This is a genomic window from Sphingomonas sp. Leaf23 (genome assembly GCF_001421585.1).
Lineage (GTDB): Bacteria > Pseudomonadota > Alphaproteobacteria > Sphingomonadales > Sphingomonadaceae > Sphingomonas.
On the sequence record NZ_LMKR01000001.1, the window covers coordinates 225,679 to 451,073 of the forward strand.

Consider the following 225,395-nt stretch of genomic DNA (forward strand, 5'->3'; position numbering starts at 1 on the left):
CCACCGGTTTGCCGGTCGCGAACAGGCGGCGGGCGAGTTCGTTCTGTTCGCCGATCAGGTCGAGCTTCTGCCGGTCGCCCAGATGGTTGTCGGCCCAGGCTTCGCGGCTGAGCTGTTCGTTTTGGCCCAGCACCAGCAGGATCGTGTCGGCCTGCGCGGCCTTGCGCACGGCTTCCTCGATCAGCGGGGCGTTTTCGGCGGCCGGGACCAGTTCCACCTTGTCAGCGGCCCATTGGCGGCTGCGGGTCAGGCGGACGCCTTCGGCATAGTCGACCGAGAAGCGGCCCTGCGCGGCCTGCTGCATCCCTTCCAGCACGCTGACGACGTGCTTGGGTACATCCGAATAGCCCCCGATCGGGGTGTCGCGGGCATGGGTACCGACGACCAGCATCTTGCCCACCCTGGCCGGGTCGAGCGGCAGGAGGTTGTTGTGGTTCTTGAGCAGCACCATCGATCGCACGGCGGCTTCGCGAGCGAGGGCGATCGCGTCCGGCGTGGCGGTCTTCGCCTCGGCGGTGCGGGCGTCGGCATAGGGGTTTTCGAACAACCCCATCTGGAACTTCATGGTCAGGATACGGCGGACGGCATTGTCGACCTGCGCCTGCGGCACCTGACCCGACTTCACCATCGCGGCGAGCGTCGACCAGCCCTCCGCATCGGGCAGCTCCATGTCGACCCCGGCGTCGAGCGCGCGGCGGCCGGCGGCGGCCATGTCGGTGCCATAGAGATGGTGGCGGGTATTGAGTTCCTTGATCGCGAAATAGTCGCTGACCACCGACCCCTTATACCCCCATTCGCGGCGCAGCACGTCGTCGAGCAGCCATTTGTTGGCATGGCTGGGGATGCCGTCGATCTCGTTATACGACGCCATCACCGCCTGCACCGGCAGTTCCTTTACCGCGCGTTCGAATGGCGGGAAGAAATTCTCGCGCAGCGTCCGTTCGGAGATGTTGGCCGGGCCGACATTGGTGCCGTTTTCGGGCTGGCCATGGCCGGTCATGTGCTTGAGCGTGACCATGACCTTGTCCGCCTTCAGCGGCAGGGTCGTGCCCTGGAACCCGCGGATCGCCGCCAGCCCCATCTCGCCGACCAGATGCGGGTCCTCGCCATAGGTTTCCTCGATCCGGCCCCAGCGCGGGTCGCGGGCGACGTCGACGACGGGGGCGAGCGCGAGGTTGGCCCCACGCGCGCGCATCTCCCGCGCGGCCACGCCGAATACGCGCTCGACCAGTGCCGGGTCCCAGCTCGATGCCAGCGCGATCGACTGCGGAAAGCTGGTCGCACCGCGCGCGACATAGCCGTGCAGCGCCTCTTCATGCATGATCATCGGGATGCCCAGCCGGGTCTGCTCGACGGCCCAGCGCTGCGCGGCGTTGATATAGTCGGCGGTTTCCTGCGCGGTGCGGTTGACCGCATCCGCGGCGACACCGGCGGCATTGTTGCTGACGGTCACACCGCGCTTGTCCGACGGACGGGTGATCTGTCCCAGGCCGTTGGGAAAGGCGCGGGCGGCCTTTGCCGCCGAGAAATTGCCCTGTGCGTCCTGAATGTCGCCCTTCTTCTCCCAGATGCCGATCATCTGGGCGACCTTTTCCTCCAGCGTCATGCGGCGCAGCAGGTCCTCGACACGCGCCTGCACCGGCTGCGATGCGTCCTTGTAGAGCATCTTGTCGGCGGCAGCGGGACGGGCAGGGCGGTTCTGTGCGATGACGGTGCCGGTGGCAGCGGTCGCCAGCAGGCAGGCGAGCGCAAGGCGAACGGGCTTGGACGCAAGGGTCACGATCTCTCTCCCATGACATTCGGCGTCCGGCCATGCCGTCACCGTATTTGGTAGCGCTATCAGCTATCGAGCCGGCCGCGATGCGTCAACCGATGGTCGCGATTTGCAATCGGCACGGCCGCGCCATAATCAGCGTCATGAAGGAGCCAACACTTTTCATGGATAAACCCAGTCGCCGCAGCGGGGGCAGCATCACGATACAGGATGTTGCGCGAACCGCCGGAGTTTCGGCGATGACCGTATCCCGAGTCGTGAATGGCGGGGCGAATGTCCGCCCGTCGACGCGCGAGGCGGTGTTGGCCGCGATCGACCAGCTGAACTATTCGCCGAACAGCGCCGCGCGCAGCCTGGCGGCGGGGGAGGCCGCGCAGATCGGTCTGCTCTATGCCAATCCGTCGATGGCTTATCTCTCGCAATTCCTGATCGGTGCGCTGGAAGGCGCGCGCAAGGTCGGCTGCCATCTGGTCCTCGAACCCTGTGACGGCGATAGCCCGGAGGCGCAGGCGGAGGGGGCGCGGCGCTTTGCATCGACGCCGGTGCAGGGCGTGATCCTGCCGCCGCCGTTGTCGGATGCGGCGCTGGTGCAGGACGAACTGGACGCGGCGGGTACGCCGTCGGTCGCGGTCGCGGTCGGCATGGCGCAGCCGGGGCGGGCTTCGGTGCGGATCGACGATTATGCGGCGGCAAAGGCGATGACCGAGCACCTGATCGGACTTGGCCATCGCCGGATCGGTTTCGTGCGCGGGAATCCCAATAACGGGGCGAGCGGCGAGCGCTGGCGCGGCTTCGTCGCGGCGGTCGAGGGGGCCGGACTGTCGCTGGCCGACATGCCGGTCGAACAGGGGCTGTTCACCTATCGATCGGGCATCGATGCGGCCGAGGGGCTGATCGACCGGCCCGACCGGCCGACCGCGATCTTTGCCAGCAACGACGACATGGCGGCGGCGGCGATTAGCGTGGCGCATCGGCGCGGGTTGCACGTGCCCGAGGATCTGAGCATCGTCGGGTTCGACGACACGTCGCTTGCCACGACGACCTGGCCGGAGATCACGACGATCCGGCAACCAATCGCGACGATGGCCGAGGCGGCGGTCGAGATGTTGCTGGCGCGGATTCGCGACCGTCGCGCTGGCGTCGACGATGGCGAGAATGAGGATCGGGTGCTGGACCACGAGCTGGTCGTGCGCGAATCATCGGGGCCTGCGCCCCGCTAAGGATGGGCCACGCCCGCGCATCGTCGCAATCGACGCGACGGGTTGCTCGCGGCGCTTGCAATTATCATAATAATTCGCCACCGTTACCGCTAACACGCCGTCATGCGCGGCAGTGAGACTGGGAGTGGATGGGGATGACAGAGGCGAGCGGGGAGCGCGTGAACATCGCGCTTGTCATCGCCATCGTCGCGGTGGCGACGATTGGCGGTTTGCTGTTCGGATATGACAGCGGTGCGGTGAACGGGACCCAGGAAGGGCTGAAGACCGCCTTTGGCCTGAGCGAAGCGGGATTGGGCTTCACGGTCGGCTCGCTGCTGATCGGCTGCTTCGTCGGCGCGTTCCTGGCGGGGAAGCTGGCCGATGCGATGGGCCGCCGCAAGGTGATGATGCTCGCCGCCGTGCTGTTCCTGATCGGTGCGCTGGTGCAAGGGTTCAGCCATGTCCAGCTGCTGTTCGTCGTGGCGCGCTTCATGGGCGGCATGGCGGTCGGTGCGGCATCGGTGCTGTCGCCCGCCTATATCTCCGAAGTCGCCCCGGCGAACATTCGCGGGCGGATGACCACCATCCAGCAGATCATGATCATCACCGGCCTGACCGCCGCGTTCGTCGTGAACTATTACCTCGCCGCAGCGGCCGGTGCCTCCACCTCGATCTGGTGGGGCGGCTATGAGGCGTGGCGCTGGATGTACTGGATGCAGGCGATTCCGGCCGCCGTGTTCCTGGTTGCGCTGCTCTTCATTCCGGAAAGCCCACGCTATCTGGTGCAGAAGGGGCGGATCGACGAAGCGCGCATCGTGCTGACCCGGCTGTTCGGCCCGGCGGCGGCCGCTGCCAAGGTGCGCGACATCGAGGCGTCGTTCAGCAAGGACCACAAGCCGTCGCTGCGCGACATCATGGACCCGGTGAAGGGCGGCATTCGCCCGATCGTCTGGGCCGGCCTCGTGCTGGCGGTGTTCCAGCAGCTGGTCGGCATCAACGTCATTTTCTATTATGGCGCGACGCTGTGGCAGCTGGCAGGCTTTACCGAAGGCCAGTCGCTCCAGATCAATATATTGTCGGGCGTCGTGTCGATCGCGGCGTGCTTCGTCACCATCGCGCTGGTCGACAAGATCGGTCGCAAGCCGCTGTTGCTGATCGGGTCGGCGGGCATGGCGGTGACGCTGTGGGCGCTGGTCTATTGCTTCCACAACGGCACGCTGGATGCGGCGGGCAAGCTGCAGCTGTCGGCCGATCTCGGCACCGTCGCGCTGATCGCGGCCAATCTGTACGTCGTGTTCTTCAACGTCAGCTGGGGCCCGATCATGTGGGTCATGCTGGGCGAGATGTTCCCGAACCAGATGCGCGGTTCGGCGCTGGCGATCTGCGGCTTTGCCCAGTGGTTCGCCAACTATCTGATCGCGCAGAGCTTTCCGATCATGGCATCGGCGCTGGGCCTGACCGTCACCTACAGCTTCTATGGCGCCTGTGCCGTCATCAGCTTCTTCCTCGTCCAGAAGTTCATTCATGAGACGAAGGGCAAGGAGCTGGAGGACATGCAGGGCTGATCCCGGCCCCCGCCCGTTTCGCGACGGGCGGGGCTTTTTTCATCTGATCGAGTGGACATGATGACCCGCACTCCCGCCCGCCCGTTTCGTTCGCGCGAATGGTTCGCTGCGCCCGGCCGCCTCGACATGGCCGCGCTCTACCTCGAACGGTTCATGAACTACGGCATCACGCCCAAGGAACTGACCAGCGGGCGGCCAATCATCGGCATTGCCCAGTCGGGGTCGGACCTGACGCCGTGCAACCGCATCCACCTGGAGACGGTCAAGCGGGTGAAGGCCGGGATCGAGGCGGCGGGCGGTATTCCGATGGAATTCCCGACCCATCCGATCTTCGAGAATTGCCGCCGCCCGACCGCGGCGATCGACCGGAACCTCGCCTATCTCGGGCTGGTCGAAATTCTGAACGGCTATCCGATCGATGCCGTCGTGCTGACGACCGGTTGCGACAAGACTACGCCGTCGGCGCTGATGGCGGCGTCGACCGTCGATATTCCGGCGATCGTGCTGTCGGGTGGGCCGATGCTGGATGGCTGGCACGACAATGAACTCGTCGGGTCGGGCACGGTGATCTGGCGGTCGCGGCGCAAGCTGGCGGCGGGCGAGATCACCGAAGAGGAGTTTCTGGAGGCGGCGACCGCATCGGCACCGTCGGCCGGGCATTGCAACACGATGGGCACCGCGTCGACGATGAACGCCATCGCCGAGGGGCTGGGCATGTCGCTGCCCGGTTGTGCGGCGATCCCCGCACCGTACCGCGAGCGGGGCCAGATCGCGTACGAGACCGGCAAGCGTATCGTCGAGATGGCCTATGACGACCTGCGTCCGTCGAAAATCCTGACGCGCCAGTCGTTCCTCAACGCGATCGCGCTGATCACCGCGATCGGTGGGTCCTCGAACGCGCATCCGCATTTGCACGCCATGGCGCGTCATGCCGAGATCGAGCTGAAGCCGTCCGACTGGATGGAGTTCGGCTATGACCTGCCGTTGCTGGTCGATGTGCAGCCGGCCGGGCGGTTCCTCGGGGAACGCTTCCACCGCGCGGGCGGGGTGCCGGCGGTGCTGAGCGAGTTGATCGCGGCAGGGAAGGTCGACGGCAACGTCGCGACGGTGACCGGGAAGACGCTGGGCGAGAATGTCGCCAGCCGCGTCGTGACCGATCGCGAGGTCATCCGTCCCTATGATCAGCCGCTGAAGGAACAGGCCGGGTTCCTGGTCCTGTCGGGCAATTTGTTCGACGTGGCGATCATGAAGACCAGCGTGATCGGCCCCGATTTCCGCGCGCGCTATCTGTCGCAGCCGGGCAACGAAGGCTGTTTCGAGGGGCGGGCGATCGTGTTCGACGGGTCGGACGACTATCATCACCGCATCGACGATCCGGCGCTCGACATCGACGAGAACTGCATCCTCGTCATTCGCGGCGCGGGGGTGATCGGCTGGCCGGGGTCGGCCGAGGTCACCAACATGCAGCCGCCCGCGGCGTTGCTGCAGCGGGGCATCCAGAGCCTGCCGACGATCGGTGACGGGCGGCAGTCGGGGACGTCGGACAGCCCGTCGATCCTGAATGCCTCGCCCGAAAGCGCGGTCGGCGGGGGGCTGGCGTGGCTGCGCACCGGCGACACGATCCGCATCGACCTGAACCATGGTCGCTGCGACATGTTGGTGGACGATGCGGAAATCGCCCGGCGCAAGGGCGAGGGCATTCCGCCCGTGCCGCCCAGCCAGACGCCGTGGGAAGAAATCTACCGCGAGAAGGTCGGCCAGCTGGGTGACGGCGGCGTCCTCGATCTCGCGCTCAACTATCGCCGGACGTCGGAGACGACGCCGCGCCACAATCACTAAGGGGTGGAGGACATGAAGACCGAACATGCCGCGCGGATGCTGCCGGCGGATCACGACAGGGCGCTGCTGGTCGGCCGGATGCAACTGCCCGACGGGCCGACGCCGGTGGTGCTGAAGGGCGGCAAGGTCATCGACGTGTCGGCGCATGCCGCGACCGTCGCCGACCTGCTGGAACGCAGCGACGTGGCGACGCTCGACGGACCGGTCGTCTGCGATGTGGCGGCGCTGGCCGACCCGAATGGCGCGCATCCGCCGATCCTGTCGCCGATCGACCTGCAATGCGTGAAGGCGGCAGGCGTGACCTTCGCCGTGTCGGCGCTGGAACGTGTGATCGAGGAACGCGCGCGCGGCGATGCCGATGCGGCGCAGGGCATTCGCGGCGATCTGGAAGCGCGCATCGGTGGTGGCATTCGTTCGGTGAAGCCGGGATCGGCCGAAGCCGCCGAGCTGAAGGCCGCGCTGATCGAGGCGGGAATGTGGTCGCAATATCTGGAGGTCGCGATCGGCCCGGATGCGGAGGTGTTCACCAAGGCGCCGGTGCTGTCGACGATCGGCTGGGGTGGCGAGGTCGGCATCCGGTCGGATTCGTCGTGGAACAACCCCGAGCCGGAAATCGTCATCGTCGCCACTAGCGACGGCAAGGCGGTCGGCGCGACGCTCGGCAACGACGTCAACCTGCGCGATTTCGAAGGGCGTTCGGCGCTGCTGCTCGGCAAGGCGAAGGATAACAACGCCTCTACGGGCATCGGGCCGTTCATCCGCCTGTTTGATGGTGACTTCACCATGGACACGGTGCGCGATGCCGTGGTCGACCTGCGCATCGATGGTCCGGAAGGCTATGTCCTGACCGGCACCAGCACCATGCGCGAGATCAGCCGCGATCCGGAGGATCTGGTGCGCCAGGCGCTGTCCGAACATCAATATCCCGACGGCTTCGTCCTGTTCCTCGGCACGCTGTTCGCGCCGGTGCAGGATCGCGACGAACCCGGCCGTGGCTTTACCCACAAGCCGGGCGATGTGGTACGCATTTCCACCCCCTCGCTGGGTGAGCTGGCCAACACTGTTACCACGTCGAAGGCGGCCGAGCCCTGGGGCTTCGGCATTCGCGATTTGATGCGCAACCTTGCGCGCCGCGGCCTGATCGCCGCCTGAACCCTCTCTGCTGGAAACTCCCCATGTCGCCTGACGATTTCGCCTACCCCATCGCGCCGGAAGCCCGCGCCTCCTACCCGTCGCTCGCCGGCAAGCGCGTGCTCATCACCGGCGGCGGATCGGGGATCGGTGCGGGCGTGGTCGAGGGGTTCGTGCGGCAGGGCGCGCACGTCACCTTCTTCGACATAGCCGAGGCGGATTCGCTGGCGTTGATCGAGGAACTGGCCGGCGCCGGCCCGGTGCCGACGTTCAAGCGGGTCGACCTGACCGATATCGCGGCGCTGAAGGCGGCGATCGCCGAGGCGATTGCGGACGGTGGCACCTTCGACGTGCTGGTCAACAACGCCGCCAGCGACGACCGTCATTCGATCGAACAGGTCGACGAAGCCTATTGGGACAACCGCATGGGCGTGAACCTGCGCCACCTGTTTTTCGCGGCACAGGCGGTTATCCCGGGGATGAAGGCGGCCGGCAAGGGCGTGATCGTCAACATGGGATCGATCAGCTGGCACCTCGCGCTGGAGGAGTTGACGCTGTACCAGACCGCCAAGGCCGCGATCGAGGGGCTGACCCGCAGCTTCGCGCGTGAACTGGGCGGGGACGGCATCCGTTCGGTCTGCGTCATTCCGGGCAATGTCCGCACCCCGCGCCAGCTGAAATGGTACACGCCGGAGGGCGAGGCGGAGATCGTGAAGGCGCAGTGCCTGAACGGGCGGCTGGTCGCCGGCGACATCGCGGCGATGATCCTGTTCCTTGCCTCCGACGATGCGCGGCTGGTAACCGGGCATAGCTTCTTCGTGGATGCAGGGTGGCGATAACATGACGACAGTGCAGCGTTCGGAACCGGTCAGCGTTTGGGATTTGTCGGCGCCGTTGCTCGAAGGGCCGATCTGGGTCGATCGCGACCAGGCGCTATGGTTCGGCTGTATCAAGACGCCACGCGTCCACCGCTATGATCCGGCGACCGGCGAGCGGCGCAGCTGGGCCGCGCCGGGGCAGTGCGGGTTCGTGCTGCCCTCCGCCGACGGCAAGTTCATTGCCGGGTTGCAGACCGGGCTGCATCGGTTCGATCCGGTAACCGGCGGGTTTGAGCTGCTGGTCGATCCCGAACCGAACCTGCCGGGCAACCGGTTGAACGATGCGACGGTCGATCCGTCGGGGCGGCTGTGGTTCGGGACGATGGACGATGGCGAACGTGCCACGACCGGTGTGGTCTATCGCCTGGGCGCGGATGGCCGCGCGGTCGCTTCCGCGCCGGCGGTGCCGATCACCAACGGCCCGGCGGTCAGCCCGGACGGGCGGACATTGTACCATGTCGATACGCTGGGCGGGCATGTCTATGCCTGCACCGTTGCGGCGGACGGGGCGCTGACCGACCGGCGGCTGTTCGTGTCGATCCCGAACGACGAGGGCTATCCCGACGGACCGGCGGTCGATGCCGAGGGCTGCGTGTGGATCGGGCTGTATGCCGGTTGGGGCATCCGTCGCTATTCTCCGGCGGGCGAGTTGCTGGAGACGGTGCGGATGCCGGTCGATGCGATCACCAAGATCGCGTTCGGCGGGCCGGATCGGCGGACGGTGTTCGCCACGACCGCCAACAAGCATCACGACGCGGAACAGGCCGCCGCGCAACCGCTGGCAGGCAATCTGTTCCAGTTCGAGGTCGATGTGCCGGGGGTGGCGGGCACGGAGATTTCGGTTGGGATTTAGACCTTGATGACATAAAACCTGCCCGTTCGTGCTGAGTAGGGGCTGAGCGAAGTCGAAGACCCGTATCGAAGCACTTGGTCGGCAGTCCTTCGATGCGCCCCTTCGACAAGCTCAGTAGCACCTCAGGACAAACGAGTGAGCATGAAGTCATCATGCTAAAAGGTTTGACGACAAGGTTCGCCATATCGTCACCCCGGGCTAGACCCGGGGGGCCGCTTTTTACCGGCGTTGGAAGAAGAAGCGGGACACCGGGTCAAGCCCGGGGTGACGTGGTGGGGGGGGAACCCCTTCAACTCGACTTGCGGACCACCAGTTCGGGCGGGAGCAGGGCGGGGGCCGTGTCTCGCCGGTCGATGCGGCGGATCAGCATGTCGACCAGCAATTCCCCGGCGCGCGCATAATCCTGTCGGATCGTGGTCAGCGGCGGCTGGGCGAGCGAGGCGGCGGGGATATCGTCGAACCCGACGACTGCGACATCGCCCGGTACGCGCAACCCCGCTTCGCTGAGCGCGCGCATTGCCCCCAGCGCAATCATGTCCGACGCGGCGAAGATCGCATCGAATGCGATCCCCCGTGCGAGCAGACGGCTGGCGGCATCATATCCCGACGCCTCGCTCGACAGTGCATCGACCTGCAGCCCCGGATCGACCGGCAGGCCCGCCGCCTGCAGCGTGGCGGCGAGGCCGCGATAGCGGTCGCGGGATTCGGGATAATGGCTGGAAGCGTCGCCGAGAAAGGCGATGCTGCGGCGTCCGCGATCGATCAGATGCTGTCCGGCATCGCGCCCGCCGCCGAGATTGTCGCAGCCGATGACGGTACCCGGATGCGCCGGATCGGCCGATCCCCAGCGGACGAAATGCGTCCCCTGCGCCACCAATTGGTCAAGCCGCCGCGAATAATCGTCGAAATCGCCATAGCCGAGCAGGATCAGCCCATCGGCTTTCCGGCTGTCCTCGTAATCGACATGCCAGTCGGCGGACAACTGCTGGAACGAGGTGAGCAGGTCATAGCCGCGCGCGCCGCAGGTGTGGAGGATCGACCCCAGCATCGACAGGAAGAACGGGTTGATCCGCGACCCGTCGGGTGCCGGGTCCTCGAAGAACAGCAGCGCCAGCGTCGACGTGCTCCCGCGCCGCAGGGCGGAGGCGTTCTTGTCGACCTTGTAGTTCAGCTGGCGCGCGATCGCCTCGATCCGCAGGCGGGTGGCGGCGCTGACCGTCCGGTCTCCGCGCAGCGCCCGGCTGACGGTCGGTTGCGACACGCCCGCCAGTGCGGCGATGTCGAACGAGGTCGGCTTGTCGCCCGCCGCCATGCCGTATTGTCCTCTTCGATCCAGATTTCGGGCAGGTGTAGCGGCGACGCATCGGTACCGGCAAGAGTCGACTGAATACGTATGCTGTCCGCTTCTCAAGAACCCGCAATGGTTTCAATAGGACGGTACGGACGAACCGGGCGAAAGAGCCGGGGAATCAACCATCGTTGGGGAGGATTGGATCATGCGGTATTCATCGCAAGCGTCGACGTGCGCCAAATTGGCGCGGGGGTCGAGCATCACGGCATTGATGGTCGCAGGGCTGCTGGCAGGGGCCGGCACCGCATTCGCGCAGACCGCACCGGCGCAGACGGACGCAACCGATCCGACCGCGACCCCGGCGGCCGAAGAAGACGTCGATATCGTCGTCACCGGCTTCCGTGCCAGCCTGGAAAATGCCGTCGCCGAAAAGAAGAATCGCGACCAGGTCGTCGAATCGATTTCGGCCGAGGATATCGGCAAGCTGCCCGACGCATCGATCGCGGAATCGATCGCCCGCCTGCCGGGCCTGACGTCGCAGCGCGTTTCGGGCCGGTCGAACTCGATCTCGATCCGCGGTTTCGCGCCCGATTTCTCGACCACGCTGCTGAATGGCCGCGAACAGACGTCGACCGGCGACAACCGCGCCGTCGAATATGACCAGTATCCCGCCGAAATCATGAGCCAGGTGCTGGTCTACAAGACCGGTCAGGCGAACCTGGTCGGACAGGGCCTGTCGGGCACCGTCGACCTGCGCACCGTCCGCCCGCTGGAATATGGTCGCCAGGCGATCTCGATCGGCGCGCGCGGCACCTATGCCGATCTGGGTAAGCTGAACGCCGGGTCGCGTGACAAGGGCTACCGCGTCAGCGGCACGTACATCGACCAGTTTGCCGACGACAAGATCGGCGTCGCGCTGTCGGGCAACTATCTGGACGAGCCGTACCAGATTCAGGAATTCAACGCCTGGGGCTATGCCGGTTTCAACGGGCAGGGCGTGATCGGCGGATCGAAGTCGTACGTCACCTCGACCCGTCTGAAGCGCCTCGGCCTGTCGGGCACGCTGCAGTACCGGCCGGTGCCGAACCTGACCGTGACGGTCGACGGCTTCTATTCGGACTTCAACGACGACCAGATCAAGCGCGGCATCGAACTGCCGCTGGGCTATGGTCAGGATTTCAACAATCCGAACAATGCCAATGGCGTGAAGCTGACCGGCACCACCGCCAATAGCGACGGGTTCGTCACGTCGGGTACGTTCGGCAATGTCGAGGGCGTGGTCCGCAACGACGCGTTCGAGCGCAAGGCGAAGCTGTATTCGTTCGGCTACAACATGGCATGGCGCGGCGACGACGGCTGGAACGCGACGCTCGACGCCAGCTATTCGAAGACCGATCGTGAAGAGATCATCCTCGAAAGCTATGCCGGCACCGGATACGGCCAGAATGTCGGCGCGAAGGACACGATCTCCTTCACCAGCGGCAAGACCGGCACCGTGTTCAAGCCGACGCTGAACTATTCCGATCCGAACCTGATCCTGCTGACCGATCCGCTCGGCTGGGGTGGCACCAACCTGCAGGCCGGCTATTTCAACGACCGCATCGTCAAGGACCGGATCGCCCAGTATCGCTTCGAGGTCGAGAAAGAGCTGGACAGCTTCTTCAGCGCGGTGAAGGTCGGGCTTAACTATACCGATCGCGACAAATCGCTGACGCCTGACGAAGCGCTGCTGGCGTTGAGCGGTGGCCTGCGCCAGCTGCGCATTCCGGATCAGTATGTGAAGGAGCCGACGAGCCTCAGCTACCTGGGTCTCGGCCCGATGCTCAGCTACGATCCGCGCGACCTTCTGGCGGGCGGGATCTATCAGCTGAACCCGAACACCAGCCCCGACGTCCCGGCAAAGGCGTTCCGGATCGAAGAAGACCTGATGACGATGTACGCCCAGGCGGACATCAACCAGGATATCGGCGGGTCGGTGCTCACCGGCAACATCGGCGTGCAGGCAGTCGCGACCGAGCAGAAGTCGTCGGGTCTGATCGCCGCCAACGGGGCGCTGTCGCCGGTAACCCGCGGCGCGGATTATTGGGACCTCATGCCCAGCCTTAACCTGTCGCTGCGCATGCCCGGCGACTGGGTGATCCGTGCCGGTGCGGCGCGGCAGGTGCAGCGTCCGCGTCTGGACGACATGCGCGTCGCGCTGGGCTATGGCTATAATCCGAACGAACGGATTATTACGGGCGGCGGCGGCAATCCCTCGCTGCGTCCGATCCGATCGAATTCGTTCGACCTGACGCTGGAGAAGTATTTCGGGCGGTCGGGCTACATCGCGGCGCAGGGCTTCTACAAGGACCTGAAGTCCTACGTATATAACCAGACGCTGCCATTCGATTATTTCGCGTTCCCGACGCCGACCGGCACCCCCGCCGGAACGCCGACGCTGGGCCGCGTCGACCGGCCGATCAACGGCGAGGGTGGCAGCATCTATGGCGTCGAACTGGCTGCGACCCTGCCGCTCAGCACGTTCGCGTCGTTCCTCGACGGCTTCGGCGTGACCGGTGGCGGTTCGTGGACCAAGACGCAGATCAAGCCCGATCCCAACTCGCCGCCGGAAAACATCCCCGGCTATTCGAAGTGGGTCATCAACGGCACGGCGTATTTCGAGAAGTGGGGCTTCAGCGCCCGCGGATCGGCGCGCTACCGCTCGACCTTCGTCGGCGAACTGTCGGGCTTTGGCGGCAATCGCCAGCGCCGCCGCGCGCTGGACGAGACGATCATCGATGCGCAGGTCGGCTATGAGTTCCAGAAGGGCACCGCCCTCGAAGGACTGTCGATCTTCGTACAGGGGCAGAACCTGACCGACGAGCGCTTCTCGACCGTCGATCCGGGTTATGACCTCGCCGTGATCGACTATCAGAGCTATGGCCGGCGCTTCCTGGCCGGGGCATCGTTCCGGTTCTGATGCACTGCATCCGCCCGCCCTCGCACAGGGCGGGCGGGCCGAACGGATGGAGGCGGGGATGGCGATCGATCAGGAACCGGTACGGCGCGTCGCCATTATCGGGGGCGGATCGGCCGGATGGATGACGGCGGCGGCGCTGGCCCGCTTCCTGCCCGCCGGTACCGCCGTCACGCTGGTCGAATCCGATGCGATCGGAACGGTCGGCGTGGGCGAGGCGACCATCCCGCAGCTGCGCCTGTTCAACCATAACCTCGGCATCGACGAGGATGATTTCGTCGCCCGCACCGGCGGCAGTTTCAAGCTGGGCATCGAATTTGCCGGCTGGAACGGTGCCGACAGCCGCTACCTCCATGCATTCGGCACGGTCGGCCGCGCGGTCGGGCTGGTCCCGTTCCAGCATTACTGGCTGGCGGCGGGCGGCGGGGATCGGGCGCAGTCGCTTTGGTCGCACAGTGCCTGTGCGGTCGCGGCAGCACAGAACCGGTTCGACCGCGATCCCGGCAGCCCGCAGGCGCCGTCGGGTGTATCCTGGGCCTATCATTTCGACGCGGCACGCTACGCCGCCTATCTGCGCGAGCTGGCCGAGGCGGGGGGCGTCGTGCGGGTCGAGGGGCGCGTGGTCGATGTCGCGCAGGACGGCGAGACCGGGTTGATCGCCGGCGTCACGCTGGACGATGGTCGCCTGGTCGAGGCCGACTTTTTCATCGATTGTTCGGGGTTTGCCGCGCTGCTGATCGGGCGGATGGCGGGCGATCGCTGGGACGACTGGTCGGCGCTGTTGCCGTGCGACCGGGCGCTGGCGGTACCCTGCGCGTCGGTATCGCCGATCACGCCCTACACCCGCGCGAAGGCGCATGCGGCGGGCTGGCAATGGCGTATTCCGTTGCAGGAGCGGACCGGCAACGGGCTGGTCTATTCCAGCGCGCATTTGTCGGACGACGAAGCCGCCGCGACCTTGCTGGGCAATCTCGACGGGGCGGCGCTGGGCGACCTGCGACCATTGCGCTTTACCACCGGTCGGCGGCAGGCACCGTGGATCGGCAACTGCATCGCGCTGGGGCTGGCCGCCGGGTTCATGGAACCGCTCGAGTCCACCTCGATCCATCTGGTGCAGTCGGGCATTGCGCGGCTGTTGGCGCTGTGGCCGGCCGCTATCCCACGTGCCTCCGATATCGCCGAGTTCAACCGCCAGTCGGCGCGCGAATGGCTGAGCATCCGCGACTTCCTGATCGCGCATTACGCGCTGAACGGGCGGGACGAGCCATTCTGGCAGGAACGCCGCGCGACGCAACTTCCCGACAGCCTGGCCGAACGCATCGCCCTGTTCGAGCAATCCGGCCGGATCGTCCGCGACGAGCATGAGCTGTTCGCCGAAGTGGCGTGGCTACAACTGCTGATCGGGCAGGGGGTGGTGGCAAAGGGCTATCACCCGCTCGCCGACGCGCTGCCGGCCAACCGGCGCGACCAGTTCCTCGACATCTCGGCGCAACATGTCGCCGCCACGGTCGCGCGGATGCCGACCCATGATCAGTTCCTGCGCGCCCACTGCCCGGCGCCCGATCCAAAGGTTGCCGCGTGATCCGATCCCTACTCCTCGCCCTGACCCTGGGGGCCAGCGCACTGCCCGTTGCCGCCACCGCGCAGGATTTCCGCGCGCGCGCGCCGGAGGACGAGGTGATCTATTTCGTCCTGCCCGACCGGTTCGACAATGGTGACGCGGCGAACGACCGGGGCGGCATGACCGGCGACCGGCTGGTCACCGGTTTCGACCCGACGTCGAAGGGTTTCTATCATGGCGGCGACCTGAAAGGGCTGACGGCGCGGCTGCCCTATATCCAGTCGCTGGGCGCCACCGCGATCTGGGTTGGACCGATCTTCAAGAACAAGGCGGTGCAGGGCGGGGCGGGCAATGAGTCCGCCGGCTATCACGGCTATTGGATCACCGACTTTACCCAGGTCGATCCGCATCTGGGCACCAATGCCGAATTCAAGGCGCTGGTCGATGCGGCCCACGCACGGGGCATGAAGGTCTATATGGACATCATCGCCAACCACACCGCCGACGTGATCCAGTATCGCGAATGCGTGGGGCAGGCCGCGTGCGTCTATCGCAGCCGCGCCGATTATCCCTATGCCGCCAAGGGAAAGAACCGGAGTTTTGCCGGCGACGGCGTGCAGACGGCGGAGAACTTCGCGAAGCTGACCGATCCGTCCTTCGCCTACACCCCGTTCGTGCCGGCGGCGGAGCGGTCGGTGAAGGTGCCGGCATGGCTCAACGACCCGATCTACTACCATAATCGCGGTAGCACGACCTTCAGCAACGAAAGCTCGCAGATGGGCGACTTCGTCGGGCTGGACGACCTGATGACCGAAAACCCGCGCGTGGTGGCGGGGATGATCGATATCTTTGGCGGCTGGATCGACCGGTTCGGTATCGACGGCTATCGCATCGATACCGCGCGCCATGTGAACCCGGAATTCTGGGCAGCGTTCGTGCCCGCCATGCAGGCGCGGGCCAAGGCGCGGGGCATTCCCAACTTCCACGTCTTTGGCGAAGTCGCGCTGTCGTCGCTCGATGCGGGGGGCCTTGCCGCCTGGACCAGGACGGGCAAATTCCCGGCCGTGCTCGACTTCTCGTTCCGCGAAGCCGTGCTACAAAGCGTTGCGGGCACCAAGGGCACCGACGTGTTCGAAACGGTGTTCGACGGCGACGTCCTCTATGTCAATGGCGAGGCGACGGCGCGGCAACTGCCGACCTTTACCGGCAATCATGATAATGGCCGTTTCGCCTTCTATCTGCGGCAGGCGCGGCCGCAGGCGAGCGATGCCGAAATCCTGAAGCGCGTGATGCTGTCGAACGCGATGCTGCTGAGCCTGCGCGGCGTGCCGACCATCTATTCGGGGGACGAACAGGGCTTTGCCGGCGACGGCAACGACCAGGACGCGCGCGAGGACATGTTCGCCTCGCAGGTCGCGTCGTATAACGACAACAAGCTGATCGGTACCAAGGCGACCACCGCGACCGCGAACTTCACGCCGAGCCATCCGCTGTACCGGCAGATCGCCGAACTGGCGAAGATCAGGACGGCGACCCCGGCACTGACGCGCGGTCGCCAACTGCTGCGCGCACGGGAGGAAAAGCCCGGACTGCTCGCCATCTCGCGCTTCGATCCGACCAGCAATGCCGAAGTCCTGTTGCTGTTCAACACCGCCGATGCGCCGATCACCCGCAACGTGCAGGTCGACACCGCCTCTACCCGGTTCAGGGCGCTGGCCGGCCGCTGCGGCACCGTGACCGCCCCGGGCGCGATCCGCGTCGACCTTCCTGCCCTTGGCTATGCGGTATGTGCCGCGGAGACCCGATAATGACCGAAGCTGCCGTCCGGGCGATCGCCCCCGAACCCGCCGCCGCCCGCCCGTGGTGGCATGGTGCGACCATCTACCAGATATATCCGCGCAGCTTCGCCGACAGCAACGGCGACGGGATCGGCGACCTGCCCGGCATCACCGCGCATCTCGACTATGTCGCGGCGCTGGGTGTCGACGCGATCTGGCTGTCGCCGTTCTTCACATCGCCGATGAAGGATTTCGGCTATGACGTTGCGGATTATTGCGATGTCGACCCGATCTTCGGCACGCTGGCCGATTTCGAAGCGCTGATCGCCAAGGCGCATGCGCTGGGCCTGCGCATCATCATCGATCAGGTCTGGTCGCATACCAGCGACGAACACCCCTGGTTCGTCGAGAGCCGGTCGAGCCGCACCAACCCCAAGGCCGACTGGTATGTCTGGGCCGATGCCAAGCCGGACGGGTCGCCGCCCAGCAACTGGCAGTCGGTGTTCGGTGGCCCGGCATGGACGTGGGACGCGCGGCGCGGGCAATATTATCTGCACAATTTCCTGAAGGAACAGCCGCAGCTCCACGGCCACAATCCGGAGTTGCAGCAGGCGCTGCTCGACACCGCGCGCTTCTGGCTCGACCGGGGGGTCGACGGGTTCCGGCTGGATGCGATCAACTTCGCGATGCACGACCCCGATCTGCGCGACAATCCGCCGATGCCGAGCAACGGCAAGACACGCACCCGCCCGTTCGATTTCCAGTGCAAGCTGTATAATCAGGGGCATCCGGACATTCCGGCGTTCCTCGAACGGGTTCGTGCGCTGCTCGACAGCTATGGCGACCGCTTCACCGTCGCCGAAATCGGCGGCGACGATGCGACGCGCGAGATGAAGCTGTTCTGCGCGGGCGACCATCGGCTCAACACCGCCTATGGCTTCGATTTCCTCTACGCGCCCGAACTCAGCCCCCGGATCTTGCGCGATGCGCTCGACAATTGGGGAGAGGATGCGCCGTGGCCGAGCTGGGCGTTCGAGAACCACGATGCGCCGCGTGCCGTCTCGCGCTGGCTGACCGATCCCGCAAATGCTGGTGCATTCGGGCGGATCAAGATGCTGCTGCTTGCCTGCCTGCGCGGCAATATCTTCCTGTATAATGGCGAGGAGCTGGGCCTGCCGCAGGTGGAGATCGCGTTCGAGGACCTGCAGGACCCCGAAGCCATCGCCAACTGGCCGCTCACCCTGTCACGCGATGGTGCGCGCACGCCGATGCCATGGGCGGCCGATGCCGACAATCTCGGCTTCGGCGCGGGCAAACCGTGGCTGCCGACCGGCCCGGCGCACCGCGCGCTGGCGGTCGACCGGCAGGCGAACGATCCGCAGTCGCTGCTGGCCTTTACCCGGCGGGTGCTGGCGCTGCGCAACTCCCATCCGGCGCTGCGATCGGGCAGCATGACGATCATCGAGGCATCGGACGCGATCTTCGCGTTCGAGCGTGAACTGGACGGGCAGCGGCTGCTGTGCGTGTTCAACCTGTCCGACGCACCTGCGACCTTTGCCGGCGGCGAAGCCACGCGCGCGATCGAAACCATCGGCGACGTCGACGGGGACCGCTTCGGCCCGTTCGCGGCGCGCGTCGCGGTGCGCGACTGATACAAGATACAAGGGAGAAGGCGATGAGGATGATGAAACTGGCGCTGGCACTGGCCGGCGTGACTGCGATGGCCTCGCCTGCCTTTGCCGAAGTCGTCGCGCGGGCGGCCTCGCCCGATGGCAAGCTGACCGTGGCGGTCAGCCTCGATGGCGAAGGGCGGCCGAGCTATTCGATCGCCAAGGACGGTCGCGCCGTGCTGAACGACAGCAAGCTCGGCTTCCTGTTCACCGACGCGCCGAAGATCGAGCGCGGGCTGACGCTCGCGGGCACGAAGCGCGACCGCGCCGATACGAGCTGGACCCAGCCGTTCGGCGAATGGAAGATGATCCGCGACAACCACACCGAGTTGACGGTGACGTTCCGCGAAGCCAAGAACCTGAAGCGCGAAATGGCGGTGACCTTCCGCCTGTTCGACGATGGCGTCGGGTTTCGCTACACCCTGCCCAAGCAGGCCAATCTGACGACGGTGAACATCGCCGATGAGCTGACCCAGTTCGCCTTTGCCGAACCGGGCACCGCATGGTGGAAGCCGGCGTTCGAATGGAACCGCGAGGAATATCTCTATAACAAGACGCCGCTGGACGCGGTCGGCACCGCGCAGACGGTGATGACGGTGAAGCTTGCCAGCGGTCGCCACGTCGCGATCCATGAAGCGGCGCTGAGCGATTATTCGGCGATGAACCTGGCGCGGGCAGAGGGCACCACGTTCCGCGCGGTGCTGACCCCGGGATCGACTGGTCCCAAGGTATCGCGCGCCGCCGGCTTCTCGACGCCATGGCGGACGATCGCGATCGCCGACGATGCGCCGGGCCTCTATAACGCCAGCCGCATCGGGCTGAACCTGAACGAGCCGAACAAGCTGGGCGATACGTCGAGCTGGATTCAGCCGGGCAAGTTCGTCGGCGTGTGGTGGAACATGATCAAGGGCGAATGGAGCTGGGCGCGTGGGCTCAAGCACGGCGCCACCACCGCCAATGTCCGCCGCTACATCGACTTCGCCGCAGCCAATGGCATTCAGGGCGTGCTGGTCGAGGGATGGAATGTCGGCTGGGACGGCGACTGGTTCGGCAACGGCAACGACATGAACTTCAGCCAGCCGACCGAGGATTTCGACGCGGCCGGTCTTGCGGCCTATGCCAAGTCGAAGGGCGTTCGCCTGATCGGGCACCACGAGACCGGCGGGTCGGTCAGCAATTATGATCGGCAGCTCGACACCGCGTTCAAATGGGCGGCGGACCATGGTGAGCGGGTCGTGAAAACCGGCTATGTCACCGATGCGGGCCAGATCGAGCGCGTCGATGCCGACGGGTCGAAGCATCGCGAATGGCATGAGGGGCAGTGGATGGTGAACCACCATCAGCGCGTCCTGAACGCCGCGGCCCGGTACAAGGTGTCGATCGACAGCCACGAACCGGTCAAGGACACGGGGCTGCGCCGGACCTATCCCAACTGGCTGAGCCGCGAGGGTGGGCGCGGCATGGAATATAACGCATGGGGCGGCGGCAACAACAATCCGCCCGAGCATGAGTCGAACATGGTGTTCACCCAGTTCCTGGGCGGGCCGATGGACTTCACGCCGGGTGTGCTGAGCTTGACCGGCAGTCCCGGCGTGTTCCTGCAATCGACCATCGCCAAGCAGCTGGCGCTGTACGTCACGCTCTATTCGCCGGTGGTGATGGCGGCCGATACGCCGGAAAACTACGCACGCTATCCGGCCGCCTTCAAGTTCATCCGCGACGTGCCGACCGACTGGTCCGACACCCGCGTACTGAACGGCGAGGTCGGCGACTATGCGACGATCGCGCGCAAGGCGGCGGGCAGCAACGATTGGTTCCTGGGCGCGATCGGGGACGAGGAAGCGCGCAGCAGCACGGTGAAGCTCGACTTCCTCGATGCGGGCAAGACCTATACCGCCGAAATCTATCGCGACGGTCCGGGTGCTGACTATCGCACCGATGCGCGCCATTCGATCACCATCGAACAGCGGCAGGTGAAGAAGGGCGACACGCTGACGATCGCGCTGGCACCCGGCGGTGGCGAGGCGATCCGTTTCGTGGCACCGAAGAAGCGATAAACGATCCTCCCCGGCACGGGGAGGGGGACCGCCGCGGAAAGCGGTGGTGGAGGGGGGTGGCCCCGCAACGTGACGGTGGCGGGTGGGGCGATCCCCCTCCACCGTCCTGCGGACGGTCCCCCTCCCCGTGAACGGGGAGGATTTATGACGACCAACAGCCGCCCGACGCTCGGCTTTGCCCAGCTCTGGAATATCTCGTTCGGATTCTTCGGCATCCAGATCGGCTTTGCGCTGCAGAACGCGAACGCCAGCCGCATTTTCCAGTCGCTGGGCACGCCGATCGATCAGCTGGGGCTGATGTGGATCGCCGCCCCGCTGACCGGGTTGCTGGTCCAGCCGCTGATCGGCCATTACTCCGACCGCACCTGGGGGCGGCTGGGGCGCAGGCGACCCTATTTCCTGGTCGGTGCGATCCTGTGCACCTGCGCGCTGTTCTTCATGCCCAATTCGCCGACGATCCTGGCGGCGGCGATCACGCTATGGATTCTCGATGCGTCGCTAAACGTATCGATGGAGCCGTTCCGGGCGTTCGTCGGCGACATGCTGGCGCCGAAACAGCGACCGGCGGGCTATGCGTTCCAGACCTGGTTCATCGGTGCGGGGGCCGTCGTCGCTAGCATCGCGCCCTATGTGCTGGAGAATGTCTTCGGCGTCAGCAACATAGCACCGGCGGGGCAGGTGCCCGATGCAGTACGCTATGGCTTCTATTTCGGCGGGGCGATGCTGCTGGCGGCGGTACTGTGGACGGTGCTGAGCGTGCGCGAATACAGCCCGGCAGAGCTGGCGGCGTTCGGCGAGGAAACCGAGGAGCCGGTCGATACCGCCCCGCCGGTCGTGCCGGCGCGCGGGCCACTGTGGATCGTCGGTGGCGTGATCGTCGCCGCGCTGATCGCATGGGCGGAGGCGAGCGGCGCGCTGGAAAGCGGGCGCGAGGCGTATTTCGTCGCGGCCGGCATCGCGCTGTACGGCGTGGCGCAAATGGTGTCGGCGGCGCTGGTGCGGGCCGGGCGCGGAGACAATGTGCTCAGCCACATCATCGGCGACCTCGCCACCATGCCCGACACGATGCGGCGGCTGGCGCTGGTGCAGTTCTTCACCTGGGGCGCGCTCATCATCATGTGGGTCTATACGACGCCGGTCATCGCGCAGCAGGTGTGGGGCACGGTCGATCCGGCGTCGGACGGCTATAACCAGGCGGGTAGCTGGGTCGGCGTATTGTTCGCGATCTATTCGGGCGTGGCGGCGGTCGCGGCGTTTGCGCTGCCGCTGCTCGCGCGCAGCATCGGGGCGGCGCGGACGCATATGCTGTGCCTGATTATCGGGGCGGCGGCCTATATCGGCATCTACCTGACGCATGACCGGCTGGGCATGATCGTGCCGATGATCGGCATCGGCATCGTGTGGGCATCGGTGCTCACCATGCCCTATGTCCTGCTCGCCAACGCCCTGCCGCAGCGCAAGCTGGGCGTGTATATGGGCATCTTCAATTTCTTCATCGTACTGCCGCAGCTGATCGTCGCCACCGTCATGGGCGGGGTCATCAAGACGTGGTTCCCGACCCAGCCGGCCACGACGATGCTGGTCGCGGCGACCGTGATGGCGCTGGCGGCGGTGGCGATGCTGCGGGTGCGCGAGCCTATCGCAGCGTGACCGTCCGGGCGGGGCGATCCACCCGGATCGTCGCGCCCGGCAGGTGCAGTTCGAAGCCGGGGCAGTCGGGCGCTTCCCACGCTTCCGCCGTCATCGGTGCGCCATCGAGTGCCAGCCACGTTGCCTGCTGCGGCACATCGGTATCGAACACGGCGGGACGATCGCGCCGCCACGCAGCCAGCGTCGCGACATGCTCCTCCAGCGCCACGTCGCGCGCGCGCCAGTTGACCCAGCCGATCGCGTTGTCCTGCGCATAGGCGTTATTGTTGCCCCGCTGCGACCGGCCAAATTCGTCGCCGGCAGTCAGCTGGATATAGCCGCGCGTCGCGAACAAGGTGGCGAGCAGTGCGCGCAGATCGGCGGCGCGCGCGGCGATGACGGCAGGGTCGTCGCTTGGCCCCTCGACCCCATGGTTCCACGACAGGTTGTCGCCATGCCCGTCGCGATTATCCTCGCCATTGGCATGGTTGTGGCGATCGATGTGCGACACGAGATCGGCGAGGGTGAAGCCGTCATGCGCCGCAAGGAAATGGACGCTGCGGGTGACGGGGCCGAAGATATCGGCCGATCCCATCAGCCGCGTCGCCAAGTGCCCGACGCCGCCATCACCGCGCCAGAAGCGGCGTACATCGTCGCGGTAGCGGTCGTTCCATTCCAGCCAGTCGGCCGGAAAATTGCCCAGCTGATAGCCGCCGGGTCCGATATCCCACGGCTCGGCGATCATCACCTTGTGTTGCAGCAGCGGGTCGGCGGCGATGGCGGCAAAGATCGGGGCATGGCGATCGAAACCGGGCGAACGCGCGATGACCGGGGCGAGGTCGAAGCGGAATCCGTCGACGCCCAGCGCCGCGAAATGGCGCAGCGACGCAAGGATCATATCGCGCACCCCGGCATCGCCCGCGTCCAGCGTGTTGCCGGTACCGGTATCGTTGATGAGGCTGCCGTCGGGGGCATGCGCATAGCTGCGATCGTCCAACCCGCGCAGCGACAGGATCGGCCCGTCGCGGTCGCTTTCCCCGCTATGGTTGAACACCAGGTCGAGCACGACACCGATCCCGGCGGCGTGGAGCGCGGCGATCGTGTCGCGCAGTTCGGTGACGCCACCGGGGGCGAGACCGGGATCGATCGCCATCGGCACGACCGGGTTGTAGCCCCAGGCATTGCGCAAGCCCAGCGGGGGCAAATGGCGTTCGTCGATCCACGCGACGATCGGCATCAGTTCGACGGTGCCGACGCCGATCTTTTGCAGATGGGCGATGATGGCGGGATGGGCGAGGGCGGCGATCGTCCCGCGCTGTTCCTCGGGCACGTCGGGATGCTGCATCGTGAACGCCCGGACATTCAGTTCATAGATCGGCCGCGCCGGATCGATCAGCGGCCGCTCGACCGGGGCAGCCGCGGACAGCGCCGGAACGATCGTGCGGGGCACGATGGCAGCGGTGTCCACGCCAAACGCCGACAGGACCGGGTCGTAGGCGAAGCGGCGGTCGAGTTCGACGGCATAGGGATCGACCAGCAGCTTGGCTGGATCGAACCAGCGGCCCCGGTCGGGCGCCCATTCGCCATCGGCGCGGTAGCCATAGCATTGGCCGGGACCTACGCCGGCAACCTCCGCCACGAACCAGTCGCCGTCGCGTGCCATCGCCACGCGGCGTTCGGCATCGCCATCGAACAGGCACAACCAGACGCCGGCCGCTTCGCGCGCTCGAACGGCGAAGCGCGTGCCGCCGGGGATCGCACAGGCACCCGGCGTCATGCGGCCAACAGGCTCCGATAGAGTTCGGCGTAGCGTGCGCCGCTGCGCGTCCAGGAAAAGTCCGCGCGCATTCCCTGCTTCTGCAGGGTCGTCCAGCAATCGGGCCGGGCATAGAGCGCCATCGTTCGCCGAAGCGCCTGTGCCAGCCCGTCCGGCGTGACCGCCCCGAACTGGACCCCGGTCGCTACACCCGCTGCCACCGCCGCCTCGTTCGCGTCGATCACCGTGTCGGCCAGCCCGCCGGTGCGCGCGACGACGGGCACGCAGCCATAGGCCAGGCCGTAGAGTTGGGTCAGGCCGCAGGGTTCGAAGCGCGACGGGATCAGGATCGCATCGCCGCCGCCCTGCAACAGATGCGAGACGCCTTCGTCATAGCCGATCCGCACGCCGATCCGTCCGGCATGGCGGGCGGCCGCTGCGACGAACGCCTGTTCGAGCGCGGCATCACCCGAGCCGAGCAGCGCGAGCCGGCCCCCCATGGCGACCAGCGCGTCTAACTCGCCGGCCAGCACGTCCATGCCCTTTTGCCACGTCAGCCGGCTGACCACGACGAAGATCGGGCCGTCGCCGGGTTCAAGGCCAAACGCAGCCTCGACCGCGCGCTTGTTGGTGCGGCGGCGGGGCAGGGTGCGCGCGGTATAGCGGGCGGGCAGGGCGGCGTCGGTTTCCGGCGACCACACCGCCGGATCGATGCCGTTGACGATGCCCGACACCCGGTCGTGCCGCGCCTCGATCAATCCCTCCAGCCCCATGCCGAATTCGCCCCGCCGGATTTCCTCGGCATAGCTGGGCGACACGGTAGTGATGGCGTCGGCGGAGGCGAGGCCCGCTTTGAGCAGGCCAATCCCGCCATAATATTCGATGCCGTCGAGCGCGAAGGCGCTGTCGGGCAGACCCAAGCCGGCGAAGACGGCGGCGTCATAGCGCCCCTGAAACGCGATATTGTGGATCGTCAGGACGCTCGGCACGCGCGCGCCATCATAGCGCAGATAGGCCGGTGCCATCGCCCCCTGCCAGTCATGGGCATGGACCAGGTCGAACTGCGGCGCGAGGTCCGCCGCCGCCCGGCCGAGTGCTGCGAAGCGCCGCCAGTTATCGTCCCAGTCGCGGCCCGTCGCATCGCCATATGGGCCACCGTCGCGCGCGAACAGCGCTGGCGCGTCGAGCACGAGCAGCGGATGGCCGTCGATCTTTCCGCCCAGCAACCGGGCCGGGACCCCCAGCAGGTCGTCCCACCGGCGCACCGCCTTGGCTCGACCGAGCGACTTCACGACCGATGGGTATCCCGGCAGCAGCGTGGTCGTCGTGATCCGATGCGGGGCGAGCGCGGCGGGCAGGGCGCCAACGACATCGGCAAGGCCGCCGGTCTTGACCAGCGGATAGGCTTCGGAAGCGACGGAAAGAACGCGCATCTAAATCCTCCCGGGTATGGGGAGGGGGGACGTCCGCAGGACGGTGGAGGGGGATGTCCGCACACAAGACGCGCTGTGGAGCAGGCCAGCCCCCTCCACCATGCTGCGCATGGTCCCCCTCCCCGTGCCGGGGAGGATATGGATCGGCTGCATCAAACCTCCAGCCGGTCGATCATCGGTTGGGTAATCAGGCAGATGCCACGTTCCGTGCGGCGGAAGCGATGGCCGTCGAGCAGCGGGTCCTCGCCGATCACCAGCCCGTCGGGAATGGTGACGCCGGCATCGACCACGCAACGGGTCAGCCGCGCATTCCGCCCGATCCGGGTCATCGGCAGGATTACCGATTCGTCGATGCTGCTGAAGCTGTGCGCGCGGACCCCGGTGCTCAGCAGGCTGCGATGGACGGTCGATCCCGACACGATGCAGTCGCCCGCGACCAGGCTCGACACCGCGCTGCCGCGCCGTCCGTCGATATCATGGACGAACTTGGCCGGCGGGGTGATTTCCGAATAGGTCCAGAGCGGCCAGCTGCGGTCGTACAGGTCCAGTTGCGGTACGACATCGGTCAGATCGATGTTCGCTTCCCAATAGGCATCGACCGTGCCGACATCGCGCCAATAGGCACGCGGCTCTTCCGGGCTACGAACGCAGGAGGAAGAGAAACGGTGTGCCTGCGCATGGCCATGTTCGACCAGCCAGGGGATCAGGTCCTTGCCGAAATCGCGGCTCGACCCTTCCGCATCCGCATCGCGGCGGAGCTGATCGAACAGCAACTTGGTGCGGAAGACGTAGATGCCGAGGCTGGCGAGGGCCATGTCGGGATTGCCGGGGATCGCCGGCGGGTCTTTCGGTTTTTCGACGAAATCGATGATCCGGTCGTTCGCATCGACATGCATGACGCCGAACCCGACCGCCTCGGCACGCGGCACCTCCATGCAGGCGACGGTCACGTCGGCACCGGTGTCAACATGCTGCTGGAGCATGAGTTCATAGTCCATCTTGTAGATATGGTCCCCGGCTAGGATGACCATATACTCCGGACCATAGCTCTGGATGATGTCGATATTCTGGAACACCGCGTCGGCAGTGCCTTCATACCATTGGAACTCGCTGATCCGCTGGCTGGCGGGCAGAATATCGAAGCTCTCGTTGCGTTCGGGGCGCAGGAAGTTCCAGCCGCGCTGGAGGTGGCGGATCAGGCTGTGCGCCTTGTACTGCGTCGCCACGCCGATGCGGCGGATGCCCGAATTGATCGCATTCGACAGCGCGAAGTCGATGATCCGGCTCTTGCCCCCGAAATAGACCGCCGGCTTGGCACGGGTGTCGGTCATCTCGAACAGGCGGCTACCCCGGCCGCCCGCCAATACATAGGCCATGGCGTCACGCGCCAATGGTTGTCCTCGCCTCTCCACGCAGTACTCTCCCCCAAAAAACTTACGCGTTATATTCGAACCACATTGTCGCCAGCGGCGGCAGGGTCAGCGTAACCGTGCCGTCGGCAGCGGTAACCGCGCCCAGATTGCCGATGCCGCCACCGCCATAGACGGGCGCGTCGCTGTTCAGCACTTCGCGCCACGTTCCATTCGCCGACACCGGCACGCGGTATCCCTCGCGCACTACCGGCGTCAGGTTGCTGACGACCAGTACCGGCGCCTCGCCCGGTGCGCGGCGTTCCCATGCAAAGACCGAATTGGCCGCATCGTCGACTACCGCCCAGCAGAAGCCGTCGCCCTCGCAATCGCGCGCATGCAATGCCGGTGTATCGCGATACAGCCGGTTGAGATCGCGGATCAGCGTGGCGATACCGCGATGTGCGGGCGCCTCCATCAATTCCCAATCGAGCGCGCGCTCTTCCGACCATTCGCGGCGCTGGGCGAACTCCTGTCCCATGAACAGCAGCTTCTTGCCCGGATAGCCCCACATCAGCGCGTAATAGGCGCGCAGGTTGGCGAATTTCTGCCAATCGTCACCGGCCATCTTGGTCAGCAACGATCCCTTGCCATGCACCACTTCGTCATGGCTCAGCGGCAGGACGAAATTCTCGCTGAAGGCATAGGTAAGGCCGAAGGTGATTTCATCATGATGGTGCGCCCGGTGCACCGGCTCGCGCGCCATGTAGGCGAGCGTGTCGTGCATGAAGCCCATGTTCCATTTGAACCCGAAGCCCAGGCCGCCTTCATGGGCCGGTTTCGACACGCCGGGCCACGAGGTCGATTCCTCGGCAATGGTGAAGAAGCCGGGATGTTCGCGGTATACAGCGCGGTTGGTGTCGCGGAGGAACTCGACCGCTTCCCAATTCTCGCGCCCGCCATCGGCGTTCGGAATCCATTCGCCGGCTTTGCGCGAATAGTCGCGATATAGCATTGATGCGACCGCATCGACCCGCAGGCCATCGACATGATAGCGTTCGGCCCAGAACAGTGCGTTGTTCATCAGGAACTGCGACACCTCACGGCGACCGAAATTGTAGATCGCGGTGTTCCAGTCGGGATGAAAGCCCAGCCGCGGATCTTCATGTTCGTAGAGCGCGGTGCCGTCGAAGCGCGCCAGGCCATGCGCGTCGGTCGGAAAATGCGCCGGCACCCAGTCGAGCAGCACGCCGACCCCGGCCTTGTGCGCGCCATCGACGAACCGCGCGAACCCGGCCGGATCGCCGAACCGGGCGGACGGGGCGTAGAGGCCGGTCGTCTGATATCCCCATGATGGATCGTAGGGATGTTCGCTGACGGGTAAGAATTCGATATGGGTGAACCCCATTTCGACGACATAGGGGATCAGCCGGTCGGCCAGCTGGTCCCACGGCAGGAACCAGCCATCGTCGCCACGCTGCCAACTGCCGGCATGGACTTCGTAGATCGAGATCGGCACGCGGCGTGCATCGATCGATGCCCAGTGCTCGCGGTGCGCCGCGTCGCGCCAGTCATGGTCGAGCGGGGCGGCGGTGCGCGATGCGGTGGCCGGGCGCAGCTCGCTTTCGAAGGCGAACGGATCGGCCTTGTGTGGCAGGCGCTCGCCATCCGCACCGATGATCGCGAATTTATACGCCTGACCCGGCCCCACATCGGGCAGGAAGATTTCCCACACGCCGACATCGCTCCGCCGCCGCATCGGATGGCGCTTGGCATCCCACATATTCCAGTCGCCGACGACGCTGACGACCTGAGCATTGGGCGCCCAGACGGCGAAGTGCATGCCGTCCGCGCCCTCATGCCGGATCGGATGCGCGCCCAGCTTGTCGTGGAGGCGCAGATGCGTGCCTTCCGCCAGCAGGAAATCGTCCGTCGGCCCCAGCACCGGGCCGAATGAATAGGGGTCCTTCACCCACCATTCGCCGCCGCCGCCACGCGCGTAATACCAGAGCGGCTGGGGCGGCGCGTCGACCACCCCCTCGACGATACCGTCGCCGACGGGCTTGAGCTCGCCCAGCACCTTGCCCGACAGGTCGTGGGCCAGCACCTTCTGCGCACCGGGCAACCACGCACGCACGAACGTGCCCGCCGGCCCGGCATGGGGACCGAGCAGCGCAAATGGATCGGCATGACGCCCGCCGAGCAGCGCGGCGATGGCGTCGTCGCCGGGCGTCACATCACGTTCCAGATGTCACGCGCATATTCGCCGATCGTGCGGTCGGACGAGAACCAGCCGACCCCGCCGACATTGCGGATCGCGCTGGCATTCCACCCGGCGCGGTCGCTCCAGCGGGCGTCGATCTGTCGCTGCGCCTGCGCATAGCTGTCGAAGTCGGCACAGCACAGGAACCAGTCGCTATTCTCCAGCCCGTCGATCAGCCCGGCATAGCGGGTGGGGTCGTCATGGCTGAACACCCCGCCCTTGATCGCCGACAGCGCCTGTTGCAGCTCAGGCGAGGCGGCGATCGCCTCGCGCGGGTCGTAACCATTGCCACGCTTTTCGGCGACCTCGTCGGCGGTCAGGCCGAAGATGACGATGTCGTCGGCGCCGACATGGTCGCGGATTTCGACGTTCGCACCGTCCAGCGTGCCGATGGTCAGCGCGCCGTTCAGCGCCAGCTTCATGTTGCCGGTGCCCGATGCCTCCATCCCCGCGGTGCTGATCTGTTCGGACAGGTCGGCGGCGGGCATGATGAGTTCGGCCAGCGACACATTGTAGTTCGGCACGAACGCCACGCGCAGCAGCCCGCGCACCGCCGGATCGGCATTGACCCGTCGCGCGACGTCGTTCGCCAGTTTGATGATGAGCTTGGCATTGTGATAGCTCGACGCTGCCTTCCCCGCGAACAGTTTTACCCGCGGGGTCCAGTCCCGGTCGGGATGGCTGCGAATCTGGTCGTACAGCGCGACCGTCTCGAGGATGTTGAGCAGCTGGCGCTTATATTCGTGGATGCGCTTCACCTGCACGTCGAACATCGCGTCGGGGTCCAGCCGGACGCCCATTACCTCGCGCAGATGCTGCGACAGACGGACCTTGTTCGCCCGCTTCACCGCCTCGAACTTTTCGCGGAACGCCGCGTCGGCGGCGAAGGGCTTCAGGTCGGCGAGCTTGATCGCATCGTCGAGGAACGCCTCGCCGATCGCCTCGCGGATCAGCGACGTCAGCCCCGGATTGCTCTCGAACAGCCAGCGGCGCGGCGTGATGCCGTTGGTCTTGTTGTTGATCCGGTCTGGATAGAGGCGGTGCAGGTCGGCGAACACCGTCTGCTTCATCAGGTCGGTGTGCAGCGCGGCGACGCCGTTGACGCTGTGGCTGCCGGTGAACGCCAGGTTCGCCATGCGCACCCGCCGCTCGCCGCCCTCGTCGATCAGGCTGATCGCGGCGATCGCGCCATCGTCCTGCCCCTGTGCCCGTGCCTCGCGCAACACCTTCGCATTGATCGCATAGACGATCTGCATGTGGCGCGGCAGCAGCCGTTCGAACAGCGGCAGCGGCCAGCTTTCCAGCGCCTCGGGCAGCAGCGTGTGGTTGGTATAGCCGAACGTCGCCTTGGTAATCTCCCACGCGCCGTCGAAATCGAGTGCATGGTCGTCGATCAGGATGCGCATCAACTCGGCGACCGACACCGCGGGATGGGTATCGTTCAGCTGGATCGCGGCCTTGTCGGGCAGGGTGCGGATGTCGCCGAAATACTGGACGTGGCGGCGCACGATGTCCTGTATCGATGCCGAGGAGAAGAAATACTCCTGCCGCAGCCGCAACTCCTGTCCCGCCGGGGTAGAATCCGCCGGATACAGCACGCGGACCAGCGTATCGGCGCGGACCGACGCCGCCAGCGCGCCCTCATGGTCGCCGGCGTTGAACCGGTCGAGCCGGATCGGATCACGCGCCCGCGCGGTCCACAGGCGCAGGGTGTTTACTCGCGCCCCGCGCCACCCGATCACCGGCGTGTCGACCGCAACCGCCTCGACACTTTCGCCCGGCATCCAGTGGATGTCGCCATTCTCGTCGCCGACGACTTCACCGCCGAAGCCGATGCGATAGGCACTTTCGCGGCGTTCGAATTCCCACGGATTGCCGTGGCGCAGCCAGGTTTCGGGCAGTTCGACCTGCCAACCATTGTCGATCCGTTGGCGGAACATGCCGTTCACATAGCGGATGCCATAGCCATAGGCAGGCAGGTCGAGGCTCGCGAGGCTTTCCATGAAACACGCCGCCAACCGGCCGAGACCACCGTTGCCGAGCGCCGCGTCGGGTTCCTCGCCCTCCAGATCGGCGAGGTTGACGCCGAGCGAGGTCAGCGCCTCGCGCACTTCGTCGGTGCGCGACAGGTTCGCCATCGCATCACGCAGCAGCCGCCCGATCAGGAATTCGAGGCTTAGATAATAGACCCGCTTGGCACCGGCGGCATGGGCCTGCTTGCTCGACGCCATCCAGCGTTCGATGATGTCGTTGCGCACGGTCAGGATGGTCGCGGCCAGCCAGTCGTGCGGCAGCGCGGCCTGCGCATCCTTGCCGATCCGGTGGACCAGCGTTTCGAGGATGGCATCGGCAAGGGGCGGCGTGGTCGGAGCAACGGCGGCAAGGGCAGGCTGGGTCACGCGGATTCCTCGAAACGGGATACGAACGACAGTATCGAATGTCGAACGCTTGTCACGCGCAATACGTATGCGCGAACCGGGTCGTTCCGGTGACAGTCAAATCCTTATAAACCGTGTCGTCTGGCCCATTCGAGGAACAGGGCGGTCCATGGCGCGGCGCGGCCGTCGCGCAATACGCCGAAGCCATGCCCGCCCAGCTCCGGCAGATACGCCTCCGCGGCGACCTTCGACCGGCGCAGCGCGGCAAGCAGCGCGAGCGTATTGTCGACCGCGACGATGCCGTCGTCGATCGCATGGGTCAGGAAAGTGGGCGGACTGGCGGCGGTGATCCGCGCGTCGGTGCGGTAATAGGCGGCCTGTTCGGGCGGGGCGTTCGGGCCGAGCAGCTGGTCCTGTGATGCCCGATGGGTCCCGGCGGCCCCCATCAACGCGACCGGATACAGCAGGCAAGCGATCCGCGCGCGCAGCGGCTGCGCGTCGATGGGATCGGCGGCGCGGTAGGTCGCATCGATCCGATAGGCGAGCATCGCCGCAAGGTGCCCGCCCGCCGAAAATCCCATCACCCCGATCCGATCCCGGTCGACGCCGTTCGCTGTCGCCTCCGCTCGGATGACCCGCAACGCCCGCTGCGCGTCCTGAAGCGGCGTATCGGGCCCACCGGCCCAGGGATCGCTCGGCAGACGATATTTCAGCAGATAGGCGTGATAGCCGCGATCGGCGAAGAACTGCAGCATATCGCGTCCGTCGTGCCCCACCGCCACCCGCCGATAGCCGCCGCCGGGGATCAGCAGGATCGCCGCGCCATTCGGCCGCAACGGCACGGCATGGGCCAGCGCCGGGGTGCGGACATGGACGAAGGCAGTATCGTCCGCCGGGCCGGTCGCCGATCGTGGCACTTCCTGCTCGACGACATGCACCGCCGCGCTGCCCGGCGGGCCGCTCGGCCAGATCGGGCGGAAGCGCAGCGGCGCAGCGGCCCGCGCCGGCAGCGTCGCGGCGAGGCCCGCTGCGACACCTCCGCCGATCAGGGCGCGGCGGCCCAATAAAGTGCCCGTGCCGGTCGTCATTCGCGTTCTCTGCCCATCCCCGTGGCCGTTACGCGGGCAACATGGCGGGCCGATGACTATCCGTCGAGGCCCGTCACCACCGCTTGACGTGGTTCGGGCGCGGAGCGAGGGGAAGCGACGAAACGGCACCGCGCGGGCGCTGCGAATCTTCGGGAGACGTGCAATGAAATTCTGTCGCTATGGGGAACGGGGCGCGGAAAAGCCGGGCGTGGTCGATGCCGATGGCCGCGTCCGCGACCTGTCGGGCGTGATCGACGACATCACCGTCGACACGATCCGCGACCTGTCGGTCGATATCGCCAGCCTGGCCGTAGTCGACGGTGCGCCCCGCCATGGTGTGCCGATCAAGGGGATCGGCAAGATCGTGGCGATCGGCCTGAACTATGCCGACCATGCCGCCGAATCGAACCTGCCAGTGCCGAGCGAACCGATGATGTTCATGAAGGCGCTGTCGTCGCTGACCGGCCCGAACGACGAGGTGATGCTGCCGCGCGGATCGACCCATGCCGACTGGGAAGTCGAACTGGCCATCGTGATCGGCAAGACCGCACGCTATGTCAGCAAGGAGGACGCGCTTGCCCACGTCGCCGGCTACACCATCGCCAATGATGTGTCGGAACGCTTCAACCAGAAGCAGCGCGGCACGCAATGGTCGAAGGGGAAGGGGCATGACAGCTTTTGCCCGGTTGGCCCGTGGCTGGTGACCCCCGACGAGATTGCCGATCCGCAGGACCTCGCCATGTTCCTCGACGTGAACGGCGAACGGATGCAGACCGGGAACACTCGCACGATGATCTTCGACGTGGCCGAGCTGATTTCCTATGTCAGCGAATATATCACCCTCTATCCCGGCGACCTGATGATTACCGGCACCCCGCCGGGCGTGGGTGAGGGCAAGAAGCCGCAATCGATCTATCTGAAGGCCGGCGACACGATGACGCTCGGCATCGCCGGGCTGGGCGAACAGACGCAGCAGGTCGTCGAATGGCGCCATCTGGGCGACGCCGTTCTGGGGTGACGGGGCAGGGGCGCCGGTCGCGGGACCGGCGCCCTCTTTTTATTTCGGCAGCGCGTCGGTCTGGCGCAGCGCCTCGCCCAGCGCCAGTGCGGCGGCAGTGGCGAGATTCATCGAGCGGACCTCTGCCCGGATTGGCAGGCGCAGGCCGATGTCGCAGCGATCGGCGACGCCTTGCGGCACGCCCGCGCTTTCCTTGCCGAACAGCAGCACGTCGTCGGCCTCGAACCGGAAGTCATAGGCGGACCGCGTCGCCTTGGTCGTGAAGAGGATCAGCCGCGCGCCGGCCCGCGCCGCCTGGAACGCGGCGAAGTCGGCGTGGCGCGTTACCGACACATGGTCAATATAGTCCATGGCCGTCCGCCGCACGCGGCGATCGTCCCATGCAAAGCCCAGCGGCTCGATCAGGTCGACCGCGACGCCCAGACAGGCCCCCAGCCGCAGCACGGCCCCGACATTGCCCGCGATTTCGGGTTCATAAAGCGCGATACGCATCGCCGCTGCTTGGCGCGGACGAACGCGATGCGCAAGCGGCCCGTTGCAGGGCGGCGCGTGGTTCGGACTGTCAGGTAAGTGGCGGAGAGGGAGGGATTCGAACCCTCGGTACCCGTAAAGGCACGCCGCATTTCGAGTGCGGTACAATCGACCACTCTGCCACCTCTCCGCAGAGGTTTTCCGCTCATATGCCGTGTTTGACGCGGCACGTTGGTCAGCGAGGGAGGCCGGTTAGCCCAAGGATTCGGGATGTGCAAGCGCATCCTTGCTGCAAACGCACATCGACCCTAGATTATTTTGCATGAAGGCCATTTCTGCCCCGCTGCTCGACCTTGGTACCCCGTTGCCGCCGATCGCCCATGCCCGTTTCTCGATCGGGGAGGTCGTGCGTCACCGGCTGTTCGATTTTCGCGGGGTCGTGTTCGATATCGATCCGGTCTTTGCGAACAGCGAGGAATGGTATGAATCGATCCCCGCCGATGCGCGGCCGCGGAAGGACCAGCCCTTCTACCACCTGCTCGCCGAAAATGCCGAGGCGAGCTATGTCGCCTATGTCAGCCAGCAGAACCTGATCGTCGACGACAGCGAGGAGCCGGTCGACCATCCCGCGATCCGGGGGCTGTTCGACGATTACGCCGATGGCCGCTACCAGTTGCGCCACGAACACCGGCATTGAGGGGCGGCACCGTTCAATAGATATCCCGGCGATAGCGACCGTCGCCGAGCATCTCCTCCAGCAGCGATTCGCCGAGGATCGTGGCCAGCGCGGCATGGACGCCGGGCGCCATGCCCTGCACGCTGCCGCAGACATAGATCGCCCCGCCGGCATCGATCGCCGACCGAATCGCGTCCGCATGCGCCCCCACGGCATCCTGCACATAGCGATAGCCGCCCGGCCGGCGTGACCAGGCAATGTGCTGGTCGGCGAGGACACCCGCATCGCATAGCGCCTGTCGCTCGTCGGCGAGGAAGTCGTCCTGCGCAGGATGCCGCTCACCCCAATAGAGCGTCGCCGGAGCGCCTCCCAATGCCGCGCGGTGGCGCAGATGGGCGAGGAGGCCGGCAAGACCGGTCCCGTTGCCGATCACGATCAACGGGATGTTGTTGTCGGCGGGCGGGTGGAACGCCGGGTTCGATCGCACCCGCGCCTGCACGATACCGCCAAGCGGTGCGCCATGGCACAGCCAGCCCGATCCCAGCCCGTCAAAGCCGTCGCTCGCCGTGCAGCGCCGGACGATCAGCTCGACCCGGCCCGATTCGGCGATCGACGCGATCGAATATTCGCGGTGCCCGATCGGCTTGCGGGTGGCGACGTCGCCCGCACCGGTCGGCAGGATGCTGGTCATCAGCATCGCGCGATTGTCGGAGGTATCGGCCAGACCGGTCGCGGCCAGATAGGCATCGACCCTCCGCACATCCTGCTGCGGCAGGATTTCGATGATATCGCCGGGCATCCACTGGGCGGCGTTCGCGACCGGTGCCAGCGTAATCTGCCACGCCTCGCCCCCTAGGCTGCCGGAGTTCAGCAGGCGGCGGTCGACCAGCCGCCAGTCCTCCATCGCGGCGGGGGCCCAATCGGGCTGATCGGTACGCCCGCCAAGCCCGGCCAGCTGGTGCTGCCATTGGCGCTGCGCATCGTCATCGTTGCCGTCCGCCTCCACCGCGTCGAAGAGGCGGGTGGCGCCGTGGTCGTGCAGCCAGCGATCGACCCGGTGGCCGAAGGCGCAGAACTCGGCATATTCGCGGTCGCCGAGCGCCATGACGGCATAGTCGAGATGCGACAGGTCGGGCGCATCGCGCTCCATCGTCCGGGCAAACCCCCGCGCATTGTCGGGCGGCTCGCCCTCGCCATAGGTGCTGGCGACGACGAACAACCGGCTGGCGCGCGCCAGCGTGGCATGGTCGAGCGATGTGATCGGCAGCGCGGCGGCGTGGGGCAGGGCGTCGGCGGTCAGCCGGGCGATACGCTCGGCCGATCCGGTCTGGCTGGCATAGGCGACCAGCGTCGTTGCCTGTTCGACGGGCACGTCGGTGGCATCGGCGACGACCTGTGCCAGCGCCGCCTTGCGCCGGCGACGCGCGAAATAGAGCAGGAAGCCGGTGATGGTGAACAGCGGCATGGTCAGGCTGGCCAGCAGCATCGCGATCCGCCCGACGATCCCGAAATAGGCACCGCGATGGATTTCGAACACGCTGGTGACGATATCCTCGCCCAGCGGCCGGGTAGCATAGGGCTGATCGTCGATCACTGCGCCGGTTCTGCCGTCGATGGTCAGTTCGTCGCTTACCCGGTCGTGCCGCGCATCCGGCAGCTTGGCGCGGAACTGCACCTCGCCATAGTCGCGCACGCTCATCGTAATGCGATCATAGGAACGACCGCCGGTCGCGCGGACGAAGCCGTCCCATGCGCGCGCCAGATCGACCGGTGCGTCCTTTGGCCCGTCATGTTTTTCGGTCGGCGCTTCGGCGACCAGCAACGCACGGACGCCCTGTCGATACCAGTCGTACGACCACCACAGCCCGGTAAAGCCGCTGACGAGGTAGAAGAGCAGCACCCAGCCGCCGATGACGGCATGCAGCATCCGGTAAAGGTTGCGCCCGGTCTTGCGCAGGTCGAGTACGAACCAGTTGCGCCAGTCGAGCGGACGCTTGGGCCAGCGCAGATACAGGCCGGACAGCGCGAAATAGATCAGCGCGATCGCCGAAAAGCCGGTGATCTGCCGCCCGATCCCGTTGCCTTCGCCCGGTAGCGCCAGCCAGCGATGCAGGTGCTCGACGACCTCCAGCACCTCCGCCCCGCGCGGTTCGCCGAGCAGGGTGCCGGTAAACGGGTCGACCCGCTCGACCACGCGGTCCTTTGACGGGCCCCGCTGATAGGACACCGTGGTCATCTCGCGGGGCACGGTCGGAATGGTGAGGCGGCTGATCTTTGCGTTGGGACGCTGACGCTTAACCTGCGCGATCAATTGCGGCACCGTCAGGCGCTGCGCCGAGACCGCCGCCGGACGGTCGCGGTTCAGGGCTGCCAGGATTTCCGGCTCGAAACTCAGCGTCGCACCGGTCACGCCCATCACCGCCAGCACGAGGCCGGCGGTGATGCCGAGGAACCAGTGAATCTGAAACAGGATGTTCCGGGTCATGCGGCAGGCTCAAACAGACTTGATATTGATAATGGATCGCGTTAGCGGCGCGACAGTTCGGGGTCAATATTACGCAAGGGAAATGACAATGGGGTGGAACACGCGCCTGCCGTTGATGGCAAGTGTAGCGGGTCTGGCGCTGCTGGCGATACCAGCGATGGCGCAGGGCACCGACCCGGCGTCGCCCACCGCCGAAGCCCCGCCGGCCGACGAAGAGATCGTCGTTACCGCCGCGCGTACCATCCTGCCGCCCAATGCGCTGCCGCTGACCATCGACATCCTCGACAAGCAGGCGATTGACCAGCAGATCGCGATATCGGGCAGCATCACCGATGCCGTCGCGACACTGACCCCAAGCTTTTCGCCCACGCGCGGCAAATTGTCGGGCGCGGGGGAGACGCTGCGCGGACGCTCGCCACTCTATGCGATCAACGGCATTCCGCAGACGACCCCCTTGCGCGACGGCAGCCGCGACGGCTTCACCATCGATGGCTTCTTCATCGATCGGGTCGAGCTGATCTATGGATCGAACGCGTTGCAGGGCGTCGGCGGCACCGGCGGTATCGTCAACCAGGTGACGGTTGGCGCCCCGCGACAGGAGGGTGTCAGCGGTCGCGCGCTGGTGCAGGGCACGGCATCGGACGGGTTCGAGCGTGATGGCGTCGGTGGCAAGGTCGCCGGGCTGGTCCAATCGAAATCGGGCCGGTTCGATGCCACGATCGGGGCCAGCCATGAACGGCGCGGCGCGTTCTATGACGCGCAAGACCGGCGGGTCGGCATCAACCTGACGCAAGGCGAAACGCAGGGTTCGCGTGCGACCGATTATTTTGCGCGGCTGGGGATGGAGGTCGGCGCGACCGGGCGGCTCGACCTGATCGCCAACCGGTTCGAGTTGAAGGGCGATGGCGACTATCTCGCGATCGCCGGCAATCGCCGCACCGGCGTGCCGACCAGCGCGGTGCGCGGAACCCCGCCGGGGCGGCCCGCCGCCAACCGCGCGGAAGCGCTGTCGCTATCCTACACCGACAGCGACGTGCTGGGCGGGAACCTGGTCACGCAGCTGTTCTTCAACCGCACCCACGACACCTTCGGCGGGGAGGTCGCGATCCAGGCGACGTTTCAGGACCCGGCGATCGCGCCGGTCGGCACGCTGTTCGACCAGTCGGAAAACCGCTCGCGCAAGCTGGGCGCAAAGGCGAGCTATGAACGCGCCGTGCCGGGGTTCGAGGCACTGGTCGCGACCATCGGGTTCGACGCGCTGTTCGACAAGACCGAGCAGCGGCTGATCGCCACCAACCGCATCTGGGTGCCGCCCGCCGATTTCCGCAGCCTTGCGCCGTTCGTGCAAGGCAATCTGAAGCTTGCCGACGGGCTGGTCCGCGTGGCGGGCGGTGCCCGGTGGGAGAATGTGCAGGTCCGCATCGACGATTTCCGCACGCTGGCATCGACCACCTATGACGGCAGGAATGCGCGGACCTATGCCGGCGTCGCTGTGACCGGCGGCACGCCCAAATTCAGCGACGTGCTGTTCAATGGCGGGCTGATCGTCGAGCCGCTGACCGGGGTGCGCGCCTATGCCAGCTATGCGCAAGGCTTCACCATGGCCGATATCGGGCGCATCACCCGCGCGATTTCGACGCCGGGCGTCCGGCTGGACAGTTTCCTCGACATCCAGCCGGTCGTGTCGAACAATCGGGAGGTCGGCGTCGAGGTGAAGCGCGGGCCACTGGACGCCGGCGCGACCTATTTCTGGTCTTCGAGCGACCGGGGGCAATTGCTGGTCGCGCAGGGCAACGGCATCTTCGAGGTGCAGCGCCAGCGCGTCCAGATCGAGGGGCTGGAGGTGAACCTGGCGGTGCAGACGCCGCTGCCCGGCCTCCGCGTCTCGACCGGCTATGCCCATATCCTCGGCCGCTATGACAGCGACCGTAGCCCGGCGGATGGCGTGGTCGATACCGATCTGGACGGGACCAATATCTCCCCCGACCGGCTGAACCTTACCGCCGATCTGGCAACCGGGCCGGTGACGGCGCGGGTGCAGACGCAATTCTATCTGTCGCGCAACTTCCGGGGGAAGGCGAACCCCAGCCCCGACAACAACTTCGGTGGCTATGACGTCACCGACGCGTCGATCCGGTACCAGACGAAGTTCGGCGGGCTGTCGCTCAGCGCGCAGAACATCTTTAACCGCTTCTATATCGACTATAGCAGCGACACCCGCCTGCCGAACGACAATTTCGCGTTCTTCGCCGGGCGCGGGCGGACGTTCACGCTGGGCTGGGACATGCGGTTCTGAGTCGGGCTGGACAGCGGGGCGGGGCGGGGGCTAGGCGCGGCCCATGCCTGTTATTGCCACTATCATGAATTCGACCACCGGCCAGCCGATCCAGAAGATGACCTTTGGCCGGATGCCGAAGCCCTGGGCCTCGTTCAACCTCGAAACCGGCGAACTGGTCACCGCCGACCGGGTGGATGTGGGCAAGCCGGCACCGGGCAAGGTCGTGGTGCCCGTATCGGTGTGGGTCACGCCCAAGAAATAACCCCCTCCCGGCACGGGCCGGAAGGGGGCGTTTCGCTTAACCGCAGACGCGGCGGCCGTTGCGGATCACGTAGCGGCAGGGGCCACGATAATCGACGCCCATCGCGGCGGCCTCGCGCGACCAGCCGGGGACGACCCGTTCCCCGCGATAGCCGTAGCGGTCACCGCGACGTGCGTCCCACCGGCGACGCTCGTCCCAGCGGCGACGGTCGTTATACGCGCGACGGTTGTCCCAGCCGCGACGATTGTCCCAGTGGCGGCGATCGTCCCAGCGACGATCGTCGTGATGCGCGCGGGGACCGTGGTCGCGGTACCCGTGGCGGCCCGGCTGTGCGTCGGCAACGGCGGGAACGGCGGTCAAGCCGGCGATGGTCAGGCCGATGCCGGCAAAAATGTTCATCAACTTCTTCATGATGCTTCCTCTCTGCCGCTGTCTTGCCGGGATTCGCCTGAACCCCTGCTGGACAGGATTGACAGCAGTCAGAAAGACTCCATGCAGGTCGATGGTTCCCGATTCGCTGCGGCGATCAATAGGCGGGCTGCCACATCTGCTCCGCGATGGTGTCGCGATCGATCACCACGTCGGGGGCGGCCACGCCGTCCGCCACCGCCTGTGCCGCGACCACGACCGCGATGTCGAGCGCCACGTCGCGCAGCCGCTCGATCGGCGGCAGCAGCGTCGTATCGCCCCCCATCGCGCCCAGCGCACGGGCGGCGGCCATGAACATCGTGTCGGTGATCGTTCGCGCCTGTGCCGCCAGCGCGCCCAGCCCGACGCCCGGGAAGATATAGACGTTGTTCACCTGCGTCACATCGGCGATGCCGAATGGGCTACCGGTGCCGATCACCGCGCGTCCGGCGCTCCAGCGGGCAAGGTCGACCGGATGCGCCTCGGCGCGTGAGACCGGGTTGGAGAGCGGAAAGATCACCGGGCGCTCGACCGACTGGGCCATGGTGCGCACGACCGCTTCGCCGAACGCGCCATGCTGGCCCGAGGCACCGATCAGGACGGTTGGATGGATATTGGCGACCGCATCGAACAGGTCGATCGCGCCGTGCGACGTGCGGGTCCAGTCCGCCACCTCTGCGGGATCGCGGGCATAGGTGCGCTGCCCGGTCGACAGATCATCCATGTCGGACAGGATCAGCCCGTCGCGGTCCACTGCCCAGATATGCGCGCGGGCCTGTTCGGCGGACAGGCCATCGGCCTGCAACGCCTGCACCAGCATGTCGGCGATGCCGCATCCGGCAGCCCCCGCGCCGAACAGCAGGATCCGCTGTTCGGACAGCGGAACGCCGGTACGCCCGATGGCCGACAGCAGCGTCCCGACCGCCGTCGCGGCGGTACCCTGGATATCGTCGTTGAAGCTCAGCAGCCGGTCGCGATACCGCTCCAGCAGACGGTACGCGTTGTGCCCGGCGAAATCCTCCCATTGCAGCAGTACGCCGGGGAAGCGGTCGGCGACGGCGCTGACGAAATCCTCGACGAACGCGTCATATTCGGCTCCCCGGATGCGCGGGTGACGCCAGCCGACATAGAGCGGGTCCTCGCGCCGCGCGGCATTGTCGGTCCCGACGTCGAGCAGGATCGGCAGCACCTCCGACGGATGGATGCCGGCACAGGCGGTGTAGAGCGCCAGCTTGCCGATCGGGATGCCCATGCCGCCCGCCCCCTGATCGCCCAGGCCCAGGATGCGTTCGCCGTCGCTGACGACGATCACCTTCACCCGGTCGAGAGCGGGATCGGCGAGGATTTCGGCGATGCGCTGGCGATTGGGCCATGACAGGAACAGCCCGCGCGGCCGCCGCCAGATATCGCTGAACCGCTCGCACCCTTCGCCGACGGTCGGGGTGTAGACCAGCGGCAGCATCGCCGGCAGGTCGCGCTGCACCATCGCGTGGAACAGGATTTCGTTCGAATCCTGCAATTCGCGCAGGAAGCTGTAGCGGTGGAAATCGTCGGGCATTCCGGCCAGCGCGCGCTGCCGCCGCTCGATCTGGCTGTCCAGCGTTCCGACATGCGGCGGGAGCAGGCCGTGCAGCCCCCATTGGTCGCGCTCCGCCTCGGTAAAGGCGGTGCCCTTGTTGGTCAGCGGATCGGCGAGCAGCGCGCGGGCGGCGGCGTGGGCGGCGGGGGACATGATCGGACCCTTCGATTCAAAAGACGAAAACGCCCCGGCGGAAGCCGCCGGGGCGAGAAGGTTGCTCAAGGAACTCAGAAGCGGAAGCTGATCCAGCCTGCAAGGAAGTCGGAGCTTTTGTAGTTCGCATCGGTCAGCGCCGGGCCGGCGATCAGATGCTCGTAGCGCGCGGTCAGGCTGACGCGCGGGCTGACGGCATAGATCGCCTGGAAGCGGATGGTATCGGCGACCTTGCGCGCATTGCCGAGCTGCGTGCCGGCAAAGGCCTGTCCGTTGGCGCGGTACACCGCGTCGTTCAGGCTGTCGCGCCACGACAGCTGATATTCGGTCGCGATGCGCAGCTTCGGCGTCGGCTGGAACTGGGCGCTCGGCGCAAAGGCGATCAGGTTCGTCGGCGTCGCATACAGCTGGTAGCTGTAGTAGATGTTGTTGCCGAACGGCGCGAGCGAGGTTTTCAGCGTACCGTTGCCATAGGCCCCGCCGCCGCTGGCATAATCGAAGTGGAAGCCGACGCGCGGTGCGGTCTTCGACTTGCCGACCTTGTACGTCTGCTGGAGCAGGACCAGCCATGCCGAGATCGGCCGGTTGTCGAACTCGCCGCCCTGATAGTTGACCGTCCAGTCGATGTTGACCGGGCCGCTATCGCCATAGAGGTGCAGGCCGTAGAATTTGCGCACTTCCTCGGTCGTGCGCGTGCCCCAGGTCGCGTTGCTGTTGCGCAGCCGCCAGAAGAACGGATCGAAATAGAGGTTCGACCCACCCAGCAGCGACTTCGGCAGGACGAATCCAGCGGTGCCACCCGAAAAGCGGCGATTGTCGTCGACGATGTCGTCGCCGGTGCCGCCGACGCCCAGCCGCGTCGTCTTGAAATCGAACACGTCGCCGCGAACCTTGTCGCCCTTCGCCCAGGCGCGCACGCCGTTATAGACGAAGAAGATCGTGTTGTTGTCGCGCGGCACGACCATCAGGTTCGGGCCGTCGGCAAAGGTCTGTCGCCCATAGCGCACGCCCAGGTCGACGCCGCCGACCGTGCCGGTCACGTCGACGAAGCTCTGCTGCACCACCAGGTCGTTGTGCAGCTGTCCCGCCTTCACGCCCAGGTTGCGGCCCGACATGCCGGCATGGGCCAGTTCGCCGTACAGGCGGACATGATCGCCCAGATGCAGGTCGGCACCGCCGACGATGCGGTTGATGTCCTGCCGCTGCCCCTCGCGGTCGCGCAGGTTGGGATTGGTGGTCAGGTTGACGCGGTAGCGGAACTCGCCCGACAGCGTCAGGTACACGTCGTCACCGGCGATCGGGATGTATTTCAGCCGGTCGAGCACGTCGTCGCGCTTCTTGGGATCGCGATACTTGGTCCAGTCCTCGGCCCAGCGCGACTGGTTGTAGCCGCCGGCGGTGATGCCGTCGCCGACCCCGGCGGTCGGATATTCCTGCGCGATCGGGCGGGCATTGCCGCGATCGGCGAGCTGGGTCGTGGCGGGGGCGGCGGGTTCGGCGGCACGGGCCGCGATGGGGGCGATCGCCGATGCGATCAGCGGGGTGGCGGCGCAGAGCCGCAAAAGGGTCTTCATCTCGGCATACCTTTGTCCGCCCTTTAAGGGCGCTGGTCGGCAGGGGCCGGTCCGGGGCTGTGCCCGAACCGGCCCTTACGGGAATTACTCGGCGGCAACCGCGCCTTCGGGCATCTGGTCGACGCGCACCGCACGACCGGCCAGCGCCTCGTCGAACTGGTGCTTGTCGAGCTTGCCTTCCCACTTTGCGACGACAACGGTTGCCACCGCGTTACCGATGAAGTTCGTCAGGCTGCGGCACTCGCTCATGAAGCGGTCGACACCCAGGATCAGCGCCATGCCGGCGACCGGCACCGAGGGGACGATCGATAGCGTGGCGGCCAGCGTGATGAAGCCCGCGCCGGTCACGCCCGCTGCGCCCTTCGACGACAGCATCGCGACGGCGAGCAGCAGGATCTGCTGGCTGAGCGTCAGGTCCACGTTGCACGCCTGGGCGATGAACAGCGCGGCCATGGTCATGTAGATGTTGGTGCCATCGAGGTTGAACGAATAGCCGGTCGGCACGACCAGGCCGACGATCGACTTCGGAATGCCGGCGCGCTCCATCTTTTCAATGAGCGAGGGCAGGGCGCTTTCCGACGACGAGGTGCCGAGCACCAGCAGCAGTTCGGCCTTCAGGTACGAGATCAGCTTGAAGATCGAGAAGCCGCAGAAATGCGCGACCGCACCCAGCACGATCGTGACGAACAGGAAGGCGGTGAGGTAGAAGGTGCCGACCAGCGCCGCCAGGCTGAACAGCGTGCCGATGCCGTATTTGCCGATGGTGAACGCCATCGCGCCGAATGCGCCGATCGGAGCGGCCTTCATGACGATCGCGACGACCTTGAAGAAGGCGATCGAGATGTCGTTCAGCGCGTCGAGCACGCGTTCGCCCTTGTCGCCGATCATGGCGAGGCCGATGCCGAACAGGATCGCGACGAACAGCGTCTGGAGGATGTTGCCCTCGGTCAGCGCCGACAGGAACGTGTCGGGGATGATTCCGGTCAGGAAGCCGGTGATCGTCGTGTCATGCGCCTTGGCGGCATATTCGGTGACCTTCGACGTATCGAGCGTCGCGGGATCGATGTTCAGCCCCGCGCCCGGCTGGACGACGTTGCCGACGATCATGCCGATGATGAGCGCGAGGGTCGAGAAGGTCAGGAAATAGGCGAACGCCTTGCCCGCCACGCGGCCGACGCTGGCAAGGTCGCGCATGCCGGCGATGCCGGTGACGATGGTCAGGAAGATGACCGGGGCGATAATCATCTTCACCAGCTTGATGAAGGCATCGCCGATCGGCTTAAGCGCTTCACCCGTCGACGGGTAGAAGTGACCCAGCAGCACGCCGGCGACGATCGCGATCAGCACCTGGGCATAAAGATGCCGGTACCATGGCTTCGCGGCGGGCGGCACGGGCGGGTGGGCGGCGTCGGTTGCAAATTTCATGCGGCGACCTTTCATCCTCTGTAAGCGCCCGGCCCGGCTCTTGCTGGCGGTCGGCGCGACAGGAATGGTTTAATCCGCTGCATCCCTCGTTGTCACAAACGCAATCGCTGTACCCATAGTACTGATATTGCAGAATAAAATATTTTGGGCGTGGCAAAAATAGCCAGTTTTTCGCCAGTTGCGGCGGCAAAGGTGCAAATTGTTGCACATGGCGGACGGCACACCTACAACCGCGTCATGCAGGGCGGGGCGCGGACATGGTGGATAGGGTGGATCCTTGGCGGTTTCCTGCTGAGCATCGCCGCCGCCGCGCTGGTCGGGCGCGTGGTCGAACGCCGGGCGCAGGCCGAGTCGCTCGCCGAGATCGAGAGCGATGCCCGGCTGCGGCAGGTGCTGCTGACCAGTGAGATTGCCCGGTTCCGCCTGTTGCCGCTGGCGCTGGCCGATGATCGCGACGTCGTTGCGGCGGTGCGCGGCGGCGACGCGGCACGGCGGGCGCTCGACCGGAAGCTGACCGCCCTCGCACGCTCGACCTCGGCCAGCGTCATCTATGTCGTCGGGCGCGACGGGCGGGCGATCGCGGCGAGCAACTGGGCGGAGCCGCAGAGCTTCGTCGGCAACGATTATAGCTTTCGCCGTTATTATCGCGACGCGGTGCGGACGGGGGCCGGGACCCAGTTCGCGCTCGGCACGGTCAGCCATCGTCCGGGCCTCTATCTCAGCCGCCGCACGCCCGAGGGGGGCGTGGTCGTCGTGAAGCTGGAATTCGACCGGATCGAGGGCGAATGGCGCGCGGCGGGCGGAATTACGTTCGTTACCGATGCCGCCGGGGTGGTGTTGATTTCCAGCGATCCGCGCTGGCGGTTCGCGACCACGCGGCAGATCGAACCATCGGTCGCCGCCGCGGTTCGCGCGGATAGCGGTGCCGCAGCGCTCAAGCAGCCGCCGTTCGCGATCATCGACGACGAACTGCGCCTCAATGGCCAGCGCCGGACGATGCAGCACGCGGTGACCGCGCCCGGCGACGAGGGGTGGCAGGTGCATCTGGCGATGCCGTTGCCACCGGCGATCGGCGGCGCGGCGCGGACCAGCGCGCTGGCGGCGGCGGCGGTCACGCTGGCGCTGGTCGGCGCGCTGTGGGGCCTGTGGGAGCGCTCGCGACGCCGGGCGCTGCGCACGGTCGAGCTGGAAGCGGCGGTTGCCGACCGGACCCGCGAACTGCGCGACGAGATCGAGGAGCGCACCGCCGCCGAAGCCCGCGCCGCCGAACTGCGCGAGGGGCTGCGACAGGCCAACCGGCTTGCCGCGCTGGGGCAGATCACCGCCAGCGTGGCGCATGAAACCGCGCAGCCCGTGGCCGCGATCCGCAACTATGTCGCGACCGCGCGCCAGCTGCTGACACGCGGCGATCATTCGGCGGTCGACGACAACCTCGGCGCGATCGCCCGGCTGACCGACCGGATCGGGCTGGTGACTGCCGAACTGCGTGGTTTTGCGCGCAAGGGCAGCGGGACGATCGGGCCGGTGCGCCTGATCGACGTGATCGACGGCGCGCGCCTGATCCTGAAGGAACGGCTGTCGGAGGTTGCCTTCATCCTCCCGCCGGTGCCCGACGACCTGCTGGTCGTCGCGGGCCGGGTGCGGTTGGAACAGGTGCTGGTGAACCTGCTCCAGAACGCGACCGAGGCACTGGGCGAAACCCCGGAACCGCGCATCGCCATCGAATTGGGGATCGAGCCGCAGGCCGTGTCGCTGATCGTCGCCGACAACGGGCCGGGGATCGATCCGGCCGTGGCGGAGCGGATGTTCACGCCCTTCGTCACCAGCCGCGCCGCCGGTCTGGGGCTGGGGCTGGTGATCGCGCAGGATATCATGACCGATCTGGGCGGCACGTTGCGGTCGTTGCCGTCGGAACAGGGAGCGCGGTTCGAAGTGACGTTGCGGCGCGTGGCATGAGCGGGTCGGACAACCCCCGTGGCGGCCGCGTCGCGCTGGTCGAGGATGACGAGGACCTGCGGATATCGACCGCGCAGCTGCTGACGCTGGCCGGGTTTGATGTCGTCGCCTTTCCCGCCGCACCCCCGGCCCTGCTAGCGATCGACGCCGATTTCGACGGGATCGTCGTCACCGATGTGCGGATGCCGCACATGTCGGGGATCGAGCTGTTCCGGATCTTGCGCGAACGCGACCCGACGCTGCCGGTCGTGCTGGTCACCGGCCATGCTGATGTCGAAACCGCCGTGGATGCGATCAAGGGCGGGGCATGGGACTTCCTGTCCAAGCCGTTCGATCCCGACGCGCTGATCGCGGCGGCGACCCGCGCGATGGCGGCCCGGTCGCTGGCGCTCGACAACCGGCGGTTGCGGGCCGAGGCGGCGAGCGGGGAGGACACGGCGCTGGTCGGCCGCTCCCCCGCGATCACCCGCCTGCGTGAGATGATCCCGGTCCTCGCCGATGCCGATATCGACCTGTTGATCGAGGGGGAAACCGGCACCGGCAAGGAATTGTTCGCCCGCGCGATCCACCGCGCCGGCCGCCGCGCGCGGCACCGGTTCCTGACCATCGCCTGCGCCGCGCTGCCCGGACAGGCGATCGAGGATGAACTCTTCGCGAGCGTCGGCGATCGCGGGATCGTCGGTGCGCAGCGCGGCACGCTGTTCCTCGACGATATCGATCAGGCGTCGCGCGGATTGCAGGGCCGCCTGACCCAGTTGATCGAGGATCGCGCGATCCGGGGGCCGCGCGATGCCGTGCCGGTCGATATCCGCGTCATCGCCACGGCGGCGGAGGAGGGGCAGCGCGGCCCCGATGCCATCGCACCGGCCCTGCTGTATCGCCTTGCCGCCGTCCGGCTGCGCATGCCCCCGTTACGCGAACGCCGCGACGACGTGCCGCTGCTGTTCGCGCATCTGGTCGACCTGTCGGCAAAGCGGTTGCGGCGTGAGGTGCCGGCATTGACGCATGCTGCCCGCGACCTGCTGGCGCGCCACGACTGGCCGGGCAATGTTCGCGAGCTTGCCCATTTCGCCGACCGGTTCGTGCTGGGGTTGGAGGGGACCGGCGCGGGAGAGGCTGGCACCGATGCGACGCGCCCGCTACCCGAACGGATCGCCGCGTTTGAACGGGAAGCGATCCTGTCGGCGATCGCCGCGACGGGCGGGGAAATCGGCGCGGCGATCGAACGCCTCGGCATCCCGCGCAAGACGTTTTATTACAAGGTCCAGCGGCTGGGCATCGACCTGCGCAGCCTGCGCGGCCAATAACCGGGGGTCAGTCCAGCCCGTCGTCCGAGACATAGGCGAGGCCGGCACGCGCCTCCAGCGCGGCACGGTCGCGCATCACGATCCGCCCGCGCGAACACCGCACCATATGTTCGCCCTCCAGGATATGGAGGCAATCGGTGACGGTCGCACGCCGCAGGTTCAGCGTGGACGCGATCGACGCATGGGTCACCGACATGGTGTCGCCATCGATCCGGTCGTCGATCATCAGCAGCAGCCGGGCGATGCGACGTTCGGGTATGTCGCGCAGCGCCGATGCCAGCGTCCGCGCCATCTGCATCGAAAAGCGCTGGGCAAAGGTCAGGATCGCCTTCAGCAGCGCATTATCCTCGTTCGCGGCCTCGACGACGGCGGTTGCGGGGATGACGATGGCGCTGCCCGGCTGGATATGCGCGCGGGCGGTGAACGGGGTGGGCTGATCGCTGAACAGGCGCGACCAGCCGACGACTCCGTCGCGTCCGATCATTCCGACATCCTGCGACGATCCGCCGGTCGACAGCGACAGCATCGCCGGCGCTCCCTCGGGGAACACCAGCCGGTCGATCGCCTCGCCGCTGCGCGTCAGGATCTCGCCGGGTTGCAACGCGACACGGTAGGCGACGCCCGCAAGTTTGCGCCGGGTGTCGGGGCGCATGGCACCCAACAGCCTGTTGTCCGTCGTGGGCAGGGTAGTACACACCTCGCCCACGCGATCGATATTCACTGCAAACGCCATTTCACGTCTTTTGCCTGCAAGATTTGACGCAATCCAGCCATCGAATGCACCCTGTACGGAACCGTACGTCCGTCATGCGTTATGGCTCGTTTGTCTTCTTCGGTTCGTTAGGTCGTCACAACGATCCAGGGAGAAGGTGTCATGGACGAGCAGATGTTGGTGACGCACGCGTTCGATGCGCGTGCGAAGCGGCGTGAGGAACGGCGCGATTTCTTCAAGATGCTGGGCGGTGCTGCTGCGGTTGGCGGCGCCGCTTTCGTCATGACACAGGCAAGTGACGCGCAGGCACAGACCGGGCCGACCGACGCGGACATCCTGAATTTCGCGCTGAACCTCGAATATCTCGAGGCGCAGTTCTATTATTTCGCGGCGTTCGGCAGCGGACTGCCCAATTCGATCCTGACGGGCACCGGCACGCAAGGGGCGGTCACGGGTGGTCGCCAGGTCAGCTTCTCCGATCCGCTGGTCGCGCAATATGCCCGCGAAATCGCCGCCGACGAACGCGCGCACGTCGAATTTCTCCGCACCGCGCTCGGCACCGCAGCGGTCTCCCAGCCCGCGATCGACATCAGCGCGTCGGCGACCGGCGCCTTCTCCTCCGCCGCGCGCGCAGCGGGCCTGATCGGTGCCGGCGCGACCTTCGATCCCTATGCCAGCGACGAGAATTTCCTGCTCGGCGCATTCATCTTCGAGGATGTCGGGGTGACGGCCTATAAGGGCGCCGCACCGCTGCTGAGCAGCAAGACGTTCCTTGAGGCTGCTGCCGGCATCCTTGCGGTCGAGGCCTATCACGCCGCGATCGTCCGCACGACGCTGTATGCCAAGGGGATTGCAACCCCATCGGCGCAGCTGATCCAGGCGACCGACGCGATTTCGAACGCGCGCGACAGCCTCGATGGCAGCACCGATCTCGATCAGGGCCTCTCGCCGCTGTCGAGCAATCCGAACGCCAGCAACATCGTGCCGCTCGACACCAACGGCATCGCGTACAGCCGGTCGGCCGGACAGACGCTTAACATCGTCTATCTCAACAACGCCCAGGTGAATGGCGGCGGTTTCTTCCCCAACGGGGTGAACGGCACCATCCGCGCCAGCGCTGCCAACTGAACCTGACGGAGAGACATCATGCATAACGATCCGATCCTGCAGGTCCTCGAAGCCTGCGACCAGCGGCGCAACGCGCGTCGCGACTTCATGCGCTATGCCGGTGGCGCGGCGATCGCCACGGCGGGTGCGACGGTGCTGTCGGCATGCAGCGACAGCGGCGGCGGCTTCATCACCCCCGGACCCACGCCGACCCCGACGCCGACCGCCACCACGGCGCTGACCGATGCGGACGTGCTGAACTTCGCGCTGAACCTCGAATATCTTGAGGCGCAATTCTACTCGTTCGCCGCAACCGGCGCGGGCCTGCCCAACAGCAGCCTGAGCGGGACGGGAACGCAGGGCACGGTGTCCGGCGGGCGGCAGGTGAACTTCACCGATCCGCTGGTCGCTCGCTACGCTCGTGAAATCGCCGCGGACGAAATCGCGCACGTCAACTTCCTGCGCAGTGCGTTGGGATCATCGGCGGTCGCGCAGCCGGCGATCGATATCGGCGTGACCGCGACCAGCGCCTTTTCGAACGCGGCACGCGCCGCCGGGTTGATCGGATCGGGTGCGGCGTTCGACGTCTATGCCACCGACGAGAACTTCCTGCTCGGCGCGTTCATCTTCGAGGACGTCGGCGTCACCGCCTATAAGGGCGCGGTTGGCTTCATCAGCAACAAGACGTTCCTCGAAGCGGCGGCCGGCATCCATGCGGCAGAAGCCTATCATGCCGGGCTGGTCCGGACGGTCCTGTATCGCAAGGGCGTGGCGACCCCGTCGCTGATCGATGCGACCGAAGCGATCTCGACGGCACGCGACAGCCTCGATGGCAGCAGCGATCTTGACCAGGGCGTCCGTGCGACCGGCAGCGGCAACGCCACCGCGTCGAACATCGTGCCGACCGATGGCAGCGGCATCGCGTTCAGCCGGACGCCGGGCCAAGTGCTGAACATCGTCTATCTCGACCGGACGGCCAAGACGGCGGGCGGGTTCTTCCCGAACGGCGTCAACGGGACGATCCGTTCGAGCGCGTCGAACTGACGGACAGGCGGCGTTCCGGTTTCCGGGGCGCCGCCTTTCCCCTTATGATGTCGGTGTGACGACCAGCCGCTGATAGGCCTCTTCGGGCGGGCCATAGGTCATCGCCGCCATTTCCAGCAATTTGTCGCGGTCGCGCACGATCACCCGTCCGCGTATCGACCGAATGGCGCGGGTTTCCTCCAGCTTGTGCAGCGCATCGGTGATACTGCTGCGCCGGACGGCCAGCATCAGGCGGAACTCCTCATGCGTCATCGAGATTTCGTCACCGCTGACCCGGTCGTGATAGAGCAGAATCCACCGCGCCAGCCGCCGTTCGACCGGATGCGACAGCGCCGAGACCACTGTGCGGCCCATCTGGATCAGGAACACCTGAATAAAGCGCAGCATCGCCGCGCGGAGCGTATCGCTCTGTTCCGTCGCCGCCAGCAATCGCGCCGCCGATATCCTCAGCGCCGTGCCCGGTTCGGCGCGCAGCACCACGTCGTGCGGCGAACGATCGTCGCCCAGCAGGATCGGCCAGCCGACATAGCCATCGGCTCCCAGCAGCCCGACGGCATGCTGCCGTTCGCCGTCGATCACCTCCAGTACGGCGGCGATGCCCCCTTCGAGGAAATAGACATGCTCGATCGGTTCGCCGACGCTGAGCAGCGTGTCGCCCACGACGACCGATACCCGCTCCATCGCCGGATCGAGGAGCGCCCGGTCCGCCGGGCTCAACGCAGCCAATAACCGGTTTTCGCCGGGGGCGGAGATTTCCGGGCGCCCGGCAGCGCCATTCGCTATGATCGTCATATGCCACGTGTTCCACGACGTCGATGACAAGGCAAATGCGAACCGACCTGTCGCGATCCCCCATTGCACCAAAGGGCGCGATCCGCATTGCCGTTTGCCTGCGCCTTGCATAGACAGGGCACGATCGTGCCCAGCCTTCACGCCCTTGCCAATCCACGCCGATTCCTTGCGATCGCCCGTCCGCTGACGCCGATATTGGTGTGGGCGGGGCTGGCGCTGTTCGCGTTCGGTTGCTGGGCCGGGCTGACGCAGACTCCGGCCGATTATCTGCAGGGGGACAGCGTCCGCATTCTCTATGTCCATGTGCCCGCCGCGTGGCTGGGGATGGGCGGATGGTCCAGCCTTGCCGTCGCCAGCATCGTCTATCTGGTGTGGCGGCACCCGTTGGCCGCCGTCGCCGCCCGCGCGATTGCGTTGCCCGGCGCGCTCTTCACCGCGCTGTGCCTGCTGACCGGATCGATCTGGGGGCGGCCGACCTGGGGAACGTGGTGGCAGTGGGATGGGCGGCTGACGTCGATGCTGCTGCTGTTCTTCGTCTACCTCGCCTATCTCGCGCTCGCCCGCGCCGATGCCGATCGCGACGGCGATGGCCGTATTCCGGCGCTGTTCGGGATCGCCGGCACCGCGTTGCTACCCGTCATCCGCTATTCGGTGCTGTGGTGGCGGACGCTGCACCAGGGGCCGAGCATCACCCTCACCAAATCGACGATCGATCCGGCGATCCTGTGGCCGCTGTTTTTCACCGCGGGCGGGGCCAGCCTGTTGTTCGGCGGCATCGTGCTGATGCGGATGCGCACCGATCTGGCGCGGATCAAGGCGGAGGCGCGGATGCGCCGGCGGGCGGCGGCATGAATCACTGGGCCTTCATCACCGCCGCCTATGTCGTCACGCTGGGTGGGATCGCGGCCATCACTCTCGCATCCTGGGTGGCGATGCGCCGCGCGGAGCGGGGATGAGTCCGAAGCGGCAACGCATGACGCTGGCGCTGCTGGCGGTGGTCGCGATCCTCGGCGCGGTGCTGCTCGCCATGTCGGCGCTGGGCGATGAGGCGGCGTTCTTCTACGCCCCCGCCGATGCCGCCGCCGCACCGATCGACAAGCCGGTGCGGCTGGGTGGCATGGTCGCTGCCGGCTCGGTCCGGCGGGCGAGCGATGGCGTGACGATCCGCTTCACCGTGACCGATGGCAAGGCGACGGTGCCCGTCCGCTTCGCCGGGATCGTCCCCGACCTGTTCCGCGAAGGCTCCGGCGTCGTGGCCGAGGGGCGCTTCGTGCAGGGCGGCGGGTTCGTCGCCGACAATCTGCTGGCCAAGCATGACGAGCGCTACATGCCGCCGCAGGTTGCCGGCAAGATGCACAAGAGCGAAAGTATCGAGCCGTGATCGCCGAAGCGGGTCTTGCCGCCCTGTGGCTGGCGGCGGCGATGGCGGTGCTGCAACTGGCGGTGGCCGCCATCGCACTGTCGTCGCGCGCGGCCGAGCCGCCGGCGATCGTGCGCGACCTGCTGGCGGCGGTGCGGCCGGTCGCGGTGGCGCAGGGGCTGCTGGCCGCCGGGGCGTTCGCCGCGTTGATCGCACTGTTCGCGCGTACCGACCTGTCGGTGCTGCTGGTCGCCGAAAACAGTCATTCGGCCAAGCCGCTGCTGTACAAGGTTGCCGCGACCTGGGGCAATCACGAAGGGTCGATGCTGCTGTGGGTCACCGTGCTGGCGCTGGCCGGGGCGGGGGTCGCGCTGTTCGAGCGGTCACTGGCGACGCGCACCCATGCCGCGACGCTGGCCGCGCAGGCGGCGATTGCCGCCGGCTTCTACGCGTTCCTGCTGTTCGCCTCCAATCCGTTTGCGCGCCTGTCGCCCGTGCCGCGCGACGGTCTGGGCCTCAATCCGCTGCTGCAGGACCCCGGCCTCGCCTTCCACCCGCCGACGTTGTACTTAGGCTATGTCGGGCTGTCGGTCGCCTTTTCCTTCGCGGTCGGGGCGCTGGTCACCCGCGACGTGGGGCGCGATTTCGCGCGGGCGATGCGGCCATGGGTGCTGGGGGCATGGATTTTCCTGACCATCGGTATCACCGCGGGCAGCTACTGGGCCTATTACGAACTTGGCTGGGGGGGCTGGTGGTTCTGGGACCCGGTGGAGAATGCCTCGCTGATGCCATGGCTGGCGGCGACCGCGCTGCTGCATTCGGTGACGGTGCTGGCCACCCGCGACGGTCTGCGCGCATGGACGATCATGCTGTCGGTCGTCGCCTTCTCCATGTCGATGGTCGGCACCTTCCTCGTTCGATCGGGCATCCTGACCAGCGTGCACGCCTTTGCGGTCGATCCGACGCGCGGCGGGTTCATCCTCGCGCTGCTGGTCCTCTATATCGGCGGTGCGCTGGCGCTGTTCGCGTTCCGGGTAGGCACCGTGCGACAGGGGGCGCTGTTCGAACCGGTCAGCCGCGAAGGCGGGCTGGTGCTCAACAACCTGCTGCTGTCGGTCATCCTCGGCATCGTCCTGATCGGCACGCTATATCCGCTGGTCGCGGAGGCGTTCGGCGTGCAGCTGTCGGTCGGGCCGCCGTTCTTCAATCGTGCCGCCGGGCCGATCGCGCTGTTGCTGGTCGCAGGGATGGCAATCGGGCCGCTGCTGCGCTGGCGGCGGGATCAGGGGACGGCGGTGCTGCGGCGGGTCGCGGTGCCGGGGGCGATCACGCTCGCCGTCTTCCTCGCGGCGATGCTGTGGGTCGATAGCGGTTGGCTCCCAAAGGCCGGGCTGGCGCTGGCCGCCGGGCTGGCGGTCGCCAGCGTGTTGCCGTTGGTCGGGCGCAGCCCGTGGCGCACGCCGCTGCCGATCTGGGGCATGGTCGTCGCACATCTGGGCATCGCGGTCAGTCTGGCGGGCATGGCCAGCGACAGCGCCTTTACGCAGGAACGGCTGGTCGCCGCCGCGCCCGGCGACCATCACACGGTCGGCCCGTTCGACGTGCGCTTCGACGGGATCAAGCCGGTGGTCGGCGATAACTGGTCGGCGGTGCAGGGGCATCTGACCGTTACGCTGCGTGCCGGCGGGCCGTTCGTGATGCGGCCCGAACAGCGTTTCTTCGCCAATCCGCCGACCGAAACCAGCGAGGCCGCGCTTGCGACCTATTGGAATGGCCAGCTCTATGCGGTGCTCGGCCGCGACGATGTGGGCGGGCGGCGGCAGTTGCGGCTGTGGTGGAAGCCGTTCGTCACGCTGATCTGGGCCGGCGGTGGGCTGATCGCGCTGGGCGGTGCGATCGCGTTGGTCGGGCGCGTGCGGCGGCGGCGGGCGCGATGAAGCGCCGCCTGCTCTGGATACCGCTGCTCGCCTTCGTCGCGATCGCCGGGCTGTTCGCGTGGATGTTGTCGCAGCCCAGCGATCGGCAGGTGCGCTCGCGCCTGGTCGGCAAGCCGCTGCCCGCGTTCAGCCTGCCGCCTGCCGCGCCGGGCAAGCCGGGTCTCGCCACCGCGACGTTCCGGGCCGGCAAGCCCCGGCTGCTCAATGTATTTGGCAGCTGGTGCGTGCCCTGCGCCGCCGAAGCGCCACAACTGGCCAAGCTGGCACAGGCCGGGGCGACGATCGACGCCATTGCGATCCGCGACACGCCGGCGGATGTCGCCCGCTTCCTGTCGACCAAAGGCGATCCCTTTGCCGCGATCGGCGACGACCGCAATAGCTCGGTCCAGCTCGCGCTCGGATCGTCGGGCGTGCCCGAAACCTTCGTCATCGACGGGCAGGGGCGGATCGCCCACCAGCATATCGGCGCAATTACCGATGGGGATGTGCCGGTGCTGCTCGACAAGCTGAAGGCCGCGCAATGAGGGTGCTGCTCACCCTTGCGCTGCTGATCGCCGCGCCGGCGTTCGGACAGTCGCGCGTGCCGCCACCGGCATTGGCCGACACGCAACTGGCCGATCCGGCGCAGGAGCGATCCGCCAAGGCATTGATGGAAACGCTGCGCTGCCTGGTCTGTCAGGGCCAGTCGATCGCCGACAGCGATGCCGACATGGCCGCCGACATGCGCGCGCTGGTGCGGCAGCGGATCGGGGCGGGGGAGCAGCCGGTCGCGGTGCGCAACTGGTTGATCGAACGCTATGGCGAATATGTCAGCTACGACCCACCGCTGTCGGGCGCGACGGGGCCGCTGTGGTTGGCGCCGCTCGTTCTGCTCGTCATCGGTGGACTGCTGGCGCGCCGCAGCCTGAAGGGACGGCGGCGATGAATGGTTGGCTGATCCTTGCCCTGTTGCTGCTCGCCGTCTTTGCGCTGCTGATCGCGATGCGGGTTGCGAAGCCGCTCTGGGGCTTCGTCGGTGCGGCATTGATGCTGGGCGCGGCGGGCTATGCGTGGCAGGGGCGGCCGACGCTGCCCGGCGTGCCGCGCGCCGCCGAACGGGTCGTCCAGGCGCCCGATATCGCCGCCGACGATCTGCGCGATGCGATCTGGGGGCGCTTTACCTACGACTATGCCTATGCCGTGGCTGCCGACGGGCTGGCGCGTGCCGGGGCGACGCAGGCGGCGGCGAATGCGGTGCTGGGTGGGCTACAGCGTGCGCCGGAAAGCGGGCGGTTATGGACCCGATTGGGCACCGCGATCCTTGCCCATGATGGCGGGCAGGTGCTGTCGCCCGCTGCCCGCGCCGCCTTTGCCCGTGGCATCGCCGCCGCGCCGGATCATCCCGGTCCCTATTTCTATTACGGGATGGCGCTGATCCAGACCGGCGACCTGCCCGGTGCCAAACGGGCATGGTTGGCGGCGCTCGCCCGCGCACCGCAGAAAGCATCGTACCGCGAGGATTTCGCGATGCGGCTGGTGTTGCTCGACCGGTTGATGGCGATGCGGCCGGCGGCACCTGCGCGGTAGGGCGGCACCTGCGCGGTAGGGCGGCAGCTGCCACCCGACCGCGCGATGGTTCAGGCACCGCGCCCGGTCTTGGCCTGTAATGCATCGATCGCCTTCGACGCATCGGCCTTGGTCAGTGAATCGTCGAACGGCTCGCCGGCTTCTTCGCTCAACGTCTTCAGATAGGACGCCTGCGCGCCGGTCATCTTTTCGTCGCCGGTGGTCCAGTCGTCCGGGTCCTTCTCGGCGTTGGAAAAGGGCTCGCTCTTGGGGTTCGGATGGTCGGTCACGGGTGAATTCCTTTCACCGCGACCAACCGATCTGTTCCCAATTCGTTCCGTCAGGTCACGGCGTTGCGCGCATGATATTTCGGATCGTCCCAGCGGCGATGGTCCAGCACATCCGCCAAGATATCGATCGCGCGCCACAGATCGGCAAACCCGATATAGAGCGGCGCGAAGCCCAGCCGCAGCGCGTCGGGCGCGCGGAAATCGCCGATGACTCCGCGATCGATCAGCGCCTGGCAGATCGCATAGGCCTGGGGATGGCGGAACGACACATGGCTGCCGCGCCGCGCCGCGTCGCGCGGGCTGATGAGCGTCAGTTCGGGGCATTGCGCCTCGACCAATGCGATACAGGCATCGCCCAGCGCGCGCGACTTCGCGATCAGCGCATCGCGATCGACGCCCTCGAACTGGGCGATGCCCTCTTCGAGGGCGGCGAGCGCCAGGATCGACGGCGTACCGCATTGAAAGCGCGAGATATCGGCTGCCGGCGCGTATTCGTCGGCGAAGTCGAACGGCGCGGCATGGCCCATCCAGCCGGACAAGGGTGACCGCAACGTCGCTTGATGCCGCTCCGCCACATACAGAAACGCCGGCGCGCCGGGGCCACCGTTCAGATATTTGTAGCCGCAACCGACCGCCAGATCGGCGTTGCAGCCATTCAGGTCGACCGGCACTGCGCCGACACTGTGGCTGAGATCCCATAGCACCAGCGCACCCCTCGCCTGCGCGGCGGCGGTGATGCGCGCCATGTCGAGCATCGCGCCGCTCTTGTAATGGACATGGGTCAGCAGCACGACCGCGACGTCATCGTCGATCGCCTCGACGATCTCGGCAACCGGCACCGTGCGCACGCGGGCGTCGCCGACGCTCCACGCTGCGCCATCAGCCATGTAGAGGTCGGTCGGGAAATTGCCGGGTTCCGACAGGATCGTCTTGCGATCCGGCCGGGCCTTCAACGCGGCGACCAGCAGCTTGTAGAGATTGGCCGAGGTCGAATCGGCCACCACCACCTCGTGTGCCCGCGCGCCGATGAACGGCGCGATGGCACCCCCGATCCGCCGCGCCGCGCCGATCCAGTCATGGGCGTTCCAGCTGCGGATCAGCCCTTCGCCCCACTCCCCGGTCGCCACCACCTGCAACCGCGCCGGCGTGGTGCGGGGCAGGGCGCCCAGCGAATTGCCGTCGAGATAGATCACCCCCTCGGGCAAGGCGAAACGGTCACGAAACCCACGCAGCGGATCGGCGGCGTCGAGCGCCTCTGCTTCAGCGAGCGACCTCACAACGCGACCCGCACGGCCAGCAATTCGGGAAAGAACACGTCGTCGATCACCTTCGCCAGATAGGGGACACCCGCCGTACCGCCGGTCCCGCGCTTGAAGCCGATGATCCGCTCGATCGTCTTCAGATGCCCGAACCGCCACAGCTGCACGCGATATTCGAGGTCGACGAGCTTTTCGGCCAGCTCATACAGGTCCCACCAGCGATCGGGGTCGCGGTATACCGCCTGCCACGCCGCCTCTACCGCGGGCGATGCGACATAGGCCTGGGTGAAGTCCCGCTCCAGCCGGTCGGCAGGAATGTCGAACCCGCGCCGGGCGAGCAGGCGCAGCGATTCGTCGTACAGGCTGGTGCGCGCCAGTGCGTCGGTCAGCACCGCCTGTGCCGACGCGTCGCCCTCATGCGCGGCCAGCATCCCGGCCTTCTTGGCACCCAGCATATATTCGAGCTGTCGGTACTGGACCGACTGGAAGCCCGAACTGCCGCCCAGCTTGCCGCGCATCGCCGAATAATCGGCCGGGGTGATCGTCGCCAGCACTTCCCAGCTCTGGATCAGCTGCTGCTGCACGCGGGCGACCCGCGCCATCATCTTGAACGCGCTGCCCAGCCGATCGGCGATCACCGCCTGCCGCGCCGCCTCCAACTCGTGCAGACACAGCTTGATCCACAGTTCGGATGCCTGGTGAATAACGATGAACAGCAGTTCGTCATGCGTGTCCGACAGCGGGGTCTGGCAATCCAGCAGCGTGTCGAGCTGCAGATAGCTGGTATAGGTCGGCCCGCGTTCCGGCGGCGCAGGCCGATCCGCCTCACGGCTCTCCATTATTGCGGCCCGCCCATGTCACGGAAGCTGTCGGGCGCATCGGTGCGCGGACGGCCCGAGGGGGTGGGCAACGGCTCGATGACCGGTGATTCGGGGGTATCGAACCCGCCCTCCCACTTCGCGATCACGCTGGCGGCGATGGCGTTGCCCACGACGTTGGTCGCGGTGCGGCCCATGTCGAGGAAATGGTCGATCGCCAGGATCAGCAGCAACCCGGCCTCGGGAATGTTGAACATGCCAAGCGTCGCGGCGATCACGACCAGGCTGGCGCGCGGCACGCCGGCAATCCCCTTCGAGGTGATCATCAGCACCAGCAGCATCAGGATCATCTGACCCCAGCTGAGGTCGATGCCGTACGCCTGCGCGATAAAGATCGACGCGAAGGTCATGTACATCATCGACCCGTCGAGGTTGAACGAATAGCCGAGCGGCAGCACGAAGCTGGCGATGCGCGGCGGCACGCCGAACCGGTCGAGCGCTTCGAGGGTGCGCGGATAGGCGGCCTCCGACGATGCGGTCGAAAAGCCCAGCAGGATCGGATCGCGCAGATAGCGCAGCAGCATCTTCACCCGCGGCCCGATGATGAGGAACGCGAGGCCGATCAGCACCGCCCAGAGCGTCGCGAGGCCAAGGTAGAAACTACCCATGAAATAGGCGAGGTCGCCGATGATCCCCGGCCCCCGCTCGGCCAGCGTCGCCGTCACCGCCGCGAACACCGCGAACGGGGCGAAGCGCATGACGTAATCGGTGACCTGCAACATGACGGCGACGAGGCCTTCGAGGCCGCGGACCAGCGGCTTGCCCTTGTCGCCCACGGCGGTCAGCGCGACGCCGATGAACAGCGAGAAGATGACGATCTGCAGGATCTCGTTGGTCGCCATCGCCTCGACGCCCGACGCGGGGAAGATGTGGCCGACGAACTTCACGAAATCGAACGCCGGCTTGGCAACGCCGGTATCGGCGGTGACCGGCGGCACCGGCAGGCCCAGCCCCACCCCCGGCTGCAACAGGTTGACCAGCAACAGGCCCAGCATCAGCGAGATGAAGCTCGCCATCACGAACCAGCCGAACGACCGCAGCCCGACGCGGCCGAGCGACGAACTGTCGCCCATGTGCGCGATGCCGACGACCAGTGTCGAAAACACCAACGGCGCGATAATCATCTTGATGAGCCGCAGGAACACGGTGGTCACGGCGGACAGGTAGTAGGCGATATTCTTGAGCAGTGCGGTGCCCGACCCGCCGCCATCGTCCAGCCCGGCGTTCAGCGCCCAGCCGAGCACGAGGCCCGATACCAGCGCGATGAGAATGAAAGTCGTGAGCCGCTTGGCCATGCGTCGTCCCTGTTCGTTTGCGCGCAAAGGGAGGGGAATGTTTCGTCCGGGTCAACCCCCGGTGCATTCGGGCATCTTGGCAAGTGGCGCGCTGCTGCGTATCGAGCCGATATGACCTCGACCAACGATGTTCGCCGCTCGTTCCTCGATTTTTTCGAGAAGGCCGGCCATGCCCGCGTCGCCTCCGCGCCGCTCGTTCCACAGAACGACCCGACGCTGATGTTCGTCAATGCGGGGATGGTGCCGTTCAAGAACGTGTTCACCGGCCTGGAAACGCGGCCGTATGTGACGGCCACGTCGTCGCAGAAATGCGTGCGTGCCGGGGGCAAGCATAACGACCTCGACAATGTGGGCTATACCGCGCGGCACCACACCTTCTTCGAAATGCTCGGCAATTTCTCGTTCGGCGACTATTTCAAGGAACAGGCGATCCTGAACGCCTGGACCCTGCTGACCCGCGACTGGGGTATCCCGGCGGACAAGCTGACCGCGACCGTCTATCACACCGACGACGAAGCGCTCGCGCTGTGGAAGAAGATCGCCGGCCTGCCCGATCACAAGATCATCCGCATCCCGACCAAGGACAATTTCTGGGCGATGGGCGACAGCGGCCCGTGCGGGCCCTGTTCGGAAATCTTTTACGATCACGGCGACCATATTCCCGGCGGCCCTCCCGGCAGCCCGGATGAGGATGGCGATCGCTTCGTCGAAATCTGGAATCTCGTGTTCATGCAGTTCGAGCAGGACGCGAACGAGATCGTCGGCGAACTGCCCAAGAAGTCGATCGACACCGGCATGGGGCTGGAGCGTATCGCCGCCGTCATGCAGGGCGTGTCGGACAATTACGACACCGACACGTTCAAGGCGCTGATCGCTGCATCGTGCGAGCTGACCTCGACCCGCGCCGAAGGGCCGACGCAGGCCAGCCACCGCGTCATCGCCGATCACCTGCGCGCATCGGGCTTCCTTGTCGCCGACGGCGTGCTGCCCGCCAATGAAGGGCGCGGCTATGTCCTGCGCCGCATCATGCGCCGCGCGATGCGCCACGCGCATCTGCTGGGCGCGAAGGAACCGTTGATGCACCGCCTCGTCGGGTCGCTGGTGTCCGAAATGGGCGCGGCGTACCCCGAACTGGTCCGCGCTCAGCCGCTGATCGAAGCGACGTTGCAACAGGAGGAAACCCAGTTCCGCCGCACGCTCGACAAGGGGCTGAAGCTCCTCGACGAAGCGACCGCCGATCTGGCGGATGGCGCGACGCTGGCCGGTGAGACCGCGTTCAAGCTCTATGACACCTTCGGCTTCCCCTACGACCTGACCGAAGACGCGCTGCGTGCGCAGGGCTATGGCGTCGACCGGGCAGGCTTCGACGCGGCGATGGCCGAGCAGAAGCGCGCCGCCCGCGCCGCATGGAAGGGCTCGGGGGCCAAGGCATCGGACGACGTCTGGTTCGACGTCCTCGAAACCGCCGGCGCCACCGAATTCATCGGCTATTCGGTCGAGGCGGGCGAGGGGCAGGTCGTCGCTATCGTCAAGGACGGCGCGCGCGTCGAATCGGCGGCGGCCGGCGACGAGGTGCTGGTGCTGACCAACCAGACGCCCTTTTACGCCGAGAGCGGCGGCCAAGTCGGCGATGCCGGCACCATGGCGACCGACGCGGGGCTGAAGGCGACTGTCACCGACACCGCCAAGCAGCTCGGCAAGCTCCACGCCCATGTCGTGACGATCGAGGCAGGCTCATTGAAGGTCGGCGACAGCGTCGCGCTGACCATCGATACCGTGCGCCGTGCCCAGATTCGCGCCAATCACTCGGCGACGCACCTGCTGCATGAGGCGCTGCGCGAACGGCTCGGCACCCATGTCGCGCAAAAGGGGTCGATGGTCGCACCTGAGCGCCTGCGCTTCGACTTTTCGCAGCCTTCGCCGATTGCCGCCGATGCGCTGGCGCTGGTCGAGGCGGACGTCAACGCGCAGGTGCGTGGCAACGGGGCGGTGACGACCCGGCTGATGACCCCCGACGATGCGATTGAAATGGGCGCGATGGCGCTGTTCGGCGAGAAATATGGCGACGAGGTGCGCGTCGTGTCGATGGGACAGGATGCAGAGAGCACCTATTCGATCGAATTGTGCGGCGGCACCCACGTCAACGCGCTGGGCGAGATCGGTCTGTTCAAGATCGTGTCCGAAGGGGCGGTGTCCTCGGGCATCCGCCGCGTCGAGGCACTGACCGGCGAGGCTGCGCGGCAGTGGCTCGGCAATCGCGACGCCAAGCTGCGCGAGGCGGCGGCGGCGTTGAAGGCCACCCCCGACGAAGTGCCCGCACGCGTGGCGCAGCTGGTCGAGGATCGTCGCCGGCTGGAGCGCGAATTGGCCGAGGCCAAGAAGGCGCTGGCGATGGGCGGCGGTGCCGGTGCGGCGCCGGCCGGTCCCGAACAGGTCGGCGATGTCGCGTTCCTGGGCCAGGTGATCGACGGCCTCGATGCGAAGGCTCTGCGCGGCACCATCGACGAAGCGCGCGCGCGCGTGCCGTCGGGCGTGGTCGCGCTGGTGGCGGTCAACGATGGCCGTGCCTCGGTCGGCGTCGGCGTGTCGAGCGACCTGACCGGCCGCATCAGCGCGGTCGATCTGGTCAAGGCAGCGGTCGCGGCGCTGGGCGGGCAGGGCGGCGGTGGTCGCCCGGACATGGCGCAGGGTGGCGGGCCCGATGGCAGCAAGGGCGACGACGCGCTTGCCGCGATTCGCGCGCTGCTGGCGGGCTGATCGACTCGCCACGCGTTTCGTCACCCCGGTACATGGCCGGGGTGACGTACGGCGTCCGGCAGGCGCCGAACGTACCAAAGGTCGCCGCCTTTTCTCTGAAAAGATGGCGTGCCGGAACGGAGGATGCTTCCGTTCATCTTCCATGCAGCCCTCACCATCCACCGTGGACGATTGCACAGCCATATTGCGCGTGCTAACGGCCCGGCCTTGAACCACTGGGACGCGGTCGACATGACCAAACTCGTTGCCTCCTTGGCGCGGTTCCCGCGCCCGTGATCTTCTCCCGAGAGGCTTCATCGGAAGCCACCGACCTGCCCGATACGGGCGCGGGCCATCATGGTCCGCGTCAGTCGCTCGCCAAGCTTTCGCTGGGTGCGCTCGGCATCGTGTACGGCGATATCGGCACCTCGCCGCTCTATGCGATGAAGGAGACGTTCGTCGGCCATCACCGGCTGCCGGTCGATCAGCTGAACATCTTCGGCGTGGTCAGTCTCGTCTTCTGGTCGCTGATGCTGATCGTGACGTTGAAATACGTCTTCATCATCATGCGCGCCGACAATAACGGCGAAGGCGGCAGCCTCGCGCTCCTCGCGCTGATCCAGCGCAAGAGCGGTGGCGGGCGCTGGACGTCCAGCCTCGTCATCCTCGGCGTACTGGCGACCGCGCTGTTCTTCGGCGACTGCATGATTACGCCGGCGGTGTCGGTGTTGTCGGCGGTGGAGGGGCTGGCGACGGTCAACCCCGGCTTCAACGCGTTCGTGATTCCCATCGCGGTGGTCATCATGATCGGGCTGTTCTGGCTGCAGGCGGTGGGCACGGCCAGCGTCGGGCGGCTGTTCGGGCCGATCATGATCGCCTATTTCGCGACGCTGACGTTCCTGGGCGTGCTCAACATCCTCGAACGCCCCGATATCTTTCAGGCGCTGAACCCGATCTGGGCGGTGCGATTCTTCGCGCAGGACGGGATCATGGCGTTCCTCGCGCTCGGCTCCGTCGTGCTGGCGGTGACCGGGGCCGAGGCGCTGTACGCCGATATGGGCCATTTCGGCCGCCGCCCGATCTCGGTCGCGTGGCTTTACGTCGTATTTCCCGCGCTGATGCTAAATTATCTGGGGCAGGGCGCGCTGCTGCTCGAAAACCCCGATGCGGCGTCGAACCCGTTCTTCTTCATGGCGTCGGAGGATTTCCGTCTCCCACTGGTCATCCTCGCCACGCTGGCGACGATCATCGCCAGCCAGGCGGTGATTACCGGCGCGTTCTCGGTGGTGCAGCAGGCCGTGCAGCTCGGCCTCATGCCGCGCTTGCGGATCGAACACACCAGCGCCGATGCGGCCGGGCAGATCTATATCCCGGCGGTCAACTGGGCGCTGCTGGTCATGGTCCTGCTGCTGATCTTCGGCTTTCAGGAATCGTCGAACCTTGCCGCTGCCTACGGCATTGCGGTGACCGGCACGATGTTCATCAGCACCTGCATGATCGCGGTGCTGGTGAAGCGGGTGTGGAACTGGCCGGTCGCGGCGGTCGCCGCGTTCATGGCGATCTTCCTGTGCATCGACGGCGCCTATTTCGCGTCGAACCTGACCAAGGTGCCCGATGGCGGGTGGTTCCCGCTGCTGGTCGGGCTCATCGTCTTCGTCCTGCTCACGACCTGGGCCAAGGGGCGCAAGCTGATGATCGAGCGGATGCGTGAGGCGGCGATGCCGATCAAGGTCTTCATCCAGTCGGCGGCCAGTAGCGCGACGCGCGTGCCCGGCACCGCCGTCTTCATGACCTCGACGCCGGATGGCGTGCCGCACGCGCTGCTGCACAACCTGAAGCACAACAAGGTGCTGCACGAGCGCGTCATCCTGCTGACCGTCAAGATCGCCGACACGCCTTATGTCGATCCGGAGCTTCGCACGAAGAACGAGGATCTGGGTCAGGGCTTCCACCGCATGATCCTGAAATTCGGGTTCATGCAGGACCCCGATGTGCCCGGCGCGTTGAAGGCGGTGGGATGCTGTGGCGGTGACTTCCGCATGATGGACACCAGCTTCTTCCTCGCCCGCCAGACGCTGTTGCCGTCGTCGCGGCCGGGGATGCGAATCTGGCGCGAAAAGCTGTTCGCGTGGATGCTGCAGAATTCCGAAAGCGCGATGGAGTTTTTCCGCCTGCCGACGAACCGCGTGGTCGAACTCGGCAGCCAGGTGGAGATTTGACGCCGCCCGGACCCGCGCCGATCATCGTGACCGCCTTGTTCGGGCATGAGGATCAGGCGTGGTTCGATCGGCAACGTCGCGCCTATTTTCCGCCCGAACGCAACGTGCTGGTGGCGCATTGCACGATGTTCCACCATCTGGCTCCGGAGCTGGGGCCGGAACTCAAGCAGCGAATGAATGCGCTGACGCGCGGCGTGGCCGCGCCGGTTGCGCGGGTCGGCGGGCTGATGAACCTGGGGCGTGGCGTCGCCTATCGCATCGAATCGCCCGAACTCGAATCGGTGCGCGCCGAACTGGCCGATGCGTTCGCATCGATGCTGACGCCGCAGGACCGTGCCGGCTGGCGTCCGCACGTCACGATCCAGAACAAGGTCGAACCCGCCGCCGCTAGGGCATTGCTGGCCGAACTGTCGGCCGGATTCAGCCCCAGGCCATTGAAAATCGCCGGTCTGGCAAGCTGGTGGTATCGCGGCGGCCCATGGGAAGAACTTTCCCGACACAAGTTCGCTTGACCGACGCGATTCGCGTTCGTATAGGGCCGCCTCCCCGATGGGGAAACGGCGGGGCGAAGTAGCTCAGTTGGTTAGAGCACGGGAATCATAATCCTGGGGTCGGGGGTTCAAATCCCTCCTTCGCTACCACCCGCCATGGCAGGCAAGACGTTGTAAAGCCTGCGCTTTCCTTATTTTCGATATGATGGTTTGGTTGAAGCGGACACGCCGGTTTGCGGTGTGGTTTGCAAAATCATCCGTCGTCGGGTCGTTTTTCGGCTCGCGTCGTGGGCTTCCGCTGGTTGGTGCGGGCCTTTTTCGCGCTCGATTCGAGCTTGCCCACAGCAGCCTTTGCCATGCGGACGTCGCGATTGAGGTAGTGCCGGTCGAGGATGTCGTTGACGTCGCGGAGTGAGTGACCTGTCAGGGTCGCGATTTCCGGCGGGCTGGCCCCTGCCAGGGCGAGGCGCGTGACGACGGTGCCGCGCAAATCGTGGAAGGTAAGCCCTGCGATCCCGACATCGGCACAGGCCCGACCCCAAGACGTCTTGAAGCCATCGCGCGTCCACGGCTTTCCGCGCGACGTTAGCAGGATATGGCGTGCATCCGCCCGGTGCAGCCCGGACATCGTCGCGCGGCGTGCCCTCTCGGCGTCCAGCGCCTCGCGAAGCGGCTTGGCGACAGGGATGACGACGCGGGTCGCATTGTCGGTGTCGCCCCGCCTTACCGACTTGCCTTGGGTCAGGCGGATATAGTCGCCATCATACTGCGCCCAGGTCAGCGTAAGCAGATCGCCCTGACGTTGGCCTGTCCACAGCGCCAGGCGCAGGACCAAGTGCAGATGGGCAGGCGCCTTGGCGTAGAAGGCGGCTTCGTCCTGGTCAGTCCATACCGACGACATGCGCTTCGCTCGATAGGTCACGCCGCCTGCCTTGCATGGATTGAGCGGCGCCAGACCGCGATCCACGGCCCATGACAGAATGCGCGCCAATACGGCGAAGCCGTAGTCGGCCTGACGGCGCGATTTCAGCGATCGGCGGTCACGCCATGCGAGGAATTCGCCACGTGACCGGGGATCGGTCAGTGCCGCAATCGGGAAGTCGCCGAATTCGGCATCGATGATCTTGATGTGCCGCCGGTAGTCATACTGGGTAGCTGCGGCGAGAGCCATGAAATCGGATGAATCGATAAAGGCGTCGCAGAGCGAGCGAAGGACATCGACAGGCGCGGCAATACGGGCGCTCACCGCGCGATTGAAGGCATCGACGAATTCCGGCGTCCCGAATTTTTCGGTGATCTGGGGGCCACCGCGCCACGCGTAATAATACCGTTTGATGCTGCCATCGGCGAGGCGTTTGCGTGTGGTCGTCAGGCCCTTCAGCTTAACCCGCATGATTCTGCTTCCATCGATCGAAGGGGTTTCCCGGCCGGTGGGACGGCTGATCGTGGAAGATCACGATTTTGCCATCCGGGGTGATCTCGGTTCGCGAGACGGGCACGCCGCCGGCCAACGCGCCGCGTACGGCGCGGGTAACGTCGATCTGCTTGAACTGGGCTTTTGCGCGCTTCATGCGGCTTGCTCACCGAGATCGGCGCAGATCATCTTCCAGAGCTGATGCGGGCGGGCGCGGGACGTGCCTTCGGCGATGGCGAAGGCGGGGAAGGTGCCGCCGTCGGCGATGTGATCGGCGAGGCGATCCATCGCGGCGACCACGCGCTGAGCGCGCCATCCGCCCCGCCGTGGCTTTGCGGGCGCGGCGGGCATCAACGTGCCCCCTTTGCGTCGGCGATCGTCTTGGCGATCAGGATCGGCACGAACAGCAGCGCGATCGCGACGGACAGGACGAGGCCGGCGATGCGCAGCGCACGGGCCTTTCGGGAGGTCGGCGCGGTCACAGGCCGTCCCCGGCGGGATCGCAGCGCTCGCAGCTGGTGCGCGTCGCCCAGCGTGCCGCGTCGTGATCGTGGGCCGAGGTGCCGCAGCCGCGACAAACGCGCGGGTGGCGTTCGGGCGGGCACTGGGCGAGCTGCCAGTACACGTCGACGTCGAACGGCAGTACGGCGGCAAGCGATGCGATCGTGCGGCGGCGGCGCGCGACCGCGCCGGGCAGCTCGATCGCGCGCAGGATCAGCACCATCGCCGTGACGAGCTTCGGTACCGTATCGCCGGGGCGGCGCTTCGCGGTGCTGACGTAGAGCGCGGCCATGCGCTGGGCGAGGTCATGTTCCGACAGCTTGGCGGCGCGGCGACGCAGGCGGATATAGTCGCTGGCGGTCATCGGCTTGGGATCGGCGATGCGGCGCAGGGGCGGGCGGGACTTGGCAACGGGGAAGTCGTGATTGAGGTACATCGGGCGTCTCCGGTTCAGGCAAGGCGGGGGCGGTCCCGGCGGCGGGGGTGAAGCCGCCGGGTCACGCGATCAGGGAAAGGGTCGGGGAACGCGGCGCGCGGGCCGCGCAGGCTCAGCCGCTCATGTCGGTGGCCGCCGGGGTCAGCGGGCCGGGATCATTCGCGGGCGAACGGGTATCGTCGTTGGCCGGCACCGGCGCGCGGCGCGGCCCGAGGTTCGGGTTGCCACGCGGCAGGTGGATGCCGGCGCGCGGACAGGCGCTGGGCACGATGGTTCGCACGATCGCCAGCTCGACCACGAAGGTATGGCCGCAGGCGATGTTGTCGCAGCGATAATCCGCCTCACGCACCAGCGGCGCGATCTGTTCGGATCGACGGATGATCGCCCGCGTGCCGCAATGCGGACACGGGACGAGCGGCGGACGTTGCTTCTTCACTGGGCACCCCCCGGCTTCCCCGGCACGGCGCCGGGGAGAAAGCGTTTGACCAGGCGGCGCAGGCCCTTCAGCCGCGTCTCTGCCTGATCCAGTTCGATATCGGCGGTCAGCGCCTGATTGGGCGAAAAGCCCGGCACCGCCAGCATCGTGGCCGCGCCGATCGCCTCGCCCCATTCGCGCGACGCCTCGGCAAGGTTCGTGGCGAGCGCGGCATGACACGCGGTCAGGTCGTTGAAGCGCAGGTCGAGCTGCGCGCCATACGCCTCGTACAGCGGCGCGCCTTCGCCCCCGGCGGCGCGATAGGCCGCGTCGAGCGCCACCGCCTGCGCCCAGCTGGGGCAGCTCGGCGTCGCCTCATCGCTCCAGTCGCGCACGCAGCGTTCGGAGCGGCGCGCGACCGTGGCGGCGGCATCGAACCCGCCAAGCCGCGCGGCGATGCGTAGCACGGCATGGCTGCTGGTGTTGGGGGTACGCGGGCGGGTCATCGGGCGGTGCCCCGGCACTGTGCGCTGTCCCATGGCGGCGCGCGGCGATCGCAGGCCGGATTGTCCGGCGCGCCCGGCGTACAAGCGGCCACCAGCAGCAGCGCGATCGCGCGGCCTGCCCATGCGATGGAAAGGGCGCGGCGATTGCAGACGACCACCGCCGCGCCAGTTGCTACGTCGCCGGGGAGGTCGGCACTCGACGCAGGAGAAAGGGGGAGAGGCATAGCCCGGTCAGCCGCGCGCATCGGGCGCGCTCGACAGACGCACCGGCGACCCGCCGCCGCGCTGGGCAATGTCGTCCAGCTCGCCTTCCTTCAGGTCGAGCAGGACGGCGATGCGGTGCGACTGGCCGCGCGCGCAGCGGCGCGTGCCGGACAGCACCGAATAGACCAGTTTCGGCGCGAAGCCGTGGCGGCGCGCCCAGTCGCCGATGCCGTCGCCCACGGCGGACAGCCGGGCACGAGCGGCGGCGACCCGGTCACGATCAATGACAGGGGAGACAGACCCGGTTGGCATGTGCAATGCCTCGTAATTGCAGAATGTAGCAGAACGATTCGTTGAAAACCGATGAGTCGTCAATAGGGAATCGACATAACCAATGGGTTATGGTGAACGTTTAGCGTCTGAGCGACGTCGGCTGGGTAAGACGCAGAGCGAATTTGCTGCGTTGGTCGGCACCGACAGCCAAAAGCAGAGCCTCTATGAGACGTCGAAACGCGAGTTGCGGGGCGACTATCTCAGCGCGATCGCGGCCGTTGGCGTCGACGTTCTGTTCGTTTTGACCGGCAACCACCAAACCGGTGGTATGCTCGATGCGGCTGAGGCGGATATTCTCCAGAGCTTTCGCGCCCTCCCATTCAACGGGCAGTGCGCATTGCGCTACGTCGCGGGGGCGATGCAGGGCGGCAAGGCCACCAGTGTCGACGGCATGATCGCCCTGCCTAGTGAAGATGCGTTGGCGCGCATGTTTGAAGCAATGCTTCTGCCGCTCGATCTGGGCGACGCTCTCTCAGATACCGCACGAACGTTCGCTCAGCAGCTTCCAGCCTCAATCGACGCTGCCGGACCCGGTCGTCCGCCTCAGGACCCGACGCCAACCCCCGTTCCCGACAAGCCGTCTCCAAAGCCCGCCACGCCTCGTCGCGCGTCCTAGCGAGGACGGCGCACATCACCTCACACTGGGGACAAGCCAACTCGCACCCAGGCGCAGACCGAAAGATGGGCCGGTTCATGCAACTGCTTCATTCGTTCTCATAATGTTCCGTTTGAAGCGCTCAAACCTTGTAGGAAAGCGCTTTCAACCCGATCAGGCCCAAACAACATCCGAATTGGATCGGATGCGACAATCAGGCTCGACACAGCCTTGAGTAGACGACATATTTTTTCAAACTGTGACCTTGGGGAAGGTCGCTTACCGTGGGGCAGGGCGGATGAAAATCCCGAGGTGGCTATACATTCTTGTGATGGGAAAGGAGCCGCCATCGATTCCCTTAACGTCGGAGCAAGTGCTTACCGAAAGGCAAGCCTCCATACGACGGATGGCCGAACGAAACCGGCGTCCGCCTTCTCCTCCTCCGCCTGTATCTTTCGAAACAGCAGAAAAACCTCGGCGAAGGGCGAGGATTCGGCCGGGAACGTCGGGTCCTAGCGCACGCTTCACATACACGAATTCCAAAGGTGAAGTGACAACCCGCGAGATTCGGAACTGGGTCAGTGAGGCTGATTACGTGACGGGTGACTGCCAATTGAGAGGGGTGGAGCTCACTTTCAATAAACGGCGAATTGACGATTGGGACCCATCATGAGGCTTGTCGATTATGCGTTGGGTTAAACGCGGCATTGTCATTGGCAATGTTGCAATGTTCGTGCTGCTGCTCATCCTGCTGGACGCTCAGGGTGCATCTCTCATCAAGCCAGGTGCGTGGGAGTATAAAGACCTCATCGCAGTCCTATTAAGTGTTGTCTCCCTTATCGTTACCTTTATTGGTTTCATCGTCGCCGTGGCAGCGATCCTCGGCTATCAAACCCTAAGAAGCATGGCTGAGAAGCTCGCCATTGAAACTTCACAGTCTGGTAGTCAAACTTACCTAACGTCGGAAGATTTTAAGCGAACCGTAGATGCGGCAATCGCGGTTGCGATGGAGGCGAGAGCAAGAGACGCCGTACAGGACGTTCTTGGCACCTCGGTCCTCGGGGCGAATGTCGCTCCCGAACACCAAACACGAGATGAAGAATGGCGCGACTAAGCATATCAAAGCTACCACCGTACGCAGCGGAAGCCATCACACGGCATCAGGCCGTTGCTCCGGTAAAGGTGGGCGCAATTGCGGCTGATCTGGGAGTGAAGGTTCTCATCAGCGATCTGCCGCTGGCGGTTTCCGGTATGTTAACGCTTGACCCGTCCGATCGAAAAACGTGGACTATTAAAGTAAATAGGCACGAGCACCGAAATAGGCAGCGGTTTACAATTGCCCACGAGATTGCTCATTTTGTACTTCACAGAGATGTTATTGGGAATGAGCTCGTAGACGACACATTTTACCGTAGTGGGTTGTCAGAACGGCGAGAGTATGAGGCCAACGCGTTAGCTGCAGAAATACTCATGCCGTGGCCATTACTAACCCGGTTAATGCAGAACGGAGAAACGGATGTTGAGAAGCTAGCTATCGCGCTTCAAGTGTCGACGGCTGCTCTCAATATTCGATTGGGTGTGCTTACATAACAAAAAGCGTTGGGGGAGGGCCGCTTGCCTATTGCGAATTACTTTCCAAGCCTCACAATTCGGCAAAGTGAATGCGAGGCTTTGCGTCGGCTTGCCGAACCAACGAAGGACGCAATTTTCCCAATCGCTCGCGTTCAGTGCTGGCCCCATCCGAAGGCTGGGCAGGGTGGTCCGGTCGAACGGTCAATCGATCATCTGTCAGAGGCGTTCGGGGCGCGTCCTATCGGTCTCGATTTGGCGGCTGTTTTGCCATCGCCGGCTAAAGTCTACAGCGACAAAAAGCGCGAGGATTGGGCGCTTCTAGGTAGGAGCGAGGTCGCCGCACTTCATCGTTCGGCCAACGGGTTCAGCTCTTGGTGCGAGTTGATTGAGCAAGATCAGCGCTGGGTACCGGTCGTCCAGTGGACCGACGAAGCTATCAATCTCCAATCTCAGGTGCTTCGATTAGCTTCTCTAGGCAGGGGCATAATCTTCCGTTTTCGAAGAACGAGAGGATGGAATTTGGCCCAGGCGTCTGCCTTGAGTGCGATGCCGTTGGGAGATGTGCCGATACTCATGGTTTATGATTACGAGCAAATTAGCCGTAACGATGATCTAACCGCGATTGGCCTCGGCATACAGGGCGGAATTCTAGCAACCAAATCATTGATAAACGGCGGGAACAGAACCCACGTTTTCAAGGCTTCCAGTTTTCCGGATCAATTTACGGTGACAGGCGAAGAGTATGCTTGCTTGGCAATTCGAGAACGAATGCTGTTCCAAATGCTTAGTACTAGCCCAACTCTTACAAACGCCGGTATAGATTTGCATTATGGCGATCATGCCGCAGTTTTTGCCTCTGATCGGGAGCCTGCGTTTCGGGGGGTTCCCCGCGTTGACTATCCTCTACATGGCGAATGGATTTACCATCGTCGGCGCGAAGGTTTTGCAGATGCGGCCCTTCGCGTCCGAAATGATCCAAAGTGGGACGACACCAATTTGTGCTGGGGGGCGCAGAGGATTCGTGAGGCTGCTGCAGGTAACATGAAGGGCCTGAATGCCGCCAACAAATGGACGACAATTCGTTTAAATATACACATGCATACGCAAGCAACGGCGTCTGCGAGCTCAACCAATAATGATGAACCTTGGTCAGATTAAGTTCTGTGTTAGTCCCAGAAGTTGCGTAATTTCAGCCGGAACCGGTCCAAAAGATTTGCCAACGTATTGGTAAATCTCCGCATCAATCGCAGCGGTCGTCATCGGAGGTGCTACTCCAGTGGCCTCAGTCGGTTTGCGGTTCGATCGGTCCCATTTTTTTAGATGTACTAAATCGGCAGATCTGATGGTGCGGTTTTTCGTCGCCTTCAAAAGCGCTGCCGTCGTCAGTCTATATCTATCTATGACGAATGCCAGGGTTGCCGCGCGGATGGCCTCGGTTGGTAGAGCTGCGGCTTCCCGTACGAGATCAGCTCTCCGGCGGTTGCGAGAAGATTGTAAAAGCCGCGAATTAATAGCATCCGCGGGCAGTAACGATAGCATCGCAACAGCGTCATATGACGGTGACGGCTTTGCTGCTCGAAGCAGTTTAACCTCGTTCCCAAAAAAAGGGCATGGCAACTGAAGCAGTCCAACATGTTCAGGCAGCAGCGGATATGCTACGTCCACATGCTTTTTCGTCAGCGCAACAGTTACAAAATTAGCGTGTAACGAGTAGGCTTCAATTTGCCTCTCTAGCCTATGAAGCGTATCCCGTTCAGTCTTAATCTCAAAAAAATGCAAACCGTCGTCGTTAGCAAGAACGACGTCCGCACGATTTGCATACCGGTTTATATTGAATTCTGTCGCAACAGCTGATTTCCTTGGAATACAGCCGTTGGAACGAAGGAAATCTATAAGCGCTGCTTTGGCTTTTGGCTCAGCAGCTTCGTTCTTACTAAACGGGGTCACAGCGGATGCCTAACGACAGATGCGTAGCCAAAGCGGCATTCCTCATCTGGCGGCAGTAAAACAGCGCGCGTCGTATCACAAGCCATGTGAGCACCGGTACATGAGACTTGGCGCTCATGGTGCCCTCGGTACGCATACTCCCTCTGCAACTGTTTAGGAACGCGTGGGAAACGCTGGTCCCCGGACAGCCATACCAGCCGATTTAAATGGTCGCTGCAGCGTGACGACCTCGTCATAGCTACCCCGCAACCAGGTGTCGCAATCCTCGGGCCGCAGGATGGTAATCATCGCCTTCGGATGGATCGGCGCGACCAGTTCGTTCGGATCGCAGGTGACCATGGTGAAGCCGTTGCCCTCGGCCGTCGCCTGCCAGAAGCCGGCCACGGCAAAGGTCGGCTGATCGGTCACGCTGAACCACATCTCGCCCTTCAGTGGCGGCTTGCCGTCGTCCAGGTCGTGCTTGTCCGGCGTCCATTCGCAAAACTCGGTCAGCGGGATCAGGCAGCGGTTCGCCGGGTCCGCCGCCAGCTTGCGCCACTGCGGCAGCTTCAGGTTGCGGACATTGGTCATCGGCCAGGCCGCCTGACCGCCCAGCACGTCCCACGCCATCACGTCCCACGCGCGTTCGCCATCCTGTTCGCGGATGACATAGGCGCGCCCCTTCGGCCGCAGCTCCTTCGGGTTGAACCGGTTGTCGCGGGGGCGTTCGGAAAACAGCTTCTTCGCCGATCCGAACAGGGTGGTGGGTTCGCCGTCAAAGCGCGCTCGATTGCACATGCCGCCCAAGATAGGCGCCGCGGCGTGCGCTAACCAGTCAGGGCGAACGCGATGGCCGATCAGGCAACCCGACCCCGCTGAAAATCGACATAGATCGGGGCGTTACCGGCACCGGCGGCGTGGACCGGATCGCGGGACAGGTTGAAGCGTCCGACCTGCGCCGCCAGCTGATCGGCATGGGCGGCCAGCGTGCGCGCGGCGGCGGTCACCTGTTCGACCATCGCCGCGTTGCGCTGTGTCACGCCGTCCATTTCCGACACGGCGGCATTGACCTGTTGCAAGCCGCTGGCCTGTTGCCCGGACGTTTCGGCAATACCGTGGACCAGCGTGCTGACTTCGCCGATGCGGCCGACGATCCGCGTCAACGCATCGCCGGTTTCGTTGACCAGAGCGACGCCGGTGCTGACCTGTTCGCCCGACGCGGTAATGCGCATCTTTACGTCACGGGCGGCGTCGGCCGATCGCTGGGCGAGGGCGCGGACCTCGCTGGCGACGACGGCAAAGCCCTTGCCCGCGTCGCCCGCCCGAGCGGCCTCCACGCCGGCGTTCAGCGCCAGCAGGTTCGTTTGAAACGCGATACCGTCGATCACGCTGATGATCTCACCGATTTCGTTCGACGCGCGTTCGATGGCGTCCATCGCGTCGATCGCGCGGTTGACGACGGCGCCGGACTGTTCCGCTTCGTCGCGGGCCAGCGCGACGATCGTCTTTGCCTGTGCCGCGCCGGTCGCCGACTGGCGGACCATGGCGGTGATCTCGTCCATCGCGGCGGCGGTTTCCTCCAAGCTGGCGGCCTGCTGCTCGGTACGTTGCGACAGGTCGTCGGACGCGCGGCTGATGTCGAACGCGCCGCCATGAATGTTCTCGCTGACGGCGGTGACCGCGTTCAGCGCTTCGGCCACCGCCGCCATCGCGCGATTATAGTCCTGGCGCAGTCGATCGGTTTCTCCGGGGAAATCGGTGTCGATGCGATAGCTGAGGTCGTTGCCGGCCAACCGGTCGAGCCCTTCACCCAGCGACACGACGACGAGCTGCTGCGCGTCGGAGGCGGAAGCGAGCCGCACGCCATTGTCGCGGAACGTCACCATCGCGCGGGACATGCGGCCAACGCAGTCGCGATATTCGGAAAAGCGGATCGGTTCGGCGAACTCGCCCGCCGCCAGCGCCTCCATCCGGACGACGGTGCTGACGTAGGGATCGCAGATGAGCTTGCGCGCGATCAGCAGGAGCGCACAGATCGAAACCTGCGCAGCGAGGGCGGTGGAAATCATCGCCGTCGCGCCGTTCGGAGCGCTGCCCCACAGGATCGCGGCGGCAAGCGGCATCGATGCGAGCGCGCTCGCCAACAGCGTCAGAGCGACAAACTTTTGGCGAATGGGGGCATCGGCCTTGAACCAGCGGACCATGAGGCTCTTCCTGTAAAATCGTATAAATTGCGCAACCCAACTGTGCTCATTTCGACAACGAAACCTTAATGCTCGCGCTTTCGGCGTCGTTTTTTTGGAATTGCGTACTCTTGCGGACGAAGCCGGCCAGTTCCTTCAATGCAAGTGACTTGGCGGTTTTGCGGAATTTGCGTGATCGGCGCCACAGCGGTGATCCCTTGCGGAATGTTCTCGTATTGTTCTACTTTTGCGATCCGCCGCCTGGACGGCGATTCGAGTGAAAGGGAGCGAAGGGATGCATCACGATCCCCAGATGCGGGCCGCCGCGCGCGCGGTGTACGACGCCTGCTATCCATCGGACGACTGGGCCCGCCTGGGCTTCGAGGACGCCGAACGCCATCGCACGGTTGAATATCGTCAATCCGTCGACGCCGCCCGCCAGGTCCGCTCCGTCCTGGCGTCGCCCGGCGAGCAGCTGGCGCTGGACGCGCTATTGTAATGCGACGGAAGGGAGAGCGGCCGTTGCCGGTCTATCTGGACAGCTGGTCGGACAGCCACCCCGTGGCGCGCAGCATCGCGACGGGCACCTGGTGGTTTCAGGCGTGGCTGACGCAAAAGGCGACGCCGATAGATCGATTGTCGCGGGTAACCGGCATCCCGCAGCAGCGGTTGCTGACGCTATGCCAGCGGGATCGTGTTTCGCTGGCCGAAATCGACGCGCTGGCGCGGGCCTGGTGTGTCAGCGCGGGGGATTTGAAGGCGTCGATCCCGGCCGAGCTTGTCGTCGAATGAGCGACGACGCGAATGCGAGTCGCCGGTTCGTTACTGAGGCATTGAAGCGGTATGGCGAGGAACGGCGGAAGGCGAAGGCGGATGACATGCGCGGCAAACACTGCCCGATACAACGACCGATGTTCGATGCCTGGCCAAAGCCGAAGGGTTGAAATTGCGAAGCGGCGGTCAGGCGCTTTCGAGTTTCAGGCCGGTCACGAAGCCCCGGTCGCCGAGGGTGTGGGTGACCTCTGCCAGTACCCAGCGCTGGGCATCGATTGCCGCCTTGAAGCCCGAGACGGTGATCGGCGTCTCGGGCTTTAGGTCGGGGCGGCCTAGTGCCAGCGATAGGGACAGGGTGCGGGGCTGGCGGGCGGCGCGGCCGGCCTCTGCCTTCGCCGCAGCGCGGGCGTCAGCCTCGCTGGCATAGGTGCGGGATAGCTTGCGCGCGCCCTCCGCCTTGCCGGCGGTGACGGTCTTCTTCTTCGCCGAGGCCCGGTCGTGCCAATCGGCCGACACGCCGGTCGCTTCCTCCTGCTTCTGCACCTGGTAATCGTGCCGATCGCCATCGCGGCGGCGGACGGTGATCGTCTGCAGCGCCTTGCCCGAGACGGTCGCGCGGTCGGCGATCGGCTTCAGGATCAGATTGCCGTCCTTGATCGTGGCGACGGCGTCGTGATCGCGCCCTAGGCGGCGCAGGAAGGCCAGATCGCTTTCCCGGCTCTGTGCTTTGGCTATGACCGCGATCGAGGCCAGAGCGGCGGCGCAGCGGGGCTGGAGGCCATGCGCACTGGCGACGTCGGCGACGATCGCGCCCAGCGTCGTGCCGTGCCAGCTGCGCTCCCGCCGGATGCGCATCGCACCGGTGAAGTCGGCGGCGCGGGCGCGGATGGTGATCTGATCGGGCGGGCCGCTGTGGCTGACGTCATCGACGATGTAGGTGCCCATGTCGACCAGTCCGACCGTGACGTCGGGCCCCGCGCGCCAGCCCAGCGACACGCGGATAGTCGCGCCGGTCGGGGGAAGGTCGACGCCGCCGTCGCTGTCGTCGATGACCAGATCGAGCTGGTCGGCGTCGCTGCCCCGCTTGTCGGTGAGGCCAAGCGAGATGAGCCGGGTACGGGGGCGATCGGCAGCGCGCTGGCCGGGGCGGGATTCGCGCAGGAGGGGCGTGATGTCGCGGCCATTCACCTCGACACGATAGTCGGGGAAATTGCTCATGCGTCGACCCGGAGCAGCTCGATCGAGAAGTCGATCGCGCGCGGGGTCCCGTCGGGGAAGAGCGCGCGATGCTTTTCGTCGAGCGTCTGGATGATGAAAGCGCCGAAGACGGTGCCTGCGCCATCGACCAGCGGCCATGCCTGTCCGGTGCCGGCCATGTCGCGCAGCTGGTCGAGGCAGGCGCGGCCGTCGGCCAGCTCGGCATGGGCCATGCCGCCGATGCTGACCGTTTCTTCGCCAGGCCCGACATATTGGGTGGCGTCGCGTGCGCCGACGCGCGGCGAGGTCGCATGCCGCCAAGCGGTGCGACGGGACAGGTCGTCGTGGGCGAGGGTGGGGAGTGAGAAGGGGAAAAGCCCCAAGCTCATCAGCATCAGACTTCCCAATCCGGAAGGTCGGCGAAGGACGAATAGGAGGCGGCGCGGTCCTCACGGTCGATGTCATCGATCGCCTTGCGCACCGCCTCGGCAATGTCCTGCGGATCGCCGCCGCCGGCATTGATCGTGATATTGTAGGTCCGGGCCGATGGCGCGCCGCCGGCCGGGCCGGGGGCGGTGCCGGGCGGTGGTAGGCCGGCCGCCAGCGACGGGGTGGCCGCGCCGAGCGCCATCGCGCCGCCCAGCTCGCGCGACAGGCGAGTGATGCGGTCGAGCGGCCCGCCGGAGCCGCGATCGATGCCACGCTCCAGCCCCTGCATCATGAAGCCACCGAAGCCCATGAAGACGCGGGAGGGCGAGCGGATACCCAGCTTCGATTTGAACCACGCGGCGGCGCTGCCAGCGGCGCTGACGATCGTCGACTTCAGCGCGCCGAGCATTCCGGTGATGCCGGCGATGAGGCCGGAGATCAGCATCCGGCCGAAGTCGGAGAATTTGGCGGGCAGCTGGATACCGAAATAGCCCAGCACCGGCTGAAGGACGCTGTAGAAGATTCCGAGGGGCGTCCACCCGGCGATCGTCGCGCTGATGTTGGCGATGCTGCTGCTGAAGAAGCCCTTGATGCCGGTCCATAGATTGCCGAACCACGCAACGACCCCATCCCAATTCTGGTACAGTTTGTAGGCGCCGTAGGCGAGCAGGGCGACGGCCGCGACGATGCCCAGAATAATCCACGTCACGGGATTGGCGAGCAGGACCAAGCCGGCCCGCGCGATCGTGAAGGCGAGCGAGATAAATGCCTTCCCCAGCATGGGGATGAAGCGGATCGGGTAGAGCAGGCCCTTGCCGATCGTCATCATCGACGCGCCAAATTTTATGCCCAGCGCGGTCGAGGCGAACGACAGTGCCGCGAAGGGTGCCATCAGCGCGGCGATCACGATCGCGCCAGCTGCGAACAGGGCAAAAAGGCCGGCGGCGCCTGCCGCGATGTAAAGGATGCCCTTCGCGAGGCCGGGATTTTCTCGCGCCCAGGCCCGCATCCGCCCGGCCAGACCGGCGGTGTACTGGGCGGCGGCCTTCACATGGGGCAGCAGCTGCTGCCCCAATTCGAGGTTCACCGCCTGCAGGCCATTGGCGGCCAGATCGGTGGCCCCTTTCGTCGTATTGATGCGCGACAGGAATTCACCCATCATCGATCCGGAATATTGCCCCCGGTCCCCGACCAGCTGGAGGCGCTCCTTCAGCGCGTCGAGATTGGTCAGTAGCGGCGCAATGGCGCCGACCGATTCGGTGCCGAAAAGCTCGCTGAGGCTGGCGGCCTGCTGGTCCTTCGGCAGCTTGCGGATACGCTCCAGCACGTCGACGATCGTACCGCTGCCATTGACCTGCATCGCCTTCGACAGCTTGACCGCATCCAGGCCCAGCGCTTTCATCGCGGTCTGCTGGCTCTTGGTCGCGGATGTACCCTTATTCAATGTCAGCAGGATCGCCTTGATGCCGGTCGCGGCGACGTCCTCCTCGATACCGATGGAATTGAGCGACGACGCCATGGCCGCGATCTGTGGCGCGGCAACGCCGGCGACGTCGCCCAGCGCACCGACGCGGGTGATGACGCCCGATACGGCACCCGCCTGGCCGCCGAAGCGGTTGGTCAAGGCGTTGATGCGGTCGCCCAGTGCTACAACCTGCGGCTGCGTCATGGTGAACGCCTGTCGCCACTTCGCCATGGTGCTGCCGGCGTCTTCGGCCGACATGTCGAAGGCGATGCCCATGCGCGCGGCATCGGCGGTGAAGGCGATCAGCTCCTTGCGGCGCTGGGCGAGGGTGGCCCCATTCTTGGCGGCCCCGACGCCCGCCGCGCCGGCGGCGGCGGTGATTTGCGAAAGCTCGGTCGCGGTCATGGGAATTTGCGTCGACAGATCAATGATGCTCCCGCGCATCAGGTCGATCTGGCCGGCGGCAAGGCCGGTGACCTTGGCCACACCGGCCATGCCCTCCTCAAGATCCATGGCGACCTTGGTCGACGCGACCAGCGGCGCGGCGGTGGCGACGGCTGTAGCGCCGGCGGCCATGCCGGCCCCGGCGATGTTGGTGGCGGTCGCGGAGGTGCGGCTGAAGCGGTCCCGCGCATCGCCCAACCGACGTTCGCGGTTGCTCGCCCGTTCGAGCGTGCGGGATTGATCCTCCATCACCCGCGTCGTCTCGGCCGCCCGGCGGGCAAGGTCGGTCTCGTAGCGGGTCAGGTCACGCGTATTCGCGCCGGCGGCCTGCAGGGCGGTGCGCAGCTCGCGCAGCTGGGCGGTGTCGTGACGGTGGCTGTCGGCCAGCTGCTCGGCGGTGCGGGTCGCCTGGGCAAAGTCGCGCTGCAGCGCGCGGGTCGGCTTGGCGGTCTGCGCGATCTCGCGACCGAGCGCGGCGACGCGCTGCTCGGCCTCGCGGACGGCGGTGGCCGACTGTCGCATCCCGGCGCGCAGGGTCGTGAAGCTGTTCAGCTGGCCCTGCGCGTCATCGATCCGGCGCAGCTCTTCGCGAGTGCCTTTCAGCGCTACTGCTGCCGCGCGTGATCCGCCGGCAATGCTGCGTAGCGGCTTGCTGAGCCGATCGGCCTGGTCGAAAAGCACACGCAGACGCAGGTCGCGATCGGCCATCCTATTTTTCCTTCTTGGGCGCGCGCTCGACGGCGAGGCGGTGCCAGTCCATCAGCTCGGGCAGCGACATGGCGGACATCGCCTGCAGGTCGGGCTGTCCGCGCAGGATCAGCCAGATGTCCGCCATGATCGGCTCTACGCGTCCTGGTAGACCGGCTGTTTCGCGGCCGTCGGCAGCAAAAAATCGAGCACCTCTCCGGCGAAAGCGGTGAAGTCGGCCGGGTCCATCGCGAAGACATGCGCTTTGTGGAGGATGGGGCTGGTGATGCGCGGTGCGAGCGTTTCGAGCGCATTGTAATCGCCCTGGATCAAGGCATTGACCTGCAGACCGCGCAGCTCGCCGGCGCCTGGCTTGCGGACGGTGATCTTGTCGCCGGCCTTGTGGACGGTATCGGTGCCGACCACGATGTCATTTTCGAGAGTCAGGCCGCGGATCTTGGTGTCGGTCATGGATCAGGCTTTCGTAAAAGAGGCAGGGGCCTCGGCGTGCGGCCGGGGCGCGGGGGATCACAAGCGGCCGAGGGCGGTGCGGTGGGCTTCCATGATGTCGATGCCGCCGTAGCGCTCAACCATGCCAAGCACGTCGATGTAGACCAGCTCGACGCCATCGCGGTGGAGCGAGTAGAAGGCGACGGCGGTCTTGCCCTTCATTTCGGTATCCTCGCCGGACTTGAATTCGCCCATGTCGATTTCTTCGTGGCGACCGCCGATCACGGCGACCCAGCTGTGGACCGCGCCGGTGCGATCGTCCTGCGTCGTGGCGACGAAGCGCAGCTGCTGCCCTTCGATCGACATCGCGCCAAAGCCGCCGATCAAGGCGGCGACGAAGCCGCCGACGACCCATTCGGCCTCCATCGCCTCCGCGCCCATGTCGACCTTCACCGGTCGGTTCATGCCGCCGCCGCGAAAGTCTTCGAACTTTCGGCCGATCTTGGGGAGGGTGACCGACGTCATTTCGTCGACCCAGCGGCCGTCGATAAAGAGGTCGGCCTGCTTCAGTTTTTCAGGGAATGCCATGGGGATACTCCGGGGAAAGGGTCAGGGCGCGGCTGCGGTCAGGCGGCGGCGGCGAGCGTCGCGAAATTCGCGAGGAATTCGTCTGTGACTTCCTGCGACAGGTGCAGGTGTTCCAGCGGCGGGACCGGCGTGTATTTGTACCGGATCGCCAGCTTGCCCGCCTTCAGCTCGCTGACTGGATTGCGGGTCGGGTCGAACCATGCTTCCGCGCCGAGGATCTCGCCCGCATGCGTCATCGCCCGGAATTTGGCATTGCACAGGGCGACGATGTCTTGCGCCAGCGAGGGGGTCAGCGGCTTGTCGATCGCCCAGATCAGGCCGGCGGCGATGGTGTCGGCGACGACATGCGCGGTGCGGGTTGCACTTTCGAAATAGAAGTCGGCATCGGTGGCGCAGGTACGCGACCCCCAGAAGCGCAGCTCGCCGGCGAGGCGGACGATCGTGGTGATTTCGTCGGCGTTCAGGCGATTGGCGTCGGCGTCGGGATCCTGCAGGTCGAAGGGCACATCAGCGGTAATGCCGATGACGCCGGGGATGGCGACGTTCGACAGCGTCTTGTGCCAACCCTGCGTCTGGTCGATCAACGCGCGCATGCCGGCGGCGTGGGCGGCGGCGAAGCTGGGCACGACCGCGCCGGTGGCGTCGGTAACCTTCATGTCGGGATAGAGCAGCATCAGCTCGCGGCTGTCGAAACCGCCGCGATAGGTGGCGAGGGTGGCGAGATCGGTGCCGAGCGCGCGGGCATAGGCCATCGACCGGAGCTTGCCGGCGATCACCGCCAGCGCGTTGGTGACGGTGACGCTTTCGAGGCCGGGGGTAGCGAGGATGCGCGGGCGGATGCCGGTCTGCGCCTCGGCGGCCAGCAGCGCCTGCATGCCGGTGCGGACGCCGGCGTTGGTTGCGCCGATCACGGCGGCGGCGGTCCCCGCAGCGTCTGCGCCGGGCGCGACGCGCACGACGATGACGGGCGTGCGGACCTTCGACGCGATCGCCTCCAACGCCGTCCGGCCGGTACCGGTCGCGCCGATCTTCGCCAGCGCCGTGGTCATGTCGATGTGACCCGGCGTCTCATCGATCAGCACCGGCTTGTCGAGCGGGAAAGCGGCGGCGTCGGCGGCGGGCGCGGTCACGACCAGGCCGATGCAGGCGGTGGCGATCGTCGCGATGATGCGCGACGTCGTTTTCGATTCGGTGACGGTGATACCGTGGTGGAAGGCGGTGGCCATGAGGATCCTTTCAGGCGCGGGCGGGGCGAAGGGTGGTGGTGAAGTCGACCGGCGCGGGCCGTGGGCCGTCGAGGCGGGTGCCAATGATGCGCAGCTCGGCCGCGCCGGCGCCGGTGACGTCGAACAGGATCCGTTGCGCGCGGATGCGCGGTTCCTGGCGCAACAGGGCGAGCGCGCCGGCGGCGATGACGGCGAGACGCGTGGCGGCGTTCAGGGGCTGGTCGATCAGCTCGGGGATATGCGAGCCGAAGTCGCGGCGGCCGACGCGGGTGCCGATCGGCGTGCCGAGGATCATGCCGACCGACTGGCGCAGATGGTTTGTGCCTTCGCAAACGGCTCCGGTGTGGCGGTCCATGCCGATCATTGCGGCGCGCCCGACACGCCCTGCCCTGGCTGAACCAAGGAGTGCTTGTGCGACTTCAGGCTCTTTCCGTCGGCGATCACGTCGACATTGGAGGTGATCTTTCCGGTGACTTCGAGATCCGCGTCAATGCGGACCTTGCCTGGCGCGACCTGGAAACGGGTGCCGTCGCCCAGCGCGATCATCGCCTCGCCGTTGGCCGGGTCGTAGCCGATCCAGCAGCCGTCATCGAACTTCGCATGGAAGCTATCGTCAGCGGCCGGCGCGGGATGGGCGTCGGAGAAGAGGCCGGGCAGCACGATTGCGCGACCAATATCGCCCTCGCCACACAGGACCAGCACCTGTTCGCCGATCGAAGGCGGCGACCAGATCGTCGCGGATCCAGCACGGCCGGCGAGCCATGGGATGTCCGGCGTCTCGATGTCACCGATCGCAACGCGGCACAGCGCACCGGCGCGCGCGACCACGACGCCTTCGCGGATCAGGTCGCCGATGAGACGGGTGATGTCGACAGGCTGGGTCACGCTGCGACCATGCGCGTGCGCCGGGTCAGGTCACGGGGGCGGCAATGGTAGAGTGCGTCTCTACCATTGCCGGGGCAGGTCCGTGTCAGGCGGCGACGCCCATGGAGGCGAGATTGGCGCGCGCTTCGAGATAGGCGGCGAGCAACTCTGCGTCGGTCAGGTAGCGCGACCAGATCAGGCACATGGCGTGCTGAACGCGTTCGCGGAAGTCGCCGCCGGCGGCAACGGCGTTGGAATTTCCGACGACGATGCCATACGTTGGATTTGGCCGATCCGCAGATAGCACCGCCTCCGCGTGATTGATGAGCGCGCCCCCCTTGTACTCGTCCATGGTGATCCGCGATCCGGCAAGAAGCCCGAAAATGCGGGAGGCGATTCCCCGGATCGCAGTGAACGGCGCGGCGGGGGTGAATCGGGCATCGGAGGCGTTGCCATTGGGCGTCGCTCCGATTGAAAGTACCCCATTGATCACGCTGGTGGTCATAGTGAGTCGCCCAGCCTCGGCGACCGTTGCGCCGTGAAAAATATGCTTTGGGGTCGGGACTTGCGTCAGATCCGGCGCGTCGCTTCCGGCCACGGCGGCGAACAGCAAGATCGTCTGCACGGGCATGCCGATCAGACCGGTGGCGAGTCCGGCACCATTCCCCAGCTCGACCCTATGATCGCCATAGACCGGCGGAACGGCGGCGCCGGTCAGCACCTCGGTGGCGAGCGTGGCGTTGGGCGTGGCGCTGTTTTCGCGCGACTGGATCAGATCCTGACCGAAGAGATACTCACCGACCAGACCGGCGCGATTGGTGGTCAGGTAGATGTCGCGGGGCAGGACGGAGCCGGCGAAGGCGGCATCGGGGGCGTAGACGGCGACCATGGGAATCCTTTCAGGCGAAGAGCAATTCGGCCGCAGCCCCGCCCAGCACATTCGCCCCACGGCGATTGACGTGGACAAGGTCGGCCTGGAACAGGGGGTTCTTGGCGCTGCCGTAGCCGTAGTCGGCATAGGTCGCGCCGAAGCGCGGCTGCGCATCGAGCAAAGCGACATGCAGGTCAGGGCCGACCTTCGTCCGGATGCGGTCGGCATAAGCGGCCATGCGTTCGGGCACGTCGGTTCGCGGTGCCTGGGGCCGGATGATCCATCCGACCGACAGTCCGGCCGCAAGCGCGCGCAGCGCGCCGATTAAGGTACGCGCGCGGGCTTCGAAGGTGTCGGGCGGCACGTCGCCCACTTCGTCGTTGCCGGCAAGCCCGACCAGCGCGGCATCGACGCCGCCGAGGCGGGCGAGGGTCGCGCGCCATACTGCCTGATCGAGGCCGAGATACGTGGCGGTCGCATACCCGCCGATCGCGGCATTGTGCACAACGATGCCGCTCGATGCCCGGAAGACCGGGCCGGCAAGGCGGGTGGTGCCCGTCGTCTTCAGCGTCAGCGTAAATCCCCGACCCGGTGGGGCAGGCAGATCGACAAAGCCCGGTGCCGCGCCGACGTCGACCGTCGTTTCCGCCCCGCCGTTGTAGGCGTAGGTGATGGGATCGCCGCCGCCATGCAGGAGACGCACGGTGGCGATCGTCGCGCTACCGTCATAGGTCAGCGCTACGGTCACCCCCGCCGCATTGGCCAGCAGGCCCATGCCAGTCGGCGACCAGGCCACCCCGGCGGTTTCGGTCCATCCGGCCGAGCGTGTCATGACGATCTGATCGCGGGTCGCACCGGCGTCGGTACCGGTGCCGGTCGCCAGTGCGACGAAGCCGGGGCCGCCATAGCCATAGCGGCGGTACAGCGCGCGACAGAGCGGCACATTCGCACCGCCCCAGCTCTCACGCCACTGGCTGTCACCGAGCAGCAGCAGCGAGAAGCCGACGCCCGGCGTGCGCTCGATAAGGTCGGGCGCGGCCGCGCGCACCGTCAGCATGGCGTCGAGGCGGTTGATCGATGTGCGGGCAGGGGCCGCAATGCTGCCGAGCAGCCCGTCTTTCGTCCACACGCTCCCGTCATTGCCGATCGCGAAGCCCGGCCGGCCATAGGCATTGCGCACGACAAAGGCGAAGCCGTTTTTGGACGCACCGCCGCTGATCGCGCCTTGCCGGTCGACGCCGAAGCCGACCCGGCCATAGGCATTGGTCACGCGGAAGGCCCAGCGCCCTTTCCCGGCGGGACCGGTCAGGCGCTGCGCGTGCAGACTGCCGTCCCCCGCCAATCCAGCGCGCGCGCGGCCGTAGCGGTCGACCACGGCATAGGCAAAGCGGCGGGTCATGCCGGCGTAAAATTGATCGGAGGCGATGACCATGCGGCGCGCGGCGCCGCGCGCGTCGCCGGCCGCCGCCGCCGCCTGTGCCGCCGCCAGATCGGCGCGGTCGATCGACGGCTTGGCCGCCGCATCGACAAGGCCGCCGATCGCGGCGCCTTTGGTCGTGCCATCCGGCGTGACGACCGGCACGCGCTCGCGGCCGGTCGGCGCCGTCAGATCGGGGAGCTGTGAAATCTTGCTCATGTCAGTGTCCGATCGCGGTCCAGTCAAAGCCCGACAGGCCGCCATTGGCGTCGTCGGACTGGTACTGGACGGTGAAGCCGAAGCGGGTGGGGTCGCCGGCGAGCTGGCAGAAATAGTCGTCGCTCGGGTTGGGCGAGGTGATGAAGGGGGTGAGGCTGACGTTGAAACATTCGGCCGGGAACGGCGGGTCGAAGACGATCGCGACCGTCACTTCGCTATTGGCGCGGGCACGGTGCTTGCCCCATTTGTCGACCCGCCCGCCGGGGAGGGTGTACGAACCGGTCGGTGCGATCACATTTCCGAGATCGCCAAAGCTGGCCGGAGTGACAGCGACATTGCCGGCCGTGGCAAAGCGGAGCTGATCGGCGGTCGCCGGGGGCACGGTGACCGTCATGTCGGTGGCGAGCGTCTGGCCGCCAATTGCAAGGCCGCTGGTGCTGATGCGGCGGGTGAGCGGCACGAGCAATGCCACGGCGCTGGCGAGTGATGCGCGGACGCCTGCGATGGCCGCGTCGATGTTCGTCGTCAGCGCGGCGAGCCGACCGGCCAGTGTCGCCGGGGTGATCGCGCGCAGTGGGTCGGTGCCGGTGGTCACCTCCGCCGGCGTCGCCAGCTCGATCACGCCGGCCAGCGTCTCGGTCGCCGGCGGCTGCAAAAAATTGGTGTCGCCGAAGGTCAGCGAGGTCGCGGTGCCTGTCGGAAAGACCAGGTCGATCGCGATATGCATGGTGGAGCGCGCCGATTTTTCGAAGATCGGTTCGGCCTGTCCATAGGTCGCGAAGAGGGTGCCGTCGGCGAGGAAGAGCCCAAGGCCGCGCACCTCGTAGCGCAGCTCGGCGGCGTCGCGCACGACCAGGTGCACCGTGTCGGCGCTGCTGGCGACGCCCGAAATGGTGGCGACCCGGCGGAATTCACCGGGGAGCGCGGTCAGCGTCGGCGCGGCGACGAACGCCGCGGCGGTCAGCGCGACCGACGAAATCGTCATGTCGATGTCCTCGCCGAGCTGCGCGGCCACGAAGCGCTGCAGCCCCGTTTTGGTGATGACGAGGGACAGGGAAGGGGTGGTCATGGCGCGGTATCCAGAAAAGTGCCGTCGTCTTGCTGGAGCGGCTCGCCATCCTCGGTCTGGAGCAGCGTCACCCAAGGCTGGGACTGGTCATCGGTGAAGGTCAGGCCGATGCGGGTGTCGCCGAGAATCCGCGCGACCGACTGGACACCGGCGCGGCCGGCAACGGCGAGCTGCTGGACCAGCGTGCCCTGGCTACGCGCCGGTTTGACGCGGGCGACGTCGCGCAGGATGGCGTCGGCAAAGGCGGCACGCGACCGGGGACCGCCCTCGGCACCGATCGGCAAGCGGATTTCGAAGGTGTGCGGTGTGCCGCGCGGCGTGGTCTGGTGCCACTCGACCAGCTCCAGCAGATCATCGAAGTCGGCAAGGACCGCGTCAACTGATGCGGGCGTGCCCTTGCGCCGCTGGGCGGTGATGGCGTCGGCGACGGCAGCCCGCTTGGTCGCTTCACTCCAGTCGGCCTCCCAGCGATCGACCGACAGGTGCCATGCGAGGAAGGGCAGCACGGATGCGTCGATCTGGGCCGGGTGCATCAGCGTCGCGACGGGCGTGTCGATCGCGGTGACGCGCGACAGCGCCGATTCGACGGCGCGCTCGAAGGCGGTCGCGTTGGGTGGCAACAGGCTGTCAGGCGTATCCGGCATGGATCACCTGAATGGCGGTGCAGTGCGCCGCCTTCGTGCTATCGGGTACGATATCAACCCAGCCCGGCAGCTCGACGCGCTCGACGCCGGCGACCTGTAGCGCGCCCTCGATGCCGCTGCGGCGGATCGCGCGGCCGAGCTTGCGGCTCTCGGCGACATAGGCGTCGAGCGTGGCGCGGCCGGTCGACAGGACCAGCGCGGCGTCGGGACCGGAGAAGGTCCACACACGGGCGTCGATCGCGAAGGGCAGGATGGTGGCGGACTGTACGGTGACTGCGTCGGTCAGCGGTCGCACGTCGCGGCGGTTCACGATCGCGCGGACCTTGTCGAGCAGCGCCTGCGAGGCGGTGCCGTCCCCCTTGGCCGACAGGATCGTCACGAGAACTTCGCCGGGGGCTGGATTGACGACGCTGGCGTCGGCGACGTCGCCATCGGCGCGACGCGCAAAGGCGACATAGGCCAGATCGGGACCGGCGACCGAGAAGCTCTCGGGTGCGAGGACGATGCGCTGGCGGAAGGCTTCGTCGCCTTCCATTACGGCGGCGGTGCCGGTGGTGACGTTGGCCGGGGTCAGGACCAGGCGGGGCAGGCCGACCAGCGCGCCGAGGTGGTCAAGATGCGCGCCGGTCGCGAAGGCCAGGAGCAGCTGGCGCGCGCTGTCGTTGAATTCGGCGCGCAGCAGCAGTTCGCGATACGCGACGATCTGGACCAGCATGACCACGGGGTCGCTGTCGATCGTGGCATCGAAGGCGGGATAGGCCGCCTGCATCGCCGCGACGATGTCGGCGACGATCGCTTCAAAGCCCGGCTGCGCCACCAGCATGGGCGGCGGCAGGCGCGACAGGTCGACGGGGGTGGAGGCGGTGGCAAGGTCCATCGCCGGCCATGTCGGCGGCGGGTGGCAGCATCGGCTAGGGTGCGGCAATGGTAGAGACGCACTCTACCATTGCCGGATCAGGAAACGCCGTCGACCAGCGCGGCAAGGACCGCGTCCATGATGGACTTGCGATCGGCGTCGGTGAAACCGACCAGCTTGCGCTGTGGGTAGCGCGTTGGTTTCGATCGCGGCCCCGGCCGGTCGACCGCCCCCGCCTGATTGATGTTGGCGATGGTCGCGGCATAGCCAGTGAACCCGACCCACGCTTCGTCGGCGTTCGACCGGGCGATGAGGTAGCGGTGCCCCTTCATCCTGCGGAACATCGCCTTCTTGCGGATGCGACCCTTGCGTCGGAGCTTGCCGCCGCTCGCGGGTGCCTTCGTCCCTTCCCATGGCAACGACTTCATCTTGTCTAGGAAGAACGTCCGGATGGCGCCAGCTTTGGTGTCGAACCCGGTGATCTTGCCATTTTCTTGAAGGACATAGGATTTGACGATCGCCTCGCGCATCTCACCGCCGTCGGTCGGATAAAGGAATCGGCGCGGGAACCGGCCGACCTTGGGGTCGCGGCGGGGCTTGCGCGGCGCGAACGGCGTGCCGTCCGGGTTTTCCTGCCGGGTGATCCGCTGGCGCTGGCTCGCCTGCAGGTCGCGCGACAGCTTGCGTAGTAGCCGCCGCCGCGCGCCGCCTTCGAGGTTGCGGAGCAGCGTGCCGGCCAACTGGTCAATCTGCAGGAAGTCGTCGCTCATGCCGGCACGATCGTCATGCCGTCATCGAGCAGGCCCTGCAGGAGCGACACGCCGCATACGCCGGGGAAGGCGTCGGCAATGATTGGCTCGGGGACGTGGGTCGCCTTGAACTCGGACTTGCCGGTGCGCTCGACCAGGACGAGTTCGGACAGCTCCAGCTCGATCGAGACGTCGGCGGTGTCGGCGTCGAGCAGTTCGCTTTCGAACACGAACGGTTCGTTCGGCGCGCGGTCGAGCAGGTCCGGCTGCTGTTCGGCGACCCAAGCGAGGATTGGGACCATCAGCGCGTCGACCGATCCGGCATAGCCCTGCACGACTAGGTTGAGCGTGTAGTAATATTTGAAGGTCAGATTGGCGCCGCGGCGGCATTCCACACGTCCGCGGTCGATGAAGGTCGCTAGCTTTTCGGCTTGGCCGCCCAGCGCGGTGGCGAACAGCAGCTGGCGCAAGGATTCGGGCTTCTGCATCGTATCACTCCGGCGGGAGTAGAATGAAGGCGGTGATGATTGTCAGGAGCGCGGCACCGCCGATCGCGTCGGCGAATTGCGAGGACGTGCGGGACCGATGCGCGTGCCAGCGCAGACCGCCGTAAACGAAGGTTAGCAGGAAGCCGACCAAACCCAGCGCCAAGCCTAAATTTTCGCGCATCGGTACCCTCCTTACCATTCCACGATCGGTAGCGGATTTGCGACCCGATTGATCAGATTGGCGCGCGACAGTTCCATGTTCGCGTACATGCAGACGAAGCGGTTCGGGTCTTTCTTCCGGTACACACCCCACTGCCAGTAGCCGAAGCCGCTGTCGTTATTGTAGCCGAAGCTGGTGTTGAGGTGGGTCGAGACCTTCACACCGTCGACCCACAATTCGAGCGCGCCGGTGTCCCTCAGGCTGGCGCGGAAATGCAGCACAATGCGGTGCCACCTGCCCATCGTCATCTGAAAACTGCCACGGTTGACGTAGTTCGGGTTGGCGATGGGGGAGGCATGCTTGGCGTCGAAGAATGTCGACAGCGTGACGGGGATGCGGGTCGTGCCGTCCGCATGCACGAAGCTCTTGCCGGCGGTGAACGCCAGCGGCGGCGACATATGGACGTCGTCGGGTTCGGGATAGTCGTGCCACTGGCCACAGATCGAGAATTCGGCGGTGGTCGGCGTGTCGATGCGAAATTGGAAGGACAGGTAGCCGTCCTCCTCGAACTGGAAGATCGAGCCGCCATGGCCGGGGACGAGCGGGTTGATCGGCACGACTTCCGACCGCTCATTGCCGGACGTCAGGTTGCTAATATCGCCGAGGTCGCCGTCGCGCAGCTCGAACCTTGCAATGCTGCCGTCGCCCAGCAACTTGAACTGGTAACGGTTCAGCCGCTCATAGGCGAACGATCGGCGGTAATTGATGCCGCCGATCGGAATCGTATCGCGCGTGCGATTGATCGACGATCCGCGCAGGAGCAGCGGGTGGATCATCGCGCGTACAGGAGGTTAAACGACCGAACATCGCCCAATGCGATGGCGGTCTTGTCACTATCCTCGATCGCCTTGGTGATGCGCAAGGCGAGGCCGTTCAGCACGACATAGTCGCCGAGCGACATGTCGGTGACCGCGTTGGGTTCCAGCTCAAAGATCATCACCGGAGCGGGCAGCGCGGCCTCATCGATCTTGGTCGCCGAGTCATACGCCTTGAGGTACAGCGGATAGGTCGCGGCACTTCGCAAGCGCACCCGTCCGAGCCGGGCAGTTCCCGCATAGACCAAGTCGGAATAGACGCCTGCCGCGACAGTGTTGAACCGGTGGACGCCATTGATGACGCGGTTCGCAGTCGGCTTTTGGTTGCGGCTGTCGATCGACAATCCCAGCGAAGCTACGACCGGTGCCCGGGTGTTCGAGAACACCTGTGCGCCCGCCGGATCACGAAGCGGAAACGCGGGTGCCTCGCAACCGTCCTGCGAGAAGCTGACGCGGATCGCGCCATACGGATCGGTCTCAACGACCGTCTGCTCCCCTTCGCCGACCTTGGCAGGCGTGCCGGCAGCCAGCTTATAGTTGCGGTACCGGCCGGCGATGATTGGTGGGATCGAGAAATCGATCGGCGTACCGTACTGGTCGACGGCGAGGCTGACAGGCGTAAGCGGACCGCCATTGCCGGCGTCCCACAGTTTGCCCAAGAACGTGCCGCCCATGTGCGCGAACATTTTGCTGACGAAAGACATATCGGTGCTTCCGAAGGAGGATCAGGGGAAGCCCATCCACCAGGATACGGCAGGGCCGTCCGCTCCGGTGATGGGCGATTGCGCGGTGTCGACGGGGCGGCGGCAGCCGGACGCCAGCGTTAGCGCCGCTGCGCGCCCCGCCAGAGCGCCCGAGGTCCGCGCGCGCATTAGGCTTCCGCGACCAGATTGCCGGCGGTTGTGCCGGTCGCGCGGACGTGGCTGACGCGGATGCCGATGTACGAGCAGTCGCTCATATTCTTGTACGTGACGTCCGCCGCCGAGCCGGCCGGGCGCACCGTGACGTCGCCGCCGGTGCCGACATAGATCCCGCGCGGGATCGGATCGAGCGCGACGCCATCGCTCGGTACGACGGCCTTCGCCGTGCGGGCGGGCAGCACCGCGTCGACCAGCGCCTTGACGCGGCCGAGCAGCGACAGAGGGTTCGGCGTCTCGGTGACCTGCCCGATCGGGCGGGAGGCGACCTCGGCGGCGAGCGCGCGTTCCTCGATGGGCGTGGTCATCGGGCAGCATCCTTGCAGGCGCTAGCGTCGTGCCAGCCAATGAGGCGCAGCAGTTGGTCGCGGGAATCGCGCAGCGCGGTCGCCATGCGGATCGTCGCGGCGCGGACGCTGGCAGGCATCGTCGCTTCGGCATCAGCCGGATAGCCGAGCGGCGCGACCGGGCAGCGCAGCAGCTCGGCCGGCGGCGTGTCGCGGATCTCGACGACGACTGGCACCGACTTAGCGACCGGCACCTGCCGGACGCAGGCCGGCAAGGTCATTAAGAGCAGCGAACCAATCGCCATCGACGCGGTTCGCGCCATTGGCTTGCGCTTCGATCTTTGCATCGGCGGCTTCCATTCTCTGGGTGGCAGCGCGCGCGGCCTCGGCGGCGGCGCGGGCGTGGGCGGCATCGGAGTGGGTGCGGGCGTCACGGTCGCGCATCGCCGCCGCCAGCTTGTCGGCGGTCATGCGGTCGCTGTCGGTGCGGAAGGCGGCGAGGTCGGCGATCGCGGCCTTGCAGCGCTGACCGGTCGCGACTTTCACGCGCTTGCCGTCGACCGTCTCGACCGAGGCGGCATAGGTGCTGCCGGCGGCGGCGCAGGCAATCTCCGACCATTGCAGCGCGCGGTCGCGCTCGCCGGTCACCCGCGACCACTGAACGTACAGGAAGGCAGCGGCGGCGCCGAGCGCGATCAGGGTCAGCCATTGGCGGTTGCCGACGATCTTGGCGAGGGCGGCGGCGATCATCGCGCGTCCTTTCCGGTTCGCATCATCGTCGACAGGCGCAGTGCGCGCGCGCCGACCTGTCGCGCCCACAGCGACGCGAGCATGCCGGCGGCGGCGTCCTCATATTCACGACGCTCGATCATGCGCAGCGTGCTCTTGAAGCCGAGCAGACGTGCGATGCCTAGATTGAAGCACATATTGAGCAGCACGCGCTGCCGGACGTCATCCAGCCCGCGCCACCAGGACAGGCGACGGTCCAATTGGCGCTCGCAGCCGACGATGTCATTGGCGAAGAGCGATTCCGCCTGCAGCTTCGTGACGCCGTGCCGCTTCACATGGGCGAGCGCCTGGGCGGGCGTATCGCATCCGAAGAGCCGGGCCTCGCTGCCACTGATACCGACGTCGTCCAGATTGCGACCAATACCGACGGTCAGCCTGGCCGCCGTGCAGCGATAGGTCTTCAGCCGCAGCCCTTCGTCGCGGGTCAGCTCGGCCACGAGCTTGTGCATCGAATAGGTCGTCACTTGCTGCCTCCGAAGAAGCGGTCGCGAACCAGCGCGGGCAACGACACCAGCGCGTCGATGACGGCGCTGGCGAAGCGGGGTGTGGCGCGGAAGGCGATCATCCCGGCGGTGAAGACGATGCCGTCGACCACAAAGGTATGCAGGTCGAACAGTGCGACGATCACGCCGCGCGCGAAGTACGAGACGATGGTGCCGATGGTGAATTGCAGGAAGCGATCCGACCAGGTCAGTCCCTTCTCATAGGCGAGGCTGACCGCCGCGCCCATCGCGCCGGGTAGCAGGCCCGCCAGCAAGGCGAGCATCGTGTCGATGATGGTGAGCAGTTTGCTCATGTCAGTCCCACAATTGGAGGAGGGGGCGGGTGGCCGGAGCCGTCGCGGCGGCGTCGGGGATCAGGATCGCGGTGCCGGCGGGAAGGACCGGTCCCAGCGCAGCTAGGCCGGGATTGGCGGACAGGACGGTGTCGATCGCCTCTGGACCCAGGCCCCGGTCGCGGTGCAGGAGCTGGTCGAGAGTATCGCCCTGGCGCGCGGTGGCGGTGTCGGCCATCACAGCAGCTCGACGTCAGTGCGGGTGCGGCCGAGGATGTCGCGGATCGCGTGGACCGCGTCGCGGTGCAGTTCGCCTATGGTCGGATCGAGCGCGCCCGCGTCGCGGTCACCGCCAGCGGTGGTGTCGAGGTCGCGATGCCGCTCGATCAGCTCGACCTTGGTCAGCGCGCCGACGGCACGGTGGAAGGCGATGACCAGTCGGCTGATGCCGTCGATCTTTTTGGCGGGTACGTCGGCAAGGCTCGCATGCCCGGCGAGCGTTTGCACCGCCGCCCACGCGCCGAGCTGATTGTCGATCGACAACAGTGCCGCGCGGACAGCATCGCGCAGCCGTTCGGGCGTCACGACCTGTCGCGTGCCGATGCGCTGGTCGAGCCGCAGGCGGTCAAGGTTGATGGCCGGATACCAGTCGGCCGCAATCTCGCCCTCGGTCGCGGTGACCGGGGCGGGGATGACCGAGCCGAGGCATTCGCCGCCGGCGATGGTGCCGAAGCCGCTCATGCGCTGCCGATCATGCCGACGATCGCGCAGGCGGCGGCGATGAAGGTCAGCAGACCAAATGCGCCGACGGCGAGCGCGATCGGGCGGAACTCGGGGTCGCGGGTGCCACCGCCGATACGCGGTTCCTGCGCCAGCCAGAGCGCGCCGGCAAAGGTCAGCACCGCGCCGAGCAGGAGGGCGGCGGCGAGGGCAAACAGGAGGGCGGCGTGGGTCACGGGGCGGGCTTTCGATAAATTCGGGGGTGGAGGCCGGAGGAGCGTGGCCCACAGCCCGAAGGCCCTCCCACGTCGTGCGACCTGCCCCCGAGACGCCGGGGGGCGAGCTGGTGTCAGCGGCTGTTCGCCATGCAGCACATGAAAAGCATGAGGATGATGAGGAAGAGCAGGTCAGGTGTCGCCATTTGCGGTCTCCAGCTTGGTGGCGGCGAGACGCTTCTCGACGGCCTTGATGGTGGTCTTCACGCCGACGCGGTCGTGCAGGCCCTGGGCGGCCTTCATGGCGGTCAGCGAGCGGACGAAGAGCGGGGTGGCGTCGGCGCCGGTGCCCGATGCGGCCTGCGCGGCACGATCCAGCTCGAAGCCGATCGCCTTCAGCAGCTTGGCGCGGACCTCATCGTGCATGTCGTCGTGCGCCGTCAGCGCCTCAACCTGTTCGAGGATGGCGAGGTCGAACGGCTTGTCGGCGGCCTGCGCCTTTATCGCGGCCTCGGCGATTTCCTCGACCACCAGCGTCGCGGCATCGCGGGCATAGCGCTGCGGCATGGCGACCTTGTGGGCGAGGACATGTTCGATCAACGGCATTGCGGCGGCATAGTCGCCGACGTCGATCGACCAGACCATGGCGGTCGGCAGCACGTCGCCCGACACGCCGGCGCCGGCCGCTTGCGCGCCCGACAGCAGACCGGCGACCCAGTCGGCATATTCGGGCAGCATCTCGCGCTTCGCAGCGATCTTGCGATCGATCGACTTAATTTCCTTCAGCCGCTGCAGGTCGTGACGCAGGCGGGCACCGATTTGCGCGGCGGCGGTCGCGACCGCGCGATCGACGGGAAGGGGGGCCGCCACCGGCGAACCGGTGGCGGCGTTGACGTCGCCCATGGATGCGAGCGCCGATTGTTCGGCCAGGATGCGTTCCCGGTGACGGCGAGCGAGGCTCATTGCGCTGATCCTATGGGTGACGTGTCATGCGGGGCGGTGCGGCGTCAGGCCGGCTTGCTGCCCATGACGATGTTCTCGACCAGCGAGGTGTAGCCGTAGTCCTCGACCACATACGCCTCGTTCCAGCTCTCGTAGTTTTCGAAGCGGTCGCGCTTGGCGACCTCGACAAACTGGCGGCGGCGGGTGTTTTCCTGCTGATAGATCGACAGGTTATCGAGGCGGGTGATGAGGATGGTGCCGGCCGGGAAGGCGGGCACGCGCACCGCCGGCAGGCCGCCGATCTGCTTTTCCGAGCGCAGGATGCGGTCGCGCGATTCCTGCTCGGTCGCCTTGTCGCCGGCGGCGTTGATGATCGGGAAATATTTGTCGTTCAGCAGGTCGCGGCCGATGATGACGACCAGGTCGGTATCGTCCTGCGCCCACGGATCGAGATTGCTGATCGCGTCATAGACCAGCGCGTCCAGGTTCACGAAGTCGACAGCCTTGCCGATCTCGCCCTCGCCGACATAGATCGCCTTGGTCGCGCCGCTGGTCAGCTCGCCATCGTCCATGACGCGGGCGGGCGCCTTGGTGCGGATGTGGTGCAGCCACCCGTAGTTCACGTCCTGCAGCAGCGGGTTGTTCGCCTTGTTCGACGTCGCGGCGTGGGCCGTGCCGTGCCACCCGATCATGATCCGGTCGCGGGCCTGCGACTTCAGGATCAGGTCGCGGATGCGGGTCTGGAAGTCCTTGAACTTCGCCCAAGCGTCGATCTTCGCGTACGACAGGTGGGTGTCGTGGTTGACCTTCTCGCAGCGATACTTGTGGCTTTCGGTGCCGGTCGGGTCGACCGTCTTACGCTCGCCGTCGCCGCTGGTGTCGGTCGTGCTGGATACCGGCGTGGTGATCGAAAGGCCGATCTTCTCGCCTTCCTGCTCGGGCACCTCGACCACGTTGATCCGCGACAGGAAGTCGCTCGATTCCTGCAGCTTGGTGATGAGCTTCTGCGAAATGGTCGGTTCGATCGCGAAGCGGGTCGAGCCGACCTCGCTGGCTTCGATGCCGTTCAGCAGCGCGACCTGGCTGACATAAGCGGTGAGTGCAACGCGGGCGAATTTACGAAGGGACATGAACGTCTCCGGGTGGAAGTGGCGGCAGGGGGCGGGGGCAGATCAGCAGTCGGTCACGACGCCGGGGGTGTCGCCGCCGGTCGCGGGCGAGCGGCTGAAATTGTCCGGCGCCTCGGTGGTGGCGAGCTGGTCTTCGATCGCCTTGAAGCGAGCGTCGGCGCCGGCAACGCTGTCGATCAACGGCTGCAGCTTGCCGGCGACCGCGTCACCGACGGCCGCCGCGATGGCCGAAAAGTCGTTGTCGTTCGCGGGCGTCTTCACCGGTTCCTGCACCGGCGGCTTCGGCTCTTCCTTGCGGCTCGCGAAGACTGCCGAGAAGGCGGCCATCACGCCCTCCTTGACGCTGGCGGTGATGCTCTTGGCGTCGACCTGGTCGGCCTCGAATTCGATCGCGAGCGCCTCGGTGCCAGCGGCGAAGATCGACCCGGGTGCGGTGCGGGAGAATTTCAGCGATTGGGTGCCGATGCTGGCGGGGGTGTCGGTGAAGGCGAGACCGATCAGGCCGACCTTGCCGCTGCCGGCGTAGCTGGGGGTCAGTTCGACCGAGGGGAACGGCTTCTGGTCGCGCGCGGACAGTTCGACCAGCTGGTCGTTGGCGTCGACCTGGAGATACAGCGCGCGGCGCTTCTCATCCTTGCCGGCGATCTTGATCGTGTCGTCCTGCGCCTTCACGGCGAAGATCGAACCATAGCCGTTGAAGGGAGGCTCCGGGCTGAAGCCGGTGAGGTGCTCGATGTTGATGCGCGGCGTGTAGCTGTCGAGATTGAAGGTCTCGACGGCCTCATCGATCATCTCTGCGGTGATGGTGCGGCCGTCGCTGATCGTGTTGCCTTCGACGAAAGCGCGGAAGAACTGGCTTTTCTTGCCCATGGCGGCGTCCTGCGATGATGCCGGGGCGGTGCCGGCTGAATGGAAGCATCACAGGGGCGGAAGGCGGGCCGCATCTCAAGCGAGCGCAATGGTAGAGTGCGTCTCTACCATTGCCGGTGGCTCCGGGGCGGGGGTGGGACGTGGCTAGGGTCGCGGCCGATGGAACCTGCCTCCGCACCTTTCTTGCGCAATCCGCTGACGCTGCCGGTCGAGGACCGGCGGCGGGCCGCGCGCAGCCTGTATTGGCGCGGGTGGGAGGTCAGCCAGATCGCGGATGAGCTGGAGGTGGCGCGGACCACCGTCCAGTCGTGGAAGGATCGCGGCAAATGGGACGATGTGCCCAGCATCCGGCGCCTGGAGGACTGCCTCGAAGCGCGCTGGATGATGCTCATCGCCAAGGACAAGAAGACGCCCGGCGATTTCAAGGAAATCGACCTGCTTGGGCGTCAGGTCGCGGCGCTGGCGAAGGTCCGCCGGTACGAGGAGCCCGGCGGTCACGAAGGCGACCTCAACGAGCGGGTTGCGAACCGCAATTCCGGTCCGCGCAAGGAAAAGGCGAAGTCCAACCACTTCACCGCCGAGCAGGCGGCCGAGCTGAAGGCGATCTTCCTCGATCAGCTGTTCGGCTATCAGGAAACGTGGTGGGCGAACCTGTCGCGCCGCACCCGCATGATCCTGAAGTCGCGCCAGATCGGCGCGACCTACTATTTCGCGTTCGAGGCGCTGATCGACGCGATCGAGAGCGGGCGCAACCAAATCTTCCTCAGCGCCAGCAAGGCGCAGGCGCACCAATTCCGCAATTACATCGTCGGTTTCGCAAAATTGGTGGGGGTCGACCTGAAGGGCGACCCGATGCTCATCACCAGCGCGCTACGCCCCGAGGGTGAGGCGGCGGCGGAGCTGCACTTCCTCGGCACCAATTTTCGCACCGCGCAGGGCCGCAGCGGGAATTTCTATTTTGATGAATTCTTCTGGGTCCACGGGTTCGAGGAGCTGAACAAAGTCGCGTCCGGCATGGCGACGCACAAGCACTGGCGGAAAACGTATTTCTCGACGCCGTCGACCGTCGCGCACCTTGCCTATCCCTACTGGACCGGCGAGCGCCGTAACCGGCGCAAGGCCAAGGCCGACCGGATCGAGATCGATGTCAGCCATGCCGCGCTGAAGGACGGCCGGCTGTGCGAGGATGCGGTCTGGCGGCAGATCGTCACCGTCCATGACGCGATCGAGAAGGGGTTCGACCTGGTCGACCTCGACGAGCTGCAGGACGAATATGCCGAGGACGAGTTCGCCAACCTGTTCGGGTGCGTGTTCGTCGACGACAGCCTGTCGGCGTTCCGGTTCAACGACCTCGTCGCGCTCGGCTGCGACAGCCTGGTCGAATGGACCGACTTTGATCCGGAGTTGGCGCGACCGTATGGCAACCGTGCGGTGTGGGCGGGCTATGATCCGCAGAACAGCGAGGATGGTGATAATGCCGCGCTGGTCATCATGGCGCCGCCGACGTCGGCCGGCGGCAAGTTCCGGATCCTCGAACGGCATCAGCTGCGCGGCCTCGACTTCGAGCAGCAGGCCGAATTCATCAAGGCGGTGCTGTCGCGCTACACCGTGACGTATCTCGGCATCGACGCAACCGGCGTCGGCGCCGGCGTGCATCAGTTGCTGGCGAAACCCGACAGCGGCATCGGCGGCGTGACCAAGATCGAATATTCGCTCGAAGTGAAGGCCGCGATGGTCATGAAGGCGCAGAATATCGTGCGCCGTGGGCGCCTGGCGTTCGACAGCCTGTACATGGACGTCGTCTCCTCGTTCATCTCGATCAAGAAGACGATCACGACCAGCGGCCGGAACATCACGTTCAAGGCCGGGCGGGGCGGGCAGGATGGCCATGCCGATATCGCCTGGGCGGCGATGCACATTCTCATCAACGAGCCGCTCGACGGCAAGGAAAAGCCCAAGGGCTCCATGGAGATCATCGAATGAGCAAGCGCACCCAGCGGATGAGCGCGCGTGCCGCCCGCGCCGCGTCTGTCGGCGCGATCGTGTCGGCGAACGACCGCAGCACCGCGATCGAGGCGTTCAGCTTCGGCGATCCCGAGCCGGTGCTCGACCGATCGCTGCTGCTCGACATGCTGGAATGCCCGCACAACAACCGCTGGTACGAACCGCCGGTGTCGCGGCAGGGCCTCGCACGGGCGTTCCGGGTGTCGCCGCATCATTCGTCGGCGATCATCTTCAAGCGAAACCAGCTGCTCGGCTCCTTCCGGCCGACGCAATGGCTATCCAGCGACACCTTCGCCAAGCTGGTGCAGGATTATCTGGTGTTCGGTGACTGTTTCGCGGTGAAGGTCCGCAACATCGCCGGCACCACGATGCGGCTCGACTATACGCCGGCAAAGTATACGCGGCGGGGCTTGGAAGCGGGGCGGTGGTTCTATGTTCCCGGATCGACGCAGGAGCAGGAATTCGATCGTGGAAGCGTGATCCAGTTGATGCAGCCGGACGTCAACCAAGAGCTGTACGGCGTACCCGAGTACATGTCAGCGCTGCAGGCAGCATTGCTGAACGAAGCCGCGACCCTTTTCCGCCGGCGCTACTACCTAAACGGGGCGCATGCCGGCTACATCATGTATGCGACCGGCGACATCGACGTCGCCGATACTGATAAGCTGAAGGAGGCGATGAAGGCGGCCAAGGGACCGGGTAACTTCCGCAGCATGTTCGTTCATGCCCCGAACGGCAAGGAACAGTCGATCCGGATCATCCCGATTGCGGAAGCCGCGGCTAAAGACGAATTCCTCGGCATCAAGTCCGCCTCGGCCGCCGACGTGATGGCCTCGCACCGCGTGCCGCCGCAGCTGCTCGGCATCGTGCCGGCGCAAGGATCCGCGTTCGGCAATCCGGTCGACGCGGTGCGGATGTTCGAACACAACGAAATTAGGCCGCTAAAGCGTGTGTTCCTCAGTCTGAACGACCGTCTGGGCATTCCGGCGGTCATGTTCGAGGAATATGCCGACGCGGCATGAGGAACACTTCGTCGGCCGATCTGCCGTTCATTATAATGGCTATAGCGGGTCGCTTGTCGCGATGGGTGGCGCCAGTTGAGCCGGCGCCACCCTTTGATCAGTAAGGTTGCAGCTGCCCGTTGACGCAGCGGGCGATAGGGTTTGCGTAGACGTAAGGGCCATAGCGACCTTCCGTGCGACCACCGCCGACGCCGTAGCGGTTGCAGGTGTCGCGCTCGTATCCGACTTGGATCGTCATGTCGGCGTCGTCGTAATAGTACCGTTCGTACATGAGATCGCCTTCCTCTTGGGCGATCGCGGGAGCAATCGGCACGGCGGCCGTTGCGAGTGCGAGCATCATGCCGGCACCCATCGTCACGAGTTTCTTCATCGTCTTAATCCTTCTGTCTTAGCTGTTCAGGATCAGGCTGCGAGAATGCGATCTGCCGTGATTGCCTCTGCTTTGTACGCGTACTCGTCGACCGGCGGCTCACCGGCCATGCACCGCGCGTATTCGTTTAGGCGGCAGTCTTTCAGAGTCGAGTAGCCGTAGGTGTCGTACGTGATGCACACCCGGACAGAGTATGTGACGCAATCGCCACTATCGGCTTCGGCCATGGCAGGCGCGCTGGCCGACAGTGCGGCGACAGCGATCGCGCTGAGCTTCAACAGCTTCTTCATGGTGGCTCTCCGTTCAGCGCAGCAGCCTAAGTCCCTATCGAACCTACCGATTCTGCTGGGCATAGGTGCAGCCTAGTCCAAAAGGATGAGGCCGCAACCCGCATTCATGATTAATGTGCCGAGCGGGGCGGGGCCCAAGCCGACGCATCGCCGATTGCGGAACAAGAAGAGAACATCTATATCCCTTCCATGGACTCGCGCTGGAGCGGTGGCATGGAGATCGATCGTTACGGAGAGCGCCGCCCGGATTTTGCCGAGTGGCTGTTGATGCAGCGGGATCGCGGCGACTGGGTTGACGCGATCGCTGACCAGGCACGGCGCGACCGCGCATTTCCCCGGTGCGGTACCGCCGACGATGTCCGCGCCCATTTCGAGAAGGCGCAGGCCGATGGCGAGGCGCTGGCCGCGCTCGATCATGCCGAGATCGATTATAATGCGTACTGATCGATCTGATATTATGTCGAACGTGGCATCACCAGAAATCCGATAAGAACTCGTCCAGCCGCGCCTTGCATTCCCGAGACAAGGTAAGCCAGCAGCGGCGCTTGTCGTTCGGATCGTTTGTCCGAATTACCAGCCCTGCCTCCTCCATCAAAGCCATATGTCGGAGCCAAGTCGTTTGCGCCACGCGTATTAAAGGGCCAATCGCGGATACGGCTATTTCTGTTTCTTCTTCTTCGGCGATGTAGAGCTGAAGGAGCGCATCCTGAATTGGGTCCGTCATTGGAGCGAATGCCAGGCCGGCGACTTTTGCCCGAAACGAAAGGATAGCGCGCGCGCGATAGGCCATCACGGTAGCCTTCTTTTGGACCAAGATGGGTCGTGGCCCGCCTTCGTTAGCCGGTGTCGATGGCGCAGCGTGCCGATCAAGATAAGAATAAGCGTTGGATACGCGCTCATGGCATGCAGGATCAGATAGACGTCCCGATAATAGAGCGGCGCGTACCAGATTGCCAATTGCAGCAGTAAGCTGACGATCAGGATCGCAGCTAGCCATAGGAGCCAAAACCTCTCCGCCAGCAATGCCAGCGCGATAACGACAAGAGTGAGGATGGTATCGACTGCGAAAACGCCCACCTCTCGACTGCCGAAGATGCGGTGGGACGCAACCGCGGCCGTCGCGAAAACGGCAACTACGATTGCCGCCATAGCCAAGCGCTCCGGCGCACCGCCCCGACGAAAGCTCCAGACGGAGACAGTCAGCAGAGACGCTAGGTAGAGGTAGGCATTCACGCTGATGGAACGACGTCAGGCAACCAGCGAAAGCGATTGCTTGATCGGTTCAGGATCGCCGGTCGTCGGGAAGATATCGCCGTGCGATGTGGGGGTGAAGAAGTCATGCTCGACACCGATCTCGTGCATCCGCTTGTGACACCGCCCTAGGTGGGCACGCGCTTCGACCGTGAGCATCATCGCTTTGACCGCGTCGTTGAGCGGTGCCTGGATAATCCCGAATTTCAGCTGCAGCTGACGACGATCGGCTACCAGCGTCTGAACCATGGTGGCGGCGGAAACAATGGCATCATCGGCGGACTGTTCCGCAGTGAGAAGTCCCCGCGTAATTTCTGTAATTACCGGATGGAGCGGCTTAACCATCGCGAAACCCCCTAGCTTGGTTATGGGCGCAGGTTCGTGAAGATGGCCACGAGTCCTACGGCAGCGACAACCGACATTGCGAGCGCAGCGCATAGCGCCACGACCAAGCCGATGATCACGAGCAGGCGATGTCCGAGCCCCAATTTGGACGGCGCGATCGCTCGCTCGAGATACAGCATTCGGGAGATCCTAGCCCCCGGTGCTGCCGGTTCTAACTGCGGCACGGTGGTTGCCTCGGCGGTCGCTTCGTCCTCAACCCCATCAATTTTACCGGTCACTTCGGTGGGGGTAGCTTCCCGACTGGAAGCGCCAGCGGAACGGAGCATCCTAGCGGCTTCTTTCCGGTTCCGTGCCCCTAGCTTCTGACGAGCGTCCGCCAGGTAGCCATTAACGGTAGCGGTCGAGATACCGAGCTCCGTGGCGATCTGACCCGTATCGAAATGCAGGGCGACAAGCTCAAGGCACCGGCGCTCGCGCGGTGTGAGACGGGACAAGGCATCTGATTCGGGCACATCGGTGTCATACCGCCATATCGGACCAAACCAACGCCTCGCAGACTGGTCCGCAAATTGCGCGAACTTAGAGGATGGCGAGTTTTGCCGACCCGATTTGCGCGCTATTCCCCCCGCCTCGCCCGCGCTCTTTTCGTGGCGCTTTTGACGCATGCACCGCGCCATTGGTTCCTGAGGGGAAAACAGCGTTAGAACGCCGCGATTTTGGCGAGCGCTTGCGACGCAGATCGACGCAGCCAGCCCGTCCGCGCGCGGAACGGCAGCAATTCGAATGGCACAGGTCGTGCTCGTCCCCGTCGCTAAGCCATCGGGGCGGCGCAAGCCGCACCGGCCGACAGTCGCCGAGGGCGCGTCGTATGCGGGTGGGCGTACCGTATGAAGGGGAGGGGACAATCAAATCAGCGTATCGCGTAGCGATGCCTTTCAATTACCGAAGGTATCAGATGATCTGCGGTAGCGGTTCAGAGCCATTTTGGCACTCGCGACTGTCGACAAGTGCGGCCATGCGTCGGAAGGCCTCGGCCATTGGTGAAGCGCTTTCGAACAGGAAGTCGACGCGCTGCTCGCAGCTGGTGGATGCGAGCATCTCCGCGGTGATCCGAGCATGCTCTTCGACGAGGAATGCCGCGTCTGCCGGGACAGGCGTCGGACGGAGAAATTTGGGGAGATAGCGACTGACGATCTGGGGAAGCGTCGGCCGGTAAGCGTTCGAGGTCTGGCGGTATCGCTTAGCGTCGTCGTCTGCTGGCTGCATCGTGAAGCGGCGCTGCTTCTGAATCAGGCCCAGACCCTCTAGGATCGAGATCGCCCGCGACACAGTCCTTCTGGCCAGATTGGTCTTTTCCGCGATCCTGTCGTAGGACGGATACACACGCCCGCCATTCAGGCGCGCCAAGTCCAAAATCTCTTGCATGACGCGCACGGCACCAGCGGTGAGACTGGTGAGCAATCGCTCGGACGCTGTCAGTGCGATTTCACCTGCGCGCGCTCGGCGCCGTAGCCCCCTCGCAGCATCGAGCGCCTTCCTCGTCGCGTGCATGATCCGATCCGTCTCACCCTTCCCAGGCGTGACCCAGAAGGTATGCTCGAAGGTGCCCATTTCCTTGCTGCCCCGACGCACGGGATTGCCCCTCCGGTGCGCGTTGCAGCGGTTTGCAGCGGCCCCGTAAGTATTTGATATTTGCACGCGGATATTCCCCCGGTATGGGGAAAACGCCAGCTTTTACAATGTCATGTAGCGGAATCATAATCCTGGGGTCGGGGGTTCAAATCCCTCCTTCGCTACCACCCGCCACGGCATTCGTGCCCTCGGTCGCCGCCATCGGAGCGTTGCCGACCTGAGCGGAAATCGCGATTTTTGCTTCGTTCCCTCACCCTGCGATGACGTCCTGCACGGCGGGTTTTCCCGTGCGATCAGCGCGCGGCTTGTGCGCTAGCGGAGTGTCCCCATGTTGCGTTCGACCCCGCTACCGGCATAGACGTGCCGCTCGCTTCGAACGGAATCTGATCTCATGGCTGTTACGCACCACACCCGCATGCTCGTCCTCGGTTCGGGACCGGCGGGCCTTTCCGCCGCCATCTATGGCGCACGCGCGGGCATGGAGCCGATCGTGGTGCAGGGCATCCAGCCTGGCGGCCAGTTGATGACCACGACCGATGTCGAAAACTATCCGGGCTTCCGCGACGTCGTACAGGGGCCGTGGCTGATGGGCGAGATGCAGGCGCAGGCCGAGCATGTCGGCACGCGGATGATGTGGGACACGGTCGTCGATGTCGACGTATCGCAGCGCCCATTCCGCCTGACCGGCGACAGCGGCGATGTGTACGAGGGTGAGGTGCTGGTGATCGCTACCGGGGCGCAGGCGCGCTGGCTGGGGCTCGACAGCGAGGAATTGCTGAAGGGCAAAGGCGTGTCGGCCTGCGCGACGTGCGACGGCTTCTTCTATCGTGGCAAGAAGGTCGCGGTGATCGGCGGCGGCAATACCGCGGTCGAAGAGGCGCTGTACCTGACCAACCACAGCGACGACGTGACGATCATCCATCGCCGCGACAGCTTCCGCGCCGAACGCATCCTGCAGCAGCGGCTGTTCGCCAGCGACAAGATCAGCGTGCTGTGGAACAAGCAGGTCGAACGCTTCGTCGGCGGCGGCGAACCGCACGGGCTGGTCGCGATCGAGCTGAAGGACACGGTGACTGGCGAACTATCGATGCTGGAAGTCGACGGCGGCTTCGTGGCGATCGGCCATCACCCGGCGACCGAACTGTTCCGGGGGCACCTCGCGCTCGACGACGACGGTTATATCGCGGTCGAGACCGGATCGACCCGGACCAGCGTTCCGGGCGTGTTTGCGTGCGGTGACGTGATGGACAAGGTATATCGCCAGGCGGTGACCGCAGCCGGCACCGGCTGCATGGCGGCGCTGGACGCGGAACGCTTTCTCCAGGCCGCGGAATTCGAGGGCGTAGCCGAAGCCGCCGAGTGAGGCGAGGGCCGGGCACGAAGCCCGGCCCTGCGCATTAGGCGCCCGCGTCGGCGAGGCGGGCGAGCTGTTCGGTGGTAAGTGCCAGCCGCCATGCGCCAACCAGCTCCTCCAGCTGCTCCACACTGGTGGCGCTGGCGATCGGGGCGGTCACGCCCTCCTGCGCCGCCAGCCATGCCAGCGCGATCTGGGCCAACGTGGCGCCGGTTTCGGCGGCAACGGCATCCATGGCGGCCAGCACGGCCGCGCCTTTGCCGGCCAGCAGCTTCTCCACATTGCCGCCCCGCACGCTCTTCTGAAGGTCGGCCTCCGAGCGGTATTTCCCGGTCAGGAAGCCTGAGGCGAGCCCATAATAGGGCGCAACGCCGATATTATGTTCGACGCAGAGATTCTGCAGTTCGCCTTCATATTTGTGCCGGCTCACCAAATTATATTCGGGCTGCAGCACGTGGAAGCGGGGCAGCCCCTCGGCCGTTGCCAGATCAAGTGCGGATTTCAGTCGCATCGCGCGGAAGTTGGAGGCGCCCAGCACCCGGACCTTGCCCGCGTCGATCAACTGGCCGAACGCTGCGAGATAGTCCGCCTGCGGCGTGTCCTCGTCATCCTGATGCGCGTAATAGAGATCGATCCGATCGGTGCCGAGCCGGCGCAACGATGCATCCGCCGCAGCCGCGATGCGCGCCGGGGCAAGTTTCTCGCCACCATCGGCGGGAAGCATCCCGACCTTCGTCGCGATCAGCACCTGGTCGCGCTTGCCCGATTGACGCAGCCATTCGCCGATGATCGTTTCCGATTCGCCGCCGTGATGCCCGTCAACCCATGCCGAATAGACGTCGGCGGTATCGATCATTGTCCCCCCGGCATCGACGAAGGCGTCGAGAATGCGAAAGCTGGCGTCGCGATCGACAGTCCAGCCGAATACGTTGCCGCCAAGGATCATCGGCGGCGTTGCGAGATCGGTCGCGCCCAGCGTGCGGTGGGGGATATCGGTCATGGACGGTCCTTCGGATCGGGGGCAATGGCATTCGCATCAAGCGCGGCGTTGTCGAGCATCGCGGCGGCATCGTTCAGCGCCGCCGCCTCACCCTGCGTCACGCCGCCCGGCGCGGATCGGTCGTCGGAGCCGCTGCATCCGGCAAGGAATAGCGCGATCAGGACAAGGGCAGGGCGCATCGATAGTCTCCCAACGAAAAAGGCCGCGCCCCGTTGCATCGGGACGCGGCCTCCTTTCCGTAACCGAATGCGATCAGCGCTTCAGGTCGCGACCGGCATTTTCGAGTGCTTCACCGGTTTCGCGCTGGGCGTTGTCGGTGGCCGCATCGACCTTGGCCGCGCCGCGATCGATCGCGGCACCGGCGCGGTCGGTAGCGTTTTCGATCTTGTCGCCTGCACGGTCGGCGGCGTTCTCGGCGGCACCGAACGCACGGTCGCCGGCGGTCTTCACGTCGCTGACGGCTTCGCCCATCGTGGCATTGACGTCGGCTGCAACGGCATCGGCCGCCTCACCGGTTTCGTTCTGCGCCTTCTGGCTGCAGGCACCGATGGAGAATGCGGCGGCGGCGAGCGGCAGCAGAATGAGCTTCTTCATGGCGGTTTCCCTTCCGTTATGATCGGGCGCACAACGCGCCATCACCATTGCGGTTGCATCAAAGGCGCCATGTCCGACGCAGCTTATCGTTGATTGACCTGATATAAAGATTTCTTTATATCATGCAGCATGACACCGGCTCTCGACATATTGCGCGCGGCCAGCGACGCGACCCGCTTGCGGGTGCTGTGGCTGTTGCGGTCGATGGAATTGTCGGTCGGTGAACTGGCGCAGGTGCTGGAACAAAGCCAGCCGCGCGTCAGTCGGCATATCAAAATCCTGTGCGATGCCGGGCTGACGATCCGGCGCAAGGAGGGCAGCTGGGTTTTCGTTGCTCTGGGGCAGGCCGCGATCGTGGGACCGTTGCTGGCAGCGCTCGACGCGTGGGTGGCTGCCGACGATCCATGGCGCGACGCAGATAGCGCGCGACTGGCCGAGGTGCGGGCTGACCGGGCCACCGCCGCCGCCGCGTGGTTCGAGGCGCATGCCGGCGAATGGGACGCGATCCGATCGCTGCACGTCGCCGAGGAACAGGTCGAACGGGCGATGCTCGCAGCGCTGGGCAGCGAGCGGATCGGGATGCTGGTCGATATCGGCACGGGCACCGGGCGGATGCTGGAGCTGTTCGCGCCACAATCGGATCAGGCGATCGGGATCGACCGGTCGTCGGAAATGCTGCGGCTTGCCCGCGCCAAGCTGACTGAGCGCGGGCTGGACCATGCCGAGCTGCGGCAGGCCGATATCCAGGCGCTGCCGCTGGGCGATGGTGCAGCGGACACGGCGGTGCTGCACCACGTCCTGCATTTCGTACAGCATCCAGGCGCCGCCATTGCGGAGGCGGCGCGGGTGCTGCGGCCCGGCGGGCGGCTGTTGATCTGCGATTTCGCGCCGCACGAGCGTGAGGAATTGCGGGTGCGCGATGCCCATGCGCGGCTGGGCTTTTCCGATGAGCAGATGCGGCGCTGGTTCGCGGAGACCGGATTGTCGCCGGTGTCGATCGAGACGCTGGGTGGCGGCGAGCTGACCGTGAAGCTGTGGATGGCGCGGCGCGCCTATGACGTACAAGAGGTGAAGGCGGCATGACTCCTACGATTTCCGATCTCGAAGAGGCGCGCCGCGCACTCGACGCGCCGTTGTTCGCCGATCTGGCGGGGGACTGCGCGGTCAGCTTCGAATTCTTTCCGCCCAAAACCGAGAAGATGGAAGCGGCGCTGTGGGACACCGTGCGTGCGCTCGAACCGCTGGCGCCGAAGTTCGTCAGTGTCACCTATGGCGCCGGTGGATCGACGCGCGAGCGGACCCATGCGACCGTCGCGCGCATCGCGCGTGATACGTCGATGCCCGCTGCTGCACATCTGACCTGTGTCGAGGCGAGCCGCGCCGAGATCGATCAGGTTGCGCAGAAATATTGGGCCGCCGGGGTGCGTCACATCGTAGCGCTGCGCGGCGATCCGCCGACCATGGGGCAGAAGTTCGTCGCGCATCCCGACGGCTATGAAAATGCCGCCGCGCTGGTTGCGGGGCTGCAGAAGCTGCATCCGTTCGAGATTTCGGTCGCTGCCTATCCCGAATGTCACCCGGATTCGGAGCATAAGGCCGCGGACCTCGATAATCTGAAGCGCAAGATCGATGCGGGGGCGACCCGGGCGATCACGCAGTTCTTCTTTACGCCCGAAGCCTTTTTCCGCTTCCGCGACGCGGCGGCGGCGGCCGGCATCAATGCCGACCTCGTACCGGGTATCCTGCCGGTGTCGAACGTGGCGCAGGTGCGCAAGTTCGCGGATATGTGCGGCGCATCGATCCCGGCGTGGATGGACCGCCTGTTCGAAGGGCTGGATGACCATCCCGGTGCCCGCGCGCTGGTCGCCGCGACCGTTGCGGCGGAAATGTGCCGCAAGTTGTATGCCGGCGGCGTGCGCGACTTTCATTTCTACACGCTCAACCGCGCCGAACTGTCCTACGCCATCTGCCACCTGCTGGGGCTGCGGCCGAAGGCGACGCCGGTCGCCGCGGCGGCCTGAGGGGAAACTGCCATGACCAATGCCCGCGAACGGCTTAACGCCGAAGCCGCCCAGCGCGTCCTCATCACCGATGGTGCGTTCGGCACCGAAATCCAGAACTGGAAATTGTCCGAGGCCGATTATGCCGGCGCGCTGACGCTGGGTCATGACCAGAAGGGCAATAACGATATCCTGGCGATCACCAAGCCGGAGGTGCCGGAGACGATCACCCGCGCCTATCTCGACGCCGGGTCGGATATCGTATCGACCAATACGTTCAGCGCAAACCTCATCAGCCAGGCCGATTATGGCGCGGAGGCGCTGGTTGCGGACATCAATATCGAGAGCGCGAAGATCGCCCGCCGTCTGGCCGACGATTATGCCGCGCGCGATGGTCGCCCGCGCTTCGTGGCCGGCGCGATCGGGCCGACCAACAAGACGCTCTCGCTCAGCCCGGACGTCAACGATCCTGGCTATCGCGAGATCGATTTCGACTATCTGAAGGGCGTGTACCGCGAACAGATCGACGCGCTGGTCGTGGGCGGCATCGATTTCGTGCTGATCGAGACGGTGTTCGACACGCTGAACGCGAAGGCCGGGGTGCTGGCGGCGATCGAAGCGGGGCAGGCGCTGGGCCGGGACCTGCCGATCATGCTGTCGATGACGCTGACCGACCTGTCGGGCCGCAACCTGTCGGGTCATACCGTCGAGGCATTCTGGCACGCGATCCGCCATGCGAAGCCGGTGACGATCGGGCTGAACTGCTCGTTCGGCGCGGAGCAGCTGCGCCCGCATGTGAAGACGCTGAGCGAAATCTGCGACACGCTTATCATGGTCTATCCCAATGCCGGCCTGCCCAACGAACTGGGTGCCTATGACGAGGCACCGGCGACGACGGCGGCGCTGGTCGGTGACTGGGCCGATCACGGGCAGGTGAATGTGCTGGGCGGCTGCTGCGGATCGACGCCGGCGCATATCAAGGCGATGGCCGAACGCGTGCGCGGCGTCGCACCGCGCAAGGTACCCAACGTGCCGGTGCAGACGCGCCTCGCCGGGCTGGAACCGTTCACGATGGCGGCGTAAGGGCCGCCGCCGGGAGGGGGCAGCAGATCTTCCCCGGCCACTGGGAGGGGGACCATTCGCAGGATGGTGGAGGGGGGTCTCCGCCGTCGCTACCGTCTCGTCCGTGGAGACCCCCCTCCACCACCGCCTGTCGGCGGCGGTCCCCCTTTCCGTGCCGGGAAGGATCGAGAGAGAATATGACCAACGCCTCGACCAATTTCGTCAATATCGGCGAACGCACCAACGTGACTGGCTCCGCCCGCTTCAAGAAGCTGGTGATGGCGGGCGACTATGCCGCCGCGGTCGAGGTCGCGCTGCAACAGGTCGAGAGCGGGGCGCAGGTCCTCGACGTCAACATGGACGAGGGGCTGCTCGACGCGCATCACGCGATGACGACGTTCCTGAAGCTGATCCAGGCCGAACCGGACATCGCCCGCATCCCGGTGATGGTCGACAGTTCCAAATGGGACGTGATCGAGGCGGGGCTGAAATGCGTGTCAGGCAAGCCGATCGTGAACTCGATCAGCATGAAGGAGGGCGAGGAGCAGTTCCTCCACCATGCCCGCATCTGCATGAACTACGGCGCGGCGGTCGTCGTCATGGCATTCGACGAGGTGGGGCAGGCCGACACGCAGTTACGCAAGGTCGAGATTTGCGAGCGCGCGTACAAGCTGCTCACCGGCATCGGCTTTCCGCCCGAGGACATCATCTTCGACCCCAACATCTTCGCGGTGGCGACGGGGATCGAGGAGCATAATAACTACGGCGTCGACTTCATCGAGGCCTGCCGCGAGATCAAGGCGCGCTGTCCGCATTGCCATATCTCGGGTGGACTATCGAACCTGTCGTTCAGCTTTCGCGGGAATGAGCCGGTGCGGCGCGCGATGCATTCGATCTTCCTCTATCACGCCATTCCGGCGGGGATGGACATGGGGATCGTCAATGCCGGGCAGCTTGACGTGTACGACACGATCGATGCGGAGCTGCGCACCGCCTGCGAGGACGTCATCCTCAACCGCGATCCTGGCGCGACCGACCGACTGATCGCGCTGGCGGAGAAGTACAAGGGTACCGATGCGGTCGCCGAAAAGGCGGCGGCGGAATGGCGCTCGCTGCCGGTCGTCAAGCGGCTGGAATATGCGCTGGTCAAGGGCATCGACGCGCATGTCGTCGACGATACCGAGGAATGCCGCCAGCAATTCGCCCGGCCGATCGAGGTCATCGAAGGGCCGTTGATGGACGGGATGAATGTCGTTGGCGATCTGTTTGGGTCGGGCAAGATGTTTCTGCCGCAGGTCGTCAAGTCCGCGCGGGTGATGAAGAAGGCCGTCGCCCACCTGCTGCCCTTCATCGAGGCGGCCAAGGAGCCGGGTGCCAAGGGCAAGGGCAAGATCATCATGGCGACCGTGAAGGGCGACGTGCATGACATCGGCAAGAACATCGTCGGCGTGGTGCTGCAGTGCAACGGCTTCGACGTCGTTGACCTGGGCGTGATGGTGCCGTGGACGAAGATCCTCGAAGCTGCGAACGAGAATGACGCCGACATGATCGGCCTGTCGGGTCTCATCACCCCGTCGCTGGACGAGATGGTGACGGTGGCCGAGGAGATGAAGCGCGCGGGCATGACCATGCCGCTGCTGATCGGCGGTGCCACCACGTCTAAGGTGCATACCGCGCTGCGCATCTCGCCGGCCTATGACGGGCCGATCGTCCACGTCCTCGACGCATCCCGTGCGGTGGGTGTCGCGACGACGCTGGTCAGCGACACCGGCCGCGACGCCTATGTCGCGCAGGTCGCCGCCGATTACGAGGCGGTGCGCATCGCGCGCGCCGGCAAGGGGCAGAGCGACCTTGCGCCGATAGCCGAGGCACGGGCCAATGCGGCTGTCATCGATTTCGCCCAGAAGCCGGCGGCTCCGGCCAGGCCGGGGCGGCATGTGTTCGACGACTGGGACCTGGCCGACCTGCGCGACTACATCGACTGGACGCCGTTCTTTCGCGCATGGGAATTGGCCGGCAACTTCCCCGCGATTCTGACCGACGAGGTGGTGGGCGAGAGCGCGACGTCGCTGTACGCCGATGCGCAGGAGATGCTGGATCGGATCATCGACGAGAAATGGCTGACGGCGCGCGGGGTTGCGGCGCTGTGGCATTGCCGGCGCGACGGGGACGACGTGATCCTCGACGTACCCGCCGAGCAGCTGGAACCGGCGATGGAGGCCGGGCGGGTTTCGCCGCTGTCGGGGGTGCCGCACGACTTTGCCACGCCGATGCAGACGACGCATGCCACCCATGCGATCCGGATGCCGTTCCTGCGGCAGCAGGTGAAAAAGCGCGAGGGGCGGGCGAATATGTGTCTGGCCGATTTCATCGATCCGGCGGGGGACTGGATGGGCGGCTTTGCAGTCGGCATCCACGGCATCGACCCGCATATCGCGCGGTTCAAGGCCGAGAATGATGACTATCAGGACATTCTGCTAAAGGCGCTGGCGGATCGTCTGGCGGAGGCATTTGCCGAGCGGTTGCACTTTCATGTCCGTACCGACCTGTGGGGCTATGCGCCGGACGAGCAACTGACGAACGAGGCGATGATCCGCGAACAGTATCGCGGCATCCGTCCCGCGCCGGGCTATCCGGCGTGTCCCGACCATAGTCAGAAGCCGATCCTGTTCGACATGCTGGGTGCTACGGAAGCTACCGGGATCACGCTGACCGACAGCTTCGCCATGCTGCCGACCGCCGCTGTGTCGGGTTTCTATTTCGGGCACCCCGACAGCGCCTATTTCGGGGTGGCGCGGGTCGGGCGCGACCAGCTGGAGGACTATGCGACGCGGCGGGGCGTGAGCCTTGAGCAGGCGGAGCGGTGGCTGCGCCCTAATCTCGACTGAGGACGTCGAGCAGTCGGTCGCGGAGCCAGTCGGCGTCGCCGGGGCGGGCGAAGCTGTGGCTGTCGCTGTCGCGGTGGTGCAGGGCGGTAAGGTGGCGAAGGTGCCACGCATCGAGGAATGCCACCGCCGTGTGGTCGCCGGTTGCGAGCAGGATGTCGGTGGGCGTTCCTGAAGACAGGGCGGTGGTGAAGGTGCGGACGAGTTCGGTCTGGGCCGGGCGACGCTTTGCCAGTACTGCCAATCCTTGCGCCAGGCGGCGGAAGTTGACGCCTCCGGTCAGCAGCCGCCGCCATTGGGCGGGTGAGGACAGCCGCGCGGCATAGGTCGCGCGGATCGCCGCCGGGGGGGGCAGGTCGCCGGAAGGCTCGACGATCCAGGGGTTTGCGAGGACGAGGCGGTCGATACCGGCATCGCCATGGAACAGCGCCAGCGCGGTCGCGGCGTCGCAATTGCCGAACGTCACGATCCGCGTGACGCCGGTGTGTTCGCGCAAGGTTGCGGCCGCGGCGGCAATGTCGGGGCCACTCGCGCGGAAGCCTTCGTTCACGCCGGTCGAATCGCCGATCCCGCGTCGATCGAACCGCAACACCGGATAGCCGGCGGCGGCGATCGCGGTGGCGAGCAGCGCCTGCCCGCGATGCGCGCCGATGCGCAATTCGTTGCCGCCCGACACGATCAGCAGGCCGGTGGTGCCGGCCGCGTCGTCCAGCGTGCCCGCCAGCGTCTCGCCCAGGCAGGGAAAGGTCACCAGCCGACGCATGCGCGGCTCCATGCGAAGAGGTCGTCGGCAAGCTGTTCGGCGAGCGCGGGATCGTCGCCCGGCTCGGCGCGGCGCCACAGCGGCGCGGCATCGATGCGCAGGTCGGCATCCTCCGGATCGGTGCCGAGGCGGACGATGCGGCGCGGATGGGCGTCGCAGGGCGTCGCGGCGTCGAGTTCGTCAAGTAGCGCGGTGGCGATGCGGTTGCCGGCGATCTCCACCACCGGCGCGGTGCGATCGATGCCTGTCGGGCGAGCGATGCGGCCGAGTTCACGGACCAGCGCGGCACCCGGCTGGGGGCTGAGGTGCCAGCGCCCGGCGAGGTCGGCGTCGGTGTCGAACAACGCCCCGGCGCGGATCGCAGCGCCGATCACCGGACGGTCGCTTGCCGCGACCAGCGCGGTGACGGCGGCGCGCCAGTCGGCAAGGTTTGCGGCCTCGGTCGGAAGCAGGCTTTCCCCCTGTCCGGGCAGGTCGGGCAGGATCGACGCGATCCCGCGCGTCGCCAGCGCCCGGAGCAGCCCGACCGCGAAGGTTCGGGTGCGGTTCGCCTCCTCGAACGGGGGCAGCAGCAGCATGACGACCGGCGCGTCGGCGGGACCGAAGCGCCACAGCGCCTCCTGCCCGCCGGGCCAGTCGTAGCGGTCGATCAAGCGGGAACCTTGGCGCGGGCGAAGGCGACCAGCGAGCCGAAACTCTCCAGCGTGTCGCCGTCGATATCGTCATCCTCGATCAGGATGCCGAGGCGATCCTCCAATTCGGTCAGGACGCCGGCCACCGCCATCGAATCGAGTTCGGGCAGCGCACCGAACAGCGGCGTGGCATCCGCGAACGCCGCCGCGCGTTCGTCCGACAGGCCGAGCACGTCGCGCAATACCCCGCGCACCGTTTCCTCGATCGAACCCGTACCCGTCTGGATCACCCGTACACTCCCCCTGTTACCTGGGCGGTTTAGGAGGTGTTGGGGGTGCTGCCAAGCGGGGTGTGTCCGGGGGCGGGCTTGCTGGACGCTGGTGGTGCTTTCCGGGGCTCTGGACCCCCGCCTGCGCGGGGGTACGGTCGGGTTGTGTGCGAGGGGCGGCCGTCGCGTCGCCCGCTTCGTGACCCCGGGCTTTACCCGGGGTCCCGCTGGTTCGGTTGGCGGCGGACGCGGAAGAAGAAGCGGGACCCCGGGTCAAGCCCGGGGTGACGTTGTGGGTGGGGGGGCGCCCCCTGTATCTGGCGCCGGATCGGCGCTAGGAGGCGACATGGAATTTCCGCGTGCCCGGACAATCGATCATCTGCCTTCGCTGGGGGCGGCGCGAGCGCCGGCGCTGATCGATCGGGAGGGGGCGCTGAGCTTTGCCGCATTGGAAGCGGCGGTAGCGCGAATGGCGGGGGGGCTGGTTGCGCTGGGCATTGAACCCGGTGCACGAGTGGCGACGTGGCTGCCCAAGACGCGCACCGCGTGCCTGATGCCGCTGGCGACCGCGCGGGCGGGGTTGGTGCATGTGCCGGTCAATCCGGCGCTCAAACGGGCACAGGTCGCGCATATCCTGTCGGACAGCGGTGCGATGGTGCTGGTGACGCAAGGCGCGCGGGTCGCGGCGCTGGAGGCGGGCGATGTACCGGACAGGTGCCGGGTTTTGACCGAGCCGCCGGAGGGCGAGCCCGTCGCCGTGGCGGAGCGCGATGCAGACGCGCTGGCGGCGATCCTCTATACCTCCGGGTCGACCGGCCGTCCCAAGGGCGTGATGCTCAGCCACGCCAATTTGTGGCTGGGGGCGGTGTCGGTTGCCAGTTACCTGAAGCTGACCCCCGACGACCGGGTGCTGGCGGTGCTGCCGCTCAGCTTCGACTATGGGCAAAACCAGCTGTTGTCGACGTGGGCCGCGGGCGGGGCCGTGGTTCCGCTCGATTACCTGACCGCGCGCGACGTGGTGAAGGCGGTCGAGCGGTTCGACGTGACGACGCTGGCGGGGGTGCCGCCGTTGTGGACGCAGGTGCTGGAGGCGGACTGGCCGACGGAAACGGCGGCGCGGCTCAAGCGGTTGACCAATTCGGGTGGGGCGCTGACCCCGCGCATGGTGCGGGCGCTGCGGGAGCGGTTCGTGGGCGCCGATCTCTATGCGATGTACGGGCTGACCGAGGCGTTTCGGTCGACCTATCTCGATCCGGCGCTGATCGATGCGAATCCCGATGCGATCGGGTCGGCGATCCCCTTTGCCGAGGTGGCGGTGGTGCGCGCCGATGGCAGCCGAGCCGATGCCGGGGAGGCGGGCGAGCTGGTCCATGCCGGGCCGCTGGTCGCGCAGGGCTATTGGCGGGATGCCGAGCGGACGGCGGCGCGGTTTCGGCCGGCCCCGGAATGGATGGATAGTGGCGGCATGGCGGTGTGGTCGGGCGATACGGTGGCGCTGGGCAGTGATGGGCTGCTGCGCTTCGTCGGGCGCGATGACGAGATGATGAAGGTGGCGGGCAACCGGATCAGCCCGACCGAAGTGGAGGAAGCGGTGCTGGCGGGCGGCGAAGTGGCGGAGGCGGTCGCGGTCGGCCTGCCCGACGAACGGCAGGGGCAGGCGATCACGGTGGTCGCGCGGGCGTTGGTGGCGGATGCCGAGGCGCTGGTGCGGGCGCGGCTGCGACGCGAGCTGCCGAGCTTCCAGCAGCCCTCGCATTATGTCTGGGTCGAGGCGTTGCCGCGCAATGCCAACGGCAAGCTGGACCGGGTGGCGGTGCGGGCGCTGGCCGCGAAGGCGGTGGCGGCATGAAGCCGGTCGGGCCGATCCCGGCGGGCTTTGCCGGACAGTCGCGGCTGACGGTCGGCGGCGTGGATTTTGCCGAACTGCTCGAACGGGCGGGTGATACCCCGGCGTTCCTGTATGACGGCGGGGCGATGGCGGCGCGGGTCGCGCGACTGCGCGCGGCGCTGCCCGAGCAGGTGCGCGTGCATTACGCGATCAAGGCCAATCCGCACCGCGACGTGCTGGCGGCGATGGGCCGTCTAGTCGACGGGCTGGACGTGGCGTCGGGTGGCGAACTGGCCTTGGCGCTGACGGTGAAGCCGGCGGCGGCGATCAGCTTTGCGGGTCCCGGCAAGCGCGACGACGAACTGACGCAGGCCATTGCGGCAGGGGCGACGCTGCATGTCGAATCGGAGGGCGAGGCCGATCGGGCGCTGGCGATCGGCGATCGGCTGGGGTTGCGCCCGCGCATCGCCGTTCGGGTGAACCCCGATTTCGAACTGCGCGGGTCGGGGATGCGGATGGGCGGCCGCGCGTCGCCCTTCGGCATCGATGCGGTGCGGGTGCCGGCGCTGGTGCGGCGGCTGGTCGCGGCGGGCGCAGACTGGCACGGCTTCCACATCTTTGCCGGATCGCAGACGCTGGACAGCGCGGCGATCATCGAGGCGCAGGCGGCGACGCTGGCGCTGGCCGAGCGGTTAAGCGAAGAGGCGGGCGCGGTGCCGGCGTTCGTCAATCTGGGCGGCGGGTTCGGCATCCCCTATTTCACGGGCGACACCCCGGTCGATGTCGAGGACATCGGGCAGGCGCTGGGCGAGGCGCTGGACCGGCGGGGCGCGGTGCTGGCCGATACCGGCTTTGCGGTGGAGCTGGGCCGCTGGCTGGTGGGTGAGGCGGGGGTGTATTGCACGCGCGTCGTCGACGTGAAGGACAGCGGGGGCGAGACGTTCGTGGTGGTCGATGGCGGGCTGCATCATCAATTGGCGGCCAGCGGCAATTTCGGAACGGTGGTACGGCGCAACTATCCGGTGGCGGTGGCCGAGCGGATGGATGCCGCGCCGGGGATGACCGCGTCGGTGGTCGGGTGCCTGTGCACGCCGCTCGACCGGCTGGCCGACCGGGTGGCGCTGCCCCAGGTGGCGGTCGGCGATACGATCGTGCTGTTCCAGGCGGGGGCTTACGGTGCGACGGCCAGCCCGGCGGCGTTTCTGGGCCATCCGCCGGCGCGCGAGGTCCTTGTCCCATTGCGGGACTGATCGAACGATACGCCTTATGGGATGCGGGGCGGCGGAAGTTCGCTATACTCAACCCTATCTTTACCCCTTTGGCAGCATAGCAGGGGCGGTCCTGCGCAGTCCCGATGCGGCTGCGCTCGTTCGGAACGAGGTAATGTAATGCGTCGCAGGCATGGTTTGGGAACGGGTGTGGCGATGGCGGCCTTGCTGGGCGGGTGCGCCGGGGGGACGACGCGCCCCGAATTGCCGCCCGCACCGTTCGTGCAGGCGAAGGAAGCGCCGGGCGAGGCCTATGTCATCGGGCCGCTCGACCAGCTGAGCATCTTCGTGTGGCGCAATCCCGAACTGTCGACCAAGGTGCAGGTGCGCCCCGACGGGCGGATCACCACGCCGCTCATCAACGACATGCCCGCCACCGGCAAGACGCCGGCGATGCTGGCCGATGACCTGAAGCTGGCGCTGGGCGAATATGTGAAGGACCCGCTGGTTTCGGTGATCGTCGAGAATTTCTCCGGCACCTTCAGCCAGCAGGTGCGCGTGGTGGGGGCGACCGAAAAACCGGCATCGATCCCGTACCGGGCCAATATGACGCTGCTGGACGCGATGATCGCGGTCGGTGGCCTCAACCAATATGCGTCGGGCAACCGGGCGCGGCTGGTGCGGTACGACCGGGCGACGGGCAAGCAGTCGGAATTCGGCCTACGTATCTCCAGCCTGCTGAAGAATGGCGATGCCAGCGCGAACGTGAAGTTGCAGCCGGGCGACGTCATCATCATTCCAGAGAGCATGTTCTGAGATGGACGGGCTGTATGACGAGCTGAAGCTGATCCTACACGCGGTCTGGCAGCGGCGCTGGATCGCGTTGGCGGTGGCGTGGGTCGTGTGCCTCGCCGGGTGGCTGGCGGTCAGCCAGATTCCCAACAGCTATCAATCGACCGCGCGGGTCATGGTGCAGATGAGGCAGGTGCTGCCAGGGGCCGAGGCGGCGGTCGCGCAGAACGATCAGGCGAAGAATATCGACCGCATCCGCCAGACGCTGACGTCGGCGGTGAACCTTGAAAAAGTGGTGCGCGGTACGTCGCTGAACGAAACGGTCGCCAATGACCGTGACGTCGCCGACCGGATCGCGTCGTTGCAGAATGCGATCAAGCTGACGCAGCAGCAGGACAATCTGTTCGAGATTTCGGCGACGTCGGGCAATCCCAAGGTCGCGCGGGAAGTCGTGCAGAAGATGATCGACATCTTCGTTCAGGATAACCTGGCCAGCGACCGCGATGCGACGGTGCAGTCGCTGCGGTTCCTCGACCAGCAGCTGTCGCAGCGGCAGAAGCAGCTGGCCGATGCCGAGGCGCGGCGGCAGGCGTTCCAGGCGCAGTATATGGCGATGCTGCCGGGTACCGGGTCGCTCGATGATCGCATGTCGAATGCGCGCAGCGAGCTGGCGCAGATCGATGGCGACCTGGCGGCGGCGCAGACCAGCCTGAGTGCGGCCAATGCGCAGATGGCGGGGACGGCGGCGACGCTGCCCGGCACGGCGGGCACGGCGATGGTCGGGCCGGCCCGTGCGCGGCTGAACGCGATCGAGGGGCAGATTGCCGAGGGGCGCAGCCGTGGCTGGACCGATCAGCATCCCGACATGGTGGCGCTCAATCGCCAGCTGGCGTCCGCCCGCGCGGCGGCGCGCGGCGAGGGTGGCGGGGTGAGCGGTGGCACGGCGGCGTCGCCCAACCCGTTCTACCTGCAGCTGCGCGCGACGCAGGGCGACCGGCAGGCGCGGGTGGCCGAATTGCAGCAGCGCAAGAACCAGATCGAGAGCCAGCTGAACGGGCTGCAGGCCAAGATCGCGGCCGATCCGCAGGCGGCGGCGCAGCAGTCGCAGCTGGACCGCGACATCGCGTCGCTGAAACAGCAATATGACTCGCTGTTCCAGGACCGCGAACAGGTACGCCTGCGCAGCAGCGTGCAGACCGATACCGACGCGGTACAGTTCAACGTGATCGATCCCCCCACCCAACCCAGCAAGCCCACCGCGCCGAACCGGCCGCTGCTGCTGCTGGGGGTGCTGGTCGTGGGCATCGGCGCGGGCGTTGCGCTGGCCTTTGCGCTCAGCCGACTGAAGACCAGCTTTGCCACCGCGCAGAAGCTGGAGAAGATCAGCGGGATGCCGGTGCTGGGGTCGATCGGCGAGGTGGTGACCGACACGGTACGGGCGACACGCAAGCAGCGGTTGAAGCTGTTCGCGGGTGGCGCGGGCGCGCTGGTTGCGGCATTCGTGTTGTTGCTGGGCATGGAATTCGCCCGGCGCGGGCTGGTGGCGTGAGTGGGGATGACAAGGTGAACGACCAATCGCACCGGGCCATACGCGCGTCGTTGCTGGAGCGCGCGGCGGATCGCTGGCAGCTGGGGCCAAAGCCCGACCTGCCGCCGGTCGCCATGCCCGACCTGCCGCCGGCGCCGCCGGTCGTGCCGCCGGTTGCCAAGGCGAGCCCACGCAAGATGCCGTCCGCGCGCATCCGCCCGGTCGATCCGGCGCGGATCGATCGCGAGATGCTGGCCGAGGCAGGAATGCTGGTGCCCGGCGGCCCGGTGACTGCGCTGGCCGAGGAATTCCGGCTGGTGAAGCGCCAACTGCTGACCACGGCCGCCGATATCGAGAAGCGCGACCCCGATGCCGCGCGCATGATCCTGGTGTGTTCGGCGCAGCCGGGCGATGGCAAGACGTTCTGCGCGATCAACCTTGCGCTGTCGCTGGCGGCGGAGCGTGACCTGCAGATTCTGCTGGTCGATGCCGATTTCCCCAAGCCCGACATTCTCGACCGGCTGGGCCTGCCGGCGGGCAAGGGGCTGCTCGACGCGCTGGGCGATCCGACGATCGATGTCGAGACGTTGGTGATCCCGACCGACGTGCCGCAGCTGTCGGTGCTGCCGGCAGGCAAGCGGACCAATGCCGATACCGAATTGCTGCGCAGCGACCATGCGCAGGATGTGATGCAGCGGCTGCTGACCGCCGATCCCGACCGGATCGTGATCTTCGATTCGCCCCCGGCCCTTGCCGCATCGCCGGCGGCGGTGCTGGCGTCGCTGGTCGGGCAGACGGTGCTGGTGGTCCGCGCCGACCGCAGCAGCGAATCCGACCTGCGCGAAGCGGTCGCACTGTTGGATGGATGCGACGATATCCAGCTGCTGTTGAACGCGACGACGTACCGGGCGGAGGGCGCGCGCTTCGGTTATTACGGACAGGATCAGGAATGATGCGGTGGGTGGCCCTGCCGGTGGCGGTCGTGGCGTCGGCAAGCCCGGCGCTGGCGCAGCGCGTCGAGGTGTCGCCCTATGTCGAGGTCGGGCAGACATTGCTCGCCGATCTGAACGATGGCGACGTCGTGACCTTTACCCAGCTGACCGCCGGGGTCGATGCGACGATCACGACGCAGCGGGTGCAGGTGCAGGCCAATTACCAGTATCAGCGGCTGCTGGACTGGGGCGATAACTTTGGCAGCGGTGACGTCCATTCGGGGCTGGCGCGTGCCAATGTGCAGATCACCCGCTGGCTGAACCTGGAGGGCGGCGCGATCGCCACGCGGGCGCAGGGCGATACGCGCGGCGGCGGCTTCGGCTCGCTGGTCAATGCCAGCAACGTCAACACCGCGCAGGTCTATGGCCTGTACGCCGGGCCGAGCGTCAATACGCGGGTCGGGCCGTTTGCGGTCAACGGCACCTATCAGTTCGGCTATGTGAAGGCGGAGACGCCGGGCGTCGTCAACCTGGCACCGGGCCAGCGGCGGCTGGATTATTATGACGAGGCGACCAGCCATCTGGTGATGGCCAGCGCCGGCACGCGCGCCGGCACGTTGCTGCCGATCGGTTTCACCGTGTCGGGCGCATGGGTGCGTGAGGATGCCGGGCAGCTCGACCAGAAGTTCGAGGGCGCGTACGGCCGGGTCGATGCGGTGTTGCCGATCACGCCGACCCTCGCCGCGGTCGGTGGCGTCGGATATGAAAAGATTGAGGTGACGCAGCGCGATCCGCTGGTCGATGCGAATAATATTCCGGTGACAGATGGGGCGGGGCGGTTCGTGACCGATCCGGCATCTGCACCGCGCATCGCGTACGACACCGACGGCATTATCTGGGACGCGGGCGTATTATGGCGGCCGTCCCCGCGCACCGCACTGGAGGCGCGGCTGGGGCGGCGGTACGGGGCGATGAGCTATACCGGGTCGCTGCAATGGCAGGTCAGCCCGGCATCGGCGGTGCAGGTCGGCGTGTATGACAGCGTGACGACGTTCGGGCGGCAGCTGACCGGATCGCTGTCGCAACTGCCGATCAATTACATCGGCGGCGAGGACCCGTTCGGCGCGCGGTACGGCGGATGCGTGTTCGGTGGTGGCGTGACGCCCGAGGGCGCATCGAATGCCGGCGGCTGCCTGACCCCGGTATTCCAGTCGGTCAGCGCGGCGACCTTCCGTGCGCAGGGGATCGATGCGGTCTATTCGATCACGCGCGGGCCGACCCGGCTGGGGCTGGGCGCGGGCTATGCCAGCCGGCGCTATTATGTCCCGCCGGTGCCGGGTGCGGTCATCTATCGCACGCGCGACGAGAGCTATTATGTCCAGGGCTTCGGCCAGTGGGCGCTCGACAGCCGGTCGTCGATCAGCGCTGACCTCTACGCCAATTATTTCGCGAGCGGGATCGAGGGCGGGCTGGACGCATGGGGCGGCGGCGCGCAGGGCGGTTATTATCGCAGCTTCGGCCGGGCCTATGGCAGCCTTACCGCCGGAGTATATGGCTATGATGTCGAACGCAGCCAGTCGGATTTGATTGCGCAGGCGTTGCTGGCGGTGGGGTTCCGGTTTTAGGACCGATCAGCGCCGTTTCCGTAGCGTCAGCCCAGACTTGATCCGGGGGGGCGTTTTTACCGGCCGTCGAAGAAGAAGCGGGACCCCGGGTCAAGCCCGGGGTGACGGGGGGAGGGGTAAGCGAGTCTGTCGCCGACGTCGTTCGTGCAGGCGGCTACCCCTACCGGCCGGGAACGGAACAAGGTAAATTCGCCCGATTTAAACGAACATTCAACCGATTGGCGGGTACAAGCCCTCCATTGGAGACGATGATGTACGACAATCATTATGGCCTGACCGGTCGCCCGTTCCAGCTGACGCCCGATCCGGCCTTCTGGTTCGACACCGCCACCCATCGCAAGGCGATGGCGTATCTGGGCTATGGGTTGAGCCAGGGCGAGGGCTTCATCGTCATCACCGGCGATCCGGGGACGGGCAAGACGACGCTGCTCGGCCATTTGATGCAGACGATCGATCCCGAACGGCTGAACGTCATCCGCATCGTCACGACCCAGATCGAGGCGGACGACCTGCTGCGGCTGGTCGCCGCAGGCCTCGACGTCGATCATCACGGGCTGACCAAGGCACAGTTGCTCGAAGGGATCGAGCGCGGCTTGCACAATGTCGCGCGGTCGGGGCGGCGGACGCTGCTGGTGATCGACGAGGCGCAGTCGCTGCCGGTCGGATCGATCGAAGAGCTGCGGATGCTGTCGAATTTCCAGGCGGGCGGCTATGCTTTGTTGCAGATTTTCCTGCTGGGCCAGCCGGAGTTTCGCCAGCGGCTGCACGGGTCGGATCGGCTGGAGCAGCTGCGCCAGCGGGTGATCGCGATGCACCACCTCGACCCGATGGGCGTCGAGGAGGTCGGGCCGTATCTCGAACACCGCCTCGCGATCGTCGGGTGGAACGGCACGCCGAGCTTCAGCATGGGCGCGCTGGCCGCGCTGCACCGCTGGTCGGGCGGCGTGCCGCGCCGGTTGAACCAGCTGGCCGGGCGCGTGCTGCTTTATGGCGCGATCGAGGGGATCGAAGAGTTCGGGTCGCTGGACATCGAACAGGTGATCGACGATCTGGACGGCGACGGGATGGGGGCGAATACGCCGGAGCCCGCCGCCCGCGTCGAGGCGGCACCGGTTGCCGAGGCGATGCCGATCGTCGATGCCGATCCGCTGCCGATGACTCCGCCGCCGCCACCGATGCCGCCGCGCCCCATCCATCTGTCGGTGGTCGATGCGCCGAGCTGGGGCGCGGCTGTCGCCGATGCCCCCATGCCCGCGCCGGTGGATACGGCCGATCGTGACGCGCTGGTCGCGCGGATCGCGGCGCTGGAGGAGCGGCTGGAGGATCAAGATGCCGCGTTGCGCCGGGTGCTGACGCTGCTGGTCGACTGGGTGGAGGGCGAGCAGCGCCGCCCCGACCTGTCGTCGATCCGCGCCGCCGGCTGAACGCGGCGTGCCCCCTGCCATGCGCAACGCGATGTCGGTGGATGTCGAGGACTGGTTTCAGGTCGGTGCGTTCGAAACGGTCATCGACCGGGGCGAGTGGGACGCGCTGGAATGCCGGGTGGAGGCGAATACCGACGCGGTGCTCGACCTGTTCGCCGCCAGTGGGGTCAAGGCAACGTTCTTCACGCTCGGTTGGGTCGCGCATCGCTTTCCGGCGCTGATGCGGCGGATCGTCGAGGGCGGGCATGAGCTGGCGAGCCATGGCTGGGACCACAAGCGGGTCTTTACGTTCACCGCCGAGGAATTTCGCGCCGATCTGGCCCGCGCAAAGGTCGCGCTGGAGGATGCCGGGGGGCAGGCAGTGACGGGGTATCGCGCGCCGAGCTTCTCGATCGATCGGCGGACGCCGTGGGCGCACGATGTGCTGGCGGAGGAGGGCTATGCCTATTCCTCGTCGGTCGCGCCGATCGCGCATGACCATTATGGCTGGGTTGATGCGCCGCGGGTGCTGCACCGGCCGGTCGCGGGATCGGACCTGATCGAATGGCCGATCACGCTGGCGAAGGTGCTGGGGCGTGAGGTGTCGGCGGGCGGGGGCTTTTTCCGGCTGTTGCCGAACCGGGTGGTCGAGGATGCGGTGGTGCGCAGCAACCGCGCGGACGCGCATCCGGCAATGTTCTATTTCCATCCATGGGAAATCGATCCCGGTCAGCCGCGCGTGCGGAATGCACCGCTGAAGTCGAAGGTGCGGCATTATTCGCGATTGGGGGCGATGGCGGGGAAGCTCGAACGGTTGATGGCGCACCATGACTGGGGCCGGGCCGACCGGATCGTCGCCGAGCGCGCGGTTTCGTTGTGACCGTCGTCCGGCGGGCCGATCTGGCCAATCCGGCGGAGCGTGCGGCGGTAGAGGCGTTCGTCGCGGCGCATCCCCAGGGAACTCCCTTTCACCTGCCCGTGTGGGGCGAGGCGACGGCGGCGGGCTGTGGGCAGGATTTCCGGATGCTGCTGGCCGAGGCCGGTGGTGCATTGCAGGGCATCGTGCTGCTGACGCATGTCCGCTCTCCGTTGTTCGGGGCGGCGTTGGTGTCGACCGGTTTTGGTGTGGGCGGCGGTGTGCTGGCGAGTGATCCGGCGGCGGGCGTGGCGCTGGCGGCGGCGGCGGTCGAGGTCGCGCGGGAGCTGAAGTGCCCGACGATCGAGATGCGCGGCGGGGTACCGATCGAAGGGCCGGGCTGGACATGGGACGACACGCGCTATGTCGGGTTCGTGCGGCCGCTGGCGGGCGATGACGATGCCGAATTGCTGGCGATCCCGCGCAAGCAGCGGGCGGATGTGCGCAAGGCGCTGGCCGAGCCGTTCGAGGTGGCGGTCGGCCGGGACCGGAGGGCGCTGGCAGAGCATTTCCGGGTCTATGGCACGTCGGTGCGTAACCTCGGTACGCCGGTCTTTCCCAAGGCGCTGTTTGCCGAGGTGATCCGCCGGTTCGGCGCGGACGCCGATGTGCTGACCGTGCGCCATGGCGGTGAAGCGGTGGCGAGCGTCCTGTCGGTGTATTGGCGGGGCACGGTCTATCCCTATTGGGGCGGGGGCACGGCGGCGGCGCGGGGGTTGCGGGCCAATGAACGCATGTATTTCGAACTGATGCGCCATGCCCGCGCGAAAGGCTGCACCGCGTTCGATTTCGGGCGGTCTAAGGTCGGGACCGGGCCGGCGGCGTACAAGAAGAATTGGGGCTTCGTCGGCGAGCCTTTGGGTTACCCGACCTGGACCGCCGATGGCGCGGCACCGCGCGATGCCAGCCCGCTGAACCCCAAATACCGGCTGAAGATCGCGGCGTGGCAGAAGCTGCCGCTCGCGGTCGCCAATCGTGTCGGGCCGTTCATTGCGAAGGGGCTGGGGTGAGCGACATCCTGTTCCTCGCCCACCGCGTTCCCTATCCTCCCGATCGTGGCGACAAGGTGCGCAGCCACCATGTTTTGCGGCATCTGAGCGGGCTGGGCCGGGTGCATCTGGCGACCTTCGCCGACGATCCGCGCGACATGGGGCATGAGGACGCGCTGGGGCAGTGGTGCGCCAGCGTGAAGGTGCTGCCCCGGACCAAGGGTAATGCGCGGGCGGCGGTCGAGGCGCTGGCGAGCGGGCGCACGGTGTCGGAGGCGGCGTTCGACAGTGCGGCGATGCGGGGCGCGGTGGCGGAGCTGATGGCCGCGCGGCATTATGCTGCGGTCTATGTCTATTCGGGGCAGATGGCGCAGTATCTGCCCGCCGATTTGCCGTTCGTGATGGACTTTGTGGACATGGATTCGGCGAAGTTTGCGGCCTATGCCGATGATGCGAAGGGGCCGATGCGCTGGATGATGCGACGCGAGGCGCGTAAGCTGGCGGCGTTCGAGACGGCTGTCGCGGGCCGGGCGCGCGCTTCGCTGCTGGTGAGCGAAGCCGAGGCTGCTCTGTTCCGGCGGACATCGGGGGCGGATCGTGTCGTTGCGATCGAGAACGGGATCGATACGGCGTTCTTCGACCCCGCCAGCGTCGTGCCGGTCGATGCGGCCGGGCCGCTGATCGTATTCACCGGGCAGATGGATTATCGACCGAATGTCGAGGCGGTGCGCTGGTTCGTGGGTGAGGTGTTGCCGCTGATCCCGCATGCGCGCTTTGCGATCGTCGGGCGTAGTCCGACCGCCGCCGTGCGGGCGCTGGCGTGCGAACGGGTGGTCGTGACCGGTGAAGTCGCCGATGTGCGCGGCTGGATCACGGCGGCGGCGGTGGTCGTCGCGCCGCTGCTGCTGGCGCGCGGTATCCAGAACAAGGTGCTGGAGGCGATGGCGATGGCGCGGCCGGTGGTCGCTTCGGTCGCGGCGGCGGAGGGGATCGACCATCAGGGCACGATCCGTGTCGCCGGCGATGCAGCCGGATTCGCCGAGGAGATCGGAGAGGTTTTGGTCGATCCTGTGGCGGCGGACACGTTGGGACAGGCGGCGCGGGCGAGGACGATCGCGCGCTATGGCTGGGAGGCGCGACTGGCGCCGCTCGCCGGGCTGTTGGGGCTGGCATGAGCAGCATGGCGCTCGAGCAGCCGCGCGTCGCGATCGACCCGGCATGGCGGCGGGCGTTGCTGGCGCTGGGCGGAATCTGGGTGGCGTTGCTGGCGATCTTTCACCGTGATGCCGCCGGCATGGCCGATATCTGGTGGAATTCGACCACCTATGGCCATTGCCTGTTCGTGCCGCCGATCATCGGCTGGCTGGTGTGGCAGCGGCGGCGGGAACTGGCGCAGCTGACCCCGCAGGCGTGGTGGCCGGGGCTGGCCATCGCCGCCGGCGGTGGCGCGGTGTGGCTGGTCGGGGAGGCGGCGGCAGTTGCGTTGTTCCGCCATGTCGGGCTGGTCGCGATGCTGCAGGGGGCGGTGGTTACGCTGCTGGGTGCGCGGGTGGCGCGGGGCATCGCCTTTCCGCTGGCGTACATGGTCTTTCTGGTGCCGTTTGGCGACTTTCTGGAACCTTGGCTGCAATCGGCGACGGTCTCGCTGACCATGCCGCTGCTGCACCTGCTGGGCGTGCCGGCGGCGGTCGACGGGGTGCTCATCACCATCCCCAACGGCTATTTCGAAGTGGCCGAGGCGTGTTCGGGATCGAAGTTCGTCATCGCCATGGTCGCGTACGGCACGCTGGTCGCCAATGTCTGCTACGTCGCGTGGGGGCGGCGGGTGGCGTTCATGGCGGTTGCGCTGGTCCTGCCGGTGATCGCCAACGGCATCCGTGCGGCGGGGACGATCTATGCCGCGCACCTGACCTCGGTCGAGGCGGCGACGGGGTTCGACCATATCGTCTATGGCTGGGTCTTCTTCGCGCTGACCATGGCGGGGGTGCTGGCGATCGGGTGGCGCTGGTTCGACCGAGATCCCGATGCGGCGTGGTTCGACGTGGGCGTGGTGCAGGCGATGCCGATGCGCGTGGCCGACCGGTCGCTGGCGGCGGCGGCGGTGCTGGCCGTCGCGGTCGGCTTTGCCGGATGGGGATGGATCGTCGACCGGCGGGCGCAGGTGTTGCCCGCGCAGATCGAACTGCCGCAGGTGCCGGGTTGGCAGCGGGTGGCGGTCGATGGCGAGCCATGGGTGCCGAACTTTCCGGGCGCTGACCATTTCCTGATCGGGCGCTATGGGGATGCGCGGGGCCGGAGCGTCGACATGGTCGTCGCGGTCTATGGTTCGCAGGGCGAGGGGCATGAATTGGTAGGGTTCGGAACAGGCGCGATCCGCGAAAACGACCGCTGGGTACGGATCGCCGACACCGCGCCGATCGCGGGCAGCGCGTCGCTGCGTATGGCCGCGCCCGGCCCGGTCGAGCGCGAGGTCGCGACCTGGTATCGCATCGGGTCGATCACGACCGGCAGCGCGGACCGGGTGAAGCTGGAAACGCTGAAGGCGAAGCTGTTGGGCGGGCCGCAGCGCGGGGTCGCGGTGCTGCTGTCGGCGCGCAAGGGTGGCGCCGATCCGAGGGCGGCGATCGCCGATTTCGTGGCGGCGGCGGGGCCGGTCGACGCGATCGCCGACCGCGCGGCGGGGATGCGCTGAGATGTGCGGGATCGCCGGGCTGTATCACAGTGCGTGCCCCAAGCCGGTCGATCCGGCGCGGATCGCGGCGATGACCGATGTGCAGGCGCATCGCGGCCCCGACGGGTCGGGGGTGTGGACCGCGCCGGGCGTAGGGCTGGGCCATCGCCGGCTGTCGATCATCGACGTCGCGGGCAGTCCGCAGCCGATGGCGTTGCCGGGCGAACAGGTCGTCATCAGCTTCAACGGCGAAATCTACAACTTCGCCGAACTGCGTAGCGAATTGCAGGGCAAGGGTGCGGTGTTCCGCACGCAGGGCGATACCGAGGTGCTGCTCCATGCGTGGGCGGCATGGGGGCCGGACATGCTGGCGCGGCTGAACGGGATGTTCGCCTTTGCGATCCATGATGCCGGGCGGCAGGCGCTGTTCCTCGCCCGCGACCGGATGGGGGTGAAGCCGCTCCACTATGTCGAACTGTCTGACGGCGCGGTGGCGTTCGCGTCGGAGCTGAAAGGGCTGCTGGCCCATCCGCTGGTGCGCCGCACGCCCGATGTGGCGGCGATCGAGGATTATATGGCGCTGGGCTATGTGCCCGACGACGCCTGTATCGTGGCGGGGGTGAAGAAGCTGCCCGCCGGCCATTTCCTGCTGATCGAGCGCGGCCGCGGTGTGCCGCAGCCGGTGCAGTGGTGGGACATCGACTTTTCGAAGCGGGCCAAGGGTAGCACGCGCGACCTGCAGGCCGAACTGGTCGAGCGGATGCGCGAGGGCGTGCGGTCGCGGATGGTCGCGGATGTGCCGCTGGGCGCGTTCCTGTCGGGCGGGGTCGATTCGTCGGCGGTCGTGGCGTTGATGGCGGAGGCGAGCCGCTCGCCGGTGCAGACCTGCACCATCGGGTTCGAGGAAGCGGGCCATGATGAGCGCGGGCCGGCCGGGCTGGTGGCGGGGCGCTTTGCCACCGACCATGCGGTGCGGACGGTCAGGTCGGACGATTTCGGGCTGATCGACACGCTGGTCGCGGCGTTCGACGAACCCTTTGCCGATGCCTCGGCACTGGCGACCTATCAGGTCTGTGCGTTGGCGCGGGAGCGAGTGACGGTCGCGCTGTCGGGCGATGGCGCGGACGAGGCGCTGGCCGGGTATCGCCGGTACAAATTTCACGCGGCGGAGGAGCGGGTCCGCTCGCTGCTGCCGCAGTCTTTGCGCGAGCCGGTGTTCGGGGCGCTGGGCGATGTCTATCCCAAGGCCGACTGGGCCCCGCGCCCGTTCCGCGCAAAGACGACGCTGCTGGCGCTTGCGCAGGATGGCGACGAAGCCTATGCGCAGGCGGTCGGCGTAACAACCCCGACGGTGCGGCAGGGTTTGTACGGCGCGGCGATGGCGCGGCAGCTGGGCGGCTATCGTGGCGAGGAGCGCTATGTCGCGGCGATGCGGCAGGCGCCGGGACGCGATGCGCTGGACCGGGCGCAATATGCCGATTTCCGCCACTGGCTGCCGGGTGATATCCTGACCAAGGTCGACCGGACGAGCATGGCGGTTGCGCTGGAGGCGCGCGAGCCGTTGCTGGACCACCGGCTGATCGAGTTTTGCGCGACCTTGCCCGCGAAGCTGCGACTGCGCGGCGGCGAGGGCAAGTGGCTGATGAAGAAGGCGCTGGAGCCGTGGTTGCCGCGCGAGATTTTGTATCGGCCGAAGATGGGGTTCGTGACGCCGGTCAGCGCGTGGTTTCGTGGGACCCTGGCGGACGAGGCAGCAGGGCTGGCGCGCTCGCCGGTGCTGGCGACGTGGTTCGACCCCCACGCGATCGAGCGGCTGGCGGCCGAACATCGCGCCGGTCGGGCGGAGCATGGGCGGACGTTGTGGCAGCTGGTGATGCTGGAGCGGAGTGCCCGGCGGTTGTTCGGGTAACTCGTTCTATCGTCACCCCGGATCAAGTCCGGGGTGACGGCATCGTGGTGTCAGACGTGTTCGCCAATCCAGCGCCGGAACAGTTCGGTCCAGAGCCGCTGCGGGCTGTCCATCGGCGAATGCAGCGCGCCCCAGCCATGGCCGCCCCGTTCGAACAGATGCGCCTCGACCGGCACCTTCGCCCGGCGGCAGGCGGCGAGCATTTCCAGCGACTGGTCGACCGGGCAGACGGGATCGTCGACCGAATGCGCCAGGAACACCGGTGGGGTCTGCGGCGTGACCCCCAACGGTATATTGTAGCGGCGATAGACGGTCATCGGCCCGTCGGGCTGGCCGGAGCCTTCGCGGGTCATCGCGGCGATGTTGGTGACTGGATAGATCAGGCCGGTGAAGGCCGGTCGCGCCGACTGGCGGTCGGCGGCGTCGATCGGCTTGTAGACCGGATCGTCATGCGCCACCGTCAGCGATCCCGCCAGATGCCCGCCCGCCGAAAAGCCGCAAATGCCGAGCTTCGCCGGGTCGATGCCATAGCGCGCGGCATTGGCGCGGATCAGCCGCATCGCGCGCTGCGCGTCCTGCAGCGGCACGTCCTGCGGGTTGTCCCAGCCTTCGCCGGGCAGGCGATAGGCGAGCGCGAAGACGGTGATGCCGGCGGGGTTCAGCGCCTTCGCCACGTCGATCCCCTCATTCTCGATCGAGACGAAGCCGTATCCGCCGCCGGGGATCGACAGGACGGCGGTGCCATTGGGCCGGGCCGGGCGGAACACGCCGACCTCCGGATCGGACACGCCGCGCAGCCAGAGTTCGCGCAGGTCGGGGCGGCCGTTCATCGATGGGGCATAGGTCGGCAGCGTGGCGCGGGCGCCGGGCGCGCGGCCGGGCCACAGGCGGAAATGTTCGCGCGGGGGCCAGGGGGTGAGGCGTTCGCCGCCCGGCACGGGTTGCGCCGTCTGGGCCGCCGCCTTTGCCGCCAGGGGCAACGCCAGGCTCGCGCCCAAGATGGTCCGCCGGTCGATCATCCACTCCACTCCCTGTTCGTCTTCCCACAGCCTAACTGCCCGGAGCGTGGAGGAAAAGCGAGGCTTCGACCAAAGCGCTCGACAATCGGCAGCGGGTCGATAGACCTTTGCGAAGTCGGCGGGAGCCGCCGCGTATCGGGGGGATTTCGAGTGAAGCGTTTTGCCGTGGTGAAGGCGGTCGCGTTGGCGGCGGCGGGGTTGCCGGCGCTTGCCTGGGCGAGCGAAACGCCGCTCTATCAGCCGGCACCCGCGTGGGTCAGTGCGCCGCCCGCGATCCCCGCGACGCCGGTCGACGAACTGCCGCCGCTGGTCCTGCTCGATTTCCAGAAGCGGATCGAGGGCGACCGGCTGACCTCCTATGTCCATCAGCGCACCCGGATCGCGAGCGCTGAGCTGTTGTCGCAGGCGGCGACGCTGACGCTGCCATGGGCGCCGGACAAGGGCGACCTCATCATCCATGGCCTGACCATCCTGCGCGGGGACCAGCGGATCGACCTGTTGGCCAAGGGGCAGAAATTCACGGTCCTGCGCCGCGAACAATCGCTGGAGCAGCGCGAGCTGACCGGTATCCTGACCGCGACGCTGGCGGTCGAGGGGCTGGAGGTCGGCGATCAGCTCGACCTGCGCTTCTCGGTCACGGGGCGCGATCCGGCGCTGGGCGGACGGGTGCAGGACGTGGTGCCGTTGCCCGCGCTGCCGCTGCGCATCGGGGCCGGGCGGGTGCGCTACCTGTGGTCCAGCGACAGCGCGCCCAAATACAAGATTCTGGCGGACGGCGTGACCGCGACGCCGGTGCGCAAGGGCAACCTGACCGAGCTGACCCTGGCGATGCCTGCGCCCAAGCCCAAGGACATGCCCGAGGATGCACCGGCACGCTATCGCCGGCCGCCGCTGATCGAGGTGGCGAGCTTTGCCGACTGGGCCGATGTGTCGCGGACGTTCGTGCCGCTGTACAAGACCGACGGGCTGATCACGCCGGGCAGCCCGCTGGCGAACGAGGTCGCCGCGATCCAGAAGGCGGACGCGACCCCGATCGGCCGGGCGCAGCGTGCGCTGGAGTTGGTGCAGGACAAGATTCGCTATCTCGCAGTCGGGATGGACGGTGGCAACTATGTCCCGCAAACCCCTGCAAAGACATGGGAAGTCCGCTACGGCGACTGCAAGGCCAAAACGCTGATGCTGTTGGCGATGCTGCACGCCATGGGGATCGAGGCGGAGCCGGTGGTCGCCAATGTCGGGCTGGGCGATGCGGTGCCGGAGCGGTTGCCGAGTGCAGCGGCCTTCAACCATGTGTTCGTGCGTGCGACGATCGATGGGCAGGTGTTGTGGCTGGACGGGACGGGGAGCAACGCTCGCCTGCCCGATATCCGCGACACGCCGGGGGTTGGCTATGTCCTGCCGATCCGTACGGCCGGCGCGACGCCGATCCTGATCGAAACGCATCCCAATGCCCGCCCGATCGCCAGCGTGACGATCGTGGCGGACGAAAGCAGCGCGCTCGACCTGCCCAGCCCGATCGAGGTTACGATGGTCACGCACGGCCCGATGGCGGCGCAGCTGCGTGCGGCCAAAAGCCTGATCGGGCCGAACGAACAGCGCGATTTGATTTCCACCATCCTGCAGCAAGCGGTCGGCGAGGGGCAGTTCGCCGACGGCACGATCACGCCCGATGCGGCGAGCGGCGATGTAGTGGTGCGCGCGAAGGGGGTGGTCACCACGAACTGGAGCATCGAGGATCGGCGGCGCAAGCGGTCGCTGGGCGGGCAGTTGGCCGACATGAACTTCGCACCCGACCGCAGCCGGCCCGACTGGAACGCCATTCCCGTCGCCGGGTCGCCGCCGATCGGTCTGGAGCGGCATGTGCGGGTGAAGTTGCCCGAGGGCGGGCGCGGCTTCACGCTGGAGGGGACGGCGGATGCCGACCAGCGGCTGGCGGGTTTCGTGGTCAAGCGGACGACTCGGCTGGCCGGCGGGACGATCGCCATGGACGAGCGCTTCGACGCCACCGGTGCCGAGGTGCCGGCAACGCGGATCGCGGCGGAGCGCGATGCGGTGGCGACCGCCAAGGCCAATGTGCCGCGCGTCGTAGCACCAGTCGACACGCCGCGCCGCTGGACGCTGGACAGCGCGACGCTGGCCAAATCGAGCCAGGTGCAGGCGATCCGCGCCATCTTTGGCAAGGCGATCGCCGCCGATCCCGAGGAGATGAGCGGGTATCAGAGCCGGGCCGCCTTCGAATCCGGGATCGGCAATCATCGCGCGGCACTGTCCGATCTGGACAAGGTGACCGCGAAGGAACCCACGGTCGAACTCTATCTGGCGCGGTCCGGGGTGCAGTCGAACCTGGGGGACCTTCCCAAGGCGCTGGCCGATGCCGAACGGGCGCGCGCCCTCGATCCCGCAGCCGAAGGTGCGATCGAAGCGGTGGCGGAAACCCGTGCGGCGATGGGTGATCTGAAGAGCGCGATCGTCCTGCTGGACGAACGCATCGCGGCGGGCGGCGAATCGCGGGCGTCGCTGCGGGAGAAGAAGGCGGAACTGCTCGGCGAATTCGGTGATCCGAAGGAGGGGATCGCGCTGTACGACACGCTGATCGCCGCCAAGCCGGGCACGCCCACCCTGTTGAACGGGCGATGCTGGGCAAAGGGAACGCGCAACGTCATGCTCGACACGGCGCTGAAGGATTGCACGAAGGCGATCGAGCTGAGCGACGATACGCTGCAGGCGCTCGATAGCCGGGCGTTGGTCTGGTATCGCATGGGGCGCTATCCCGAGGCGTTGGCCGACCTTGATACCGTACTGGCCGCCGATCCTGACATGGCCAACAGCCTCTACCTGCGTGCGGCCGTCTACAAGGCGACGCAGCGTGATGCGGAAGCGGCGGCCGACCTGGTACTGGCGCGCCGGATCGATCCTACGGTCGACCGGCAATATGCGCGGTACGGGTTCAAGATGTAGGGCGCTGCCAGTCCAAACGAAAAACGGCGGGGGATCGCTCCCCCGCCGTTTCGGTATCCGGGCTGTGTCGACCGGTCAGTCGAACATCTTGCCGAACGCGCGCTTCGCACGGTTTTTCCACGCGCCGCGGTGATATGCGTCCGAGGCGAGGAGCGGCATGACCGACCCGGCTTCGGCGAAGACCATCTGTTCGAGCGCGGTGTCGACCTTGCCCCAGCTGGCCGCTTCCTTCAGCGTCGACGACGAGCAGGCACCATCGCGCACGTCGGCAACGGTGATCTGCACCGCGTACTTGTGCATCTCGACATCGTCATGGCCGAGGATTTCGGCGCAGACGACGGTGTCCTGGATGAAGTTCTTCGGCACGCCGCCGCCGATCATCAGCAGGCCGGTGGTGCCGGCCTTGATCTTGATGTCGGTCAGTTCGCGGAAGTCGGCGATGGCGTCGAGCACCATGTACGGCTTGCCTTCCTTCGCACGGTCGACCTGGTGCTTGACCAGGCCGAAGCCGGCCGAGCTGTCGACGAACGCTGGGCAGAAGATCGGCACGTCATGCTCGTAGGCGAGCTTGACGAGGCTGTTTTCCTTCTTGCCGTGCTCCGACAGATACTTGCCCATCTCGCGGATGAACGCGCGCGACGAATAGGCCTTCGGCTCGAGCGAATTGGCGATCTCACCGATGGTGTGGTCGCAATCCTGCAGCTGCTCTTCGTCGATATAGGTGTCGTAGATGCGGTCGATGTAGAGCGAGCGCAGCACGTTGTCGTCGGGGATTTCCAGCGCCTGATAGTGCTTGTGGCCAAGCCCTTCGAAGAAATCCATGTCGACGATCGACGCACCGGTCGCGACCACGCCGTCGATCATGTTCGAGCGCAGCAGTTCGGCGTACAGGTCCATGCAGCCGCCGGCCGAGGTCGACCCGGCGATCACGAGGAAGATCGAGCAGTCCTTGTCCTCCAGCATCTGGTTGTAGATGCGGGTGGCGCGCGCGAGGTCGCGGCTGGTGAAGCTCATCTTGCCCATGGCGTCGATGATCGGGCGGGCGTCGAACTTGGTGATGTCGACATGCTCGACGGTGGTCGAAAGCAGTTCCGCCTTGCGGGTGTCGTTGATCGTCGTGTCGGTCATGATGGTCCCATCATCATCGATAAGCCGTCGTCGTTATGGGGACGCGGAAACCCGGTTTAGCCTCCTGCCCACGGATGCGGGAGGAGCCGATGGCGGTCGCATAGCGGCAAAGCCATGCAAAGCCCACCCCCGGCCCCTCCCGCAAAGTGCGGGAAGGGGGAGGTGGTCGGTTAGGGGAGGCTGGTTACAGCTTGACGACGTTGTTCGACACGAACGCCGGAACAGGATCGAGCTCGATATACATCGACTCCATCGGTTCGTCGTCGGTCGCGACGGTCTCACCATTGCCGAAACCGTTGAACGCAGTGCGCATGGCCGAACCATAGGCACCGAGCATGCCGACTTCGAAATAGTCGCCGCTGCGCGTATCGGCCGGAAGCGGGAACGGGCCCTTCATCTGGTCGATATCGTCGCAGGTCGGACCCCAGAAGCTGAAGTCCATGTCGCGGGCGTCCGATTCCGGCTGCCGCAGCAGCTGCACCGGATATTTCCAGCCGATATGCGCCGCGTCGAACAACGAGCCATAGGCACCGTCGTTGATGAACAGCTCGGCACCGCGGCGATGTTCAACGCGGACGACGACCGAGGCATATTCGGCGCACAGCGCACGACCCGGTTCGGCCCAGAGTTCGGCCGAATAGCTGACCGGCAGGCTTTCGAACGCGCGGTGGATCGTTTCGAAGAAACGCTCCAGCGGCGGCGGGGTCATGCCCGGATAGCGCGACGGGAAACCGCCACCGACATCGATCACGTCGACGGTAACGCCCGCATCGACGATGGCGGCGCGCACGCGCTCCATCGCATTGGCGTAGGCGTCGGGGGCCATCGTCTGGCTGCCGACATGGAAGCAGATGCCTAGCGCATCGGCGACCTGGCGGGTCGCCATCAGCAGCTGCCGGGCGTCCGCCTGGCCGACGCCGAACTTCGACCCGAGCGACAGCTTCGCATATTCCGACGACACGCGCATCCGGACGCAGAGCGTCAGGTCGGTCGCGCCGTCGGTCGCGGCGACGATCTTATCCAGCTCATCCATGCTGTCGAGCGAGAAGGTGCGCACGCCATGCTCGAAATAGGCTTCGGCAATCGCTTCCGGCGCCTTGATCGGGTGCATGAAGTGGCAGGTCGCTTCCGGCAGCGTCGCCTTCACCAGACGCACTTCGCCGATCGACGCGGTGTCATAGTGGACGATGCCGTTGTCCCACAGGACACGGAGCAGATCTGGCGACGGATTCGCCTTTACCGCGTACATCGAGCGTCCCGGAAACTTCTCTACGAAGAATCGGGCTGCGCGCGCTGCGGCGTGCGGGCGAACGAGCGTGACCGGTTCGACCGGTCGGCGCTCTGCAATGTCGATCCCGCGCTCGAAGGAGGAGTCACGGGCGATAAAGGGGGCAGCTAGCCCCAGCGCGCTATAGTGCTTGGCCAATTCAAGGGACCTCCAATTGCCTTTCGGCATACGGTGACAAAAGCTGCCTTGCGGTTGGAAGTCCCATGGGGCAGCGGAGGCGCGATCTATGACCGACAAACCTTGATGTAAAGTGTTTGTGCGGCGGAAAGTGCAATTTATGACGATTATGCGACAACCCACCCGAGCCGGCGTCCGCGATGCCGCCGCAAAGATCGCGGAAATCCTGCCGCCGTCACCGTTAATGGTACGGGAAATCAATGGCTTGGCCGTAGCTTTCAAGCTGGAGGCGTTGCAGCCGGTCGGCGCGTTCAAACTGCGCGGCGCATGGCATCGTTTGACCGCTCTGGACGACGAATCGCGGGCGCGTGGCGTGGTTGCGTTCTCGTCGGGCAATCATGCGCAAGGGGTCGCGTGGGCGGCGAAACGGCTGGGCATCGCGGCGACGATCGTGATGCCGTCGGATGCCCCGCAGGCGAAGCTGGCGGCGACGTTGGCGCTGGGCGCGGAGGTCGTCCGCTATGACCGTGCGACCGAGAGCCGGGAGAAGATCGCGGCGCATCTGGCCCATGCGCGCGGCGCGGTGCTGGTGCCGAGCTTCGATGATGCGTGGGTGATCGAGGGGCAGGGATCGGCGGGGATCGAGGCGGCGGCGCAGATGGCGGCGGCAGGGCTGCCCGCGCCGACGCGCGCTGTGGTGCCCTGCGGCGGCGGTGGATTGGCCGCCGGGGTCGCGCTGGCGCTGCCCGACGCAGAGGTGGTGACGGTCGAGCCGGAGGGCTGGGACGACATGCGCCGCAGCCTGGAGGCGGGATGGATCGAACCGGTGGGCGATGCGCCGCCGCCAACCGCCTGCGACGCGCTGCAGACCATGCGCGTGGCCGAGCGGACGTTCGACGTGCTGTCGCGGCGTGGGGCGACCGGGGTAGCGGTTAGCGAGGGGGACATTGGCGAGGCGCAGCGCTGGGCGATGCGGCACCTGCGCACGGTGGTCGAACCGGGTGGCGCGGTCGCACTAGCCGCGATCCTGTCGCGGCGGGTGGCGGTGGTGCCGGGGACGCTGGTGCTGGTGTCCGGCGGCAATGTCGATGCCGCCGCCTATGCGAAGGTGCTGGCGGCATGACGCAGGGGCCGGCGGGGACGCTCCTCGCGATCCTGATGCTGGTTGCGGGGTTGCTGGTCGTGTTCGGCGTCAGGATGATCGCGCGAGGTGAACGGCGCAACGGCAGCCTTATGATCGTGTGCGCCGTCGTGATGGTCGGGAACGTCGCGATCTGGACGGTGTAGCGATCAGTTCACTGGGCGCCGGGGCGGTTTACCCGCTGCGACAGCGCCCGTTCGCTATTGCCGGCATTGGCCGCGTCGATCTGCGCCCATTCCGCCTTGGTGTGGCAGATTTTGCGCGTCATGTTGGACCCGAGCGGGACTTCGCGGCGGCAGATGGGCTTTTCCGGCGGCTGGGCCGGGGCGGCAGGTGCCTGGGCGGTACCGAGAATGAGCAGGAACGTCAGCATGTTGCGGGTCGTCCAACAAGAGGATGTCGGTGGCATCCTATGTCGGCGATGCAATATGGCAAGCATGTTTTCGTAGGAGGGCGCGACGCGGCAGAGCCGCGTCGTCGGTCGTCGCTGGCGCGACGCCGGCCGGGCTCGCCGCCGGGCGCGGATTAGCGGCGCTAATCCGCTGCGGCGAGCCTCACTTGATCGGCGAGTTCGGGTCCAGCCGCATGTCCAGATACTTGTCCACGCTGCCCATCAGTTCGGGCATTTCGTTCTGGAAGAAATGGTTCGCGCCGGGGATCACGTCGTGATGGATCGTGATGTGGCGCTGGGTGCGCAGCTTGTCGACCAGCTTCTGCGTGGCGACCGGCGTCACCACCTCGTCCGCGTCGCCCTGGATGATGATGCCCGACGAGGGGCAGGGCGCGAGGAAGGTGAAGTCGTACATGTTGGCCGGCGGCGCGATCGAGATGAAACCGCGGATTTCGGGGCGGCGCATCAGCAGCTGCATTCCGATCCACGCGCCGAAGCTGACGCCCGCGATCCACGTCGTCTGCGCTTCGGGATGGAAGCTCTGCACCCAGTCGAGCGCGGACGCCGCGTCCGACAGTTCGCCGACGCCATTGTCGAACGTGCCCTGGCTCTTGCCGACGCCGCGGAAGTTGAAGCGCAGGGTTGCGAAACCGCGCCGCTGGAACGTCTTGTAGAGTTCCTGGACGATGCGGTTGTTCATCGTGCCGCCCGACGAGGGGTGCGGGTGCAGGATCATCGCAACGGGCGCGCGCGGACGCGGGGCGGGGGCGAAACGCCCTTCCAGTCGACCTTCGGGTCCGGGGAAGATGACTTCGGGCATGGGGCGTCCTGTTATGATCTGGGCGCGCGGATGGCGCGGCGGGAGTTGCCGGCTATATAGGCGGACGCAATCGGAACGGAAGTGTTTTGACGACCCGCATCTATCTCGACCATGCCGCGACCACCCCGATGCGGCCCGAAGCGATCGCCGCCGTAGCCGAGGGCATGGCGCGCTGGGCCAACCCGTCGAGCCCCCATGCCGAGGGGCGCGCTGCACGGCGGGCGCTGGAAGATGCACGCGCGTGCATCGCCAGCGCGCTGGGCTGGGACGGGGAAGTGATCCTGACCAGCGGGGCGAGCGAGGCGTTGGCCATCGCGCTGCGAGGCCACGATGCGGTGGCGTCGAGCGTCGAGCATGATGCGGTGCTGCGCGTGGTCGAGGGCGAGCGGGTGCCCGTCGGTGCGGATGGGTTGATCGAGCTTGCTGCCTTACCGGACGGTCGCCGCGTAGCGGTGCAGTCGGCCAATAGCGAGACTGGCGTGTTGCAACCGCTGGCCGAAGTGGCGGCGCTTGGGGGCGTGCTGGTCGCCGATTGTTCGCAGAGCGCGGGCAAGCTGCCCTTGCCGCCCGCCGACCTGATCGTGGTGTCGGCACACAAGCTGGGCGGGCCGCCGGGGATCGGGGCGCTGCTCGTTCGCGACTTTGCGCTGCTGACGCCGACCGGCGGGCAGGAGCAGGGCTATCGCGGCGGGACCGAGAATTTGCCGGGGGCGCTGGGCTTTGCCGCCGCGCTGGAGGCGCCTCGCGACTGGTTCGAGCGGGCGGCGGTGTTGCGGGCCGACCTCGACGCGAGGATTCGTGCCGGGGGTGGGGAGATCGTCGCGGACGCTTCCCCCCGGATCGCCACCATCGCCGCCTATCGGCTGCCCGGACGGTCGGCGGCGGCGCAGCTGATGCGGCTCGACAGCGCCGGCTTTGCGGTGTCGGCGGGAAGCGCCTGTTCGTCCGGCACGCTGAAGACCAGTCACGTCCTGTCGGCGATGGGGATGGATACTAAGGCGGCGAGCGAGGTGATCCGGGTGAGCTTCGGGTGGAACACCACGGCGGCGGAGATCGACGCTTTTGCCGCCGCGTGGAGCGCGATGGCGTGACCTATCTCGATTATCAGGCGACGACGCCGCTCGCGCCCGAAGCCTTTGCCGCGATGGTGCCGTGGCTGCGTGACCAACACGCCAACCCACACTCCCCCCACCGCGAAGGTCGCCGGGCGAAGGCGGCGGTCGAGGTAGCGCGCGGGCAGGTGGCGGCGGCGCTGGGTGCGACCGGCGGGCGGCTGTTCTTTACCAGCGGTGCGACCGAGGCGGCGAACTGGGCGATCACCGGCACGTGCGCGCGCGTTGGTGGCAAGCGGCCGAAAGTCGTGACGATCGCGACCGAACATGCCTGCGTCCTCGACACCGCTCGGGCGCTGGCGGCGGAGGTCGTGGTGCTGCCGGTCGGGCCGGACGGGCTGGTTGATCGCGATGCGGCACTGGCGGCGATCGACGACCGGACGGCGATCGTCGCGGCGATGCTGGTCAATAACGAGATCGGCGTGGTGCAGCCGATCGCGTGGCTGGGTGAGTTGGCCCGCGCGGCGGGGGCGGTGATGTTCTGCGACGCGGTGCAGGGGTTCGGGCGGGTCGACTTGGCCGTGGATGCCTGCGACCTGATCGCGGTTTCGGCGCACAAGGTGTATGGGCCGAAGGGGGTCGGCGCACTTTGGGTGCGTGACGGCATGGAGCCGGCGGCGATCCTGCATGGCGGCGGGCAGGAGGGGGGCTTGCGGTCGGGTACGCTCAGCCCAGCGTTGTGCGCCGGGTTCGGTGTGGCGGCGACGTTGCTGTCGGTCGAGGATCGGGCGCAGGTCGAGCGGCTGTGGGGCATTGCGCGCATGGTCCTGTCTGCGCCGGACTGGGTGCTGAACGGCAGCGCGGAGCAGCGCTGGCACGGCAATCTGAACGTGCGGATGGACGGCCTCGACGTCGCGCGGTTGATGAGCGAGTGCCGCACCATCGCCTTTTCCGCAGGGTCGGCCTGTTCCAGCGGATCGGGGCGCAGCAGCCATGTGCTGCGCGCGCTGGGGCTGAGCGAGCGGGAGGCGCGGTCGTCGGTGCGGATCGGTTTCGGGCGGTACACGCAGGAGGAGGAACTGGTGCAGGCATTGCAGACGATCGACCGGGCCGCGCGGGGGCAGCGATGATCGTTCGCTTCGTGCGTGCCGATGGCCGGGTGGAGGAAGCGCGGGGCGCGGGCGGCGACCGGCTGCTAGATCTGGCGCAGGCCTATCACCTGCCGCTGGAGGGGACGTGTGGCGGGCAGATGGCGTGTTCGACCTGCCACGTCATCGTCGATCCCGCCGATTTCGCGCGCTTGCCGCCCGCAAGCGAGGAAGAGGAGGACATGCTGGATTTCGCCGAGGGCGCGGTCGCGACCAGTCGGCTGGCGTGTCAGATCGTGCTGGACGAGTCGCTCGGCAACCTGACCGTACGTGTGCCGGCCGCGGCGCGCGACGCGCGGCGGTAGCGTTCTACCAGCACCACCACCACGGCACCGGCGGTATAGGCGATGAAATCCTGGGGATCGAACCCACTGCCGAGGACGATCCGCGCCCAGCGATTGTCCGCCAGACCGATATGGTCGAGAAAGTGGACATACTGGCCGAATTCGATCGCAATGGCGGTCAGCAAGGCGAGCAGCGTCGCGGGGAGCACGCCCAGCCGGGTGATCGCCCGCAGCCCGGCATAGACCAGCACCACCGCCAAGGCATCGCCGACATAGGGGCGCACGATCGCGTCGCGCACGAACATCGCGATCAGGACTTCGGTCAGCAACAGCGCCAGGGTGAGCACGGCATAGCCCCTGTCGAACCGCATCCTGTTTCTCCCCGGACCCTGCCGCGCCATGGCGTGCGACAGGCCGCGATGCAACCGCTTGCCCCGGCATGGCCCCGCAGCTTAAAGACCCGCGATGACCGTGAACGTCGATATGGGGACGGACCCGGCGGGCAAGACCGTCCCCCTTGATCTGGAAGAATTATTGGCCACCCGCCTGCTGGTGCAGGGCAATTCGGGATCGGGAAAGTCGCATCTGCTGCGCCGGTTGCTGGAGCGCAGCGCCGGCCATGTGCAGCAGGTGGTGATCGATCCCGAGGGCGATTTCGTGACGCTGGCCGGCGCGTACGGCCATGTCGTGATCGAGGCCGCCGACCATAGCGAGCGCGAGGTCGCGAAATTCGCCACCCGTGCCCGCGAGCATCGTGCGTCGGTGGTGCTGAGCCTTGAGGGGCTGGAGGCGGAGGGGCAGATGAAATGCGCCGCGTCGTTCCTGAATGCGCTGTTCGATGCGCCGCGCGAACATTGGTATCCGGCGCTGGTGGTGGTCGACGAGGCGCAGCTGTTCGCGCCGGCCGGCGGTGGCGAGGTGGTCGAGGAAGTGCGCCGCGCCTCGCTGTCGGCGATGACGAACCTGATGTGTCGCGGGCGCAAGCGCGGCCTTGCCGGCGTGATCGCGACGCAGCGGCTGGCGAAGCTCGCCAAGAACGTCGCGGCCGAGGCGTCGAACTTCCTGATGGGGCGCACCTTCCTCGACATCGACATGGCGCGCGCCGCCGACCTGTTGGGCATGGAGCGGCGACAGGCGGAGGCGATCCGCGACCTGCAGCGCGGGCATTTCCTGGCGCTCGGCCCGGCAGTGTCGCGGCGACCGCTGTCGGTCAAGATCGGGCCGGTGCAGACCTCGGCACGCAGCGGCAGTCCGAAACTAACCCCGCTGCCGACCGCGCCGGTGGCGGATATCAAGGGGCTGTTGCTGGCCCCGGTCGAGGCGATGTTGCCGCTGGGGCCGCCGATCCGGCACGTTGCCGCGCCCGAGGCGGTGGAGGCAGCGATCGCAGCGCCACCACGCGCCAATGTCGCCCCCGATTTGCCGGAGCGATCGGCGGACGAAACCGACACGATCGTCGCCGACGTGCTGCGCGCACTGGTCGAGGATGAGGGCGAGCAGCAGCGTGCAGCGGCAGTGCTGTATCAGGATTTCGACGTGCGCTGCCGCATGGTCGGCCTGGCGCGCCCGCCGCTCGACCTGCCCGCGTTTACCCGGCGGCTGGCCTGTGCGCGGGCCGGGATCTACGACGCGCCGGACGCGGAATGGGCGCAGGCGCTGGCGATCGCCGATGTGCTGCCCGACGATATGCTGGGTGCGTTCATGCTGATCGCGCGGGCAGCGCGCGAGGGGCGACCGTGCCCCAGCGATGCCGCGATCGCGAGGACCTATGGCACCAGTTCGCTCGGGCGGGTGAAGCGGATGCTGGCCTATATCGAGGGGCGCGACCTGTTGGTCTGCCGGGTCGATCTGGCGGGGAAGCGATCGATCGCGTTGCCGCATCTGGGGTGGACGACCGAAGCGGCCGAGGCGGCTTAACGATTCTCCCCGCTGTGCGGGGAGGGGGGACCATGCACAGCATGGTGGAGGGGGGCGTCGTGGAGGGGGGCGTCGGCATTCACTACGGTTGCGTTGCGTGGCCAACCCCCTCCACCAGCCTGCGGCTGGTCCCCCTCCCCGCAAAGCGGGGAGGAGCTTAGGGCCGTGCGTATCGGTCCTTCAGCAACCGCCACGCGGCGCGCAGGCCGTATGCTTCGCCGCCCTTCGCCCGGCCCGGTTTCGCCGTCGCGCGCCACGCAAAGGTGTCGAGATGCGCCCAGACCGTGCCCGGCGTCACGAACCTCCGCAGGAACAGCGCGGCGGTGACCGCGCCGGCCATGCCGCCTTCGGGCGCGTTGACCATGTCGGCGATGTCCGACTTCAGCATGTCGTCATAGCCGTCCCATAGCGGCATCCGCCACAACGGGTCGCCCTCCGCCATACCGGCCGCGAGGAGGTCGGCGGCCAGCGTTTCGTCATTGGCGAACGTCGCGGGCAGGTCAGGCCCCAGCGCGACGCGCGCGGCGCCGGTCAGCGTCGCAAAGTCGATCAGCAGTTCGGGCGTTTCCTCGCACGCGCGTGTCAGCGCATCGCCGAGGATCAGCCGCCCTTCGGCATCGGTATTGGTGTTCTCGACCGTCAGCCCCTTGCGGCTGTTCAGCACGTCGCCCGGACGGAAGGCGTCGCCCGACACGCTGTTTTCGACCGCCGGGATCAGCAGATGGAGCCGGACGGGCAGGTGCGTTTCCATCACCAGCCCCGCGAGCGCCAGCGCATGCGCCGCGCCGCCCATGTCCTTCTTCATCAGCCGCATGCCGGCCGATGGCTTGATGTCGAGGCCACCGCTGTCGAAGCACACCCCCTTGCCGACCAGCGCGACCTTCGGATGCGCCGGATTGCCCCACACCAGTTCGATCAGGCGCGGTTCGCGACCCTTCGCGGCTGCCTTTCCGACCGCATGGATCATCGGATAGCCGGTTTCGAGATCGCGGCCGGAGGTGATGGTGACGGTCGCGCCATGTGCTTCGGCGAGCGCCTTCGCTTCGACGGCGAGTTCGGCGGGGCCGAGATCGGCGGCGGCGGTGTTGACCAGATCACGGACGCGCGCGGTGGCGGCGGCCTGCCGCAGCGCTTCGTCGATCTGCGCCGGATCGCGTGACAGCAGGACGCGCGCGGCGTCGTCCTCCGTCTTCTTGTAGCGGGTGAAGCGATATTGCGCGGTGGCCCAGCCGAGCTTGGCCGCGCCCGGCGTGCCGGTGGCGAGGCGGTAGTTGCCGGGTGGGAGCAGGGCAGGGGGGTGGGCGAGACACCAAGGTGTCAGATTTGCGGTGTCGGCGACGATGGTGACGACCGACCAGTCGTCGGGATGCTCGCCGGGCAGGATGGCGGTCTTGCCCGGTTTCGGGATCAGGCGCTGCGCGGTGACGGCGGCGCGGATGCGGGGCGGTTGCTGCGTCAGCCAAGCGTCATAGCCGGCCGGGTCGATCAGGTGGAGGGTGTGGGCGTCCTGCCCCCGGTCGGCGGTGATCGTCGGTGTCATGGGGTGGATGTAGGACTGACCCATGGATCAGCGCAATCCTCCCCGKSMCGGGGAGGATCTTTAGCTTAGCGGCACGCCGTACAGATCGTGTTCGTCGGCGTCCTCTACTTCGATCTGGACGATATCACCTTGGGCCAGATGACCCGCATCGCGCAGGAACACCTCGCCGTCGATGCCGGGCGCATCGGCAGTGCTGCGACCCGTCGCGCCGCCTTCATCGCCGACTTCATCGATGATGACATCGATCGTCCGGCCGATCTTCGCGGCGAGCTTGGCAGCCGAGATCGCAGCGGTCTTTTCCATGATCCGCGCGTAGCGTTCTTCCTTCACCGCTTCCGGCACCGGATCAGGCAGCGCGTTGGCAGCGGCCCCTTCCACGGGTTCGAAACGGAACGCACCCACGCGGTCGAGCTGCGCCTCTTCCAGCCAGTCGAGCAGATACTGGAAATCGGCCTCGGTCTCGCCGGGGAAACCGACGACGAACGACGAGCGGATCGCGATGTCGGGGCAGATTTTCCGCCAGCCGCGCAGGCGTTCGAGCACCTTCGCATCGTTGGCCGGACGCTTCATCGCCTTCAGGACGTTCGGCGAGGCATGTTGGAACGGGATGTCAAGATAGGGGAGCACCAGCCTTTCGGCCATCAGCGGGATCACGCTGTCGACATGGGGGTAGGGATAGACATAGTGCAGCCGTACCCATGGCGCGATCTGCCCCAGTTCGCGGGCGAGGTCGGTCATGTGCGGCACGACCTCTCGTCCCTTCCACGCGCGGGGCTCGCGGCGGATGTCGATGCCGTAGGCCGACGTGTCCTGGCTGATGACCAGCAGTTCCTTCGTTCCCGCCGCGACCAGTTTTTCCGCCTCGCGCAGGATCGCGTCGGGCCGGCGGCTGGCCAGGTCGCCGCGGATCGACGGGATGATGCAGAACGAGCAGCGGTGGTTGCAGCCCTCCGAAATCTTCAGATAGCTATAGTGGCGCGGTGTCAGCTTCAGCCCGCTTTCGGGGACCAGATCGACGAAGGGCGAGGGGATCGGCGGTGCGGCATCGTGCACCGCCTCCACCACCTGTTCATACTGGTGAGCGCCGGTCACGGCCAGCACCTGCGGGAACCGGGCACGGATCGTCTCCGCCTCCTGCCCCATGCAGCCGGTCACGATGACGCGGCCATTCTCCGCAATCGCCTCGCCGATCGCCTCCAGCGACTCTTCCTTTGCGGAGTCGAGGAAGCCGCAGGTGTTGACCAGCACGACATCCGCTCCGGCATAGTCGGGCGACATCTGATAGCCATCGCTGCGCAGCTTGGTCAGGATGCGTTCGCTGTCGACCAGGTTCTTGGGACAGCCGAGCGAAACCATCCCGACACGGGGGGGCGAGGGAAGACGAGTTGCCATGATCGGCTGGCTATATAGCGATTTCGCGACAAAACGATAGGGGCGTGCGGTGCCGGCCCTTATCGCGTTACCACTTCGACGATCGTGTCGCCGCTCTGGAGGGTCTGGACTTCGGGACTGTCGAACCGGAGCTTGCCGTTGCCGCGATAGACGCGCAGGCCAAGCCCGGTCGTGATCGCCGACAGTGGCTTGCCGACCTCGTGCGGCGCCACCGGCCGTTCGGCCAGCGCGACCGGCCCGCCGATCGAGGCGAGGTCGAGCAGATAATCGGCGATATGTGGCCCCTTGCACGATCCAGCGAGCAGCAGCCCGGCAAAGCTGACCGGGTTGATGACCGTGGTGGCCCCGGCGGCGCGGGCGGGAAATTCATTGTCCTCCGCCTTCACGATCACGCTGATCGTCAGGTCGGGGGCAAGGTGCCGGGCGGTCAGCGTCACCAGGATCGAGGTGTCGTCGCGGCCCGTCGCGACGATCAGCGCGCGGGCCTTGGCCACGCAGACGTCGTTCAGCGTCGCGTCCCGCGTGGCGTCGGCACGCAGCACGATGCAGCCGAGCTGCTGTGCAGCGTCGATATTGGTCTGCGCCGGATCGACCACGACGATGCTCCGGGCATCCTCGCCTCGCGCGATCAGTTCGTCGACCGCCTCCGATCCCGTCTTGCCGAAGCCGGCGACGACGATGTGCCCGGTCAGCTTTTCCTGCAACAGCGCCATGCGCCAACGCTCCCACCCGCGCCTGATGACGAATTGATAGGTCGTGCCGATGAACAGCAGCACGACGAACACCCGGATCGGCGAAACGATCAACGCGTCGAAAAGTCGCGCGCGTTCGGTGACCGGCGCGATATCGCCATATCCGGTGGTCGTGATCGAGATCATCGTGAAATAGATGACGTCGATGAAGCTGACCGCGCCGTCGTAATTGTCGCGAAGGCCCTCGCGGTCGAACCAGTGGACGCCGATCGCGATCCCCACCAGCCCCAGCACCGCGACCACCCGCCACAGGATCGACGCCCAGACCGGCAGCGGCGACGATTGCCGCAGGATCGCCCGCCGGCCGGGCGGCTTCACCGGCGCGGCAACCGGGTAAGCGGATCGACCGGCGTGCGGCCCGCGCGCATTTCGAAATGCACCATCGGCCGGTCGGCAAAGCCCGAGTCACCCGACAGCGCGATCTGCTGGCCCTTCTTCACCGCCTGGCCCCGCTGGACCAGCAGCTGGCTGGCATGGCCGTAGACGGTGGTCAGCCCGCCGCCATGGCGAACGATGACTACGCCGCCCAGCCCCGGCACGCCGGTCCCGACATAGGCGACGGTACCGTCGGCCGCCGCGCCGATCGGGGTGTTCATCGGCACGGCGATCTTGATGCCGTCGTTGCGCTCCCCGCTCGCCCCGGCGCCGAAGCGTTTGTAGAGGCGCCCGTCGACCGGCCATGCGAAGGTACCGGGCGTGGTCGTCGGCGGGGCGATCGCGGCGGTCGACGGCAGCACGCGCCGGGGCGAGGTGACCGCCACCGCCGGTTTTTCGTTCGGGCGGATCGCGGGTTCGCCGCCGGTCAGAATATCGTCGATGTCGAGCCGGAACGCGGCGGCGCGTTCGGCGGCGGAGCGCGGCAGGGCTTCGCCGGGGATCAGGACGCGCTGTCCGGTGCGCAGAATATAGGGTTCGCTCAATCCATTGGCGCTGACGATCCGCGACCAGTCGACGCCGTAGGCGCGGGCGATGGCGATGCCCGTCTCGCCCTCATGCACCGTGTGATAGCGCCCGCCGGGAATGGTCAGTCGCTGGCCGGCGCGGATGGTGAAGGGGGCGGGCAGGTCGTTGGCGTGCGCGATCGCTTCCGATCCGGCACCGGTCGCATTGGCGACGCCGCGCAGCGTGTCGCCGGGGCGCACGACATAGCTGCTTTCGGGGATCGTGCGGGCATTGGCGACGACCCGCCGCGCCTCCCAAGCCGGTGGGGGGGAGGGGAGCGCGGTCACGCCATCCCCCTGCTGCGTGGTCGCAGGCGGGGTGTCGGGTGCCGCGATCGGCGGTGCCTGCGGCACGGCGGGGGCGGGATCGTAGCCGGGCGAGGCGGGGATGCAGCCACTGGCAGCGCCCATGACGATCAGCGCCACCGCGCCCCGCGTACCGAACCTCATTACCGCCCCCTTGCCTACCATCCCGGACGCGACCTTAACCATCGCGATCCTTGCGGAAAAGCCGTCAGCGATGGGGCGTCAGCACATCCTGCCCGACATAGCGGCGCAGGACGTCGGGCACGACGACCGACCCGTCGGCCTGCTGGTAGTTTTCCAGCACCGCGACCAGCGTGCGGCCGACCGCCAACCCCGATCCGTTGAGGGTGTGGACGAAGCGCGTCGCCTTCTCCCCCTCCGGGCGATAGCGCGCGTTCATCCGGCGCGCCTGGAAATCGGTGCAGGTCGAACAGCTCGAAATCTCGCGGTAGCGCTGCTGCCCGGGCAACCACACTTCGAGGTCGTAGGTGCGCGCGGCGGAAAAACCCATGTCGCCGGTGCACAGCTTCATCCGGCGGAACGGCAGGACGAGGCGGTTCAGGATATCCTCGGCCGCCTGCGTCATGCGCTCATGTTCGGCGTCCGACTGATCAGGGGTGGTGATCGACACCATCTCCGCTTTTTCGAACTGGTGCTGGCGGATGAAGCCGCGCGTGTCGCGCCCGGCGGCGCCGGCTTCCGAGCGGAAGCACATGGTGAGCGCGGTGAAGCGCAGCGGCAGTTCGCGCTCGGCCAGGATCTCGCCCGCGACGATATTGGTCAGCGATACCTCGGCGGTCGGGATCAGCCAGTGGTCGCCGGTGGTCTTGAACAGGTCCTCGGCGAACTTGGGCAGCTGTCCGGTGCCGTACAGCGCATCGCCGCGCACCAGCACCGGCGGCACGACCTCTTCATAGCCATGGATGCCGGTCAGCGTGTCGAGCATGAACTGGCCAAGCGCGCGGTGCAGCTTCGCCGCCGCTCCCCGGACCAGCGTGAAGCGCGCGCCCGACAGCTTGACCCCGGTTTCGAAATCGAGGCCGATCGCCGGGCCGATCGCGTCATGCTCTTGCGCGTCGAAGCCGAAGGCGGTCGGGTCGCCGACCGTCTTTTCGACGACATTCTCGTCCTCGCCCGCACCCTGCGGCACATCGGCGAGCGGCAGGTTGGGGATCGCCGCGAGCACGCCGTTCAGCTCTTCGCCCAATTCGGCTTCTTCCGCTTCGACTGCCGGCATCCGTTCCTTGATCGCGGCGACCTCGGCCATCAGCGCGGCGGCGGTATCTTCGTCGCGCTTCGCTTTGGCCGCGCCGATCGCCTTCGATGCTTCGTTGCGGCGGGCCTGTGCCACCTGCACCTCGGTCAGCAGCGCGCGACGGCGTTCGTCGAGCGCCACGATCCCGGCCGATCGCGGGTCGAGGCCCCGGCGGGCAAGGGCGGCGTCGAAGGCGGCGGGATCGTCGCGGATCAGGCGGATATCGTGCATGGCCGGGCTATGGCGAGGCACGCGGGGCCATGCAAGCCGCAACCGCCGCGCCCCCCGGCGCGTTCAGCCGCCCACACACCTGCAAGGAGATGGACGATGCGCATTCCCCATGGCGCCTGTATTTTGGTCGCGGACGGTCGCAAGATGCTGTTCTTCCGCAACGAAGGCGATGCGGACGCGCCGAACCTGATTGTCGAGGATCAAAAGCTGCAGGCGAACCCCGCCGACCGTCACCAGAAGACTGATGCTGCAGGACAGGCGTCGTCGACCACCGGCGGCACGATGGGCGAGGTGGATTTTCACCAGCAGGCCGAAGACCGGTTCGCGGCGGAAGCGGCCGAAATCCTGCGCAAGCGGGCGCTCGCCAACGACTTCGAATCGCTCATCATCGTCGCCCCGCCCAAGACGCTGGGCGAGATGCGCAAGCATTATCATAAGGCAGTCAGCGACAAGCTGGCCGGTGAACTCGACAAGGACCTGACCGGCCATCCGGTCGACCAGATCGAAAAGCTGCTCGCCAACGCCTGAACGGTAAGCGCCTGAATGAAAAACGGGGCGCGTGGAGGTTCCACGCGGCCCGTTTTGCTGTCCGGTCGATGCGATCAGGCGGCGTCGCTGCTGGCCTTGCGCGCAAACCGCTTGCGCATGACCAGCGCGGCGGCCGCCCCGCCGAACAGCAGCAGCATCGGCGGCGCGGGCACCGGCGTCGGCGGGCCCGGCGGGGTGTCGCCATTCGAGGACGAAGAGGTCGAGGTCGACGAAGACGTCGACGCGCTGGTCGAGGCCGAGGAGGCCGACGACGTGCTGGTCGACACGTTGCCGCTCGACGACGTTGAGGTCGACGTCGACACGTTGCCGCTGGACGAGGTGGAGGTGGAGACGTTCCCGCTCGACGAGGTGGAGGTAGACACGTTGCCGCTCGACGACGAGGAAACATTGCCGCTCGACGAGCTGGACACGTTGCCGCTGCTGCCGCCCGATGCGGACGAGGTGCTGCTCGTGCTCGATACGCCGCCGGTGCTGGTGGACGATCCGCCCGCCGAGGTAGAGGTGGAGCCGCTGGTGCTGGAGGTCGACGACACGACGATGCCGCTCGACCCGCCCGATCCGCTGCCGCCGCCGAAGAAACCACCGGCGAAGAAGCCGCCGCCGATCCCGCCGCCGCCGGTGCCACCGACCAGCACCGGGCCGGGGCCAAAGCCACCGCCCGACAATTGCGGCATGTCGGCGTTCAGGAAGGCGGGGGGCAGGGGTACCGGATCGGCCTGGCTGGCGACGGTGACCACGGTCGGCGCGCAGACCGTCTTGGTCCGGGTCACGATCCGTTTGACGATGCGTTTGGGCGCGGGGCGGGCGGCGACCCGCTTGGTGATCGCGCGCTTGGTGATCGCCCGCTTCGTGATTTCGCGGTTGTGCGACGATTCGGCCACATGCACCGCGCCACCGCCGATGACGGCGCCACCGCAGGCACATGCGCACAGTTTCGCCAATGCCATCTTTACCGACATTTCCGCACCACTCTTCCCATAAGACCCTGACGTACGTGATTGCAGCCACGCGCGAGCCTGTCCTGCATCACCAAGGCGAAAGAAACCGTAAAGTTCAAGCCATAATGACCCTGTTGGTACGGTCATATTTGTGAAACCTGCGCCGCGCCAGCACTTCGGTACGGTTAACGTGCCGTAAAGGGACGGACTGCGACAGTAGAACCCTATCGAAAACCGCGACTTGCGCGGTGAACAGATGGTGCATCGTTCCGCAACGCTTGTGGAGCCGCCCCCCGCTCGATATAGGCGCGCGGGACTAGAGAGGGCGACCCTGCGGGCTTCGTAGCGGGACGCCCCCGGGTGGAGACATGGGGATGGCTACGGTTTTGAGCGACACGAAACAACCTCTCGACATGCCACCGCCGCCGGCGAACGACGATGGCACCGGGTATCGTCCCCATGCGGACGAGCCGTTCATGAACCCCCGGCAGCAGGCGTATTTTCGCGCCAAGCTGCTCGCGTGGAAGGACGCCATCCACCGCGAGGCGCAGGACACGCTGGCCCATCTCCAGAACGAATCGCTGCGCGAGGCGGATCTGACCGACCGCGCGTCGAGCGAAACCGACTTTTCGATCGAACTGCGCACCCGCGATCGTCAGCGCAAGTTGATCGCCAAGATCGAGGCGGCGCTGCGCCGGATCGACGATGGCGAATATGGCTATTGCGAGGTGACTGGTGAACCGATCGCGCTGGGCCGGCTGGAAGCGCGCCCGATCGCGACGATGACGGTGGAGGCGCAGAGCCGCCACGAACGGCAGGAAAAGGTGTCGCGCGAAGATTGACGTGAATGAAGCGCGGGGCCGGCAAGACCCCGCGCGCAGGTCGGGTCAGAGCGCCGTCATCTCCTGCTTCACCATCAGCTTGCGCTTCTTGAGCGAGGACAACAGCGACTGATCGGGCGAGGGCCGCTGCGCTTCGGCGGCGATCTGACGATCAAGCGTCGCATGCTTCGTTTCGAGGGCGGTGAGGTGGGCAGACTGCATCGTTGCATCCTCCTGCTTGGCTGTTGGGGGAATGAATAGAACACAGCCGCGCCCGGTTGTCGCCATACCCGTTCGATCATTTTCGACACGACGTGCGAAAATCGCCGACGGGCCGTTGCCAGCGACCGGGCACCAAGCGAAAGTGGCGGGCAATGGACGATTCGGACCTTGAACAGCGCCTGGGGTTGCTGCGTATCGAGCATCGTGATCTCGACGATGCCATCGCCGCGCTTGCCCTCGCGCCGCAGGTCGATCAGCTGCAGATCGCCCGGCTGAAGCGCCGCAAGCTGCGCCTGCGCGATGAAATCGCCGCGATCGAGGACCAGCTGATCCCCGACATCATCGCCTGACCGCCAAAGCGTCGCGTTCAGGGACGCTGGCGCGCGATCATCCCCTTGTCCCGCGGTCGACGGGCGTGGCATCGATGCGGGCATGGAAGCAACCGGAACCGGAACGGTCGTTCATCGCCGACTGATCGACTCGCTCTATGTCGAAGCGATGCTGCTGGCCGATGAGGCGCGGTCCTATTTCAACGATGCCGGGCAGGGGGATCGCGCGCTGCTCGACCCGATGGCGCGGGTCGTGCTGTCGTGCGAGTCGCTGAAGATCACCACCCGGTTGATGCACGTCATCGCGTGGCTGCTGACCCAGCGGGCGATCGACGCGGGCGAGATCGTGCCCGATGTCGACGACGATCCGCTGCGCGCGCTGGCCACGCCGCCGGTGACCGAAGAGACGGTACTGGCGACGATGCCGGAGGGTACGCAGACGCTGATCCGCGCCAGCATCAACCTGTATCGCCGCGCCGAACGGATCGAGCGGTCAAAGGCCAGCCCACCCCCTGCCAGTCCGGCGCGGGCGATGTTCGAACGCCTGGCGATGCAGCTGTAGCGCTATCCGAGCAAACGGCGGCGGGTGGCGTGATATTCCTCCGCCATCCGCGCGATGCGGTCGGCGGCGGGCACGACGGCATTGACGGCGCCGATCCCCTGGCCCGCGCCCCATATATCCTTCCACGCCTTCGCACCCGACCCGAAATTCATCGCCGAGGCATCGCTGTCGGGCAGGGCATCGGGATCGAGCCCGGCAGCGACGATCGACGCGCGCAGGTAATTGCCGTGCACCCCGGTGAACAGGTTGCTGTAGACGATATCGCCCGCGCGGCCATCGACCACTGCCTGCTTATAGGCTGCGACCGCATTGGCTTCGGCGGTCGCGATGAACGGGGAGCCGACATAGGCGAGGTCGGCCCCCGCCGCCTGCGCCGCCAGCACCGCGCCGCCATTGGCGATCGCGCCCGACAGCGCCAGCGGCCCGTCGAACCACTGGCGAACCTCCTGCGTGAAGGCGAACGGATTCAGGCGCCCGGCATGACCGCCGGCACCGGTGCAGACCAGAATCAGCCCGTCGGCACCCTTTTCCACCGCCTTGTGCGCGAAACGGTCGTCGATGACGTCATGCAGCGTGATCCCGCCCCAGCCATGGACGGCGGTGTTGAGATCCTCTCGCGCGCCGAGCGAGGTGATGACGATCGGCACCTTCCATTTGGCGCAGGTGGCAAGGTCCGCTTCCAGCCGGTCGTTCGAGCGGTGCACGATCTGGTTGACGGCGAACGGTGCGGCGGGGCGATCGGGATGGGCGCGGTCGTGCGCCGCCAGTTCCTCGGTAATCCGGTGGAGCCATTCGTCGAGTTGCGCCTGCGGCCGGGCGTTCAGCGCCGGGAAGGACCCGACGATCCCCGCCTTGCACTGGGCGATCACCAGATCGGGACCGGAGATGATGAACAGCGGCGACCCGATGACCGGGATCGTCAGCCTGTCGAACAAGGAAGGAAGCGCCATATGAGTTTCATAGCGCAACGATGTTCGCTGTCCAGTGGTCAGGCCGACAGGTGCTGCGCCAGGATCGACCCGCCGATCGCGATCAGTACCAGTCCGCCGAGAATGCCGGCATAGCGGCCGAGATAGGGGCCGATATGCTTGCCCAGCATTACGCCGATCGTCGCCATCAAGGTGGTGGTGCCGCCGATGACGAGGCACGCGACCCAGATGTTGACGTCCATCAGCGCCAGCGAGATGCCGACTGCGGCCGCATCGATGCTGGTGGCGATGGCCGTCGCGGCGAGACGAAGGTAACTGGTCTTCGCGGTGCCATCGGCGGGGGCGGCATCGTCGGCCTGGCCCCGGATCGCCTCACGCAACATATAGCCACCGACCGCGAGCAACAGGCCGAAGGCGACCCAGTGATCGTAGCTGGCGATCCAGTCGTTGAGCAGGAAGCCGAGCAGCCAGCCGATCGCGGGCGTGATCGCTTCGAAAAAGCCGAAGACGGCCCCCACCTTCAGCGCGTCGGACAGGGTGCTGCGTCGTTCGGTCGCGCCCTTGCCGAGTGCGGCGGCGAAGGCGTCGACGGACAGGCTGGCGCCGAGCGCGCCAAGGGTCAGGATGCCGGGCATGGATGGTACTTTCTGGGCCAGAGTCCGAACGACGCGCATGTCCGTGGCCACGAAGCGTGACATGCGTATCGTTGGTCTCGCCGGGCGGGATATCCCGCTGTCATCGCCATGCACCCGGAGGGGCAATCCTGTTGACGATAACCCCGCGACACCGCGGGTAGCTACTCCCCAAGAGTGGGGTCGCAATATGTTGTGGAGGCTGGAGCCGCAACCCGGAAAATGCGATCAATTCAGTCCGATTGATCGGACGGCTTTATCCGGTCACGACCTGATAGAGCAGTACCGAGTTCAGCACGATCACCGCCGCGCAGATTGTCCAGGCGGCGATGGCGAGTACCGGGCGGTTGGCGAAGTCGCCCATCCGGCTGCGGTCGCCGGTGAAGCGGACCAGTGGATAGACGGCGAAGGGCAATTGCAGGCTCAGCACGACCTGGCTGCCGATCAGCAGCTTCGCGGTACCGCTGTCGCCATAGAGACTGGCTACGACGACCGCCGGGATGATGGCGAGCAGCCGGGTAACGACCCGTCGCAACCATGCGGGCAGGCGGATATTCAGGAATCCTTCCATCACGATCTGCCCGGCGAGCGTGCCGGTGATCGTCGAATTCTGTCCCGAGGCGAGCAGCGCGACCGCGAACAGGATGCTGGCCGCCCCGGCACCCAGCATCGGCGTCAGCAGCTGATAGGCGTCCTGAATCTCCGCCACATCGGTTCGCCCGGCGGTGTGAAAGGTCGCAGCGGCGAGGATCAGGATCGATCCGTTGATGAACAGCGCCAGCATGAGTGCGATCGAACTGTCGATCGTCGCCAGCTTCACCGCTTCGCGCCGCCCCTCCGGACTGCGATCGAAGCTGCGCGTCTGCACGATCGAGGAGTGGAGGTAGAGATTGTGCGGCATCACCGTCGCGCCGAGGATGCCGATCGCGATATACAGCATCGCCGGGTTGGTGACGATCGCGGTCGTGGGGATCAGGCCGTTTGCGATGGCGGCGATCGACGGTTGCGCGAGGAACAGCTCGACCGCGAAACAGCCAGCGATTATCACCAGAAGCGCGACGATGAACGCCTCCAGCTTGCGAAAGCCATATTGCTGGAGCAGCAGGATCAGCATCACGTCGACGGCGGTGATGCACACCCCCCACACCAGCGGGATGCCGAACAGCAGTTGCAGCGCGATGGCGGTGCCGATCACCTCCGCCAGATCGCAGGCGATGATCGCCAGTTCGCATAGTGCCCACAACACCCAGCGGACGGGCGCGGGATAATATTCGCGGCACGCCTGCGCCAGGTCGAGCCCGGTGACGATGCCGAGCTTCGCCGACAGCGATTGCAGCACCATCGCCATGATGTTCGACAACAGGATGACCGACAGCAGCGAATAGCCGAACGCCGATCCGCCGGCGATGTCGGTCGCCCAGTTGCCGGGGTCCATATAGCCGACCGCGACCAGATAGCCGGGGCCGGCAAAGGCGCCGAGCTTGCGCCAGAATTGCCCGGCACCCGCCGGTACCGGGACCGTACGGAAAGATCCCGGCAGGCTGGGCCGCCGTTCGGGAGCGTCGGCGCTGGTCGGAGGGGCCATGCGATACGCTCCCGAATGCAGCGCCTTACGAGGCGTTGCTGGTCTTCAGCGCGCCGTTGACGCCCGCCGGGAAGAAGCCTCCGGCCGACACCGACGCACGGGTCAGGTAATGGATGTTCAGCACCTGTGCCGGCGAGCGGGCAAAGGTCAGGCCGCTGCCGTCGGTCGGCACGATGTTCGACGCGTTGTTGACCGGCTTCACGCCCTGATCGATGTCGGTCACGCCGTCGAGGCTGTCGCGTGCGCCGGACAGCGCCTCGGTCGCGTCGATGATCGACGCGGTGGCGATCCCCTTGCGATACAGCGCGGCGCGGATCAGGCCGGCGTGATACGACTTGGCCGCCACCATGCCCGCCACCGCGTCGACAAACGCCCCCCCGGTCACGCCGGCGGCGATCCCGCGATACGCGCTGACGGCGACGTCGGCGAACACGAACGCGCCCAGCATGACCTGTTCGTCGCTGGCATAGACGTCATAGGTCGCCGAGGCGGTGGTGATCAGCTGCGCCGCACGGGCCAGGTTCGAAAAGGCGCTGGTCGCGGTCACGCCCAGGTCGATCGACGGTTGGGCGATGACCGTCGACCCGATCACGCCCCGCAACAGCGAGACGTGGTTGCGGGTGTCGGCAGCGATTTCGCGCGCGAACTGGCCGAATACCGGATCGGCGAAGGTCCGCTGGCGACCGCCGCTGGCAGTGCCGGCAGTGCCGGTGCCGGTCAGCAGGTTGGCGGACAGGCCGGCGCCCGTCGTGACGACGCTGAAATACTGCGCCTCGATATAGGCGAGGTTCAGAGCGAAGTTCAGGATGTCGGCATCGGTCAGCGGGCTGGCCGTCGGCGTGGGCGTCGCCGAACCGGTTGCGGTCGGCGTCGGGGTCGGCGTCGGTGCCGGATTGCTGTTGTTGCCGCCGCACGCCGCCAGCAGCGACGCGCCGGCTACAACGGCAGACACGCTGCCGGCGTTGCGCAGGAAATCGCGGCGATCGGCGCGGCGGTTGTCGTTGGTGTCGAGCACCGACAGGATCGATTCGTTGGTCATCTGGGTCGCTCCCGAAAGGCTCAGTTCGCCGCGCTGGACTTGATGGCGCCGTTGACGCCGGACGGGAAGAAGCCCCCGGCCGTAACGGCGTTGCGGTTCAGATAGGCGATGTTGAGCACCTGTCCGGTGGTGCGGCCATAGGGCAGGCCGGTGGTGGAATCGAACGGCATGATGTTCGACTGGTCGCCGATCGGGCGCACGCCCTGATCGATGTCGCTGGCGCCGTCCAGCCCGTCACGCGCGTTCGAGATCGCCTCCGTCGAATCGATCAGCGTCGGGGTGGTGAGCCCGCGCATGTACAGCGCCGACCGGATCATCGCCGCGTGATAGGATTCGGCGGCGAGGATGCCCGAGGCGACCTGACGGATCAGCGTATTGGCGATACCGCCGATCGCGCCGCGATAGGCCGTGACGCCGACATCTTCGAACAGGAAGGCTGCGAGCAGGAAATTGTCGTCATTCTCATACGGGTCGAACGTCGCGCCCTGCCCGATCAACCCGGCCGCGCGGGCGGCGTTGGAAAAGGCGCTGGTCGGCGTCGCGCTGATGTCCAGCGTCGGCATGGCGATCGCCACCGATCCCAGCGCGGTGCGCAGGAATTCGACGTGCGCAACCTCATCCTGCGCGATTTCGCGGGCGTAGTTGGCGACGATCGGGTCGGTCAGATTGGCCTTCTTGCCGCCCGTCACGGTTCCCGCCGTCCCCGCGCCGGTCAGCAGCGTCGAGGCAAGGCCGGTGCCGTTGGCGGCAAAGGCATAGAATTGCGCTTCGAGATATTCGAGGTTCAGCGCGAAGTTCAGCACGTCATTGTCGGTGAACCCGCTGGAATTGGTCGCGGTCGGCGTGGGAGTCGGGGTTGGCGTCGGCGAGGGCGTCAGGGACGTGCCACTCCCCCCGCACGAGGTGAGCGCAAGGCCGGTACCGACCGCCGCCACCGCACCGAAGGCGCGGAAAAAGTCGCGGCGTTCCGCGCGTCGGCGCACCCGCGCGTCGAAGGCTGCAACCATCTGTGTCTCGTCGGTCATCTACCGGTTCCCTTAAACCCTTGGCGGTCCCGCTCCCCCTGAATGGCGGAACGACCCGGACCTCTCCCTGATATGCGACCGTGGCCGACCGGCATACCGATTGTGCGTGCTGTATTGGCTGTCGGCCCCCGACGCTACCCCCCAAGGTCCGGGGCGGGGGCGATCGATTCGCGCAGGATCAGGCGATGTTCGTGCGCGATGGTCGCCGGGACGGGGGTTCCGGCCAGCTGGTCGAGCAGCAGCGATGTCGCACTGACCGCCATGTCGAACACCGGCTGCCGCATGGTGGTGATCCGGGGCCAGGTGATGCGGGCGATTTCCGAATCGTCGAAGCCGACGATCGACAGGTCGCGGGGCACGTCGATCCCGGCTTCGCGCGCGGCCATCAGCGCGCCGACCGCCATGTCGTCGTTCTGCGCCAGGATCGCGGTCGGCCGGTCGGGCCGGTCGAGCAGCGTCCGCGCGGCGGCGATGCCCGAATCGAAGGTGAACAGCCCGTCTATCACCCGGCCCGGGTCGATGGCGACACCGGCGGCGGCAAAGGCATCGGCATAGCCGGTCATGCGCGCCGCGCTGGCCGCGTGGGTCGGATCGCCCTTGATGATGCCGATCCGGCGATGGCCCTGCGCCAGCACCGCGCCGGCGACTTCGGCGGCGGCGACCACATCGTCGACCACCACACCGGGCACGATATCGTCGAACCGGGTGGGCGAGATGCGCGCGAACGGCATCCCGATCCCGACCAGTTCGTCGAGGATGCGGCGGCTGTCCGATGCCGGCGGTGCCAGCACCACCCCGTCGATCGCCGCCGAGCGCAACAGCCCGACCACTTCGTCGGCATGGTCGTTGACCGACCGCACGGGCAGCACGACCAGCCGGTAGCGTTCGCCGCGCAGCCGGTCGAGCACACCCATCTGCAGGTCGACGCCGTAGCTGGGCGAGGGATTTTCATAGACCAGCCCGATCAGGTACGACCGCTGCCGCGCCAGCCCCTGCGCCATGATGTTCGGGTGGTAATCGAGCACGCGCACCGCTTCGCGCACCCGGTCGCGCACCGCATCGGTCACATGCGGTTCGCCGTTCAGCACGCGCGAGACGGTTTTCGTCGATACGGCGGCATGGCGCGCGACGTCGACGATGGTGATGCGCCGCGACGGCCGCGATCGGGGGGAATTCATGACCGGCATCTCCTCCACGCTGCCGCGGCCGTGTCAACCGCTCCGATCATCGAACATGACAGCCTCTTCATCTTCCGCCCATCCCCCGTACCGGCCGGATCGGGCACGATACACACGAAAGGATGCGCCGATGGACCGGGCCGATAGTGGATTTGGGCAGCCGCTGCGCCGGATTGCGCTCAGCGCGGTCATCGGTGGTGCCATCGCGTTTGCCGCGTTGAATGCACTCGATGCGACGCCGCCTGCCGTAACGGCGGGGGGGGCGGGGCTGGTCGTCACCAGCCTCGAAACCGGGGGCGCGTCGCAGGTGGCGGGGTTGCGGGTCGGCGACGTGATCGACCGGGTGGACGGGCTGGATGCGCCGACGCCCGCGATGCTGGAGCAGGCCGAGGACGGTGATCTTGCCGTGCTGCATGTCGCGGCAAGGGGTGACGCCGCCGCCCGGACGCTGTTAATGCGGCATCCGGAGGAGGGCCAAGGTGAAGATCCTGATCGTCGAGGACGATGACCAAACCGCGAGCTATATCGCCAAAGGGCTGACCGAGGCCGGGTTCAACGTCGATCGCGCCGCGAACGGTCGCGACGGCCTGTTCCACGCCATCGACGGCGGGTACGACTGTATCGTCATGGACCGGATGCTGCCGCAGATGGACGGCATGGCGGCGGTCGCGGCGATGCGCGCGGCCGGGGTCGCGACGCCGGTCCTGATCCTGTCGGCGATGGGATCGCCCGACGACCGCGTCGCCGGGCTGACCCAGGGCGCCGACGATTACCTGACCAAGCCGTTCGTGTTCGCCGAACTGCTCGCCCGCGTCCGGCTGCTCACCCGGCGGCAACAGGCAGGCGGCCCGGCGGTCGAGACGAAGCTCGTCTGCGACGATCTGGAGATGGACCTGCTTGCCCGGCGGGTGCGCCGGGGGCAGCGGACCATCGACCTGCAACCGCGCGAATTCCGCCTGCTCGAATATCTGCTGCGCCATGCCGGACAGGTCGTGACGCGGACCATGCTGCTGGAAGGCGTGTGGGATTATCATTTCGACCCCGGCAGCAACGTGACCGACGTGCATATCAGCCGGCTGCGGCGCAAGATCGACGAAGGCGAGGAACGCCGCCTGCTCCACACCGTGCGCGGGTCGGGCTATAAGCTGGGGGCGGAGTCCTGATCCGGCGGAGCCGATCGGCGACGTTGCGCTTCGCCATCCTCGTGTTCGCGCTGCAGATCGTCGGGTCGGCGGTGGTCCTGCTGACCGTCCGCACGATCACCGAGCACCGGCTGACCGCCAGTGCCACCGATCAGGCGGCCCGGCTGCGGGCCACGCTGCTGGAAGGATGGGCGTCGGGCGGCGTCGATGCGCTGGCGCGTGCGGCGGAGACGCGGCTGGACCGCAGCGACCGGCCGCAATCGGTCGTGCTGGTGATCCGCCGCGATGGCCGGGTGATGGCGGGCAATGTCGCGGCGTGGCCGCCCAACGTCGCGATCGGCCCGCCGGTCACCGTCGAAATCTTTCGCGTGGCGCGCAACCAGCCCGAAGCGATGCGGGTGATCGGTACCGTCCTGCCCGATGGCACGCGGCTGCTGACCGGCCATGTGATCGAGGGCGAATTGGCCTTTGTCGGCGCGATGGAAGTGGCGATGGTCGCGGCAATGATCGTCGCCCTGCTGCTTGCCGGATTGGCCGGATGGGCGGCGGCCAAACTGATCGCCGCGCGGCTGGGGAGGACGGCGCAGACGGTGGCGGCGGTGACCGCCGGCGATCTCGACCGGCGGGTCGCGCTGGACGGCGGCAGCGATGCGTTCGAGGCGCTGGGACGATCGGTCAATGCGATGCTCGACCGGATCGCGACGCTGGTCGGCGAACTGAAGCTGGCGACCGACGGGTTGGCGCATGACCTGCGCTCGCCGCTCACTCGGCTGCGCGCCACGCTGGAACGCGCGCTGGCGGCAGCAGAGAGCGAGGAGGGGCGCATCGCGGTGCTACGCGCGATGGAGGAGGGCGACCGGCTGCTGGGCATGCTCGACACTGCGCTGCGCATCACGCGTGCCGAGGCGGGGATCGGGCGGGAGGCGTTCCAGCCGGTCGACCTGTCGGCGCTGGTTGCCGACGTCGCCGACATGTTCGAACCACTGGCCGAGGATCGCGGACTGGCGATCGTCGTGGCCGAAGTACCCGCGATCACCGTGCCCGCCAATCGCGAGATGATCGGACAGGCGGTGGCAAATATGATCGATAATGCCTTGAAATATGGTGCCGGTACGATCCGCATGGGCGTTGTCGAGGCCGGTGACGCGGTGGCGATCACGGTTGCCGATGACGGTCCCGGCATCCCCGCCGACCGACGCGGCGATGCGCTGCGTCGTTTCGGGCGGCTGGACGCGGCGCGTACCGAAAGTGGGGCGGGGCTGGGCCTGTCATTGGTCACCGCCGTCGCGCATCTGCACGGCGGTACGCTGGAGCTGGGTGACAATGCGCCGGGGCTGGCCGCGCGGATGACGGTGGCGCGGTAACTGCCCGCCCTTGTGCCGCCGCATTTGCGCGGGACAGTGCAGGGGACATGGGAGACGGGCGATGTTGGCGTTGCTGATGCTGGTACAGGCTGCCGCCGAACCGCCGCTGCGGATCGACCTGAAGCCGCTGATGCCCGATCCCACCTGTCCCCGGAACGCGAACGAGGGCGAGATCGTCGTGTGCGGTGAACGCGATGACGGTCGCTACCGCCTCCCTGCCGTACCTGATCGGCGCTTCGACGAATCGGGCAGGGCGCTGGTTCGTCTGTCGGACACGGCGACGCTGTCGGCCGAGGGGGAGAGTGCGGGCCTTGCCGGCGGTGTCACCATTTCGCGGTTGATGGCGCGGTTGCGGATCGCCTTCTGACGGTGGCGCCGATCCGCCGGGTGGCCTAAGGGCACTTCATGGCAAAGGCAGATCGTCTCGCCCGGCTGGACGACCTCCGGCTGGAACAGGAAACCGAGTATCGCACCGCATTGATCGAGGCGCTGCGCCGCACCGCCGCGGGCAAATGGGGGCTGTTCGATCATCAGGCGGATCGCAAGGCACGCGCCGCGATCGCCCCGGTGATCGACCATCTGGAGGAGCTGGGCGATGCGATCGACGCGGCACGTGACCAGCTGGGCCTGCCGCCGTTCGAGCTGCGCCAGCAATTCCTGAAGTCGCGCGGGCCGGTCGGACCGCAGGCGATGGGCGAGCCGCGACAGGCGCAGGCGTGGCTCGACCGGCTGGCGGCAGAGGAGGGGGCGGCCGGGTAGACCGCCCCGCCGGACTTAGGCGGCCTCCACCCGGCCGCTGCGCTCCAGCTTGCCCCAGCCGACCACGAACCCGCCAATCGCCGATGCGATGGCGCGCAGTACGACCCAGTACATGATCTGGCGGTACACCAGCCGCTGTGCGACCAGCAGGTGCGCGGGATAGCGCGCCTTGTTGCCGTCCAGCCGGTATGCGACCCAGCCGCACGCCACGTCGATCGCGGTGAAGCACAGCCAGTACAGCCCCATCTGCCCGACATCGCCGCTGGTCTGCGCCCAACCATGCTGCGCCACCCGCACCGCCGTGCCGACGATCGACAGAATCAGCGCAAGGTCGATCAGCGGCGAGATGGCGGCGAAGAAGATCTGGAACAGCCACGCCTGCGGCAGTCCGATCCGGGCGAGGCCGCCGGGCTTGCCGGTCATCAGGACGCGGCGATGCTTCCACAGGCATTGCAGCGTGCCGAACGCCCAGCGATACCGCTGCTTGGCCAGCGCCTTGAAGCTCTCGGGCGCTTCGGTCCACGCGACGGCGCGGGGGTCGTAGGTCACGCGCCAGCCGGCCCGCTGGATGGCGATGGTCAGGTCCTGGTCCTCGGCCAGCGTATCCTCCGGATAACCGCCGACGGCATCCAGCGCGGTGCGCCGCCATGCACCGACTGCGCCCGGCACCACCGTCATCGCATCGAACCCGGCGAGTGCGCGGCGTTCGAGATTCTGCGCGGTGATATATTCGACCGCCTGCCAGCGGGTGACGAGGTTCACCCGGTTGCCGACCCGCGCATCGCCCGCGACCGCGCCCAGCTTCGGATCGGCGAACCAGCGCGCCAAACGGGCGATGGTCGTCGGTTCGAACTGCGTATCGGCGTCCAGCGCGATGATGACCTCACCCGCCGCCTGCAACAGTGCGCGATTGAGCGCCGCCGCCTTGCCGCCGTTCACCAGCGTCAGCAGCGTGACGCGCGGATCGCTGACGAAGCGGTCGCGCACGACCTGGCTGGTCGCATCCTTCGACCCGTCGTCGGCGACGATCACCTGCAACCCCGGATAGTCGCTGGCCAGCACGCGGGCGACCGAGTCGGCGATCACGCGCTCTTCGTTATAGGCCGGGATGATGACCGAGACGCTGGGGTGATAGTCGGGCGGGGTCGGCCGCTCGCGCCGCGACTGGAACCATGCCAGCGCCGCCATCAGCACCGCGCGCGCCATGCCGAGGCCGATCGCGAGGTAGAACAGCCACGCCAGGCCGACCGAGATCGCCGCCAGTACGATGAAGATCGCGACATCGGTGCGCACCGCCACCAGGTCGCGCCCGGTCACCGCCGGCATCGCGACCGCGCGCGGCACGCCGACCAGCTGCGATGCGGTCACGAAGTGATAGCCCTTGGCGTTCAGCAGCGCGATGATGCGCGGCAGTGCCTCGACCGTCTGTTGCCGGTCGCCGCCGCCGTCGTGGAGCAGGACGATGTTGCGCGAGCTGTCGGCGCTGACGTCATCGACCTGCTCGACGACCTGCCGGACGATGGCGTCGGTGCCCGGGCGCTGCCAGTCGTTCGGATCGACGTGCAGCCCTACCACGGTATAGCCCAAATCCTGCGCCAGCAGCGCCGGGGCGATTTCGTCCATCGTCGTCGGTTCGGCGTCCCCGAAATAGGGTGCGCGGAACAGCGTGGTCGACCGGCCCGTATAGGCCTGGATCAACCGCTGCGTGGCATTCAGCTCCAGCTTCGTCGTCCGCTCGCCGGTGGTGGCGAGGTTGGGATGGGTATAGCTGTGGTTGCCGATCTCGTCGCCGTCATGAACCATCCGCTGCAACAGCCCCGGATGCTCCAGCGCGTTTTCGCCGACGACGAAGAAGGTGGCCGGAACGCCCGCCTTTTCCAGTGCGTCGAGGATCGGGGGCGTCCAGGTCGCGTCGGGGCCGTCGTCGAACGTCAGCGCGATCGCCTTCGGATCGGTGCCGCCGGTGCGTTGCACGACATAGGGGGTCGGCAGGGCGGCATAGCGTTCGTCGGCGATCATCCCGTTGCGATCGAATTGCAGTGCGCGCTGCCCATCGGTCGGCCGGTTGGTGATGCGCAGCACCTCGCCCGACCCCTCGACATCGACGTTCACCGCGCTTTGCAGCCGGTTGATCCGGGGCACGCGGTCGGCGGTGCGGAATGCGGCAAGGTCGTTCCAGATGCCGGCATCCTCGCTGCCCAGCCGCCACAGCGCCACATCGTCCAGCCCCATCCGCCGGAGTGCCGCCAGCTCGTTCCAGCTGGTGGCCGCGTCCAGCATCCACACCTGGTGACGGCTGCCGCGTTCGTCGTCATAGGTGAAGCCGGCATTGCCGCTCGAGCGGTCGAACCCGATCTGCGCCGACGAATCATGGGCGGCCAGCCACGCTTCCTCGATCGACAGCGCATCGGCGCCGCCGTCGTGCCAGTCATAGGCATAGCTGCCCAGTGCCACGACCAGCTTGTCGCGACCGACCTGGCGCATCGCCTGTTCGACCTGTCCGACGAACCATGGCTGCGACGCGATCGGTCCCGGCGTCCCGCTTTCCCAATGTTCGTCATATGCCATCAGGATCACGCGGTCGGTCGCACGGGCGATGTCGCGCAGCCGCCAGTCGGGATCGCCCGCCGGTGCCGTGACGGCAAGGGTCGCGCCCTTGGGCAGCGCGGCGTGCAGCTGTGCGAGGAAGGCGGGATAGTGAGCGACGGCGGCGGCAGGCAGGCTTTCGTAATCCATCACCAGCCCGGCCGAATGATGGGCCTGCACATAGCCGGCCAGCTGCGAAACCAGCGCCGCGCGCGCCGACGGATCGGCCAGCATCCGCGCGGCACCGGCACCGTCCCAATTCTCGTCGGTCAGGTTCTGCACCATCGGCAGCACCTTGGGCGCATGGCGCGTGCCGGCGAGCAACTGGGCCAGGCGCGGATCGTCGATCGCATGGACCTGCTGCCCGACGACCATGATGAACGCCGGAACGACCCAATCCATGCCCGCCATGTGCCGCTGCAACGACGACAGCCCGCCAGCGGTATCGGGCACGTAGAAGCCAATGGTGAGCGGCGAATTCGGTGAGGGCGCGGAGCTGCGCGGCAGCCAGCTCCGGTGCTTGGCAAGGCCATCGCCGCGCGGGGCGAACGTCTCGCCATGCCGCCTTGCGAATGGCAGCGGCATGCCCAGCGTGCGTGGGGTGAGCACCAGCGTCGTCGCAAAGGCGATCGCCGCCAGCACGACCGCCAGGATCAGCAGCGCGACGCCGCGCCGTGCCCATATGCCGCGCCGGCCGGTGGGATCGAAGAAGATGGGCTTGCTCACGTGGCGGCGACCTCAAGGCTGTGCCGGCCGCAAAATGCGGCCCTGTATTGCCGCGTTAGGCGATGGCACCGGGCAGGCCGGTGAGCGCCACATGAACTTTTGGTCACCCGACAGGGAAGGGCAGTGATGCCGGATTACAACAGAAGGAGCGTTCCACCTTTATTGATGATCGATGCCGCCGGGCATGAATTGACAGCCCGATGACAAAGCATAGGATGCACAAATCACGGCGATTTATGGCCGTTCGAAGTCTGGGGGATAGTAAATGGTATTGCGTCGGTCGGCGGGTTTTCGCCGGGTAGCTCGTTGCGCGCTGCTCACATCGGTCATGCCCTTCGCCATGCAGGCGCAGGCGCAGGAACGTCCGGTCGAATCGTTCGACGCGCCACATGTCGGGACGATTTCCGCCGCGCCGGTCAGCACCGCGCCGCTCAGCGTATCGCCGGCTGGCGTCATGCCGGGCGGATCGTCGGTCGATGAGCCGCAGGTCGTCATCAATCCGCCGGGCACGCCCACGACCGCGCGCGATCCGAACGACATCACCGGCGTCGGCCAGATGTTCATCAACCAGGGCGGTGGCAGCCTGAGCCTGTGCACCGGCACGCTGGTCAATCCGCGCATGGTGATCCTTGCCGCGCACTGCATGAACACCAGCCCGGCCAGCGCCTATGGCACCGAATCCGGCAACAAGCAGATGGCGTTCGGCTTCAAGGCCGACAATCTGCAGGGCGTGCGCGACTGGCTGTTCGGCAATGCGACGACGGGCGTCACCGCGTTCCGTTCGACCCCGGCCAATGCCATGTTCAACGTCAATCAGGTGTCATACCTGACCGACTCGCTGAAGACCGAAAATCGCGGCTTCCTGCAATCCGACGTTGCCATCGCGACGCTGGATACCCCGGCGGTCGGCATTCCCGCATGGGCGCTGCTGTTCTCCGCGCTGCCCGCGCCGTCGTCGATCAACAACGCGACCGGCACCGGCTATCACGTCGTCATCACCGGCTATGGCCGTAACGGCACCGGGCTCAACGGCGATACCGGCGGGATCGATTATCGTCGTCGCGTGGCGGAAAACTATCTGGGCGCGCTGACCTCGCTCAGCGACGTCGACATGTTCCTGTACGGCGATACCGCGCGTACGCTGAACCAGAACCTGTACATGACCGATCTCGACGATCCGCGTCGCGGAACGGCGTCGGCCAGCCGGTTCGACTTCAACCTGTTCAAGGACAATGCGCTTCCCAGCGAAGGCATCACCGCGGGTGGCGATTCGGGCGGCCCGCTGATTCTCGACAAGGCGCTGGGCAAGCCGGTCGTGCTGGGCGTGCTGTCGGGCGGCACGCGTTATTATGCCGCGCAGCCGTCCTCTTCCTATGGCACAACGTCCTTCTACCAGCCGCTGTACCTTTATTGGGACTATATCGTCGCATCGAACCCCTATCGCTATGTCAGCGCAAAGGCGGGTGATGCGAAATGGAGCGACGCCACCCATTGGCAGACCGAGCTCGACCCCAGCTATCAGGTCATCCAGAACGGCAAGCTGGTGAACGGCGTGCCGACCACCGCCGGGCAGGGTGAAGCCGGATCGGGTGGCGATTTCGGGCAGCTGTGCTTCGACGATGCGTCCGGCTCGATCTGCAAGGACCTGGCGACCGGCATCTATTATCAGGATGGCGTTGCGGTCGCGCGTGATCCGGTCGACACCGGCCCTGCCGCCAAGGCGGTTGGCGCGGCGACGCTGGCCAACGGCCTGCCGGGTGCGTCGAACTTCGTGCCGAACAACAGCGATCCGGTAAAGGCATCGGGGATCGTCGCGCGCTATTTCGACGTCACGCTGGGCGCGGCGGGTACGACGACGCTCGATACCACCGCCACCATCGACCGCCTGTCGATCGCCAACAGCCAGGCACGGCTGAACGTTACCAGCACCGGATCGCTCACCAGCCTGATCGAGATCAACCAGCTGAACGGCCAGACCATCGTCGACGGGCGCGTGCGCACCGGTGGCGATTATTTCCTGCTGGGTGGGTTGCTCAGCGGGTCGGGCCGGGTCGATTCACGCTTCCTGACCAGCGTCAGCGGCACGGTCGCGCCGGGAACGCTCGGCACGGTCGGTACGCTGACCATCGGCGGTAACCTGATCCTCGCATCGGGCACGCAGCTGGCGATCGATATCGGCAACAGTGGCGTGTCGGACAGCATCGCCGTCGTCCGCAATGGCACGACCGACGGTCTGGCCAGCATCGGCGGGTCGGTGCTGTTCAATCCGGTCGCCGGCAGCACCATCCGCTATAACAACAGCTACACGATCCTGACCGCCGCCGGCGAAATCCGGGGCCGCTTTGCCCAGCCGGGGGCGCTGAGCGCGATCCTGCGGCCGGTGCTGAGCTACACCGCCAACAGTGTGACCGCGCGGATCGATGCGGGCAGCTATGCCAATGTCGTCGCGCAGACGCCGATCCAGACCGCCTATGCGCAATTGCTCGACCAGAACCGCAGCAATTATTCGGCGGTGTCCGAAGCCTATGGCATTCTCGACCTGCAGACGCAGGCCGGCATCCAGGCTTCGCTCGAGGGGCTGGCGCCGCGGACGGAGGCGACCAAGCGCGCGATCGGCACGGCGGCGATGGATAACGTCGCCCGCTTCTATCGTGAGCGGTTGGCTGCGATCGATCCGGCGCAGCCGCTGGGTGGCACGCTGGCGGTGATGGGCCGACCGACCGATGTGGTCGTCGGCGCAGTGATGGCGCCGACCATGGGCGTCGCGGCACAGACCGATGCATCGGTCACGTCGATCCGCGAGGGCGTGCTGCCGGACGACGCCAGCGCGTTCCTGGCGGGCGGCTATATCCGCGGCAGTGCGCCGGGCATGCCGACCGCCAACCCGATGGGCGGGCGTGACGAGTTCGACGGCTTCTACATTGCCGGTGGTGTCGAAAAGGCGCTGTCGGATACCGCGGTACTCGGCTTCGGCCTGTCGTACAGCGATGTCGACGGGCAGCAGCGCTTTGGCCAGATCGCCCGTGGCGAGCTGATCCAGGGCACGCTGTACGGCAAGGTGCAGGCGCCGATGGGCGTCACAGTCGATGCGCAGTTCGGTGCGGGTGTGTATCAGGCGCGTACGAGCCGCAACGTGACGCTGGGCACCACGCCCTTTACGCTCCGCGCCCGCGACAATGCGCTGGCGCTCTCGGCAGAGGTCGGGGCGGGCTATCTGTTCGGCACCGACCAGCTGCACATCGGCCCGCGCGTGGCGGTGCGTGCCAGCCAGCTGGGCTTCACGCCCACGGTCGAAACCGGTGGTGGCCCGGCGCTTCGTTATGACGCGGAGAATTACACCAGCCTGCAGGGCCGCGCCGGTGCGGTGCTGGACGGCGCGTTCGGCGGCTTCCGCCCGTTCGCCTCGGCCTATTATGTCCGGGAGTTCGACGACGGTTCGGCGTTCTTCACCGCCAACTTTGCCAACGGCATCGGGCCGAGCGCCGCGTTCGCACTGCCCAGCCGCGACAAGGAATGGGGCGAAGTCGGTGGCGGCTTCGCGTTCGGCAGCGACAAGGTGGAATTCTCGGTCGCGGCCGACACCACGATCGAACGCGACATCCGCAACCAGTCGTATCGCGGCACGGTGAAGGTGCGCTTCTGATAGGACCAGCCCGGCGCGGCTACCCGCGTCGGGCGAACCGGTGGAACAGGAAAAGGCGGTGGCCCCGATCGGGCTGCCGCCTTTTTCGCGTCACGTCGAGACGATGGGCAAGCCGTGCGAGCCAGGTGTCATCGCGGCGGACGTAGGTCGGCACGAGGCATTGGCCTGAGGGCTCAGTTCCTGCCGAGGCTACAACCGCGACAGTGCGAAGCAGGCACGATGCCGCATTCGTGGCGGACCATCGATAACGAAATAGGAAAAGATGGTGGACGCACTTGGGCTCGAACCAAGGACCCGCTGATTAAGAGGTCCTGTTCAGCGGTACGACACTCACCCGCATTGCTCCCGGACCACCCGTTGTCGACCTCGCGTGCGGGACGCCCAGTGCAGGGCTTTTCCAATGGTTTGTAGTGACAGCCCTGTCGCGACGTGAGCCGCCTACGCGAAATCGAACTGGTCTGGTCCTAGAGTCATTCACCCTCATCGAGCCCCGAAGAGCCGCGCTTCAACAAGGGGCATTCTAGGGACGCTTAGAGACCGAACAGGGGAGGGAGGTTGGCGAAGAGACGCCAACGCGCTTGCATCTAGCGAAGCAGAAGGCGGAGCGGCACAACTCCCCCGTTCGACGGCGGTTGCCGAACGGCGGCGAGCCGATGGGGCCCCTATCCTTTCGCAGGGCAACGATGCTTGCTGCGAAGGTAAGCGGGGTCGGACCACGTCGTTAGCCGCCCTTCATCGAAAAGGCGACCGCGAACGCGCACGGCAAAAGCTTCCGATCGGCCGCCGCGACCGCGCACGACTTACAAGCTCATTTCCGTTCCTATAGGATGGAAAACCTACGTCAGCCGATTAAATCGGACAGATGGTGCCGCAGCATTCGTCATGAGGCCAATGCCATTGCGAGCTGTTTCGTACCTGATCGTCCGACGAGGCGCATTTCATTCCGTCGTCCGGCCATTCTGCCGGCTGCAGGAATATGTTATGAAATCAATACATCTGCCAACATTTGACCAACTGCGTCGCCAACTCGGTGGCACCTTGATTTTACACGCTGATCGCTTGCTCGAAATGCGGCGCATCATCGATTACCTGAGCGAGCTTGGCTTCCACGTATCAACTTCGTCGGACATCTTCGACGCGATAAAGAACCTTGAAGGCGAGGAGGAACTCGCCGCCTTCCACTGCGTGGACGGAGTTGCGATCTCGAACGCGAGCGATGGCTGGTGGCTGCTGATTAGTGCGGGCGATCTGAACGCGCTGATTGGGGACGTCGGGCAGAACGGGTCACGCACTCGTTAGGATCACCTGTGATCTGCCGGCTTAGCCCGGTCTAATCAGACCGGGCTGAACGGTAGTTTGAGCGGACGCAGTTTGCCTGTGGATGAGCTTCCAAACTCCTCCTACAGGCCCTTTCGCCCGACAGCGCTCGTTTGACACTTCCTCTAACCGCTACCCTTGGCTGGCTTGGCGTTAGCCACTGCGAACTGTCCATACCCTTTCCGCGGGTTTACGCCGCGTTCACGCACACTGTTTGGCAATAGCTAGCGCGCACGAGGTTCGGGTGTAGACTGTAGCGATGACGCGTCGAATGTTTCTTCAGCGGCCATCCGTCGCTTGAGAGTTGGCGAAGCAGCTTGCCGAGGACTGCGTCGCTGCGAAGCGCCTTCGCGCGGTACTGACCGGTCATGACGATTGAATCGTAGGCATGGATGACTTCAGCCACGGTTTTAGAGGCAGTAGGGCGACCGCCCGTTGAGGCACCCGCCATTGCTTCCAGCATGGGCGAAAGAGCAAGGGCGAGGGTGGACGGAGTTGCCCGGCCTTCGATTACCTGATCCGCATGTCGGGTCAGTTTGTCCAATAGCGTGAGCAATTCAGGCAGAAGCTTCTCGAGCAGCTCGCGCGTTCCCTGGCCGGTGAATTCGGCCCGCAGAGCTTCCCCGCCAGCCGTCGAGTTCACGGCCGGCCGATCATCGCATGCGACCTCCAAGCGGAGAAGCTGAGGCGCTTTGGCGTACACTTTGAGAGCCGGCCCCCCCTTTGTCAGCCACCAGCGGGCCACGGTAGTCCCCGCGCCGGTATCACTACTTGCCCGATATACATCACGTCGTGCCAAGCACGCATCGTGCAACATCGAATGCGCAAGCAGCTGGGCTTGCCCGATCGCGTCATTACTCTCGCGGTCTCGCGCCAGTTCTACCGCGCGAATGCGGATAGTCTCATTCCTTGACTGTACATCACTGCTGAGACTGCCGCCGAGTTGGACGCGCAACTCCTCGGTCATGTCGGCTATGAAGCTGAGCTGCATTTCGAGCAAACTGGAGCAGTCCCTTGGGAAAGGACCAATATAGTTCAAGCTGCCATCGTAGGCTTCTGGCCATAGGCTAGCCTGTCCCGCTTCACGCAAGTATTTCAGCGGGTTGAGGCGAAGTACGCTCCGTTCGCTCAGCCGGAACGCCCGTTCGCCAACCTGTGAGAACGCAAGTTCTGCGGTTGCCGACCCGCATGCGTCCCTCCCTTGGCGCTTCAAGTTTAGGATCATCCAGTAAGGACCAAATGCGGCACTCTTCTTCGAATCGAGGACGCCCGATTGGGTCAGTTTGTGCCGCATCGTTTCTATATCGCTCGGCCCAAGACATTCGAGCAGGGCCGAAGGTGCCAGCTCGACGCGGTCAAACAGACTGCAGGAATGACGAGATAATTCTGAGGTAATTGTCGAGGGCATTTCGATCCCCATACAGCGCACAAGTCAACGCTACCGGCGCGAAGGTACGCGCCGGTATGAGCATATTGTTGAATGATAGTAGCCGGAAAGGTCATAGATCGACCATGTTGCGACGGCACCAGCCTTACCAAACTTAGTTCCTGCTGATGGGTTTCGGTATCATATCGTAGTGTACGCGAAGCAAGTCTCGGTGGGGACCACCCGGCTGCGATAGGAGTGCCGCAAAGTCAGCGTGATCACCAACATAGTTGAGAAAAGTTCTGAAATGTGGTGCATGTGCCAATAGTTTGCCGTTATGTGCTTTTAATAGTGGTAAGAAGCGCGCAGCTAAGGCGAGGTCGATATAGTTACTGAGCCATGATAGGGGCGCCGTCTCGGACACTTCGAAGTGCACTTCAAATTGAGCGGCAAGGTATTCTGGTTCTGCCAAAATGAAGTTTTCATAGTCTTCAAACTCTGGCTCCTCCGGAAACGCGAACGGCGAGAATTCCAGTCCGAGATTTATTGAAGGAGGAGTCATAAGCATGTCAATGTAAGCTGCCATTTTTTCCTTCGGAATGCAGAAATATGGATATCTGATCGTGTACTTCTCTACCAGCAAAGCCTCTGGGAGAAACCTGCTCATAAATCCACAACTGATGGCACCCATGATCTCAACATGATCACCTGCGTTATATTCATACTCTGGATGGATAATTTTGGGATAGTAAGACGACACTTGCTTCCTCCGCTTGTTGTCTGGCGGATGATAATCGCGCTGCGGCGATTTGGAATGCCGAGAAAAGTTCTTTAAAGCATTGCGGGTATTGTATGTTGCAATGAAACAACACAAGAAATCTGACGGAAGCATGTCGTATTACACAAGATGATTGACGTGGATTTTCGGCCATTGATCGCTGCGAGTCATTCGATCGAACCGGCCCGGTTCGAGGACGGCCTTGGCGCCACTCAGCTCAATAACGAAGCGGCTGTCCTGGACGAGCAGAGGGGTCGGCAACGAGGCCCCGAATAACGGAACTAAGGGCGAACAAAAGATAGCTATGTCGTCATGTCAAGAAAAAACGATAGGCGCAATTTGACGGCCATATGATGCCGGCAAGCGTCTGTGCGGCATCTTTCGCCCTCATCTCATTCCCCTGTCCGGCGATTCCGCTGGCGAGGAGTGTCCTATGATTCGGTATCGCAATCACCTTGGCGTCGGTGTTGGGCCAGGCGTTCTGATTGGTCTCGTTAAACCTGCGCACGCCAAGAGGCCATGTTGGCGAATGGGAAATTTGCGGCGGTATGGCGCCACCCTGGTACGCGCCGAAAACTCCGCAGATCTAGCGGAGGCACAAAACACTGCCGACAAGCCGGCTGCTATCGTTTCTGTAGCGACCTTTGGCTCTGACCGCGCCGCTATCGGCCGTGGCCTGTCCGCGCCTGCCGTTGATGCAAAAGTCGCGCAACGTCCCTTTCAGATTGGCAGGTGGATGCTGATGCGGCTTCTGAAAGTGATCCGCTCGGCCGCCGCCGTCGCCGCTGGAATGTCGAAGCCAACTCTGGTGAAGAAGCGGGGGGCACACGATCAGCGCCGTCCCCTTGTTGAGATCACCATATTCCGGTGTGGATTTGAGCTGGGTCCTAAGGTCGATCGGCAATTTCGATGAGTGGCCTAGCTATTCACTTCGTGGCTGTCTGCTTCAGTAATGGGGCCGATTTAGCGGTCTGGCGTGTTGAGATGGACGACAAGCAGCGCAGAAGGCTGACTGCCGTGCTGACAACATTGATTACGATCGGTCACGTGGCCGCGTTCGCGATCGACGAAGAACGTCACTGCAGCTGGCCGCAGCTCGTCGACGGTATCGTAGGTCGAGTTGGCGAATTTGTGATTGACGCCTGCACGGCGAGCTCGGCTCCGGAAATGCCAATGCCGGCATTTGTTATGCCCATTTGGCCGTTCGATCATGAGATTGGCGAAGCACCAGCATCGACGGCTCAATTTCTGGGGCTGGACCTTGAGGTGACAGCGATACCTAGCTCCGACGAGGAGCTAGGTGTATCTTTACCTGGCCGCGGCGGTCGCTGGTTGATCCACGCTCGCCCTATGTTCTGAGGAATTTGCGCGCAAAGTCCGACAGCGCCCCGCAACAGTACATTGTCGCCCCGCGCTGATCGCCGGGCGTCGCCCTCTATCATCGGAGATTACCGTCATGCCCGCGTTGACCCGCGGCTTGGCGTCGAACCCGCCGGCCGTGCCGGAGGGTAAGGCGAAGCTGCGCCTGTTCGACGACAAGCTCATTGGCTTTCTTATGGAGGTCCGATCCTCCGGAAAGGTTACCTACTATTGCCGTTACAATGATGCGCGCGGCCGCCAGCGCGAAATTCGGATCGGTCGCCACGGTGACGTCACGCTCGATCAAGCTCGCAAGCGCGCGCAAGAGATCAAGGCGATGGCGGCCCTCGGCGGCGATCCCGCTGCCGAGCGGGATCGGTTACGATCGGTACCGACGTTCGGCGAGTTCGTTGAAGGGCGCTACCTACCGTACATCAAGGGGAAGCTCCGCTCGTACCGCGACCAGGAAAGCTTCTTCCGATTACGACTGAAGGCAGCATGGGGAAGCCGCTATCTCGACCAGATACGTCCTGGCGATGTGGCTGAATTTCAGGAGAGGTTGGCACGCGAAGGCCTGTCAGGGGCATCTCGAAACCGGTACACCGCCTTCATAAAAAGGGTGTTCAACATCGCCTTGCATTGGGAGGTGTTTGAGGGCCGCAATCCAGCACAGCGCGCGCAGATGCAGAGGGAGCATAACCGAGAGCAATTTCTCACGGATACGGAGCTGGTCGCGCTGTTCCGAGCGCTGGATGTCGAGCCTAGCCGCACCGCAGCGTGTGCGATTGCGCTGTTGGCGGCAACCGGCGCGCGACGCGGAGAGGTGCTCGGTGCACGTTGGGAGCGCGTCGACATAGATCGGCGTATCCTAACGGTACCTGCAGCCTCATCGAAGAGTGGGCGAACCCGACACATACCCCTTTCAGACGCAGCGATCCGTATTCTCCAACGGGTGCCCCAGGGGGAAAGCGAATGGGTATTTCCCGGTGCCGATCCGTCGAAGCCGATCAGTGACCTCAAGAAGGTCTGGATGCGGGTGAAAGAGCGGGCCGGGATAGATCGTAGTTTCGTGCTCCACCAACTCCGGCACACATACGCCTCGAGATTGGTGGGGCAGGGACGCAGCCTATACGAAGTTGGCCAGTTGCTCGGTCATGCGTCGACCGCAATGACTGCCAGATACTCGCATCTGGCACCGGCTCGCTTGGTCGAAGCTGCGAATTTGGCGCTGCCGGCAGGCGTCTGATCACTGCATCATCTTTGTAAACCTGACGGCCCCGCGGATACGATCCCGGGGCCGTTCTTTTTTTAGGAACGCGTCCATGACCGGCATCCGCAAGTTCAAACTCAAGCAGTACCCGACCGGGGTCAACCGGTCGTCAGCAGGCGCGATCGAGACTGTTCAGCCACCGACCACCCACGCCGATCCCATTGCCACTGCGATGGAGCAGGCGGAGGCTGATGTGCCCAAGCTGCTCATGCCGAAGGCAGTAGCGGCGATGCTCGGCCTGACTGAGCGAACGCTCGAGCGGTGGCGTATCACCGGAGAAGGGCCACGGTATGTAAAACTGAGCCGTAGCACCGTGCGCTATTTGCGCGAGGATGTTTCGGCGTTTGTGACGGCGAACCTTCGGGCGAACACCGCGCAATAGGCCCTCGCCCCTGGAACGTCTTCGGACCCAAACAAAAAAGCATATTGAAGGACCCCAGCCGCGTGCAGCGGCTGGGGCGTCAAACATTCAGAACGCAGGGACCTGGTCCGCAGGTTTCCGCCGGTCGACGTCGGCGGCAAAGCGTTTCGCCAACGCCTCGTCTCGACCGGAATCGTTACCGAGCAGTTCCAACTGACGGGCGTGCGGCCAAGCGGATAAGACAGGGAATTTGGCTTCGTTCGGGGCTTCACAGTCAGGCGCTTTCACGACGCACCAGCGGAACTCGTTCGGATCGTCGTTCACTGGTTCGCCGTACTTAGCCAGAACACTGCGTGCGAACTCTGGTGTTGATATCGGTGCCCCGTCACGTGCCGCGTATTCAACCGCGTTGACCCGCGGACCCTCCGGTAGGGCAATCAGTTTGACGACAATTCGCTCTTCGCCTTTGCGCCCAGCGCCTATGGGCCACACAAGACGCTCTACAACCGGTGGAAGCGCTGGGGTGAGGCAGGCGTGTTCACGCGGATGATGGAAGGGCTGGCGGCGGCAGGCGCCGACACGGCATCGAGCCTGCGGGTTAAAAAGGGGATCTTGGCCGCCTGATCGGCCGTACCAAAGGCGGCATGAACACCAAGCTCCATGCCGTCGCCGATGCGAACGGACGCCCGCTGAGCTTCTTCATGACCGCAGGCCAGGTCAGCGACTACACCGGCGCGGCAGCGCTGCTCGATGACCTCCCCAAGGCACAATGGCTGCTTGGCGACCGCGGCTATGACGCGGATTGGTTCAGAGACGCTCTCCAGGCCAAAGGCATCCAGCCCTGCATCCCAGGCCGCAAATCGCGCAACGAGCCCGTCCTGTATGACAAGCGCCGCTATCGGCGCCGCAGCCGCATTGAGATCATGTTCGGTCGTCTGAAGGACTGGCGTCGCGTCGCTACGCGCTACGACCGCTGCCCCACCGCCTTCTTCTCCGCCATCGCCCTCGCAGCCACCGTCATCTTCTGGCTGTAATCAACGAGTCCTGACCCTAAGCCGTTGCTTCCAGCTCGCGTAAGCTGCGGCCCCGCGTCTCTCTCCCTGCGCGCCCGATCAGTACCGCTGACAGCGTCATTGGTACAATTAGCGAGATTGCCGCGCCCCCCATCGTCGGGATCAGCCCAGCGAAGGCGCCCAGCTGGACAGCAACGCCACCAAATTTGCTACTCCCCGCGATAAGCCCAGTAGCGCGTCCACGGACGCGTAATGCGTAGTTTTCGGCTGCATAGGGAAGTAGCACGGCGATCAATCCGTTTGTGCCAACCACCAGCAACGCGATCACAGCGATCAGCAGGGGTGGCCAAGCCAGCGTAGGTGCCGGCAGTAGGGCTCCGGCAAGCCCGGCGAGTGTGAGAAGCACAGTGCCTATCAGGGTGCGCTTGCTGCTCCACCGGCTGTAAAGGAAGGCCGCGATCATGATCGTGGGCAGGGCAACGAGTGCTGAGCTGGCGATGATGCCGCTCGCAATCTCGGCACTGAAGCCTCGATCCTGGAGATCGGAAGGCAACCATAGCAGCAAGCCAAAGTTGACGAAGCTCCAGGAAAGAGCCGTGATCACCAGGGCGATGGTCAACTCGCGGTGGTGAGCCGCGGCGCTGCCAGCGTCCGCTGGCGCGGCTTGTGGCGCACGCCTGACGATGCCGAACTTTCGAGCCATGTCAGCTAGCTCGGCGTCCATGCCCCGTTCCAACAGAAATCGTGGAGACTCAGGTATCCACCTTGCCATCGCAAGCAGCAGCAAACCGGTGGGAAACCCCTGCAGCCACAAGCTACGCCAGCCGAACAGGGGCTCGAACAGATGCGCTGCACCGCTAGCTGCGAGGTAGCCACCGACCAGTCCCGTGCCACCAACCAGCACAAGGACCCAGCTTCTGTGCCGCGGAGGCATGATCTCTGCCAACAGGGTGTAGACGACGGGCAGCATGCCGCCAGCCGAGCACCCCATCAGAAAACACATGACCAGGTTCCAGCTGTAGGAAGGCATAGCTCCGCAGATCGAAGTCGAGACGAACAGGATGGTCGACAACAGGATCGACACACGCCGACCATAGATGTCCGCAAGCCACCCCCACAGAAACGAGCCAACCGTCGTTCCCGTAAGGGCAACGAACGGCAACAAGGCAACGGTCGATTTGGCGAGCCCATACTCGCCACGCATGCCGGGCAGCACGAAGCCGAGCGTTGCTGGCTTCATAGTGTCAATTATGAGCCCGAGGGTAAGCACCAGCAGAACGGCAGCATGCGACCGCGTCAGAGGGGTATCATCGGGCGCTTCATATGCGACGCCAACGGCTGCCCTATGATCAGGCCGTTTCTTGGGTAAAGCGCCAAATATAGCTGCCGGCACGCCGATACCGATCAGCGCCATGCCCAGGTACATCCATCCGTCCATAGGCATACCCGACAGGTGATTGCCCATCGTATGGGCCATCGCGAGCATTGGTAAGTGAAGGGCCACGCCAACGCTGATCGCCGCACAGCCTGCCCAGAAGAGCGGCCAGCGCTCGCCGACCACCGAGTTTCCGCGGCTGCTACTGCCATTCGCCATTCATTTCCCCCCACCAGCGGTAGCGACATAAGCCGCACGGCTTGCCTGCCGCAAGCAGAGTACCTGCCGGCGGGTACGTTGCGGCTCATGGCTTGGCGAATGGCCTTCAGGCTTGCGGATCGCCAAACTGAGTGTCGAGAAGCAAGTGTTTTCGACCGATCCCTTTTTCCGGTCAGCGTAATATTTTGGGAAGGGAAGTGCGGCAGTTTGAGTGCCGACTACAGTAATTATCAAACAGTGAAACAGCTTGATCACCGGGAGCCATGTCCTATCTAGAAAGAGCAGGCCGGGCCCCTCTGAAAATTTCCCTCGGGTGATTGTGATGTCGGACCGCATCGGGTTATCTCGATATAGGCCTGGCCACTTTGCCTCCTGTCGTCGTTGATGATCCGATCTTTCGATCACCGATTGAAAAGAGGCTCTGAGCATGGAAACCAACAGACTCGCCGAACTGCATCAGCAGTTGGACGAGCGCGCGCGTATCGCGATGGCGCGCCGAACTCCAATTTCTCCAATTCTGCTGCAATTGAAGCGCTTTGAGTTGCACCTGGAAGGTCGCTTGTTCGCACCACCGCGAGATACCTGCCCTCCTGATCGCTGATCCCGCCCCACGTCATCACGTTTGTCAGAGGTCCCCATGCCTGAGCTGCTCTCCTTATTATTCCTTGGTACGCCTGTCTGGATGTGGCTGGCATTTCTCGGCATCGTCGCAACGTTGCTGATCCTCGATCTGGGTGTCTTGCACCGCGGACAACGGGAAATTGGGGTACGCGAGAGCCTTGCATTGTCAGCAGGTTACATCACGCTGGGACTGGCGTTCGGCGGATGGATTTGGTGGTATATCGGGCCGACTGCCGGCCTTAACTACGTGACGGGCTTCGTCATCGAGAAGAGCCTTGCGATGGATAACGTGTTCATCATCGCCATGATCTTCGGCTACTTCGCCATCCCCCGCATCCACCAGCACCGTGTATTGTTCTGGGGCATCCTGGGTGTCATTGTCCTGCGTGCAGTGATGATCGGTTTTGGTGCGGCATTGGTCGATCGGTTCGAATGGGTATTGTACGTCTTTGCTGCCTTCTTGGTTTTCACCGGTATCAAGATGTGGCTGACTGCCGACACGGAATATGACGTAGCCAGTTCGCCCGTTTTACGTTGGGTTCGCCAGCGCATGCCGGTTACCGACCAACTTCACGGCGAACGTTTCTGGGTGAAAGAGCAGGACCCGGCAACTGGGCGCATGCGCCGGATCGCTACGCCGTTACTAATGGCTCTGGTCATGATCGAATGCGCTGACGTCATCTTTGCGGTCGATTCCGTGCCGGCCATCTTCGCGATCACAACGGATCCATTCATCGTCTACACGTCGAACATCTTTGCTATTCTTGGGTTACGCGCGCTCTATTTTGCGCTCGCCGCGATGGTCGACCGGTTCCATTACCTTAAATACGCCTTGGCCGCGTTGCTGGTATTTATCGGCTCGAAAATCTTCGTTGCCGACATCTTCGGGCTCGCCAAATTTCCGCCCGCAGCGTCGTTGGCGGTCACCTTTGCGATCCTAGGTTGCGGCGTCGGTTGGTCCTTGTGGAAAACGCGAGCGGCTGTCTCGGCATGAGTTTGAACGCGTCCGCCGGCATTGGGAGCGGACCGGTCACACGCTGTGGTTATAGCCGTACTCCGCTTACTGGGACTGGCGTTTAAGACGCACAGGGATAAGGTGGCTGCTGATTATGACCGTCCGGCCGTCTACCAACATCGTCAAAAAAAGGGATCAAGATGCGCGCCGCTTTAGCCATCATCGCGCTAGTCTCTGCTCAACCTTGCTTCGCGCAAACTGACCCGAGGCCAGGTCCGCCTGCAGGTCGGCCTTTGGAGGCAGGCACTGCCGGATGGAGCATTACCGTTGGCGTCGCGCCAGTCCTCAGTCCTGCATGGCAAGGCTCGCGAGACATGGCCTTGGCGATTTTCCCCGACTTGCGGATCAACTACAAGGACGTGATCTTTGCCTCAATTCCTGACGGTTTGGGCTGGAACGTGGTGAACCACGACGGGTGGAAGGCAGGACCGCTCGCCAAGCTCCGCTTTGGGCGGGATGAGGAGCGCGGGGGATCGCCGTTCCTCATTACAGGCGGGAGTGACGCGCTACGCGGCCTCGGCGACGTAGATGCAGCTGTTGAGGTGGGAGGCTTTATCGAGAAACGGGCTGGGCCATGGCGTGGACGGATCGAGGTTCGTCGCGGCTTCGGCGGACATGACGGCGTTGTCGCCGACGGGTCAGTTGCTTACCAAGCGCGCCGGGGACGGACCATCATCAACGTCGGGCCTCGCGCAACGCTGGCAAGCCGCGAGTATATCGAGACGTATTTCGGCATCGATGCGGTCCAGTCGCAACGGTCCGGGCTTAGACCGTATTCTGCGTCAGGCGGACTATTGTCCTACGGTGTAGGCGGTACCGTAATTCGTCCCCTGAGCCGGCGAAGCGCCGTCACGCTTTTCACTGGCCTGGATCAACTAGGTCAGAACGCAGGCGATTCACCTCTCGTCCGCGAACGTGGGCGCCGGACCCAATTCACCCTAGGTCTCGGCTACGGATTTAGGTTCAACCTGTAATCGAACCAGACGCATATACCCTGCGCCAGTAGCCAGCGACCAAGCCTGAAATAACGAGGATCGCGGCAGCGCCGGTTGCTACGGCAATAGGTCCTACAGCTTGGCCACCTGCAGCGAAGATAGCAGCAAGAGCCCAAAGGAAAACAGCTGCGTACGGCAGATTGCCACGTCCTCGGACCAGCACGTTGGCCGCGATGAGTCCAGCAATCACGATCACCGCTGCACCGATTACCGGCGCGGCTGCACCGCCCTCCATGCCGTGATACCTCAGGCTAGCTGCGATGTTGACGGTGGTAGCGACGGTCAACCATGCGGCGAGCGCGCTCAACGGAAGGTACGCACACCACCACGCGGTTTTCGACACCGCCGCATTCGACAGGGCACGATAGGCAATGATCAGGCACGTCAGCGTGAAGGTAATGATCAGAACCGATACGAAGCTTAACCCGTAAAGCTGTGTGTAAGCAGCCCAGAGTGCGTTCCCCAAAAATGCGCCCGCTGCCGGCCAGCGCAGGCGATGAAGCAATGCATTTTGGCGCTGTGCGGGCAGGGCCTGATAAACAGCAAACACCGTGGCTCCGAGGTAGAGCGCGCCCCAGATCGAGAATGCCCAGCCTGCCGGGGTTATCAAGGTTCGGACCGCCAGAGACCGGGATCCGATAGGCTCACCGATCCCAATCTGCGGTAAAAGAGGCGTTAGAATTTGAAGCGCTGCTGTCAGCAGCACCGCGAGATGCGGCAGATCGAACGCGGTCCGTTGGGGTAAGGTATTCGTTGCCATTTTTCCACAACGGCCGATCAGCTTACGCGTTGCAATGTCACAAAGAAACTCGCTCGCATTCAGCGCTATCGTACTTAAACGGTCCTCGGGCGCCTGACATATTGTCATTTACCCGAGGCTTCAGTGGGACGACCCAGAGGCCTTTATCCACGATCCCGGTTGCGACGCGAAGGCGGTATCTTATCGTGTTCTAAAGTGCAGAGGATAAGACGCAATATACCAGCACCGGTACGCCAACCAAAACGATTAAAAGTAACAGGTTGAACTCCATAAGTCGGCTCAGCCAGTCCTTACCTTCATTCTGCCGGGCTTCGGCATCAGCCTTAGAATAGTCTTCTACAATCTCCAGATCGAATTTGTTCGAGAAAAAACTTTGTGGTCGCATCCGCAAGAAAGGTTGAGGTGCTGGATTGGCAGCTTGATGCTGACGGTCATCCTGACACAAATCATCGGATTTCGAGACTTGGTTTTCCACTACACGGTTTCCACTTATTCGAGATCATGGGCGCGCAGAACGCGTCCCAAAGGTCAGATCGAATAAAGCCCGAACTCGAGCGGCAGTGGCCGCGAGCTCGGGCTAAGCGCGTGCGGCGAGTTGGCCGGCGTGGTCGCGGAAACGCTTATGTGTCGCAGGAGCGTACATGCCAGTAACATCGGGGACCCGTGTCCTAATGTCAACTCGTGCAAATCCATTTGCTCTCCTATTGACCTTGACCGGCTAAACCCTAGCTTGAGGGAGCGGGCCGGGCCCCTCTGGCGGTCGTCTCAGGACGAACGTGATGTCGGACCGCATCGGGTTATCTCGATGTCTAGGCCTGGCCTGTTTGCCTCCTTTCATCGCGACTGATCCGATCGTTCAATCGTTGGTTGGAGAGCGGCTTTGCCTATATTTTCTCACAAGTTGACCCAGTTGCATGCCCGGCTGGATGAGCAGATCCGCGTCGAGATGAAGCGACGCATGCCCGATACCTTGCGGCTATTTCGGCTGAAGCGGTTGCGTCTCGACGTGAAGGACCGCCTGCACGCACGCGCCTTGCGGCCGGAGTTCAGCTGAACCGACACGCTGAACCATCGTTGTAGAATCATCGTCCGTAAGGATTGGCTTCACCGATCAGAATGGATCGGGATGGCAAAAGGAGAGCGAAAATGGCCTATCTTCTAACTGCCGGCTTGGTGCTTGCTGCTACCGGGGCGGCCCTTAGGGTCAGGACTCGTTGATTACAGCCAGAAGATGACGGTGGCAGCGAGGGCGATGGCGGAGAAGAAGACGGTCGGGCAGCGGTCGTAGCGGGTTGCGACGCGGCGCCAGTCCTTGAGGCGGCCGAACATGATCTCGATGCGGCTACGTCGCCGATAGCGGCGCTTGTCGTACCTGACCGGCTCGTTGCGGGACCGCCGCCCTGGGATGCAGGGTTGGATGCCCTTGGCCTGGAGCGCATCCCTGAACCAGTCGGCGTCGTAGCCGCGGTCACCTAGCAGCCACTGAGCCTTCGGCAGGTCGTCCAGCAACGCGGCCGCACCGGTGTAGTCGCTGACCTGCCCGGCGGTCATAAAGAAGCTCAAGGGGCGTCCGTTCGCATCGGCTACGGCATGGAACTTGGTGTTCATGCCGCCCTTGGTGCGGCCGATCAGGCGGCCAAGGCCCCCCTTTTTACCCGCAGGCTCGATGCCGTGCGGTGCGCCTTCAGGTAGGTGGCGTCGATCATAACCGTCTTCGGCTCGGCGCCTGCCGCCGCCAGCCCTTCCATCATCCGCGTGAACACGCCTGCCTCACCCCAGCGCTTCCACCGGTTCCTCTTGCGCTCACGAGGATGTGCGTTCCGGGGCATGCCGTTCCGCCCAGGATAGTTACCCACGCGACACTCTCTTCCGGGAGTTCGAACACGCCGACTAGCGTGATGCCGGAATTGGCGGCGATCGGCTGCGGTGCATCGGTACCGCTAGCTGTGAAGCGCGTAGGCTTACCATTCAGGGTCAGCGTATCGATCCCGTCGACGTTCTGAATGGCGAATAGTCCCTGCTGTGCTTGGACCGTCGTAATCGGGTCGCCGCTCACGCCGACCGTGCTTAACATGTCCGGACCTAACGCGGTGGCGGATGGTTCGTTGGCTGTGGCGTTCGATGCCGAAGTTGCCGCTTCGCTGGTGTTGCCGATCTGAGTCGACGATGGTCGTCCACATCCGCCAACCCAGACTATCATCGCTGCGGCCGACACCAAGCTCTGGACAGTTCGACGTTCTATTCCGTTCATTGCGCACCCCCGGTTTGGTTCAGGGGCGCGGCGTAGGCCGGATGTTCAGAACCTGCAGGAACCCAACAGGCGCGGACACCTTTAGGCCGAAGCCTTGGACATGCGCGCCCGCCACCCGGCCGTGAAGCACGACCAGCGGGTTCCTTCCTGGGGTTCTGACGCCCCACCTCCACTCTCGGGGAGGCAAGGGAGGGTTTCAGCGCTTTCGCGCCGGTTTGCAATATGCCTTCGAACCCGCGGCATACCTTCGGCCGGCCGTGAGGGCAGGGGCGGCGGCATCAATATCATCGGTCCGTTTAGAAGACGGAGGCTCGAGGATGAAGGTGTTTGACAATTTGGCTGCGATGTTAGCGGTTTTGCCCGAAGGTGCGTGCGCACCAACGCGACTAGCGTTGTCCGAGTTCGGTATGGCCCGTTCGGGGGCGACCGAACAGGTAAGTTTCACTGCGATATTTGGGTATCCCCTGTACTTGATTGAGGAGGTAGAGGAACTTCGCTTCGTCCGCTCATTCGACGAGATGGATGGGCTTCGCCGGTCATTGGCTGACGATTCTTCGGCAGCGTTCGACGTTGCTGAATGGATTGACGACGGGCGGTTTGCCCGGTTCGTCACGATCGAAAGCGGAGAGGGTGGGCCACAGTATCTCGTGCCGCGTGCCGTCGCAGACAGCCGGCATTCTGTCGCCGAAAGCATCAAGCTTTTCGAATGCGCTTTAGACTGATTTGTCCGGCTGCCGTGTGCAGCCGGATGCAATTTTTCTGGTCGCGTCGACCCAAGATCGGACGCTGCCGGTGCTCAGCCTGCTGCCGAAGATTGGTCGTTCATTCATGTGACGCCCTCCCATGACAATTGTCACCCGGGCGGCATGACGGCCGGCACTGCAAGCGTGCAGCCGCATCGCGCATCACCCGGTCATGACGATGGGAGTTTCAGCCATGAATGACGATCTTTCAGCCATCGCCGCCCTGGTCGACGTATCCAAGCGTCTGGGCGCCACGGCCGTGCTCGATGGCCTTTCGCTCGCCATCCGCGCGGGCGAGGTGACCGCGCTCCTGGGGCCGAACGGCGCCGGCAAGACGACAACCGTTGGGCTGTTGACCGGGCGGCTGCAACCCGACAGCGGCAGCGCGACCCTGTTCGGGCTGAACCCTGCGCGCCCGGCGGCGCGGATGCGGATGGGCGTCATGTTGCAGGCATCCGGCCTGCCCGACGTGCTGACCGTCCTCGAAGTGGTGACGCTTCAGTCGGGCTATTACGCAGATCCGCGTCCGGTGGCGGAGACGCTGGAGATCGCGGGTCTGACCGATCTGGCGAAGCGGCGGTGCGGTACCCTGTCGGGAGGACAGGCGCGGCGGGTGCAATATGCGCTGGCGATCTGCGGCCGCCCCGCGCTGCTGGTGCTTGACGAGCCGACCGCGGCGATGGATCGGGCATCGCGGCAAGCGCTGTGGACGACCGTGCGCCGTGCGGCCGACGACGGGACCGCGATCCTGCTGACCAGCCACGATCTCGAAGAGGCCGATGCGCTGGCGGACCGGGTGCTGGTGATGGACCATGGCCGGATCGTCGCCGACGACAGCCCGGCGAACCTGCGCGCACGTGCCGGCGGGTCGGTCATCCGCTGTCGCACAGCCCTTTCGCCGACGATCCTGCAAGCGCTCCCCGCCGTGCGCGAGGTCGGGGCGGAGGGCGGTGACCAGCGGATCGTGACCGCCAATGCCACCGCGACGGTACGCGCGCTGTGCGCCGCCGATCCCGCGCTCGCCCAGCTGCGCATCGCCGACGCAGCACTGGAAGACGCGATCGCGACCCTGCTCTCCCCCGACCGGAGGCACGCGGCATGACCGCCCTGCTGCCCGCCGGCATCTGGCGCCGCGAAGCCGTCGCCGAACTCAAGCGATCGTGGCGTCTGCCGCAGTTCCTGTTGCCGACGATCCTGACCCCCGCTGCCTTCTACGCGCTGTTCACGCTGGCGATCGGCACCTCGCCTTCTCCGGCCGCCGCTGCCGCCAGCCTTGCGGGGTACGGCGTATTTGCCGCGATCGGCCCGGCCCTGTTCGGTTTCGGTGCAGGCGTCGCAATGGAGCGAGAGCAGGGTTTGATCGAACTGAAGCGCGTGTCGCCGCTGCCTGCCGCGGCGTTCGTCGCGGCAAAGCTGGTCGCGGCGGTGGCGGCGGTGGGCGCGGCCGTGGCGCTGATCTACCTTGCGGCGATCCTTGCGGGGGTGCGCCTGTCCGCCGGACAGTGGCTGGCGCTGGCGCTCCTCCACTTCGCCTCCACCCTGCCGTTCGGGCTGATCGGCCTTGGAATCGGCATGCGGATGAGCGGCAAGGGCGCGGTGGCCATCGCGAACGCGCTATTCCTCGGGTCAGCGGTTGTCGGCGGCCTCTGGATCCCGTCGACGATGCTACCCGGCTGGATGCGCGCGATTGGCGAAGTGGCGCCGTCCTATCATCTCGGACAGCTGGCGCGCGGGATCGTCGGGGCGGACACGATCGGCAGCATGCCCGTCCACGCGGCAATCACTGTCCTGATGACGGTCGCCGCGGCGGCCTGGGCATGGACCGGCTGGCGGCGGAACCCTGCTTGACGACGCCCCCGTCCTCACGCGACGCTGCCAGCATGTCGGCCACATCGCGCAGAAGCTGGATCGAAGGGCCGCTGCCGTGGCTCGCCTATCTGCCATTCTACGCAATGCCGTGGTTCTGGCGGGCGCCGGACGAAACCGGGCTGATCCTGTCGGTCGCCGGCATCGCGCTGTTCCTGCCAGTCTATTTGCTCGGCTACAGCGCCGGGCAGCAGGCGCGGATCATCGCTGCCATAATCATCCTGCTGATCGGATGCGCGCTGGCGCCGTTCGGCGGCAGCTGGACGGTGTTCCCGATCTATGCGGCAGCGATGGTCGGCTATCTGCAGCCGCCGCGGCGCGCAATCGCGGCGGTCCTGACGATCGCGGCGGTCATCAGCGCCGTCGGCATCGCGTTGGGACAGATGACCCTGTGGTGGTTGCCGGGCGTGCTGCTGGCGATGATGACCGGGTTCGGCACCTTTTCGCGCGAGGCGTTCTATCGGCGGACGCAGGCGCTCCTCGCCTCACAGGAGGAAGTGCGTCGCCTGGCGGGCACGGCGGAGCGCGAACGCATGGCGCGCGACCTGCACGACGTCGTCGGCCGGACCCTGACGCTGATCGCGCTGCGCGCCGACCTGGCCGCAAAGCTGGCCCGGCCGGATGCCGCCGCGGCCGAGGCGGAGATGCGCGCGGTCGCCGACATCGCCCGCACCGGGCTGGCCGATGTCCGCTCCGCGCTGTCGGGTACGGCGGGCGGCAGCCTCGGCCACGAACTCGAATCGTCGCGCGAGGCGCTGAAAGCCGCCGGGATCGTCGCAAGCGTGACCGGTGACATCCGCGACATTCCCCCCGATGCCGGTGCGGTGCTGGCGATGACCGTGCGCGAGGCGGTAACGAACGTCATCCGCCATGCCGGCGCCGGCAGCTGCCGCATCGAACTGACGACCGACGACACCACCGCCGGCGTGCGGATCGTCGACGACGGCCGCGGCGGTTCGTTTCGCGAGGGGCACGGCCTGACCGGCATGCGCCAGCGTCTCGCTGCCGCGGGCGGGACGCTGGACGTGGCCCAGCAGGGATCGGGCACCTGCGTCGCCGCTCGTGTCCCGGTGGGCGCGCCGTGATCCGGATCGTCATCGCCGAGGATCAGGCCATGGTCATGGGCGCCATCGCGTCGCTGCTGACGCTGGAGGGCGACATGACGATCGTCGGGCGGGCGCTGGACGGCGATACCGCACTGGCGCTGGTCCGCGAGTACATGCCTGACATCCTGCTGACCGATATTGAGATGCCGGGGCGCAGCGGCATCGACGTGGCCGCCGCGCTGTCGGCCGAGCACCTCAGCACTCGCGTCGTGATTGTCACGACCTTCGCCCGCCCGGGCTACCTCGCCCGTGCGCGAGCGGCAGGCGTGCGCGGGTATCTGCTGAAAGATACGCCCGTCGAACGGCTGGCCACCGCGATCCGCACCGTTCGTGGCGGCGGACGGGCCATCGACGCCGATCTTGCCGCCGAAGCGTGGGAGGCAGGCCCCGACCCGCTGACCGATCGCGAGCGCGACGCCCTGCGCCTCGCCGAGGAAGGATTGCCCAACCGGGAGATCGGTCTGCGCCTGTCGCTGTCGCCCGGCACAGTGCGCAACTACCTGTCCGAAGCGGCAGCGAAACTTGGCGCCGCCAACCGGATCGAAGCGGGTCGCATTGCTCGAGCTAACGGGTGGCTTTGACCCACAACCGGCCATCCAGGCCGCCTTTCCCGCTTCCCAATTTCGGCCGTTCATTCATCTTAGCAGAACGGACCCGTCGGTTCCGGCTGGTCCTGGCTAAACGGTGACATGTGGGACATTTCTGCCGGTCTCCGCGGCGAGCGGGAAGGTCCGGTTACGCCCAAACCGACCATTCTCCGGAGCGCGCAACCCCTCCCCTATGTCAGGGCCGTTGGCGATGGAGAACAACTGGACTCAACCCAAAAACCAAGAAAGCGGACATTCGTTCGGACGCTGAGCACTATGATCGCGGGGCACCACGATCGGACCGATGAGGAGCCTGGTCGATGTCACGCGATCCGGTGCTAATCCCAGATGACCACTTACTTCAGCCAATGGTCAAAGTTGTCCGAAACGCCTGCCGTATGCCAAGGGTTCTTCCAGATCTCGTAGTAGCGGATGTCGTTCGACGACGGCTTTGGCGAGCATTCGGTGATGTACACCACGCACGGCATTGCAACTGCATCGCCGATGAGTAGCGCCTCGCCTTGCTCAAGCGCGGGCAGCCCTGCGGTCAGATTGCCGAGCGTGTCCGGCAGCAAGCGCTTCACATAGGCTTGGTCTTCCGGGTTGGTCAGGCGCATCGCCAAGAAATTGCTGCACTGAGAAAAGATCGTCTCCGAAATCTCCGATGGGCGCTGGCTCGAGATCATCAGGCTGACCCCGTATTTTCGACCTTCCTTGGCGATTCGTTCAATCGAGTTCAGCGAAGCCTTAAAACGCGCGAGATCACTGCGGGGCGCATATTTGTGAGCCTCCTCGTACACGAGCAGGAACGGCGTCTCGCATTTGCCGGTCTGACGGCGTGCGTGATACGAAAAATCGAACAGAAGTCGCGTCACCAACGATACGGTTATGCTGAGGACCTCAAATGGTATGCCGCTCAAATCGAGGATGGTGACGTTGGCGCTCGAGGTCTTCTCATAGCCGGTTATCTGACGGATGACGTCTTCAAGCGTCGCCTGCGCAGCCATTGGACCGAACATGAAATCGAGCCGCGAATTGTTGATCTTCGCCGATATCCGCCGGACGAACTTATCGATCGTGCCATCGGCGTAGGGACCGTTGTTAATCTTGCCTGTGGCTTTAAAGGCGAAGTCCACCGGTTGAGTGCAATAGGCGGTCAAACGCGCGCGATCGTCCGCATAGGTGACCGAGTTCCCATCCTTGGTTTTGATCGTGAGCGGATCGTTCGCATCCTTCGTCTCCCGCGAGAGATTGGCGAAGCAAGTCTGCAGATGGGCGATGTCGTACTTCAGCGGACTGTCGAAATTGACTTTCGCGACCCCCGGGTTGGCCATCTCCTTGCAATGCGTGATGATCGTCCGGAGCAGCGCTTCCTGATTGTAATTGTTGCTGTCACCCGACTCAAGGAACATGTCGCCCATCTCGCCATCGTTGAGCAGCCAATAGGGGAGCACGATGTCGTCGGCAGACAGCAGCTTGGCCGCGGGAAAGGCGGATGCATATTCGCCGTGGATGTCAAAAATGACAATGTGCGAATTGTTGAGCCCGGCGTATCCGTGCGACTTCGCGGCCGATGCCTCCTGCAGAATTCTGGACACGCTAGACGACTTTCCCGACCCCGTCGCACCCACAACGGCGATGTGCTTGTTGAAGAAACGGTCGCCGTGGACGGGAACCTTCACATCCCGTTGCCGCGTGAGCGAGGAGAAGCAGCACCGTTGCTGTTCCTCGAAAGCGTTGGCGTAGATCGCGGCAATTTCTTCGCGAGTCGCGGGTACAACCCGCTTAGGCGGAATTGCAAGTTCGTCGCCGCCGCGCCGAAAGGTGCCCCCATTGAGCGTGCCGAGTGGATAGGCATCGATCATATAGACGCGCTGGTGATCATCGCCCTTCGCCCGCATCTCGATTGAAAAGCTTTCGATGATGCAGATCAGCGAGACATTATCGTTGTCGGAAATCTTCAGGAACGATCCGACGCGCAGCGACTGTCCTGCAATCTCGAACGACAGGAGATCGTTGACTGCAATACGCACCTTGTTCGGGAATACCGAAACGACCTCGGCATTGATCTCACTCTCGTCCATCCCACCTGCTCCCTATACAATTTTCATAGCCATCGCAGCGCTGCGCACCGGCACCGAGATCTGCCGAAACTTCGCGTTGATCGCCTGCGGTTTACCGGCATGAAGCTGGACAACGAGCCGGCGGCGCACCGATGCATCGAGCGCGGCGGCTAACTGCGCGGCGTCGCCGACGATGCGGGCCGCGATCGGCTCAAACGCCGTCTGAGCGAGCAGGAGCTGCTGTGTGGTGAATGGCGCCCCAAAGAAGGCGTAGCCGTCTGTTATCCGGTAACTCTCGCCTATCAGCCGGCTCTTTAGCTCAACGAGATCCGCGGGGTCGATGCCGGGAAAAAAGAAGAAAGGCGCGTAGCGTTCTTTCGCCGGTTTGGACTTCGACCTGTGGCTACTCCATCCGCCGATGATGTGCCGCACGAGGGTGATCAGCATATCCAGGGTTTCGGTGTCGGGCAGATCGATGATGAAGAAGCGGTCGTGATTCTCGACATTGAGGCGAGCAAAGTGTGCTTCGCGGATCAACTTGCAGTAGGCCGCTTCGCTTTCCCTGCGGAGCGCCCAAGCCGAATAAACGGCGACGTTGGGCTGGATCTGCTGGAGGAAGTCCTTCCGCGTCGTGGTCCGCGCGGCTTTCGACGAAGCAGCCGAGAGCGATGCCATTGCTGAGAACGCCGACGGATAACTGTATAAACTGGCTTCGTCCTCGGCAACCTCGAGCGCGGCGCGCAACGCTTCAATGACCCGTGCTCGGTGCATGTCGAACGGCTCGCTGAGAACGACCGTAAACCGGCCGCAAAAGACGGCCAGATCCTCGTCCGACGCTCCCAAGTCGGTTTGCAGATTGATCGTAGTTTTGACGCGACTGCCGGTCGCGGGATCGACCGCGTACTGGGCGCGGACGAGCACGCGTTGCATATCGGCAAGCCCATAGGACGTCGCTACGCCAGCCGAGTCCTTGAAGTAGCCGTAGAGGACGTATTTTTTTCGGAGGCGAACGTCCGCCGGATAGCGAAGGAACCCCGTAATCATCGGCAGGATGGCGTCGCGCAAAGTCGAATCCGTGAGCTTTTGCGCTTCGTAGTACTTGACCTGTCCATAGGTCTGAATCTCGTCGGCGAGAACGTCGAAGTCTTCGACTCCCTCGACAGTGATCGACTCGGACTTGGTCGCACCAAGCACGGCGAGAATGCTCGCATCGAACTGATACATGTAGCCGCGGATCGTTGCCGTCGCTTCGCGCTGCGCTTCCTGAGCCTCCACCTCGGTCATGCCGGGGTCTCGGTTAGTGAGAGCCGGTTGGCCGGGAAATGCCGATCGCCCCGCTCGCCGCCTGATCCTCGGGTTCGTTCCCAATCGCTTTCGTTGCCAAATCTTGTTGCCCTGATCAGATGCCGTCTTTCGCGGCTGGGTTAAGTCGCTATTCCAGCAGCACTTGTTCAGGCAACTCGCGTTCCCGTCAATCCGGATCGATCCCGGACAAACCGATGAATTTTCCGAGAGCGTCCGAGCGTCCCTGGGTGGACAGGGCGGCCGCAGTCGCCCGCGTGATGTCGAGTTCTGTTATGATCGACGCGATGGGAACTGCCGATCGGGAGGCGATCAGACCCTGCCATATCTCAGCGTCAGAATATGCGCGGCAGGCCCAATTTCCGACGGACGGCATTTGAGAAAGGGTCTTGGGGTCGGGAATGTCCGCGAATGCCCGATCCGGACGTTCGCACCACACTTGGCGAACGGCAATATCTGGTCGAGAGCCGCTATCGCGGAAAACGGTGGGAAGCGGACACTCGCGCGATCGCAAAATCCGGGTCCGCTAGGGTAAAAAGCGAACCCGTGTTGGACAGATCATGCAGGAAAATGAATTCCGCATAATTTGTTGCCGTCTGGGTCGCGAAAATAGGCAAGTTCGACTGTTCCCAGCGATGCCGTATTGCGCGGGCCGGGCGGGGCTTCGATCGAGGTGCCGCCGTTGGCGACCGCGGTATCATGAAGCTGCTTCACTTGTTCAGGCGAGTTGCACGAAAAGGCGACGGTGCTGCCGTTGGCGACGCTTGCCGGTTCGTCGTTAATCGGCTGGCTGACGATGAAGTTGGTTCCGTTGCCATTATTATAGATCAGCCGCGTATGGCCGCTGTCGGCGATGTTCCGCGCCCCTTCGCCTGCCCCCAAAGTGGCGAGCACCGTGTCGTAGAAGCGCTTCGACCGTTCAATGTCGTTCGATCCGACCATGGTGTGAAAAAGCATCCGGGCTCTCCTTGGGGCTGATCGACTTCCGATCGCCACTAGCCTTTTAATCTAACCGGCCCATAGGACGCGGTCACCCCCGGGTCGTCGAAAGTCCACAATTGGTCGGCATAGGCCCCCGAGCAATACCAGACCGTCATACCCGCAAGCGTTCTTCCGATGGCCGATCTGGCCATTGGAGAACGATCATGGAGATGCCTGAAACCGAGCGCACCGTCACAAAGCGGCAAGTCTGGAATGCCGGAAGAACCGTCGGTGCGAAGCGTGCCCTCAAACCGAAGCAGATTTGGGAAATTCGGTTCTATCTCAATCAGCGTCGACGCCTGCGAGATCGGGCGCTGTTCGATCTGGCGATCGACAGCAAACTCCGAGGCTGCGACTTGGTGCAGATGAGGATCGGCGACCTTGTCAGCAGCGGGCAAGTCCGAACGCGAGCGATTGTCATGCAGCAGAAAACAGGCCGACCGGTTCAGTTCGAGCTACTTCCAGATGCTCGCGCCAGCCTGCTGGCTTGGCTGGAGCGGCGGGGCGGCACGGTGGACCCCCAGTCGAGTCGATCGTGATGGGCATCTCAGCACTCGCCAGTACGCCAGGCTTGTCGATGAATGGGTGACAGGGGTCGGTCTGATGCGAAGTGAATACGGTACGCACTCGCTCCGCCGAACGAAGGCATCAATCATCTACAGGGCAACCGGCAATCTGCGAGCTGTCCAGATCCTGCTCGGCCATAGCAAGATCGAGAACACGGTCCGCTATCTCGGCATCGATGTGGAAGACGCACTTGCCCTCGCCGAGAACACCGAGATTTGACCTGTCGGCTCCTCGCTCGGGCGAGGGGCCGCCCTTACGGCGCATGGGACAAAACAGCCAAATACGGGGCCTCGCCGAACGGCGGGTTCAACTGTGAGCTGCCGTCCGCCGCTGTCCCGAAAACGATGGTGAATCGGGAATCTGAGATAAAAGGGGAAAACCAGCCTAGCGCCATCCTCTGCCACCTTCGACATTGTGCATCACTGAGTGGGCTTCTAGACGCATCCAATGAAACGCCGGGCTCGCCCACTCTCCAAGATATTGCATTCCATGGCGTTTTTCGTCCTGGCGGTGATGTTGCTGGTCCGGCTTGGCCCGCTCTGCGAGACGATGGCGATGGCCGCGCCTCCGGCTGCGTCCGCTATGATGGACTGCGCCAGCAAATCAGCAGGCGCTCCCATCAAAAAGGCCCCTGCGTCGGCCTGCGCCATACCGTGCGTTGCGGTTGCCGGCGAAACCGTAGAGCATGTCGGGCTGGTTCCGTCCTCCCGTCTATCGCCTTGGCCGGCTCCACAGACCGGCCTTTTGGGCATGGCATACGCTCCGGCCACACCCCCTCCGCAAACCGTGTGACGTCGAACACCATCACACGTAAATTTCGGAGAATATCATGACCAAGTTCAAGCTCATCAGCGCTGCCTTCGCCCTCACCCTGTCGACTGGCGCATTCGCCGCTGTCGCCAATTGCTGCGCCGACATGGCGTGCTGCAAGGACGGTGCGGACTGCTGCAAGGATGGCGCAAAAGCCAAGGCTGCTGACTGCTGCGATCATGCCAAGGGCGGCATGAAGCACGGCTAAAAGCTAGATAGGGGCGGGCAACCGCCCCTATCTATTAGCCGGCTGCGATACGCCGCCACGCCACGGCTACTGATCGACTACATAGCTATCCAAGAATGGAACGGGCCGCTTACCAGCGCGTCCGTAAACGATTAAAAAATGGGAACACCCAAGCATCCCAAGCCGCGTCGCACGCGTCATGAGAGAAATATTTATCCTCGTTCAACCGTGGCATTAGTTGGGCACGGCAGTAATCGCTTCCATTACCCGGCAGTCGGCGATGCGTCCGCCATCGCAGGATCGTGTTGCAGCACTCAATGCGTCGCGAAGCGCGACAAGGCGTGTGATACGATCCTCCACGCTGGCGAGATGCCGACGGGCGATGGCGCCGGCCTGGTTGCAGTCCTGATCGGGATCGGCAGACAGGGCAATAAGCGATCGGATTTCATCTACTGAAAATCCTAGTTCCCGGGCATGGCGGATGAAGCCAAGCTGGCGAACCTGCCCCTCTCCATAGGTGCGACGGCCTCCAGACGTGCGGAGCGCTTCGGGCATGAGGCCGATTTCCTCATAGAATCGGATGGTGTTGATTTTGGTCCCTGTCCGCTTTGCCAAATCGCCGATCATCAACACGTTGCCACTCCACTAGAAACCGCTTGCTCCTACAGTGACTGTAGATCGTAGAGGCACGATATGAGTGCAAGTGAATCCTCTTCATGCGGTTGTTCCGGTGATACCAAACGAGCGGAGCGCGATCCCGCATATCGGCGCGCATTGTGGATCGTCGTTCTGCTTAATCTGGGCTTTGGTCTGGCTGAAATCGTCGGGGGGTTCCTTGCCGACAGCCAGGCATTGAAGGCCGATGCCCTCGATTTCATCGGGGACGGCAGCATCTCGCTCCTCGGATTGATTGCGCTGGGATGGACCGCTCGTGCCCGTTCTCAGGTTGCGCTTACACAGGGCATATTCCTTGGCGCGCTCGGGATAGGTGTCATCGCCTTCGCCCTTTGGCGTGCGATGAATGCAATTGCGCCAGAAGCCGAATTGATGGGCGCTATCGGGATCGTTGCGCTCATAGTGAACGTGACGGCTGCACTAGTTCTATCGCGATTTCGCGAAGGGGATGCGAACGTCACCGCTATTTGGTTGTTCAGCCGTAACGACGCGATTGCCAATGTTGCGGTGATCATCGCAGCCGCCCTTGTTGGCTGGACCGGTGCGGCTTGGCCCGATCTGGTCGTTGCCGGCGTCATCGCGCTCCTGTTCCTGCATTCGGCCTACGAAATTATCCGCAATGCGCGGCGCGAACTCCAATCAACGGCAAGGCCGTCGTCATAATGACTTACCCTATGAAGCTCCGGCACCGGTTGCCCTTCGTCCTGATCGCGGTCGTCGCCGTCGTTCCGTGCGTAGCGCACGCCCAATCGCAAACCGGTTCCGAAGCGACGGTCACCCCGGTACTGACGCTAGAAAAAATACTGGCGTTGGCGGAAGCGTCAGCACCGTCGCTAGAAGCAGCGCAGGCCGGCGTTCGGGCAACAGGTGCGGCGCGCGATGTAGCGGGGCTGCGCCCTAACCCTACGCTGAATGGCGGTCTGGAATATTTTGGGGGTTCGGGGGCATATCGCGGTCTTCGTAGCGCGGAAGCTACAGTCGGTGTTGCTCTACCTATCGAGCTTGGCGGCAAGCGTTCCGCGCGGGTCGGTGTTGCCAACGCACAAGGGGAGCAAGCTCGGCTCGCCCTGGTTATTGCTACGGCCGATATTCGGCTCGCTGTAACACAGGCGTATATCGAAGCCGTAGCAGCCGAGCGTCGCATCACGACTGCGCGCGAGCAAGCCGGCATTGCCGGGGAGGCGGCCCGCGCGGCGGGCATTCGGGTACGCGCGGGCAGGGCATCGCCGCTAGAGCAACAGCGTGCCGACGTGTTGCGCATCAATGCCGAAGCTGCGGTTGAACGTGCGCAGCGCCTGACGGAAGTCGCGCGGGGCAATCTCGCCCGGCGTATTGGTCAGCCCGTAACCGGCCCGCTCGACGTTGCCTGGTTCGATCGCATGCAAGGTTACGGCCCCTCGATCGCGGCCAGTCCGGGCGGCACGCTGGCATTGTCTGCGGCGCGAGCCGCAGTGACGACGGCAGATGCGCAAGTGCGGCTTGCTCGCTCCCAACGCATCCCCGACGTGACCGTCAATGCCGGCGCACGCCGGCTCGATGCGTCGAACGATATGGCTGCGGTCGTCGGCCTCTCGATACCGCTTCCACTGTTCAACAACGGCCGGGCGTCGGTCGTTCAGGCGCGGGCGCAACGCGATCAGGCGGACGCGATGCGACGCGCGGCTGAGCTGGATGCGGGGCAGTCGATAGCCAGCGCGGAAGCGGAAGTGGCAAATGCCGCGACGACCGCTAGAACCACGGGTGGGCCGGTCCTGGCAGCAGCGACGGAAGCCGCGCGCATTGCCCGCATCGGCTACCGTGAAGGCAAGTTCGGCCAACTCGATCTTCTCGACGCCGAACGCACCCTGTCTGAAACCCGCACGGCCGCGATCGATGCGCTGGCGACCTACCATGATGCAAAGGCCCGGCTTGAGCGGCTGACCGCTGCCGCTCCCGAACTGGCGAAGGACCAATGATGACGAAGACCGGCGCGCGGGTCGTACTATCCGCTCTGCTTCCCCTGACGCTGCTTGCCTGTGGCGGGGGCGGGGAAAAGAAGGCCGACAACATGGCCGGCATGGAAGGGATGGAAAAGGGCGAAGGCGAGAAAGGCGAAGCCGGCAAACCTGCCGATAAAGACGCCGTAAGCCTTTCGGCCCAGCAAATCGCGGATGCCGGGATCGAAGTTGGTCGGCCTGCGATTGGCGGCGTTGCCGGCGCAATCGAGCTGCCGGCCTTGGTTCAGGGTGATCCGCAAGGGGTGCAGGTCGTATCCGCGACGATCGGCGGTCGTGTCGTCTCCCTTACCCGTAACCTCGGGCAATCGGTGCGCCGTGGCGATGCGCTTGCGATCATTGAAAGTCGCGAGGCCGCCTCATTAAACGCCGAGATTGAAGCCGCGCGCGCGCGCTCTGCGCTCGCACAATCGAACCTGCGCCGTGAGCAACGTCTGTTTGCTGAACGCGTCTCGCCGGAACAGGATCTCATCGCCGCTCGAACTGCTGCCACCGAAGCCAACATTGCGGTCCGCCTCGCCCAACAGCAGCTCTCGGCCACAGGCGGGAGCGGGGGTGCGCTGAACCGTGTGGCGATCCGCTCGCCCCTTTCCGGTCAGATCATCGCTCGATCGGCGACGCTCGGTCAGACGGTTGCGGCAGACGGCGAGCTGTACCGGGTCGCCAACCTCTCGCGCGTGACCATCGCTGCGTCACTCTCACCGGCTGACGCCGGCAAGGTAAAGCCTGGAACACGCGTTGAAGTCACCTCGGCCGGCCGCAGGCAGGAAGGTCGCGTGACCTTCGTGTCGCCCGCTCTCGATGAAACCACGCGGCTTGTTCAGGTTATCGCTTCCCTCGATAATGCGGGCGGCACTTGGCGGGTAGGGGAGCCCGTCACGGCCTCGATCCTGCTGCCCTCGATCGGGGATCACAGTATCACTGTGCCGTCCACGGCGGTCCAATCGGTAGAGAATAAGATGGTCGTGTTCGTGCGCACGCCTAGCGGCTTCAAGGCCGTTCCGGTGCAGGCAGGGCGTCGCAACGGCGATCAGGTCGTCATCACCTCTGGCCTGACCGGCAGCGAGCGTATCGCAACCACCAATAGCTTCACGCTCAAAGCCGAACTCGGCAAGGGCGGCGAAATGGACATGGATTGATCCAATGATCGGCCGTCTTGTAACTTTCGCGGTCGAGCGCCGCTGGCTCGTCCTGCTTTTCACCGGGATCGCGGCCCTGGTGGGTGCTCTGGCGCTGCAACGCCTTCCGATCGATGCCGTCCCTGACATCACGAACAATCAGGTTCAGGTCAACGTGATGGCCCCCTCTCTGTCGCCCGATCAGATCGAGCGGCAAGTATCATTTACGATCGAAACCTCGCTCGCTGGCATACCGGGTCTGGAATATACGCGCTCGCTCAACCGGAACGGCTTTGCGCAAATTACCGCCGTATTTTCCGATGCCACTGATATCTATTTTGCCCGCCAACAGGTGGCCGAACGGCTGCGTTCAGCGGAGGAACGCCTACCCCAAGGCATCATGCCGGAAATGGGGCCTATCGCTACCGGCCTTGGCGATATTTTCATGTGGACGGTCGAGCTTCGCGAGTTGGACAAGGTCCGGCATCGCGACGGGGAACCGGGGCTGCAACGTGATGGCAGCTATATCACGCCGGAAGGCGAGCACTTGGTCAGCGAAGATGACAAGGCCACTTACCTGCATACGGTTCAGGAATGGATCGTTGCTCCCCAACTTCGGGGTACGGCCGGCGTCGCCGGCATCGACTCCCTTGGGGGGTTCGATCGCCAGTATCTCGTCATGCCCGACCTTCAACGCCTAGCCGCGCTGCGCCTCACGATACAGGACCTCGCGACCGCATTGGAGCGCAGCAATAGCAGCATCGGCGCGGGCATCGTGGACAGTAACGGCGCGGGCCTTTTCGTCCGCTCCGACGCGCGCGTGCGAACCGCGAACGAACTGGCGCGGACGGTCGTGGCGACCCGCGAAAACGTCCCCATCACGCTCGATCAGGTCGCGACCGTCAAAGCAGGCCACGGCATTCGCACCGGCTCCGCTTCCGAAAACGGTCACGAGGTCGTGGTCGGCACAGCTGTCATGCGCATCGGCGAGAATAGCCGCACCGTCGCCACGGCTGTGTCCGATCGCCTGAAAACAATCAGCCGCTCGCTTCCGGCCGATATCATCGTGAAGCCGGTGCTGGATCGCACCAACCTCGTGAACTCCACGATCGCGACTGTCGGCCGCAACCTTGCGGAGGGCGCGGTGCTGGTCATCGTCGTGCTGTTCCTGCTGCTCGGCAATATCCGGGCGGCATTGATCGCGGCCCTGGTTATTCCTGTCACGGTGCTGCTGACCAGCGCCGGCATGCTACGTGCCGGGGTGTCGGCCAATCTAATGAGCCTCGGCGCGCTCGATTTCGGCCTGATTGTCGATGGCGCAGTCATCATTGTAGAAAATGCCCTGCGCCGCTTAGCGGAACGCCAACACGAGCTGGGCGAACGCCTTTCGCTAGAGGAGCGGCTTGCGATCGTCGCCGCGTCCGCGCGCGAAATGATCCGCCCATCGGTGTACGGGCAGGCGATCATCATCCTTGTCTATGCCCCGCTGCTCACCTTCTCGGGCGTCGAAGGCAAGATGTTCGAGCCGATGGCGCTTACCGTCATCATCGCGCTCGTGTTCGCCTTCATCCTGTCCCTGACATTCGTCCCTGCCGCCATCGCGGCATGGATTGGCGGACGCGTGGATGAGAAGGAAAGCCGGGTCATCGCAGTGCTGAAACAGCGCTACGAACCCGGCCTGGATGCCGCCATGCGACGCCCGAGCATAACGATCGGCGCTGCGGTTGTGGCTGTGGTAGCAGCTGTCCTGGCCTTCTCGACGCTGGGCCAAGAGTTTTTGCCTCAGCTTGATGAAGGCAACATCCTTGTTCAGGCGTGGCGGCCTGCGGGCACCTCTGTCAATCAGAGCCAGAAGATGCAGTTTGCAGTCGAGAAGATGATCGCTCGCGAGCCGGAAATTCGCTTCGCGTTCTCGCGTACCGGCACGTCCGAAATCGCCTCCGATCCGATGCCGCCCAATGCGACGGACACGTTCGTGATCCTCAAGCCACGCGACGAATGGCCTGATCCCAGCCTGCCTAAGACTGAGCTGGTCGAGCGCCTTGAAAAGAAGCTCAAGACCATTCCCGGCAATGGCTACGAGATCACGCAGCCTATCCAGATGCGCTTCAACGAGCTGATCGCGGGCGTCCGTGGAGACTTGGCGGTCAAGGTGTTTGGGGATGACTTCGGGCAGATGAACGCGACCGCCAATCAAATTGCGGCAGTCCTCCGCAAGATCCGTGGTGCGGCTGATGTGCAAGTTGAGCAAACCGAGGGCCTGCCGCTGCTCGATATTCGGCCGAACCGCGATGCGATGGCGCGTGTTGGTGTCACTGCCGGCGACGTGCAAGATACCGTTGCCGCGACGATTGGCGGTCGTGAGGCGGGCATGATCTTCGAGGGCGATCGGCGCTTCCCGGTCGTGATCCGCCTGGCGGAAACCGCACGGGCTGACCTACAGGCGATCGGGCAGATACCTATTCCTACGCCCAACGGCTCCTACGTCCCTCTGGGGAGCGTCGCGGACGTTGCTGTCGGGGATGGTCCAAACCAAATCAGCCGCGAGAACGGCAAGCGCCGCGTCGTGGTGCAGGCCAATGTCCGCGGTCGCGACGTTGCTGGCGTGGTGGCTGACGCGCAGGCCGCGATCGACGCGCAAGTCACGCTCCCTCCCGGCACCTACCTCCAGTGGGGTGGTCAGTTTCAGAATCTGGCTGCGGCGCGCGAGCGGCTGACGATCGTCGTCCCGATCTGCTTCGCGGTCATCATGTTGCTGCTCTATGGTGCTCTCGGCAGCGTCCGCGACGCGGCCCTGGTGTTTACCGGCGTTCCTCTGGCGCTGGTGGGCGGCATTCTCGCGCTCGTGTTACGCGGCATGCCGTTCTCAATCTCGGCCGCTGTCGGGTTCATTGCGCTGTCGGGTGTGGCTGTGCTGAACGGGCTGGTGATGGTTAGCTCGATTCAGGAGTTGATGCGGCAGGGTATGGCGCGGGCGCAGGCGGCGAGGGAGGGTGCTCTGACCCGTTTCCGCCCCGTCGCCATGACAGCGCTCGTTGCATCCTTGGGGTTCGTCCCAATGGCGCTCGGGCACGGCGCGGGGGCGGAAGTGCAAAAGCCGCTTGCTACGGTCGTGATAGGCGGCTTGATCTCCGCAACGTTGCTGACTCTATTCGTGCTGCCAACACTCTATGCGCGCTTTGGACAGGCACGGGCTGATCCGGTCCCACAAACCACCTGACGGACGTATTGCTTTTACGGATCGTCTCCCAACGGCTTTTCTAAGACGATGGTATTTCGGGATTATGGAAGTAGATCGGTTAGCCTGTTCCACCTGAGACACCGGGAGCCGCCTTGGGGTCGGGATCCTGCGCCTTGCCTGTCGCGGGTGCCGCCTTCTGGCTCGGCATAGCGATGAGATAGGCGACGATCGCGTCGACGTCCTTCTCGGCCACCGGGGCCTTGTACACCTTGCGCATCTTGGTGACGGTCGCCTTCCACTGATCCGCCGATAGCGATGGCTGGGTCAGCGCCATGCTGGCCGAGTGGCACGAAGTGCAGTTGGCGTTGATGACGTTGGCGTGCGGACCATCGGGATAGGTCGCTTCGTCGACCGGCAGGTCGACGCTGGTCGAGGCGAGCGAAAAGCCGCGGGCTGAGACGCTGGTGGGCGGTGCCGGCTCGGATGTCTCGGAGATCGGGGCAGGCGCCTTGCGGCTGCTCGGCGCCCCGATCGAGACGAGGATAATGCCGGTCAGGCCGATCAGGCCAGCGGCCATGATACCGGGAGACGGGGTCTTCATGCTACTCGCTCCTCAGGCCGCGATGATGGTGGTGGTCTCGATATTGCCGCGCATGAACCCGCCTGGGTTCCAGATCGGCTTCATCGGCTGAGCGACACCGTTGGCGTTCCAGCAGCGCACCATGATGGGGTTGGGACCGCGCCTAAGCGGCACGCGACCATCCCAGCGCCGGAAGCTATACTTGCCCTCGTCCGCTCCGAGCGTCGTCCTGTACCAGGTGCGGCCACCATCGGATGAGACATCGACCTTGGCGACGCCGCAGTCGCCGCCCATCGCGATCCCGCCAACCGGGATGGACGCTTCATAGGCGATCGCCTGGCCATCCGGCAGGCTGGTCATCCAGCTGCGCGGGATCATGCGATTGATCGGCACGGTCGGGAAGTCCTTGGCACCGGGCGCGACATTCGCGCCGGGTGTCGCCGGTATCTTGTAGGCCTTGGCCATCCAATACTGGTCGTCAGGGCCGGGCAGCACCTCGATCGCGTTCAGCATCTTGACCCAGTAGGTCGAATACCAGCCCGGGACGATCAGCCGGCAGGGAAAGCCGTTGAGGAGCGGCAGCTGCTCGCCGTTCATGCCGAAGGCGATCATCACTTCGCCGTCGCGGGCATGGTCGATGTCGAGCGCCTTCTCGAAGTCAGGGGCGCCCGCCACAACCGGCTGATCGAGCGCGCCGAAGCGCACCTGTACCGCGCCTGCCTTGACCCCCGCGAGGTTCAGCACGTCGCGCAGGCGCACGCCGAGCCATTTGGCATTGCCCATCGCGCCGTTGCCCCATTGCGCGCCGGCGACCCGGGGCTGGAACAGCCCACGGCTGTTGCCCGAACACTGGTTGATCGCCGCCATCTCGACCCGCGGCAGGCGCAGCAGTTGGGCAAGGCTGATCGACAGCGGTCGGTTGACGTGGCCGAAGACGTTGAGGCGGAAGCTCTCGACGTCGATCGAGGTTGGAATGTCGGCCCAGTGCCAGCGAACGAAGAACTGGTCGTTGGGCGTGAACACCGACTTGTCGAACACGTCCATCGGCGTCTCCAACAGCGGAGGATGGATGCGTTGAAGGATCATGCTGCCCTTGCCAGGAAAGGCGCTGGTCATCGGCCGCTCGGCATTGCCGCCAGGCAGCTTCAGGTCGACGAGCTGCTGCGCCAGCGCAGGTGCTGCGGCAAGGCCGGCGGTGCCGAGCGCCGTACGCCTGAGAAAGCGGCGACGGCTGGTTTTACTCGCCAGCGCGGCGTCAAAATTGTACATGACAAGGCTCTCCTGTGGCCAGCCACGCTGGCGGATCGAAGCGGCGTTCTGCAAGTGATCGGACCGACTGATCCGATCATCAGGGTGGATCAGTTCGGGGTAGCGATGCAGGGCGAGACGAACAGGTTGCCGCGCCATGCTCCGGCGAGCGTCTTGGCACCGACCAGCAGCCACATCGCCGCGAGCGCGATCGTCAGCACCGTGCCGACGATACCGAAGAAGCCGAGGTTCAGCGTCGTACCGAGGCGGAAGGTGGCGACGGTGTAGACGCCGAGCGGGAAGGTATAGCCCCACCAGCCAAGGTTGAATGGGACGCCGGCGCGCCAGTAGCGGATGGTGATGAGCGTCGCGAGCGCCAGCCACCACAGGCCGAAACCCCACAGGCAGAGCCCGACGACGACGCCGATCCCTTGCGCGACGGTACCGACATCGACCAGCCCGTGCGCCGCGAGGATCGCCGGCGCATCCGCCCCAAGCACCAGCATACCCAGCGCCCCGGTGCCGATCGGCCCCAGCGCGAGCCAGGATGATGCCGCCATGCTCTCGTGCGGGAGCTTGTGGAGCGCCATGCGCAGGATCAGGATAGCGAGGATGCCAAACGCGACCGGCACCGAATAGGCCCACAGCACATACGAGGTCGCGAGCGTCACGATCTGCGCGTGGGGATCGACCAGATGCGGCGCGAGCAGCCCGCCGCTGGCACCCGCCACTTCCGCTGCGACGACCGGCAGCAGCCATACCGCGGTCATGCCGTCCAGGCTGTGCTCGTGGCGGGTAAACATCAGGTAGGGGATCAACACGCCGCAGGCGAGCGACATGGCGACGTCGATCCACCACAGGACGTGTGCGACCGGCACGATGCCGTTACCGAACCGCACGATCCCGAAGGCGAGGCATCCGTTGATGATCGTCGCCAAGCCCATCGGAATGGTCCCGATGAACATCGACACGGTGTTGTGGCCGAAGATGCGCCGTGCCTCATGCCCGAACATCGCCCAGCGCGCGCCATAGAGACCGGCGAACAGGATGAAGAGCGCGATGTTGAAGAACCACAACACCTCGCCAATCGGTTTGAGCGCGGGGCCGATGCCGGGCACCTGCGGCAGCGCGAGAGCGAGGATGCCGGTGCCCATGGTCGCGGCGAACCAGTTGGGCGTGAACTGGCGGATCATCTCGCGCGGATGGTCGAGCCGGCTGAGCGGCTTGAGGCCGGTCAGGACCGGAGGTGTTTTGGCAGTCATGCGACCTGCTCCTTGATAAGGTCCGTCAGCGCGTCCGCCGCGCGGGTGCGATAGCGTTCCTTGTGGCGCAGCGCGTGGAAGGCGCGATCGGGCAGCCCCAGCGGCAGCTCGACCAGATCGCCCGCCTTCAACGCACGAGCGACGACCAATCGCGACAATACGGCGACGCCGGCACCGGCCTCGACCGCGGTACGCACCGCCTCGTTGGACGGCAGCGTCATCGCTACCGTCAGCTGGGCCGGATCAAACCCGCGCGTTCGCAGCACGTCCTCGAAGGTCGAGCGCGTGCCCGAACCCTGCTCGCGGACGATCCAGCGTTCAGCGCGAAGCCAGTCCTCGTCGACGCGCCCGGCGTCCTCACGGCCGACCAGCACCATCGGGTCACGCCCGACATTCCAGAGGGCGAGCGCCGGTTCGTCCACCTCGCCCTCGACGAAACCGAGCTCCGCCGCGCCGCTCAGGATCTGCGCTGCCGCACCTTCGGTGTTGTCGATCGCCAGTTCGACCGCGATCTGCGGGTGGCGTTCGTGGAAGGCGGCGAGCTTTGCCGGCAACCAGTAGCTCGCGATCGTCTGGCTTGCGACGATCCGCAACGAACCACGGGCAAGCCCGGCATAGTCCGCCAGCATCGTCTCGGCATGCGCTGCCCGCCCCAGCACCGCGCGCGCTTCCTCCAGAAAGCCGCGGCCTGCTTCGGTCAGCTGGATGCCACGCCCGACACGGTGAAACAGAGGAACCCCGTAGCGCGCCTCCAGAGCCGCGACCGCGCCGGACGCAGCAGACTGCGTGACGTTCAGCGCCTCCGCTGCCTTGGTGACGTGTTCGCGCTCGGCGACACCGACAAAGATTCTGAGCTGCTCCAAGGTCATGCAGCTTATATCGCGCACTCTGATCGATACGACCAACCGTTTGATCTGTTTATTTCAATCTGGATACCGGAACGATCGGTAATCCTTCGTCTGCGATAGTCTTGAAGACTTGAAGCGATCCGCGCGCTTGCGGCGTTGGTTCGTCCATGACTGATATGATCGAGCGCAAATCCGAGCCCTACAACGCCGAGCCGACGCCCGGCGCGCTGATCGAGCGGTTCCTGACGCCGCAGGCGCTGTTCTACGTGCGCAGCCATGGTGCGGTGCCTGATCTGCCTGCCGATCACCGGATCGAGGTCAGCGGGATGAGCATGGAAAGACGCTCCTTCTCGGTGGAGGAATTGAAGAGCGCGTTGGCCACGCGGACGGTGACGGCAGTTCTCCAGTGCGCCGGCAACCGGCGCACGGATCTCCAGCCGGTCGCAAAAACGTCCGGCGACCCCTGGGACGTGGGAGCGATCGGCAATGCGGAATGGACCGGCGTACGACTGTCCGACCTACTGGATGCCGTCGGTGCGCCGGATGCGTCCGACCTGTTTGTGGCGTTCACCGGCGCGGACGAGGTGGACGTCGAAGGCGAGGAAGCATTGTTCGGGGTCTCGATCGCCATGGACAAGGCGCGGCAACCCGACGTCCTCATTGCCTGGGCGATGAACGGCGAGCCGCTGACGCCCGAACACGGCGCACCGCTCCGCATGGTGGTGCCGGGCTATGCCGGGGTGCGGAGCGCCAAATGGCTGACACGGATCGAGGTGCGCGACACGCCATCCGACGCACCGATCCAGGCGCACGACTACAAGCTCTTTCCTGCCGATGTGACGAGCGACACCGTCGACTGGAGCCAGGGTCTGACCATCAATGCCATGCCGCTCAACGCCGCGATCTGCGTGCCCGGCTCTGGCGAAAGCCTGCCGGCCGGGGAGGTGCGGATCGAGGGCTATGCCATCGCCTATGATCGCCGCGTCTCTCGGGTCGAAGTGTCGATAAACGGTGGTCGCGACTGGCAACAGGCGACGTTCACCGATGATCCGGAGGCGCACTGGGGTTGGCGGCGCTGGACCCTCGACGCCACGCTCGTCAAGGGGCGCCAGCACCTTGTCGTGCGCGCCTTCGACGAGACTGGACAGGGTCAGCCCGAGCGGCCGGATACGATGTGGAACTTCGCCGGCTATCTGTGCACCGCCTGGCATCATGTGCACGTGCTGGTCGAATGATCGAAGCATCAGCGGCATCGGACCTCGGCTTTTGGATCGACGCGATCGGGCGGCTGGTGGTGGCGACCGCGGCTGGGATGGTGCTCGGCTGGGAACGCTCGCGCGAGAACCGGCAGATCATGGGCTTGCGGACGCTGGGCCTCGTCGGTCTGGCGAGCTGCATCGCCGTGCAGGCGATCGTGCACAGTGGCTTGCCGAATGTGAACGCCGATGCCGCAGGGCGGGCGATGCAGGGCATTTTGTCTGGCGTCGGTTTCATCGGTGCCGGTGCGGTGCTGCGGGTCGGCCAAGGTCAGGAAGTGCATGGACTGGCGACCGCCGCGTGCATCTGGGTGACAGCCACGATCGGCGCGGCAGCAGGGTTGGCGGTGTGGCCGCTCATCATCGGCGGGTTGAGCCTTGCGATGCTCGTACTGTTCGTCGGCGCTCCGCTCGAACGTCGCATTCGCGAGCGGGCCAGGCTGACTCCGGCAGAGGCCGACCGGAAGGATGCCGAGCGCAAGCCGTGATCCCGCTGGTCCGCCCAGTGCCTGTCGCGCTGAGAACCGGCCACGCGCTATCAGGACACAAGCGCCGCATCGGCCTGGCGCCGGACCTCGTTGGCGATCGGATGCAGCTCGGCAGCGGGGCGCTCCCCCACCACACTATAGCCGATCCCGTCGACCGCCCATGTGACCCGGCCCATGGTCCCGCTGGACGTGCTGGTCATGCTTGCGCTCTTGTCGATTTGCATGGGCCTCGTCAGCACCGCGAGCTTCGACGCTTGCGGTCCATCATAGAGGAGCAGCGCCGCAGGGCCGTGGGGCGTCGCGACCAATCGCCCCCCGCCATAGCGGTAACCCGCTGTGCTAAGGTCCGGGATGGTCACGCGCTCACCCAATCGGCTGGAGGTCCACCGGATCAGCATGGCGCGCTGGTCGGGGCCGATTTCCGCCGGTCGGATCCGGTCGGCGGCATAGACACGGAAATTGTCGCTCGCCTCATTGGCCAGCGCCGCGATGCCCGCGTGGGGTTCGCCGCTCCACCGCGCGCTCGACCAACCACCGCCAAATCCGACCGCCAGCAGAAGCGACGCGGCGATGGCGAGTTGCCAAGGCGGTTGGCGTTGCCGTCCCCTGATGGCTGCGACGCGCATCGTCGCCGGGATCGGTTCCTCCGCGATGGGAGCGAACAGGGACGCAAGGGCTCGCGCCTGCTCCGCCTGCTCCCGCAAACGGGCATGCACGTCCGGCTGGCCTTCAAGGTAAGCGTCGACCAGACGCTGCCGCTCGGGCGACAGCCTGCCATCGATCCACGCGGCCAGATCGTCTTCTCCGATCGGGCTGGTCATCGAATACTCCTTAATCGTGGCCGTTCATCCTCCTGGAGGAGCGTCGCCAGACGGTCGCGCCCCCGCGATATGCGCGACATCACCGTTCCCAGCGGCACGCCGACGACGGCAGCGACTTCCCCATATGACAGACCTTCGACGGAAATGAGGAGCAGCACCGTCCGCTGCTCCTCGGGCAACGCATCAAGTGCGCGCAACAGGTCTCGGTGGTGCAGGCCTGCGTCCTGATCGGCCGGGTGGCCGAGCGCAGCGTCGTCCACGAGGTGGAGCGGAACCGCCGTACCTCGCCGGCTATGCTGCCGCTGATGGTCGACCAACAGATTGTGCAGGATCGCATAGATCCAGGGGCGAACCTCCGTCCCGCGTCGTTGCCGCCAGCGCCCGACCGCGCGCTCAAGGCAATCCTGCACCACGTCATCCGCCATCGCCCGATCGCGCAACCACGACCGGGCATAACGGCGCAGACCGGGGACCAGGGGCTCGATCGCGGCGGCAAGCGGGTCCATCTCAGTCGCGCTGCACCTGCACGATGCGGCCCGGTGCGCCATTCACTACCTCGGCGACCGCCAGAAAGCGCCGGGGGGCCGCTGCACTGCCCTGAACGATCTGCCGGATCGGACCCGATGCGTTGACGATCGCCGCACCTGCCGGATTGCTCATGAAGTTCGCAAGGGGCTCTACCGCACCGCTGCCGTCCGCGTTGGCGGTGAGCACGAGCATATAAGGCTTCTTGGGCTGCAAACCGGTAACGGCACTCTGCACGACCTGAATGATGCCCTGGTCGAAGAGGGTAATGCTGCTTGCCGCACCATTGCCTCCAACTGGCCCCATGTTCAGATGCACCGCCTTGCCTGCCGTACCGAGCGGTTGGAGATTGTCGGTGCCGGGGCCTGTCGGAATAGCGTTCGGCACATAGGCGATCGCCTGCGGTGCCTGTCCGACCGGCACGGTGGCAACGACCTTGTTGCCGGCGGTGTCGATCGCGGCAAGTTCATCGGCATTCTCCAGCCCGACATAGATGCGCCGGCCGTCGCCCGATGGCCAGACGCCGTGCGGCATCTTGCCGACCGGGATGGTAGCGACAAGCGCGAAGTCGGACGTGCGGAACACCTTCACCGCGTTTTCCCCGCCCACCGTGACATAGGCGAACTGTCCCCTGACCGTGCGGGCGAAGTTGACGTGATTGGTGATCGGTCCGGTATCCAGCACCTTGAGGATCGCGAAAGGCGGCCTGGCATCGAATGCGACCGTCTTGCCGATGTCCTTCAGCGTGAACCACACCTGCTTGCCGTCCGGCGTCGCGGCGATGTTGGGACAGAACGGACTCGGCTGCGCCACCTGTCCGACCTGCGCGTGGGTCGAGACATCGAACACGGCCAGCACCGGATTGAACGAGGAACAGACATAGCCGTATCGGCCATCGGGAGAGAAGATCGTCATGCCCGGACCACCGGGCGTCTTGATGCGACCGGTCTCCTTGTACGTCGTGGGGTCGAGCACGGCGATGTAATCCTCGCCGCGTACCGTAACCCACACCTCCTTGCCGTCCGGCGTGAAGAACGCCTCATGCGGGCTGCGCCCGACATAGGTCGTGTGCTTGACGGTGTTGGTGGCGGTGTCGATCCACGACACGGCGTTGGATCCGATCGACACGACCGCCAGTGTTTTCCCGTCCGGCGAGAAGCCGAGGCCGTGAACCAGCACCTGCCCCTTGTAGAGCGGGGAAAAATTCATCGGCTGCGGATCGCCGAGCTTGATGACGCCGAGCAACCTGTTGTCGGCCGGGTCCGTCACCGACACCGTGTTGGAGAATTGTTCGGATGCATAGACGCGGTCGCGGTGGCTGACAGGCACGTCCTTGGCGTTCCACGGCGCCTGCTGGGCCATGGCAATGCCCGGTGCGGCGCTCATCAGCAAGGCGGCCGAGCGCAGGAAGGTCGGGATCATGTCAGTGCTCCATATGGCTGTGGTGGTCGCCGCCCTGCGTCGGGGCTGGCGTCGAAGGGGGTAGCGGCTGACCGATCGCCAACTTCATGGCGGCGATCTCCTGCTGCTGATCGATGATGATCTCCTGCGCAATGCGCTTGAGCTGCTCGTTATGGCCGTAGCGCAGCTCTGCCACCGCCATATCAATGGCGCCCTGGTGATGCGGAAGCATCATTGCGACGAAGTCGCGGTCGACGTCGCCGGACGGCTTGACCATCATGCCCGCCATCATCCGGTCCATCGCGGCAGATACCATGCTGGCGTAGCCATCGGCGGGGGCGGCCGCGACTGCGCCGGTGAGCATGGCCGAAGCAGTCAGACCCAGCATCCAATTTCGTCTACGCATAAGCCTCCGGCGCATCAGTCTCGAAAGCGTAGACGACGCCCGTCGGGGTTTATTCCATGGGTGCAGTCATTTTATCGATCTTCACCAAGACATATGGTCCCTTCGCAACCCTGCGGTTGGTTGACCAGGTCGCCGTCGGACATCATATGCTCGGGCACGGCGATGGATTTCCGCCGGGCCATTCGGCCGAACCGCCCTCGCAAGGGCCGATGATTCCTACCAAGCGCCGCAAGGCAGCAAGGAGGAATCGTGCGCGCGACATTTCGCAATCTCTACGACCAGTTCAACATGGCAGCGTTCATTCGCGATCGCCGCACCCATGCCATGTCGGTGCTGCGGTGGGCTTTGATCCTGGTCCCGATGGCCGCAACGGTGGGAACGCTCTGCGCGGCCTTCTTGTGGAGCCTCGATGCCGTGACCCGGCTTCGCTTTGCCTTTCCCTGGCTGCTCTACCTGCTGCCGATCGGCGGGTTCATGGTCGGACTGCTCTACCATCTGACAGGGCGCTCGGTCGAAGGCGGTAACAACCTCATCGTCGAGCAAATCCATGAACCGGGGGGCGGTGTGCCGCTGCGCATGGCCCCGCTCATCTTCTTCGGCACGGTCGTGACGCACCTGTTCGGGGGATCGGCGGGGCGTGAAGGCACCGCCGTGCAATTGGGCGGCAGCCTTTCCAGCGGCTTCGGCCGCGCACTCAAGCTGGATGCGGAAGCGACACGCATCCTGCTGATGACCGGAATCGCGGCGGGCTTTGGCGCGGTCTTCGGGACGCCGATCGCGGGCGCGGTCTTCGCGCTGGAGGTCCTGGCGATCGGCCGGGTCGAGTATCGTGCGCTAGTACCATGCTTGGTCGCGGCACTGGTGGGTGACTGGACCTGTCTTTCCTGGGGCATTCATCACGGCGCCTACCATGTCGATGCGATGGTGCCGGTCGACGCGTCGCTCGTCTCAAAAGCCAGCCTCGCGGGCGTCGTATTCGGATTGGTCGGGCTGGCCTTTGCAGAGGCCAACCATGCGCTCGGCGGATGGCTGAAGCGCGTGATACCCTATGGCCCACTACGACCCGTTATCGGTGGTTTGGCCGTGATCGCGCTGGTCTGGCTATTTGGCACGCAAGATTATCTCGGCCTAGGCACGCTGGCGGCAACGCCGGGTGGCCTGACCATTGCCAGCTTCTTCGGCTCCAATACGTACCCGTGGAGCTGGGCGCTGAAGCTGCTTTTCACCGTCGTCACCCTAAGTGCCGGCTTCAAAGGCGGGGAGGTGACCCCGCTGTTCTTCATCGGCGCGGCGCTCGGCAATGCGCTCGCGCCCGTATTTGGAGTGCCGACGGGGGTGTTCGCGGCGATCGGCTTCGTCGCGCTGTTCGCGGGTGCAGCCAACACGCCGCTTGCCTGCACCTTCATGGGGATCGAATTGTTTGGCGCGACCTATGCCGTGCCGATCGCAGTCGCGTGCTTCGTCGCCTACCTCTGCTCAGGCCACAACGGCATCTACCTGTCGCAGCGCGTCGCTGTACCAAAGGTACCTGCCGCACACCTCACACCCGACGCGACCCTGCGCGATGCCCGCACGCACCGCGCTTCTCGCCGGCGCACGCGCGCCTGATCCTGTTTCCTGTCGAAAGCCCGTCATGCCCAACCGTTTCACTGTCCATCACCGCGAAGTCGGGATGCTGCGCATCTATCTAAAACCGTCCGACAAGATCGGCCCGCGTCGCTTCTGGGGGGCAAAGCCGCTCTATCGTGAGCTGATTCGCACCGCGAAGGCGGACTGCATCATCAACGCCGTCGCGCAAAATACCCATTACGGCTTCAGCAATCACGAATCGATCCGGGAGAACGGCTCGGAAATTGCCGATCCGCATCTGACGATCTGTGTCGAACTGGTCGGCGATCACGATCAGCTCGACCTTTTCTGTCGCCGGCATGGAGATCTGCTCGGCGACAAGGTGATCGTCTACAAACGACTGGAGCATTGGACTATCACGCGCAAAACTGAGCTAACCAGAGCCTGATTGGCGTTCCCGTAAAGGAAGGTCGAACGGGACAAAACGAGCGGAGCGGCCTTTCCTATGCCTATAGGGGGCAGTTTTCCCGAAATCTGTTCCCGTTTGCTCTTTCCCGAAAATGTCCCGGAGAGACGGAAAAATGGGACTGCCAAATGGTGTGCCGCAGCAGCCAGTGTCACGGCGGGGGAGCGTGCAACGAATGACTTCTGATCGGGCGATGCTGCCCCTCGGTCGAGAACCGATGACTGGCCGTTCTTGGCGATAGCGGTCGTACCCGTGACCTGACCGGAACGGCAAAAAATGGTCGAAATGTGCCGAGGCGACCGAGACCCACAATCTGTCGTTCGCGGATCGTTATCGCATTCCCATTTTCCGCCGTTCGTTCACGCGACCTAGGGTTCAGGTTTCGTTTGATCACAGCTAGAAGATGACGGGCGCAGCGCGGGCGACCGCCGAGAAGAAGACGGTAGGGCAGCGGTCGTAGCAGGCGGGCGAGTGGCTCATCTCCAGTGTAGGCCCGCATGCCGGGTGTCGGCGATCACGAAGCCGCCTAATTCGATCATGATGTGGACGGACGTGGGCTCGGCGACCGCCGGGCCCGGAAAATCTCAGCCACTCTCCTGACCGGGGAGCACAGGTTCTGGACGAATCGGCCGCATCGTGCGTCACCGCGTGACAGCCGCTTCAGGCTGCACCGCGGAAGAAGACTTATCCGACAGCATGGCCAAGATGGCGAAACGGTACCTGGACACCCATCTGGACCCCAACCGAAGTTTGCGAAGGGCGCGACAATACTAGCCGATAGTGAACATGCCGAGATGGTCCGCTTGCTCCTCGCGGATATCCAGGAAATAGTCCCCCTGCTGTTCAAGCAGCGCCAGCCGTTGAGCGAGGGCTCGATCAGGCTGCTGTCGTCGCTGATGCGGCGTTGGTTGGTCGACGGCGACCTAAAGAAGCTGCTCGCACCGCTGCGGACCGACGCCACGTTCGTCGTGCAGGGCAACGCGGCCGCCGTGGAATATCAGGCGAGGACCGGCGCCTACCGCTACCTCCTCACCGGCGGCATCATGCTGGACGGGAGGCCGATTCGCTTCATCGGCGACAGTCCGCTCGAGCCGCACGAGGTCGACCGGTCGTTCATGACCGAGGCGCGGGCAACGCTACCGCTGAAGCGGTTCCTTTCGCAGCCCCGGCTGTTGTACGACGGCCAGTGGTTCACGACCGCGGATATTCTGCGCTTCGTCGCCAACAAGCTGGGCGGCAACCACGTCGACTTCGACCGCACCGGTCAGTGGGCGAGCCTGGACAAGGCCAACCGCTACATGGCGTTCGGCGGTCCAGCACTGGCGGAACCGCCCGACGGATCCGAGATCTACCTGCGGGTCGCGCCAAGCAGCGAGGAGGTGCTTGGCGGCACGCACTTGGAGACCGTCGCGGCGGCGGCGTCCTTCGTCCAGTTGTCCATTGACGGCGTCCAGCTATGCACGGTGAAGAGCGAGCGAAGCCTCGTGGCGCGACTACGCGACCTACTAAAGAAGCGCCCGGGCGCGACGATGGTCGAGAGGTCCGGCTCGGCATCGGAGGAATAGGCCTGCAGACGATCCAGACGCCGCGTATCCCAACATCATGGCCGACCGAAGCAGATCGGCGAAGATTATGCTGGGCTGCACGGCGTTCTTAGTCCATTCTAATCCTTCGACGATTAGGAGTGGACCGAAGAAGGCGTGGCAGGCGAAGAGTTCACCGACCTCGTCCGGTTCCGGAACGACGGCGAGGACTTCCACATCAACTGGACGACCCGTCGCGCGCTTAGGATCCTCGGCGGGCGCGATGGCCTCGTCGCGGTCGCCGTGGAGGGGATCTCGGATCGCGACCGCTACAAGGGACGACGGATCGCGGAGGGGCTGCTCGTGGCCGACACGGTTGAATATCACGACGGCGAGACGCTGGAGGACGCGAGCCTCATCGTCGTGAATCAGCTCAAATACTCCACGCAGCATCCCGACAGGCCATGGTCGTGGAGCGACGTCGAGCCGATGATGGAGCAGTTCGCCGCCCGATACCGGAAGATCGCGCGGGAATGCGGAGTTGCTATGGCCCGGTCGAAGCTCCGCTTCCGCTTCGTCACAAATCGTCCCATCTCGAAGAACGTGCTCGACGCGATCGACCACCTAATAGGTAAGAGGGCCGATCCGCCCAAGGGACACGCGCTGACCGTCACGACGGCTATGCCAACGATCACGAAGCTCGCCGGCAATCCGCTCAACACGTTCCTGAACCTCGTGGATCTTGGCCATCGCGAAGCCTCCCGGGAGGCCGTCGCCGCGCGGGCCGCTAAAGAAGCGAACGACCTGCTGCCGTCGATCGCGCGCGATCCCGTGACTGTGTTGCGCGACACCGTCCGGCGCTTCGGCACCAGCACCCACGCGGAGGATCCGACGATCCGCCTGGAGACGGTACTACAGGCCTTCGGGGTCGACGATCCAGCTAAACTGTTCCCCGCACCCTCCGAGTTCGAGGATTTGAAAAAGCCGGTCGTCAGGCGTCAGGAGCCCGAGCTCGCCGAAGTCATCCGGACGGCGGCGACTCCCATCCTCGTCACCGCGAGCGGCGGGACCGGCAAGTCCATCATCGCACAGCGTATCGCCGGTTCACTTCCGGCAGGTTCCGAGACCGTGCTGTTCGACGGGTTCGCCGGAGGCAGATACCGTGTCCCATCGGAGAGGCGGCACCGGCACGACGTCGGTCTAGTTCAACTCGCCAACGAACTCGCTGGCAGGGGGTTGTGCGACGTGCTGTTACCGGTGGGCGGCGGCGACCGGGAGCTCCTGGTGGCGTTCCGGGACCGTTTGCGGCAGGCTGCGGCGCTCGTCCGGAAACGGTCGCCCGACGCACTTGTCGCCGTCGTGCTGGACGCTGCCGACAACAGCGTCTTCGCGGCCAGACTCCACCATGACGCGCCCTTCGTATCGAGCCTGCTCGCTGAGCCGCCACCGGAGGGATGTCGGATTCTCGCGCTCGCGAGACCCGAGCGCGTAGGGGGACTTCATGCCGACAGCGTCAGGGTATTCCCGCTCGAGGGATTCAATGACGAAGAGACCGGCAACTTCGTCCGACGGCACGATCCGAGCGCCGACATCCGCGACTTTGCGACCTTCCGGCGCCTCACCTTCGGCAACCCCCGCGTCCAGGCAAACCAGCTTGCGCTCGCCGGGACGCTTGCCGCCGCCATCGACCAGTTAGGGCCGGGTGGCCTTTCGGTCGAAGACGTGATCGAGGGCCAGCTCGAGAAGGGACTCGCCCAAGTCCGCGACGCGCAGCCGGAAGCGGACATCGACGCGCTGTGCACCGGCCTCGCCGGGCTACCGCCAATGGTCCCGATCCGCATCCTCGCGCAGATCGGAGGCGCCAGCGCGGAGCAGATCGCCAGCTTCGCCAGCGACTTCGGTGGCGGAAGGCCTCTGATGCTCCGCGAGGACGCCCTCCAGTTCCGCGACGAGCCGGTCGAGAAGTGGTTCATCGACAACTTCGTGCCCGACTCCGAGGCGGCGGGAAGGTTCGTGGACCGGCTTGCGCCCCTCGCCCTCTCCGACGCCTACGCCGCCCTGTCCCTCCCCCAGCTCATGCTGCAGGCCGGACGCCATTCCGCCCTCATGCACTTGGCGCTGGCGAGCGATCCGGGTTTCGCCGACAAGCCGGTCGAACGGCAGGCCATCGTCCTGCAGCAGGTTCGCTTCGGACTTCGCTCGGCCTTCGAGCTCGACGACATGACCAGCGTCGCGAAGCTGTTCGTGCGTGCGGGCGAGCAGGTGGCGACCTCCGAACGACAGGACCGGTTCCTCCAAGACAATGCGGACCTCGTCCCGCTGCTCAGCGGTGCCGAGGTCACGCAGGACTTCGTCCATCGGCGCTGGGGAGGCAGCTGGTTCGGGTCGGTCAATGCCTATAAGGCGGAGATGCTTGCGGTCATGCCGGAGACCCGGGACGAGGCCAGGGGCTTCCTACACCTCGCGCTACGCTGGCTGGACGAATGGGTCAGGCGGGCCCGTGCGCGCGAACCCGACGACTGGACCCCAATTGAGGATTCGATCGACGAGGACAGCGTGGCGGCCATGCTGTTCGCCACCTGCCTGCTGGAAGGCGCGCAAGCCGCCGCCAAGTTCGCAGAACGATTCACGCCCGGCGACTTCCGCTTCAAGTTCACCCTCTCGTGCGCACGTAAGATGCTCGACGCTGGCCGCACGGTGGAGGTCGGTAATCTGCTGGACCGGCTATGGTCGGGCGAAGCGAGGGCGGCCGTCCACTTGGCCCAGAAACAGCGAGGCGCTCACACGGGCGTCGAATTGGTCCGCCAGACGATCAACGCCTTGACCGCGACGGACCTCCCGGCGGGCCCGTTCGGATACGACGACTCGAACTTCGCCGACGCCCTGCTGACGGTCGCCGAATGCGGCGCCAAGCACGGTTTGCGGGACGAGGCACTCGAACTGCTGGGGCGGGCGAACTGGTCGATGTCCAGCCATCCCCTTCCCGACGTGGGCGGCCGCATCGTCCGGTCCATGCGCGCCACAGCCCTGACAGCCACGCTCTCCGGGTCGGTGCCCTCGATCGAGGATCTCTGGAGGCGCGCGCATCGCGGTTCCAGTGAGGAGCTACCCCCCGTCCGTCCCGAATTCCGCGAAATACACGACAGGCTGCTGCCGACGTTCCTGCTGCGCGCGCGCGTGCTCACGGGCGAGAGGCTTGACGCGCCGGCGGAGATTGAGGCGCTGTCGCAGGGCCGAAGCCTGGTCGGTTTCGACAGGTGGCAGGAACGCGAGTTTCGCGGCACGCGCCTGCTGGCCGAGGTCGAGCTCCTGGCATGGGCTGGCGTCCTCGACGAGGAACTCCTTCAGGGCCGCGAGCGGAAGGCCGCAGGGGACAAGACCCTTTGGCAGCAAGAGTGCTTGACCCTGATCGGGATGCTCACCCCGTTCGAGTCCCTGCATGGCGAACTGATCCGGCTCGGGGGCGTCGCCGCCGAGACCGGCGAGGACGCGCATGATGACGCCGAAGTCCGCACCGGCCACCTCGCGGCGATCGCCCGCGAGCTGATGCCGATAATGAAGGAGGAGAGCGCCGCCTTCTTTGCAAAGGCACTGGAGGAGGCCGACAGGGTTGGGGAGGAGCTGCACGAGCGGCTCTACATGCTCCTCGAGATGGGCCGTTCCCTGGCCGGCGACGCGCGGGCACCGGAGCATGGATACCGCGTGCTGCGGCTGGCCGAGGTCTACGCGCAGATCAACAGCCACAAGTTTCCCTGGCACGAAGTCTTCAAGACGCTGGCGCACATGCACCCCCCGACGGCGCTCGCGGCGTTGTCGCGCCTGGACAGCCGCGAAAGAGTCGCCATCCCGACCTATCTCTCGGACTTAGGAGAGACGCTGCTCAAGGCGGGCGTGATCGGCTTGGGCATGACCGCGGCCCTCCACGCGTTCGGCGGCGTGTGGCGGTTCAAGGACCTTCCAGCCCTGCTCGCTGCGCTCGCCGGGCCCGTGCAGGCCGAAATTGGCGAACGCATCCTGCGCGACATGGTCGACGAGAAGTATGACGCCTGGGACATGCGGGACGCGGTGGCGGCCGTCGAGGCGGTGTCGCCGATTCCTCCGGACATAGCCGCCGTGTTCGCGCGCCGGCGGGCGTCGGCGGATCGCAACGCCGGCAACTACACGCCGCGCCCCGAGCCCGTGATCGACCACGCCGCGATCGTCGCCGGCAAGCACCTCACGGATCCGGTCGACGTCGCCGCTGCCGTCGCCGAATTCAAGGCCGCCGCATCCTATGGAGCGTCGCTGGATCCACTGGCTGCGGCAATGCGCGGGCAGATCACGGTCGCCCAGCGCATCGACCATCTCCGCACCGTCGCGAAAGCGGAGGTCGACGTTGAGGACGCGCTCGCGCTGCTGTCACAGGCCGCGACCGCCTGGGCACCCAGCCTGGCCATCGCGCAGGAAGGGCGTCGGTTGGCCGCCGACATCATCGAACGACGGCCCTTCGATCTGCTGAGCTATCACTGGAAAAGCGCGACTGGAGCGCTCCTTCAACTCACGGAACTCGATCGTCCTGATCTGCTGCGCCTTCTGATAAGGGGCATCGGGACGCAGGTCGACGAACTGGGATCGTCGTCGCTCTTCTGGCTCGCCCGGCAGGTCAACGAGGATCTCCTTGAGCCCAAGGACCGCCACGAGGTGCTCGCCTTCACGCTGGACAGGTTCGAGGCGATCGTCTCGGCCGACGAGCCCGATGGCGACTGGCGGGCCGCACTCGTTCCGTCGGAGGACGTCCCGACCTCGGTGGCGCTGCTCGTGTGGACGAGTCTCGGTGATCCGAGCCCGAGACGGCGGTGGCGCGCGACGCACGTCGTGCGGCGCCTTGCGAGGCATGGTGAGACCGAGACGCTCGACGCCGTCTTGGGCCAGCTGTCCGAGACCGGCTGCGGAGCGTTCATCGACCAGCGGCTGCCGTTCTACGCCGAGCTCGCCCGGACCCACCTACTGGTCGCGATCGCGCGTCTAGCGGACGAACTGCCAAATAGCGTGATTAGCGCGATCCCCCAGTTGCGACGCCTCGCCGATCGATCCCAGTTGAACGTCGTCCAGCGGCAGTGGGCGGCGCAGGCGCTCCTTACGCTGGAGGCCGCCGGAGAGTTCACCCCCGATCCGTCCGAGCGCGAAGCGCTGCTTCATGTCCTCGAGAGGGATGCGTCCAGACGTCCAATCCCGACGCCGAGTGCCAAACCGAAAGGCGAGGAATACCACTTCCCGTTCGATTTCGACAGGCGCGAGGCGAACCCGATCGCCAGCGCGTTCGAGGTCTCCCAGATCGAACTGCGGGCGCGCGCGGCCCGCGCGATCAGGGAGCGGCTCGGCCGCGAACCGGTCCAGGCTTGGGTCGACGACCCGCGCTCGTCCCTAGGCGTCTACGACCACCGCTACCGCGAAGGTCCCGAGAAGGAGACGCTCGCGACCTACGAGGCGTGGCAAGGCCTGTTCCTCGCGGTCGGCGAACTGCTTGAGGGCGACGGCCCGACTCCAATCCTCGTTGGCGAGGAGAGCTACCTGCTCTGCGAGCATTTCCTGTCGGCTCCGCCGATGTGGCAGTCCGACCTGCGCGATCCAGACCCGACCTCGGACTGGCCGGAGCCGGTCGGCGGTCGGGACAACGACGACTGGCAATGGCGCGTCGCTGCAACTGACTTCGAGAACGCGTTGTTCGACGCCGATGGCGGCATGCGGATAGCGGGAGACTGGACACGGCACTGGAGCCTCGCGCGGGAGGGCGGGAGCGTTGGTTCGGCCTTGGTCCGCCCCGAGTTCGCGATCGACCTCCTCCGCGCACTACAGACGTTCCCGGGGCGCTTCCCTTGGATCCCGACGGACGGCGGAGATATTGACCTCAGGTTCCAGAAGATGCGAGTGACGCCCTGGATCGCGAACGACGACCGCGCCGACGGAATCGACACTTCCGACCCGTTCGCCGGCACCCGCGCCGCCACCTTCTCGCCAGGCCGGATTGTGCGTCGCATACTGCGCCTACGGCGATCCAACGACCGGCGGACCTGGCAAAGCACAGAGGGCCGTCCGGCGTTCCACGCCCGGCGCACGGCGTGGGGTGAGCCGCCGGAGGACCGCCAGGACGAGCGACTGGACCACGGCAGCACGCTGACCGTCCCCATCGAGCACGTCGTCGGTGTGCTGAAGGCACTCGAGCGAAGCCTTATCGTGCGGGTCGGGCTGAAACGATACAGTTCGCGTGGAAGGGACGAGGAGCCCAGCACCTATGCCAAATACTTCATCCTCGACGGCGACGGCCGCCTCACTTGGCTGGGCGGAGACCGTCGCGCTTGGCAAGCAGCTGATGCAGCAGCTGGGTGACGGGGCCAACGACCTCGCGCTTAGCTGGATGGCGCACCACGTCGCCCGCCTGATGACGGAGGCGCAGGAGGCGAAGGGCGCTCAAGCGAACGAGGCGCAAGAGAGATGTCGACGCGCGATCCTCGATCTTTGGAAGGCGCGGCACGCGATCTTCGACCGCGCGCCGCTGCAGTCCGTCGAGGAGGTGGGATCCGCCGTCCGCGCGCTACGCGACGGTGACGGCTGGTTCTTCCGGCGCTTGGGGGATGGCGGGGAATCGTCGGCCCGAGAGGTGCAGTTCGCCCATGTGGTGGACCAGGGTGCGCGGGCGATCATAAGGGCGTTGATCGGCGACGCGGTTCGCCAGGGCCTTGCCGAGGAGAAGGACTGGATCTGGCTGGTCAGGAGCGGGTTTCCCGACATTGAGCCGATCGTCCTCCTCCTCGAGGAGGCGGTCGTTACCTCGCAGCCGATGGATGGCGAAGCCCCGAAGGAAAGAGGTGGCGGGAAGTCCGCTGTCGACACGGAGGAGGCAGCCGCTGCGAGCAGGCTGCAGGCCGAGCGGAACGAGCTCGTCGGGCGCCTCCGCGCGTTCGCTTCGGTCGCCGAGGAGATCGCCTCCCATCTCCAGACGCCCCGCAGGTTCAAGCCGGGCGGCAAGGGCGGGCGCGGCCGGAGAGCGACCGGCGACGGCCACCAGCTCAAGTCGAGGAAGCGTCGCGATGGATAGCCAGATGATCGGGCGTCGCGGCGAAAAGCGCTTCGACCTCATGTGCTCGGACGCAGGCGTCACCTGCAACAGGTCGATCGAGGACGACTACGGCTGGGACAAGCTGATAGAGTTCCCCGCCCGCCTCGTGCCGTTCGCCTCGATCGACATGCAGCCCGGACACGTCGTCGCTGCCGTCCAGGTCAAGACCACGACGGGCTCGTCGCGGACTGTCTCGATCAGCCTCTCCAACGCGTTGCGCTATGCCAAGTCCGACATTCCGCAGTTCGTCGTGCTTGTTACGCTCGACGGGGCGGAGCCACGCTACTTCGCCCGGCACGTCTGGAGTGTGCTGATTGCCGACTGGCTGAAGGCCGCTCGCCAGGCGGACGCGAACGGCGTGACCGCCACGCACCAATCATCCGTATCCCTCGGCTTCTCGTTGCAGGACGAACGCGGCCCCGGTCTGCTGGACTGGATCAGGGCAGAGGTCGAGGCCGTGCCCGCGCCCTACGCGACGGCGAAGAGGCGCTTCGTCGATACGGTTGGCTTCGAACATGGCTTCGGCACGGCGCACATGACGCTAACCCTTCGGAACGTCGACGAGATGATCGACATCCAGCTGGGGCTCCGCCCGCACGTCGACGCCAAGCGCTTCACCTACACCAGCGAGCGCTTCGGTATCCGCGCGCGAAGGCCCGAGATCGACGAGAGTGACGTTCAGGTCCACCTGACCCCGGAAGGGAGGCGGTGCACTCTACGGCTCGAATTCCACAACGGCGAAGGGCTGACCGTGCCAGCAAGGCTGTATAGCGCGCGCCGCTGGCTCCTTCGCGGTCCGAGTCGCGTCCCGCCCGCTCGAGGTGATCGTGGGGCCGAAGGACCGGATCCGCGCCCACGCATCGTTCCAACGCGACGACACGGCGAAGCTGGAGGAGATTTGCGCCTTCGCGACCCTGATGGCGAGCAAGCCCGGCGAGGGCGTCTCGATCCACGCGAGCGTGGACGGGCAGGACCTCGACCTCGGTTCGATCACGATGAAGCAGGCCGGCCAGAGCGAGGCGTGGGGGTTGCTGGCGCTCGGCACAAACGCGATTAGGACCATTGTCATTACGGCCGGGGCAACCTCGGACGAATGCACGATGGGCGACGTACAGGACGCGGCAGGCGACCTCGAGATACTTGGAGCGCTGGCGTCGGACCGCGCTATTTGTATCGACTTTGACCCTGAGCCGGACGCGCCCGCAAGGATCGATGGGTTCCTGGCCTACAGCGCCGCCACCATCGGTGATCAGGTCTTCAGTGCGGTGGCGCATCGTCCGACCGGCCGGGACGAAATGCACGGCGCGCGCCGGCGGGTCGCGTTCGGGCCGGCCAAAATCCTGTGGGGTGGGGTGGCGAGTGTGGCGACGTGGTCGGAAGAGACCGTGCGCGCTGCCTATCAGCGTCAGCTGGACAGGCTCTCGGCGAACGAAGAGGTCATGGCGGTCGGCGACCTGGCGACGATGGTCCGCGGCAATTCAGGGGGCAACCAGCTGAAGTCCGATCTGCCGACTAAACGCGACACCCGTAAGCCAACCGTTAGGACATAGCGTCGGCAATCCGGGCCGGCGTAAACGCGGCGGGGACAGGTGAAGTCTGCGTCCAGCGAGCCCTCCTCCACATTCCAGGCCTGCGGATGTTGCAGGCGGCGGAGATCGCCCGGAAGCTCGGACGGTGACAGATGAACAAGCGGTCGCATGAGCCATCCCAGCGCTAGAAAGCGGACGGGCCGCTTTCCACCAATCCGTCCCACGAAGGTCCCCTGAACTTTGTCTGCCTGCTGCTGCCTTACGTGTCGCTTAGCCGATGGGGTTGGCCTCTGACAGCTTGCTCATCGAGGGTAGAAGGGGATAGTCAGGGGAGGCTAGCTCTCCAACGACCCCTTTGATTGCCGATGTCGTTGGAAAGTATGGTGGACGCACTTGGGCTCGAACCAAGGACCCGCTGATTAAGAGTCAGCTGCTCTACCAACTGAGCTATGCGTCCATACGCGGACAGGTGGTGGACGCACTTGGGCTCGAACCAAGGACCCGCTGATTAAGAGTCAGCTGCTCTACCAACTGAGCTATGCGTCCGTCGCCTGGGCGATGGGGCGGGCCGGGCTGGCCGATCCGCCGTTGGAGCGGGGCCTTTAGCGAACCTTTGGGCCCACGCAAACCCTAATTTTCAAATCGCATGAAAAAAGCGTCAGAACCGCACCCGGTCGCGATTTTCGCGATCGATCGCCATCAGGATACCGATACAGCCGAGCACCGTCATCTGCGCTGATCCACCATAGCTGACCAGCGGCAGGGGGATGCCGACGACCGGTGCCAGCCCCATGACCATGCCGAGGTTGATCGCGACATAGAAGAAGATGGTGGTGGCGAGGCCGCCGGCGACGAGCTTCGAGAAACGCCCCTCCGCCCGCACGCCGACGCCCACGCCCCAGCGGACGAGCAGGATGAAGGCGGTGATGAGGAAGATGCCGCCGATCAGGCCCCACTCCTCCGCCATGGTCGCGAACACGAAGTCGGTATGCCCCTCTGGCAGATAGTCGAGATGGCTCTGCGTGCCGTTCAGGAAGCCCTTGCCGAAGATGCCGCCCGATCCGATCGCGATCTTCGACTGGCTGATGTGATAGCCGGTGCCGAGCGGATCGCTCTCGGGGTTGAGGAAGATCAGCACGCGGTTCTTCTGGTAATCGTGCAGCAGGAAGTTGAAGGCGAGCGGCGCGGCGATCGCGACGCCCAGCGCACCGCCGATGAAGAGGCGGAGGGGCAGGCCGGCCAGGAACATGACCGTCAACCCCCCGGCGGTAATCATCAGCGCGGTGCCGAGGTCGGGCTGCAGCATCACCAGCACCACGGGGATGCCGAGCATGGCGGCGGCGGGCCAGACTGCGCCGAAGCGGCGTATCTCCCCGGCCGGCAGCAGGTCGTAGAAGCGGGCGAGTGCCAGCACGATGGCGGGCTTCATGAATTCCGATGGCTGTACCCGGATGAAGCCGAGGTCGAGCCAGCGCTGCGACCCGCCCTTCACCGCGCCCACCAGTTCGACCAGCACCAGCATGACGGTGATGACGGCGTAGGCGGGCAGGGCGATCCCCTGCCAGAAGCTCATGCGGATGCGGGAGATGCCGATGGCGGCCAGGAGG

Annotated in this window: 213 protein-coding genes, 4 tRNA genes, 4 pseudogenes and 1 riboswitch (2 of these 222 only partly in view); of the genes and pseudogenes, 104 read left to right on the top strand and 117 right to left on the bottom strand. The window is 65.7% G+C overall.

Features of this window, described 5'->3' with window-relative positions; translation table 11 throughout:
* Window positions 1-1,666, bottom strand: partial view of a glycoside hydrolase family 3 N-terminal domain-containing protein gene (locus ASE67_RS01135; protein WP_082456931.1) — the 5' portion only. 629 nt of this gene lie to the left of the window's left edge; the window shows 1,666 of its 2,295 coding nt (coding positions 1-1,666); its start codon is at window positions 1,664-1,666; its stop codon lies beyond the left edge, outside the window.
* A 272-nt stretch (window positions 1,667-1,938) separates the two neighbouring features.
* On the opposite strand from ASE67_RS01135, the gene ASE67_RS01140 reads away from it, so the two are divergent.
* From ASE67_RS01140 to ASE67_RS01165, 6 genes are all read left to right on the top strand, one after another.
* Window positions 1,939-2,994: a LacI family DNA-binding transcriptional regulator gene (locus ASE67_RS01140; RefSeq protein ID WP_055756025.1), complete on the top strand. Its 1,056-nt coding sequence runs from the start codon at window positions 1,939-1,941 to the stop codon at window positions 2,992-2,994.
* Between the two features lie 134 nt (window positions 2,995-3,128).
* Window positions 3,129-4,538, top strand: coding sequence for a sugar porter family MFS transporter (locus ASE67_RS01145; RefSeq protein ID WP_082456874.1), 1,410 nt, complete (start codon window positions 3,129-3,131; stop codon window positions 4,536-4,538).
* Window positions 4,539-4,595: 57 nt separating this feature from the next.
* A complete protein-coding gene (locus tag ASE67_RS01150; protein WP_268795340.1) occupies window positions 4,596-6,377 on the top strand; it encodes an IlvD/Edd family dehydratase in 1,782 nt (593 codons plus the stop codon).
* A gap of 12 nt (window positions 6,378-6,389) precedes the next feature.
* On the top strand, window positions 6,390-7,529 hold the full coding sequence (locus ASE67_RS01155; protein ID WP_055756028.1) for a fumarylacetoacetate hydrolase family protein: 1,140 nt from the start codon (window positions 6,390-6,392) through the stop codon (window positions 7,527-7,529).
* Window positions 7,530-7,552: 23 nt separating this feature from the next.
* Entirely contained in the window at window positions 7,553-8,347 is a 795-nt protein-coding gene (locus ASE67_RS01160; protein ID WP_055756030.1) for an SDR family NAD(P)-dependent oxidoreductase, read from the top strand.
* Window position 8,348: 1 nt separating this feature from the next.
* A complete protein-coding gene (locus ASE67_RS01165; RefSeq protein ID WP_055756879.1) occupies window positions 8,349-9,239 on the top strand; it encodes an SMP-30/gluconolactonase/LRE family protein in 891 nt (296 codons plus the stop codon).
* Window positions 9,240-9,528: 289 nt separating this feature from the next.
* Here ASE67_RS01165 and ASE67_RS01170 read toward each other — a convergent pair whose 3' ends face one another.
* Window positions 9,529-10,551: a LacI family DNA-binding transcriptional regulator gene (locus tag ASE67_RS01170; RefSeq protein ID WP_055756032.1), complete on the bottom strand. Its 1,023-nt coding sequence runs from the start codon at window positions 10,549-10,551 to the stop codon at window positions 9,529-9,531.
* A gap of 184 nt (window positions 10,552-10,735) precedes the next feature.
* On the opposite strand from ASE67_RS01170, the gene ASE67_RS01175 reads away from it, so the two are divergent.
* From ASE67_RS01175 to ASE67_RS01200, 6 genes are all read left to right on the top strand, one after another.
* A complete protein-coding gene (locus tag ASE67_RS01175) occupies window positions 10,736-13,489 on the top strand; it encodes a TonB-dependent receptor (protein WP_055756034.1) in 2,754 nt (917 codons plus the stop codon).
* A gap of 58 nt (window positions 13,490-13,547) precedes the next feature.
* The gene (locus ASE67_RS01180; protein WP_055756036.1) at window positions 13,548-15,068 is read left to right on the top strand and encodes a tryptophan halogenase family protein; all 1,521 of its coding nucleotides are present in this window, start codon (window positions 13,548-13,550) and stop codon (window positions 15,066-15,068) included.
* Complete coding sequence (locus ASE67_RS01185) at window positions 15,068-16,855, top strand: alpha-amylase family glycosyl hydrolase (RefSeq protein ID WP_443025523.1); 1,788 nt, start codon at window positions 15,068-15,070, stop codon at window positions 16,853-16,855. The genes ASE67_RS01180 and ASE67_RS01185 overlap by 1 nt, the downstream gene beginning before the upstream one ends.
* Window positions 16,855-18,477 (top strand): alpha-glucosidase family protein, encoded by a 1,623-nt coding sequence (locus ASE67_RS01190; RefSeq protein WP_055756039.1) that lies wholly within the window; start codon window positions 16,855-16,857, stop codon window positions 18,475-18,477. The genes ASE67_RS01185 and ASE67_RS01190 overlap by 1 nt, the downstream gene beginning before the upstream one ends.
* 29 nt (window positions 18,478-18,506) lie before the next feature.
* On the top strand, window positions 18,507-20,552 hold the full coding sequence (locus tag ASE67_RS01195) for a glycoside hydrolase family 97 protein (protein ID WP_055756041.1): 2,046 nt from the start codon (window positions 18,507-18,509) through the stop codon (window positions 20,550-20,552).
* Between the two features lie 144 nt (window positions 20,553-20,696).
* Window positions 20,697-22,202: an MFS transporter gene (locus ASE67_RS01200; protein WP_055756044.1), complete on the top strand. Its 1,506-nt coding sequence runs from the start codon at window positions 20,697-20,699 to the stop codon at window positions 22,200-22,202.
* Here the strand turns inward: ASE67_RS01200 and glgX are convergent.
* The 6 genes from glgX to ASE67_RS01230 all read right to left on the bottom strand — a co-directional run bounded on the left by glgX (window position 22,189) and on the right by ASE67_RS01230 (window position 32,448).
* The gene (glgX, locus tag ASE67_RS01205; RefSeq protein WP_055756046.1) at window positions 22,189-23,958 is read right to left on the bottom strand and encodes a glycogen debranching protein GlgX; all 1,770 of its coding nucleotides are present in this window, start codon (window positions 23,956-23,958) and stop codon (window positions 22,189-22,191) included. The genes ASE67_RS01200 and glgX overlap by 14 nt on opposite strands.
* Window positions 23,955-25,370, bottom strand: coding sequence for a glycogen synthase GlgA (glgA, locus tag ASE67_RS01210; RefSeq protein ID WP_055756047.1), 1,416 nt, complete (start codon window positions 25,368-25,370; stop codon window positions 23,955-23,957). Before glgA ends, glgX begins: the two co-directional genes overlap by 4 nt.
* Before the next feature lie 152 nt (window positions 25,371-25,522).
* The gene (gene glgC, locus ASE67_RS01215; RefSeq protein ID WP_082456875.1) at window positions 25,523-26,782 is read right to left on the bottom strand and encodes a glucose-1-phosphate adenylyltransferase; all 1,260 of its coding nucleotides are present in this window, start codon (window positions 26,780-26,782) and stop codon (window positions 25,523-25,525) included.
* A 22-nt stretch (window positions 26,783-26,804) separates the two neighbouring features.
* The gene (gene glgB / locus ASE67_RS01220; protein WP_055756051.1) at window positions 26,805-28,955 is read right to left on the bottom strand and encodes a 1,4-alpha-glucan branching protein GlgB; all 2,151 of its coding nucleotides are present in this window, start codon (window positions 28,953-28,955) and stop codon (window positions 26,805-26,807) included.
* Window positions 28,952-31,381: a glycogen/starch/alpha-glucan phosphorylase gene (locus tag ASE67_RS01225; RefSeq protein ID WP_055756053.1), complete on the bottom strand. Its 2,430-nt coding sequence runs from the start codon at window positions 31,379-31,381 to the stop codon at window positions 28,952-28,954. Before ASE67_RS01225 ends, glgB begins: the two co-directional genes overlap by 4 nt.
* Before the next feature lie 104 nt (window positions 31,382-31,485).
* On the bottom strand, window positions 31,486-32,448 hold the full coding sequence (locus tag ASE67_RS01230) for an alpha/beta hydrolase (RefSeq protein WP_055756055.1): 963 nt from the start codon (window positions 32,446-32,448) through the stop codon (window positions 31,486-31,488).
* A gap of 163 nt (window positions 32,449-32,611) precedes the next feature.
* Between ASE67_RS01230 and ASE67_RS01235 the strand changes: the two genes are divergently transcribed.
* A complete protein-coding gene (locus ASE67_RS01235) occupies window positions 32,612-33,466 on the top strand; it encodes a fumarylacetoacetate hydrolase family protein (protein ID WP_055756057.1) in 855 nt (284 codons plus the stop codon).
* Window positions 33,467-33,505: 39 nt separating this feature from the next.
* Here the strand turns inward: ASE67_RS01235 and ASE67_RS01240 are convergent, their stop codons facing one another.
* Both ASE67_RS01240 and ASE67_RS01245 read right to left on the bottom strand, forming a co-directional pair.
* The gene (locus tag ASE67_RS01240) at window positions 33,506-33,958 is read right to left on the bottom strand and encodes a tRNA (cytidine(34)-2'-O)-methyltransferase (RefSeq protein WP_055756059.1); all 453 of its coding nucleotides are present in this window, start codon (window positions 33,956-33,958) and stop codon (window positions 33,506-33,508) included.
* Window positions 33,959-34,037: 79 nt separating this feature from the next.
* Window positions 34,038-34,127: transfer RNA gene (locus tag ASE67_RS01245), tRNA-Ser, on the bottom strand.
* A 132-nt stretch (window positions 34,128-34,259) separates the two neighbouring features.
* On the opposite strand from ASE67_RS01245, the gene hspQ reads away from it, so the two are divergent.
* Window positions 34,260-34,634 carry a heat shock protein HspQ gene (gene hspQ / locus ASE67_RS01250; RefSeq protein WP_055756062.1) on the top strand — a complete coding sequence of 125 codons (375 nt, stop codon included), beginning with the start codon at window positions 34,260-34,262 and terminating at the stop codon, window positions 34,632-34,634.
* Window positions 34,635-34,647: 13 nt separating this feature from the next.
* On the opposite strand, the gene ASE67_RS01255 is transcribed toward hspQ, so the two are convergent.
* Window positions 34,648-37,098, bottom strand: a complete 2,451-nt coding sequence (locus tag ASE67_RS01255; RefSeq protein ID WP_055756063.1) for a sulfite reductase flavoprotein subunit alpha — start codon at window positions 37,096-37,098, stop codon at window positions 34,648-34,650.
* An 88-nt stretch (window positions 37,099-37,186) separates the two neighbouring features.
* Between ASE67_RS01255 and ASE67_RS01260 the strand changes: the two genes are divergently transcribed.
* Together ASE67_RS01260 and ASE67_RS01265 are read left to right on the top strand one after the other, a co-directional pair.
* Window positions 37,187-39,394 carry a TonB-dependent receptor gene (locus tag ASE67_RS01260; RefSeq protein WP_055756065.1) on the top strand — a complete coding sequence of 736 codons (2,208 nt, stop codon included), beginning with the start codon at window positions 37,187-37,189 and terminating at the stop codon, window positions 39,392-39,394.
* A 43-nt stretch (window positions 39,395-39,437) separates the two neighbouring features.
* Complete coding sequence (locus tag ASE67_RS01265) at window positions 39,438-39,638, top strand: hypothetical protein (protein WP_082456876.1); 201 nt, start codon at window positions 39,438-39,440, stop codon at window positions 39,636-39,638.
* A gap of 36 nt (window positions 39,639-39,674) precedes the next feature.
* Here ASE67_RS01265 and ASE67_RS18495 read toward each other — a convergent pair whose 3' ends face one another.
* From ASE67_RS18495 to ASE67_RS01285, 4 genes are all read right to left on the bottom strand, one after another.
* Window positions 39,675-40,049: a hypothetical protein gene (locus ASE67_RS18495; protein WP_055756071.1), complete on the bottom strand. Its 375-nt coding sequence runs from the start codon at window positions 40,047-40,049 to the stop codon at window positions 39,675-39,677.
* A gap of 115 nt (window positions 40,050-40,164) precedes the next feature.
* Entirely contained in the window at window positions 40,165-41,778 is a 1,614-nt protein-coding gene (locus ASE67_RS01275; RefSeq protein ID WP_082456877.1) for an NAD-dependent malic enzyme, read from the bottom strand.
* 74 nt (window positions 41,779-41,852) lie between these two features.
* The gene (locus tag ASE67_RS01280; RefSeq protein WP_055756074.1) at window positions 41,853-43,352 is read right to left on the bottom strand and encodes an alginate export family protein; all 1,500 of its coding nucleotides are present in this window, start codon (window positions 43,350-43,352) and stop codon (window positions 41,853-41,855) included.
* A gap of 84 nt (window positions 43,353-43,436) precedes the next feature.
* Window positions 43,437-44,777, bottom strand: coding sequence for a dicarboxylate/amino acid:cation symporter (locus tag ASE67_RS01285; RefSeq protein WP_055756076.1), 1,341 nt, complete (start codon window positions 44,775-44,777; stop codon window positions 43,437-43,439).
* A 192-nt stretch (window positions 44,778-44,969) separates the two neighbouring features.
* On the opposite strand from ASE67_RS01285, the gene ASE67_RS01290 reads away from it, so the two are divergent.
* Together ASE67_RS01290 and ASE67_RS01295 are read left to right on the top strand one after the other, a co-directional pair.
* Complete coding sequence (locus ASE67_RS01290) at window positions 44,970-46,733, top strand: sensor histidine kinase (RefSeq protein WP_235511739.1); 1,764 nt, start codon at window positions 44,970-44,972, stop codon at window positions 46,731-46,733.
* A complete protein-coding gene (locus ASE67_RS01295) occupies window positions 46,730-48,040 on the top strand; it encodes a sigma-54-dependent transcriptional regulator (RefSeq protein ID WP_055756080.1) in 1,311 nt (436 codons plus the stop codon). The genes ASE67_RS01290 and ASE67_RS01295 overlap by 4 nt, the downstream gene beginning before the upstream one ends.
* Window positions 48,041-48,047: 7 nt before the next feature.
* On the opposite strand, the gene ASE67_RS01300 is transcribed toward ASE67_RS01295, so the two are convergent.
* Window positions 48,048-48,773, bottom strand: coding sequence for a Crp/Fnr family transcriptional regulator (locus ASE67_RS01300; protein ID WP_055756081.1), 726 nt, complete (start codon window positions 48,771-48,773; stop codon window positions 48,048-48,050).
* Window positions 48,774-48,914: 141 nt separating this feature from the next.
* Here ASE67_RS01300 and ASE67_RS01305 point away from each other — a divergent pair, with 141 nt between their 5' ends.
* Both ASE67_RS01305 and ASE67_RS01310 read left to right on the top strand, forming a co-directional pair.
* Window positions 48,915-49,880 (top strand): ferritin-like domain-containing protein, encoded by a 966-nt coding sequence (locus tag ASE67_RS01305; protein WP_055756083.1) that lies wholly within the window; start codon window positions 48,915-48,917, stop codon window positions 49,878-49,880.
* A gap of 18 nt (window positions 49,881-49,898) precedes the next feature.
* Complete coding sequence (locus ASE67_RS01310) at window positions 49,899-50,903, top strand: ferritin-like domain-containing protein (protein WP_055756086.1); 1,005 nt, start codon at window positions 49,899-49,901, stop codon at window positions 50,901-50,903.
* Window positions 50,904-50,945: 42 nt separating this feature from the next.
* Here the strand turns inward: ASE67_RS01310 and ASE67_RS01315 are convergent, their stop codons facing one another.
* Window positions 50,946-51,695, bottom strand: coding sequence for a Crp/Fnr family transcriptional regulator (locus tag ASE67_RS01315; RefSeq protein ID WP_055756088.1), 750 nt, complete (start codon window positions 51,693-51,695; stop codon window positions 50,946-50,948).
* A gap of 126 nt (window positions 51,696-51,821) precedes the next feature.
* Here ASE67_RS01315 and ccmC point away from each other — a divergent pair, with 126 nt between their 5' ends.
* The 6 genes from ccmC (at window position 51,822) to ASE67_RS01345 (ending at window position 56,558) form a co-directional block, all read left to right on the top strand.
* Window positions 51,822-52,547, top strand: coding sequence for a heme ABC transporter permease CcmC (ccmC, locus tag ASE67_RS01320; RefSeq protein WP_055756883.1), 726 nt, complete (start codon window positions 51,822-51,824; stop codon window positions 52,545-52,547).
* Between the two features lie 100 nt (window positions 52,548-52,647).
* The gene (ccmE, locus tag ASE67_RS01325; RefSeq protein WP_055756089.1) at window positions 52,648-53,076 is read left to right on the top strand and encodes a cytochrome c maturation protein CcmE; all 429 of its coding nucleotides are present in this window, start codon (window positions 52,648-52,650) and stop codon (window positions 53,074-53,076) included.
* A complete protein-coding gene (locus tag ASE67_RS01330) occupies window positions 53,073-54,992 on the top strand; it encodes a heme lyase CcmF/NrfE family subunit (protein WP_055756091.1) in 1,920 nt (639 codons plus the stop codon). The genes ccmE and ASE67_RS01330 overlap by 4 nt, the downstream gene beginning before the upstream one ends.
* Entirely contained in the window at window positions 54,989-55,516 is a 528-nt protein-coding gene (locus tag ASE67_RS01335) for a DsbE family thiol:disulfide interchange protein (RefSeq protein WP_055756093.1), read from the top strand. Before ASE67_RS01330 ends, ASE67_RS01335 begins: the two co-directional genes overlap by 4 nt.
* Window positions 55,513-55,917 (top strand): cytochrome c-type biogenesis protein, encoded by a 405-nt coding sequence (locus ASE67_RS01340; protein ID WP_055756094.1) that lies wholly within the window; start codon window positions 55,513-55,515, stop codon window positions 55,915-55,917. Before ASE67_RS01335 ends, ASE67_RS01340 begins: the two co-directional genes overlap by 4 nt.
* On the top strand, window positions 55,914-56,558 hold the full coding sequence (locus tag ASE67_RS01345) for a hypothetical protein (protein WP_055756096.1): 645 nt from the start codon (window positions 55,914-55,916) through the stop codon (window positions 56,556-56,558). Before ASE67_RS01340 ends, ASE67_RS01345 begins: the two co-directional genes overlap by 4 nt.
* A gap of 50 nt (window positions 56,559-56,608) precedes the next feature.
* On the opposite strand, the gene ASE67_RS01350 is transcribed toward ASE67_RS01345, so the two are convergent.
* Genes ASE67_RS01350 through ASE67_RS01365 form a run of 4 tightly spaced genes read right to left on the bottom strand, consistent with a single transcriptional unit; the run spans window position 56,609 to window position 60,259 of the window.
* A complete protein-coding gene (locus ASE67_RS01350; RefSeq protein ID WP_055756099.1) occupies window positions 56,609-56,827 on the bottom strand; it encodes a DUF3072 domain-containing protein in 219 nt (72 codons plus the stop codon).
* Window positions 56,828-56,877: 50 nt separating this feature from the next.
* Window positions 56,878-58,104 (bottom strand): kynureninase, encoded by a 1,227-nt coding sequence (gene kynU / locus ASE67_RS01355; protein WP_055756101.1) that lies wholly within the window; start codon window positions 58,102-58,104, stop codon window positions 56,878-56,880.
* Entirely contained in the window at window positions 58,101-58,925 is an 825-nt protein-coding gene (locus tag ASE67_RS01360; RefSeq protein WP_055756103.1) for a tryptophan 2,3-dioxygenase, read from the bottom strand. Before ASE67_RS01360 ends, kynU begins: the two co-directional genes overlap by 4 nt.
* Window positions 58,925-60,259: a dicarboxylate/amino acid:cation symporter gene (locus tag ASE67_RS01365; RefSeq protein ID WP_055756105.1), complete on the bottom strand. Its 1,335-nt coding sequence runs from the start codon at window positions 60,257-60,259 to the stop codon at window positions 58,925-58,927. The genes ASE67_RS01360 and ASE67_RS01365 overlap by 1 nt, the downstream gene beginning before the upstream one ends.
* A gap of 111 nt (window positions 60,260-60,370) precedes the next feature.
* On the opposite strand from ASE67_RS01365, the gene alaS reads away from it, so the two are divergent.
* The 4 genes from alaS to ASE67_RS01385 all read left to right on the top strand — a co-directional run bounded on the left by alaS (window position 60,371) and on the right by ASE67_RS01385 (window position 65,855).
* Window positions 60,371-63,016: an alanine--tRNA ligase gene (alaS, locus tag ASE67_RS01370; protein WP_055756107.1), complete on the top strand. Its 2,646-nt coding sequence runs from the start codon at window positions 60,371-60,373 to the stop codon at window positions 63,014-63,016.
* 272 nt (window positions 63,017-63,288) lie between these two features.
* Window positions 63,289-65,214, top strand: coding sequence for a potassium transporter Kup (locus ASE67_RS01375; RefSeq protein ID WP_443024652.1), 1,926 nt, complete (start codon window positions 63,289-63,291; stop codon window positions 65,212-65,214).
* Entirely contained in the window at window positions 65,211-65,726 is a 516-nt protein-coding gene (locus tag ASE67_RS01380) for a 2'-5' RNA ligase family protein (protein ID WP_055756109.1), read from the top strand. Before ASE67_RS01375 ends, ASE67_RS01380 begins: the two co-directional genes overlap by 4 nt.
* A 52-nt stretch (window positions 65,727-65,778) precedes the next feature.
* Window positions 65,779-65,855: transfer RNA gene (locus tag ASE67_RS01385), tRNA-Met, on the top strand.
* A gap of 103 nt (window positions 65,856-65,958) precedes the next feature.
* On the opposite strand, the gene ASE67_RS01390 is transcribed toward ASE67_RS01385, so the two are convergent.
* The 8 genes from ASE67_RS01390 to ASE67_RS01420 form a co-directional block, all read right to left on the bottom strand.
* Window positions 65,959-67,098: a tyrosine-type recombinase/integrase gene (locus ASE67_RS01390; protein ID WP_055756112.1), complete on the bottom strand. Its 1,140-nt coding sequence runs from the start codon at window positions 67,096-67,098 to the stop codon at window positions 65,959-65,961.
* Entirely contained in the window at window positions 67,088-67,276 is a 189-nt protein-coding gene (locus ASE67_RS01395) for a hypothetical protein (protein ID WP_055756113.1), read from the bottom strand. The genes ASE67_RS01390 and ASE67_RS01395 overlap by 11 nt, the downstream gene beginning before the upstream one ends.
* On the bottom strand, window positions 67,273-67,470 hold the full coding sequence (locus tag ASE67_RS01400; protein WP_055756115.1) for a hypothetical protein: 198 nt from the start codon (window positions 67,468-67,470) through the stop codon (window positions 67,273-67,275). Before ASE67_RS01400 ends, ASE67_RS01395 begins: the two co-directional genes overlap by 4 nt.
* Window positions 67,470-67,601, bottom strand: coding sequence for a hypothetical protein (locus ASE67_RS18700; protein ID WP_268795341.1), 132 nt, complete (start codon window positions 67,599-67,601; stop codon window positions 67,470-67,472). The genes ASE67_RS01400 and ASE67_RS18700 overlap by 1 nt, the downstream gene beginning before the upstream one ends.
* Entirely contained in the window at window positions 67,598-68,056 is a 459-nt protein-coding gene (locus ASE67_RS01405) for a hypothetical protein (protein WP_055756118.1), read from the bottom strand. Before ASE67_RS01405 ends, ASE67_RS18700 begins: the two co-directional genes overlap by 4 nt.
* A 112-nt stretch (window positions 68,057-68,168) precedes the next feature.
* Window positions 68,169-68,492 carry an ogr/Delta-like zinc finger family protein gene (locus ASE67_RS01410; protein ID WP_055756119.1) on the bottom strand — a complete coding sequence of 108 codons (324 nt, stop codon included), beginning with the start codon at window positions 68,490-68,492 and terminating at the stop codon, window positions 68,169-68,171.
* Window positions 68,489-69,010 (bottom strand): hypothetical protein, encoded by a 522-nt coding sequence (locus ASE67_RS18420; RefSeq protein ID WP_200922140.1) that lies wholly within the window; start codon window positions 69,008-69,010, stop codon window positions 68,489-68,491. The genes ASE67_RS01410 and ASE67_RS18420 overlap by 4 nt, the downstream gene beginning before the upstream one ends.
* A 198-nt stretch (window positions 69,011-69,208) precedes the next feature.
* On the bottom strand, window positions 69,209-69,493 hold the full coding sequence (locus ASE67_RS01420; protein ID WP_055756123.1) for a hypothetical protein: 285 nt from the start codon (window positions 69,491-69,493) through the stop codon (window positions 69,209-69,211).
* 151 nt (window positions 69,494-69,644) lie between these two features.
* Here ASE67_RS01420 and ASE67_RS01425 point away from each other — a divergent pair, with 151 nt between their 5' ends.
* The 4 genes from ASE67_RS01425 to ASE67_RS17595 all read left to right on the top strand — a co-directional run bounded on the left by ASE67_RS01425 (window position 69,645) and on the right by ASE67_RS17595 (window position 72,839).
* A complete protein-coding gene (locus tag ASE67_RS01425) occupies window positions 69,645-70,130 on the top strand; it encodes a hypothetical protein (protein WP_055756125.1) in 486 nt (161 codons plus the stop codon).
* 664 nt (window positions 70,131-70,794) lie between these two features.
* Window positions 70,795-71,223 (top strand): hypothetical protein, encoded by a 429-nt coding sequence (locus ASE67_RS01430; protein ID WP_156348449.1) that lies wholly within the window; start codon window positions 70,795-70,797, stop codon window positions 71,221-71,223.
* A complete protein-coding gene (locus ASE67_RS18815; RefSeq protein WP_082456880.1) occupies window positions 71,211-71,699 on the top strand; it encodes an ImmA/IrrE family metallo-endopeptidase in 489 nt (162 codons plus the stop codon). Before ASE67_RS01430 ends, ASE67_RS18815 begins: the two co-directional genes overlap by 13 nt.
* 24 nt (window positions 71,700-71,723) lie before the next feature.
* Complete coding sequence (locus tag ASE67_RS17595) at window positions 71,724-72,839, top strand: beta family protein (RefSeq protein ID WP_162236324.1); 1,116 nt, start codon at window positions 71,724-71,726, stop codon at window positions 72,837-72,839.
* Here ASE67_RS17595 and ASE67_RS17995 read toward each other — a convergent pair.
* From ASE67_RS17995 to ASE67_RS01445, 3 genes are all read right to left on the bottom strand, one after another.
* Entirely contained in the window at window positions 72,831-73,628 is a 798-nt protein-coding gene (locus ASE67_RS17995; protein WP_156348450.1) for a sce7726 family protein, read from the bottom strand. The genes ASE67_RS17595 and ASE67_RS17995 overlap by 9 nt on opposite strands.
* A 153-nt stretch (window positions 73,629-73,781) precedes the next feature.
* Window positions 73,782-74,405: an SOS response-associated peptidase family protein gene (locus ASE67_RS01440; protein ID WP_055756131.1), complete on the bottom strand. Its 624-nt coding sequence runs from the start codon at window positions 74,403-74,405 to the stop codon at window positions 73,782-73,784.
* Between the two features lie 59 nt (window positions 74,406-74,464).
* Window positions 74,465-75,811: a methyl-accepting chemotaxis protein gene (locus ASE67_RS01445; protein ID WP_055756133.1), complete on the bottom strand. Its 1,347-nt coding sequence runs from the start codon at window positions 75,809-75,811 to the stop codon at window positions 74,465-74,467.
* Window positions 75,812-76,085: 274 nt separating this feature from the next.
* Here ASE67_RS01445 and ASE67_RS01450 point away from each other — a divergent pair, with 274 nt between their 5' ends.
* Together ASE67_RS01450 and ASE67_RS01455 are read left to right on the top strand one after the other, a co-directional pair.
* Window positions 76,086-76,289: a hypothetical protein gene (locus tag ASE67_RS01450; protein WP_055756135.1), complete on the top strand. Its 204-nt coding sequence runs from the start codon at window positions 76,086-76,088 to the stop codon at window positions 76,287-76,289.
* A 23-nt stretch (window positions 76,290-76,312) separates the two neighbouring features.
* A complete protein-coding gene (locus ASE67_RS01455) occupies window positions 76,313-76,582 on the top strand; it encodes a helix-turn-helix domain-containing protein (RefSeq protein ID WP_055756136.1) in 270 nt (89 codons plus the stop codon).
* Between the two features lie 168 nt (window positions 76,583-76,750).
* Here the strand turns inward: ASE67_RS01455 and ASE67_RS01460 are convergent, their stop codons facing one another.
* From ASE67_RS01460 to ASE67_RS01595, 30 genes are all read right to left on the bottom strand, one after another.
* Window positions 76,751-77,782, bottom strand: coding sequence for a contractile injection system protein, VgrG/Pvc8 family (locus ASE67_RS01460; protein WP_055756138.1), 1,032 nt, complete (start codon window positions 77,780-77,782; stop codon window positions 76,751-76,753).
* Window positions 77,779-78,150: a phage tail protein gene (locus ASE67_RS01465; RefSeq protein WP_327196653.1), complete on the bottom strand. Its 372-nt coding sequence runs from the start codon at window positions 78,148-78,150 to the stop codon at window positions 77,779-77,781. The genes ASE67_RS01460 and ASE67_RS01465 overlap by 4 nt, the downstream gene beginning before the upstream one ends.
* A gap of 5 nt (window positions 78,151-78,155) precedes the next feature.
* Window positions 78,156-80,807 (bottom strand): phage tail tape measure protein, encoded by a 2,652-nt coding sequence (locus ASE67_RS01470; protein ID WP_055756142.1) that lies wholly within the window; start codon window positions 80,805-80,807, stop codon window positions 78,156-78,158.
* 1 nt (window position 80,808) lies between these two features.
* Window positions 80,809-80,934 carry a GpE family phage tail protein gene (locus ASE67_RS18000; protein ID WP_156348451.1) on the bottom strand — a complete coding sequence of 42 codons (126 nt, stop codon included), beginning with the start codon at window positions 80,932-80,934 and terminating at the stop codon, window positions 80,809-80,811.
* Window positions 80,935-80,942: 8 nt separating this feature from the next.
* Window positions 80,943-81,257 carry a phage tail assembly protein gene (locus ASE67_RS01475; RefSeq protein WP_055756143.1) on the bottom strand — a complete coding sequence of 105 codons (315 nt, stop codon included), beginning with the start codon at window positions 81,255-81,257 and terminating at the stop codon, window positions 80,943-80,945.
* Between the two features lie 57 nt (window positions 81,258-81,314).
* Window positions 81,315-81,824: a phage major tail tube protein gene (locus ASE67_RS01480; RefSeq protein ID WP_055756144.1), complete on the bottom strand. Its 510-nt coding sequence runs from the start codon at window positions 81,822-81,824 to the stop codon at window positions 81,315-81,317.
* A 38-nt stretch (window positions 81,825-81,862) separates the two neighbouring features.
* Window positions 81,863-83,050, bottom strand: coding sequence for a phage tail sheath subtilisin-like domain-containing protein (locus tag ASE67_RS01485; protein WP_055756146.1), 1,188 nt, complete (start codon window positions 83,048-83,050; stop codon window positions 81,863-81,865).
* 10 nt (window positions 83,051-83,060) lie between these two features.
* Window positions 83,061-83,414 (bottom strand): GPW/gp25 family protein, encoded by a 354-nt coding sequence (locus tag ASE67_RS01490; protein WP_082456882.1) that lies wholly within the window; start codon window positions 83,412-83,414, stop codon window positions 83,061-83,063.
* Window positions 83,411-83,935 carry a phage baseplate assembly protein V gene (locus ASE67_RS01495; RefSeq protein WP_055756148.1) on the bottom strand — a complete coding sequence of 175 codons (525 nt, stop codon included), beginning with the start codon at window positions 83,933-83,935 and terminating at the stop codon, window positions 83,411-83,413. Before ASE67_RS01495 ends, ASE67_RS01490 begins: the two co-directional genes overlap by 4 nt.
* 85 nt (window positions 83,936-84,020) lie before the next feature.
* Window positions 84,021-84,803 carry a hypothetical protein gene (locus ASE67_RS01500; protein ID WP_055756150.1) on the bottom strand — a complete coding sequence of 261 codons (783 nt, stop codon included), beginning with the start codon at window positions 84,801-84,803 and terminating at the stop codon, window positions 84,021-84,023.
* Window positions 84,804-84,813: 10 nt separating this feature from the next.
* The gene (locus tag ASE67_RS01505; protein WP_055756152.1) at window positions 84,814-86,421 is read right to left on the bottom strand and encodes an SGNH/GDSL hydrolase family protein; all 1,608 of its coding nucleotides are present in this window, start codon (window positions 86,419-86,421) and stop codon (window positions 84,814-84,816) included.
* Between the two features lies 1 nt (window position 86,422).
* Window positions 86,423-87,490: a gp53-like domain-containing protein gene (locus tag ASE67_RS01510; protein WP_055756154.1), complete on the bottom strand. Its 1,068-nt coding sequence runs from the start codon at window positions 87,488-87,490 to the stop codon at window positions 86,423-86,425.
* On the bottom strand, window positions 87,487-88,134 hold the full coding sequence (locus tag ASE67_RS01515) for a phage tail protein I (protein ID WP_055756156.1): 648 nt from the start codon (window positions 88,132-88,134) through the stop codon (window positions 87,487-87,489). Before ASE67_RS01515 ends, ASE67_RS01510 begins: the two co-directional genes overlap by 4 nt.
* On the bottom strand, window positions 88,118-89,011 hold the full coding sequence (locus ASE67_RS01520; RefSeq protein ID WP_055756158.1) for a baseplate assembly protein: 894 nt from the start codon (window positions 89,009-89,011) through the stop codon (window positions 88,118-88,120). The genes ASE67_RS01515 and ASE67_RS01520 overlap by 17 nt, the downstream gene beginning before the upstream one ends.
* Before the next feature lie 77 nt (window positions 89,012-89,088).
* On the bottom strand, window positions 89,089-89,760 hold the full coding sequence (locus tag ASE67_RS01525; RefSeq protein WP_055756160.1) for a phage virion morphogenesis protein: 672 nt from the start codon (window positions 89,758-89,760) through the stop codon (window positions 89,089-89,091).
* Window positions 89,757-90,227, bottom strand: coding sequence for a phage tail protein (locus ASE67_RS01530; protein WP_055756162.1), 471 nt, complete (start codon window positions 90,225-90,227; stop codon window positions 89,757-89,759). The genes ASE67_RS01525 and ASE67_RS01530 overlap by 4 nt, the downstream gene beginning before the upstream one ends.
* Window positions 90,228-90,231: 4 nt before the next feature.
* Window positions 90,232-90,408 carry a hypothetical protein gene (locus ASE67_RS18005; protein ID WP_156348452.1) on the bottom strand — a complete coding sequence of 59 codons (177 nt, stop codon included), beginning with the start codon at window positions 90,406-90,408 and terminating at the stop codon, window positions 90,232-90,234.
* Window positions 90,409-90,419: 11 nt separating this feature from the next.
* Window positions 90,420-91,223 (bottom strand): heparin lyase I family protein, encoded by an 804-nt coding sequence (locus ASE67_RS01535; protein WP_055756164.1) that lies wholly within the window; start codon window positions 91,221-91,223, stop codon window positions 90,420-90,422.
* Complete coding sequence (locus ASE67_RS01540; RefSeq protein WP_162236325.1) at window positions 91,220-91,966, bottom strand: hypothetical protein; 747 nt, start codon at window positions 91,964-91,966, stop codon at window positions 91,220-91,222. The genes ASE67_RS01535 and ASE67_RS01540 overlap by 4 nt, the downstream gene beginning before the upstream one ends.
* 167 nt (window positions 91,967-92,133) lie before the next feature.
* Window positions 92,134-92,487, bottom strand: coding sequence for a spike base protein, RCAP_Rcc01079 family (locus ASE67_RS01545; RefSeq protein WP_235511740.1), 354 nt, complete (start codon window positions 92,485-92,487; stop codon window positions 92,134-92,136).
* Window positions 92,484-92,747 (bottom strand): hypothetical protein, encoded by a 264-nt coding sequence (locus tag ASE67_RS01550; RefSeq protein WP_055756169.1) that lies wholly within the window; start codon window positions 92,745-92,747, stop codon window positions 92,484-92,486. The genes ASE67_RS01545 and ASE67_RS01550 overlap by 4 nt, the downstream gene beginning before the upstream one ends.
* Complete coding sequence (locus ASE67_RS01555; protein ID WP_055756170.1) at window positions 92,707-93,216, bottom strand: hypothetical protein; 510 nt, start codon at window positions 93,214-93,216, stop codon at window positions 92,707-92,709. Before ASE67_RS01555 ends, ASE67_RS01550 begins: the two co-directional genes overlap by 41 nt.
* A complete protein-coding gene (locus tag ASE67_RS01560; protein WP_235511741.1) occupies window positions 93,213-93,719 on the bottom strand; it encodes a glycoside hydrolase family protein in 507 nt (168 codons plus the stop codon). The genes ASE67_RS01555 and ASE67_RS01560 overlap by 4 nt, the downstream gene beginning before the upstream one ends.
* The gene (locus ASE67_RS01565; RefSeq protein WP_055756172.1) at window positions 93,716-94,051 is read right to left on the bottom strand and encodes a hypothetical protein; all 336 of its coding nucleotides are present in this window, start codon (window positions 94,049-94,051) and stop codon (window positions 93,716-93,718) included. The genes ASE67_RS01560 and ASE67_RS01565 overlap by 4 nt, the downstream gene beginning before the upstream one ends.
* Window position 94,052: 1 nt before the next feature.
* The gene (locus tag ASE67_RS01570; RefSeq protein WP_055756892.1) at window positions 94,053-94,268 is read right to left on the bottom strand and encodes a tail protein X; all 216 of its coding nucleotides are present in this window, start codon (window positions 94,266-94,268) and stop codon (window positions 94,053-94,055) included.
* Window positions 94,268-94,771, bottom strand: a complete 504-nt coding sequence (locus tag ASE67_RS01575; RefSeq protein ID WP_055756174.1) for a head completion/stabilization protein — start codon at window positions 94,769-94,771, stop codon at window positions 94,268-94,270. The genes ASE67_RS01570 and ASE67_RS01575 overlap by 1 nt, the downstream gene beginning before the upstream one ends.
* The gene (locus tag ASE67_RS01580) at window positions 94,768-94,986 is read right to left on the bottom strand and encodes a hypothetical protein (protein WP_055756176.1); all 219 of its coding nucleotides are present in this window, start codon (window positions 94,984-94,986) and stop codon (window positions 94,768-94,770) included. The genes ASE67_RS01575 and ASE67_RS01580 overlap by 4 nt, the downstream gene beginning before the upstream one ends.
* Before the next feature lie 171 nt (window positions 94,987-95,157).
* On the bottom strand, window positions 95,158-95,928 hold the full coding sequence (gene gpM, locus ASE67_RS01585) for a phage terminase small subunit (RefSeq protein ID WP_055756178.1): 771 nt from the start codon (window positions 95,926-95,928) through the stop codon (window positions 95,158-95,160).
* A 44-nt stretch (window positions 95,929-95,972) separates the two neighbouring features.
* Window positions 95,973-97,037: a phage major capsid protein, P2 family gene (locus tag ASE67_RS01590; protein ID WP_055756180.1), complete on the bottom strand. Its 1,065-nt coding sequence runs from the start codon at window positions 97,035-97,037 to the stop codon at window positions 95,973-95,975.
* Between the two features lie 42 nt (window positions 97,038-97,079).
* Complete coding sequence (locus tag ASE67_RS01595) at window positions 97,080-97,907, bottom strand: GPO family capsid scaffolding protein (protein WP_055756181.1); 828 nt, start codon at window positions 97,905-97,907, stop codon at window positions 97,080-97,082.
* Between the two features lie 159 nt (window positions 97,908-98,066).
* Between ASE67_RS01595 and ASE67_RS01600 the strand changes: the two genes are divergently transcribed.
* Window positions 98,067-99,890 (top strand): terminase large subunit domain-containing protein, encoded by a 1,824-nt coding sequence (locus ASE67_RS01600; RefSeq protein ID WP_055756183.1) that lies wholly within the window; start codon window positions 98,067-98,069, stop codon window positions 99,888-99,890.
* The gene (locus tag ASE67_RS01605; protein ID WP_055756185.1) at window positions 99,887-100,933 is read left to right on the top strand and encodes a phage portal protein; all 1,047 of its coding nucleotides are present in this window, start codon (window positions 99,887-99,889) and stop codon (window positions 100,931-100,933) included. The genes ASE67_RS01600 and ASE67_RS01605 overlap by 4 nt, the downstream gene beginning before the upstream one ends.
* Before the next feature lie 97 nt (window positions 100,934-101,030).
* Here ASE67_RS01605 and ASE67_RS01610 read toward each other — a convergent pair whose 3' ends face one another.
* Window positions 101,031-101,303: a hypothetical protein gene (locus tag ASE67_RS01610; protein WP_055756187.1), complete on the bottom strand. Its 273-nt coding sequence runs from the start codon at window positions 101,301-101,303 to the stop codon at window positions 101,031-101,033.
* A gap of 32 nt (window positions 101,304-101,335) precedes the next feature.
* The gene (locus tag ASE67_RS01615; protein ID WP_156348453.1) at window positions 101,336-101,593 is read right to left on the bottom strand and encodes a hypothetical protein; all 258 of its coding nucleotides are present in this window, start codon (window positions 101,591-101,593) and stop codon (window positions 101,336-101,338) included.
* A gap of 189 nt (window positions 101,594-101,782) precedes the next feature.
* Here ASE67_RS01615 and ASE67_RS01620 point away from each other — a divergent pair, with 189 nt between their 5' ends.
* The gene (locus ASE67_RS01620; RefSeq protein WP_055756190.1) at window positions 101,783-102,037 is read left to right on the top strand and encodes a hypothetical protein; all 255 of its coding nucleotides are present in this window, start codon (window positions 101,783-101,785) and stop codon (window positions 102,035-102,037) included.
* Window positions 102,038-102,065: 28 nt separating this feature from the next.
* Here the strand turns inward: ASE67_RS01620 and ASE67_RS01625 are convergent, their stop codons facing one another.
* From ASE67_RS01625 to ASE67_RS01645, 6 genes and pseudogenes are all read right to left on the bottom strand, one after another.
* A complete protein-coding gene (locus tag ASE67_RS01625; protein ID WP_055756192.1) occupies window positions 102,066-102,383 on the bottom strand; it encodes a hypothetical protein in 318 nt (105 codons plus the stop codon).
* Window positions 102,383-102,742: a hypothetical protein gene (locus tag ASE67_RS01630; protein WP_055756194.1), complete on the bottom strand. Its 360-nt coding sequence runs from the start codon at window positions 102,740-102,742 to the stop codon at window positions 102,383-102,385. The genes ASE67_RS01625 and ASE67_RS01630 overlap by 1 nt, the downstream gene beginning before the upstream one ends.
* Window positions 102,743-102,841: 99 nt before the next feature.
* Window positions 102,842-103,189 carry a hypothetical protein gene (locus ASE67_RS01635; protein ID WP_156348454.1) on the bottom strand — a complete coding sequence of 116 codons (348 nt, stop codon included), beginning with the start codon at window positions 103,187-103,189 and terminating at the stop codon, window positions 102,842-102,844.
* 20 nt (window positions 103,190-103,209) lie between these two features.
* Window positions 103,210-103,368, bottom strand: coding sequence for a hypothetical protein (locus tag ASE67_RS18500; RefSeq protein ID WP_235511742.1), 159 nt, complete (start codon window positions 103,366-103,368; stop codon window positions 103,210-103,212).
* Window positions 103,369-103,524: 156 nt separating this feature from the next.
* Window positions 103,525-103,866: pseudogene (locus ASE67_RS18820) on the bottom strand (response regulator transcription factor); the annotation flags it as partial.
* A 274-nt stretch (window positions 103,867-104,140) separates the two neighbouring features.
* Window positions 104,141-104,800, bottom strand: coding sequence for a helix-turn-helix domain-containing protein (locus tag ASE67_RS01645; RefSeq protein ID WP_055756200.1), 660 nt, complete (start codon window positions 104,798-104,800; stop codon window positions 104,141-104,143).
* A 412-nt stretch (window positions 104,801-105,212) separates the two neighbouring features.
* Between ASE67_RS01645 and trxB the strand changes: the two genes are divergently transcribed.
* Window positions 105,213-106,184 (top strand): thioredoxin-disulfide reductase, encoded by a 972-nt coding sequence (gene trxB / locus ASE67_RS01650; protein WP_235511743.1) that lies wholly within the window; start codon window positions 105,213-105,215, stop codon window positions 106,182-106,184.
* Between the two features lie 34 nt (window positions 106,185-106,218).
* Here the strand turns inward: trxB and ASE67_RS01655 are convergent, their stop codons facing one another.
* The 3 genes from ASE67_RS01655 to ASE67_RS01665 all read right to left on the bottom strand — a co-directional run bounded on the left by ASE67_RS01655 (window position 106,219) and on the right by ASE67_RS01665 (window position 107,769).
* Window positions 106,219-107,175 carry an aldo/keto reductase gene (locus ASE67_RS01655; protein WP_055756203.1) on the bottom strand — a complete coding sequence of 319 codons (957 nt, stop codon included), beginning with the start codon at window positions 107,173-107,175 and terminating at the stop codon, window positions 106,219-106,221.
* Window positions 107,172-107,354 (bottom strand): hypothetical protein, encoded by a 183-nt coding sequence (locus tag ASE67_RS01660; RefSeq protein ID WP_055756205.1) that lies wholly within the window; start codon window positions 107,352-107,354, stop codon window positions 107,172-107,174. The genes ASE67_RS01655 and ASE67_RS01660 overlap by 4 nt, the downstream gene beginning before the upstream one ends.
* 73 nt (window positions 107,355-107,427) lie before the next feature.
* Window positions 107,428-107,769, bottom strand: coding sequence for a hypothetical protein (locus tag ASE67_RS01665; protein WP_082456884.1), 342 nt, complete (start codon window positions 107,767-107,769; stop codon window positions 107,428-107,430).
* A 129-nt stretch (window positions 107,770-107,898) separates the two neighbouring features.
* On the opposite strand from ASE67_RS01665, the gene ASE67_RS01670 reads away from it, so the two are divergent.
* From ASE67_RS01670 to metH, 4 genes are all read left to right on the top strand, one after another.
* On the top strand, window positions 107,899-108,852 hold the full coding sequence (locus tag ASE67_RS01670; RefSeq protein ID WP_055756207.1) for an ArsR/SmtB family transcription factor: 954 nt from the start codon (window positions 107,899-107,901) through the stop codon (window positions 108,850-108,852).
* A complete protein-coding gene (metF, locus tag ASE67_RS01675) occupies window positions 108,849-109,790 on the top strand; it encodes a methylenetetrahydrofolate reductase [NAD(P)H] (RefSeq protein ID WP_055756209.1) in 942 nt (313 codons plus the stop codon). Before ASE67_RS01670 ends, metF begins: the two co-directional genes overlap by 4 nt.
* 12 nt (window positions 109,791-109,802) lie before the next feature.
* Window positions 109,803-110,852: a homocysteine S-methyltransferase family protein gene (locus ASE67_RS01680; protein ID WP_055756211.1), complete on the top strand. Its 1,050-nt coding sequence runs from the start codon at window positions 109,803-109,805 to the stop codon at window positions 110,850-110,852.
* Between the two features lie 176 nt (window positions 110,853-111,028).
* The gene (gene metH, locus ASE67_RS01685; RefSeq protein ID WP_055756216.1) at window positions 111,029-113,719 is read left to right on the top strand and encodes a methionine synthase; all 2,691 of its coding nucleotides are present in this window, start codon (window positions 111,029-111,031) and stop codon (window positions 113,717-113,719) included.
* Here the strand turns inward: metH and ASE67_RS01690 are convergent.
* From ASE67_RS01690 to ASE67_RS01700, 3 genes are read right to left on the bottom strand one after another with little or no spacing between them, the layout of a single operon-like run.
* Complete coding sequence (locus tag ASE67_RS01690; protein ID WP_055756893.1) at window positions 113,706-114,479, bottom strand: hydrolase 1, exosortase A system-associated; 774 nt, start codon at window positions 114,477-114,479, stop codon at window positions 113,706-113,708. The genes metH and ASE67_RS01690 overlap by 14 nt on opposite strands.
* Window positions 114,464-115,132, bottom strand: a complete 669-nt coding sequence (locus ASE67_RS01695; RefSeq protein WP_055756218.1) for a hypothetical protein — start codon at window positions 115,130-115,132, stop codon at window positions 114,464-114,466. Before ASE67_RS01695 ends, ASE67_RS01690 begins: the two co-directional genes overlap by 16 nt.
* Window positions 115,129-115,401, bottom strand: coding sequence for an acyl carrier protein (locus ASE67_RS01700; protein WP_055756220.1), 273 nt, complete (start codon window positions 115,399-115,401; stop codon window positions 115,129-115,131). The genes ASE67_RS01695 and ASE67_RS01700 overlap by 4 nt, the downstream gene beginning before the upstream one ends.
* Before the next feature lie 325 nt (window positions 115,402-115,726).
* Here ASE67_RS01700 and ASE67_RS01705 point away from each other — a divergent pair, with 325 nt between their 5' ends.
* From ASE67_RS01705 to ASE67_RS01760, 12 genes are all read left to right on the top strand, one after another.
* Complete coding sequence (locus ASE67_RS01705; RefSeq protein ID WP_055756222.1) at window positions 115,727-117,229, top strand: AMP-binding protein; 1,503 nt, start codon at window positions 115,727-115,729, stop codon at window positions 117,227-117,229.
* The gene (locus ASE67_RS01710) at window positions 117,226-118,458 is read left to right on the top strand and encodes a pyridoxal-dependent decarboxylase, exosortase A system-associated (RefSeq protein WP_055756224.1); all 1,233 of its coding nucleotides are present in this window, start codon (window positions 117,226-117,228) and stop codon (window positions 118,456-118,458) included. Before ASE67_RS01705 ends, ASE67_RS01710 begins: the two co-directional genes overlap by 4 nt.
* Window positions 118,459-118,632: 174 nt before the next feature.
* Window positions 118,633-119,232: an XrtA/PEP-CTERM system exopolysaccharide export protein gene (locus tag ASE67_RS01715; protein ID WP_235511744.1), complete on the top strand. Its 600-nt coding sequence runs from the start codon at window positions 118,633-118,635 to the stop codon at window positions 119,230-119,232.
* Between the two features lies 1 nt (window position 119,233).
* Window positions 119,234-120,757, top strand: coding sequence for an XrtA system polysaccharide chain length determinant (locus ASE67_RS01720; RefSeq protein ID WP_055756228.1), 1,524 nt, complete (start codon window positions 119,234-119,236; stop codon window positions 120,755-120,757).
* 14 nt (window positions 120,758-120,771) lie between these two features.
* Complete coding sequence (locus ASE67_RS01725; RefSeq protein WP_055756894.1) at window positions 120,772-121,689, top strand: AAA family ATPase; 918 nt, start codon at window positions 120,772-120,774, stop codon at window positions 121,687-121,689.
* Window positions 121,686-123,293, top strand: a complete 1,608-nt coding sequence (locus ASE67_RS01730; RefSeq protein ID WP_055756230.1) for a hypothetical protein — start codon at window positions 121,686-121,688, stop codon at window positions 123,291-123,293. The genes ASE67_RS01725 and ASE67_RS01730 overlap by 4 nt, the downstream gene beginning before the upstream one ends.
* A 251-nt stretch (window positions 123,294-123,544) precedes the next feature.
* On the top strand, window positions 123,545-124,717 hold the full coding sequence (locus ASE67_RS01735) for an ExeA family protein (protein ID WP_055756895.1): 1,173 nt from the start codon (window positions 123,545-123,547) through the stop codon (window positions 124,715-124,717).
* 19 nt (window positions 124,718-124,736) lie between these two features.
* Window positions 124,737-125,576: an XrtA system polysaccharide deacetylase gene (locus tag ASE67_RS01740; protein WP_200922141.1), complete on the top strand. Its 840-nt coding sequence runs from the start codon at window positions 124,737-124,739 to the stop codon at window positions 125,574-125,576.
* Window positions 125,573-126,622, top strand: a complete 1,050-nt coding sequence (locus ASE67_RS01745) for a FemAB family XrtA/PEP-CTERM system-associated protein (RefSeq protein WP_055756235.1) — start codon at window positions 125,573-125,575, stop codon at window positions 126,620-126,622. Before ASE67_RS01740 ends, ASE67_RS01745 begins: the two co-directional genes overlap by 4 nt.
* Window positions 126,619-127,776 carry a TIGR03087 family PEP-CTERM/XrtA system glycosyltransferase gene (locus ASE67_RS01750; RefSeq protein ID WP_055756237.1) on the top strand — a complete coding sequence of 386 codons (1,158 nt, stop codon included), beginning with the start codon at window positions 126,619-126,621 and terminating at the stop codon, window positions 127,774-127,776. The genes ASE67_RS01745 and ASE67_RS01750 overlap by 4 nt, the downstream gene beginning before the upstream one ends.
* Window positions 127,773-129,293, top strand: a complete 1,521-nt coding sequence (gene xrtA, locus ASE67_RS01755; protein WP_055756239.1) for an exosortase A — start codon at window positions 127,773-127,775, stop codon at window positions 129,291-129,293. Before ASE67_RS01750 ends, xrtA begins: the two co-directional genes overlap by 4 nt.
* Window position 129,294: 1 nt before the next feature.
* On the top strand, window positions 129,295-131,181 hold the full coding sequence (locus tag ASE67_RS01760) for an XrtA/PEP-CTERM system amidotransferase (protein WP_055756241.1): 1,887 nt from the start codon (window positions 129,295-129,297) through the stop codon (window positions 131,179-131,181).
* Between the two features lie 50 nt (window positions 131,182-131,231).
* On the opposite strand, the gene ASE67_RS01765 is transcribed toward ASE67_RS01760, so the two are convergent.
* Complete coding sequence (locus ASE67_RS01765) at window positions 131,232-132,200, bottom strand: alpha/beta hydrolase (protein ID WP_055756243.1); 969 nt, start codon at window positions 132,198-132,200, stop codon at window positions 131,232-131,234.
* A 150-nt stretch (window positions 132,201-132,350) separates the two neighbouring features.
* Here ASE67_RS01765 and ASE67_RS01770 point away from each other — a divergent pair, with 150 nt between their 5' ends.
* A complete protein-coding gene (locus tag ASE67_RS01770; RefSeq protein ID WP_235511745.1) occupies window positions 132,351-135,158 on the top strand; it encodes a DUF3857 domain-containing protein in 2,808 nt (935 codons plus the stop codon).
* Between the two features lie 75 nt (window positions 135,159-135,233).
* Here the strand turns inward: ASE67_RS01770 and ASE67_RS01775 are convergent, their stop codons facing one another.
* On the bottom strand, window positions 135,234-136,286 hold the full coding sequence (locus tag ASE67_RS01775) for a 1,9-bis(guanidino)-5-aza-nonane synthase (RefSeq protein WP_055756247.1): 1,053 nt from the start codon (window positions 136,284-136,286) through the stop codon (window positions 135,234-135,236).
* Window positions 136,287-136,470: 184 nt separating this feature from the next.
* A complete protein-coding gene (locus ASE67_RS01780; protein ID WP_082456885.1) occupies window positions 136,471-137,712 on the bottom strand; it encodes a type III PLP-dependent enzyme in 1,242 nt (413 codons plus the stop codon).
* Between the two features lie 139 nt (window positions 137,713-137,851).
* On the opposite strand from ASE67_RS01780, the gene ASE67_RS01785 reads away from it, so the two are divergent.
* Together ASE67_RS01785 and ASE67_RS18425 are read left to right on the top strand one after the other, a co-directional pair.
* Window positions 137,852-138,814, top strand: a complete 963-nt coding sequence (locus tag ASE67_RS01785; protein WP_055756250.1) for a threonine ammonia-lyase — start codon at window positions 137,852-137,854, stop codon at window positions 138,812-138,814.
* Window positions 138,811-138,978 (top strand): hypothetical protein, encoded by a 168-nt coding sequence (locus ASE67_RS18425; RefSeq protein WP_200922142.1) that lies wholly within the window; start codon window positions 138,811-138,813, stop codon window positions 138,976-138,978. Before ASE67_RS01785 ends, ASE67_RS18425 begins: the two co-directional genes overlap by 4 nt.
* 8 nt (window positions 138,979-138,986) lie before the next feature.
* Here the strand turns inward: ASE67_RS18425 and ASE67_RS01790 are convergent, their stop codons facing one another.
* Window positions 138,987-139,205 carry a hypothetical protein gene (locus tag ASE67_RS01790; RefSeq protein ID WP_055756252.1) on the bottom strand — a complete coding sequence of 73 codons (219 nt, stop codon included), beginning with the start codon at window positions 139,203-139,205 and terminating at the stop codon, window positions 138,987-138,989.
* A gap of 181 nt (window positions 139,206-139,386) precedes the next feature.
* Window positions 139,387-140,043, bottom strand: coding sequence for an alpha/beta hydrolase (locus ASE67_RS01795; RefSeq protein ID WP_055756254.1), 657 nt, complete (start codon window positions 140,041-140,043; stop codon window positions 139,387-139,389).
* Between the two features lie 128 nt (window positions 140,044-140,171).
* Here ASE67_RS01795 and ASE67_RS01800 point away from each other — a divergent pair, with 128 nt between their 5' ends.
* The 3 genes from ASE67_RS01800 to ASE67_RS01810 are packed head-to-tail and all read left to right on the top strand — an operon-like array spanning window position 140,172 to window position 142,548.
* Complete coding sequence (locus ASE67_RS01800; protein WP_055756899.1) at window positions 140,172-141,134, top strand: cysteine desulfurase family protein; 963 nt, start codon at window positions 140,172-140,174, stop codon at window positions 141,132-141,134.
* Window positions 141,131-142,225 carry a cysteine desulfurase family protein gene (locus ASE67_RS01805; RefSeq protein WP_055756901.1) on the top strand — a complete coding sequence of 365 codons (1,095 nt, stop codon included), beginning with the start codon at window positions 141,131-141,133 and terminating at the stop codon, window positions 142,223-142,225. Before ASE67_RS01800 ends, ASE67_RS01805 begins: the two co-directional genes overlap by 4 nt.
* Window positions 142,222-142,548: a 2Fe-2S iron-sulfur cluster-binding protein gene (locus ASE67_RS01810; RefSeq protein WP_055756255.1), complete on the top strand. Its 327-nt coding sequence runs from the start codon at window positions 142,222-142,224 to the stop codon at window positions 142,546-142,548. Before ASE67_RS01805 ends, ASE67_RS01810 begins: the two co-directional genes overlap by 4 nt.
* Here ASE67_RS01810 and ASE67_RS01815 read toward each other — a convergent pair.
* A complete protein-coding gene (locus tag ASE67_RS01815; protein ID WP_082456886.1) occupies window positions 142,473-142,898 on the bottom strand; it encodes a ribosomal maturation YjgA family protein in 426 nt (141 codons plus the stop codon). The genes ASE67_RS01810 and ASE67_RS01815 overlap by 76 nt on opposite strands.
* Before the next feature lie 94 nt (window positions 142,899-142,992).
* Between ASE67_RS01815 and ASE67_RS01820 the strand changes: the two genes are divergently transcribed.
* Complete coding sequence (locus ASE67_RS01820) at window positions 142,993-144,444, top strand: ATP-binding protein (RefSeq protein ID WP_055756258.1); 1,452 nt, start codon at window positions 142,993-142,995, stop codon at window positions 144,442-144,444.
* A gap of 157 nt (window positions 144,445-144,601) precedes the next feature.
* On the opposite strand, the gene ASE67_RS01825 is transcribed toward ASE67_RS01820, so the two are convergent.
* From ASE67_RS01825 to serS, 5 genes are all read right to left on the bottom strand, one after another.
* Window positions 144,602-145,984 carry a leucyl aminopeptidase family protein gene (locus ASE67_RS01825; protein WP_055756260.1) on the bottom strand — a complete coding sequence of 461 codons (1,383 nt, stop codon included), beginning with the start codon at window positions 145,982-145,984 and terminating at the stop codon, window positions 144,602-144,604.
* Window positions 145,985-146,044: 60 nt separating this feature from the next.
* Window positions 146,045-147,376, bottom strand: a complete 1,332-nt coding sequence (gene rimO / locus ASE67_RS01830; protein ID WP_055756262.1) for a 30S ribosomal protein S12 methylthiotransferase RimO — start codon at window positions 147,374-147,376, stop codon at window positions 146,045-146,047.
* Between the two features lie 59 nt (window positions 147,377-147,435).
* Window positions 147,436-148,446: a potassium channel family protein gene (locus ASE67_RS01835; RefSeq protein ID WP_055756264.1), complete on the bottom strand. Its 1,011-nt coding sequence runs from the start codon at window positions 148,444-148,446 to the stop codon at window positions 147,436-147,438.
* A complete protein-coding gene (locus tag ASE67_RS01840; RefSeq protein WP_082456887.1) occupies window positions 148,443-149,519 on the bottom strand; it encodes a M23 family metallopeptidase in 1,077 nt (358 codons plus the stop codon). The genes ASE67_RS01835 and ASE67_RS01840 overlap by 4 nt, the downstream gene beginning before the upstream one ends.
* Window positions 149,520-149,583: 64 nt before the next feature.
* Entirely contained in the window at window positions 149,584-150,861 is a 1,278-nt protein-coding gene (gene serS, locus ASE67_RS01845) for a serine--tRNA ligase (RefSeq protein WP_055756265.1), read from the bottom strand.
* A gap of 96 nt (window positions 150,862-150,957) precedes the next feature.
* Between serS and ASE67_RS01850 the strand changes: the two genes are divergently transcribed.
* The 3 genes from ASE67_RS01850 (at window position 150,958) to dksA (ending at window position 153,190) form a co-directional block, all read left to right on the top strand.
* Window positions 150,958-151,389, top strand: a complete 432-nt coding sequence (locus ASE67_RS01850; protein ID WP_055756267.1) for a host attachment family protein — start codon at window positions 150,958-150,960, stop codon at window positions 151,387-151,389.
* A gap of 117 nt (window positions 151,390-151,506) precedes the next feature.
* Window positions 151,507-152,391 carry a hypothetical protein gene (locus ASE67_RS17600; RefSeq protein WP_235511746.1) on the top strand — a complete coding sequence of 295 codons (885 nt, stop codon included), beginning with the start codon at window positions 151,507-151,509 and terminating at the stop codon, window positions 152,389-152,391.
* 331 nt (window positions 152,392-152,722) lie between these two features.
* A complete protein-coding gene (gene dksA, locus ASE67_RS01860; protein ID WP_055756271.1) occupies window positions 152,723-153,190 on the top strand; it encodes an RNA polymerase-binding protein DksA in 468 nt (155 codons plus the stop codon).
* A 45-nt stretch (window positions 153,191-153,235) separates the two neighbouring features.
* Here dksA and ASE67_RS17605 read toward each other — a convergent pair whose 3' ends face one another.
* On the bottom strand, window positions 153,236-153,391 hold the full coding sequence (locus ASE67_RS17605; protein WP_082456888.1) for a YdcH family protein: 156 nt from the start codon (window positions 153,389-153,391) through the stop codon (window positions 153,236-153,238).
* Window positions 153,392-153,543: 152 nt separating this feature from the next.
* On the opposite strand from ASE67_RS17605, the gene ASE67_RS01865 reads away from it, so the two are divergent.
* Complete coding sequence (locus tag ASE67_RS01865; protein WP_055756272.1) at window positions 153,544-153,741, top strand: DUF465 domain-containing protein; 198 nt, start codon at window positions 153,544-153,546, stop codon at window positions 153,739-153,741.
* Window positions 153,742-153,823: 82 nt separating this feature from the next.
* Window positions 153,824-154,282 (top strand): DUF1465 family protein, encoded by a 459-nt coding sequence (locus tag ASE67_RS01870; protein ID WP_055756274.1) that lies wholly within the window; start codon window positions 153,824-153,826, stop codon window positions 154,280-154,282.
* A 2-nt stretch (window positions 154,283-154,284) separates the two neighbouring features.
* Here ASE67_RS01870 and ASE67_RS01875 read toward each other — a convergent pair whose 3' ends face one another.
* The 6 genes from ASE67_RS01875 to ASE67_RS01900 form a co-directional block, all read right to left on the bottom strand.
* Entirely contained in the window at window positions 154,285-155,232 is a 948-nt protein-coding gene (locus ASE67_RS01875) for an NAD(P)H-dependent flavin oxidoreductase (protein ID WP_055756275.1), read from the bottom strand.
* A gap of 38 nt (window positions 155,233-155,270) precedes the next feature.
* Window positions 155,271-155,846, bottom strand: a complete 576-nt coding sequence (locus ASE67_RS01880) for a manganese efflux pump MntP (RefSeq protein WP_055756277.1) — start codon at window positions 155,844-155,846, stop codon at window positions 155,271-155,273.
* A gap of 253 nt (window positions 155,847-156,099) precedes the next feature.
* Complete coding sequence (locus tag ASE67_RS01885) at window positions 156,100-157,428, bottom strand: Nramp family divalent metal transporter (protein ID WP_055756279.1); 1,329 nt, start codon at window positions 157,426-157,428, stop codon at window positions 156,100-156,102.
* Between the two features lie 25 nt (window positions 157,429-157,453).
* Window positions 157,454-158,467 carry a ferritin-like domain-containing protein gene (locus ASE67_RS01890; RefSeq protein WP_055756281.1) on the bottom strand — a complete coding sequence of 338 codons (1,014 nt, stop codon included), beginning with the start codon at window positions 158,465-158,467 and terminating at the stop codon, window positions 157,454-157,456.
* A 20-nt stretch (window positions 158,468-158,487) separates the two neighbouring features.
* Window positions 158,488-159,492 carry a ferritin-like domain-containing protein gene (locus tag ASE67_RS01895; RefSeq protein ID WP_055756283.1) on the bottom strand — a complete coding sequence of 335 codons (1,005 nt, stop codon included), beginning with the start codon at window positions 159,490-159,492 and terminating at the stop codon, window positions 158,488-158,490.
* 134 nt (window positions 159,493-159,626) lie between these two features.
* Entirely contained in the window at window positions 159,627-160,670 is a 1,044-nt protein-coding gene (locus ASE67_RS01900; protein WP_082456936.1) for a LacI family DNA-binding transcriptional regulator, read from the bottom strand.
* A gap of 130 nt (window positions 160,671-160,800) precedes the next feature.
* Here ASE67_RS01900 and ASE67_RS01905 point away from each other — a divergent pair, with 130 nt between their 5' ends.
* The 5 genes from ASE67_RS01905 (at window position 160,801) to ASE67_RS01925 (ending at window position 163,935) form a co-directional block, all read left to right on the top strand.
* Window positions 160,801-161,178 (top strand): PDZ domain-containing protein, encoded by a 378-nt coding sequence (locus ASE67_RS01905; RefSeq protein WP_055756285.1) that lies wholly within the window; start codon window positions 160,801-160,803, stop codon window positions 161,176-161,178.
* A complete protein-coding gene (locus tag ASE67_RS01910) occupies window positions 161,150-161,833 on the top strand; it encodes a winged helix-turn-helix domain-containing protein (RefSeq protein WP_055756286.1) in 684 nt (227 codons plus the stop codon). Before ASE67_RS01905 ends, ASE67_RS01910 begins: the two co-directional genes overlap by 29 nt.
* 23 nt (window positions 161,834-161,856) lie before the next feature.
* On the top strand, window positions 161,857-163,176 hold the full coding sequence (locus tag ASE67_RS01915; protein ID WP_235511747.1) for a sensor histidine kinase: 1,320 nt from the start codon (window positions 161,857-161,859) through the stop codon (window positions 163,174-163,176).
* 61 nt (window positions 163,177-163,237) lie between these two features.
* Entirely contained in the window at window positions 163,238-163,543 is a 306-nt protein-coding gene (locus ASE67_RS01920) for a hypothetical protein (protein WP_055756288.1), read from the top strand.
* Window positions 163,544-163,581: 38 nt separating this feature from the next.
* Complete coding sequence (locus ASE67_RS01925; protein WP_055756290.1) at window positions 163,582-163,935, top strand: hypothetical protein; 354 nt, start codon at window positions 163,582-163,584, stop codon at window positions 163,933-163,935.
* 15 nt (window positions 163,936-163,950) lie between these two features.
* On the opposite strand, the gene ASE67_RS01930 is transcribed toward ASE67_RS01925, so the two are convergent.
* Complete coding sequence (locus tag ASE67_RS01930) at window positions 163,951-167,247, bottom strand: glycosyltransferase (RefSeq protein WP_055756292.1); 3,297 nt, start codon at window positions 167,245-167,247, stop codon at window positions 163,951-163,953.
* A 328-nt stretch (window positions 167,248-167,575) separates the two neighbouring features.
* On the opposite strand from ASE67_RS01930, the gene ASE67_RS01935 reads away from it, so the two are divergent.
* Together ASE67_RS01935 and ASE67_RS01940 are read left to right on the top strand one after the other, a co-directional pair.
* Window positions 167,576-170,890 carry an autotransporter domain-containing protein gene (locus tag ASE67_RS01935; RefSeq protein ID WP_235511748.1) on the top strand — a complete coding sequence of 1,105 codons (3,315 nt, stop codon included), beginning with the start codon at window positions 167,576-167,578 and terminating at the stop codon, window positions 170,888-170,890.
* A 981-nt stretch (window positions 170,891-171,871) separates the two neighbouring features.
* Entirely contained in the window at window positions 171,872-172,189 is a 318-nt protein-coding gene (locus ASE67_RS01940) for a hypothetical protein (protein WP_055756294.1), read from the top strand.
* A 208-nt stretch (window positions 172,190-172,397) separates the two neighbouring features.
* Here ASE67_RS01940 and ASE67_RS01945 read toward each other — a convergent pair whose 3' ends face one another.
* Together ASE67_RS01945 and ASE67_RS18010 are read right to left on the bottom strand one after the other, a co-directional pair.
* The gene (locus ASE67_RS01945; RefSeq protein ID WP_055756296.1) at window positions 172,398-173,501 is read right to left on the bottom strand and encodes a hypothetical protein; all 1,104 of its coding nucleotides are present in this window, start codon (window positions 173,499-173,501) and stop codon (window positions 172,398-172,400) included.
* A 247-nt stretch (window positions 173,502-173,748) separates the two neighbouring features.
* Entirely contained in the window at window positions 173,749-174,333 is a 585-nt protein-coding gene (locus ASE67_RS18010) for a hypothetical protein (RefSeq protein ID WP_156348458.1), read from the bottom strand.
* A gap of 451 nt (window positions 174,334-174,784) precedes the next feature.
* Here ASE67_RS18010 and ASE67_RS18015 point away from each other — a divergent pair, with 451 nt between their 5' ends.
* The 4 genes from ASE67_RS18015 to ASE67_RS18430 all read left to right on the top strand — a co-directional run bounded on the left by ASE67_RS18015 (window position 174,785) and on the right by ASE67_RS18430 (window position 177,362).
* Window positions 174,785-175,264 carry a hypothetical protein gene (locus tag ASE67_RS18015; RefSeq protein ID WP_156348459.1) on the top strand — a complete coding sequence of 160 codons (480 nt, stop codon included), beginning with the start codon at window positions 174,785-174,787 and terminating at the stop codon, window positions 175,262-175,264.
* On the top strand, window positions 175,261-175,710 hold the full coding sequence (locus ASE67_RS01950; protein WP_156348460.1) for a hypothetical protein: 450 nt from the start codon (window positions 175,261-175,263) through the stop codon (window positions 175,708-175,710). The genes ASE67_RS18015 and ASE67_RS01950 overlap by 4 nt, the downstream gene beginning before the upstream one ends.
* 97 nt (window positions 175,711-175,807) lie before the next feature.
* The gene (locus ASE67_RS01955) at window positions 175,808-176,956 is read left to right on the top strand and encodes a site-specific integrase (protein ID WP_055756300.1); all 1,149 of its coding nucleotides are present in this window, start codon (window positions 175,808-175,810) and stop codon (window positions 176,954-176,956) included.
* Between the two features lie 76 nt (window positions 176,957-177,032).
* The gene (locus tag ASE67_RS18430; protein WP_200922143.1) at window positions 177,033-177,362 is read left to right on the top strand and encodes a helix-turn-helix transcriptional regulator; all 330 of its coding nucleotides are present in this window, start codon (window positions 177,033-177,035) and stop codon (window positions 177,360-177,362) included.
* 87 nt (window positions 177,363-177,449) lie between these two features.
* On the opposite strand, the gene ASE67_RS18020 is transcribed toward ASE67_RS18430, so the two are convergent.
* Window positions 177,450-177,665: a hypothetical protein gene (locus tag ASE67_RS18020; protein ID WP_156348461.1), complete on the bottom strand. Its 216-nt coding sequence runs from the start codon at window positions 177,663-177,665 to the stop codon at window positions 177,450-177,452.
* A gap of 144 nt (window positions 177,666-177,809) precedes the next feature.
* On the opposite strand from ASE67_RS18020, the pseudogene ASE67_RS17610 reads away from it, so the two are divergent.
* A pseudogene (locus ASE67_RS17610) lies at window positions 177,810-178,375 on the top strand (IS5 family transposase); the annotation flags it as partial.
* 16 nt (window positions 178,376-178,391) lie between these two features.
* Here the strand turns inward: ASE67_RS17610 and ASE67_RS01970 are convergent.
* Window positions 178,392-179,948 carry an MFS transporter gene (locus ASE67_RS01970; RefSeq protein WP_055756306.1) on the bottom strand — a complete coding sequence of 519 codons (1,557 nt, stop codon included), beginning with the start codon at window positions 179,946-179,948 and terminating at the stop codon, window positions 178,392-178,394.
* A gap of 427 nt (window positions 179,949-180,375) precedes the next feature.
* Here ASE67_RS01970 and ASE67_RS18025 point away from each other — a divergent pair, with 427 nt between their 5' ends.
* From ASE67_RS18025 to ASE67_RS01980, 3 genes are all read left to right on the top strand, one after another.
* Window positions 180,376-180,549, top strand: coding sequence for a hypothetical protein (locus ASE67_RS18025; protein ID WP_156348462.1), 174 nt, complete (start codon window positions 180,376-180,378; stop codon window positions 180,547-180,549).
* 36 nt (window positions 180,550-180,585) lie between these two features.
* Window positions 180,586-181,563, top strand: coding sequence for a TerC family protein (locus tag ASE67_RS01975; protein WP_055756308.1), 978 nt, complete (start codon window positions 180,586-180,588; stop codon window positions 181,561-181,563).
* Between the two features lie 161 nt (window positions 181,564-181,724).
* Window positions 181,725-182,558 (top strand): MipA/OmpV family protein, encoded by an 834-nt coding sequence (locus tag ASE67_RS01980; RefSeq protein ID WP_268795343.1) that lies wholly within the window; start codon window positions 181,725-181,727, stop codon window positions 182,556-182,558.
* Here the strand turns inward: ASE67_RS01980 and ASE67_RS17615 are convergent.
* Window positions 182,548-183,339 carry a hypothetical protein gene (locus ASE67_RS17615; RefSeq protein WP_082456890.1) on the bottom strand — a complete coding sequence of 264 codons (792 nt, stop codon included), beginning with the start codon at window positions 183,337-183,339 and terminating at the stop codon, window positions 182,548-182,550. The two genes, ASE67_RS01980 and ASE67_RS17615, sit on opposite strands and share 11 nt — an antisense overlap.
* 190 nt (window positions 183,340-183,529) lie before the next feature.
* Window positions 183,530-183,814 carry a hypothetical protein gene (locus ASE67_RS18030; protein WP_156348463.1) on the bottom strand — a complete coding sequence of 95 codons (285 nt, stop codon included), beginning with the start codon at window positions 183,812-183,814 and terminating at the stop codon, window positions 183,530-183,532.
* Window positions 183,815-184,240: 426 nt separating this feature from the next.
* Between ASE67_RS18030 and ASE67_RS17620 the strand changes: the two genes are divergently transcribed.
* Window positions 184,241-184,393 carry a DUF465 domain-containing protein gene (locus ASE67_RS17620; RefSeq protein ID WP_327196655.1) on the top strand — a complete coding sequence of 51 codons (153 nt, stop codon included), beginning with the start codon at window positions 184,241-184,243 and terminating at the stop codon, window positions 184,391-184,393.
* A 164-nt stretch (window positions 184,394-184,557) separates the two neighbouring features.
* Here ASE67_RS17620 and ASE67_RS17625 read toward each other — a convergent pair.
* Window positions 184,558-185,135 (bottom strand): annotated as a pseudogene (locus ASE67_RS17625) (IS5 family transposase); the annotation flags it as partial.
* Between the two features lie 772 nt (window positions 185,136-185,907).
* On the opposite strand from ASE67_RS17625, the gene ASE67_RS01995 reads away from it, so the two are divergent.
* The 5 genes from ASE67_RS01995 (at window position 185,908) to ASE67_RS02015 (ending at window position 189,886) form a co-directional block, all read left to right on the top strand.
* Window positions 185,908-186,312 (top strand): hypothetical protein, encoded by a 405-nt coding sequence (locus ASE67_RS01995; protein ID WP_055756312.1) that lies wholly within the window; start codon window positions 185,908-185,910, stop codon window positions 186,310-186,312.
* A 214-nt stretch (window positions 186,313-186,526) separates the two neighbouring features.
* The gene (locus tag ASE67_RS02000; RefSeq protein WP_055756314.1) at window positions 186,527-187,435 is read left to right on the top strand and encodes an ABC transporter ATP-binding protein; all 909 of its coding nucleotides are present in this window, start codon (window positions 186,527-186,529) and stop codon (window positions 187,433-187,435) included.
* The gene (locus ASE67_RS02005) at window positions 187,432-188,181 is read left to right on the top strand and encodes an ABC transporter permease (protein ID WP_055756317.1); all 750 of its coding nucleotides are present in this window, start codon (window positions 187,432-187,434) and stop codon (window positions 188,179-188,181) included. The genes ASE67_RS02000 and ASE67_RS02005 overlap by 4 nt, the downstream gene beginning before the upstream one ends.
* A 32-nt stretch (window positions 188,182-188,213) precedes the next feature.
* Complete coding sequence (locus tag ASE67_RS02010; protein WP_200922144.1) at window positions 188,214-189,284, top strand: sensor histidine kinase; 1,071 nt, start codon at window positions 188,214-188,216, stop codon at window positions 189,282-189,284.
* Window positions 189,281-189,886, top strand: a complete 606-nt coding sequence (locus ASE67_RS02015; protein WP_055756319.1) for a response regulator transcription factor — start codon at window positions 189,281-189,283, stop codon at window positions 189,884-189,886. The genes ASE67_RS02010 and ASE67_RS02015 overlap by 4 nt, the downstream gene beginning before the upstream one ends.
* 362 nt (window positions 189,887-190,248) lie before the next feature.
* Here ASE67_RS02015 and ASE67_RS02020 read toward each other — a convergent pair whose 3' ends face one another.
* From ASE67_RS02020 to ASE67_RS02030, 3 genes are all read right to left on the bottom strand, one after another.
* Window positions 190,249-191,976 (bottom strand): ATP-binding protein, encoded by a 1,728-nt coding sequence (locus ASE67_RS02020; RefSeq protein WP_055756324.1) that lies wholly within the window; start codon window positions 191,974-191,976, stop codon window positions 190,249-190,251.
* Between the two features lie 12 nt (window positions 191,977-191,988).
* A complete protein-coding gene (locus tag ASE67_RS02025; protein WP_055756326.1) occupies window positions 191,989-193,239 on the bottom strand; it encodes a hypothetical protein in 1,251 nt (416 codons plus the stop codon).
* 576 nt (window positions 193,240-193,815) lie between these two features.
* Window positions 193,816-194,214, bottom strand: coding sequence for a VOC family protein (locus ASE67_RS02030; RefSeq protein WP_039097455.1), 399 nt, complete (start codon window positions 194,212-194,214; stop codon window positions 193,816-193,818).
* A 188-nt stretch (window positions 194,215-194,402) separates the two neighbouring features.
* Here ASE67_RS02030 and ASE67_RS02035 point away from each other — a divergent pair.
* Window positions 194,403-195,024, top strand: a pseudogene (locus tag ASE67_RS02035) (tyrosine-type recombinase/integrase).
* A gap of 610 nt (window positions 195,025-195,634) precedes the next feature.
* Entirely contained in the window at window positions 195,635-195,823 is a 189-nt protein-coding gene (locus tag ASE67_RS02045; RefSeq protein WP_041394287.1) for a hypothetical protein, read from the top strand.
* A gap of 213 nt (window positions 195,824-196,036) precedes the next feature.
* On the opposite strand, the gene ASE67_RS17630 is transcribed toward ASE67_RS02045, so the two are convergent.
* A complete protein-coding gene (locus ASE67_RS17630; protein ID WP_081974598.1) occupies window positions 196,037-196,429 on the bottom strand; it encodes a MerR family transcriptional regulator in 393 nt (130 codons plus the stop codon).
* Window positions 196,430-196,495: 66 nt separating this feature from the next.
* Between ASE67_RS17630 and ASE67_RS02050 the strand changes: the two genes are divergently transcribed.
* The 4 genes from ASE67_RS02050 to ASE67_RS02065 are packed head-to-tail and all read left to right on the top strand — an operon-like array spanning window position 196,496 to window position 202,809.
* A complete protein-coding gene (locus ASE67_RS02050) occupies window positions 196,496-197,140 on the top strand; it encodes a cation diffusion facilitator family transporter (protein ID WP_041394289.1) in 645 nt (214 codons plus the stop codon).
* Between the two features lie 11 nt (window positions 197,141-197,151).
* Window positions 197,152-198,432, top strand: coding sequence for a TolC family protein (locus tag ASE67_RS02055; protein WP_055756911.1), 1,281 nt, complete (start codon window positions 197,152-197,154; stop codon window positions 198,430-198,432).
* Entirely contained in the window at window positions 198,429-199,610 is a 1,182-nt protein-coding gene (locus ASE67_RS02060; protein ID WP_156340141.1) for an efflux RND transporter periplasmic adaptor subunit, read from the top strand. The genes ASE67_RS02055 and ASE67_RS02060 overlap by 4 nt, the downstream gene beginning before the upstream one ends.
* Window positions 199,611-199,614: 4 nt before the next feature.
* Entirely contained in the window at window positions 199,615-202,809 is a 3,195-nt protein-coding gene (locus ASE67_RS02065; RefSeq protein ID WP_041394292.1) for an efflux RND transporter permease subunit, read from the top strand.
* A 79-nt stretch (window positions 202,810-202,888) separates the two neighbouring features.
* On the opposite strand, the gene ASE67_RS02070 is transcribed toward ASE67_RS02065, so the two are convergent.
* From ASE67_RS02070 to ASE67_RS02085, 4 genes are all read right to left on the bottom strand, one after another.
* Complete coding sequence (locus tag ASE67_RS02070) at window positions 202,889-203,371, bottom strand: c-type cytochrome (RefSeq protein WP_041394294.1); 483 nt, start codon at window positions 203,369-203,371, stop codon at window positions 202,889-202,891.
* 12 nt (window positions 203,372-203,383) lie between these two features.
* Window positions 203,384-204,619: a molybdopterin-dependent oxidoreductase gene (locus tag ASE67_RS02075; RefSeq protein ID WP_055756327.1), complete on the bottom strand. Its 1,236-nt coding sequence runs from the start codon at window positions 204,617-204,619 to the stop codon at window positions 203,384-203,386.
* Window positions 204,620-204,708: 89 nt separating this feature from the next.
* On the bottom strand, window positions 204,709-205,860 hold the full coding sequence (locus ASE67_RS02080) for a TDT family transporter (protein ID WP_041394297.1): 1,152 nt from the start codon (window positions 205,858-205,860) through the stop codon (window positions 204,709-204,711).
* Window positions 205,857-206,729, bottom strand: a complete 873-nt coding sequence (locus tag ASE67_RS02085; protein WP_041394299.1) for a LysR family transcriptional regulator — start codon at window positions 206,727-206,729, stop codon at window positions 205,857-205,859. Before ASE67_RS02085 ends, ASE67_RS02080 begins: the two co-directional genes overlap by 4 nt.
* 146 nt (window positions 206,730-206,875) lie before the next feature.
* Here ASE67_RS02085 and ASE67_RS02090 point away from each other — a divergent pair, with 146 nt between their 5' ends.
* Window positions 206,876-207,943 carry a sulfite oxidase gene (locus ASE67_RS02090; protein WP_041394301.1) on the top strand — a complete coding sequence of 356 codons (1,068 nt, stop codon included), beginning with the start codon at window positions 206,876-206,878 and terminating at the stop codon, window positions 207,941-207,943.
* Window positions 207,940-208,452: an MgtC/SapB family protein gene (locus ASE67_RS02095; protein WP_052075880.1), complete on the top strand. Its 513-nt coding sequence runs from the start codon at window positions 207,940-207,942 to the stop codon at window positions 208,450-208,452. Before ASE67_RS02090 ends, ASE67_RS02095 begins: the two co-directional genes overlap by 4 nt.
* Window positions 208,453-208,502: 50 nt before the next feature.
* Here ASE67_RS02095 and ASE67_RS02100 read toward each other — a convergent pair whose 3' ends face one another.
* Genes ASE67_RS02100 through ASE67_RS02115 form a run of 4 tightly spaced genes read right to left on the bottom strand, consistent with a single transcriptional unit; the run spans window position 208,503 to window position 211,587 of the window.
* Window positions 208,503-209,273 (bottom strand): anti-sigma factor family protein, encoded by a 771-nt coding sequence (locus tag ASE67_RS02100; protein WP_052075881.1) that lies wholly within the window; start codon window positions 209,271-209,273, stop codon window positions 208,503-208,505.
* Window positions 209,270-209,779 carry an RNA polymerase sigma factor gene (locus ASE67_RS02105; RefSeq protein ID WP_041394245.1) on the bottom strand — a complete coding sequence of 170 codons (510 nt, stop codon included), beginning with the start codon at window positions 209,777-209,779 and terminating at the stop codon, window positions 209,270-209,272. The genes ASE67_RS02100 and ASE67_RS02105 overlap by 4 nt, the downstream gene beginning before the upstream one ends.
* A gap of 1 nt (window position 209,780) precedes the next feature.
* Complete coding sequence (locus ASE67_RS02110) at window positions 209,781-211,220, bottom strand: YncE family protein (RefSeq protein WP_041394247.1); 1,440 nt, start codon at window positions 211,218-211,220, stop codon at window positions 209,781-209,783.
* A gap of 1 nt (window position 211,221) precedes the next feature.
* Complete coding sequence (locus tag ASE67_RS02115) at window positions 211,222-211,587, bottom strand: DUF305 domain-containing protein (RefSeq protein ID WP_229668351.1); 366 nt, start codon at window positions 211,585-211,587, stop codon at window positions 211,222-211,224.
* A 167-nt stretch (window positions 211,588-211,754) separates the two neighbouring features.
* Window positions 211,755-211,831, top strand: a riboswitch (Fluoride riboswitch).
* A gap of 23 nt (window positions 211,832-211,854) precedes the next feature.
* Between ASE67_RS02115 and ASE67_RS02120 the strand changes: the two genes are divergently transcribed.
* The 7 genes from ASE67_RS02120 (at window position 211,855) to ASE67_RS02150 (ending at window position 223,809) form a co-directional block, all read left to right on the top strand.
* Window positions 211,855-213,213 carry a voltage-gated chloride channel family protein gene (locus tag ASE67_RS02120; RefSeq protein WP_041394249.1) on the top strand — a complete coding sequence of 453 codons (1,359 nt, stop codon included), beginning with the start codon at window positions 211,855-211,857 and terminating at the stop codon, window positions 213,211-213,213.
* Window positions 213,214-213,238: 25 nt separating this feature from the next.
* On the top strand, window positions 213,239-213,622 hold the full coding sequence (locus tag ASE67_RS02125) for a DUF190 domain-containing protein (protein ID WP_055756328.1): 384 nt from the start codon (window positions 213,239-213,241) through the stop codon (window positions 213,620-213,622).
* Window positions 213,623-214,434: 812 nt separating this feature from the next.
* The gene (locus ASE67_RS02130) at window positions 214,435-215,205 is read left to right on the top strand and encodes a hypothetical protein (RefSeq protein WP_055756329.1); all 771 of its coding nucleotides are present in this window, start codon (window positions 214,435-214,437) and stop codon (window positions 215,203-215,205) included.
* A 135-nt stretch (window positions 215,206-215,340) separates the two neighbouring features.
* Window positions 215,341-221,529, top strand: a complete 6,189-nt coding sequence (locus tag ASE67_RS02135) for a hypothetical protein (RefSeq protein WP_055756330.1) — start codon at window positions 215,341-215,343, stop codon at window positions 221,527-221,529.
* Window positions 221,513-222,238: a hypothetical protein gene (locus tag ASE67_RS02140; RefSeq protein ID WP_055756331.1), complete on the top strand. Its 726-nt coding sequence runs from the start codon at window positions 221,513-221,515 to the stop codon at window positions 222,236-222,238. Before ASE67_RS02135 ends, ASE67_RS02140 begins: the two co-directional genes overlap by 17 nt.
* Window positions 222,231-223,316, top strand: coding sequence for a hypothetical protein (locus ASE67_RS02145; RefSeq protein WP_055756332.1), 1,086 nt, complete (start codon window positions 222,231-222,233; stop codon window positions 223,314-223,316). Before ASE67_RS02140 ends, ASE67_RS02145 begins: the two co-directional genes overlap by 8 nt.
* Window positions 223,317-223,359: 43 nt before the next feature.
* Window positions 223,360-223,809: a hypothetical protein gene (locus ASE67_RS02150; protein ID WP_156348464.1), complete on the top strand. Its 450-nt coding sequence runs from the start codon at window positions 223,360-223,362 to the stop codon at window positions 223,807-223,809.
* 360 nt (window positions 223,810-224,169) lie between these two features.
* On the opposite strand, the gene ASE67_RS02155 is transcribed toward ASE67_RS02150, so the two are convergent.
* From ASE67_RS02155 to rodA, 3 genes are all read right to left on the bottom strand, one after another.
* A tRNA-Lys gene (locus ASE67_RS02155) sits at window positions 224,170-224,245 on the bottom strand.
* Window positions 224,246-224,258: 13 nt separating this feature from the next.
* Window positions 224,259-224,334: transfer RNA gene (locus tag ASE67_RS02160), tRNA-Lys, on the bottom strand.
* A 112-nt stretch (window positions 224,335-224,446) separates the two neighbouring features.
* Window positions 224,447-225,395, bottom strand: partial view of a rod shape-determining protein RodA gene (gene rodA, locus ASE67_RS02165; protein WP_055756334.1) — the 3' portion only. Its footprint extends 188 nt past the window's final position; the window shows 949 of its 1,137 coding nt (coding positions 189-1,137); the start codon falls outside the window, past its right edge — the gene reads right to left on this strand; it ends in the stop codon at window positions 224,447-224,449.

What these genes read in the sequence shown, in the direction of transcription:
- ASE67_RS02060 (WP_156340141.1), top strand. Translation starts at nt 198,429, where the DNA reads ATGATGACGAAGACCGGCGCGCGGGTCGTACTATCCGCTCTGCTTCCC.
- ASE67_RS01760 (WP_055756241.1), top strand. Translation starts at nt 129,295, where the DNA reads ATGTGCGGGATCGCCGGGCTGTATCACAGTGCGTGCCCCAAGCCGGTC.
- ASE67_RS01315 (WP_055756088.1), bottom strand. Translation starts at nt 51,695, where the DNA reads ATGACGATCATAGCGAATGGCGCTGCCGGGCGCCCGGAAATCTCCGCC.
- ASE67_RS01295 (WP_055756080.1), top strand. Translation starts at nt 46,730, where the DNA reads ATGAGCGGGTCGGACAACCCCCGTGGCGGCCGCGTCGCGCTGGTCGAG.
- ASE67_RS01545 (WP_235511740.1), bottom strand. Translation starts at nt 92,487, where the DNA reads ATGACCACGCCCATCGAGGAACGCGCGCTCGCCGCCGAGGTCGCCTCC.
- ASE67_RS18025 (WP_156348462.1), top strand. Translation starts at nt 180,376, where the DNA reads ATGGAAACCAACAGACTCGCCGAACTGCATCAGCAGTTGGACGAGCGC.
- ASE67_RS02125 (WP_055756328.1), top strand. Translation starts at nt 213,239, where the DNA reads ATGCCCAACCGTTTCACTGTCCATCACCGCGAAGTCGGGATGCTGCGC.
- ASE67_RS01565 (WP_055756172.1), bottom strand. Translation starts at nt 94,051, where the DNA reads ATGAGCAAACTGCTCACCATCATCGACACGATGCTCGCCTTGCTGGCG.
- ASE67_RS18500 (WP_235511742.1), bottom strand. Translation starts at nt 103,368, where the DNA reads ATGCTGTATCTCGAGCGAGCGATCGCGCCGTCCAAATTGGGGCTCGGA.
- ASE67_RS18000 (WP_156348451.1), bottom strand. Translation starts at nt 80,934, where the DNA reads ATGGCGGACATCTGGCTGATCCTGCGCGGACAGCCCGACCTGCAGGCG.
- ASE67_RS18495 (WP_055756071.1), bottom strand. Translation starts at nt 40,049, where the DNA reads ATGAAGAAGTTGATGAACATTTTTGCCGGCATCGGCCTGACCATCGCC.
- ASE67_RS01995 (WP_055756312.1), top strand. Translation starts at nt 185,908, where the DNA reads ATGAAGGTGTTTGACAATTTGGCTGCGATGTTAGCGGTTTTGCCCGAA.
- ASE67_RS02075 (WP_055756327.1), bottom strand. Translation starts at nt 204,619, where the DNA reads ATGTACAATTTTGACGCCGCGCTGGCGAGTAAAACCAGCCGTCGCCGC.
- ASE67_RS01200 (WP_055756044.1), top strand. Translation starts at nt 20,697, where the DNA reads ATGACGACCAACAGCCGCCCGACGCTCGGCTTTGCCCAGCTCTGGAAT.
- ASE67_RS01260 (WP_055756065.1), top strand. Translation starts at nt 37,187, where the DNA reads ATGGGGTGGAACACGCGCCTGCCGTTGATGGCAAGTGTAGCGGGTCTG.
- ASE67_RS01810 (WP_055756255.1), top strand. Translation starts at nt 142,222, where the DNA reads ATGATCGTTCGCTTCGTGCGTGCCGATGGCCGGGTGGAGGAAGCGCGG.
- ASE67_RS18015 (WP_156348459.1), top strand. Translation starts at nt 174,785, where the DNA reads ATGATTCGGTATCGCAATCACCTTGGCGTCGGTGTTGGGCCAGGCGTT.
- ASE67_RS01540 (WP_162236325.1), bottom strand. Translation starts at nt 91,966, where the DNA reads ATGTCTTTCGTCAGCAAAATGTTCGCGCACATGGGCGGCACGTTCTTG.
- ASE67_RS01825 (WP_055756260.1), bottom strand. Translation starts at nt 145,984, where the DNA reads ATGACACCGACGATCACCGCCGACCGGGGGCAGGACGCCCACACCCTC.
- ASE67_RS02150 (WP_156348464.1), top strand. Translation starts at nt 223,360, where the DNA reads ATGGGCGACGTACAGGACGCGGCAGGCGACCTCGAGATACTTGGAGCG.
- ASE67_RS02000 (WP_055756314.1), top strand. Translation starts at nt 186,527, where the DNA reads ATGAATGACGATCTTTCAGCCATCGCCGCCCTGGTCGACGTATCCAAG.
- ASE67_RS01735 (WP_055756895.1), top strand. Translation starts at nt 123,545, where the DNA reads ATGTACGACAATCATTATGGCCTGACCGGTCGCCCGTTCCAGCTGACG.
- ASE67_RS01265 (WP_082456876.1), top strand. Translation starts at nt 39,438, where the DNA reads ATGCCTGTTATTGCCACTATCATGAATTCGACCACCGGCCAGCCGATC.
- ASE67_RS01555 (WP_055756170.1), bottom strand. Translation starts at nt 93,216, where the DNA reads ATGATCGCCGCCGCCCTCGCCAAGATCGTCGGCAACCGCCAATGGCTG.
- ASE67_RS01170 (WP_055756032.1), bottom strand. Translation starts at nt 10,551, where the DNA reads ATGGCGGCGGGCGACAAGCCGACCTCGTTCGACATCGCCGCACTGGCG.
- ASE67_RS01460 (WP_055756138.1), bottom strand. Translation starts at nt 77,782, where the DNA reads ATGAGCAATTTCCCCGACTATCGTGTCGAGGTGAATGGCCGCGACATC.
- ASE67_RS01710 (WP_055756224.1), top strand. Translation starts at nt 117,226, where the DNA reads ATGAAGCCGGTCGGGCCGATCCCGGCGGGCTTTGCCGGACAGTCGCGG.
- ASE67_RS01720 (WP_055756228.1), top strand. Translation starts at nt 119,234, where the DNA reads ATGGACGGGCTGTATGACGAGCTGAAGCTGATCCTACACGCGGTCTGG.
- ASE67_RS01390 (WP_055756112.1), bottom strand. Translation starts at nt 67,098, where the DNA reads ATGCGGGTTAAGCTGAAGGGCCTGACGACCACACGCAAACGCCTCGCC.
- ASE67_RS01195 (WP_055756041.1), top strand. Translation starts at nt 18,507, where the DNA reads ATGATGAAACTGGCGCTGGCACTGGCCGGCGTGACTGCGATGGCCTCG.
- ASE67_RS01470 (WP_055756142.1), bottom strand. Translation starts at nt 80,807, where the DNA reads ATGGCCGATCGCGACCTGCGTCTGCGTGTGCTTTTCGACCAGGCCGAT.
- ASE67_RS01610 (WP_055756187.1), bottom strand. Translation starts at nt 101,303, where the DNA reads ATGAAGAAACTCGTGACGATGGGTGCCGGCATGATGCTCGCACTCGCA.
- ASE67_RS02055 (WP_055756911.1), top strand. Translation starts at nt 197,152, where the DNA reads ATGAAGCTCCGGCACCGGTTGCCCTTCGTCCTGATCGCGGTCGTCGCC.
- ASE67_RS02100 (WP_052075881.1), bottom strand. Translation starts at nt 209,273, where the DNA reads ATGACCAGCCCGATCGGAGAAGACGATCTGGCCGCGTGGATCGATGGC.
- ASE67_RS01450 (WP_055756135.1), top strand. Translation starts at nt 76,086, where the DNA reads ATGCATCACGATCCCCAGATGCGGGCCGCCGCGCGCGCGGTGTACGAC.
- ASE67_RS02020 (WP_055756324.1), bottom strand. Translation starts at nt 191,976, where the DNA reads ATGGACGAGAGTGAGATCAATGCCGAGGTCGTTTCGGTATTCCCGAAC.
- ASE67_RS01300 (WP_055756081.1), bottom strand. Translation starts at nt 48,773, where the DNA reads ATGGCGTTTGCAGTGAATATCGATCGCGTGGGCGAGGTGTGTACTACC.
- ASE67_RS01175 (WP_055756034.1), top strand. Translation starts at nt 10,736, where the DNA reads ATGCGGTATTCATCGCAAGCGTCGACGTGCGCCAAATTGGCGCGGGGG.
- metH (WP_055756216.1), top strand. Translation starts at nt 111,029, where the DNA reads ATGACCAACGCCTCGACCAATTTCGTCAATATCGGCGAACGCACCAAC.
- ASE67_RS01820 (WP_055756258.1), top strand. Translation starts at nt 142,993, where the DNA reads ATGACCGTGAACGTCGATATGGGGACGGACCCGGCGGGCAAGACCGTC.
- trxB (WP_235511743.1), top strand. Translation starts at nt 105,213, where the DNA reads ATGGCTGTTACGCACCACACCCGCATGCTCGTCCTCGGTTCGGGACCG.
- ASE67_RS17615 (WP_082456890.1), bottom strand. Translation starts at nt 183,339, where the DNA reads ATGGCAACGAATACCTTACCCCAACGGACCGCGTTCGATCTGCCGCAT.
- ASE67_RS01360 (WP_055756103.1), bottom strand. Translation starts at nt 58,925, where the DNA reads ATGGAGAGCCGTGAGGCGGATCGGCCTGCGCCGCCGGAACGCGGGCCG.
- ASE67_RS01500 (WP_055756150.1), bottom strand. Translation starts at nt 84,803, where the DNA reads ATGGTCGCCGTCTACGCCCCCGATGCCGCCTTCGCCGGCTCCGTCCTG.
- ASE67_RS01505 (WP_055756152.1), bottom strand. Translation starts at nt 86,421, where the DNA reads ATGAGCAAGATTTCACAGCTCCCCGATCTGACGGCGCCGACCGGCCGC.
- ASE67_RS02085 (WP_041394299.1), bottom strand. Translation starts at nt 206,729, where the DNA reads ATGACCTTGGAGCAGCTCAGAATCTTTGTCGGTGTCGCCGAGCGCGAA.
- ASE67_RS01575 (WP_055756174.1), bottom strand. Translation starts at nt 94,771, where the DNA reads ATGAGCGGCTTCGGCACCATCGCCGGCGGCGAATGCCTCGGCTCGGTC.
- ASE67_RS01905 (WP_055756285.1), top strand. Translation starts at nt 160,801, where the DNA reads ATGGACCGGGCCGATAGTGGATTTGGGCAGCCGCTGCGCCGGATTGCG.
- ASE67_RS01850 (WP_055756267.1), top strand. Translation starts at nt 150,958, where the DNA reads ATGCGCATTCCCCATGGCGCCTGTATTTTGGTCGCGGACGGTCGCAAG.
- ASE67_RS01155 (WP_055756028.1), top strand. Translation starts at nt 6,390, where the DNA reads ATGAAGACCGAACATGCCGCGCGGATGCTGCCGGCGGATCACGACAGG.
- ASE67_RS02115 (WP_229668351.1), bottom strand. Translation starts at nt 211,587, where the DNA reads ATGCTGGGTCTGACTGCTTCGGCCATGCTCACCGGCGCAGTCGCGGCC.
- ASE67_RS02045 (WP_041394287.1), top strand. Translation starts at nt 195,635, where the DNA reads ATGACCAAGTTCAAGCTCATCAGCGCTGCCTTCGCCCTCACCCTGTCG.
- ASE67_RS01445 (WP_055756133.1), bottom strand. Translation starts at nt 75,811, where the DNA reads ATGGTCCGCTGGTTCAAGGCCGATGCCCCCATTCGCCAAAAGTTTGTC.
- ccmE (WP_055756089.1), top strand. Translation starts at nt 52,648, where the DNA reads ATGAGTCCGAAGCGGCAACGCATGACGCTGGCGCTGCTGGCGGTGGTC.
- ASE67_RS01280 (WP_055756074.1), bottom strand. Translation starts at nt 43,352, where the DNA reads ATGAAGACCCTTTTGCGGCTCTGCGCCGCCACCCCGCTGATCGCATCG.
- ASE67_RS17630 (WP_081974598.1), bottom strand. Translation starts at nt 196,429, where the DNA reads ATGATCGGCGATTTGGCAAAGCGGACAGGGACCAAAATCAACACCATC.
- ASE67_RS01535 (WP_055756164.1), bottom strand. Translation starts at nt 91,223, where the DNA reads ATGATCCACCCGCTGCTCCTGCGCGGATCGTCGATCAATCGCACGCGC.
- ASE67_RS01690 (WP_055756893.1), bottom strand. Translation starts at nt 114,479, where the DNA reads ATGCGTCGGCTGGTGACCTTTCCCTGCCTGGGCGAGACGCTGGCGGGC.
- ASE67_RS01645 (WP_055756200.1), bottom strand. Translation starts at nt 104,800, where the DNA reads ATGGGCACCTTCGAGCATACCTTCTGGGTCACGCCTGGGAAGGGTGAG.
- ASE67_RS18815 (WP_082456880.1), top strand. Translation starts at nt 71,211, where the DNA reads ATGGCGCGACTAAGCATATCAAAGCTACCACCGTACGCAGCGGAAGCC.
- ASE67_RS01635 (WP_156348454.1), bottom strand. Translation starts at nt 103,189, where the DNA reads ATGGTTAAGCCGCTCCATCCGGTAATTACAGAAATTACGCGGGGACTT.
- ASE67_RS17600 (WP_235511746.1), top strand. Translation starts at nt 151,507, where the DNA reads ATGACCAGCGCGGCGGCCGCCCCGCCGAACAGCAGCAGCATCGGCGGC.
- ASE67_RS01660 (WP_055756205.1), bottom strand. Translation starts at nt 107,354, where the DNA reads ATGCGCCCTGCCCTTGTCCTGATCGCGCTATTCCTTGCCGGATGCAGC.
- alaS (WP_055756107.1), top strand. Translation starts at nt 60,371, where the DNA reads ATGACCTCGACCAACGATGTTCGCCGCTCGTTCCTCGATTTTTTCGAG.
- ASE67_RS01595 (WP_055756181.1), bottom strand. Translation starts at nt 97,907, where the DNA reads ATGGGCAAGAAAAGCCAGTTCTTCCGCGCTTTCGTCGAAGGCAACACG.
- ASE67_RS01550 (WP_055756169.1), bottom strand. Translation starts at nt 92,747, where the DNA reads ATGACCTTGCCGGCCTGCGTCCGGCAGGTGCCGGTCGCTAAGTCGGTG.
- ASE67_RS01340 (WP_055756094.1), top strand. Translation starts at nt 55,513, where the DNA reads ATGAGGGTGCTGCTCACCCTTGCGCTGCTGATCGCCGCGCCGGCGTTC.
- ASE67_RS01970 (WP_055756306.1), bottom strand. Translation starts at nt 179,948, where the DNA reads ATGGCGAATGGCAGTAGCAGCCGCGGAAACTCGGTGGTCGGCGAGCGC.
- glgX (WP_055756046.1), bottom strand. Translation starts at nt 23,958, where the DNA reads ATGACGCCGGGTGCCTGTGCGATCCCCGGCGGCACGCGCTTCGCCGTT.
- ASE67_RS01920 (WP_055756288.1), top strand. Translation starts at nt 163,238, where the DNA reads ATGTTGGCGTTGCTGATGCTGGTACAGGCTGCCGCCGAACCGCCGCTG.
- ASE67_RS01950 (WP_156348460.1), top strand. Translation starts at nt 175,261, where the DNA reads ATGAGTGGCCTAGCTATTCACTTCGTGGCTGTCTGCTTCAGTAATGGG.
- ASE67_RS01620 (WP_055756190.1), top strand. Translation starts at nt 101,783, where the DNA reads ATGGACTCGCGCTGGAGCGGTGGCATGGAGATCGATCGTTACGGAGAG.
- ASE67_RS01490 (WP_082456882.1), bottom strand. Translation starts at nt 83,414, where the DNA reads ATGATCGGCATGGACCGCCACACCGGAGCCGTTTGCGAAGGCACAAAC.
- ASE67_RS02030 (WP_039097455.1), bottom strand. Translation starts at nt 194,214, where the DNA reads ATGCTTTTTCACACCATGGTCGGATCGAACGACATTGAACGGTCGAAG.
- ASE67_RS01600 (WP_055756183.1), top strand. Translation starts at nt 98,067, where the DNA reads ATGGAACCTGCCTCCGCACCTTTCTTGCGCAATCCGCTGACGCTGCCG.
- ASE67_RS01510 (WP_055756154.1), bottom strand. Translation starts at nt 87,490, where the DNA reads ATGACCACCCCTTCCCTGTCCCTCGTCATCACCAAAACGGGGCTGCAG.
- ASE67_RS18425 (WP_200922142.1), top strand. Translation starts at nt 138,811, where the DNA reads ATGACGCAGGGGCCGGCGGGGACGCTCCTCGCGATCCTGATGCTGGTT.
- ASE67_RS01840 (WP_082456887.1), bottom strand. Translation starts at nt 149,519, where the DNA reads ATGAGGTTCGGTACGCGGGGCGCGGTGGCGCTGATCGTCATGGGCGCT.
- ASE67_RS01520 (WP_055756158.1), bottom strand. Translation starts at nt 89,011, where the DNA reads ATGGACCTTGCCACCGCCTCCACCCCCGTCGACCTGTCGCGCCTGCCG.
- ASE67_RS01975 (WP_055756308.1), top strand. Translation starts at nt 180,586, where the DNA reads ATGCCTGAGCTGCTCTCCTTATTATTCCTTGGTACGCCTGTCTGGATG.
- ASE67_RS01740 (WP_200922141.1), top strand. Translation starts at nt 124,737, where the DNA reads ATGCGCAACGCGATGTCGGTGGATGTCGAGGACTGGTTTCAGGTCGGT.
- ASE67_RS01655 (WP_055756203.1), bottom strand. Translation starts at nt 107,175, where the DNA reads ATGACCGATATCCCCCACCGCACGCTGGGCGCGACCGATCTCGCAACG.
- ASE67_RS01345 (WP_055756096.1), top strand. Translation starts at nt 55,914, where the DNA reads ATGAATGGTTGGCTGATCCTTGCCCTGTTGCTGCTCGCCGTCTTTGCG.
- ASE67_RS01630 (WP_055756194.1), bottom strand. Translation starts at nt 102,742, where the DNA reads ATGGCGGCAATCGTAGTTGCCGTTTTCGCGACGGCCGCGGTTGCGTCC.
- hspQ (WP_055756062.1), top strand. Translation starts at nt 34,260, where the DNA reads ATGAAGGCCATTTCTGCCCCGCTGCTCGACCTTGGTACCCCGTTGCCG.
- ASE67_RS01955 (WP_055756300.1), top strand. Translation starts at nt 175,808, where the DNA reads ATGCCCGCGTTGACCCGCGGCTTGGCGTCGAACCCGCCGGCCGTGCCG.
- ASE67_RS01420 (WP_055756123.1), bottom strand. Translation starts at nt 69,493, where the DNA reads ATGCCAACCGGGTCTGTCTCCCCTGTCATTGATCGTGACCGGGTCGCC.
- ASE67_RS02005 (WP_055756317.1), top strand. Translation starts at nt 187,432, where the DNA reads ATGACCGCCCTGCTGCCCGCCGGCATCTGGCGCCGCGAAGCCGTCGCC.
- ASE67_RS01160 (WP_055756030.1), top strand. Translation starts at nt 7,553, where the DNA reads ATGTCGCCTGACGATTTCGCCTACCCCATCGCGCCGGAAGCCCGCGCC.
- ASE67_RS01715 (WP_235511744.1), top strand. Translation starts at nt 118,633, where the DNA reads ATGGCGGCCTTGCTGGGCGGGTGCGCCGGGGGGACGACGCGCCCCGAA.
- ASE67_RS01515 (WP_055756156.1), bottom strand. Translation starts at nt 88,134, where the DNA reads ATGCCGGATACGCCTGACAGCCTGTTGCCACCCAACGCGACCGCCTTC.
- ASE67_RS02105 (WP_041394245.1), bottom strand. Translation starts at nt 209,779, where the DNA reads ATGGACCCGCTTGCCGCCGCGATCGAGCCCCTGGTCCCCGGTCTGCGC.
- ASE67_RS01235 (WP_055756057.1), top strand. Translation starts at nt 32,612, where the DNA reads ATGAAATTCTGTCGCTATGGGGAACGGGGCGCGGAAAAGCCGGGCGTG.
- ASE67_RS01150 (WP_268795340.1), top strand. Translation starts at nt 4,596, where the DNA reads ATGATGACCCGCACTCCCGCCCGCCCGTTTCGTTCGCGCGAATGGTTC.
- ASE67_RS02130 (WP_055756329.1), top strand. Translation starts at nt 214,435, where the DNA reads ATGGTCCGCTTGCTCCTCGCGGATATCCAGGAAATAGTCCCCCTGCTG.
- ASE67_RS01775 (WP_055756247.1), bottom strand. Translation starts at nt 136,286, where the DNA reads ATGACCGACACGACGATCAACGACACCCGCAAGGCGGAACTGCTTTCG.
- ASE67_RS01670 (WP_055756207.1), top strand. Translation starts at nt 107,899, where the DNA reads ATGACACCGGCTCTCGACATATTGCGCGCGGCCAGCGACGCGACCCGC.
- ASE67_RS01945 (WP_055756296.1), bottom strand. Translation starts at nt 173,501, where the DNA reads ATGCGGCACAAACTGACCCAATCGGGCGTCCTCGATTCGAAGAAGAGT.
- ASE67_RS01405 (WP_055756118.1), bottom strand. Translation starts at nt 68,056, where the DNA reads ATGTACCTCAATCACGACTTCCCCGTTGCCAAGTCCCGCCCGCCCCTG.
- xrtA (WP_055756239.1), top strand. Translation starts at nt 127,773, where the DNA reads ATGAGCAGCATGGCGCTCGAGCAGCCGCGCGTCGCGATCGACCCGGCA.
- ASE67_RS01935 (WP_235511748.1), top strand. Translation starts at nt 167,576, where the DNA reads ATGCCCTTCGCCATGCAGGCGCAGGCGCAGGAACGTCCGGTCGAATCG.
- ASE67_RS01590 (WP_055756180.1), bottom strand. Translation starts at nt 97,037, where the DNA reads ATGTCCCTTCGTAAATTCGCCCGCGTTGCACTCACCGCTTATGTCAGC.
- ASE67_RS01395 (WP_055756113.1), bottom strand. Translation starts at nt 67,276, where the DNA reads ATGAAGCGCGCAAAAGCCCAGTTCAAGCAGATCGACGTTACCCGCGCC.
- ASE67_RS01815 (WP_082456886.1), bottom strand. Translation starts at nt 142,898, where the DNA reads ATGCGGTTCGACAGGGGCTATGCCGTGCTCACCCTGGCGCTGTTGCTG.
- ASE67_RS01785 (WP_055756250.1), top strand. Translation starts at nt 137,852, where the DNA reads ATGACGATTATGCGACAACCCACCCGAGCCGGCGTCCGCGATGCCGCC.
- ASE67_RS02145 (WP_055756332.1), top strand. Translation starts at nt 222,231, where the DNA reads ATGGATAGCCAGATGATCGGGCGTCGCGGCGAAAAGCGCTTCGACCTC.
- ASE67_RS01570 (WP_055756892.1), bottom strand. Translation starts at nt 94,268, where the DNA reads ATGGCCGACACCGCCACCGCGCGCCAGGGCGATACTCTCGACCAGCTC.
- ASE67_RS01895 (WP_055756283.1), bottom strand. Translation starts at nt 159,492, where the DNA reads ATGACCGACGAGACACAGATGGTTGCAGCCTTCGACGCGCGGGTGCGC.
- ASE67_RS01665 (WP_082456884.1), bottom strand. Translation starts at nt 107,769, where the DNA reads ATGAAGAAGCTCATTCTGCTGCCGCTCGCCGCCGCCGCATTCTCCATC.
- ASE67_RS02110 (WP_041394247.1), bottom strand. Translation starts at nt 211,220, where the DNA reads ATGATCCCGACCTTCCTGCGCTCGGCCGCCTTGCTGATGAGCGCCGCA.
- ASE67_RS01165 (WP_055756879.1), top strand. Translation starts at nt 8,349, where the DNA reads ATGACGACAGTGCAGCGTTCGGAACCGGTCAGCGTTTGGGATTTGTCG.
- ASE67_RS02090 (WP_041394301.1), top strand. Translation starts at nt 206,876, where the DNA reads ATGACTGATATGATCGAGCGCAAATCCGAGCCCTACAACGCCGAGCCG.
- ASE67_RS01680 (WP_055756211.1), top strand. Translation starts at nt 109,803, where the DNA reads ATGACCAATGCCCGCGAACGGCTTAACGCCGAAGCCGCCCAGCGCGTC.
- ASE67_RS01900 (WP_082456936.1), bottom strand. Translation starts at nt 160,670, where the DNA reads ATGAATTCCCCCCGATCGCGGCCGTCGCGGCGCATCACCATCGTCGAC.
- ASE67_RS02050 (WP_041394289.1), top strand. Translation starts at nt 196,496, where the DNA reads ATGAGTGCAAGTGAATCCTCTTCATGCGGTTGTTCCGGTGATACCAAA.
- ASE67_RS02065 (WP_041394292.1), top strand. Translation starts at nt 199,615, where the DNA reads ATGATCGGCCGTCTTGTAACTTTCGCGGTCGAGCGCCGCTGGCTCGTC.
- ASE67_RS01335 (WP_055756093.1), top strand. Translation starts at nt 54,989, where the DNA reads ATGAAGCGCCGCCTGCTCTGGATACCGCTGCTCGCCTTCGTCGCGATC.
- ASE67_RS01795 (WP_055756254.1), bottom strand. Translation starts at nt 140,043, where the DNA reads ATGCCCGAAGTCATCTTCCCCGGACCCGAAGGTCGACTGGAAGGGCGT.
- ASE67_RS01705 (WP_055756222.1), top strand. Translation starts at nt 115,727, where the DNA reads ATGGAATTTCCGCGTGCCCGGACAATCGATCATCTGCCTTCGCTGGGG.
- ASE67_RS01480 (WP_055756144.1), bottom strand. Translation starts at nt 81,824, where the DNA reads ATGGCATTCCCTGAAAAACTGAAGCAGGCCGACCTCTTTATCGACGGC.
- ASE67_RS02010 (WP_200922144.1), top strand. Translation starts at nt 188,214, where the DNA reads ATGTCGGCCACATCGCGCAGAAGCTGGATCGAAGGGCCGCTGCCGTGG.
- ASE67_RS01285 (WP_055756076.1), bottom strand. Translation starts at nt 44,777, where the DNA reads ATGAAATTTGCAACCGACGCCGCCCACCCGCCCGTGCCGCCCGCCGCG.
- ASE67_RS01180 (WP_055756036.1), top strand. Translation starts at nt 13,548, where the DNA reads ATGGCGATCGATCAGGAACCGGTACGGCGCGTCGCCATTATCGGGGGC.
- ASE67_RS01430 (WP_156348449.1), top strand. Translation starts at nt 70,795, where the DNA reads ATGCGTTGGGTTAAACGCGGCATTGTCATTGGCAATGTTGCAATGTTC.
- ASE67_RS02140 (WP_055756331.1), top strand. Translation starts at nt 221,513, where the DNA reads ATGCAGCAGCTGGGTGACGGGGCCAACGACCTCGCGCTTAGCTGGATG.
- dksA (WP_055756271.1), top strand. Translation starts at nt 152,723, where the DNA reads ATGGCTACGGTTTTGAGCGACACGAAACAACCTCTCGACATGCCACCG.
- ASE67_RS01400 (WP_055756115.1), bottom strand. Translation starts at nt 67,470, where the DNA reads ATGCCCGCCGCGCCCGCAAAGCCACGGCGGGGCGGATGGCGCGCTCAG.
- ASE67_RS01870 (WP_055756274.1), top strand. Translation starts at nt 153,824, where the DNA reads ATGGAAGCAACCGGAACCGGAACGGTCGTTCATCGCCGACTGATCGAC.
- ASE67_RS01255 (WP_055756063.1), bottom strand. Translation starts at nt 37,098, where the DNA reads ATGACCCGGAACATCCTGTTTCAGATTCACTGGTTCCTCGGCATCACC.
- ASE67_RS01880 (WP_055756277.1), bottom strand. Translation starts at nt 155,846, where the DNA reads ATGCCCGGCATCCTGACCCTTGGCGCGCTCGGCGCCAGCCTGTCCGTC.
- ASE67_RS01305 (WP_055756083.1), top strand. Translation starts at nt 48,915, where the DNA reads ATGGACGAGCAGATGTTGGTGACGCACGCGTTCGATGCGCGTGCGAAG.
- ASE67_RS01145 (WP_082456874.1), top strand. Translation starts at nt 3,129, where the DNA reads ATGACAGAGGCGAGCGGGGAGCGCGTGAACATCGCGCTTGTCATCGCC.
- ASE67_RS01615 (WP_156348453.1), bottom strand. Translation starts at nt 101,593, where the DNA reads ATGAAGAAGCTGTTGAAGCTCAGCGCGATCGCTGTCGCCGCACTGTCG.
- rimO (WP_055756262.1), bottom strand. Translation starts at nt 147,376, where the DNA reads ATGGCAACTCGTCTTCCCTCGCCCCCCCGTGTCGGGATGGTTTCGCTC.
- ASE67_RS18430 (WP_200922143.1), top strand. Translation starts at nt 177,033, where the DNA reads ATGACCGGCATCCGCAAGTTCAAACTCAAGCAGTACCCGACCGGGGTC.
- ASE67_RS02070 (WP_041394294.1), bottom strand. Translation starts at nt 203,371, where the DNA reads ATGAAGACCCCGTCTCCCGGTATCATGGCCGCTGGCCTGATCGGCCTG.
- ASE67_RS01475 (WP_055756143.1), bottom strand. Translation starts at nt 81,257, where the DNA reads ATGACCGACACCAAGATCCGCGGCCTGACTCTCGAAAATGACATCGTG.
- ASE67_RS01875 (WP_055756275.1), bottom strand. Translation starts at nt 155,232, where the DNA reads ATGGCGCTTCCTTCCTTGTTCGACAGGCTGACGATCCCGGTCATCGGG.
- ASE67_RS01890 (WP_055756281.1), bottom strand. Translation starts at nt 158,467, where the DNA reads ATGACCAACGAATCGATCCTGTCGGTGCTCGACACCAACGACAACCGC.
- ASE67_RS01865 (WP_055756272.1), top strand. Translation starts at nt 153,544, where the DNA reads ATGGACGATTCGGACCTTGAACAGCGCCTGGGGTTGCTGCGTATCGAG.
- ASE67_RS01310 (WP_055756086.1), top strand. Translation starts at nt 49,899, where the DNA reads ATGCATAACGATCCGATCCTGCAGGTCCTCGAAGCCTGCGACCAGCGG.
- ASE67_RS01885 (WP_055756279.1), bottom strand. Translation starts at nt 157,428, where the DNA reads ATGGCCCCTCCGACCAGCGCCGACGCTCCCGAACGGCGGCCCAGCCTG.
- ASE67_RS01730 (WP_055756230.1), top strand. Translation starts at nt 121,686, where the DNA reads ATGATGCGGTGGGTGGCCCTGCCGGTGGCGGTCGTGGCGTCGGCAAGC.
- ASE67_RS18420 (WP_200922140.1), bottom strand. Translation starts at nt 69,010, where the DNA reads ATGGGACAGCGCACAGTGCCGGGGCACCGCCCGATGACCCGCCCGCGT.
- ASE67_RS02080 (WP_041394297.1), bottom strand. Translation starts at nt 205,860, where the DNA reads ATGACTGCCAAAACACCTCCGGTCCTGACCGGCCTCAAGCCGCTCAGC.
- ASE67_RS17605 (WP_082456888.1), bottom strand. Translation starts at nt 153,391, where the DNA reads ATGCAGTCTGCCCACCTCACCGCCCTCGAAACGAAGCATGCGACGCTT.
- ASE67_RS01230 (WP_055756055.1), bottom strand. Translation starts at nt 32,448, where the DNA reads ATGACGACCGGCACGGGCACTTTATTGGGCCGCCGCGCCCTGATCGGC.
- ASE67_RS01940 (WP_055756294.1), top strand. Translation starts at nt 171,872, where the DNA reads ATGAAATCAATACATCTGCCAACATTTGACCAACTGCGTCGCCAACTC.
- ASE67_RS01240 (WP_055756059.1), bottom strand. Translation starts at nt 33,958, where the DNA reads ATGCGTATCGCGCTTTATGAACCCGAAATCGCGGGCAATGTCGGGGCC.
- gpM (WP_055756178.1), bottom strand. Translation starts at nt 95,928, where the DNA reads ATGAGCCTCGCTCGCCGTCACCGGGAACGCATCCTGGCCGAACAATCG.
- glgA (WP_055756047.1), bottom strand. Translation starts at nt 25,370, where the DNA reads ATGCGCGTTCTTTCCGTCGCTTCCGAAGCCTATCCGCTGGTCAAGACC.
- ASE67_RS01485 (WP_055756146.1), bottom strand. Translation starts at nt 83,050, where the DNA reads ATGGCCACCGCCTTCCACCACGGTATCACCGTCACCGAATCGAAAACG.
- ASE67_RS01365 (WP_055756105.1), bottom strand. Translation starts at nt 60,259, where the DNA reads ATGGCCAAGCGGCTCACGACTTTCATTCTCATCGCGCTGGTATCGGGC.
- ASE67_RS01625 (WP_055756192.1), bottom strand. Translation starts at nt 102,383, where the DNA reads ATGGCCTATCGCGCGCGCGCTATCCTTTCGTTTCGGGCAAAAGTCGCC.
- ASE67_RS01275 (WP_082456877.1), bottom strand. Translation starts at nt 41,778, where the DNA reads ATGTCCCCCGCCGCCCACGCCGCCGCCCGCGCGCTGCTCGCCGATCCG.
- ASE67_RS01190 (WP_055756039.1), top strand. Translation starts at nt 16,855, where the DNA reads ATGACCGAAGCTGCCGTCCGGGCGATCGCCCCCGAACCCGCCGCCGCC.
- metF (WP_055756209.1), top strand. Translation starts at nt 108,849, where the DNA reads ATGACTCCTACGATTTCCGATCTCGAAGAGGCGCGCCGCGCACTCGAC.
- ASE67_RS01465 (WP_327196653.1), bottom strand. Translation starts at nt 78,150, where the DNA reads ATGAGCTTGGGGCTTTTCCCCTTCTCACTCCCCACCCTCGCCCACGAC.
- ASE67_RS18005 (WP_156348452.1), bottom strand. Translation starts at nt 90,408, where the DNA reads ATGCGCGAAAATTTAGGCTTGGCGCTGGGTTTGGTCGGCTTCCTGCTA.
- ASE67_RS01525 (WP_055756160.1), bottom strand. Translation starts at nt 89,760, where the DNA reads ATGAGCGACGACTTCCTGCAGATTGACCAGTTGGCCGGCACGCTGCTC.
- ASE67_RS01605 (WP_055756185.1), top strand. Translation starts at nt 99,887, where the DNA reads ATGAGCAAGCGCACCCAGCGGATGAGCGCGCGTGCCGCCCGCGCCGCG.
- ASE67_RS02025 (WP_055756326.1), bottom strand. Translation starts at nt 193,239, where the DNA reads ATGACCGAGGTGGAGGCTCAGGAAGCGCAGCGCGAAGCGACGGCAACG.
- ASE67_RS02095 (WP_052075880.1), top strand. Translation starts at nt 207,940, where the DNA reads ATGATCGAAGCATCAGCGGCATCGGACCTCGGCTTTTGGATCGACGCG.
- ASE67_RS01440 (WP_055756131.1), bottom strand. Translation starts at nt 74,405, where the DNA reads ATGTGCAATCGAGCGCGCTTTGACGGCGAACCCACCACCCTGTTCGGA.
- ASE67_RS01980 (WP_268795343.1), top strand. Translation starts at nt 181,725, where the DNA reads ATGCGCGCCGCTTTAGCCATCATCGCGCTAGTCTCTGCTCAACCTTGC.
- ASE67_RS01800 (WP_055756899.1), top strand. Translation starts at nt 140,172, where the DNA reads ATGCGGCCCGAAGCGATCGCCGCCGTAGCCGAGGGCATGGCGCGCTGG.
- ASE67_RS01530 (WP_055756162.1), bottom strand. Translation starts at nt 90,227, where the DNA reads ATGCAGAAGCCCGAATCCTTGCGCCAGCTGCTGTTCGCCACCGCGCTG.
- ASE67_RS01925 (WP_055756290.1), top strand. Translation starts at nt 163,582, where the DNA reads ATGGCAAAGGCAGATCGTCTCGCCCGGCTGGACGACCTCCGGCTGGAA.
- ASE67_RS01140 (WP_055756025.1), top strand. Translation starts at nt 1,939, where the DNA reads ATGGATAAACCCAGTCGCCGCAGCGGGGGCAGCATCACGATACAGGAT.
- ASE67_RS01765 (WP_055756243.1), bottom strand. Translation starts at nt 132,200, where the DNA reads ATGATCGACCGGCGGACCATCTTGGGCGCGAGCCTGGCGTTGCCCCTG.
- serS (WP_055756265.1), bottom strand. Translation starts at nt 150,861, where the DNA reads ATGCACGATATCCGCCTGATCCGCGACGATCCCGCCGCCTTCGACGCC.
- ASE67_RS01790 (WP_055756252.1), bottom strand. Translation starts at nt 139,205, where the DNA reads ATGCTGACGTTCCTGCTCATTCTCGGTACCGCCCAGGCACCTGCCGCC.